This is a genomic window from Paenibacillus lautus (assembly GCF_050482385.1).
Classification (GTDB): Bacteria; Bacillota; Bacilli; order Paenibacillales; family Paenibacillaceae; genus Paenibacillus_AQ; species Paenibacillus_AQ lautus_B.
In genome coordinates this window covers 57,672-288,357 of record NZ_JBCNHV010000010.1, presented here as the reverse complement: position 1 = coordinate 288,357, position 230,686 = coordinate 57,672, and the positions used below count along the sequence as shown (strand labels likewise).

Here is a 230,686-nt window from a genome sequence, read left to right as displayed (position 1 = left end):
ACTTCATGAATTCCCAGGCTGCCTGCTGCTCTTCTTCCGATTTATTGTTCATCAGCCACAGGCTTGCACCGCCGATAATAACGCCGCCTTCGCCGCCGTCAGCCGGCTTTGGCAGGAACGCCGTACCGACTTCGAATTTGCCTTCCGCTGCGCTGACGATTCCGCGGAGGGAAGCCGTCGAGTCCAGCGTCATGGCGATTTGACCTGCCGCAAATGCTTTTTTGGTGTCGTCCGTTTTACGTCCCAAGTTCAGGAGGACCTTATCGTCCAGCATTTGCTTCCACCATTCCAGCGTCTTCACGGCAGCGCTGTTGTTGACCTGCGAAGCGGTTGCCGGGGAAGTGCGGCCGTTGCCGTTGTTCAGCAGCTCAACGCCTTGGTTCGCGAGGAATTGCTCCATGAACCAGCCATAGATCGCGAAGGAAGCGCCGGTTTGGCCGCCTTTCGTTAGCGTCTTAGCGGCTTCCGCTACCTCTTCGTAGGTTTTTGGAGGATTTTCCGGATCGAGTCCCGCCGCTTTAAAGGCATCTTTGTTGTAGTAAAGTATCGGGTTGGAGGAGTTAAATGGCATCGAATACAATTTGTTGTCGAATGTATAGTAATTTTTGATATTTGGTTCCAAGGAGGAAATGTCGTATGCTTCAGCATCCATGAAGTCCTGAACCGGACGTATGGCCTTGGTATCCATCATGAAACGACTGCCGATTTCGTACACCTGGATCATGCTTGGACCGCTCTTCGATCCCAAGGAGGCCTTCAGCTTGTTCAAGCTCTCATCGTACGTTCCTTGAAACACGCCCTCCACCTGAATGTCCTTGTGGGCTGCATTAAAATCGGAGATCAGCTTGTCCGCGACGGTCCCGAGCTCTCCGCTCATGGAATGCCACCACACAACCTTAACGGGATCTTTGGCTGGCTCGCTGCCGGCAGCAACGGTCGTTTCTCCAGCGGCTGGCGTATTGCTGCAAGCGGCGCTGATCAGCATAAAGCAGGAAAGCAGGAGCAGCGCGAAGGACCTTTTACCAAAACGTTTCATGATCGGTTAATCTCTCCCTTTTTGAAAATAAAGTATGGTTTGATCTATCAGAAATTGCGCGGCCCGTTTTTTATCGCTAACCGGCACGCAAGGCTGATTCATTATAGTCCGACTAATATAGCGATTAGCCTTTCAATGCACCTGCTGTGATGCCGCGGACAAGCGGCTTCAATCCGAGTGCAAGCAGCAGCAGGGAAGGAAGCAGCAGAAGGAGTACGCCGGACAGAATCAAATTCCACGAATTCATCTCTTCGAACTGCAGCATGCCAATCCCGATCTGGACGGTTCGCATCTCGACGCGGTTGGTGGTCAAGAGCGGCCACAGGTACATGTTCCAATTGTTCAGGAACGAGTACACGCCCAGCGTGGCAATTCCAGGTACGGATAACGGCACCACCATGCTCAGAAAAATCCGGACATGGCCGCAGCCGTCCACGCGGGCCGCTTCAAACAGCTCCTTCGGCAGCTGCAGGAAGGCTTGTCTGAGCAGGAAGGTTCCGAAGGCGGTTGCCAGAAATGGAACGATAAGCCCTTGGTAGGTATCGAGCCAATTCAAGCTTTTGACCGTCAGATAGTTCGGGATCATAATCACTTCCCACGGGATCATCATGGTGGCGAGAAAGAGGCTGAACAGCAGTGTTTTTCCCGGGAACCGGAGGAAGGCAAAGGCGTAAGCCGCCAGGCTTGCGGTCACGATCTGCCCGACCATGATGGCAATGGAGACGACCAGGCTGTTTCCGATAAAGGTAAGGACAGGGATCGTATCGATCACCTTGGCGAAATTGGACAGATTGATGGCTTCCGGAAGCAGAGGCGGCGGATAAACGGCCGATTCAGCCTCGCTCATAAGCGATGTCGACAAGGTGTATAGAAGCGGAAAGGCAACGACCAGCGAACAGAGCAGCAGCGCGAAGTAGGTGAAGCTTTTGGGCATGAGACGCATGTTCATTGGTAATGCACCTTCTTCTCCACGAATTTAAATTGAAAGACGGTTAGCAGCAGAATGATCGCAAACAGGATGAGTGCTTGCGCACTGCCGATGCCGAAGCGGAAGTTGACGAATGCATCCTGGTAGATATTGAACACGATGACGTTGGTGCTGTTCATCGGACCGCCCTTGGTCAGGATGTTGATCTGTCCAAACGCTTGGAAGGCGCCAATAACGGACACGACAGATGTGAAGAATAACGTAGGGGAGATGAGCGGCATCGTAATCCGGAAGAAGGTTCTGAACGGACCGGAGCCGTCAATCTTGGTGCTGTCGTAGATATCCTCGGATACGCCCTGCATGCCGCTCAGCATCAGGATGTAATTAAACCCAAGATTCATCCAGACCGTCATAATGGCAACGGATATCATGGCCCATTTCGGATCGGTCAGCCATTGGATGGGCTGCGTGCCGAGTTGCGACAGGAAATAATTCAGCATGCCCATAGTCGGATGGTAGAGGATCATCCAGATCATCGAGCCGGTACCGACGGATACGGCCATGGGCAGCGAGAATATAAAACGGAATATTTTCATGCCTTTCAGTTTATTGTGCGTCAGGGCTGCGAGCAGTATGGCGGCTGCCATGCCGGTCGGGACCGTCAGTACGATAAACAGCAGTGTGTTGCCGAAACTGGTATAAAACATCTCGGAGGCTAGTATCTCCTTGAAATTATCGAACCCAACGAATTCGGCTACCCGACCTTGAGGATCGGTCAGGAACAAGCTCAGATAGACGGATTTGAGCAGCGGATAGAACAGAAACAGACCGAAAATGAGCAGCGAAGGTGCTAGACATGCATAAGCGAGCATGATTTCCCTGCGTCTTGTTTTCTTGATAGAGATCGGTTTCACCGCTGTTGAAGGCTCAGCTTCGCTGACTGGCGGTGTCAGAGAATGACCCGGAGAAGGAAGCATAAATTCTTTTTCCATCATCATGTTTACCTCACTTTCCTGCTTGGCCTTACAGGTATTGAGTATAGGAGCCGGATGTAAACTCCAGTAAAGGTTTTTGTAAGAATACCGTAATTTATTGCTGGCCATGTTAGTTACTGAAGGTGAGTTTGCCAGTGCCCGGTACAAAAATATTCCAATCCTCAAAAGCTTGCAGGTTAAAAAAAGATGTGATATGTTATATCTGTAACCGGTTACACATGAATGAGGTGATGACGGTAATGGCAACGATTAAGGATGTGGCAAACCGGGCTGGCGTGTCCGTGGCCACGGTTTCACGGGTTTTAAATGGAAACGGTTACGTGCATGAGGACACCAGGTCCAAGGTAGAACAAAGCATTCGCGAGCTGAATTATACGCCGAATGAAGTAGCACGTTCTTTATATAAAAGAAAATCCAAATTGATAGGACTTTTGCTTCCGGATATTATGAACCCTTATTTCCCGCAGCTTGCCCGCGGAGTCGAGGATGAGATGCAGGAAAATGATTATCGGCTGATATTCGGGAACAGCGACGAGAGCAAAAAGAAGGAAATGGAGTACATCCAAACCTTTGTCCAAAATAATGTGGTTGGTGTCATATCATCAACCAATGATCCGGATGCCGACATATATGCAGGGCTCAAGATCCCGGTTGTATTTCTGGATCGAACCTCATCGGATCGTCCTTCCGTATTTGCGGATGGTCGGCAGGGAGGTAGAATTGCGGCACAGGAGATGGTTAGGCGAGGCAGTAAAGCGATAACCGTGATTCAAGGCCCGGCGGATGTCCGTCCTGCCCAGGAGCGTTTTGAAGGTGCTGTTGAGGTTCTGGAAGAACAGGCGGCAGCGTATCAAGTGCTGAAGACGACATCGTTTTCTTTAACCGACGCGGAAGGATTCGCCCAGCAAGTGTTCATTGAGCAACCGGACACGGACGGCGTCATCGCAAGTAACGATATTATGGCATCCGCCGTAGTCAAGGAAGCGCATCGGCTGGGGAAAAGGGTGCCGGAAGATGTACAGATTATAGGATTTGACGATATTCTGCTCAGCCGGCTGCTGGCCCCGCCCCTGTCTACGATTCATCAGCCGGCATATGAAATGGGCCGGGAAGCGGCCAGATTGCTTATTGGACTTATTGAAGGGCAGCACATCGAGAGAAGCAGTATCGAATTCTCGGTAGAATTTATTGAGCGGCAGACAACGAGAAAGGTGGAATCATAATGGCGAAGATCGTGGTAATCGGAAGCGCGTCGATGGACTTGGTGGTCACCTCCACCAAGCGCCCCGGAGCGGGAGAGACGGTGCTGGGCGACAGCTTTAAGACGGTACCCGGAGGGAAGGGAGCCAACCAGGCCGTTGCGGCGGCGAGACTGGGTGCAGAGGTAACAATGATTGGCTGTGTAGGTGAAGATTCCTTTGGCGAAACGATTTTGAGCAATTTGCAGGCGAATGGTGTTATTACGGAGTATGTGGAACCGGTTACAGGTATTGAAAGCGGAACCGCACACATCATATTGGCTGAGGGAGACAACAGCATCGTGGTGGTTAAGGCTGCCAACGATCGGATCACGCCGGATTATGTTGATCAGGCAGCGGAGGTTATCCAGGCAGCGGATATCGTGTTGATTCAGCAGGAGATTCCGGAGGAAACGGTGGTGCATGTCAGTGAATTATGCGCAAGATATCAGGTGCCGTTGATGCTGAATCCGGCTCCGGCCCGCCCGGTGCCGAGCGTCGTTATTGAACGGGCGGCTTACATTACGCCGAACGAACATGAAGCGGCGATCTTGTTCGGAGAGGAGCCACTATGCGACGTGCTGCGCCGTTATCCGAACAAACTGATCGTGACGGAAGGCAAGCGGGGAGTTCGTTATTTTGACGGCAATGAAGAGGTTGTGGTTCCCGGCTACAAGGTGGAAGCCGTGGATACGACGGGAGCCGGTGATACATTCAATGGCGCTTTCGCCGTGGCACTGTCCGAAGGCATGAGCATAGCCGACAGTCTGAGATTTGCGAACCGCGCAGCTTCCTTATCGGTCATGAAGTTCGGAGCGCAGGGCGGAATGCCGTCGCGCCTCGAAGTGGAAGGGAGTCTTTGATCATGAAGAAGAACGGCATGCTGAACAGTCACATCGCAAAAGTGCTGGCAGATCTGGGGCACACCGATACCATCGTTGTTGGCGACGTGGGCCTTCCGATTCCTCCAGGCGTTCCGAAGATCGACCTGGCTCTCACGCTGGGGACGCCAAGCTTTACCGAGGTGGTGGAGGCGATCGCCGACGACATGGTCATTGAAAAAATCGTGATCGCTGAAGAAATGAAGCTTGATAATAAGGAAACACTGCATTATATACAGGAAAATTTTCAGGATTGCGAGATCGAGGCTTGCTCACACGAGCAGTTCAAGGTACAGATTCGAAACGCCAAGGCGGTTATCCGTACAGGCGAAGCCAAACCCTATGCGAACTGCATTTTGCAGGCTGGTGTTCATTTCGGTTAAAAAGGAGGAAGCACCATGAACATTGAGATGACGAATATTCATAAATCCTTTGGCACGAACCGGGTGCTGGCAGGCGTGGACTTTGATCTCCGGGAAGGAGAGGTTCATGCCCTGATGGGAGAGAACGGCGCAGGTAAATCGACGCTGATGAATATATTAACCGGTCTTCACAACCGGGATGAAGGCAAGATTGTCATCGACGGTAAAGAAACCTATTTTGCTAATCCGAAGGAAGCTGAAGAGAGAGGCGTTGCCTTTATCCATCAGGAGCTTAACATCTGGCCGGAGATGACGGTTCTGGATAACTTGTTTATCGGCAAGGAGATGACGTCCGGCCTCGGTTTCCTCAATATGAAACAAATGAAGGCGCTTGCGAAGGAACAGTTCGGCAAATTAGCGGTGACGATACCCCTTACGCAGGAGGCGGGAGAATGCTCCGTCGGCCAGCAGCAGATGATTGAGATTGCCAAAGCGCTGATGACTAAAGCGAAAGTCATCATTATGGATGAACCGACGGCGGCGTTGACCGAAAGGGAAATCGAGAAGCTGTTTGACGTCATCCGTTCATTGAAAAAACAAGGCGTATCCATCGTCTACATCTCGCACCGGATGGAAGAGATTTTCACGATCTGCGACCGGATTACGGTCATGCGGGATGGTAAATCCGTCGATACCAAAGCCATTCCGGATACGGATTTTGATGAAGTCGTCAAAAAGATGGTCGGCCGGGAGCTGACCGAGCGTTATCCGACGCGACATCCATCTCCGGGTGAACCGGTACTGGAAGTGAAGAATATTAGCGGCAAGGGACGGTTCGAGAATGTAAGCTTTTCGGTTCGTGCCGGCGAGATCGTTGGCGTATCCGGCCTGATGGGGGCAGGGCGCACCGAGATGATGAGAGCGATCTTCGGATTGGACCCGCTGGATAGCGGCGAAATCTGGGTACGCGGAAAGAAAGTTTCGATCAAGAAGCCGGATGACGCCGTGAAACACGGCATTGGATTCATAACAGAGGACCGCAAGGATGAAGGGTTGGTCCTGGATTTCTCGGTCCGTGAAAATATGGCACTCCCCAATCTGTTCAGCTTCTCATCCAAAGGCTTCATTTCCGGGAAGAAGGAGCAGGATTTCGTGGACACCTTGACGAAGCGGCTGCAGATCAAGACGCATACATCCGAGACGCTGGCACGCAATCTGTCGGGTGGTAACCAGCAGAAGGTCGTTATTGCCAAGTGGATCGGCATTGGGCCGAGCGTGCTTATCCTGGATGAGCCGACACGCGGCGTGGACGTTGGTGCGAAGCGGGAAATTTATCAGCTAATGAATGAACTGACCGAACGCGGCGTGGCGATACTGATGGTGTCGTCGGAGCTGCCGGAGGTGCTCGGAATGAGCGACCGGATTCTCGTTGTTCACGAAGGCAGGATTTCCGGTGAATTAGATCGCGAACAAGCCACGCAGGAACACATCATGACTCTAGCTACAGGAGGTCAGTAATATGACAACTATTAACGATGCCAAGGCGGAAAAAGGGTTTAAGGTATCAGGTTTGACGCAAAAGCTCGGTCCGCTGCTCGGACTGATCATTCTGATCGTTATCGTATCCGTCCTGAATCCAAGTTTCTTGGAACCGCTTAACATTCTGAACCTGCTGCGTCAGGTATCGATTAATGCATTGATTGCATTCGGTATGACGTTTGTTATCCTGACAGGCGGCATTGACCTGTCGGTCGGTTCGATTCTCGCGCTCTCCAGCGCATTTGTCGCCAATATGATGGTGGCCGGGTTTGACCCGATCCTATCGATCATCATCGGCGTTGCGCTTGGCGGTGTCATGGGGATGATCAATGGTCTCATGATTACCAAGGGGAAAATGGCGCCGTTTATCGCCACCTTGGCTACCATGACGATATTCCGAGGACTTACGCTCGTCTATACGAACGGTAACCCGATTACGGGTCTGGGTGACAGCCTTGCATTCCAATTGTTCGGTCGTGGATACCTGTTTGGTATTCCGGTGCCTGCTATTACGATGATCATCACGTTTGCCGTGCTGTGGGTCATCCTGCATAAAACGTCATTTGGCCGCAAGACATATGCCATCGGTGGTAATGAAAAAGCATCGCTTGTATCCGGTATTAAAGTGCCGCGAGTCAAGATCATGATCTATTCCCTGGCAGGGATGCTGTCCGCGCTTGCAGGCGCGATTCTGACCTCCCGTTTGAATTCCGCACAGCCGACTGCAGGGACGTCCTATGAATTGGATGCCATCGCAGCCGTCGTTCTTGGCGGTACAAGCCTGACCGGTGGCCGCGGCCGGATCGTCGGTACGTTAATCGGTGTGCTGATCATTGGCATACTGAATAACGGGCTCAATCTGCTCGGTGTGAACTCTTTCTATCAGATGGTTGTCAAAGGTGTCGTGATTGCGATTGCCGTATTGCTCGACCGTAGAAAATCCGCTTAAGGGGGAGAATGAACGATGAAAAAAACAACTTTGCTGCTCGTATCACTTATGCTGATCTTCATAACAGGCTGTTCTCTGGAACCGCCGGAATGGGCGAAGCCCAAGGCTGGCGGGGATATCAAAGACATCAAAATCGGTCTTTCCATCTCGACCTTGAATAACCCGTTCTTTGTATCCCTGAAGGATGGCGTCGTCGCCGAAGCGACCAAACAAGGGATGGAGGTCGTTGTCGTAGACGCACAGAACGACTCGGCTAAGCAGAGCAACGACGTCGACGATCTGATTCAGCAGGGCGTCAATGCACTGCTGATTAACCCGACAGATTCGTCCGCGATTTCCACTGTGGTGCAGACGGCGAATAGCTTGGGTATTCCGGTCATTACACTTGACCGTTCGGCGGATCAGGGCGAAGTCGCTGCGCTGGTTGCTTCCGATAACGTCAAAGGCGGTCAGATGGCAGCCGAGTATATCGTGGATCAGCTGGGCAAAGATACGAAGGTCATCGAGCTCGAAGGGGTTCCGGGTGCTTCCGCGACCCGCGAACGCGGCAAGGGGTTCCATGAAATCGCAGATAAGCAGCTGAACGTGGTGGCGAAGCAGGCAGCGGATTTTGACCGGACGAAGGGTCTTACCGTGACGGAAAATCTGCTGCAGGGCAATCCGGACGCCAAAGCGATTTTTGCCCACAATGATGAAATGGCCCTGGGCGCAATCGAAGCGATCCAAAGCTCGGGCAAAGACATTATGGTCATCGGCTTTGATGGTAACGACGATGCGCTGAAGTCCATCGAAGCCGGCAACATGACGGCTACCGTAGCCCAGCAGCCGGAGCTGATCGGTCAGCTTGCCGTCGGCGCAGCCAAGGACGTGCTCCAGGGCAAAGAGGTGGAAGAGAATATCGCCGCACCACTGAAATTGGTGGTGAAGGAGTAATCTAGCATGATTTAGAAGCGTTACCTTTTGCGATAGAAGCGGGGTAACGCTTTTTTTTCGGGACATATAAGGATCTTTTCTTCCAGGATGCGAAGTAACTCACAGCCTTGCGATAACGGCGGGAATACAATATCGTTAAAAGAGGACAGTTATTTCGCATATTATATTATAATAGATGTGTATGCGTTTACTTCTTAGATGGGATAAAGGAGCTATGTAACTATGACGATGGAGAAAAGAAAACATGCGATCGTGATCGTAGGTTATGGCGGAATGGGCAGCTACCATGCCAAACTGATTAAGGACAATGCATTTCTTGAGGTTACAGGAACCTACGATATTTTGGAAGGCCGCCGGGAGGTATCCCAGCAGGACGGGTATCCTGCCTACGAAAGCTATGAGCAGGTACTAAACGATGCTGCGGTTGACGTGGTGCTCATTGCTACGCCTAATGACGTGCACAAGGAATTGGCGCTTCAGGCGTTTAAAGCCGGCAAGCATGTCATCTGTGAGAAGCCGGTGACATTGTCCGTCAACGACTTCAAAGAGATGGTGTCTGCGGCCGATGCTGCTGGCCGGGTGCTGATGGTTCACCAGAACCGCCGCTGGGACGAGGATTTCCTGACCATTAAACAAATGTACAACGAGAAAACGATAGGTGACCTGTTCCGAATTGAATCCAGGGTCCACGGGGCAAACGGCATACCGGGCGACTGGCGTCATTTGGAAGCGCACGGCGGCGGCATGCTGCTGGACTGGGGCGTGCATCTTCTTGACCAGGTCCTGTTCATGGTGGACAGCCGAATAACCAGCCTGAGCAGCCGCTTGAGCTTTATTCTCGGCGATGAGGTCGATGACGGCTTTGAATCGATCATTGAATTTGAGAACGGCGTATCCGTTCTGATTGAAGTGGGAACGACCAATTTCATAACGCTGCCTCGCTGGTACGTCAAAGGAACCGAGGGAACCGGTATTATTGAGGACTGGTCGTTAAGCGGAAGAGTCGTTACCCGGAACCAGGATGCCGTGAAAGTGGAGCCGAAGCCGATTCAAGCCGGGGTAGGCTTGACCAAAACGATGGCCCCTCCTTCCGAAGAAGCTACCATTACTGGAGCTCTGCCGGAGCCATACCGTCAATCCAGCAGCTTCTTCGATAACTTCGCGGCCGTGATCCAAGGCGAAGCTGAACCGATTGTGAAGAACGAGGAAGTGCTGCGCGTCCTGAACCTGATCGAAGCGGTGTTTGAATCGGCCAGAACAGGAGAAACGCTGAAGGATTTTGATATTTACCCGGTTTAACACGTAGGCGTCATTTAAGAGATTCTTTGTTCGATGTTCTTTAGAAGCGGACGCTATTTTATTGTCTTAATATTGACAGTTCTTAAGTGAATTGACCATAATCACAGATAAGAAGAGTGGGATATTTCTCACTCTTTTTATGCTTATATAAGCAGATTTCCGTATTCCCCAGACATTCCAGTTGCAAGCGCTTTCATTTCCGGGTAGGATAGTCATTGAGGTGAATGGGGATGGACAAGAAATGGTTGGCCGCCGCCGCGGTCTTGATGGGCATACTTGTATATCTGTTTGTCGGGTTTGCGTACCATTCTAGTAAAATGAGCAGTATCGTGAAGGAATTGCAAGGGCATCAGGGAAATGGAACGAAGCGTTATCACGTCGTGTTGATCGAGCAGGAACGCTATCATCCGTATTGGGAGATGGTGGAGAAGGGGGCGGAAGAGGCGGCGGAAGAGTATGGGATCGACATCGAATTTGCCGGAGCCGTCCGCAATAACATGGACGAGCAGCTCAATTTACTGGAGAAAGCGATCGCCGCTCGTGTGGATGCGATTATTGTGCAAGGGCTGAACGAGGAGAAATTCACGCCGCTTATTAATAAAGCGGTGGGACGCGGCATTCCGGTCGTCACGATTGATACGGATGCGCCGGACAGTCAGCGGCTGGCCTACGTTGGCACGGATAATGTAGCCGCCGGGGAGAGCTTGGGGCATCTTGTTGTGGAAACGACGGGCGGCTCGGGCAAGATTGGCGTCATTATCGGCAGCGATCTTTCTGCCAGCCAATTGCAGCGCCTGGATGGGCTGAAGCAAGTGGTAGGGCAGTACAGCGGAATGGAAATTGTCGCGGTGCGCAGCTCCAATATTTCGCATATGGAGGCCATTCAGCAGGCCGCTCAAATGCTGCGCGAGCATCCGGAGATCAATGTTATGGTAGGCACCAGCGCAACGGATGCGCTAGGGATGCTGCAAGCCGCCAAGAGCTTGAGACGGGATGAGCTGACGATCATTGGCTTTGACAATCAGAAGGAGACGCTGACCGCGATTCGCAGCGGGGAGATTAAAGCTACGGTGGCGCAGCAGCCCTATTTAATGGGCGGCACGGCGGTAAAGCTGCTCTATGATCACTTTCAGGGGGAACAACTGCTTCCTGAATACTATACAGAGGTCAAGGTGTTGGATAGCAGCAATGTGCAGGAGGAGGAGAGCCTGTGACTATACGGAAGAAGCTGTTTATTTTTATACCGCTGCTTGTGCTTCTGATGAGCTCGGTTTCTTTCTTCCTGTTCGAGAGCGGCAAAACGGTGCAGGAAAACTATCATCTGATGATGAACCGCATTTTATTATATAAAGAGGTTTCGTATGAGGTTGGCGAGAATATGCGTTCGATGAACCGCTATATTATGCAAATGGATGCAGAGAGCATGCCCGAAGTGATCCACCACTTGACCGCCGTAAAGGAGCTGCGAACGGAGCTGGACGGTCTCGCCACGATTGGGCCCAGCGATTTGCCGCTGATCAACTACCTCAATATCATCGATACGTTTATCGAGCAGGCTGAGGGGATGATCGCGCAAATCGATGCTCATGACTCGGGCATGATGGCTGGGGAGTACATCGAAGCGGAGAAAACGGAGCGTTTCATTCGCGAAGAGGCGCAGACGCTTGTTGATCTGGAACTCGAGCAATATAAGCCGATCTACCAGGAGATGATGTTTACGTCGGAGCGATTGAATACGTTCGGAATTTTGCTCGTTACTACCGTGGCGGCGCTTAGCATCCTGCTCGCGATTTGGCTCTCGAAGAGCATTACGGGGCCGATTCGCCGTCTCGTTGCCACCGCCAAGCAAATTTCGAAGGGGCGGATGGATACGAAGGCGCCGGAGAGTGACAGCCATGATGAAATCAGCATTCTGTGCCGGGTTTTTAACGGGATGATTGATAACATTCAGCAGCTGATGGCGGAAAATATGGACAGCTTGGAGAAAGACCGCCTCGTTAAGGAACTGGAGCTGAAGATGCTGCAGAGCCAGATTAATCCGCATTTTTTATTCAATACGTTAAACTCGATCTCCAAGCTCGCTTATATCGAAGGGGCTGCGAGAACGAGTGATCTTGCCGTATCCGTCTCGCGCCTGCTCCGGTACAATTTGCAGAAGCTTGACCAGGCGGTGCATCTGCGGGAAGAGGTGGAGCATGTGACCGAATATATCCATATCCAAAAGGCGAGATTCCGCGATCGGATCGAATTCGTGATGGATATTGATGAACGGGCGCTGGATTGCATGATTCCGTGTCTGACCTTGCAGCCGATTTTGGAAAATGCATTCGTTCACGGGATTGAGCAGATGGAAGCTGGCGCCATGCTGAAGCTGGGGATCAGCTGCACGGATGCCGGCGTGGAGATCGAGATCCGAGACAACGGCGTTGGGATGAGCAAGGACACGGCGCATATGCTGCTCCAATCGATCCGTGAGGAATCGCCGCGTTATGGCAGTCGAAAAGGGAAATCCACCGGACTAGGTACGCATAATGTGTTTAAAAGGCTGCATTTGTTCTTTGACGGTCAAGAGCGAATCGAGATTGAAAGTGAGGAGGGAGCGGGAACCGCTGTCGTGTTCACCCTGCCGTTTCGCACGGCGGCCTAATGGCGGCTGATTCTGTTTAGCAATGCGATGGCGCAGCTTCATCAACCTGGTTTAGTTGGTTATTTTAATCAAAACAAATTGGATCAATGTGGGGGAATACGGCATGTACACCTTGCTTATAGCAGACGATGAAGCCCTTGAGCGTGAGGGGCTCGAGCTTATGATCCGGCATATGCTGCCGGACACCTTTACGTTTCTTCATGCGGAGAACGGGAGACAGGCCATTCAGATCGCCGAGGAAGCGAGGCCGGATTTTATTTTTATGGATATCAAGATGCCGGGCATCCAAGGGCTGGATGCCGTGCGTGAGATTTTGGCGAAACACAAGGTGACCAGAATCGTGATGATCACGGCTCATGATTATTTCACCTATGCCAAAGAGAGTCTGGCATTAGGGGTTCGCGATTATTTGCTCAAGCCGGCCAAGCGGGAAGAGGTTCTGGACGTGATCAAGGCGTTGATCGATGAGACGGAGGAAGCCAGGCGGGAGAGGAACGAACGGCTGGACATGCAGGAGAAGCTGTCTCAGCTCATGCCGCTCGCGGAGAACGAGCTGTCCCTCATGCTGATGCTGGAATGCGTGCAGGAGGTAGAAGTGTCGCAGCTTGCCAAGCTGCTGCATTTGGAATGGCAGAAGGGATATGCGATGGTGATATCATTTGCCCGGCATGCAGCTAAAGAATGGGAAGGATTTCAGCTTGTCAAAAAAGATGCCTACGAGGCCGTTAAACAGTTCGCAAAGCCGAACTTATCCTGCCTCGTCAGTCCTATGGTCGGCCATCAGATGGCATTGTTCATTCCTTTGCCGCCCGGCCAGCCAGGGTACTCCCAGCGGGTCAACTCCCTGGACTGGGGTGAGCGCATCAAAGATTTGGTAGAGGAACGTTTCGGTCTGGCGCTCTCTGTCGGGATCGGTTCGATTCGGGAAGGCTGGGACGGGATGAGCCGGTCATACCGGGAAGCCGTCCGCGTATGTGCGGATGATCATAATATCGTTAGCGTACGGCATTATGACGATATTACTCAGAGCTCGGGGCAGGCGATTATTTCACTTGATGAAGAGAAGAAACTGCTGGATGCGCTTTTGCGGCAGGATAAGCTGGAGGCATCGGAACGATTTGCTCTGTTCTGGGAACGGCTGGTGCATAGCGAGCTTCATTATTTTCCGCGTCTGCGGGGAGAGGTTATTGGATTGCTGCTGTATTTAAGCCGGGGGGCACAGTCAGGAGAAGGAGCGGAACTGATCGCCTCGTTAGGTGGGCTTGAGGATCGGGAATCGTTGCGGCTAGGCGCGCAAATGTGGCTGGATAAACTCATTGACGGATTGAAGGAAGAAAAAGAGCGCAGCCGTTCTCATGTGCTGCAGCGGGCCCTGCTCTATATCGGCCAGAAGTATAAAGAGGATATCTCGATGGAGCAGAGTGCAGAGTACGTGAATCTCAGCCCTTATTATTTCAGTAAACTGTTCAAGCTGCACACGGGGGAGAACTTCATTGACTACGTGACCCGACTGCGCATTGAGGAGGCCAAGAGGCTTATTGGTGAACACCACCTCAGCTTGAAGGAGATTTGTTTTGAGATCGGATATAACGATCCGAATTATTTCAGCCGCGTCTTCAAGAAGACGACGGGCATTACGCCCAGCGAATATCGTCAGCAAATCGAGAAGCCAAGTCCTTGTTAATCGACAAGGACTTTTTTGTTATTTAGAACCATATTGTGCTATGAAAACGCTAACGATGAAATTCATTACTTTTGGCCGCAATTCATTGAAGGTGGAGAGCAAAGAAGTGCAGGTAATCGCCCGCCCGCTGTTATAACTCAGATGCTAAGATTTCAATGTAAGCGCAATCAAATATTTATCAAGTGAAGAGGGGCGAAGAAAGCGTGAGAAAATACGGTCATATGTTACGGTTGAGCTTAGCGGCAATGTTGTTGGCATCTTCCCTAGTAGGATGCGGCGTAGTCTCGGACGGCAGCACCAATACGAATCAAGACGCAGGGGCAGGGAATACAACCGCAGGCAAAGGCGATGGCAATATCGTCATCGGGTTGTCCATGGATACGTTGAAGGAGGAGCGCTGGCAGAAGGACCGGGATATATTCTCGGCCAAAGTCAAAGAGCTCGGGGGTGATGTGAAGGTGCTGGCGGCGAACGGGGATGACGCAACGCAGCTCAGCCAGGCGGAGCAGCTTATCTCCCAGGGAGTCGATGTGCTCGTCGTCATCGCGCACAATGCGGAAGCAACCGCTCCAATTGTGGAGAAGGCACATAAAGAAGGCATCAAGGTCATTGCGTATGACCGGCTGATCAACAATGCCGAAGTGGATTACTACATTTCTTTTGACAACGTTCGTGTTGGCGAGCTTCAGGCTCAGGCCGTCATCGATCAAGCGCCGAAAGGAAATATCGTCTACATCGGCGGAGCCGATACGGACAACAACGCACATATGTTTAAGACAGGTGCGATGAACATTTTGAAGCCGCTTGAAGAGAAAGGTGATATTAAAATCGTGTATGACCAGTTCTCTAAAGACTGGAAGCCGGAAGAGGCTTTGAAGAACATGGAAAATGCGCTGACGGCCGTAAAGAACGACGTGCAAGGCGTTGTAGCTGCAAATGACGGCACGGCTGGCGGTGCGATTCAGGCATTGACTGCACAAGGCATGGCTGGCAAAATTCCGGTGTCCGGTCAGGATGCGGATTTGGCCGCTGTCCAGCGGATCGCGGAAGGCACGCAGCAGATGACCGTGTATAAGCCGATAAAATCGATCGCCACCAAGGCGGCCGAAATGGCCGTGGCGGCGGCGAAAGGTGAAGATATTGCTACGGATACTTCCGTAAATAACGGTAAATTCGACGTTCCATCCGTACTGCTTGATCCGATTCCGGTCAGCAAGGATCAGCTCTCCATTTTGATCGAGGATGGCTTCCATAAGCTGGAGGATGTCTACAAGAACGTTCCAAAAGATCAATGGCCGCAGTAATAAGCTGAGTGCATCTGGCAAGGGATGAGATGAGCGATAGACGAAGCTGATGATCGGTTTATGCAGTATCGGGACTCTCATCCTTGCCGATGTGTCGGCGTTAGAAGGAGATAGAAGCCTATGCACGTGTTAGAAATGGTTAATATCAGCAAGGAATTTCCGGGCGTCAAGGCGTTAGATCAGGTGAACTTCAAGGTGCGAAAAGGCGAGATTCATGCTCTATGCGGGGAGAACGGTGCCGGTAAATCGACGTTGATGAAGGTGCTGAGCGGTTTGTATCCAGCGGGAACCTATAGCGGCGACATTGTAATCGGCGGTGATCATAAGGAATTTCATAACATTACGGATGCGGAGAAGGCTGGAATTACGATCATCCATCAAGAGCTCGCGCTCGTGAAGGATATGACGGTAGGCGAGAATATTTTTCTCGGCGCGGAGCCGCAAAAGCATGGGGTAATCCGATGGGATGAGTTGTATCATAACGCCTCCCTTTGGTTGAAAAGGGTAGGATTGCACATTTCTCCTAATACCAAAATCGGCAGTCTTGGCATCGGCCAGCAGCAGCTCGTGGAAATCGCCAAAGCATTGTCCAAGCATACGCAAATTTTGATATTGGATGAACCGACCGCGGCATTGACCGAAAGTGAAGTAGCCATCCTGATGAATATTTTGAATCAGCTGCGCAGCGAAGGGGTGTCCTGCGTCTACATTTCGCATAAAATGCCGGAAGTGTTCGAGCTTGCGGATTCGATTACGGTACTGCGCGACGGGCAGACGGTAGCGACGCTGGATCGTTACGAAACGGATGATGACTACGTCGTATCGCTGATGGTGGGTCGTGAACTGACGGAACGCTATCCAAGGGCAGAGCACACGCCGGGGGAGACCGTGCTGGAGGTAAGGAATTACAATGTATGGCATCCCGAAAAGCGGAATCAGAAAGTGATCGAGGATATAAATTTCACATTGCGCAAAGGCGAGATTTTAGGGATTGCCGGGTTAATGGGCGCAGGGCGTACCGAGCTGGTCAGCAGTCTGTTTGGAGCGTATGACGGACGCTCGACGGGCGATGTGTTGATCGAAGGCAAGGCCGTGCTTATTCGCTCGGTCGCCGATGCGATCGAAGCAGGCATCGCTTTGGTTAGTGAGGATCGCAAGCGTCAGGGTCTTGTGATGAACATGGATGTGAAGACAAACACGACGATGGCGACGATGAGCAAAGTGTCGAGCTTTGGAGTCATTAATAAGAATGAAGAGATTAAATGGGGAATGCGTTATGTGCAGGATTTGAAGACGAAAACAGCCTCGCTCGAGACGGCCGTAGGCACCCTATCCGGCGGAAATCAGCAAAAGGTCGTTATCGGCAAGTGGCTGATGTCCGATCCGAAGATTCTGATTATGGATGAGCCGACCCGGGGGATTGACGTTGGAGCGAAGTACGAAATATATCATTTGATGAATCAGCTGGTTGAGCAGGGCGTGGCTATTATTATGATTTCCTCGGAGCTGCCGGAGGTGCTTGGCATGAGTGACCGGATTCTGGTCATGAGCGAAGGGGAATTCGTGCGTGAGTTCGATTGGCGCGAAGCGACGCAAGAAAATATTATGCAAGCCGCAACGGGAGGGAAATAACGATGCAGCTACCAAATGAACTTCAAAAGCAAGAAGCTCCCGCAGCGAAATCGTCACTTTGGGGCAGCCTTTTCGGCAAAATGGACGTACGTGCTTATACGATGGTTGGGGCGCTGGTACTTATCTGGGTATTATTCGGCATATTGGATCCTACGTTTCTGACCGCTCGGAATCTATCGAACTTGTTTACACAAATGTCGGTGACCTCGATTCTGGCCATCGGCATGGTGCTCGTTATTGTCGCGGGTCATATCGACCTTTCGGTCGGCTCGATTGTGGGATTGACGGGCGGCATTGCTGCCATTCTGAGCAACTGGCTGGGATTGCCGCCGATCGTCGTCATTGTCGGTACGTTGGCAGCCGGGGCCGTGCTGGGACTGGTGCAGGGCTGGCTTGTCGCTTATAAAATGATTCCCGCTTTTATCGTTACATTGGGCGGGATGATGGTGTTCCGGGGCGTGCTGATGGGGGTTACCGAATCGATGACGATTCCGGTTTCCGACCCGGTGCTGGCGATGCTGGGCAACGCTTATTTCGCCAAAGGCTTCGGCATGGTGATCGCTGCTATTGCGATTGGCCTATATGTATGGAGTGCCATAAGAAAACGCCGCTCCCGGCAAAAATATGGCTTTGAAGTAGCTCCGCTCGGCGTGGATATCATTAAAGTAGCCGTCATCGCTTTGCTTGTCATCTCATTCGTGCTTATCATGAACAATTATAAGGGTATCCCTTTTCCGATTATTTTTGTAATCGGGCTTGCCGTCATATTTTACTTCTTATCCACGAAGACGACATTTGGACGTCATATTTACGCGATTGGCGGCAATAAGGAAGCGGCACGTCTGTCGGGGATTAACATCCATCGAAAGACGATGCTGATCTTTCTGCTCAGCGGCTTGCTCAGCTCGATAGCTGCCATCGTATTAACATCTCGTTTGGCTTCGGCTACGACCACCGCAGGCACGATGACCGAGATGGACGCTATTGCCGCTTGCGTCATCGGCGGCACCTCGCTGATGGGTGGAGCAGGCACCGTCATCGGTGCGCTGATTGGCGCCCTCGTCATGACCTCGCTGGATAACGGCATGTCGTTGATGGGGCTGGAATCATTCTGGCAGTATGTCGTTAAGGGCTCTATCCTAGTCATCGCGGTCTGGCTGGACATTTCCAACCGCCGCAAGGGCGTGAAGTAAGCTGTACAGAAGCTAATGAAATGAACACACGGATCGATCAAGACCTAGACCTTAGGTATTTCCTTATGAGGAAGTATCTAGGGTCTTTCCTATGGATTTCTCTCCACGGCTAATAGGTCTGCAGCCGGGCGTCCCACCTGTTATTTTGCATGATTCACCTGAACGCTCTGTCCCGTCTGCAGCGCCTTCCGATAGTCGCTGGGCGACCAGCCTGTATCCTGCTTGAACAGCTTTGAGAAATAGGAATAGTTGGCGTACCCCACCTTAGCCGCAATCTGGTACACCGACAATGGTGTCGATTCCAGCAGATGTTTGGCCGCCTTGATGCGGGACTGAATGATATAAGTACCCAAAGAGACCCCTGTCTCTTTCTTGAACACGCGGGCCAAATAATCCGGGTTGAGATAAACGATTTCCGCCAGGCTCGTTCGCGTCAGCTCATCCCCGTAATGGCACCCAATATAATGCTTGATCTCCTCCACGACGGTGTGCGAATGATCGGCGTAGGCATGATATTCAGCTGCTGTGCGGACGAGATACTCCATATATTTCTCCATGTCCTCAATCGAGTTCAACGATTGCAGGAATAACTGATCATTGGTTTTGCCGGTATAAAGCTTATGAGCTTGGATCTCTTTGCCCTTCAGGTAGGAGTACACCAGCTGGACCATATCCAAGCGGAATAAACGCAGCACCGAGGCGTTGTAGACGCCATTCTTGGCTAGGTTTTGCAAGTATTTGCGGGTTTCCTCCAGAAACCCAGCCGGACTGTTCCCGCTGAGAAGGACTTCCCAGTCTTGCAGCGGGGGAGGGGTGTACGTGGCTTCTTGCAGGGAATGGTGTTCCAGAAAAACAATCTGATTCCGCTTTTTGATCATATCCTCATTCATTTGCAGCAGCATTCGAATGGACTTGTTGATCTCCTCCAACGCCACCGACATCGATACGCTGCAGGAAGCATCGCTTCGGAGAAATTGATTGGCCTTTTCAATAAACGACGTGCAGATGTTTTCCATGACGCGGGAATCAGGAGGATGATTCCATTTCAGCATGACCATCCAATTGTAATCCTTATATTCCATAGCGGCTTCAACCGTGAAGAGCGGGTCCTGGAACAATTCGGACAGCACGTTGAGAAACGCATAGTCAAACAGGTCTTTGTCTTCTTTACCCAAACTTTTATCATGCGGAAAAATGGTGATGATCACGGGAAGAAATAGATCCGACATATCATAGAAGAGTTTCTGTTCCGTGATATATCCTGCGATGGCGGCCCGGTCCAAAGAAGCTTTCCGTTCCTTTATCAGCTTGCTCCAAAAATGCTCCTGGAGCTTTTTTTGATTTTTTTTCCACAGCTGTCCGTCCTGTATCGCTTCCTGATCGCTTTGCCGTTCCTTTGCTTTATAGGCGGCCTTGGAGATGATGAGGCTAAGCTTATCGAATTCAATCGGCTTCAGAAAATAGTCAAAGCTTTGCAGCTCAATGGCTTTCTGCGCATAGTTGAAATCAGCGTAATTCGTCAGAAATATCGTTTGAATGCCGTATTGTTCCTCGCGTATCCAGGCGAGCAGTTCGAGTCCGCTGCCTTGCGGCATTTCGATATCGCAGATGAGGATCTGGACCGAATGATGCTGCAATATTTCTCTTGCCTGCGCAACGCTGTAAGCGGTATAGACCTGTTCGATCGAGAGTGCCTGCCAATCGATTTTTTTCTCCAGTGCGGCCACGACAAAATAATCATCATCAACTAGCAATACGTTCATTGAATTTCTCCTCTCCGTTCCTGCATGGGTTGTGGAAGCGTTAATGTGATGCAAGCGCCGCCCCCTTCCGGGTTCGAAAATTCCACATGCGCCCGGCGATGATAGAGCAGCTCCAGCCGCTGAAGGGTGTTCATGATCCCGATGTGCTTCCCTTCGCTTTGATCAAGCGGTTTGCCGGCTGCCAATTTTTCCAATACTTCTGTTGGAAACCCGGGTCCGGTATCCGATATCCGGATGACCATAGAGGGTTTATCCCCCATCCGTAGGCTGACGGACAATCGGATTTGCAGCTCATGATCTCGGGATACGGCGTATTTCACCGCGTTTTCAATAAAAGTCTGGAGCACGAGGGGCGGAATGGTGAGACCGGTAAGCTCCTCTTCAAAATCAATACGATAAGAAAAGGCATCGCGGTAGCGGTGCTTTTGAATCTCCAGGTAAATCCGGACATGCTCGATTTCGTCTTCCAGCCGTACGACATTATCACCGCTTTGAAAGATGTAACGAAAGTATTTGGACGTGGACAGCGACATATATTCGATTTCCTTAAACATCTGCATTTGCGCCATGCTGTAAATGTTCGTCAAGCAGTTCAGGAAAAAATGGGGGTTGATCTGCAGCTTCATATAATCCAGCTGGATTCTCTGCTTCTCGAGCTCCTGCTCATAAATATCGATTTTAAACTTCTTGATCTGTTCGATCAGATGTTTGAATTGGGAGTTGACCTGCTCGAGCTCGATGATCTCGCTGCTCATGAAATCCAGATTTTCGCTATCCTCATGGATGCGCCTTACGTTTTCTGAGAAATTCTGAATCGGCTTTAACACCTTCTTCTTGAAATACAGCATCACCAGGCTGAGCGTGCAAGTGAGTATAACAAACAGCAGCATAATGAGGAGCTGGGCGATCATAATGGTCTCAAATATGCCGAATTGGATGACCAGCTGCACGTTGAAGGAGGCGTTCGAGAATCCCTCCGTGACCGTTGTCCGCGGCTGTGACAGGCTAAAGGGGGATGCCTTGGCAGCTTCGACCTTGGCTCCAGGCTCACCGGTATCGGCGCTCGAAAGGGCTGCCCCTTGATAATCTACAAGAGAGACGTGACCATCCTCGCCCAAATCCAGCTGCTGAAGCGGCCGGATCAGATCGTCAGCGGAGATGAGACAGATCAGATACCGGTTGTAGTAAGGAACGATGTTGATAATGTAATGCGTGTTCTGAACAAGGATCGGATTCCAGTTGGAGTAGAACGTTTCGTATACGTCTTTGGAATCCGTAAGGGAGACGATCTGCTGCTTGAGTTCCAGGAACTCTGTATACGACAAGGACATAGGTGCATAGTTCTGAAAAAAATCCTGTTCCTTTAAATAGAAGAAGAAGTTGTATTCCTGGCCGTAGTTTTTTTGAAGCTCGTTAAAGCGTTTATGCACTCTTTCGCTTGACTTGATGTAATCCATGTAATCGGTGCCCGGGGTATCCATGATCTTAACGCTCTCATCATTCGCCAGCGTCCAGCCCATATAGTGGTTGATGTAGGAGAAGTCATGATTGATCTGCCTGATGTACAAATTGGCCGTATCCTGCAAATATCGGGTCGATTGCTGCTTCACGATGAAGATGGAAGCGAAACTGATCACGAGATCCACCACGAGGGCAAAAATCGAGATAAAGAGCATGATTTTCACATAGTGGCGGATGGGATAGGGCTTGTTATTCAGTGCTTTAACCATAGGGATACCGTGATTCCTTTCAATTCGCCAAATAATGAAAGCGTTTTAATAGTAGTACTGATCATTATAAAGGGAAAGGACGAAAAAAACAGGAGCGAACGCTCGGGCATCTTCCATAAAGTCCGGATACCACATCGTAAAGTCCGGATAATAGCATGCTTGTATATGGAAATCGAGGATTCCTTGAAGGGGGACAAGACGAAGGTCCGAATAACGCATGATGAGGTCCAAATAACCATTGCGGGTCGAAGTATACTTGAGTTGCTTAAGCTACATGCCGGATTCACGACGACGCGAACGGAAAGGGGAATCGATTTGAAAGCAGGCCAACTGAATAGAGCCACGCACCCAACCCTCGGGCGGATCAAAAAGAATTGGGGCCTGTATCTACTGCTACTGCCTGCGGTTGTGCTGGTCTTGTTGTTTTCTTACGTACCGATGTACGGCATCTTGATCGCATTCAAGGACTACAGTCCCGCTCTCGGGATTATGGACAGTCCATGGGCGGGTCTAAAGTATTTTGAGAAGTTTTTTAATTCCTATCAGTTCTCGACAACGATCACCAACACGATTGTGATCAGCTTATACAGCGTTGTGACGTTCCCGATTCCGATCATGCTCGCACTGATGGTCAATCAAATGCGCCAGAATGGGTTCAAGCGCTTCTTCCAGACGGTAACCTATATGCCGCATTTTATATCCACGGTCGTGATGGTCGGACTCATGCTGATTCTGTTCTCGCCCGGCTCGGGATTGATCGGGAATATCTTCCGGCTCTTCGGTGCGGAAGCGCCGAACCTGATGGGATCGGCCGGCTTGTTCAGCAGTGTGTACGTATGGTCGGACGTGTGGCAGCATACGGGCTGGGACAGCATTATCTATATCGCAGCGTTATCTGCGGTGAGCCCCAGTTTATACGAAGCTGCCACGATGGACGGGGCAAGCCGATGGCAGAAAATCCGGTTTATCGATATCCCGATGCTGATGCCAACGGTTGTGACCCTGCTCATTTTGCGGATCGGCAGCTTGCTTGGTGTCGGCTTCGAGAAGGTTTATCTCATGCAAAACAGTCTTAATATTACCTCCAGCGAGGTCATCTCCACGTATGTGTACAAAATCGGCATGCTGAGCAGCCAGTACAGCTTCTCGTCGGCCATCAATTTGTTTAATACGGTCATTAATTTTATTCTATTGATTCTGGTCAACCAGATTTCGAAAAAATACAGCGAGAACAGTTTGTGGTAACGCAAGAGAGGAAGGGTTCTATGGGCGTAGTGGAAATAAGAGAGAAGACGGCGCCAAGGCAGAGGAATACCCGATCTTCCGACAGGGTGCTGGAAATCGGCCTGTATGTATTCGCTGTCTTGATGCTGATCGTGTTGATTTACCCGCTGTACTTCATCATCATTGCTTCGTTCAGCGAGCCGGCGGCGGTTGCGAATGGACAGGTATGGCTGTGGCCTAAGGATTTTACGCTGGCAGGCTATCAAGAATTGCTGAAGCATTCTAATATATGGATGGGGTACCGAAACACGATTGTGTATACAATTGCAGGAACCGTAATCGGCTTGGTGGTTAACATTTCTGCGGCTTACGCGCTCTCGCGAAAAGACCTCGTGGGTCGCAAATATATATCGCTGCTCTTTATTTTTACGATGTTTTTTAATGGCGGTTTGATTCCGACCTTTATGACGATCCGCGATTTCCAGCTGTACGATACGTTTTTGGTCATGGTGCTGCCGTTCTCGGTTGCCGCCTTTAACATCATTGTGGCACGGACTTTTTTCCAGAGCAGCATTCCGGAGGATTTATGGGAAGCGGCCCAGCTGGATGGCTGCGGAAATCTGAGATACTTCGTGACCATCGTGATTCCGCTCTCGAAAGCAGTCATCTCGGTCATTGCCTTGTGGACGGCCGTGGGTCATTGGAACTCCTATTTCAATGCTCTGATCTATTTAAAAGATACGAATCTGTACCCGCTGCAGCTCATTTTGCGAAATATTCTGGTTACCAACCAGATGCAATCCGCTATGGGTACCGGAGAGGCCGCAGCCATCGCGCTGCGACTGGCCAATATTATGCGTTACGCGGTCATTATCGTCGCGACGGTGCCGATCATGTGCATTTACCCGTTTGTACAGAAGTATTTCAATCAGGGGGTGATGATCGGAGCCGTGAAGTCGTAAAGCTGAATGGATCTATTAAATAATAATTGGGGGAATCGTTGAATGGGAACAAACAATGCAAAGAGGAGACATCGCTTGAAGCTGGCTGCCGCCATCCTATTGTCCGCAATCCTGTTGTTAAATCTGGCGGGCTGCAGTGGTGGCAAGAGCAGTGACACCAAGACGGATGCCGAAGCGGCTTTTAACAAAGAAGGTTTGCCGATTGTCAATGAGCCGATAACGCTGGATGTGCTGACCGTTCGCTGGGGCAACATGGGAGATACATTCCTCCAGAACCAGTGGCTCAAGGATTTAGAGAAGGAGACCAATGTCAAAATCAATTGGCAAATCATGTCCTCTAATGATTGGGGAGAGCAAAAATCGATCATGCTGGCCAGTGGAACGCTGCCGGATATTATTTTCGGTGATATCGTATTCAGCGATTCCGACATCGTGAACAACCTGTCGTATTTCCGCCCGCTGGATGACTACATCGATCAATACATGCCGAACCTGAAAGCGGCGCTGGAAGAAACGCCCGAGATGAAGAAGATGAGCACATTCCCGGACGGGAAAATCTACTCCTTGCCGGCCCGGCTGCCGTCAAGGCCGAAAGCATCGATCCAGCCGATCATTAACAAAACATGGCTCGATCAACTCGGGCTGGACATTCCGGACAACACAGACGAGCTGTACGAGGTGTTCAAGGCGTTTAAAGAACAGGATCCGAACGGCAATGGCAAGGCCGATGAAATTCCGGTCAGCGGATCGGGGAACATCAGCATCGACCTGTTGAACCCGTTCGGCATCACGGACATCAACGGAAACAGCATGATGGTCATCGATAACGAGCCTGTTTTCTACCCGGTGACGGAGAACTACAAGGAAGCGATCAAGTGGGCGCATAAGCTGTATTCGGAAGGCTTGATCGACCAGGAGATCTTCACGCAGGACAGCACCATGTCCACGGCGAAGCATCAGAATCCGGATGCGGCGCTGATCGGTTTCTCCAACCAATGGGTGCCGGATGCGGTGTTCGGGAAGTGGAAGGATCAATATATTGCAATTCCGTCCATCGCCGGTCCTGACGGAAACAGGTATCAGGGCGGCGAGCCGCAAGGCATGAGCCTGCGGAGAAACGAGTTCCTTATCACCACGTCGAACAAGTATCCGGAAATTTCGGCTCGTTGGGCGGATCAGTTCTACACTAATGAAGCGAGCATCCAGAATTTCTGGGGCGCCATCGGCACGGTGATTCAGAAGAACGACGATGGGACGTTTACGCTCATGAGTCCGCCGGAAGGTACGAGTGCGGATGCCTGGTACTGGGAGCAATCCGTAAGGGATTTTGGACCGAAGTATGTAAGCCCGAGCTTCGAGAAAAACATCATACTGGATGAGACCACGGGCGACGGCTTGAAGCTGGTCATCGACAAGCTGGGCAGCGATTACGTAACGACGCCGTTCCCGAACGTGATGTACAGCGCCGAAGAATTCCAGGAGCTGCCTACACTGACAACGGATATCGACGGTTATGTCGGCACGACCCGCGCGAAGTGGATATCCGAAGGCAATATCGATGCGGAATGGGACGCGTACGTCAAGCAGCTGAACGATATGGGCCTTGAGCGGCTGGTACAAATCCGCAAGGAAGCCTATCAGCGGTATATCAGCGTGAAATAAGGATTGCCTGCATCTGTCCGGGCTGCCCCGCAGATCGAAATGCTGCGGGGCAGTGTCATTCCTTAGCGAAGAGTTTGACTTTAATTCAATAGGTTTTAGAGTATCAAACTTCAACGGAGAAGGCGGAATTGTTTTGGAGAAGCGAAGCGTTCCCCTTTATCCCTGGATTTCAACATTATTCATTTCATTCCGAAAAAATCCGGGGGTAACAGGGATCGGAAAAACAATCCGCATTCGTAGTGATGAATGAGCAACTCTATCTACAGAAGGCAATCATGGGAAACATAATGAACAGGTAGCCAGCCTATATCCGAACAGCATATTCAACCCTAGTGAGAGATAGATTTATAAACAAGGAGTGTTTCGATAATGAATAAATTTCGAATCGGCTTAATCGGTTTGGGCGGGATGGCGCAGGAGCACATCCGCTGGATGAATGAAGAGAATACGTATCAATTTGTGGCCGTGAGCGACGTCAATGGGGAAGCCGTGGCCAGAGTAGGCCATCAACTGGGGATTGATGACGGTAAGCGCTATGCCGACTTTAAGGATTTGATTGAGGATCCTGACGTCGATGTCGTCATTTCGGTTACGCCTAACAACGTGCACGCGGATATCATCAGCGCATGCTTGCAAGCGGGTAAACCTTTTTTGACGGAAAAACCATTTACGCGAGTATTCGAAGAGGCAATCCCCTTGCTGGAGTTATATGAGAAGTTGCCCGTTCCGGCCATGATCGGCTTTACGTACCGTTACACCCCCGCTTTTCGCTACGCAAGGGAACTCATCCGTACAGGCAAACTCGGGACGATCCGTCACTTCTCCATTCAGTATTTGCAAGGATTTGGCGTGCCGAACCAGCAGGTTCCCTACATGTGGAGATACAACAAAGCCATCACAGGGACGGGGACCCTGGGAGATTTGGGCTCACATATGATCGATATGGCCCGATTTCTGTTTGGAGAATTTGAAGAAATTACGGCCCAGCTACATACCATCATTCCAGAACGTAGGGACCCGGTAACGGGAGCGATGGCCAAGATCGAAGTTGATGATTTTGCCAGCTTTCAGGCTCGGATGGCTGATGGCATGATGGGCGTGTTCCAGACATCACGCAATGCGTTCGGTTCAGGCAATCAGCATGAGGTGTCCATTTACGGCGATCATGGCACGGTCCACGCCAGCACATTGGATCCGGAACGGGTGGTATGGATTCGTGAAGAAGAGTCCGGGCAGCTCGCTAGAACGACCATGGAAGTGCCGCAGCATTGCAAGGTCAAGCAGTATGCCGATTTTGCCGCGATATTGCGGGGAGCGCCTGCGGACGGAGTCCCCGGGTTTATGGACGGATACCGGAATCAAGAGGTGCTGGATGCGGTCGTTAGAGCAAGTGAGACCAGGGCGGTGGTAGAACTCCGAAATACGGGCCAACGAATCCAGAGTTTGTCATAACGTCTTGCCCATCCAGATATACAACGCCATCAAAGTGAACAGAAACAGGCAAAAGTTAACGCTTACAAATAATCCGCGAAGTAATGAGGAGCGGTGGAATTGAAAGGGAGTTTTAAGCTCCCCTGTACCTTCGATCAGGAACAGGATCAGTACCGTGTGAATGATCGTATGGCCAATGACTTCTTTGTAACCGAATACAAGGCTTGTCATAATAAAAATGCCTGATACCAGCAGGGCGGTGAATCGGCTCATGATGCCTACGATAAATGCCCACGCCAGTCCAATTTCGACAAAAGCGCTGATCATGACGAAATGCTCAATGGTAAATCCGAAGGTAGGAAGTCCGTAACTGCCCATTACGGTGCAAGCGAGCTCGGGGATGGTCAGTTTTTCCATAGCAAGCCAAGCAAGGGACATGCCCGTGCATATATACATGACCGGAGCAGCCGTTCTTTTTATTGGAGTGCCGGACACAAACAGATAATATACAATACCGAGATAGATTAAATAATCGATGGAATGAAAAATGCCGTAGGTTAATGAAGCTTGTAGATATAGCAAGAACAGGATGGCACCGCTCACCGGCAATGTGCGTTTATAGAGCAGGCAGGCTGCGGCGGCAGAGAGACCGAGGATAATCCACATGGAATTGGTTTTGAACTCGGGTGCCAGGTACGAGCCGCTCAGAAGCTGCAGCACCAGGCCGATGGCCAGCCCTATGCGCAGAATGACCTCGGTATGGGGCCTTAGTCTGTGCAGCCATTGATGAATTTTCATGACGGGCCTCATCTTACCCAAGGGATCGTGAAAAGCACAGGTGAGTAATAGGATTAACAATGTAAACGCTAACCAAAACAGGAACGTCAGCGTAACGATGCGGGGAAAGGGCAGGGGGACCCATTCAAAGTTGTCTGTAAACCATTTGACATGAATATAGATGTTGCCAATCTTGGAGAAATGCATTACCATTCAATCAGTTCCTCCCTTAACCAACTCTAGTCACCTATCCAAGATAATACAACATTAGATAAAAAAGTATATTTTTGGATGAATATATCCCCTGTTTTGAAAATATTATCCCTTAAGAGCTTTCATAGGCAGCATTTGACTTTACAGTCATAGCGTCACCAAACAAGCCGATCCATCCGGATCGGCTTGTTTTTATGTCTCATGTTGGATTTCTTTTTTACTGCTGAAGACGACTGAAAGATAGGCTCAACCCGGCTAAGGAAGCAGTGTTCCGCCAGCATAACGTTCAATGGTTTCATAAGACAGATGATCGGTAATAAGACGAGCGTAATGCGCAATCCGTAAGATGCCGTCCTCATCCAGCACAAACTCTGCCGGAATCCGATTGAAATTTGAACCTTCTTCCGGTGTCAGCTTGAAACCTGCCGCTTCTGCTTCATCCGTGAATTGATGCACATTCGGTTGTGCTAAGGTGGCTTGTGTCTTGGCTACCGAAGTCTCGACTCCATAGCGAGTGTAGAGTTCTGCATTCGGATCGGCAATAAGAGGAAATGGAGCCTTCTGCTGACCGACATGCTGATGAAGTGCCGCTTCCGGTGATTCGAAAACGCAAATGACATCGAGATGATACTGCTGCTGCCACTGAGGATATCGCTGAATAAACTGGTGCACCCTCAGATTGCATAGTGCACAGGCTGCGTTACGGAAAAAAGCGAGAAGTAATTTACGTCCGCGATGGTTTTCTAGTGAAATGATATTTCCATTTTGATCTACGCTTTGGAATAATGGAGCATAATCTCCGGGTTGGAGCACATGGTTCATTTTGGATTTCCTCCTGGGTTAACGGTATATAGGCGTGAGGCCTATTACCAATGTAGCAGGGAGGAGTACATTGCTCTGTGACTAGGTCACATAGCAGTTTCTGTTAGACAGCCCCGGTTTATAATTTTCACCCAGCCTCTTCCTGTTTCCAGCCATCCTTTCTTTTGGAAATGGCCCAGCGTTCGGGAGACGACCTCTCTTACGGAGCCAATTTCATCGGCTAGCTCTTGGTGGGTTGTGTGCACTAACGGATGTTCTTCCGAGGTGATGCGCAGCAGAGTTCTGGCAAGGCGCTGCTCCAGCGGTAATGCCTGTCTCTCCTGCATCCTATTTGCCATCCGCAGTGTTCCATCAAGCAGCCCGCCAAATATAGCGCTACGGATGGGTTCATATACCTGCAGCCAACGGAGAAAGCTGCTTTTTAACACATATAAGACCTCTACCTCGGACTCGGCAATGAGAGTCCCCGGATAATCCTGCCCGCTAAGCCCACTAAGTACGAGGAGCGAACAGACTTCACCGGCTGATAGTATGTTTAACACCGATTCGTTGCCATCTTCGTTGATGATTGTGATACGGGCCGATCCGCTAATCAGGAACATGCCATACCTCGCGGCATCCTCCCGATGAAAGATTCTCGATTTGGCATCAAAATGTTTTGTAAAAGCTTTAGCATGGATCCATTCTTCTGGCGGCACGACTTTCAAATAAGGAAAGATATCGGTTATCTGCTTCTCATTCAGTTCAGGTTTCATGGTTGGTTTCCCCCTTTCGGTAATCATGCACGGACAAACGAAACTGCTATTCTATATTGTTAACATTTCGGGCTGACAAAGTTCAAGCCAATTTATCTAGATCTCATGCGGGAAGAACTCCTTAGCGATGCGATGGTTTTGCTATAATGGGGTGAGCAAGCGTTTAAGTCAGGGAAAAGGGTGAAGAAGATGAATGAAACGCAATACATAAGGGATATACCCATGAAGATCAGGAAAGGGCAGGGAGCGGTACTTATGCTGCAGGGCACGGCCTCGGATGTGGGCAAGAGCATCGTAACGACAGCGCTATGCCGCATATTTCTACAGGACGGTTATCGCACAGCTCCATACAAATCGCAAAATATGGCTCTTAATTCCTACGTGACGCTGGATGGCAAAGAGATCGGCAGAGCACAGGGCGTACAGGCCGAAGCTTGCGGCATTGCCGCAACCACGGACATGAATCCGATCCTGATCAAGCCGATAAAGGACATGCATTCGCAAATCGTGATCCATGGCGTTCCCCACATGCAGATGAGTGCGATGGATTACCGGACGCAATTCCTGCCGAAGGCCAAAGAGATTGTGCTGGATGCACTGGATCGATTACGGGAGAGCTACGATATCGTTGTCATGGAGGGCGCGGGAAGTCCGGCGGAGATCAATCTTAAGGATCGGGACATTGTTAACATGAATTTGGCAGGATGGGCGGATTCACCGGTTATTCTGGTTGCGGATATCGATCGTGGCGGCGTGTTCGCTTCCATTGTAGGTACGCTTGAACTGCTTGAGCCCCATGAGGCGGCCAGGGTCAAAGGGTTTATCATTAACAAGTTCCGCGGGGATCTGGCGCTGCTTCAGCCGGGACTGGACTGGCTTGAAGAGCGGACAGGCATTCCCGTGCTGGGCGTACTCCCCTATATTCAGGACATGCGAATCGAGGCCGAGGATTCGGTTGTGCTGGATGAGCTTCAATATCAAAGCCAGGAAAAGCGCGACCTTGATATTGTCGTGATCCGGTATCCGCGTATTTCGAATTTTACGGATGTGGATGCGCTGCGCTGGGAGCCGGATGTTGTCGTTCGTTTCGTCCAATCGGTGGATGAACTTGGTACGCCGGATGTCATTATTTTGCCTGGCACCAAGGATACGATTAGTGACCTCGGTTTCCTCCAGGATCGGGGCCTGGCCGATGCGATCTTGAGGCAGACGCAGCAGCGGGATGTGCAGTTGGTTGGCATCTGCGGAGGATATCAAATGCTGGGCGAGCAGTTGTCGGATCCGCATGCGGTTGAAGGGAGCGTTCGGGAAGCAAAGGGACTCGGCCTGCTGCCGATTCGGACTTCTTTTTTAAAGCATAAAAGGACGGTTCGGGTGAAAGGGGAATTGTTACAGCAACATCCTTTGAAGTTCGCTATACCGGATACAGTGGCCGATTCGACGATTTCGGCCTATGAAATCCATATGGGCGAGACCGAATGGAGCGCCGTGTCTGATTGTTCAGGACACCGACCGCTTTTTTCGATTGAAGCAGATGGCACAGATTCTTTAAAGGCAGAAGAAGATATACAACCACATATTGAAGGGACAGCTACTTCCGATGGCCGCGTATGGGGAAGCTATTTGCATGGCTTGTTTGACAACGATGTCTTCCGCAGGTCCTGGCTGAACGGCATTCGGGTGAAGAGGGGTCTGATTCCAATTCCAGAGACGTTCAAAGCAGAAGAACGCAAATTCGCGGAATTTGACCGTGTAGCGGACGTTGTTCGTAATCATGTGGATATGAAAAGAATATATGAAATCATCGGTTATGCGCATTGAATGATGGGGAATGCATCCGATCATTCGGGTAATAATGATGAATAGGAAGATAACACCATGCACACGGCATGGTGTTATTTGCGTAGAGCGAAAAGAAAAAAGTTGATTAATTATAGGATAGGGGGGTATACTAAATATAAAGACGGATGAAAATTCATCTTGCCGTATATCCCATGATTGGAGTGATAGCCTATGTTGAATAGGAAGGGCACCATATTAACCTTAACGGGCATACTTGCTTTTGGATTGTTGACCGCATGTGATAACGCGAAGCAGGCCCCAGATACGGGCGGTCATGGAGGAAACCATGAAAAGGAAAGCGGAAGCCAGGAAACGAATGGGCACAGTGAACATGCTGGCGGTCATGAAACTGCCTCAGATCATTACAACGCTGCATTTACATGGAATGAACCGGCAAGAGCAGGCGCTGAATCTGAGCTGACGATCCAAATTACGGATAAAGACGGCGGACCTGTCCAGGATTTTGATGTCAATCATGAGAAACTCCTGCATCTGATCATAGTGAATCGCGATTTGTCCTTCTTCAACCATATTCATCCGGATTACAAGGAGAATGGCGTATTTACCGTGAACACGACATTCCCGGCTGGCGGCGAATATAAATTGTTCGCAGATTTTGTGCCTAAGGGTGCTGGAGGGACCACGCTTAGCGAATGGGTTCAGATTGAGGGAGAAGTTGGGAAACCTTTGGCGATTCAACCGGATTCCAGCCTGATCCAACAAGTAAACGGCAAGGAAATTGAGCTGAGTTTAAGCAATACTTTATCAAATGAAGAGGTTGTGCTCACCTATCAAATCCAGGATGCGCAGACGAAGCAAGGCATCAACAACCTCGAGCCTTATCTGGGCGCAGTCGGGCACGTTGTCATTCTGTCCGCAGACGCTGAGCAGTACATCCATGTACATCCCCTGGACGAGCAGAGTACAGGCCCCAAGGCGGAATTTGCTACTACCTTCCCCCGCAGCGGTATCTACAAAATCTGGGGACAATTTCAGCATCAGGGTGAAGTGATGACCGTACCTTTTGTCGTTGAGATACAATAATTTCAGTTTAAGGAGTGATCGATATGACAGAACCATTGAAAATCTACACCATCCCCACTTGCAGTGATTGCCATCATGCCAAGCGTTACTTCAAGGAGCAGGAGGTTCCGTATACGGAGTATGATTGTACACAGAACCCGGAATATCCGGAAGAAGTGAGACGGTTGACGGGAAAACAGATTGTGCCTACGATCGTTATTGGTGACAAAGTATGGATTGGATTTGCCGATAACTTTCAGGAAATCCGGGAATTGATTAAATAAATAAGTGTTCATGGAAGTGTAGAAGAAGCATGGATCGTTCCCCGCGGGATGATCCATGCTTCTTTTAACGTGCGTCTATTTTCACACCACGCCAATGACCATCATGCGGTGCAACTCGGAGACGATGTACATGAAATTTGATGCTACACCATATAAAACGTAAATAATCAGGTAATGTACGGCCAGAATGTTCGTTTTCGTAAGTTTTTTAATGGTAATTCGCAGGTGTAAATAATCAGTAGCGGTGTTATTATATGGATTGCGTCTTTTGGAAAAGAACGCTGTGGCGAGCGTTGATCGTCCATTGTAGCTTTTTGAAACGATTCGGAATATAACACGTATCAATACTCACTGCTTAGATGGAAGGGGTAGACACACAGTGGATTATGGAATGAACGTCATTTTGTTTGAAAAAAGGCCGGATGGTGAGCTGGTGCAGATTGAAGAGCGGGCATGGACGATGAACATGGTCGCTGCGCTGGAACATGTGAATTATATCGTCGCCGGCGGCAGGGAATATGAAACGATCGAAGGCAGATTAAACGTGGACACGGGCAAACTGGAGCTTTTGCTCGTTCCGATGCGGAACGATTAATTCTGTCCGAAAGGAGAAACCACCTTGAGTAATGAAAAAGACAAAAAAGATCAGCCTGCATCCAAATGGCTGACGCCGGAAGGCAAACCGATTCGGGTCCTGTCGAGCTCGCTCGGCATCGCCTTGTTGGCGAACGCATTTCTGGTATCGGGCGCGGCAGCGCAAGACCTTGCTTCGGAAGCGGTTACCTCATCCGAAGAGCCGCAGTTGGTGTCCTGGTCGACAGAAGAAGTGAAGAAGTATTTTGACAAAAATGTGGATTGGAACATTCCGTTTCCTAGTGAGGAAAAATTCCAGGAAGAGCCGGTAGAAGGAGCCGCTGCAGGATCAGGTTCGGGCGGCGGAACAACGATCGTCAACAACTATGGCGGGTACAATTCCGGTTTCGGATGGGATGACTTGCTGCTCTATCACATGTTGTTTAACAATGGTTCCTATTATTCATCCAGCGGATGGTACAACAATCATCGCGGTTATTATGCGAATAACGGCAAGCCTTATAAACCCCGCACGTATTCGAGTGGTACGTTCCAGAATAAACCGGTGGTGAATTCCAATGTTCGCCCCAAAACCTCCACTTCATCGTCGGGTACGATTACGCGCCGCTCCACGTCGTCCAAGTCTGGTGGCATCGGCGGCAATTCCAGTGGGTTCAGTTCCTCGGGCTCGAAATCCAGCTCCAGATCCGGCGGTTTTGGAGGATGAGTCACGACAGCGTATTCACCGTATCGGGACAGCCTAGCCCCAATCGGGATGGGCGAGTATCAGAGCTCGCGGAGCTCGGCTTTACCTGGGCGGATCTGGATGGGGAAGCCTACTGGATAGACCAGATCGTCACCCTAAGGCAAGAGACCTATCGTGAGCTGGAAGAAGCAGCTGCGATATTATGGGCCATGCTGGACAAAACCGTTCGTTATATTCATCGCAATCATCATATATACAGCTTGATTGGCATTCCGCCTATCCTGTGGCAGATGCTGGATGAATGTCCACTGCCGGAAGAGGGATTGATCAGCCGGTATGCCAGGTTTGATTTTGCTATTGCCCATGACGGCAGCATCAAGCTGCTGGAGCTGAATGCCGACACGCCTACAGGTTATGTTGAGGCTTCCATTGCAACGCCGTGGATGTGCCGTCAGGCCGGTTTTGTCTCTCCCAACGAACGGATGCAAGAACTGGTCGCACAAGCGTGGGGAGCAGAGTGTCCGGATACGGCTGCCTGCATCGCTTATGGCGAACATAAAGAGGACTCCGGTACGATCGAAGCGTTGGTTCGGCACAGCGGGCTGGATATCCGACTGGTGGATTGTCTTGACCTCTGGGTGGACGAAGGTATGCTGAAGGACGGCGATGGCCGGGAGATTCACCGGATGTTTGCCCTATATCCGAAGGAGTGGATGTCCGTCGATGATGGCGGAGATGCGCTTGCCTTTGCCATCGAGACGGGACGCCTGCAGCTGTTCAACTCGCCGCACAGCATTTTACTGCAATCCAAAGGACTGCTTGCCGCCATGTGGGGGATGTATGAGCTGGGTCTTTTGTTCGATGAGAAAGAACGGGAAGCCATCGTCAATTATATGCTGCCCACTTACAACAAACCGGTATTCTCCGGTAATTTTGTGTCAAAGTCGATGTTCGGTCGAGAGGGTGGTTCTGTCAAGCTGTACGACCAGGCCGGACAACTCGAGGTAGAGGATCAGGACGGATATGATACAAGTGTCATGTTTCCGACGGTCTATCAGCGGAGGGCAGACCTGGCTCGCATCGAGACGGCGGAAGGCCATTTTCATTTACTGACAGGATTGTTCGTCCTGAATGGCACCCCTTGCGGTTTGCTGGGACGGGCGGGCGGTTTGATTACGGGTAATTCCAGCCATTTTATCGCAATGGGAGTGAAATAAATGCAGTTGAAACAAGATAGATGGCAGCATAGCGGTGCTCCTAAGGGAAAGAGGAAACCTCCGGTCGTTCTGGCGGTACTTCTATTATCCCTCATGGTTTTGGCGCTGAGTGCATGCTCCAATGGGTCCACGGTATTTCATACCGGATCGGAGGAAGTAGCTTCAACCTCTGCTCGCGTGCCTTGGGACTACCGGATCATTGAAGGGACCGTCGGTGATTTGATTGGCGGCGATATGACCGTGCAACCGGATAACGAGCTCCTGCCGAACGATAACAACTATGCTACCGGGGACAAAATTTGGACGCTTCAATTCATGGATGCGGAGCTTACCACGGATGCGAATCAACGTAATGATATCCGGTTATCGTCTTGGCAGACCATTAAGTCATTCAAGGATAAAAAGACGGCAGAGTCGGATTTAACCAACCTGAAAGTCACGGTCAAAACTGACGTGAAGCTGGTTGGGGTTTATAAAACAACGTATAAAAAAGACACCAGGCATTTTGCTGTCATCGAGCTGCCGACGGGCAATCGGATCAAGCAGCCGATCGATGAGAAGCGTTATGCTGCAATGGAAAAGAAGGACAAGGTTGATGTTGTATTGGAGGAAGTGCATGATTTCGCCGATTACGACTTGGCCTATGCAAAATTTCGGGGGTGGGCGGATTGACGGTCGTCATTAATATTGTAGTAAGTGTGATTTGCATTATCGTGCTTCAATTACTGGGCATGTTGATTTTCAGCTGGATGACCCGGTTTAACGACATGGAAGAGCTGAAGAAGGGGAATGTTGCGGTTGGTTTAGCCTTTGGCGGCAAATTTATGGCAACGGCCATTATTCTGGGCATATCGGCGTATACGAATTCATCGATCTGGCACATGATACTGTGGTTTGTCGTCGGGTATGTATGCTTGATCGTTGCCTATTGGGTATTCGAGCTGGCTACGCCGGGTCTTAAACTTTCCGAGCACCTGCAAAAGGGGAACGTAGCGATCGGCATTCTGCTTGCGATGGTGTTTATCGGGACGGCCTTTGCAATCAGCAGCCTGATTATTTAGGTCAAATAGCACCATTTTCTTGGAGAGGAGCAGGTACGTGCACTTTTTTCTAAGATTATCTTTGAAAATGATGCGTCTGCGTAAAACAACAATCAGCGTGATTGTGGTACTGTTTGTGGTGCTGTGCTCGACCCTGGCTTTTCTGCTGGAGCCCGAAACCTTTCACCATTGGTTTAACGCCTTATATTGGGTGCTTACCACGATGGCAACCGTAGGTTATGGCGATTACTATGCAGCTACCGTGCCAGGCAAGATATTAACGATATTCATTTATATCTTTGGTATCGGGCTGTTGAGTTTGGTGATCGGTAAGGTGATTGAATCGTTTGGAAGCATGCAGCGGCAGAGAGGAGCGGGCAGGTTGAATTTTAAGGGTAAGGGTCATGTCATCATAATCAATTGGAGCAAAAAAGCAATGTCCGCGATCGATGAGATTTTGTCGTATTCGCCGGAGTCCGAGATTGTGGTCATTGATGATTCCAGTCAGCATCCTGTCGAACATCTCGAACAGGTTCATTTTGTAAGCGGCGATCCTGCAGCGGATGACGTGCTGATAAGAGCCAACATCCTGGAGGCCAGATCGGCTATTGTTTTTGCGGATGCCCGGATTGATGAATCGGCTCTCGTGGACGGCAAGTCGCTTCTGATTGTTTCCAGCATTGAACGGATTGCGCCAAATGTACATACCACGGTGGAGATTGTGCAGGAGAAGCATGTTCAAAATTTCCGCTACAATCATGTTAACGAGTTTGTGCTCTCGCACGACGCCGTGTCCAGATTGGCTGTGCGAGCGGCGCTGCAGGAAGGTAACTCGGATGTGCTGATGCAGCTGCTGAGCCGCCAGCATGGCGATGATATTTACGAAGTGGCTTTAAATCCTGCATGGAATACCTACGGCGATGCCTTTCAGGATCTGCTGCGACAAGGAGCGACGCTTATATCCGATCGCAACGACCTCAGCATTAACCGCAAGCTGGATGTGCCGATTCCGCGGGATGCCAGATTGTATGTGGTCTCGGACGAAGCGACCTATAAGCGGATTACCGGCAAGCTTGCCTGAAGTTGGGCCATCGATTCGATGCCCGTGGAACCACATGGGACCTTCGGAATTCGTGATATCGGTATTCAGATGTTGAACATTCGGCACAGATAGAAACATCTGGCCCAAGAAAACGCCCCTGTTTATAACAGTGGGCGTTTTTTTCTATAGAATTCAGACCATCTCTCTTAGCATGCTCTCGCTGCTCTTCTCCAGCTTCATGGGAAACAGTTTCACTTTTCCAGGGAATAAGGCTCGAACCTCTTCATATGCGGCAGCAGATGCATAGACCTGGTCGGACTCCTTGATCCGTTGCAGTAGGTCCTCCCGATTATCCAGCCCAGCCAAGCTGGCGCGAACCCCCTCAATACCGGCTTCTTCCATGCGGCTGGCCATCCATTGTGCACCTGCCTTACCCAAGCAGACAAAGCTGATATCGCTTCCCGGTGCAAGCTGGGCGATATCAAGCAGGACCGATGTTTCCACGTTGGCACCAATGACAGTAACCTTTTTGTCATATTTGCTGCACAAAGCCTTTACCTCGGCATCGTGATTTAATGTCGTGACCAGGAGGTTTGAGTACTCCAGCGCCTCGAATAAGGCTTGTTTCCCCGTCAACAGATCCTCCAGAAATACCGTTTTCACTTCGGCACCCGTCATTTGCTCTATGGCTTTCTGATAAAAGGGATAATCATGTTCCTTACATTCGATGAACAAAATCCGCTGTTTCGTGTTCAGGACAGGCTCCTGCAGCAGCGTATAGGCGAGGGATGCGGCAAAGAACTCGCTCGTCGGGATGTTAACGGAGCTAAGCTCCTTCGTTGTTCGCTCTACCAGCTCGTGCATTAGCTTTCTGCGAGTTCTGAGCTCTTCTACCTGTGCGTTGTTTAATACCTGCGTTCCTTTGCCTTTATGCATCGAGACGATCCCCTCATCCTTCAACTGGTTGTAGACCAGATTTACGGTGTTGCGGTTCAGTCCCAGCAGATCGGCCAGCGTACCGGCCGGAGGCAGCATATCGAAGGGGTCGATCTGTCCAATCCCGATCAACCACTTTAATTGTTCTTTGACCTGTGTGCTGACATTAAGGGTAGCGTGCGGGTCAACTCGAAGCGTGAGTTTATGCGGCATAACGAAACCTCCTTTCATAGCTAACTAGTAATTTAACTTTACATAATTATTCGTCAATTATCAAGAAAAGTATTGACATATATGGCTGAAAATCTTTATTTTATATATAACTAAATAACTAGTTAATTATGAATATAGGAGGGTTACGATGAAGGATCGGGCAGCAGCATATTTACAAAAAATGAAAGGTGGGGCTAGAAGTCCGTTGACCGTTCGCCCCATGAATATTGCCATTGGTTTTATCGGCGGCGTTATTTCCATCGGGTTGTTGGCTCTTCTGACGTCGCTCGCAGAGAGTATTTGGATCATGGCACCTTTTGGTGCGAGCTGTGTGCTTGCGTTTGCGGTTTGGGATGCGCCGCTATCACAGCCAAGGAACCTCATTGGAGGGCATCTGATATCCACATTCACGGGACTCATAACACTTGAGGTTCTGGGGGACGGAATCTGGGCCATGGCCATCGGTGTGGGAGCGGCGATTAGCTTGATGGGGATCACCAAAACGACGCATCCTCCAGCTGGCGCAGATCCCTTGGTTGTCATAATGGCTGGCAGTGGCTGGTCATTCCTATTTACCCCGGTGCTCGCCGGGTCCGTCATGATCGTGGTTGTGGCTCTGCTCGTCAATAATGCGGTAAAGGAGCGAAGGTATCCGACATTTTGGTGGTGAAGGCAGTTTTTTCTTTGATGAATAAACGGTAATCATGGTAACTTCTTCAATCTTATATCGTCAACAACAGACTCGGATCTACAAGGGACCGGGTCTGTTTTATGTTGTTTTGCCGCAGATCTGGAATTTTCCAAACTAATTTATATACCACAATGCGAGGGAATCCAAACCGAAATCATAAAAAATAGGAGATACTTACCACTTGATCCCGGGTGTCAAATCTATAGAATATTACACGATCCCGGTACAGGACTCTTTTCTCATTTTGTATAAAAGGTTAATATTGCCAAACCTTTACAGAATGCGGTTCTCAGCCGTTTTTTTATACGACTTTGGTATCAAATTTGTCATAACTATGGATAAAGATGTAAAAATGACCGGAACTTTAGCAATTTTTCTGCGTTTAACCTTATGATTCACGAAAATTTTCTGAAAATATTCGTAATCACGCTGTACTTCTCTGATGGGATGAATTCGTATGGGTTCTAGCCTTATCAGAGCTGGGGCAGTCTCATTGCACACACCTAACACCAGGCTGTGAAGTTGTCAAATGACAGGGATGAAGAGGCGGCGGTGTGTTTTATCGGGGGAAAATATGGAAGAAGTTCGTTTTACTTCTTTATGACTACAATCGGGTTTGGGAAAGTTGGTAAAGAAGGAATATGGTATCGGGAACGCATCGGCTATAAAATGACGAGTATGGCTCAGTCGTCATAAATGTCGGTGCAGCAACAAGCATGTCAAAGAAGGGGCAGGTGAGCAACGAAGACGATGAGCAGGCGAAAATGGTGGGTGACCGCAGCACTTTGCACAATAGTGCTTCTCTGCGGTGCTGCTGTAATTCAAGGATATTTACGACCGTCATTAAAAACGTATGCGGATGCGGACGGTGTGAAAATGAAGTTCAAAACTGAGGGAAGCTCCTTTCTGGAATATGAAGATGACGAGGTTTGGAAAGAGGTTTTTGCCAAAGGTGTGAATCTTGGGGCAACCGTACCTGGACATTATCCCGGTGAGCTTCCGGCAACGGAGGAGGATTACCTTCGCTGGTTTAAACAGATTGATGACATGGGAGCGAATGTAATCAGGGTCTACACCGTGCATAATCCGGTCTTTTATTCTGCACTGGTGAAATATAACCGAGATAAAGGCGATGACCCCTTGTACTTCATGCAGGGCATTTGGTCACCGGAGGAGCAGCTAATTGAGCGTAGGGATGCGTATGACGAAGAAATCATCCAGACGTTCAAAGCGGAGATATCGAAGGCTGTTGCTGCTGTCTATGGTGATATCAACGTTGAGCCGAAGCATGGACAGTCGAGTGGCAAATATAAGGTCAATGCAGGCAAGTACCTTATGGCCTGGCATGTGGGAACCGAATGGGACCCTGCGATGGTCGATAACACCAACACGGTACATAAGGATGTTCCTCAATATGAGGGGTCCTATTTCTCGGGGACGAAGGACGCAAGTCCCTTCGAGAATTGGCTGGCATCTTTATTGGACTATACGGCTGCCGAGGAGCAGAAGTACGGGTGGCAGCATCCGATGACATTTACCAATTGGGTCACAACGGATGTGCTTGAGCATCCGGGGGAACCGCTGTTTGAGGAAGACCTAGTGTCTGTTGATGCGAGGCATGTAGAACCGGTGAACTGGGATGCAGGATATTTTGCCGCATACCATGTGTATCCGTACTATCCGGATTTTTTCCGTACGGACAAAACATTACAGACCATTCCCGATGGGGATGGAAGCTACAACACGTACAAAGCCTACTTGCGAAAATTGAAGGCAGCGTTCGAGGATATGCCGATTATGGTCACCGAATACGGCGTACCGTCATCCATCGGTATTTCACACCATGGTCCTGGAGGTAAGGATCAAGGGGGACATGACGAAGCTGAGCAAGGCTCGGTCAACGTTTCGCTGACCCAGGATATTTACGACGAAGGTTATTCCGGGGCCATCTTGTTCATGTGGCAGGACGAATGGTTCAAGAAGACATGGAATACGATGCCTTTTGAAATACCGGCGGACCGCCGGGCATTCTGGTTGAATGTGCTGACGAATGAGAAGATGTTTGGCGTTCTCGCTATGCAGCCGGGCAAGGCAGAGCAGATCACGATCGACGGGGATCTCAGCGATTGGGATAAGGTCCCCAAAGAGGAAGTCAAGACCTGGTCCGGAACGGCTCCGGGCGTCAAGAGCATGAAGCTGACGCATGATGAAGCCTACCTGTATATCGGGATGGAACTGGAAGAAGCATTTGATCCCGAACGTTCCAAACTCTTTATCGGTGCAGACACGATCCCTGGCGGCGACATCCCCAAGAAAGAGCTGGCGGGACGAACGCTCAAAGGCGGGGCATTGGAAACTTTAATTCAGTTAGGTAAAGAGAATGAGTCCCAGGTCACCATAGCACCATCATATGATTTCCACAGCCGGTTGTACGGTAAAGAGGGATATTGGATGCTGCCAGGAGAGGAAGCGAAGGGAACCAAGGATGATCCTGTGGTACCTGGTGGTTCGTTTCATTCCTGGAAGCTGGCCATCAGCCTGCTGATGAATCCGCCGGATACCCGCTTTTCCCATCCTTTTGTGGATGAGAAAGTAGGGATGCTGAAACGGGGGGCCAGTGATCCGCAAGCTCAGGATTTTAATTCGCTTACGGCCTGGCAGTATCAAGACAGATATGTTGAGATGAGGATCCCTTGGATGCTGCTCGGTTTCGGGGATCCGAGTTCGCTGCAGGTGTTGGATTACAGTCCGCTTCAAGACAAGCGCACATTCAGCACGATCACAGCGGAAGGGATCCGGCTGGCTCCGTGGATCGTACAGCGATCCAAGAACAGCGAGGATTCAGCGTCAGGATCGGCGGAATCCATCAACCTGGAAGAGATCGAACCCTATACTTGGGAGCTGTGGGAAGCAACCAAGTACAGTGAACGATTAAAACAAAGCTATTATGATATGCAGGATATATTCACCCGTCTACCCGAAACGGAGCGGGTACCAGATGCTAAATAAAAGGAGGAGCCATCGGATATGTTTTCAAATCTAGAAATGGCATACGTTTTCGCCTATGTATGTCTCGGCCTTATTGCAGCCGGCATTATCCTGTTGTTCCAAATGAAGATCAAACACAATGCCATACAAAGAGAAACGGAACGCTTAACAGAAAAACATCATGATTATTTTGTGTATGTGCAGAGTCATTTGCATGACGATACGACGCTGGAGCTTCCGCCGGGCAAATTGACATCGGCAGAGCGCCGCGTCATTCAAGCCAAGTTTATAGAGTGGATCGAGCAATTCAAAGGGGACGCCAGAGAGAAGCTCCTGCGCTTATGCCGGGAAGCTGGATTTGTGGAAGAGGAGATTCGGGCATTATCCAGCCTGCGGAAAGACCGCCGTATTGAAGCGGTCTACCGCCTTGGGGGGATGCGTGCGGAAGAGGCCGTGCCGCAGCTTCAGCATCTGATGAACCGAACGAAATATGGTCCGATGACCATCATCATGGCGCGGGCGATTGCCAAAAGCGCGGTTCAGTCACAGCAGATTCGAGAGATGTTGTCTAAGCTGCTGTCCTACGATAAAGCCATTCATCATATGGCTGCCGATATTTTGCTGGAAACCCGGCTGGATTCGGCCAGCCTTATGCGCAAGCTCTTGGATGATCCCGATCCTGGACTGGTCAAGGTTTCGCTTGTAGCCATGTGGGGGCAGGCCATTCCGGCTGTCGTGCCGGCACTCGATCGACTGGTCGGATCCGAGGAGAAGGATGTGCGTGCGGAGGCGGTCAAGCTGTATCTTGGCTCCTATCCGGCCCTGAAGGATGATACCATTGCGGAGCTCATGAATGATCATGAGTGGGAAGTACGCGCAGCAGCGGCAAAAGCGCTGGGACGGCTTCATGCGGCAGGCAGCATTCCGATTCTAGCTTCCGCCTTGAAGGACGAGAATTGGCATGTGCGCAACAACAGCGCGGAGAGTCTTGCCATGTTAGGAGAACAAGGCTTCGAGACATTATGCCAAGCCGCGCTGACAGGAGAAGGTCCGGCCAGGGAAACGGCCTTGTACCGGATCGAACGGATCATGTCCAACGAAGGCGAATACGAGCAAGTTGAGCAAATGGTGGCCTTTAATAAAAAGAAACTGGTGTACGATCGTTATTTCGGTGTTCAAACGAACAAACGGATTGGCACAGTTGCAGGAGTAGGAGGAGATTACACTGCTTAGAGATATCCTGCTCACTTACGGTATGGTGGCGATTTATTACGTCATGATCGTTAGCGCGCTTTATTTTGTAATTCTGCTGTTTTCTTTCAGAAATATTAAGGATATTTTCAGACGCGCGACGTATTCCAAATACAATACGCTATCAGGTTCAGAACTAGTTCCATCGGTATCTCTGCTGGTTCCGGCCTATAACGAAGAGCTGACCATCGCGGAGAATGTCCGCTGTCTGATGACGCTGAACTATCCAACTTACGAGGTCATCGTCATCAATGACGGGTCCTCCGACGAGACGCTGAAGGTGCTGATTGAGGAGTACGGTTTGACACTGCTGCCCAATCCGGAGGTCCGCGGCAACATCAATACGAACAACGTTCGCGGCATTTATTATAATCCGCAGTACCCGCAGCTTTACCTTATTGACAAAGAGAACGGCGGGAAGGCTGATTCGTTGAACGCGGGCATTAACTTGTCCCGTTATCCGCTGATTTCTTCCATCGATGCGGATTCATTGCTGGAGAAGGATGCGCTGATTCGGATGGCCCGCATGTATATGGAGAATCCCGAGGAAACGGTGGCCATCGGCGGGGATGTTCGGATCGCCAATGGCTGCGTGATTGAGAACGGAGAGGTTAAGGACGTATCCTTGCCGCGCCGGATATGGCCGATGTTCCAATCGATCGAATATCTGAAAGCTTTCCTGGGAGGACGAATCGGGTGGAGTCATTTCAACGGACTCATCATCGTGTCGGGAGCCTTCGGCTTGTTCCGCAAAGATTATGTCATTGCGGTGGGCGGCTATCGAGGAGGCTATCCCGGCGAAGATATGAACATCATTATCAAGCTGCACCGTTATATGCTGGAAAATAAAATCAAATATCGCGTTTCTTTTTGCCCGGAAGCAGTGTGCTGGACGCAAGCGCCGGACAGCTACAACATTTTGTCCAATCAGCGCAAGCGCTGGGGACGGGGAAACTTGAAGAACATGATCGAGAACCGCGATATGGTGTTCAATCCGAAATATAAAATCATGGGCTTGATGACGATGCCCTACAACGTTATTTTTGAAGCGCTAAACCCTTACTTCAGAATTACGGGCCTTCTGGCTCTGCTTGGATATGTATTGCTGGATATGACAAATTGGCATGTGCTGGTCGTGTTTGGACTCGTCAATTTTTTAAGTGGGTACCTGCTCAGCGTGGGCGCTCTCATCCTGGAGGAGATGGCCTTCCGCCGGTATACCAAATTGTCCGATTTGGTGAAGATGCTCCTCTTCTCGGCACTCAAATTCGTGGGTTACCACCAGTTAGGTGTGCTGTGGAGAGTACAGGGGCATATTCAATATCTGCAAAACAACAATTCATGGGGCACCATGACCCGGCAGAGCTGGAAAGATAAGAACAAGGCTGCCTGACTTCAAGGCCCGGTTCATATGTAACAGCATCAAAATATAAAGAGAGGTGGGACCTACAGTTATGTCTCAATCCGCAACATTGCAACGCGTGCAGGCCGTTGATTTCTACGGCCGCCTGGAGGAGGAAGTGAGAAACCATAGCCATGGGACAGCATTGCTGTTTCTGTACTGTGCAGGCAATCCGTCCGAGACGGAGGCTGGGCTGGCGGAGGTTCAAAGCTTTGTGGACCAGCTGTCCGGCGTGAATGGTGAGGTACTGCAGGACACCAATACCGGTGTATTGGCTGTTACCTTGCCTGGATATTCGCTGGATGCCGCCCATTATCAGGCGCTGCTCCTGAAGCAGCATCTGCAAGGCCGTTTGGAGCAAGCAGATCCGCGTATTACGCTTGCAGCGCTTACTGAAGCGCCGTCAGTGTTGACGCTGAAGCAGATGGCGGAAGCGGCCAAGCTCAGTACCTCATCGGATATTCATATATTTACGCAGGAGGAAGCAGACAGCGGTCAAAACCGCATTCTCATCGTGGATCAAGATGCCACGGTGAGGGAGTTTTTACAGATCCGCTTGACCATGCAAGGTTATGAAACACTTGAAGCGGTAGATGGTTTGGAGGCGCTGGATCTCATCCCGAAATGGGAGCCGGATCTTGTGCTGACCGAGCTCAATCTGCATGGCATCGACGGCCTGCCTTTCATTCATCATATCCAGCAGCTGGATGTGAAGGAACCGCCGAAAATTGTGGTATTAACCGAAAAACGTGTGGAGCAAACGATCAGTCAATGCTTCCAAAACGGGGTGGATGATTACGTAACCAAACCGTTCTCGCCAGTGGAGTTGGATGCCCGCATCCGCCGCTGCCTTCATTAAACACATCGTTATTAACGCTTTTAGTTTGATCAGAATTGATGAATGATACGTGATTAGTTGAGCTGAGAGGTTCTTTAATCGCAAGGAGAGAGTTCAACAAAACGAGGTCGTTCTTTTGGCGAATAGGCAAAAGAAATAGACAAATAGACTATACATCCGATGGAGGTTGAATACTTGTGAATGAGGAATATGAAACTTTATTGAGTGCCATTGAGAATAAGAAAGCCGTTCTGGGTGTTGTGGGACTGGGCTATGTAGGATTGCCGCTGGCTGTAGAAATGGTAAGACAGGGATTCACGGTCATCGGTATCGATCTGGATTCAAACAAAATTGACCGTATTTACCGCGGCGAGTCCTATATTACGGACATCTCGTCCGAAGAGCTTGCGGCATGCATGGAAACCGGACGCTTTAAGCCGACAACGGATTACAGCATGATTTCTGTGATTGACGCTGTCAGCATCTGCGTGCCAACGCCGCTCAGTGAGAATCAGGACCCGGATACTTCCTACATTACAATGGTAGTCGATCAGCTCAAACGCTTTATGAAGCCTAATCTGTTAATTACGCTGGAAAGCACGACTTATCCGGGAACCACGGAGGAACTGATTCAACAGCCGATTGAGAAGCTCGGTTATAAGGTTGGCCAAAACTTCTATCTGTGCTTCTCGCCGGAACGGGTCGATCCCTCCAACAGCCGGTTCAATACGCGGAATACGCCGAAAGTCATCGGCGGAACGACGGAGGCCTGCCTAAAGCTGGGTGAAGCGTTGTACAAGCAGTATGTGGAGACGGTGGTACCCGTCAGCAATCCGAAAGTGGCGGAAATGTCCAAGCTGCTGGAGAATACGTTCCGCAGCGTGAATATTGCCTTTGTTAACGAGATGGCCATGATGTGTGATCGCATGGGCATTGATGTATGGGAAGTGATCAATGCAGCGGCAACCAAGCCGTTCGGATTCATGCCATTCTATCCGGGACCGGGCATCGGCGGCCATTGCATCCCGCTGGATCCCATGTATCTGTCCTGGAAGGCCAAGGGCTTCCGCTTCTATAGCAAATTCATTGAGCTGGCACAGTCCACCAACGATAATATGCCTTACTACGTGATCAACAAGGCGGCTACGATTCTGAATGAATATGCCAAATCGATCAAGCGCTCCAATGTCCTGCTGTTAGGCATGGCATACAAACCGGATATCAGCGATTTGCGTGAATCTCCAGGCCTTGAAGTATACGAACAGTTCAAGGAAAGTGGCGCCTATGTGGATTATTACGATCCGTATGCCCACAGCTTTGTGGATAAGCAAGGCGAGACGATTCACAGCGTGGAGTATGATCTCGCGAAATTTAGCCGTTACGATTGCATCGTCCTCATCACAAACCACAGCAATCTGGACTATCATTCGATCGCTTCGACCGGCGTGCCGATCTTAGATACGCGAAATGCATTTAAAGCGTTCGCCGAGCCTCATATTTACAAGATCGGCCATTCTGTTCAGCATGTAGCTGAGCCGGGTGAGGCTGTCTTGATCTAATGAAATGGACGAGAAGAATGAGGCCTATACATGCAAAAGCGAAGTGGATCACCCTGGTTGCCGGCATCTGTCTTTTGCTGCTGATCCTTTTTCTTCTCCCGTCAGGCAAGGTGAATCAGAACAAGGCTACATGGCTGTGGGATGCAAGTCTGATCCGGAGTGAAACGGAGGAGATTGTAGCCTTTAGCGGCAGGGAAGGCATTACAACGATCTTCTTGCAGATTCAAGAAGAGGTGACGGACGAGGAGTACCGCCATTTTGTAGCTGCAGCACATCAGCAGGGCATCAGTGTTCACGCCTTGAACGGTCAGCCGGATTGGGCTTATGAGGATGGCCGTCGAAAAGGGATGGAGCTGCTGACCTGGCTGGAAGCGTACAATCGTACGGCTGCGCCCGAGGAGAAATTCGAGGGCGTGCAGTTCGATGTTGAGCCCTATGTGCTCCGGAGATGGGGCCGCGAACAGGCACAGGTGGTGGAAGAATGGAGCGCGAACATGGAGGTTTGGGTGCAGGAGGCGAAGCGCCAGGGACTCTCATTCAGTGCCGCCGTTCCATTCTGGCTTGATAAGGTACCTGGACCGCGCAGCGCGGATGCCGACTCATTCAGCCGCTGGATGATCCAGAACACGGACGCGATTGCCGTTATGGCGTATCGGGACAGCGGGGAGCAGATGTATGAGTTGTCTAAGGAAGAGCTGGAGCAGGCGGATGAACTCGGCAAGTCCGTCTGGATCGGCATGGAGCTCGGGGATACGAAGGAAGGCGAGCATCTGACCTTCTTTGCCAAGAGCGAACAGGAGATGGAGGACGAAGCTCTGCGTGCCGCTAAACTTGGCAGCGACCATTCCTCCTTTGCGGGAATGGCCGTCCATCACTACCAGGCATGGGTTCACAAACGAACCGCGATGGCTGGGGAAGAGCCTTGATTTTGAATGAGATTCCATTACGATTTCCAGGTTAAATGGTAACAGCATGAACAACACGAATCATTCACTATTCAACATACCTTCGAAGGTCTTAAGAGACTTTCGGAGGTATTTTTTTTGTCTGATAAGGGCGGTGGAATCAGAATTGTGTAGAAATTGTATAGAATTGAACTCTATAATGATGAAAATCTATGAATTTTTCCGAAAGGTTATAGCAATTATGATACGTTGGTGTTATATTCTATTGGTTTATTCAGGAAGGGCTATAATAAAAACCCTGTTTGAAATGTAAAAGGAGTATCCAGATGAAAAGAGATTCTAGTAAAACCCGAAAGTTATACATCCTTACGAGAATGACCGGACTGTTGTTAACCCTGGCGTTATTGGGTGGTTGCGGTCTTTTTGGAGGTAAGCAAGCTCCCGGCGATGAAGCGGGCGGTTCGACAGCGACTGTTCAAAAAGTGGAACGGTATACGGGGGAGAAGAGCAGGGAAATCCCGTTTGTTTATACGGCCAGGAAGGAATTGGCGCTTACCTTTAACGGCATGGGCGATAAAGCGACCATGATGGCACTGATCGATGAGCTGGATGCGTACGGCATCAAGGCGACCTTCTTTCTTCCGGGCATCCGAGTGGCAGAGGAGCCGGACATCGCGGATGCCATTTTGTCCAGAGGTCATGAAATTGAGAACAATACGCTCAATCAGCTCGATATGAATCAGCTTGATTACGATCAGATCTATAAGGAGATCAAGCTTGCGAACGATGTCATTGAGCGGGAAACGGGCGTCCAGCCCCGCTATGTTCGGACACGCTCCGGCGATTACCCGGAAGAAGTGCCACTGGCAGCCGCGCATCTCGGGATGAAGGCTGTTGTAAGTTATAACATCAATCCTAAGGACCGCAACATGCAGAGTGCTGAAGAGATTGGAGAGTATGTGACCAGGTTCATCTCCAGAGGCGGCATTATTTCCATGAATACCGACGTCAATCCGGAAGTGATATCTTCTATTAAATACATCGCCCAGGCCGTGGACGATATCGGATATCGATTGGTCACGCTGGATGAGCTGGTGCGAAATGGCGGCGAGCGAAAACCGCTCGAGTTAATTCCGGGATACGACGCTGCGAGAATGAACCCGGATTATGAACAGGCGAAATATGAACTGGTTTATAAAGTCAATACCAACAAAAAAGAAATTGCCCTGACGTTTGATGATTTCGGTAGTGACAAAACGGTTACCCGCATCCTTGATATTTTGGCGGAGCATGACGTGAAAGCCACCTTCTTCCTGCGGGCCAAAGGAGTGGAAAGCAACCCGAATTTGGCGCGGGCGATGGTGGAAGGCGGACATGATGTGGCTAATCATTCCTACAGTCATCCCGTCGTGACATCGCTAACGCCCGAAGAGCTGCAGAAGGATGTCGTCAAGGCCCACCAGGTCATTACGGAGGCCATACAACAGCAGCCTGTCATGCTGTTTCGTCCGCCGACCGGTGTGGTTGATGATGAACGGGCCAAAGCGCTGGCGGCTACCGGTTACCCGGTCATTGCGATGTATGATGTGACGACGCTGGATTGGGATGTTTCCAATAGTGCCGACGATATTGTGAACGGGGTAATGACCAAGACACAACGGGGAAGCGTCATTTTGCTGCATATGCTGGATGACATTCATACCATTGAAGCTCTGCCAAGGGTACTGGAAGGGCTGAAGAATAAAGGATATACGTTTGTAAAAATGGCGGACATGATGCAGCTGCAGGACAAAGCCGCAATGGAGATGGAATAAGATGGAATTATATGAAAACATGCTGGACCGCGTAGACAGACTGGCGGTCGTCGGTCTTGGATATGTAGGCCTGCCGCTGGCGGTCGCATTCTCAAGAAAGCTGGATGTCATCGGCTTCGATCTGAGCGAGGCCAAGGTGCAGCAGTATCGCAGCGGATTCGATGCTACTGGTGAGATCGGAGATGCTTTGCTTACGAACTGCACGGCTGCCTTCACTTCGGATCCGGACAAGCTTAAGGAGGCTCGCTGCTTTATAGTGGCCGTTCCGACACCCGTGAAAAGCGGAAATGTTCCGGACCTGAAATTCGTGCGCAATGCCAGCCGGTTGGTCGGCCGCGCATTGACCCGGGGAGCGGTTGTTGTGTATGAGTCAACGGTATATCCGGGCGTTACGGAGGAAGTGTGCATTCCGATTCTCGAAGAGGAGTCCGGCCTGCGCCTGGGCGAGGATTTCAAGGTGGGCTATTCCCCGGAACGGATCAATCCCGGAGACCAGGTGCACCGGCTCGAGACTATCGTGAAAATTGTGTCCGGTAATGACCCGGAGGCGCTGGAGACGGTTGCCAGTCTATATGAGCTGATCATTGATGCGGGCGTCCACCGGGCGGAAAGCATCCGGGTGGCGGAAGCGGCCAAGGTCATCGAGAATGCCCAGCGCGATATCAATATCGCCTTCATGAACGAGCTTTCCATGCTGTTCAACCAGATGGATATCGATACGAATGCCGTGCTGCGGGCAGCGGAAACGAAGTGGAATTTCCTCCCGTTCCGGCCGGGACTCGTTGGTGGACATTGCATCGGAATTGATCCTTATTATCTGACGTATAAAGCCGAGGATACGGGATATCATTCCAAGATTATTTTGGCCGGTCGGCATATCAATGACGGAATGGGGAAATACATCGCCCAGCATGTCATTAAACTTGCGGTTCGCCACGGTATTGATCTGATGAGGGCGAGGGTGGCGGTAATGGGTCTGGCCTTTAAGGAGGACTGCCGGGATATCCGCAACTCCAAGGTTATCGATATTATCTGGGAGCTGCAGGACTACGGGATCCAGCCGATGGTGGCGGACCCGCACGTGGACCGGCATCAGGCATATGAGGAATATGGTATCGAGCTGTCGGACATGAGTGAACTGAGAAACATCCAGATTGCGGTTGTCGCCGTTGCTCACCGGGAGTTCAAGCAGCTTGGGGTTGCCGAATTCAAGGACATCTTTAGCTCTGAAGAGGCGAAGCTTCTAATCGACGTGAAGGGAGTTTATCCAAAAACCGAATATGAAGCGAATGGCTTTCATTATTGGAGTTTGTAGATAACGATGGGAGAAAGCAATGAGGATTATAAAAAGAAAGCAACCGAAGATCACCAAGGAAGTTCTTGCGGTTCCGCGTACAGATAGACGTACTCTTTCCTATGTACCCGATCCGGAGCAGATTCGTTTGAACGCGGACCGAAGAGGCAACCGAGCACAGCAGCCCGGGGATGATGTGTCCAGCTCTGAATATTTGAATAAGCTGCGCATGCTCAGCTTGCGTTATGAAGCAGAATTTGAAGTATGGATCGTTCCCAAGGGGAAAAAGAAAAAAGCCGGAATTAAGGGACAGGCTGCCGATATTTCGGCCACAGGCCTGCTGCTCAGGCTGCCGGATGCCGCTTCAGGTCTTGAAGTGGGCGACACAGTGAAGGCCCGATTCCGTATCCCGCCAGGCTCTATGCCCGAGGGTTTCGAATCGGCCGTAAGGATGGATGCAAGCGTCGTTCGCCTAGCTACGAATTTGGCAGAATCCGGTGAAGAACATATGCTGGCCTTAGAATTTGAGAAGCCGCTGACAGAATACTTTCAGCGTAAACGGTGGGGCTATTCCGTGTATTCTGCCAGCGCGTTGATGTTCATGGCGGTGCTCTTCATCATGCTGATGCGGGCCGAGAGCATTATTTACTTCAAATACAACATGGTGCTGTATTTGTACAGCTTAATCGCAGCTCTGTTTCTGTTGACACGCTACCTGTTCGGGGCGTTGTATCGCGATGTGCCGATCAATCCGGATTATACACCGGGAGTTTCGATTATCATCCCCTGCTTCAATGAAGCGGATTGGATTAAACGTACGATTCTCAGCTGTATTAATCAGGACTATCCGGTAGATAAGCTGGAGGTCATTGTCGTGGATGACCGATCGACAGACCAATCGGTACAGCAGATCAAGGATATGATCGAAGTGATTCATTCCGAGGCGGAGCGTTACGCTACCCGCGAACGCTTGTCCTATACGGTGCTGCCGGAGAATGCGGGCAAGCGGGTCGCCCTTGTCAAAGGTGTGGAGATGGCGAAGCATGATCTGGTGGTCTTCGTGGACTCCGACAGCTTTTTGGACCCGACGGCGATTCGCCACCTCGTTCAGCCTTTTCAGGACCCTAAGATGGGCGGCGTTGCCGGCCGGACGGACGTAGAGAACAAATATACCAATAACATGACGAAGCTGCAGACGGTCCGTTATTATATTGCGTTTCGGATCATGAAAGCGGCGGAGTCATGGTTTGACAGCGTGACCTGTCTGTCGGGCCCGTTATCCTGCTATCGGAAAGAGCTGATCATGCAGCATGCGGACGCCTGGCTGAACCAGAAATTTCTGGGCAGACCCGCCACCTTCGGGGACGACCGAAGCATGACAAACTTTATTTTGAAAACACATCGTACCGGTTACCAGGATTCTGCCATATGCTCAACGATTGTCCCTTCACAGATGAAGGTATTCCTGAAGCAGCAGATGCGCTGGAAGCGCTCCTGGCTGCGCGAGTCGCTGCGAGCCGGTAGTTTTATTTGGCGTAAAGAGCCGTTTATGGCATTGTTTTTCTACATAGGCCTGATCGTGCCGATTGCCGCGCCTGTCGTGGTTGCCTATAACTTGATATACGTGCCGATCGTTCATGGCATTTTCCCAGGGACCTTCCTGATGGGCTTGCTGCTGATGGCGCTGCTGATGAGTCTTGCCCACCTGCTGTTTCGCAAGAGCAGGCTCTGGGTGTTCGGCTTCGTGTTCTGTCTGTTCTATGAATTTGTTCTGTTGTGGCAGATGCCGGTGGCCTGGTTTACCTTCTGGAAGTCGACATGGGGGACCCGGGAAACGCCGCAGGATATTGAAGCGAGAGAGAAGAAGGAAGCACGCAAGCGCAAAGGCAAAAAATTCGGATTACCGTTCTGATCGTGTCAAAGCGGTTGAAGTGAGGATGACAAATGGGTAAAAAACAAAATGCAGCCCTCAATGTTCAGCGAAAAAATCGCCGCAAAGTGATCAAGGTTACGGCACAGGTCGTTGTATTGGCCGTAGTTGTCGTCCTGTTGGCGAATGCGATTTTCGATTTTCGCACCTATAAGGAGCCGGAAAAATCAGCCTGGCGTCAGGAACAGGGCTTTATTGCGCTATCCTATTTTGGAGTTGGCCGCACCGGGACATCCAAGCTCGTATCCAAGAGCCAGCTGGACGCCCAGCTGAGGGCTTTATATGAACAGGGCTACACTACGATTTCGCAGCAAGATATTATGGATTATTATCGTCATGGCAAGAAGCTGCCGGATAAAGCGCTGTACCTGTCCTTTGAAGACGGACGGAATGACTCTGCGCTGTTTGCGCAGCCGCTGCTGGAGAAATACAATTATAAGGCTACCTTCCTGTCTTATGCCAACAAAATGGGCAACAGTGAACGGAAATTTCTGCAGCCGAAGGATATGCTGAAGATGACCCGCACCGGCTATTGGGAGCTTGGTACCAACGGCAACCGGCTGACTTATATTAATATTTTTGATCATGAAGGCCGTTATATCGGCGTTAAGGACGAAAGTGAACTGACCAGCAAATCCAACGTGGAGTATTACAACCACTATTTGATGGATTTCATACGTGATGAGAATATGATTCCGCTCGAGAACCGCGCGGAGATGGAAGAACGGATCCAAGCGGACTATGAAGCGATGAATCAGGTATACACGAAAAGTCTTGGTTACGTTCCAGGCACGTATATGATCATGCACGCCAATGCGTTGGGCGGAGGCATGAATCAGCTTGTAGCCAATGCCAATACGGAGCAGATTCGGCAGTTGTTTGGGATGAATTTCAACCGGGAAGGAATGGCCTTCAACTCGAAGGATAGCGATCTTTATAATCTGACTCGGGTCCAGCCCGCTCCCTACTGGTCTACCAATCACCTGTTGATGAAGCTGCACAAGGACCAAGGACAACCTATGCAGTTTGTGCGAGGGGACAAGCAGCAGGCTGATAAGTGGGAGCTGCTTGGCGGAGCGGCTGAATTTGCGGATAACCGTTTCGTAGTCACATCGCCTCCGGCCCAGGCAGGGATCGTTTATTTGAAGGGCAGCGAAGAGTCTGACATAACCGTCTCGGCGAAGGCGCTCGGTAATGTGGTAGGACGGCAGTCCATCTATGTCCGTTACGACCGGGCGAAGGGCTCTTACTTAAGGCTTCTTCTGGAGAACAATCACGTGGTGGTAGAACAGAAGAGAGCGGGTCAAGCACCCGAGGAGCTGTTCACCTATATCTTGCCGAAAGTCGAGTGGGGGGAAGAGGACCTGCAATTCGATAAGGCATCGGTATATACCAAGGAGCAGACGCAGTCCGGAGAGCGGGATGATGAGAATGAGTATCCGGTCAACATCCTTGGCAACCGTTGGCTGGAGATTTCGGTGAAAGGCCATTCCCTGTCCGTGAGTGTTGATCAACAGTTGATTCTGGATCAGCAGCCTGTGGATGCATCGATTGGTACAGGGGGCGTGGCGTTTGAATCGCAATATCACGAGCAGAACGAGAAAGATGATATTTATGACGCTATTTTTGAAGATGTCACCATAACATCTGAGCTTGCGGACGGTGATCGGAAGCTGCTGTTTACGAATAAGCCGTCCGGACTGACCGGTGTCCTGACAGGCGTGCAGAGAAGTTTGAGCCGGGCGGTTGACTGGGCTGTGGAGACTTTTTAAAATTCGGATGGCGTAGGACGTGAACAAGAATGAAGAATCGCAGGAGGAACTGGGCAGGAGCTGGGGTACTGATGGCTTTGTGTGCAGCTGTCTTCTTCTGGTGGCTGCGCACCGAAGAGCAGGAGAAAGCAATGCAGGTTCAGTTACCGCAAACGGGAGTGAAGCTGTCTGCCTGGATTACGGATTGGCAGTGGAGGACGGGCATTACGGATCTGGAGCAGCTTGGGAGTGAACTTGAAGAAATTCATTTTTTTGCGGCTTACTTCAATCATAAAGATGAACTCCATTTTACTTCGGATTTTCGGGAGGGGCTGCCTGAGTTTCTGGAGATTTCCCGGAAAGGGAAGCAGCTTCGCCGTGTCCTGACCATCGTAAACGATCGCTTTGATACGGATGGGACGGCGGACCAGAAGGATCCTGAGCTCATCTCCCGGATCGTGGCTACTCCGGAAAGCCGCAGCCTGCATATCGGGCATATTCTGGCTGTGGTATCCCAGCATGGCTTTAGCGGTGTGGAACTGGATTACGAAAAGGTACGCAAGGAAGATGGGGCGAATCTTTCCGCTCTGTACAAGGAGCTGTATGAACGTTTACAAGCGGAGGGTTTCTCTCTTCGAATCGTGCTGGAACCGGGGATCTCCCAGTCATCCTTTGAGTTGTTGCCGGCAGGTCCGGATTATGTCCTGATGGCATATAACTTGTACGGAGGGCATAGCGGACCGGGGCCGAAGGCGGATCACGCCATGATAGGGAAGCTGGCAGACAAACTGCACGGGATACCGGGAGACCATGCCATCGCGCTGTCGGTTGGCGGGTTTGACTGGGCGAATAACGGCAAGGTTGTCTCTTTAACGGAAAAGCGTGCGGCGGAGCTGGCGCATTCCATCTCGGAAGATCCGAAGCGGGATCCGTCAAGCGGTGCCTTATATTTTGAATATACGGACGATCAAGGCATTGGCCATACCGTATGGTATGCGGATGGAATGACCATTGCCGGCTGGATGGATACGGCGAGAGACTCGGGTATTGCGAAGATTGCAATCTGGCGGCTAGGGGATATGGAAGAAGATACGTTGAAACAGTTGAAGGCATATCATCAGCAATCCCAACATAAGTGAATTTATACAAAAAGTAAGGACATCCCATGGCTCCAAGAAGCTGCTTGGGGTGTCCTTTTGCGTAAGGAATGACTCATGTTGTAGTCAAACCGTCTTTTTGTGCGAGTATACGGACCGAAGGGAGGCTGGGTTAATGGATGAGCTTCGAGGCTTTCGCTTTGCGGACGAGACCGCCGCTGGCCCGGTTGATCGGCTTCTTGAGTGCAATCCCGATCATCAGCGCAATTGCCGCGAAGATCAGCATGAACAGGACATCCCGGATGACAATATCCCATAGAATGCCGCCAACGGCTTCCCGCATCATGCTAATGGCGTAGGTGAATGGCAGATACGGATGCAATGCCTGGAAGAACGGCGGTGTCATCTGGATCGGAAACGTTCCCCCTGCGCCTGCAAGCTGCAGCACGAGCAGTACGATGGCCATCGCTTTTCCGACATTACCGAATACGGACACCAGCGTATATACAATCAGCATGAAGATGGTGCTGATTAGCAGTGCAAACAGGATGAACCACCCCGGATTCACCACATAGGTTCCCAGCAAATAGATATCACCCAGGGTAACGAATAGCGCTTGGAACAGGGCAATGGTCAAAAAGGTTAAATAGCGTCCGAAGTAAACCTCGATGCTGCGGAAGCTTCTCTCTTCATCATGAACCTCAACGGAGAGCAGGGAAACAAGCAGGAGGGCACCTACCCACAAGGATAGCGTCGTGAAGAAGGGAGACATGGCGGACCCGTAGTTCGGGATAGGGTAGAGTCGATTCTCTTCCAGCGTAACAGGCTCGGCAAAAAACTGGCTTTCGAGCTCGAAATTATTTTGAAGCAAATCGATAACCTCTTGGATATCCCCTGCAGCTTCCATCTCACGCAGCCGATTCGCCAGCTGCGTGATTCGAAGCTCGGCCTCCGGCAGACGGCTTTGGGCAAGCTGCACTTCTTCGCCGCCTACCCTGAGCCCTTTTCGGGCATCTTCGAGCAAATGCTGAATATCGGGAACGCTGGCAAGCGCCTGGGTCAGCTCCTGCTGAACACGCTTGGCCGTGCCTGCGCCCTTGGTGAAGCCTTTGCTTATGGCTGGACCGATCTCCGTATCGTAGCGGCTTAACAGCGTGTTGGTCAGTCCCGTAATGTCATCGTTTAGCTTCTTCAGCTTATCGATGGCATCTGCAGGTGTTTCTTCGCCCCGTTCCACGGCTTGGGCTATGGTTTGGAGCACGGCTTGGGCTGAGGTCCATCGTGCGGCAATATCCTCAAGCTTAGCCGCCCCGGAAGCTGCCGCCGGGGAGATCGAGCCCAGGCGCTTGAACAATTGACCCAGCCGGGTAGCGGCTTGCGCTGCTGTCTTTGCGCGTTCCTGCGCAGCGTTCAGGCGGCTGGCAAGCTCCTTCGGGTCGATGTCGGCTTGTCCTAGAGCGTCCAGCACTTGCGAGAGTGCTCCCGTGGTTGCTGCCAGTACCTCCAAGTCCTGACGCAGAGCAGGCTCCAGCGATTTCGAGGCACCGGCGGCCTGATTCGCGAACTCCGCCAGCGCACCGGCCATGGCCTTACCGTCCGTGGCAATCCCTTCAAGGCGAGGCAGGGCGGTGCCGGCTTGCTGAACCAATCGGTTGGCCAGCTTAATATCCTTTGCGGCTGTGCCCACCGCTTCATTGAGCTCCGGAAAGCTTTTTTCGAGCCGGAACAAAAGATTTCGTACTTTATTGATTGCCGGGAGCTGGTTCTCGATTTCAATCCCAAGCGTGTTGAAAATCTCGAAGATGGTGCCATTGGCGGTTTTGATGAAATTTTTGCTGATTTCCTCTACAACACCGGATGCGCCCTTGGCCGTCACTTTGGGAGCAATGGCGTTGATTTTCTCGTTTGTATAATAGAGGATCTGAGCTTTGACAGGCTCATTGGTCAGCACGGTACCGATCCGGGCAGAGAAGTTCTCCGGAATAATGATGGCGGCATAATCATCACCGTGCCGTACACCCTGAATGGCGTTCTCACTATCCTCCGTAAACCGCCACCCCAGCTTCTCATTGTGATGGAGGGACTCCACGATTTCCTTTCCCAGGTTAATGGGCTGGTCGCGAAGAGTGGTGCCTTTATCCAGGTTGGCAACGGCAATAGATACACCGGAGGTCTGGCCATAGGGATCCCAAGAGGCCTCAATGTTAAACCAGGCATACAGGGAAGGAAGAATAGCTAGCCCGGTTATGATGACGCCTGCAGCCCAATTACGGATGATTCTATGGATATCGCCAGAATATATGTGGAAGATATTCTTCATGAGCGCTCCTGTCTTGTACGTAGTTGGTGCTAGTATGCCGCAAAATCCGTGCCAAGATACGAAACGAGCCGATCCTTTATCTCTTCCTTCAGTGAATGCCATTCGCAGAGTAGAGTGCATTCATATCCACGGCACAAATACTGAACTTGCAGCCCTTCCGCGGCTGTACGGCTCTGGCTATGAATCCGGATGCCGCGCCGCCTCATCTGCTGCTGCATGATCCAGGCATGATCCGAATCTTCCTTTTTAATAAGCTGCAGATTTAAGATATAGAGGCCAGCCATTTTGAGTGTAAGGGTCTTGAGAATTTGAATATCCCGCTCGAGAACAGACTGAATGAAGTGATGCAGCAGATAATCTCGGATCAGGGCTTCATCTTCTAGTGAAGGCGGAGGAGGCGTGGAAGGCTTCATCATAAGAGACACATCCTAAGACATGAAATAAACAAGAACATATGTTCTATCATACACATGGTATGCCAACAATATACGACGTGCAACCATTAAATATTGGCAATTGTTTATTGATCCCAGTGGATTCATGGCGGCATATCGTTTACACTCCTGATAACTGCATTATCAGGAGGCGATTCATGAATGATTCTTCATAAAGGCGAAATATTGTTCAGGCAAGGGGATAGCGGGGACCATCTATATCACATCCGGAGCGGATTGTTCAAGGTGACCCGTCTTCATCCGAACGGCAATATGGTGCTTTTCAATATTTTATATCCCGGTGAAACGGTGCCGCATCATTCGTTGATCAGCCCGAAGGAGACACATGGAACGGCGATCGCTCTGATCCAGAGCGAAGTGGAGGTCATATCGGCTGAAGCGTGGTACCGCCAGCTCAAGGAGGATCCGGAGAAACCGCTCGAGGTCGCCAGATTGCTGCAGGAAAAGGTTCGGTTCATGCAGATGAGGCTCGATCACTTGACGGTGGGAGGACCTGCGGAGCGGCTTGAACTGCTGATCAAGTGGCTGGATGAGTATTCAGAGGGAACACACTTGACCGAGTATCTGACTCAGGAAGAGATCGGGCAACTGATCGGTGTAAGGAGAGAAACGGTGAACCGGCTGCTGCGGGAACAGGGCAAGCACGGCTAGCCCGAAATTTGCGGACGATATGAACACCGGGATACATAGGTTTAGAAAATGCTCACGACCAGAACTAACAAAAGGTTCACTTCTTCGCAGAATAATCGTTAATAGCAAACATGTTCAATCCAAAAAGGGTGCCTGTCTTTATGCAAGACAGGCACCCTTCGATTAGGTTTGATTCTGAAATATGGTTAATTAATCTTCCAATGTACCTGCCGGGCCAAAGAATTCATAATGAATCCGGTCTGAAGGTACCTCCATGGATTTCAGTTGACTGTTTACGGCACGCATGAACGGAACCGGACCGCAGAAGTAGAAGTCGGCTTCGGCATCGACGGTTTTGCGAAGGAAATCAAGATCAATATAGCCTGCTTGATGGCACTGATCCTCGGATTCCGGCTGTTCATAAATGACGTAAGAGGTTAGCTGCGGATGCTTGGAGGCGAGTGCATCGATATGAGACTTCATCGCATGCTGACTACCGCACTTGGCCGCATGGATAAAGGTTACTTTCCGGCCAGGTTGATTCAGCAGCACGGATTCCAGCATAGCCACCATCGGGGTCAAACCGACGCCGCCGCTGATCAAGGCAAGCGGAAGCTCGCTGTCCGTATCCAGGGTAAATGTACCGGCCGGAGCCGTGACCTCGAGAACGGTCCCAACCTCGGCATGACCGTGCAGCCAAGTGGAGACGATGCCGGCAGGTTTTCCTCCTAACCCATCCTCACGCTTGACCGTTATTCTGTAGTAAGGCTGACCCGGTGCGGACGAGAGACTGTAATGACGATTATGATAATAGGTTTCACCTTCAGGTTTTACCCGGAGCGTAATGTATTGACCGGGTTCATAAGCGGAAATCTCACCGCCATCTTGTGGGACCAGATAAAAGGAAGTGATGACAGAGCTTTCTTCCACCTTCCGGTCAATCACGAAATTACGGTATCCGCTCCAACCGCCGGTCTCGTTCGCGGCTTGTTGGTACATATCTGCTTCAATGCCGATGAAGACATCGGCAATGGCGCCATAAGCTTCGCCCCAGGCCTCGATAATTTCGGGTGTTGCGGCATCTCCCAGCACTTCCTTCATGGCGGCGAGCAGTGTTTCGCCGACGATTGGATAATGCTCGGGCAAAATGTTTAATGCCCGGTGCTTGTGTCCGATCTGCTTAACAACCGGCACGATCGCTTCAAGACGGTCGATATGGGCTGCGGCGGCGTACACGGCATTGGCAAGGGCAAAGGGCTGTTTTCCTTCTCGTTGATTCGCATGGTTGAATATGTTAAGAAGCTCCGGATGATGATGAAATAATTTTTGGTAAAATGCAGTCGTGATTGCCGTTCCATGAGTTTCAAGAACAGGAACGGTCGATTTAACGACTTCAATCGTATGCTGGCTTAACATGTGGACTCCCCCTGATTCATAAGTCGAATTCGTGTTCAATTTAAGTATAGACAAGGGAAAAAAGGGCATTTGTGATTTTGGTCACATCGGATTTAGCGAATGTGTGAACAGAACAGCGATATTTATATGGAGGGGAGTTCTTAAAGCGAGTTTTTTTACATATTCCATATATATATTCCAGTTCATTCTAGCCAGCTGTTTAGCTTGGGTGCCAACTGTGTTATAATAATATTAGCAGTTAACTAAAACGAGAAAGGATCAGGATACCATGTGTCCCCGAAGGACGAATCCCCAAAGGACGATTTGGAAACGTTATGATCTCTCATACACATAGCTTCTTTCGTAGAGCGAAGTCGGACGTCATAAGACTAGGACGGTCTCTTACGAAAGGATGGGAACTATGGTTCGAAGGATGAACTCCTCCAGGTTGCCTCTAAGTAGAGATTGGCCTATGTCTGACCAATCTACTACGACAAGAGGGATCCTGTATGAGGAAAAGACAAAACACAATTATCACGATGTCGGCGATGTTGTTCGGAACGTTTTTAATGGCTTTTACGTATTATCACATTAATTTTCATAATCATTTAACCGAAGGCGGCTTTGTCGGCCTTGCGCTGCTTGGCAAGTATGCGCTTGATATTCCGCCCGCATTGAGTATGGTCCTGATGGACATACCGGTTCTGCTGATTGCCTTGTTTATCAAAGGTCGGAAGTTCATTATCAATACCGTTGTTGCGGCGAGCATGTTCACGTTGTTCTACGCATTGATCGAGCGGTATTCCACGCTTGTGATCGATCTGAATCATAACTTGCTGGCAGCCGCGCTGCTGTCCGGTTTATTGACGGGCTTTGGCGCAGGTATCGTGCTTCGCTATGGCGGGGCTACAGGCGGTGACGACGTGATCTCCGTGCTGTTTAGCGAGTGGAGCGGGCTTAAGGTAGGGACGGTGTTTTTCCTGATGGATGCCGTAGTTCTGCTATTATCGCTATTCTACATGCCATTGGTTGAAACCTTATATACTATATTAGCCGTATCGATTGCCGGACAAGTGATCACCATCACCGTGACTTACGGTACCGAGAAAACGGAAAAGAAACCGATTCGGAAGGCGGTCCGTACCCCAAGCACTCCGGTTACTCCGAAGACAGCGCAGCCTACCGTTAGCGGCCGTTCATAATACGGTCCAACTAAGAGAAGCTCACCCGCATGCAGGGTGAGCTTCTTTCGTATATCTATGTTGTTATGTTACTCCTCGTCTTTGGGATGATTCTCATCCCATTCCTGTGCCTTGGCGGTGGCGATAGCGATGGCACGTCCTTCGTCGTAATCTTCCTCCAGCAGGGCATTGGCAATTTCCACGGCTTTATTCCTCACCCGCGGCTCCAGATTTTTCATGGATGGCGGATAATCATGTTTGTTCCAAGGCATGTTGCAATCCCTCCAGTTCAACTGTTATTCGTATGTATTGTATATTACCCCGTGGAACCAAATTGAATAAGCGGGTTCAATGGCACAAAAAAAGTACACTGCCCCCTGAAGGACAATGTACTTGGGTACTTCGATTTATTCAAACAGCTGCAAATACTCGCCATAACCTTCCTTTTGCATCTCTTCCTTCGGTACAAACCGCAGTGCCGCGGAATTGATGCAGTAACGAAGTCCGTTCGGTCCAGGACCATCGTCAAATACATGGCCGAGGTGCGAGTCTCCTTTTTTGCTTCTTACCTCAGTACGGACCATCATATGGGTGAGATCCATTTTTTCCTTGATGTTGTATTCGCGAATCGGACGGGTGAAGCTCGGCCAACCGCAGCCGGCATCATATTTGTCCGTGGAGCTGAAGAGCGGCTCGCCGGATACGATGTCCACGTAAATGCCTTCCCCGTGATGGTCCCAGAACTCATTGTGGAACGGAGGCTCGGTTGCGTTATTCTGGGTCACTTCATATTGGATCGGTGTCAGGCGGTGTTTAAGCTCGGCGGGATCTACCGAATCCGACCAGTGCTGCTCAATGAAATCCTCGCGTCCTGAGCCTTTGCGATAGCGTTTGTAATGGCTCGGATTTTTCTTGTGATAATCCTGATGGTATTCTTCAGCTTCATAGAAAGTGCTGGCTGGTATGATGGGTGTTACGATCGGCCCGTCGAATCGTCCGCTGGCAGCTACTTCTACTTTGGATTGTTCCGCAAGCTTGCGCTGCTCCTCCGTATGGTAAAAAATAGCGGTCCGGTAGGATGTCCCCCGATCATGGAATTGTCCGCCCTCATCCGTAGGATCGATTTGCTGCCAGAAGAGCTCAAGCAGCTTTTCATAAGGGAACACTTCCGGGTTATATGTGATTTGAACGGCCTCGTAATGACCCGTTGTATCAGAGCATACCTCTTCATAGGTCGGATTTTCCTTATGGCCGCCCGTATAGCCGGAAACGACCTTCAGAATGCCCGGCAGCTCATCAAAAGGAGAGACCATACACCAAAAGCAGCCTCCCGCAAAGGTAGCCAATTCACTTGGGGTTGAACGATTATTCATCTATTATCCCTCCATCGTTATAACAATCTAATTGTAAGTCTTACTCTATATTATAATCATTTTGGTCAGGGAAACCAAAACAATGCTCCATTTAATTCGGTCTCCCTTTATACCACCGGATAGCGGCCAGGCATAAAGCGGTAACTAGCATGAGTCCGCCCGCGATACTCGCAAAGAGAAGCGGATGATCGGCAAACCCGCTGCCTAGCCAAGCATACAGGAGAATCGCGGGGATTTTGCCGATGGCCGAAGCGGTTGTGTACGTCCAGAATGGAATGGAGGCGACGCCTGCATAAATATTGACGGCCATTTGCGGTATGATGGGCAGTAAGCGCGCGAGCAGGATCGATTGAAAGGGGCGCCTTTCCACCACGGCTGTGAACGTGTGGATAGCTGCGTATTTGCTGAGCAACCGCCTGCCGGGCTCTTGGTACAAGGATCGTACAGCCGCATACAGGATGACGGCCGCTATCGTGGTTCCAAACCACGAAATGGCCGCAGCCCAGACGGTGCCATATGCATACCCGAGAATGGCGATGATGACTTTGTAAGGGGCAACGGGAAATAGGGCAAGCAGGGTTGCCAGCAGGATCATTAGGTAGAGTGGGGGATTTCCTCCCAGCCAGTCTATGATTTCTTGTCTGTATGCAAAAGCCAGCGTCAGTGCTGTTGTATAAATTGCGGGTATGATCCATCTCTTCATGAAGAAACCTCACTTTGCGAAAGTCAACCAGAATAGCACCATGATAGCAAAAAAACAGGAATGCTGCCCACATTTCGGACAGCTAAGCATCTGATCTAGGGTGGAAAAAATTGAATATACAAGCGATTTTTCATATGTTATAATATGTCCAACCGAATAGTTCCCAAAGGGGAGTAGCTTCGAAAGTAAAGTCGTCATTACGGGACTAACCATCCCCGGCTTTATTGGCAACGATTATGTTGTTTAGCCAGACCTTTGCCTGATTTATTTATGAATGAGGTGGAGGTCTATTTTTGCGCCCAAAAAACGCTGTAGACCTTATTAACTAAGGCAACAGCGTTTTTTTTTGGATGGAGGACATCGGTAGGTTAATCTAAAGAACATGAAGAAAGGATGGGAGAAGCATGGATTTGATGTCGATGGAATTTTGGACGGCGCTGCTATCGATTGTCCTCATTGACCTTGTGTTGGCAGGCGATAACGCGATTGTTATCGGGCTTGCCGCTCGTAATGTCCAGAAAGCGGATCAGAAGAAGGTCATCTTGTGGGGCACCGTCGGTGCGATTATCATTCGTATCGTGGCCACCCTCCTCGTTGTACAGCTCTTAATGATCCCTGGCTTACGCTTGATCGGTGGGTTTGCTCTGTTGTGGATTGCCTACAAGTTGATAGTGGATGAGAAGCAGCATGAAATTTCCGCTGGCAACCAGATGTGGGCGGCAATCCGTACGATTATTATTGCGGACGCGATGATGGGACTGGATAACGTGCTTGCTGTAGCTGGCGCTGCTGGGGAAAGCTTCATGCTGGTTATTATCGGACTTGCGATTTCGGTTCCAATTATGGTGTGGGGCAGTACCATTATCCTGAAGTTGACGGATCGCTTTCCAATCATCATCACGATCGGTGCTGCGGTGTTAGCCTGGACCGCATCGAAGATGATTGTGGAAGAGCCGATGATTCACAGCTGGTTTGCCAATGGCGTTCTGAAGTACGGTTTTGAAATTCTCGTTATCGCCATCATCATCAGTCTTGGAACTTGGATGAAGAAGAAGAATGATCAAAAAGCGAAGAGCAACCCGGTACAGGTAAAGATGGTCGACTAGATTAGACTTTGTCTTTAGCTCAAAGTAAACGGTATAATGTCTTCATGAACGAAGAGAGCGCCCAAAGCCCTTTTCGCATGAGGAGGGGTAATACATGGAATTTACGGAAAAATCCGTAGAAGAACGGATTGCGGAGTCGTACCGCCAGGACGAGGATATGATGATCCTCGTGTTTGCCCAGTGGTGTGTGAATCACGGACTGGACCCAGCGGAACTGTACCGTAAGGCATATCCGAATCAACCGGACAATGAGCGGCTGGCACGGGTGCTGGAATTAACGGTGCCCAAGGAAGAAGCTGGTGAAATACCGGATCAGACACTGCTTGGTGTCCTGTCGTTATTCGGAAATGAAGACTTGGCTATCGTTGTAGCCGAGGCAGCGGCCACGCTAGGCCCTGATAAGAAGTAAATGTCGAATCATGGCATACTTACATGTGATCCAAGAAAGAAGCGGGTCGAACAAGGAAAAACCTTGGTCGACCCGCTTTTTTATCGCACAGATGACACGGCTCAATTTGACGTTCGGCTGGCCATGCGGAATTGTTTAGGCGAAACGCCGAATCGGGAGCGAAAAACGCGGTGAAAATAAGTATAATTGGCAAAGCCGGACGTTTCGGCGACATCCTCCAGCGATAGAGGGCTGAACACAATTCGTTCCTTGGCCATGCTCAGGCGAACGTCCATGGTGTATTGCATGATGGTGGTGCCAAACGCTTCTTTGAACAGATGGACTGCCCGGGAGACACTAATGCCGACATGGGCCGCGACATCCTCCAGCTTGAACATCGAGGAGGCATTCTCTTCAATGTAATTTTTCATGCGGTAAGCTAAATACGTCTTGGGCGTGGTCGATGGCTGCTCCGATAACAGGCGGTCCACTTCGAGGCACAGAATCCGTACCGTGTAATCCGAAATCTCCGGATAAGGATCCGATACACGACGCTGCTCCAGCAGAATTTGCCGAAACAGACTCAGGTAACGCTCTTCCAGTGGAACCCGAATTTTGGTTGGGCGTTTCTTGGAATTCCACCACGCATCAGCCCATGGCCCCTTAAAGAAAATATGGTAATCTCCGCTTTCGATGGTTAACTCACCCAAAGCGTTATATTCGTCATCTATTCGTAGTTCATAAGGTTGTCCTGGCGTGAAGATTAACAGATCCCCTGCCTCAACGAGTGACAGCTTGTCATCAATTTTGGCACGGCATTTGCCGTCGGTCTGCCATCGCATCAAGTAGGTATCGAATCCGTCAGCCAGGGACATCTTGAAAGGTTTACGATGAAATGAGAAATCCGCTGCTACGACTTGGTTGGAAAGATTTGAATCCATTGCTAAAGTCCCCTTTGAAGAATAAGAAAATAATGACCAGATTGTTCATGTTTTAATCATATTCTTCATTTTAAACGAAAGCATAAAAGAATACCATTGTACTAGTCCGAGCACATCTAAACACTCAAGGAGTGACAGCGATGAAAAAAATGAAAGCAGGTATAATTGGCTGCGGAACCATCAGCGGCGTATACTTCACGAACTTAAAGAACAGCCCTTGGGTTGAAGTCGTGGCATGTGCTGACCTTATTCCGGACAACGCAAAGAAAAAGGCCGAAGAGTTCAACATCCCGAACGTGTATACCGTCCAGGAGATGCTTGCACTGACTGACATTGAGTTTATTATTAATCTGACCATTCCGGCCAGCCACGCCAATGTGGATATCGCCTCCCTGGAAGCAGGGAAGCATGTGTACAGTGAAAAGCCGCTGGCGATTACCCTTGATGAAGCTCGCCGTGTGCTAAATATGGCAGATCAAAAAGGACTTCGCGTCGGCTGCGCACCCGATACGTTTTTGGGCTCCGGCGTACAGACGGCTAAAGCCGCTATTGAATCCGGGCTGATCGGCAGACCTGTTGCCGCAACGGCGTTTATGATGGGTTCAGGACCGGAAGCTTGGCATCCCAATCCTGAATTTTTTTACACGTCGGGTGGAGGTCCAATGATGGATATGGGTCCTTATTATGTATCGGCCCTGATAGAACTGCTTGGTCCTGCAAGCCGGATCAGCGCATCCACAGGCATCCAGATTCCAGACCGCGCCATCAGCTCTGGCCCGCGCCAAGGACAACCGATTACGGTTCAGACCCCAACGCATTTGGCAGGGACGCTGGATTTTGAGAACGGTGCCATTGCAACCATGATTACTAGTTTTGATATCTTTGGCGGATCGAATCTGCCTTGGATGGAAATCTATGGCACGCAGGGAAGCCTGAGTCTCGGGGATCCGAACTTTTTTAACGGCGAAGTGAAGCTCCGGAAGCACGGCTCTGATGAATGGGAGCTGCTTGACCCTGCATTTGAATGCGGGAAGAACGAGCGGGGGCTCGGTATCAACGATATGATCCAATCGATTCATGAGCAGAAGGACCATCGCGTCAGTGCCCGTCTGGCATACCACGTGCTGGAAATTATGCAGTCGTTCCAGCAGTCTTCGCTGGAGGGCAGACATATCGTCCTGCAAAGCACATACCGTTACGGCAAACTTCCGGCGCCGCAGCAGGCAAACATGGCGGAGTAGCGACTGGCAGCCCGGTTCATATTCTTGTACACTGGTTATGAACGACATGCAAACCAGCTTCTGACGGATCTGACAGGATGATGAATTCTTGGCAAGGATCCGCATGAAAGCGTTGCACTAATATTTGGAGAGTTTCCATAATGATCAAATGCCTATGGGGAGGAAATGGACATGTCGAAAACATTGAAGATCGGAATTATCGGTTGCGGGGGAATCGCCAATGGCAAGCATATGCCGAGCTTGAAGAAGCAGGCGCAGGCCGAATTGGTAGCTTTTTGCGACATCGTGGAAGAGCGCGCACAGAAGGCGGCAACCGAATACGGGGTTGAAGGCGCAAAAGTATACACGGATTTCAGAGAATTGCTGCAAGACGGCAGCATCGATGTCATTCATGTGTGTACGCCGAACGATTCGCACTCCGAGATTACGGTTGCATCTTTGGAAGCAGGCAAGCATGTCATGTGCGAAAAGCCAATGGCGAAAACCGTTTCCGAAGCCAAAGCCATGCTGGACGCCGCTAAACGTACAGGAAAAAAACTTACCATCGGTTATAATAACCGTTTCCGGGATGATAGCATGTATCTGAAAGAGGTCTGTGAGGAAGGCGAGCTGGGCGAGATCTACTACGGTAAAGCGCTGGCAGTTCGCCGCCGTGCCGTTCCGACCTGGGGCGTATTCCTTGACGAAGAGAAGCAAGGCGGAGGTCCGTTGATCGATATCGGTACCCATGCACTGGACTTAACATTGTGGTTGATGGACAACTACAAGCCGAAGAGCGTGCTTGGATCCACGTTCCATAAACTGGGTCAACGCGAGAATGCGGCGAATGCGTTCGGTCCTTGGGATCCGAAGGAGTTCAAGGTAGAGGATTCGGCATTCGGGTTCATCACGATGGAGAACGGCGCAACGATTATTCTGGAATCCAGCTGGGCTCTTAACGTCGTTGAGACGGGCGAAGCCAAAGCCGTCCTTGCGGGTACGGAAGGCGGAGCTGACATGAAGGACGGTTTGCGTATTAACGGCGAGAAAATGAGCAGATTGTATGAAACCCATGTGGATTTGAATGCTGGTGGCGTCGCGTTCTATTCCGGTTCCAAGGAAAATGATGCGGACCGCGAAGCCAGAATGTGGCTGGAAGCCATTATTGAGGATAAGGATCCAGTGGTTAAGCCGGAGCAAGCGTTTGTTGTAACGCAAATTCTGGAAGCGATCTATGAATCGGCGAAGACCGGAAAAGCGGTTTATTTCGATAACTAAATCTTACAACATTACTAATATTAAGATAAACCAGGAGGTATACAATGAAATTAGGCGTATTTATGGTATTGCTGAGCGGACGTAAATTGGAGGATGCTTTGGACTATGTGGCATCCAAGGGGCTTAAAGCGGTTGAGATCGGAACCGGCGGTTATCCGGGAAATGCGCATTGCAACCCGGTCGAGCTGCTGGAGAATGAAACCGCGCTGAAAAACTTCAAAAATGCGGTGGAATCCCGTGGGTTGATGATTAGCGCATTGAGCTGCCACGGCAATCCGCTTCATCCGCAAAAAGCAATCGCGAAAGAGTTTCATGACACATACGTAAAAACCGTAGAACTTGCCGAGAAGCTTGAAGTACCTGTCGTTAACACATTCTCCGGCTGCCCAGGCGACCATGAGGATGCCAAATACCCGAACTGGCCCGTTGCGCCTTGGCCTAACGACTACCAAGAGATTCTGACTTGGCAGTGGGATAACAAAGTCATTCCTTACTGGACCGAGTGGGGTAAATTTGCTGCAGACCGCAATGTCAAAATCGGCCTCGAATTGCACGGTGGCTTCTCCGTTCATACGCCAGGCACGCTGCTCCGCTTGCGTGAAGCTGCAGGCGAAGTGATTGGGGCCAACCTGGATCCGAGCCATATGTGGTGGCAAGGGATTGATCCTGTACAAGCGATTCAAATTTTGGGCCGTGAAGGGGCAATCCACCATTTCCATGCGAAGGATACAAGCATTGACCCGATCAACGTGAACAAGCACGGTCTGACCGATATGCAGTCTTATGCCAACATGCTCGATCGCGCTTGGCAGTTCCGCAGCGTAGGCTATGGACATGATGTGAAGGAATGGGCGGATATGATGAGTGCCCTTCGTCTGGTTGGATATGATTATGTCGTAAGTATTGAACATGAAGATGGATTGATGTCCATCGAAGAAGGCTTCTCCAAAGCGGTGCAAAACCTTCAGCAAGTGCTGATCGAAGAGCCGCTTGGGGACATGTGGTGGGTCTAACAGCGTAGAGTAAGCCGAATAAGCAATTAGGGGGAACAGCAACATGCTTAACGTAACCATTTGGAATGAATTCGTACACGAGAAAATCCATGACGAGGTTCGGAGCGTTTACCCGACAGGGATTCATACAGCTTTGGCGGAGGGTCTGCAAAATCCGGATTTCGTCATCAGAACGGCAACGCTCGATCAGCCGGAGCATGGATTGACGGACGATGTACTGGATTCAACCGATGTGCTGTTGTGGTGGGGGCATATGGCCCATGACCAGGTTCATGATGAAATCGTAAGCAAGGTCGTTAAACGCGTACAGGATGGGATGGGGCTGATCGTTCTTCATTCCGGACATTTTTCCAAGCCGTTCAAAGCGTTAATGGGTACGAGCTGCGATTTGAAATGGCGCGAAGCAGGGGAACAGGAAATTATTTGGAGCGTGAATCCAACACATCCGATCGCGGCGGGAATTACAGGTCCGATCATCATCGAGCACGAGGAAATGTACGGGGAATTCTTCGATATTCCAGCCCCAGATGAGCTGGTATTTGTCAGCAATTTTGAAGGCGGCGAAGTATTCCGCAGCGGTTGCACGTTCAAGCGCGGTCATGGGAACATTTTCTACTTCCGTCCGGGGCATGAGACCTATCCAACCTACTACAACCCCGAAGTGCTGAAAGTGATCACCAATGCGATTAACTGGGCTTATTCCACGGCAGGCAAGCAAACCTTTGGCAACAGTCAGCCGGTTCGTGCGCTTCCCGTTTTAGTCTAAGCTATGAGCAGCGTTTTTTAAGAAGCAATGAGTCTACGAGTCGTTCAGGGTGTAGTCCTTGAGCGGCTCGTTTTTATCGTTAGCGGTGAAGGTTCACGGAAATATTTTTGCCGTCTAGGGATAGAATATACCAAAGTATGGGGTATTGTATGATATACAAGAAGGGGGGCTGTACACATGAGTGAAGTACAAAGCGCACCTGTAGATCCCGCAACCATCGCCATATGCCAGGCCAAGCTTGCCCATCAATCCGTTGAGGGCTTCTTGCTGGGGAGAGGAGTCCGCTTCGCCAAAATTATGTTTATTGGGGAAGCACCCGGCGCCCATGAAGTTCTGGAAGGCTTACCTTTTGTAGGGCAGGCCGGACAAGAGATGAATGCCTACCTGGAACGCCTGAACCTGACCCGGGAGCAAGTGTATATTACCAGTGCCATGAGAAGCAGGCCTTATAAAGAAAAGGTAATTGTAAGGTCCACGGGCGAGAGTGTCATCAGCCGTTCCAATCGCACACCAACGAAGGCGGAAATATTGGCCCATGCGCCTTTGCTTGATGAAGAGATCCGATGGGTCCGTCCGCACATTATCGCACCCATGGGAAATACGGCGCTGCACCGTTTAATCGGAAGCCATGAAACGGTGACATCGCTGCACGGCAAACTGATGGAGGGGCCGGTCCAGCAAGCAGCTGATCCGGAAAATCCAGATAGGGGTTATATGTTCTCGGCGGAAACCTATAAGATATTCCCTCTATTCCATCCTGCGGCCGTACTGTATAATAGGAAATTAACCACTTGGATCGAGGAAGATTTGGATATTTTGGCTCGTATATTATGGGATAAGCGCTGATTTTATGGGAAAAAGGGGCTAGGTGGTTTTCAGTTTCTCGGAAATGTGCTAAAATGAAACATACTTACAATTCGTAAGTTTTCTAGATTTTTGATGAAGCTTATGAATTTCTATAAACAAGGTGACTTCGTAAAGAGGTGAAGGGATATGGAAGTTACAAATGTTACGATGTGTCCCCGTTTTGAATCTGCATTTTCTTTTCTGGGCAAACGGTGGAACGGTTTGATTATTCAAACGTTGATGAGCGGGCCGAAGCGCTTTAAGGATATTTCGAATTTGATTCCGTCCATGAGCGACAAAATGCTCTCCGAGCGGATGAAGGATTTGGAATGCGAAGGCATTTTGATTCGTCATGTTTATCCGGAAACACCGGTACGTATTGAATATGAACTGACTGAAAAAGGCAAGGCACTTCGTCCGGTGATGGAACAAATTTCATTCTGGGCAGAACAATGGGTCGAAAGATGAGTCATCTTAAGATTCCCCTTGATGATTAAACCCTGGCATGAGACATCCTCATTTCAGGGTTTTTTTTCTAAATGGAAGTATGATGCCTGTTTCTTTACGGCAAGAATAGGTGGACATGCACCAAGCGGACGCAGCTGCTATATGATGTAAATACCGAGAGCGGCATATGAAGGAGGCGAGCCCATGACCAAGCGAACGTATATCTCCCGTTTCCATTATGGACAAGAGGACATCTCAGAACTTGAAAACGCTTCATTAAAAGTGCTTCATATTTTTGAGAAGACCAAGCGGATGCTGAGCCAGTATGTGCCGGATTCCCTGTGGTTAGCTGTGTCTGGAACAAGCCCGGAATCTGCTGAATCCGTTAGCCATAGCGGTGCCGATGCTGTTGATATATTTCAAAAATGGGTCAAAGCCCCCGGCGGATGGAAGTTCATTGGTTATGAAACCGATCGATTTCATGTGTCCACCGGGCAGAATATAGGACGAACGGGTAGATTTCTGCAGATGATCATCTGGTCACTCTATGAGAAAATCGTAATGCTGCATCCCTTCCTTGGCAGCGAGCCGTTTTTTGACGGGGAAGAGCTGGATGTGATCGCAAATTATTTTGCGCCTACGTATATCAGCGCCGTACCGTTGGTGGAACAAGGAAAAGCCTTTAAGACTATTCAGGCGGACATCGTTCTGTATCAGGAGCATATCCAGGCACCTGCCGTCATTATGCAATCGGATCGAGGCTTATTGGAGGGGAACTGGATGACCGGGGTGAACCTGGACGCGAAGGGATTTGCCGGAATTCGCCCTTATTTGAAAGTTCCTAGCGGTGAACGAGCCTTTATGGAAGCCGAGATTATATAGAGAGCATGCCTCCTCGTAACCTTGTTCGATGCGGACAGGGTTATTTGGTATTTTTGTTTAAAATTTTAATGATTTATGTGAAATATATCACAAAAATTAATGCGATCAGACGATATAATTTATGTGAAAGCAACGGAATACCAGGATCTAGATAAACGTGTTGGGGAGGAATCAATCGATGTCCAATATAAAGAGAGAAAAGTTAGTTGTCATTGGCAACGGGATTGCCGGGATTAGTACGGTCGAGCAAATCATTAAATTGGGTGGGAATTTTGACATCACCGTCATTGGACAGGAGCCTCATCCGAATTATAACCGCATTATGCTGTCTTATGTGTTGGAAGGCAGCAAAACATTGGATGACATTGTATTGAATGATTGGAAATGGTACGAAGATAACCATATCACTCTGCACACAGATGCCACTGTAACTGCCATCGATGGGGAACGCAAGGTCGTTACCACCGACAACGGATTGACGGTGCCTTATGACAAAGTCATGATAGCAACGGGCTCGAAGCCCTTTATTTTACCCGTACCGGGCAGTGACAAAGAAGGCGTTATCGGTTTCCGAAACATTGCCGATTGCACGCAGATGCTTCAAGCCGCAAAGGCGTACAAGAAAGCGGCTGTCATTGGCGGGGGACTTCTGGGTCTGGAAGCTGCCAAAGGATTGGTCAGCCTGGGCATGGAGGTGACGGTGGTTCATCTTATGCAGGATTTGATGGAGAGCCAGTTGGATTCGATGGCATCCGACATGCTGAAAAGGGAGCTTGAACAGCAGGGTATCAACTTCTTATTAGGCAAACAAACAACCGAAATATTGGGAGATACCAGAGTCACGGGACTCCGGTTCAAGGATGGGGATGAGCTTGATGCCGACCTGGTGGTCATGGCAGTGGGCATCAGAGCGAACACTGAGATCGCTAAAGCGAGCGGGATCGAAGTGAACCGGGGAATCGTCGTCAATGATTATCTTCAGACTTCCTGGCCGGATGTGTATGCGGTTGGCGAATGCTGCGAGCATCGGGGCGCATGCTATGGCCTGGTTGCACCGTTGTTCGAACAGGGACAGGTACTGGCGAAGCATTTATGCGGAGTGGAAGGCAAGCCTTACGAGGGAAGCATTGTATCGACCAAGTTGAAAATCAGCGGTGTGGATGTATTCTCTGCCGGCGAGTTCATGGAGCAAGCCGAGCACGCGGTGATCACCGCGAAAGATGATTGGCGCAAGACCTATAAGAAAATATTAATTCGCGACAATATCATCGTTGGGGCGATATTGTTCGGAGATGTGAGCGATTCGGCAAGCCTTCAATCCATGATTCGGAAAAAGACAGCCATGACGGATGAGATTTACGATTCGATCATGGGTACGGACAGCGCAGGAACAGGAAACGGCAAGGCATTTTCGCTGGAGAAGATGCCCGATGATGAAATCGTGTGCGGCTGCAACGGCGTAACCAAAAAAGCCATTGTGGATGCCATTACTCTCCAAGGTTTTACGACAGTGGATGAGATCAAAGCTTGCACAGGAGCTACCCGCTCGTGTGGCGGCTGTAAACCTGTCGTGGAGCAAATACTCCAGAGCGTATTGGGCGATGGCTTTAAGACGGCAGGCAAACAAGGCATATGCCCGTGCACAACCCTTGATCGGGACGAGATTGTCGCCGAAATCCGTGCCAAAGGACTCAAGACAACGAAAGAAGTCATGCATGTTCTGAACTTCAGCAATCCGGAAGGCTGCTCGAAATGCCGCCCGGCCATTCATTATTATCTGGCGATGCTGAACCCGGTAACCCATCAAGAGGAGAGGGAATCCCGTTTTGTCAACGAACGGATGAACGCCAACATTCAGAAAGACGGCACGTACACGGTCGTCCCAAGAATGTATGGCGGTGTTACCACACCGGAGGACTTGAAGAAAATCGCGGATGTATCGCTTAAATATAATGTGAAGGTCGTAAAGGTTACCGGCGGACAGCGTCTGGACCTCATCGGTGTTAAGAAGGAAGATCTACCGAGTGTTTGGGAAGAGCTGGATATGCCGTCGGGTTATGCTTATGCCAAATCGCTGCGCACCGTGAAGACCTGCGTAGGTTCCCAATTTTGCCGTTTCGGTACGCAGGATTCGATGGGCATGGGGGCATTCCTCGAGGAAAAATTCGAAAGACTGGATTTCCCGGCGAAATTTAAATTGGCAGTCAACGGGTGTCCGCGAAACTGTGCCGAGTCGTGCACGAAAGACATCGGGATCGTAGGCAATGACGGTGGATGGGAAATATTCGTTGGAGGCAACGGCGGAACGAAGGCACGTCTGGCTGATTCGTTCTGCAAAGTGAAAACGGATGAAGAGCTGGTCGAAATCGTCGGAGCCTTGATGCAGTATTACCGTGAAACCGGCAAGTACCTGGAGAGAACATCGGAGTGGGTAGAGCGCTTGGGACTGGAACATATCCGAGCGGTTATCCTGAACGATACCAAGCAGCGTAAGGAACTGGTGGAGAGAATCGAGCTTGCCTTGCAGCAAGTCGAGGATCCGTGGAAGAAAGTGCTGAACGACGAGAAGCTGCGCAGTACGTTATTTGAGGATGCAAAACCGGTCAGCAGCAAATAAAAGAGGGAGGAATCTACTTCCTCTTGCCGCCTGATCATGGAGAGCTTTTCGCAGTATGGATGGGGATAGAAAAGAGAAGTGGAGGTCGAATGTTATGGAAACCGGAAAATTTATTACGGTAGGGAATGAAAATGATTTTTTGTCACAGCTCGGAAGGGTGGTCCAACTTGGTGATCGGGAGATTGCCGTCTTCCGGACTTCGGATCATCAATGGTTTGCGCTGGACAATCAAAGCCCTCATCCCAAAGGTGGGCCACTCTCGGAAGCCATCGTTTCCGGGCACTACATCTACGATCCGTTATACGATTGGAAAATCGAGCTTTCAACCGGGCTCGTACAGGCTCCGGATAAGGGTCAGGTTCGTGTATACCCGATTCGCGCCGTGGACGGAAAGGTTGAGGTGGGTGTTTAAGGCCAGCAATCGCATTATAAACAGACGAAATCAAGGGGTGGTATCCCATGTTTAAAACAGATGTGGAAGCCGTTGTTAATACCGCCGTCGGTAAAAAAGAGCAGATGAATCATAATCTGCTGCGCTATATGGTATCGGCTATGCTGGCCGGCGCGTATGTTGGCATAGGGATTGTATTAATCTTTAAGCTGGGGGCGCCGCTCGCAGCTGCCGGTTCACCCTTCCAATCCCTCGTCATGGGAGCTGCATTCGGGATCGCGCTCACGTTGGTGGTATTCGCCGGGTCAGAGCTGTTTACCGGAAATCACATGTTTTTTACGATAAGCACATTATCCGGACGAACGACGATGGGGGATACGCTGAAAAACTGGGTACTCGTGTTTATCGGCAATCTGGCTGGAGCGATTCTGCTCAGCTATCTGGTGTATGCTTCCGGCCTGTTCAATGGCCTGCCACCGGACCACCTCATCTTCACGGCTGCCGCCAAGAAAATGAATGATCCGTTTATGGAGCTTTTCTTCAGAGGCATCTTGTGTAACTGGCTTGTCTGTCTGGCCTTGTGGATGGGAATTCGGGCCAAGGGAGAAACGACAAAGCTGATCTTAATATGGTGGTGTCTGTTTGCCTTCATTGCAACAGGGTACGAGCATAGCGTAGCTAATATGACACTTCTGACACTCGCGACGATTTTACCGGGGCATCCCGAGACCATTTCCATCAGCGGATGGATCAGCAACATGGTGCCGGTCACGCTGGGGAACATCCTTGGCGGCGGATTGTTTGTAGGGATGGCTTATTGGTTTATCTCATCGGGAAAAGGGAGCAAACAAAAGTAGGTTTTGTAGGCGACATCGAAGAGAAGGAGCAGTTCCGTAAGCCGGTTTGCTCACTTGATAGAAAGCCGAAAAGAAGCGGTCGTCCCAAAAGTAGATTTGGTTGCTTGACGTACGGCTCATAAACATAAAGTGTGTCAAATAAAGCCATGGCGGTGCTCAGGATGTTATTCTCACACCGCGATGGCTTCTGTTTTGATCATTGGCCGCCTTCTTGAGCAAATCAGCCATCTTGGGATGGTAGCTGTCTCGACCGCCGCCGGGTTTGGCACTCGCAAAGATTCGGTCGTCTGGCAGGTAGAGTGGGTCCATGGTATATTGAATGTACAAAAGAAACCGTTCCTTTCGTAAATGGTTTGGGTCGCACCTCCATTTTACCAAAGAACGGTTTCTTTGCGTCTAAAAAAGTAAGCAATCTGCACGGCGTAGCGGAGGAGGAACGATTCGTACATGAAGCGTCTTCCAACAGTAAGAACGGGCCCCCCGCAAGATCTAAGATCTTTTGGGGCATCCGTTTTTTAGATATGACAGCGTGTAATGGAGAACTGTGCACATTAGCAATCCATGAGAAACCGGACATGCTGTTGGACGATAAAATGTAGACATAAAGGAGGTTGCATATGGAACGTGTAATCTTGATGATAAATGTGCAAGAAAACTAAGGAGGAGAGTTAGCCGTATGGGAAAGATCGTTTTTGCATTGAACCAGTCTCTGGACGGGTTCGTCGACTTCACAGAATCTATGCCTGACCCCGTGCTATTCCGTCATTTCATCGACGACGTGCGCAGCCTGGCGGGCTGCGTATACGGGCGCCGCATGTACGAGAGCATGCGTTATTGGGACGAAGACCTTTTGGAATGGGATGCGTCGCAACGGGAATATGCAGCGGCGTGGCAAAGCAAGCCGAAGTGGGGGGTGTCGAGGACGTTAAAGTCCGTCGGGCCGAATGCTTCTCTGATCGAGGGCGACTTGGCAGCGGCGATACATGAGCTGAAGGCACAGCATGAAGGAGAGATTGAAGTTGCCGGGCCGGAGTTGGCGCATAGTCTAACGGAGCTCGGCCTAGTTGATGAGTATCGACTCTATCTCCATCCAGTCGTGCTGGGTCAAGGTAAGCCATTCTTCGCCGGTCCGCGGCCGCCGCTGCGCCTCGTGGCAAGCGATCGAATTGGCGAGAAGGTGATCAGGTTGACCTACGTTCCAGCTTAGTTGTGCGGTTGACCCAGCGGCCTAAAGGGCACATTACTTTAATAGGGATTCTCCGGCTGTAGCGGCAGTCAGAGGATCCCTTATTCTTTAAAATTTGTTCAGTTATAACGAAATGACATAGTTATTTATGGAATTGACGATTGACCTAACGGAGAACGATAGCTTAATAAACCGCCATTTCACCGAGGCGGTTTTCTTCTGGTTAAATATCAACATTAGAATTAAACATAACCAAAAGAAAAGCCGTCCCTTCAGTTCAATGACTGAACAGGACAGCTGTGTGTACCTTGTCTTCCAAATCCTTTACCGATGTTCCACCAGGTCAATCGCACCTAGCACAATATGAGCCAGTCCGAAGCCGAGAATACCGGTTGCGGCAAGTTTATACTTGCTGCCAAGCAGAGCGGCACCCGAAGCAGAAACCACAGTTCCAAGAACAGCAGGAATCAAACCTTCACGCATGCTGAGCACTCCCTTACATTATGGTTTGGAAAGACAAGGTTTATTGTAAGCAGATGACTGTATATTATGCACAGCAGGGAGCTGGCCGATTAAATCCGGCAGATTTCGTTCGGACACAGCTCGCAATGGCAGATTTCCTGCAGCATCGGAAGATCTTTAATGACAATCATTCCGCCGGCATATTCGATGGCATCTTTTTTGCGTAAGTCACTCAGCATCCGGTTCACGCTTTCGCGGGTTGCCCCAATCATGTTCGATAGATCGGTGTGGGTAATCTTCTTATTGATGAGAATGGTATCATCCGCTTGATGCTGTCCGTAGGTGTTGCTCAGACGGATCAGTGTCGATGTTAAAGCACCGGGCTTACCGTACATCATGAGATCACGGAATTTGGTCTGGGTGATGCGATGGTGAATGCCCATCCACTTCATAAAATCAATGGCAAAGTCGCAATGCTGACAGATCAGCAGCTCCAGATCCTTGTGCTCAATGACACCGACAACGCTATCTTCCAGCACCTCTGCCGAGAAACTGTGATTGTTGCTGAAGAATGGATCGGCTTGCCCGACCATGTCTCCTGGATGGTACATATATAGAATAAGCTCTTTGCCCTCATCAGTCGATTTAGTTAATTTAATTCTTCCTTGTTTAACGTAGTACAGCTTGTCGGCGAAGTCACCTTCCCAGAACAAATGCGATCCTTCAGGGAGTACCCTTTCCTTCATGCTGACCAGCAGACGGTTGCGGTTTTGTTCCGAGAAGCACTGGGTGTTCCCTAAGTTTTCGATTTCCATTACATGGTCTACAGTAGTATTCATGTTGGTATCCCCTAACATCCTAAAATTTGATCTGTTTAATCTTTAAATACATTATAACGTGAAAACATTCACTTTTGGGGGAGAATAAGAGTGAAATCGTGGCGAATTTTCAAACTTTGTGATCTCTTTCACTTAGAAGGAGGGGAGGACAGGTATAAATCACACAGAAAATATAAATCATTATATTGTGAAATATTTCACATGAATTTGAGAACGGCTGTGTTACGATCAAAGCGTAGACAAGAAAGAAACATGAACCATGGGAGGATGAGAGATATGGCTGTGAGCAAAGGAACGGTTGAAGTTAAAGGACAAACAGCATCGGAGTACATTCAAGGGCTGATTGACAAGGCGAATCGAGCCAAAGAAAAGTTTATGGAATTGAATCAGGAGCAGGTCGACGGGATTGTACAGGCGATGGCCATGGCGGGCCTTGAGAAGCACATGCAACTGGCGAAGATGGCGGTTGAGGAAACGGGACGCGGCGTGTACGAAGACAAGATCATCAAGAACCTGTTCGCTACAGAGTATATCCACAACAGCATCAAGTACGACAAAACGGTGGGTATTATTGAAGACAACGCCTATGACAGCTTTCAAAAAATAGCAGAGCCGATCGGGATTATCATGGGGATAACACCGGTAACCAATCCGACCTCCACAACCATATTCAAGGCGCTGATCTCCATTAAAACCAGAAACCCGATCATCTTCGGATTCCATCCATCCGCACAGGCATGCAGCCGGGAAGCTGCGCTGATACTGCTGGATGCCGCCGTGAAACAAGGTGCTCCTGCCGATTGCATCCAGTGGATCGAAGCTCCTTCCATGGATAAAACCAATGCACTCATGAATCATCCTGACGTCGCCTGCATTCTGGCCACGGGCGGTTCGGCGATGGTCAAGGCGGCATACAGCTGCGGCAAGCCGGCCCTCGGCGTAGGACCAGGTAACGTGCCTTGCTTTATAGAGAAGAGTGCGGACCTGGATCAAGCAGTGAACGATTTGATTTTATCGAAGACCTTTGATAACGGCATGATCTGCGCTTCCGAGCAGGCTGTCATTATTGAAGAGCCTATCTATCATACAGTGAAGAAAAAAATGATCGCCAGCGGCTGTTATTTCGTCAACAAGGAAGAGCTGGCGAAACTGACCGCGCATGCGATGGTATCGGAGAAATGTGCGGTTAATCCGTCCATTGTCGGAAAGCCGGCAGCCAAGATTGCCGAGGCTTGCGGTTTCGAGGTACCGGAAAGCACCAAGATTCTGATCGCCGAGCTGGAAGGGGTCGGTCCGGCTTACCCGCTGTCCGCCGAGAAACTGAGTCCGGTTCTGGCCTGCTATAAGGTGAAGGATGCCGAGGAAGGCATAACACGCGCTGAAGAGATGGTTGCTTTTGGCGGCATGGGCCACTCGTCGGTGATCCACTCGCACAATGAGGACATTATTATGAAATTCTCGGATCGGATGAAAACCTGCCGTATCCTGGTGAACCAGCCTTCTTCGCAAGGCGGTATCGGGGATATCTACAACACGAACCTGCCATCGCTGACGCTGGGGTGCGGCTCGTATGGACGTAATTCCACTTCGTCGAACGTGACGGCTGTCAATCTAATCAACGTGAAAAGGGTGAACCGCAGAACCGTGAATATGCAGTGGTTTAAAGTACCGGACAAAATTTACTTTGAAAAAGGCTCCACGCAGTATCTTGCGAAAATGCCGGAAATCACCCGTGTCGCGATCGTTACCGACCCCATGATGGTGAAGCTGGGCTATGTGGAGCGGGTAGAGCATTATCTGCGTCAGCGCAGAGTGCCAGTGGCCATCGAGGTCTTCTCGGAGGTCGAGCCGGATCCTTCAACAACGACAGTAGAACGTGGAACGGAGATGCTTGCTAGGTTCCAGCCGGATTGCATTATCGCCCTCGGCGGCGGATCGCCAATGGATGCAGCGAAAGCGATGTGGCTGTTCTATGAATACCCGGATACGGACTTTAACAATCTGAAGCAAAAATTTATGGATATCCGCAAGCGGGTCTATAAATATCCGAAGCTTGGACGGAAGGCGAAATTCGTTGCCATTCCAACAACGTCGGGAACCGGCTCGGAAGTGACTTCGTTTGCCGTCATCACGGACAAAGGGCTGGGGAATACCAAGTACCCGCTGGCTGACTATGAGCTGACACCGGATGTGGCGATTATCGATCCGGAATTTGTATACACGCTGCCTAAAACAGCGGTAGCCGATACCGGTATGGACGTTCTGACACATGCCATTGAAGCCTACGTATCGGTGATGGCCAGCGATTATACGGATGGGCTTGCCATTAAGGCCATACAGCTGGTGTTCCAATATCTTGAGCAGTCGGCGCTGACCGGTGACAAACTCGCCCGCGAGAAAATGCATAATGCTTCGACGCTTGCCGGCATGGCTTTTGCGAATGCGTTCCTTGGCATCAACCACAGTCTTGCGCATAAGTGGGGCGGCCAGTATCATACGGCACATGGACGCACCAATGCGATCCTGATGCCTCACGTCATCCGTTACAACGCCAAGAAGCCAACTAAATTCGCGGCATGGCCTAAATACACCCACTTTGTGGCAGATGAGAGATATGCTGAAATCGCACGGATTCTCGGGCTGCCCGCAAGAACAACGGAAGAAGGCGTCAACAGTCTGATTGGCGCGATCCGGGAGCTGAACAGCAAGCTCGGTATCGAGGAGTCGTTCCAGCAGCTTGGCATCGATCCTAAAGATTTCGAGAAGAATGTCGAGCATTTGGCGGACCGGGCTTTTGAAGACCAGTGCACAACGAGCAATCCGAAGCTGCCGCTGGTGACAGAGCTCGCAGAAGTTTACCGCAACGCATTCTACGGTCGGTTCTAGATAGAGGATAGCTCTGAATGCCAATCATGAAGATCCGTGAGGATGTTGAGGTAAGTGATGCAAAACCAGACTCAAAGTGATAAAAATCACGGGAAAAGATAACTTTGTGATTAATATCACAGATGCAAGGGATCAACAGGACTACAATAAAGGTGTAGCAAGAAGCTGAATCTCAGGTCTTTGATAAAGAAGCTTGAAGGTACAAGGCGGGGTAGTGGCACCATTGATCGTGAAAATAATCACATTTAAAGATCTGAGATAGATCAAGGTGTGGTCTCGCCTGTCCTTGCAAGCCCCAGCAAATCTAGGAGGGATTCAATATGTCGGTGATTGAAAAAGAAACAGGCTGGAAAGGTTTTAAATCAGGTAAATGGACCAAGCACATTGACGTTAATGATTTTATTGCAGAGAACATTACTCCCTATTATGGCTCTGATGAATTTTTAGCAGGACCCACGGATAACACCAAAGCACTGTGGGATATCGTATCGGATTTAACCAAGAGAGAACGGGACAACGGCGGGGTTCTGGACGTGGATGTCCATACACCTTCAACCATCACCTCCCATCAACCTGGCTATTTGGATAAGGATAAAGAACAAATTGTCGGTGTTCAGACAGATGAGCCGTTCAAGCGCTCGATCCAGCCTTTTGGCGGGATCCGGATGATGATTGATGCGTGCAACGCATACGGCTTTGAAATGCCGCAGGCCGTTGTAGATATCTTTAACGGCATACGCAAAACGCATAACCAAGGCGTGTTTGATGCCTATACTCCTGAGATGAGAGCAGCGCGCAAGGCCGGGATTATTACGGGACTTCCCGATGCGTACGGTCGCGGACGTATCATTGGTGACTATCGCAGAATATCGCTATACGGTGTAGATGCTCTTATTCAGGACAAATTGAGAGAACTCGGCGAGCTTGAAGTGGATGCCATGGATGAGCCGGTTATCCGCTTGCGGGAAGAATTGTCTGAACAAATGCGGGCACTCAAGGAACTGAAGGAAATGGCGGGTATGCACGGTTTTGACATTTCCAAGCCTGCGAATACGGCGAAGGAAGCATTCCAATGGTTGTATTTCGGTTATTTGGCCGCGATCAAGGAGCAGAACGGTGCTGCGATGTCGCTTGGCCGGGTATCTTCTTTCCTTGATATTTATATTCAACGGGATCTGGCTGAAGGCAAGCTGACGGAAGAAACGGCTCAGGAACTGGTCGACCATTTCGTTATGAAACTGCGGATCGTGAAATTCCTGCGTACGCCGGATTATAACGAGCTGTTCAGCGGGGATCCAACGTGGGTGACGGAATCCATCGGCGGCATGTCGGTAAACGGTGAGACGAGAGTGACCAAGAACAGCTTCCGTTTCCTGCATACCTTGTATAATTTGGGACCTGCTCCAGAACCGAACTTGACGGTGTTATGGTCGGAGAAGCTGCCGGAAGCCTTCAAAAAATATTGTTCGAAAGTTTCCATCGAAACCAGCTCGATTCAATACGAGAATGATGATCTCATGCGCCCGATCTATGGAGACGATTATGGCATCGCCTGCTGCGTATCAGCCATGCGCATCGGGAAACAGATGCAGTTCTTTGGAGCCAGAGCAAACCTTGCCAAAGCGCTGCTCTATGCGATCAACGGTGGTAAGGATGAGAAATCAGGTGCCCAGGTTGGACCGGAATATCCGGCTATCAACGCCGAGGTCCTGAGTTATGATGAAGTCATGAAGCGATTCAAGCCGATGATGGAATGGCTCGCGAAGCTCTATATGAATACACTTAACGTTATCCATTACATGCATGACAAATACAGCTATGAACGGATTGAGATGGCGCTTCACGACCGGGATATCCTGCGCACGATGGCATGCGGCATCGCAGGCCTGTCCGTAGCGGCGGATTCACTGAGTGCAATTAAATATGCGAAGGTGAAGCCGGTACGTAATGAGCAAGGAATTGCGGTGGATTTTGAAATCGAAGGCGAGTTCCCTTGCTACGGCAACAACGATGATCGCGTGGATGGCATCGCCGTTGAACTGGTCGAGACCTTCATGAGCATGATTCGCATGAACAAGGCTTACCGTGACGCAATGCCGACCCAATCGGTGCTCACGATTACGTCGAACGTCGTATACGGCAAGAAAACAGGAACCACGCCAGATGGACGTAAGGCAGGCGAGCCGTTTGCACCGGGCGCAAATCCGATGCACGGACGCGATAAGAAGGGAGCTCTCGCTTCGCTGACTTCCGTGGCCAAGCTGCCTTATGAGGATAGTCTTGACGGCATCTCGAACACGTTCTCGATCGTGCCGAAAGCCCTTGGTAAAGAAAGTGATATCCGTGTGAACAATCTGGTTGCGATGCTGGACGGTTATTTTGGCAGCAAGGCACACCATCTGAACGTCAACGTATTTGACCGGGAGCAGCTGATCGATGCGATGGAGCATCCGGAGAATTATCCGCAGTTAACGATTCGGGTATCCGGTTATGCAGTTAACTTCGTCAAACTGACGCGTGAGCAGCAGCTCGATGTCATCAACCGTACGTTCCACGGATCGATGTAAGGATGAAAGACAACCCTAGCGGATACAGAAAGGATGACGCACCATGCTAAAAGGTCATGTACACTCCATAGAAACGTTCGGAACGGTGGACGGTCCGGGTATCCGCTTTGTGCTCTTCATGCAGGGCTGTCTCTTGAAGTGTCAATACTGCCATAATCCGGATACCTGGGGACTGCATGAAGGACGCGAGATGACGGTGGAGGACGTGCTGGCTGAGATTGAACCTTATCTGAGCTACTATCGTTCATCGGGCGGCGGGTTAACCGTCTCCGGCGGTGAGCCGACATTGCAGTATCCCTTTGTCACGGAGCTGTTCAAGGAAGTGAAGCGCCGCTGGAATTTGCACACGACGCTGGACAGCAACGGTTATAATGAACCGGAGAAAATCTCGGAATTGCTGGAGTTTACCGACTTGGTGCTGCTTGATCTGAAGCATATCAACGACGAGAAGCATATCAAGCTCACCGGGAAGTCGAACGAAAGGACGTTGAAGACAGCCCGCTGGCTGTCTGACCATGATCGGAACATGTGGGTCCGCCACGTCTATGTGCCGGGCATCCATGACGGCGAAGAAGACTTGATTGCACTCGGTCAATTTATTCGGACGCTGCACGGCGTCGAGAAATTCGAAATCTTGCCTTACCATCAGATGGGCGTATACAAATGGAAGGAGCTCGGCATGGCTTATCCATTAGAGGGCGTACCTTCACCGTCTGAGGAGGAAGTGGCGCGCGCTTACCGGTTGATTGGCGAGATACCCGAGAGTAAACAGACTGTCCAGAGCTAATAGATTTCTAATTAATTTCATATATGCGTTACGATTACTGACAACAACCTTTCCCCATATGGAAAGGTTGTTGTTTTTTGTAGAAGATTTTATCCCTTGGCAAGAAAAATATCGGCCTATCGAAAAATGGAATCGCTTTCTATAATGAAGATGTAAGGAAAACGCCTATCAAATAAACAAACACTTCGGGAGGGTCAAAGACAATGAAGAAAAAGGGTCTGGCATTATTAATGTCACTTCTGTTCGTCTCATCTGCACTTCTATCTGGATGCGGCGGCAATAAGGCAGCAGAAAAACCGGCAGGGGGTTCGGAAGGAACGGCCAGCAATGAGCCGTTTGAAATCACCATTCGCCATACGCAAGTAGGTGAATCCAAGAAGTTTCGTCTGGCAATGCTGAACGATGTTGTTAGTAAAACCGAAGCAGCGGTGCCCGGGCTTAAAATCAAGCTGGACGCTGTAGACTCTGAAGTGAACCGGAAAGAGAAACTGAGAGGCGAGATGGCAGCCGGTAAGCCGCCGGAAGTATTCGATGTGTTCGGCAGCCCGGATGCAGGCGTATATTCCAAAGAAGGCTTGATGCTTGATTTGACCCCGATTTTGGAAGAGTTAGGCATTAAAGATAAATTTTCAACGCTGGATCCATTTACACATGACGGCAAGATCTACGGATTGCCGATTGGCATTTCCATTGAGGGTATTTTCTATAACAAGGATTACTTCACCCAAAAAGGTTTGAATGTTCCTAAAACATTGGCTGAATTGGAGCAAATTGCCGAAACGATCAAAGCCGACGGGAAGATTCCTTTTGCCCAATCCTCCAAGGATGCTTGGATTCCGCTCATGACCACGAACAATCTGTGGAGCTATTACGCTGGGCCAGAGGTTACTTACGGCTTCAAAACCGGGGAAACCAAATGGACCGATCCAAAAGTCGTGGAAGGTGTGAAGAAGCACCAGGAATGGGTTGAGAAGGGATACTTCAAAAAAGGCGAGCTCGGCTTCGAATATGCGGACATGAGAAACCAAATGATCACTGGCGAAGCCATCATGATGATGGACGGATCGTGGGCAAACTCCGTATTTAGAGATCCGGCTCAAGCAGGTGATTTGGTAAATAAGGTCGGATACTTCAACCTGCCTCCGGTTAATGAGGGCGACCCTGTCATCGTTATGCAGGACGCAAACAACGGATATGGATTCTCGGCAGCGGTAGCAGAAGATCCTCGTAAACTTCAAGCGGTTAAAGAATTCATTAAAAATATGTGGACAGATGAAATGCAGCTTCGCGGTTTGAAAGAAGACGGTGTACTGCCGGCAATGAAGATGGAGCTGGCAACCATGAACTCCACTTCGGATGATCCGCTTATGCAGGACATTTTCAAAGGCGTCAGTGAGATCAGCAAGTCTTTCCCTGCCTTCGATGGCCTTGTTCAAGCCGACGTGAACACTGCACTGAGCATGGGCATTCAGCAGGTCATTGGCGGCGAGCTCGATGCCGAGAAGATGCTGGAGAATGTGCAAGCAGCGCAAGAAGCGGCTAATGCTTCAGAGGAATAGCTAAAATTCTAGACGAAAGGGCGCCACCCGCTAACGGTACATGGGGGTGCCCTTTTGCCTAAACAACATCAGACATAAATACGGAGGTTACCATGAACAAAGCGCTGAGAAATCCTCTGATTTACATCGTTTTTGTGCTGCCGGCATTCTTATTGTTTCTGGCTTTTTTCATATATCCGATCTTTACTGCATTTGACAACAGCTTTACGAGCTGGAACGGCATCTCCAAAGATGTGAAGTACATTGGGCTCGATAACTATGTGACAGCTTTGAATGATGATGCTTTTTGGAAGGCTGTCAGGAACAACGTTTATTTCATTCTCTTTTCCTGTTTGATCCAGGTTCCGACGATCGTATTTTTCTCCCTGTTAATCGCAAATGTGAAACGTTTGAAGGGGCTTTACAAAACGGCGGTTTTTGCACCATCCATCATGTCGACGGCTGTCATCGGCATTTTATGGGGATTCATTTACAACCCGGACTTTGGTCTGATGAATGAGATTTTAGGGCTGATTGGAATTGAACCCATCTACTGGTTATCGGATAGCAAATGGGCCATGATTGCCATCCTGATCACGAATGCGTGGCAATGGACCGGCTTTTACATCGTGATGGTGCTTGCCGCAATTCTATCCATACCCAAAGAGCTGGATGAGGCGGCGGCAATTGATGGCGCGACAGGGGTCCAAAGAGCGACCAAAATCACGCTTCCATTAATTATGCCAATTATCTCTGTTGTGATCATGCTTTCGATCGCGGGAGCCATGAAAGCGGCGGACATTATTCTGGTTATGACCAAGGGCGGGCCGGCCGGCTCAACCGACGTTATGGCGACATATATGATTCGATATGCGATTACGAGCTTCAAGCATGGCTTTGGCAACTCGATCGCGGTGCTGATCTTCCTCTTCACGATTATCGTAACGGTGCTCTACCAGGTGCTGGTCGCAAGACGCAACGAAAGGATTGAATACTGATGAGAGCAATAAAGAAACTGATCCCGCACATTTTTCTGATGGCTTACTTGCTCGTCATACTATATCCTTTCCTGTTCGTCCTGTTCTCTTCCGTGAAGGTGGATAACCAGTCCATTGCAACGAACCCTTTTGGTTTGCCGAGCACGCTGGTATTTGATAACTATGTGAACGCATGGGTGAACGCCAAGATTAGCACGTATTTCTGGAACAGCTTATACATCGGCGTGCTGTCGGCCTGCTTGTCGATTCTGTTTGCAGCGATGCTGGCCTTTGCCGTGACGCGGATGAGATATAACCGGATTAGCGCCATCGTCTTTCAATGTATTTTGATAGGCATGCTGATTCCGAATAACTCTCTCATGCTGCCGATATATGGCATAATGAGGCAGTTGGATATTTTGAACACGCATATGGCCCTGATTCTACCGTATGTTGCCAATGCCATCCCGTTCTCGGTTATTATACTGGCTGCCTTCATGCGGTCACTGCCCGGTGAAATCGAGGAGGCTGCGGTTATTGATGGATTGAGGTCCGGAGGGTTGTTTGCTAGAATTATCTTACCTCTGACCGTTCCGGCTATCGTTACCGTATTTATTATCAATTTCCTGGGTAACTGGAACGAATTCTTGCTTGCTAACTACTTCCTATCGAATGATGAACTGAGAACGCTGCCTGTCGGCATGGTCGGTTTCAGGGACGCCTACAATATGAACTACGCACAAATGTCTGCGGGCATCATATTCAGCGTGCTGCCGGTCCTTATCATTTATGCCGTTCTGCAAGAGAAGATCATTGAAGGCGTCACCGCAGGAAGCGTCAAGGGGTAATACTAGGAGCAGGAGCATGCGTATGAATTTGCGGAACAAACTATTCACGGCCTTTTTGGGGCTCATTATTATTCCGTTATTTGTGCTGGGCCTATTTACATTCTTTATTACCTACAATTCGATTGAGAAAAAGTACAGCCAGCAAGCCGAATATTCGCTTAAAGCAATCAGCTACAGCATTCTGAACGTGTTTAAGGAGATGGAGTACGTTACGGATAACGGGATTGCCACCTCCGTCTTCGCCATGGCGCTGAACGCCAAGGATCCCGATGCGCAGAACCTGATTAAGGAATCCAATGCGGACCAGCTGAAATTGAACGACAGACAGCGAAGCTTTCGGAATCTTCTATATAATCATCCAGCGATCAGCTATGCGTTTTTATATCATTTTAATAAAGAGTCGCCATCGATTCCTATTTTCAGTAAAGAGGATTTCAGAACGCTGCCTTATGAAAAGTTTAAGAATAGTCCCTTACACGAAGAGGTGGTTCGGCTTAACGGAATTCCCAAATGGCTGGCTCCGCACGAATTTCCGGAGTTGACGGGAGCGGATCCGGTATTCACCCAGATCCGACTGATTAAGGATGTCACGACACTCCGCAAGCTGGGCATTCTTGTCGTCCAGATCAAGAGGTGGGAGTTTGAAGAGATTTTCCGCAACTTGACACTCCCTAACAATCTGCAGAACACATCGTTTATGTTGGTCAACAATGAAGGCTTCATTCTATTTGACCCCAATAACGATATGGATGGTCAAAATATCAGTCAATATATGAAGCGTGACGTTGAGTTTAAGCAAGGCTACCAAAGTTTTAAAGCCAAGTTTAACGGCAAAGAGAATATTGTTTCCATCTATCATCTGAATGATTACGGCTGGAATCTCGTCTCGGTGACCGACTGGAACTCGCTATCGCAAGAGGTTACTTCCTTTGCCAAGTGGTTCTTCGTCATTATGGGCCTCTGTCTGGTTACCGCGATTGTGTTCAATCGTCTCTTCATGAATCGGATTACCGGGACGATCGCTGTTATCGTGCGGTTTATGCGCCGTGTGGAAGATGGGGATTTGAACGCGAGAGTTGAAGAGAAGGGAGAGGATGAGCTGCTGCTGCTGTCGAAAGGGTTCAACAACTTGATGAACCGGATCAACAATCTGTTTGCGCAGATCAAAAAGGAACAGAGGCAGAAGACCAACGCGGAGATGCGTGTGCTGCAAGCGCAGATCAAGCCGCACTTCCTCTTTAACACCTTGGAATCAATCAATGTTCTCGCTGTCCAGAATGAAGGACGCAAGGTCAGTGAGATGGTTTACCGGCTTGCCAGCATCTTGCGAATCAGTATACAGGAGAAGGAAGAAATTACGCTGGATGAAGAAATCAAGCACTTGCAGAGTTATCTTGAAATCCAGAAGTTTCGGTTTGAGGACCTGTTCGAATACGAGATTGACGTGCCGAAAGAGCTTATGCACAGCCGTATCCTGAAGCTGACGCTGCAGCCGCTGGTTGAGAACAGCATACAGCATGGCTTTGAAGGTATTTCTTATACGGGCTGGATACGCATCTCTGCATGGAAGGAACTCGGGAATGTCATGATTCGGGTCGAGGATAACGGACTCGGCATGACTGCTGATCAGTTGTCCATGTTTGAATATATGGTGTCCGAGGATAACGGATCCGAACAGACGACGTTGCAGAATCTCAAAGTGAACCAGGAACGACGGGGACTTGGGCTGCGGAGCGTGGCTGACCGGCTTAGAATTCAGTACGGGGATTATTACGGTCTGTTCATATGCTCAAGCCGCCCCGGCGGCACCGTTATACAATGCGTCATACCCAATTATGACAGGGGGGAAGGGCAGCATGTTGAAGGCATTATTAGTTGATGATGAGGCTCCCATCCTGAACAATCTCAGCAAGGTTCTGCCTTGGGAAGAGATGGGCATGAAGGTTGTCGGACTTGCCCGGAGCGGGATGGAAGCACTTGAAGTAGCGGATCAGTACAACCCGGATCTGATTCTATGTGATATCCGGATGCCCGTCATGGACGGACTGACCTTTATTACGAAGATTCGGGAGAAAGGAAGCCGGGCGGAAATCTTTTTGCTGACGGGATATCAGGAGTTTGAATATGCCCGGGAAGCAATTAAGCTGGGCGTCAAAGACTACATCAGCAAGCCGATTCATTACGGGGAACTGGAGATGAAGATTCGTGATATCGGGGAGGAAATCCGCAAGAAGAGGGCGAAAGAGAAGTATTACAGCACCGTTTCGCTTATTGATGAGGCTCCGAATCCCGAAGCTGTAAAGAAAACGCCGGAACAATTGGTAACGTCTGCTCTGGAGTATATCAATACCCATATGGGGCAGGATTTGGGGATTGAGGAGCTTTCGGAGCATCTGAGCATCAGCTCCAGCTACTTCTGTTTATTGTTTAAGAACCATGTCGGACTCACCTTTGTGGAGTACTTGACGAGACAGCGGATGGAGGCAGCCAAGTTCCTGCTGGTGAACAGCGATAAGAATATCGCACAGATCGGCTCCTTTGTCGGTTATCATGAGCGGCGGTATTTTACCAAGGTTTTTCAGAAGGCTACGGGCATGACGCCATCCGAATTCCGGGAAATGTCCGGGGAGGCAACGGTATAGGTTTTGATAGGACCCATGCAGGCTGCTAAAGTCATCACGAGATGAATCCCGCCTGGCTTGCAAAATCCTTTAAATTGATAGAAGGTAGGTATGAAATCAATGAAATGGACGGCAGCAGACTTATCGTTAGGACAAAAGGTAGGACAAATGTTTATATGCGGCTTCAACGCGCTGACGCCGAATGAGCATGCCAAAATACTGATTGAACAATATCAGGTCGGGGGTATGTGCTATTTTCGCCGGAATGTGAAAACGCTGCCTCAGCTTGCCGAACTGTCGGAGTCCTTGCAGCAGCTCGCATCGGACAGCCAGAAGTTCCCGCTTCTGATTTCGATTGATCAGGAGGGCGGTATGGTTGCACGAATTGATCATGAAGGCATCAGCCGCATTCCGGGGAATATGGCGCTTGGTGCAGCGGGCAGCGCGGAGGATTCGTACAGGGTAGCGCAAATCGGGGCGCGCGAATTGCGTTCACTCGGTGTAAACATGAATTTCGCTCCTTGTCTCGACGTGAACAACAATCCTCGTAATCCGGTCATCGGCGTGCGCTCTTTCGGCGAAGATCCCCAAGCTGTTGCCGCTCTTGGGATCGCGGCGATAAAGGGATATCAAGAAGAAGGCGTATCCGCTACGGCCAAACACTTCCCGGGCCATGGCGACACCAGCGTCGATTCTCATCTCGGGCGGGCTTCTGTGCCGCATGATTTGGAACGGCTCCGCAGCGTGGAATTGTATCCGTTCGCGCAAGCGATTCAGAACGGCGTGGACGCCATCATGACGGCTCACGTCAGTTTCCCGGCGATAGAGCCGAGTGATCTGCCGGCAACGCTCTCTCATGCCGTGTTGACGGGTTTGCTGAGGGAAGAGATGGGGTTTGAAGGTCTGATCATAACGGACTGCCTTGAGATGCATGCAATCTCCAAAGAGTACGGCATTCCGGAGGGCGCGATACGCGCGATCGAAGCGGGTGCGGACTGCGTACTGGTCAGCCATAATCTATCGGAGCAGACGGCGGCGATTACGGCCGTCATTGAGGCTGTCCGCAGCGGGAGACTCCCGGTAGATCTGATCGACAAGGCCGTAGATCGGATATTGGCGCTTAAGCAGCGTAATGCAAAGCTCGCGGAGGAGCTTCCGGTCTACCCGATTGGCGAGGTTGCGGAAGAGACCAAACAATTGCTGGCTCAAATTGCAGGCAGAGGAATCACGCTGGTGAAAGACAAAGGGCAGCTCCCTCTTAAGCCGGAGCAGGCTGTTGCGGTGATCTGGCCTGAGCTGCTTCAGGCAACCCAGGTGGATGAAGCATGGAGCAAGAGTTACACCTTGGGGGATGCCTTGAGAAGTTACGGGGTACGGGCAGACGATCTGCGTGTCGGAACGGATATGTCCGATGAAGAGGTAGAGCAAGCCGTTAAGGCAGCTGAAGGATATAAACAGATTATAGTAGCTACGTACACCTCCGAGAGCCGTCTTCCCGCGGGCCAGCAGAAGCTGGTGAATAAGCTGGTTGAACTTGAGGATGTGGCACTTGTTATCGTCGCTACCCGTAATCCCTATGATATCAATGATCTTCCGCCGGTTCCGACATATTTCTGCAGCTACGAGAACACACCTTATTATATGAATGCAGCCGCGGGTGTCTTAATAGGACGGGTTACGCCTGAGGGCAAGCTCCCAGTAGGAATCAGCGAGACGTATCCGCTTGGCTGGAGCGGTAATCAGGACTATGTCAATAATTAAATAAGGGTTGCTCAAACCGGAGTCTTCCTACCCAGGAATGCTCCGGTTTTCCTATTTTCCAGCCTTTTCTGAGCAACTTTTCGAGAAAGTCCGCGTCTAATAGTATGTCCAATAGAGGCAGACAGACTATACTGAGAGTTTTAAAGGAGTAGAGAATGAATTTCAAGAGAATCTCGATGATTACAGTCCTTGCCGCGGCCCAGGTATCCATGGCATTTCCCGCGGCAGCTGAATCACCGGATATTACAGCTCCGGCGCTAAATAGCCAATCAGCGCTGCAGTCCCCGGTGGAAGGACAAAGCCAGCAGAGTGGAGAACAACAGACGGACTTGCAGCAAGCGGAGGAAACATCAGCAACGCCAAAGGAAACATCTTCTGATTCAGTCGAAGGTACGATTAGCGATCCGAATGCCGAACCTTCTGCACCCAATGAACAGCAGGAGGATACGGAAAACGATCCTTCCGATAATGAGGTTTCAGAGAACGAAGAGGGCAGCCCATCCGGAGAGCCCGAAGTCAGTACTTCCAATGTTTCGGCGAATGAACTTGTACTGATGATGAACAGCAATGTGATGTACCATAACGGCAAGAAATACAAAGCGGGTCAGCCGATGGCTGTGAAGCAAGGGGTATCCTATGTCGCCATTCGCGCCATGGTTGAACGTGCAGGACTGAAGCTGTCTTACGATAATAAAACGAAGGAAACCATCATCCTTAAGGATGGTAATGAACTTCGGTTTACGACAGGAAGCAGCAACTATAAAGTCAATGGACAGGTACGTTCGATGAAAGGCCCTGCCTACCAGAGCAACAATGTGTTTATGGTTCCGTTAACCGCGATCACGCAAGCGCTTGAAATTCCATACCAGGTGAACCAGCCCGAGAAGAAGGTTATTCTCGATCTATCCGGTATGGGCAGCGGCAACGGTAATGGTGAACAGCCAGGCGGAAATAACGGCGGGGGATCTGGCAGCGAGGTTCCGAATATACCGAATCTCGGGCCCAATGACCTCATCTTGATGATGAACAGCAACAAGATGTATCAGAACGGGAAAGCGTATACGGCAGGTCAGCCGATGGCAGTTAAGAACGGCGTATCCTATGTTGCCATTCGCTCCCTCGTTGATCGTGTCGGCCTGAAGCTGACCTATGACGGAAAGACTAAGGAAACGATTATTATCCGCGGTAACGATGAGCTTCGTTTTAAGACGAACAGCAGCGTTTACACCGTGAACGGGGTCAGAAAATCGATGAAGGGACCGGCTTACCAGTCCAACAATACGTTCATGGTGCCGCTGACCAGCATTACGCAGGCGCTGGACATCACCTATCGGGTGGACCAGCCGAATAAGCGGGTTATCCTTAGCTTGAGCGCAAAGCCCGTAGCTTCCTTCACGGTGCAGCCTGGTGAGATCCTCGCCGGACAAACAACGGTTACGTATAAGACAAATGCCTATTCGCCGACGGGCCTGGCTATTGTTGACGAGCATTGGGAAGGCCGGGAAGAGATTTTTGACGAACCCGGCGTGCATACGGTTTCCTACTCGGTACAGGATTCCAGCGGGGAGTGGAGCGACCCGTATATATTGAGCATTCAAGTATCCGCTCCGAATACGCCGCCTGTTGCCATGTTCGAAACGGATAAACAGGAATATAAGATCGGTGAGAAAATAACGTACATGAATATGAGTTATGACAACGATCCTGGCGACGAGCTTACGTATAAGTGGGAAAACAACGATCCGGCCTTTTTTACGGCAGGTCCGCATAAAGTGCTGTTGATTGTTACCGATAAACATGGAGCGACCAGCTCATACGAGAAGATTATCAACGTAACGAGCGAAGTATTGTATACGCGTGATCAATTCTATCAATTGTTTACGGGCATCGGCGACAAATACACTTTTGACGGAACCGCTGTGCCGACATGGAATCTGATGCCGATTACAAGAAGCTCCGAGCCTTATCTGTTGATTCGCAGCAACTCTCCGGAAACCGTCTATCAAGAGGGTATCGTCTATCGCGAGGTCGGTAATGCCAGCACGCGATTCATGATCCACCACTTGAACGCAACCGGGAAGAACATGAAGATGTACGTCGTCGCCACTAATATCAACACCATGACGGCGCGTCTGACAACCGAATATACGGGAATAGGCGGTCCGATTAATATACCGACTGCCACGGGAAAAGCAGCTGTTCAGCGCTACCTCGAGTCTATGCAATCAGCTGATTCATTCAAGACGATCTCGCTAGCGCCTGGGGAAAGCCGGGTCATTCTGCAAGACTTGAGCGCGCAAACCTTGAGAAATCAGCAGGTGCTGTCCATGTTTGCGGATCTCTATTCGGATTCGCCGATCCGGTATGATGTCATCATGATTGATGAAGCCAAGGATCCGATTCAAAAGCTTCCTTACCTGAAGCTCCATCCAAGTGATGGTGTTCATAACCGGGGAACGTACCCGGACTCGACACGGATCATCGAATCCTATGATCTAGTTGGCAGCACGCCTACCCGTCTCGCGCTCGGTGACAAGACAAACGATCCGAATCTGGAAGGGTATGACGGCATTAACGGTTCCTATCAATCCAATGCCGGGAACTTCGGTGTACTGTACAAAATCAAGCTGCACCGCGTAGCGCCCAATACGCTGATCACGCTGAATCCGCGTGGAGGCAAGTACATGGGGGCGATGATGGTGAACGGAACTATTATTCAGACGCCGAATACAAGCGGAGGTGCTATATCTGCACCGAATGAAGCTGCCGTTCTCTACCGTACGGGGAATTACGAGCAGGCCGTGGAAATCCTGTTTACGGCGGCACCGGGAAGCAGTTTGCCAATCAACATCCTGCTTCAGCCGCTTCCGCAAGTGAAGAACTAATCCATTATTTATTCATAACAAAGGGACAGCCTTACAGCCAGCATATGGTTAGGGCTGTCCTTTTTGTTGGCTCTTGCCAAGGGATCTCGTCAAATGCCAAGCGTTTCGCGTTCCGGCCGGCGCAGTACCTTGCAGAGGGTTAGTCTATCCACAACCGCTTTCATTGACGCTGTCTTATTTTTCAGGCATTATAAGGAGAGAGTATCTTCAAGTAGAGGAGGCTACCTCCGTATGCTTACGACGGAACAGATCATCGACGCCATGTCGGAACATGGGCTGCGCATTACAGATCAGCGCAAGACGCTTGCCAAATTGTTTGGGGAACATCCTGGATATTTGACGGCCAAGGATGTATACGAATATATGGGCCAGAAGTACAGCGGTTTGAGCTTTGATACAGTGTACCGGAATCTTCGGGTATTGTACGAGCTTGGTGTATTGGAGCAGGTAGTGTTCGAGGAAGGCATCAAGTTTCGAGGACGCTGCAGCGAAGAACATCACCATCATCACATGATCTGCTTGCAGTGCCAGAAGACGTACCCGATTACGTTTTGCCCGATGCAGCTGACTGACGCACCGGATGATTTCCAGGTGGTTCAGCATAAATTCGAAGTGTTCGGATACTGCGGGGACTGCAACAAGGACAATACCGATAAGGAAACTTCACCAGCCAGTGGAGGAAAGCGGGACAGCCGGGTATGAGCACGGCACGTAGGGTAGTGAAGGTGCCGATACACTTCTATCGGAAATTCATTTCTCCGTTGAAACCGGCGACTTGCCGATTCTACCCAACCTGCTCGGCCTATGCACTGGAAGCGATTGAGGTACACGGCGCGCTGAAGGGCTCCTGGCTGGCGGCCAAGCGAATAGCAAGATGCCATCCGTTTCATCCTGGCGGCATTGACATGGTTCCGCCGCGCAAGGATAAGGTGTCGTCTTCCTTGCCAGAGAAATAGCGTTTTTTGGGTATCCTAACCGATACGAAGCGGAATTGCATGCTGTCTTTGGACATAGCAATCCCACGGAACGCGACCCTCCTTGACACACCGCAGCCCGTTTGATTAAAATGTAATAAATTATAGGTATATCCGAGGAAGAGATAAGTACGAAAAGCTTGCCTTGAACAGAGAGCCGGAGCAGCTGGAAACCGGTCTTGGCGAATTTCGGAAAATGGTCTTGGAGGATCCGCTTCTGAGCGCTGCAGTCCGATTGGATGCTGCTGTAAAGAAGCGGCGTGAGCCAGCGTTAATGGACGGCCGGATGACGGCAGATGAGCCTGTTACCGTAAGGGGACAGGGAATTTGGGTGGTAACACGTGAGAACAACTCTCGTCCCATGGGGACGGGGGTTTTTTGCTGTTTACTGCTGTTCTTCAATAAGAGATTACCTGGTACAAATTCAATTTCACGGTAAAGGAAGGTTACTATGGTAGACAAAAATACGCCAGACAAAAAGACGTTTTATATTACAACGCCAATCTATTATCCAAGCGACAAGCTGCATATCGGCCATGCTTATACTACGGTGGCCGGCGACGCCATGGCTCGTTACAAACGGCTTCGCGGATACGATGTCCGTTATTTGACGGGGACCGATGAGCACGGACAGAAGATTGAACGCAAAGCGGCGGAGGCTGGAACAACCCCGCAGCAGTTCGTTGACGACATCGTGGCAGGCATCAAGGACCTGTGGAAGAAGCTGGACATATCCAACGAAGATTTCATTCGCACCACAGAGCAGCGCCACACCACGGTTGTGCAGGAGGTATTTGAACGTCTGCTGAAGCAAGATGACATCTACAAGGGTGAATACGAAGGCTGGTACTGCACGCCTTGTGAGTCGTTCTTCCTGGAACGTCAGCTTGTCAACGGCAACTGTCCGGACTGTGGCCGACCCGTAGAGCTTGTGAAGGAAGAGAGCTACTTCTTCCGCATGAGCAAATATGTGGACCGCCTGCTCCAGTATTACGAGGAGAACCCGGATTTCATACAGCCGGTATCCCGCAAGAATGAGATGATCAACAACTTCATTAAACCGGGTCTTGAGGATCTGGCTGTGTCCCGTACGACCTATGAGTGGGGCGTGAAGGTGAAGAGCGATCCGAAACACGTGATCTATGTGTGGATTGACGCACTCCTGAACTATATAACGGCACTGGGATACGGTACGGAGGACACCAGCCTGTATGATAAATATTGGCCGGCCGACGTACACCTGATGAGTAAGGAGATCGTGCGTTTCCATACGATCTATTGGCCGATCATTCTGATGGCACTCGATGTTCCGCTCCCGAAAAAGGTGTTTGCTCACGGCTGGCTGCTGATGAAGGACGGCAAAATGTCCAAGTCCAAGGGGAATGTGGTCGATCCGGTTACGATGATTGACCGGTATGGTCTCGATGCGCTTCGTTATTACCTGCTGCGCGAAGTTCCATTTGGGGCGGACGGTACCTTTACGCCGGAAAGCTTCGTGGAACGGGTGAACTCCGACCTGGCTAATGATTTGGGTAATCTGTTGAATCGTACCGTGGCGATGGTCGATAAATATTTTGACGGAGTCGTTCCGGCTTTCTCCGCTGGCGTAACACCGTTTGATGCAGCGATCGAGGAAGCGGCTAAGTCGGTTTATGAGAAAGTCGAAACCGCTATGGAGAATATGGAATTCTCGGTTGCACTGACGGCGATTAGCCAGTTTGTCAGCCGCAGCAATAAATACATTGATGAGACCCAGCCATGGACGCTGGCCAAAGACGAGAGCAAACGAAATGAACTGGCATCCGTCATGAGTCATTTGGTGGAGACGCTCCGCGTGGCATCGATCCTGCTGCAGCCGTTCCTGACTCGTACACCGAAGAAAATGTGGGATCAGCTTGGTCTGGCGGAAGGCGAATGGACGAATTGGGAAAGCGGACGCCAGTTTGGAGCCGTACCGGCTGGCATGAAGCTTCAAAAGGGCGAGCCGATATTCCCACGCCTGGATACAGAGCAGGAAGTGGCCTACATCGCAGAGGCGATGACAGGCGGTACGAAGGCTGCACAAGAGGAGCCTACGACCTCGGCAGCAGCTTCGTCCGCCGAAAGCACGGCGGAGCCTGTAGAGCTTAAAGAGGAAATCGGCATTGAGGATTTTGCCAAGGTCGAGCTGCGCGTAGCGCAGGTGATCGCTGCCGAGCCGGTCAAGAAAGCAGACAAGCTGCTCAAGCTGCAGCTTGATCTCGGATTTGAGCAGCGGCAAGTGGTATCCGGTATTGCGAAGTTTTACACACCGGAGGAATTGGTCGGACGCAAAGTGATTTGTGTAACGAACCTGAAGCCGGTGAAGCTTAGAGGTGAAATGTCGCAAGGCATGATTCTGGCCGCCTCCGACGGCGACCAGCTGACGCTTGCAACGGTACCGGACGGCATGCCTAACGGCGCCGTTGTCAAATAAAATGCTCTCTCATTGAATTAAGTCGCGATAGACGGTGTACCCTGTTAAAGGGTACACCGTTATTTTTTCCTTTAAGAGGTTATTCAAAAAGTCCGCTTTTCTTTTTGAACACGCACTTTAATACGGGGGATGTAACATCTCTATTGAAAATTAATAGTAATTTTTACGATTTGGTTGACAATGATGTTTGCCTGCTCTTATAATCTTGTTAGTAAAGATTACGATTAATTGAACGGAGCGGATATGGGAGATGAACATGAACAAGAGAAAGAGAGAAAGCAAACTTAACAGTTGGACCTGGGGTGTAACCTCTATATTGTTGGCGGTACTCATCCTGTCGGGGTGCGGAAGTAAATCCGGCGGCAGCATTGTCGAAGGCAAGGTCAACGTCATTACGACCTTCTATCCAATCTATGAGTTTACGAAGGAAATTGGCGGGGACGACGTTAATGTCGTAAATCTTCTGCCAACGGGCGTGGAACCGCATGATTGGACACCGCGCAGCCAGGATATCGTGAATACGTCCAAGGCCCAGCTGTTTCTCTATAACGGTGCCGGGCTGGAAGGCTGGGTACCCGGATTTTTGAAGGGACTTGATAAAGACACGCAAGTCAAACCGATTGAAGTCAGTCACGGCATCCAGCTGATCGATGCCGTAGGAGACGATGGTCATGGACACGGGGAAGCCGCTCATGAAGAGGCGCATGATCACAGCCATGAGGAAAGCGCTGAAGCAGAGCACGATCACAGCCACGAGGAAGGCACGGAGGAAGATCATGCAGGCCATGAGCACGCAGCTAGCGCCGACACACATCATACGGACCCGCATACATGGGTAAGCCCGAAATCGGCACTGGTCATGGCAGAGAATATCAAGAGTAGTCTTGTCGACGTGGACCCTGAACATAAGGACGGTTATGAACAGCGCTTTGAAGCCTTGAAAGAGAAGCTGGTCAAACTGGATAACGACTTTACGAACGAGTTGTCCAAAACACCGAAAAAAGATATCGTTGTATCCCATCAGGCGTTCGGCTATCTGTGCCGGGATTATGGATTGACGCAGCATGCGATTATGGGATTGTCGCCGGACGCGGAGCCTCGAGCGCAGGATATTGTGAATCTTACTAAGACAGTCAAAGAGAAGGAAGTCCAATATATTTTCTTCGAAGAGCTCGTATCGGATAAACTTGCTAAAACGCTGGCGAATGAAGCGGGCGTGGAAACCTTGGTATTGAATCCCGTGGAGGGACTGACGAAGGAGCAGGCAAGCGGCGGTGACAATTATTTCACGCTGATGGAGAAAAATTTGCAAAATCTAACGAAGGCTTTACAATAAGGAAGATGGGGGAGCATATCCCCCTCTTCTTTCGTGTTATGAATGTTTATGATGTTCGTATATTTAGATAGAAAGACTACAGAGAGAAAGGCGGCCTGGTTATGGAGCCGGCAGCACAAGATTGCCACCAACCTATTGTACAAATCAAGGATGTATCCTTTCATTACCGCGAGCAGCAGGTGATCAAGGATCTCAACTTCACCATAAAAGAGCGGGACTTTGTAGGTATTGTCGGGTCTAATGGGGCAGGTAAAACCACTTTGCTCCGCATGATCGTTGGATTGCTGCCTGCTGCGGAAGGGTCTATTGAACTCTTCGGTCAACCGATCCGTAAGTTTCAGGACTGGGAGCGGATCGGGTACGTTCCGCAGAAAAATTCGTTTAATCCGCTGTTCCCCGCCACGGTGCGTGAAGTCGTCATGTCCGGGCTATATAATCGGAAGAAAATGTTTCGCCGTTTGAACCGTCTGGACCACCAGAAATGTGAGGATGCTCTGGAAGTGATGCGCATTCAGGATATTGCTGATAAGCGGATCGGCGCTTTGTCCGGTGGGCAGCAGCAGCGCGTTTTTCTCGCCCGGGCGCTCATTAATCGTCCGGATCTGCTCATACTTGACGAGCCTACGATCGGCATTGATGCCGATACCCAGGCCGGATTCTTTGAATTGATTACTCATATGCACGCCCATCATCGCATGACGTTTTTGATGGTTACCCATGATTTGGACATGGTTAAAGACTACTTGGGAGAATCGCCGGTATCGCAGAACGGAAAAATTCAGTTTTTTGTCAGACATTCTCATGATATCGAAAACTGCGCAGAAGTGGATCTGCAGCATTCGCTCGTATAATGTATAGAAACAAACTTTTTGAAGCAGGAGAAGGGGACGTTATCATTGCTTGATATTTTATTTAGCGATTTTTTTCAGCGGGCGCTGATCGGAGGGGTTCTGATCGGTATCACAGCCCCGCTAATCGGGATATTCCTCGTGCTGCGCAGGCTGTCCATGATCGGCGATACGTTGTCACACGTCACGATTGCGGGTGTGGCGCTCGGATTTCTGATCGAAGTATATCCGCTTGCCGCAGGACTTGTCTTTGCGGTACTGGCCTCGTTTGCGATTGAAAAGCTGCGAAAGGCGTATAAAAGTTATGCCGAGCTGTCAATCGCCATTATTATGTCTGGCGGCGTTGCGCTTGCTTCGCTGTTTTTCACCTTGGGAATGGGCTATAATACGGATGTTATGAGTTATTTGTTTGGCAGCATTTATACGCTGGATTCTACGGATATTTATATGGTGGGCGGTGTAACCGTCGTTGTCATTGCGGTTGTGGTTATGTTCTTCAAGGAGTTCTTCCTGCTCAGCTTCGAGGAGGATGCAGCCAGTGTCAGCGGCCTGCCTGTCAAGATGATGAACATGATCATTACGGTACTAACTGCGCTTGTCGTAAGCACCGCCATCAAAATTGTGGGTGCGCTTCTGGTATCCGCATTGTTGGTGATTCCGGTAGCAATCAGTTTATTGCTGGCGAGAAGCTTCCGAAGCTCCATCGTATTATCGGTCATTATCTCCGAAATTGCCGTTATCGGGGGACTGATGCTTGCGGGCATATTTAATTTGGCACCTGGCGCGACTATCGTGCTGCTGCTAATCTGCTTGCTTATCATTACGCTTGTCGGCAAAAAGGGTTTTACGACATAAGGGGGTTCTGAAATAAAATGGCTGATATTAATATCGGCATCGCGTTTGCTGCCGGTTTTGCTTCTTTTATATCTCCATGCTGTTTACCGCTGTACCCGTCCTACTTATCTATTATTACAGGCATGTCGGTCAATGACCTGAAGAGCGAACAGAACCGCAAGGAGGTCCGATTCCGGACCATGACGCATACACTCGCGTTCATCCTTGGGTTTTCTGCCGTTTATTATACCCTCGGTTGGGGAGCCGGCCTATTCGGGGAGTTCTTCACGGAATATCAGGACCTGATCCGTCAGTTGTCCGCGCTGCTTATCATCGTGATGGGACTTATGCTGATTGGTATTTTCCAGCCTAGGTTTCTAATGAAGGACCGGAAATTCAATTTTAAATCCAAACCGACCGGATACATAGGAACATTTCTGTTTGGCATCGGGTTTGCTGCAGGCTGGTCGCCATGTGTCGGACCGATCTTAACGGCCATCATCGCACTGGCAGCTTCCGATCCGGGAACCTGGTTCCCACTGATTACCTCTTACTCTCTGGGGTTTGCAGTACCGTTTTTCATCCTGGCCTTTTTCATTGGCTCCACCCGTTGGATACTGAAGTATTCAAACATCTTGATGAAGGTCGGCGGTATATTGATGATTCTGATGGGGGTTCTGCTCTTCACGGATCAAATGTACAAAATTACGATTTGGCTGCAAGGCATTACGCCGGAGTGGCTTAAATTCTAAAGCTGGGGGGAAGGCTGGTCCAATTTATAAGTCATTATTGGCATAGGATTGGACCAGGACTTGCCAACCGGTCTCAAAAACATGTATCATTACTATTGCAGGTAAAACAGTTTTTTGCACGGGTTATGTAATTATAGAAAAGAGGGAATAAGATGCCGACACCTAGCATGGAGGATTATTTGGAGCGCATCTACAAGTTGATCGACGAAAAAGGATATGCGCGCGTTTCGGATATTGCCGAAGGCTTGGAGGTTCACCCCTCATCCGTCACGAAAATGATTCAAAAGCTGGACAAAGACGAATATTTGATCTATGAAAAATATCGTGGTTTGGTTTTGACCAGCAAAGGCAAAAAAATGGGCAAACGGCTCATGGAACGTCATCATTTGCTTGAGGAATTCCTTGAGATGATAGGTGTACAGGATGAAAATATTTATAGGGATGTTGAGGGAATCGAGCATCATTTAAGCTGGGATTCCATTATGAGAATTGAGACGCTTGTGGAGTATTTCAAGCGCGATGAGAATCGACTTCAGGATTTGCGTGACGTTCATAACGAATTAGTCAACGAATCGTAATGTGGCATCTGTCCGCTTGTGACAGATGCTTTTTTAAACTGAATCGTCATATTTCTAGTGTTATATTAATAAGTTAGATTACCTGCAAATTTCATATTTTCGGAGGATTAATAGAAATGAAGCTTCGTAGATGGTTGTTGGTGCTGATTATGTTACTATTGTGTCTCCCGTCGGTGGTTCCAACTGCGCAAGCGAAGGCAGCACGTATCAGTATTCAGTTGGACGGTGTAACCTTAAACAGTGACGTATCTCCTTACATATTGCCGAAGGTTAATGTAACCATGGTTCCTACACGGATCATCAGTGAAGGACTGGGTGCTTCAGTAGCTTGGAATCAGAAGTCGAAGACGGTAACGATCGGGATGGATGGTTCAAGTCTGCAATTGACATCCGGTAATAAAGCCGCACTTGTAAACGGCTCATCCGTAGCACTGGATGCATCGGTTGAACTTAAGAACGGCCGGGTTATGGTTCCGCTTCGGTTTATCAGCGAGAACCTGGGTGTGCAAGTCGAATGGAACCAAGCGGCTCAGCTTATCTCCCTGACGACAGGCATGGACGTCGTTCCACCGCCGGTATCCACGGGGGATGAAGTCAGAGGGGCCTGGATCTCCACGGTGTTCAATCTGGATTGGCCGAAAACGAAGACCAATGCAGATCAGCAAAAGGCATCTTATATCGCCTTACTGGATTCACTCCAGGAAGTGGGCATTAATACCGTGTACGTGCAGGTACGTCCGGCTGGCGACGCATTGTACCCTTCAACTATAGTGCCATGGTCTAAGGTGCTGACAGGCATTCAAGGAGCAGATCCGGGGTATGACCCGGTCGCTTTCATGGTCGAGGAAACGCATAAACGGAATATGGAGTTCCACGCATGGTTCAATCCTTTCCGGGCCAATACCGATATTTTGACAGCATCACTTGATCCATCCCATGTTGCGCTCAGCCACCCCGATTGGATCGTGAACATAGGTAAGCAGCTGTACATTAATCCAGGGATCCCGGAAGCTCGGCAGCATATCATTGATACCATTATGGAGGTCGTGAACGGATACGATATAGACGGTATTCATCTGGATGATTATTTCTACCCATCCAATACGGTCTTCAACGATGATGCGGCATATCGGCAATACAACCAAGGTGCTTATTCCAGCCTTGCGGATTGGCGCCGGGGAAATATCAATGCATTTGTGCAAACGCTCGGAGAGAGCATACACCGTGTGAAACCTAATGTGGAATACGGGATCAGTCCTTTCGGCGTATGGCGTAACCAATCCGTGGATAAAACGGGATCGGATACAAAAGCCGGTGTGACGGCTTATGACAGCATGTATGCCGATGTGCGGGCCTGGATACAGAATGGCTGGATCGATTACGTAGCTCCGCAGATCTACTGGAGCATGAATAATCCAGCTGCTGATTATGATAAGCTGGTTGACTGGTGGGTTAGTGAAGTGCAAGGAACCGGCGTTGACCTTCTGATCGGTCATGCGCCCTACAAACTGGGAACCAGTGAGATCGGTTGGCAGAGCGCATCGGAGATCATCAATCAATTGAAGTATAATCAGAATTATACCGAGGTTAAGGGCAGCATTTTCTTTAGAGCAGAGAATATTTTAAACAATCCGTTAGGCATTAAAGATCAATTGCAATCATATTATAGATAAATCGGCACGTCCTATAGGTATGAAACATCCCCCGCGCTCATACATAGTCATTAGACCATGTGAGGCGGGGGATTTTATATGCAAATCAATGCGGTATTTGAAGGTGGGGGGGTCAAGGGAATCTCGCTTGCCGGGGCTGTCAAGGCGGCGGAGAATGCCGGCATGGAATTCAGACGCGTAGCCGGAACGTCCTCCGGATCCATCGTGGCATCCGTGCTGGCAGCAGGTTACCGAGCAGATGAGATCAAGCGCATCATTGAGGAGACGCCTTTTCATTCGTTTCTCCAGAGAGCACCGATCTTTAACACGAAGTTGATCGGTCCTGCCTTGCGGGTGTTGATTAAGAAGGGGCTGTATTCCGGAGAAGCCATGGAGAACTGGATTCGGGAAATCCTGCTTGCCAAAGGGATTTTTACTTTTTCGGACATCCCGGCAGGTAAACTATATATTGTGGCTTCCGACATTACAAATGGAAGGCTGCTGGTGCTTCCAGACGATCTTCGCCAATATGGCATAAACCCTGCATCATTTCCCGTGGCAAAGGCTGTGCGCATGAGCTGCAGCATTCCGTATTTTTTCGATCCCGTCATTCTTCGTTTATTGGGTAGGGCTGCCAAGGGCAAATCGTTTGGAGAACAGTTTGTTTATATCGTGGATGGGGGGCTGCTGAGCAACTTTCCGTTATGGCTTTTTGATCGTGAGTCGAAGGGAGGACCTAAGCCGCTGCCGGTGCTTGGCTTTCAGATGGTCGGAAAGAATAGTAACTTGCCCCATCTGATCGATGGCCCGATCGGCATGTTAACCGCCATGTTCGAGACGATGCTTTCCGCTCACGATGAACGCTATATTGAACAGCAAAATCGCAATCGAACGATCAAAATTCCGACGCTTGGCATTGGCACCACTCATTTTAATCTGACCAAGGAAGAGAGTGAAAATTTGTACAATTCGGGATTAACGGCAGGTACGATGTTTTTCACTCGCTGGAAATCCGAGCATTAAAAAAACCGTCCAGCCGGCATGAGTTTGCGCGGTTGGACGGTTTTCTTGTTAGTGATATTTAGGAACATCATCGGATGGGTCGGGTTTTCCTTTTTGCCCATCGATCACTTGAAACGGGTACTGTTTACGTTTTGCAGTTGGACTGCTCTTCCGTACGGTGCTGTTTTTTGCCGCCAACTTTGCTGCCGTTCGCTTAGAAGGCTTCACCTTGGGCCGCTTGTTCAAACGGCGAGGCGGAAACTTGTAGAGCACATACACGACAGCAACAATAATGAGTGGAATCAAAATATTCAGTCTTGAACCAGGGTCTAACAGGAGTACCAGTAGCCCTATGGCGGCTAACGTGATCGCCGTCCAAAAAATGATCGCATGCCTTCTCATGGATTATCACCCTTTCGCGGGATCCAGCACACTTCCTGTCACAGATTGGTGAACTGTAACATTCTCGTATTGAGCATCTAACTCACGCATTCTGTTAAAGGATGCGATGGATACTTCAACTTGATCATCATTAGGTTCCTTCGTCGTTAGAAGCTGCAGCCACAGACCGGGATAACCGAGGAAACGGAGTACCGGCATGTCTCGCATGGCATTGGTAAGTTTCAGGAACTCAAAGGAAACGCCAAGCACGACCGGAAGAAGCGCGATTCTTTGAATGACCCGTTGCGTCATGGTATCCCATGGCACCACCGAGTAGACAACAACGCCGAGAACAATGGTCAGCATCATGAAGCTGCTGCCGCAGCGATAATGCAGTCGTGTATATTTCTGAACATTCTTCACCGTCAACTCTTCGCCAGCTTCAAATGCGCTGATGACTTTATGTTCAGCACCGTGGTACTGGAACAGTCTTTTAATGACAGGTGTTTGAGAGATCGCCCATAAATATACAAGAAGCAGTATTAATTTAATTACGCCTTCAATCAGGTTATGCACAATATAGTGATCAAATGTATTGCCAAAAAAGAAATCCTCTACAAAAACAGGAACGAGTGTAAACAGCAGCTTGCCGAATACAAAGGAAAGCACACTGACGGCGGCCACACCGATAATCATGCTTAAACTCCAGCCTGAGTCTTCTTTCTCCTTCTGTTTCTCGCGTTCTTCCGGCTCCAGGGTATCGTCAGCATATGCATCCGCAGAGTAATTCAAATGTTTGGAACCCTTAATTGTAGAATCTATGAGACTGACGATGCCGCGAAGAAGCGGAATCTTCCGCAGCTTCCGAACCCATGTCTTGTCTTCGCGAGGCACCTCGAGAAACTTGATTTCGTTATTTTTACGCCGTACGGCTGTCACATTCACATGCTTTCCGCCGAACATAACGCCTTCGATTACAGCTTGGCCTCCATAGCTGATCGGGGTTGACTTATCGGACAACCAGTTCACCCTCCCTGACATGTTTTTCGTTCTATGAACTATTGTATCGAATTTTGAAAGTAATTTCTAGTTGGATTAGCCGTAAGGGAAGCGGAGCATACTACTTTCAGAGAAGAACGGGGTAAGAGCAATAGTTCGATGACTTAGAGAGGAGAATCATTAGATGCATGAACATCGATTTCGACAGCAGAACCAAGTCACCAATCCATTTGTGTTTGCCCTGGAGCTGGGCTATTACGCAGGTCTAATCTGGGGAGGCGTGGTCTGGATATTTTACTGGTTAAAATTCACGAAGGTGCTGCCGGGCTTTTTGCTCGAGCCATACTTCAAGCATGAGTTCCTAAAGACGACTGCCGGACAAATTGCCGGTTGGCTGTCCTTTATCGCGTTTTCCGTCATCGCTTCCCTCATCTATGTCACCTTGTTCAGGAAGCTGAAGGGCCCATGGCCCGGTATTGCTTACGGAATCTTATGGTGGGTGGTACTGTTCGTCGCGCTCCATCCATGGCTTCGGCTGACAGACCCGGTGAAGAAGCTGTCTTGGGATACAAACATCTCGGAGGTTTGTATTTTTATATTATGGGGACTATTTATCGGTTATACAATTGCGCAGGAATTCACCGACGAGAAACTGCGCGAACCGAAGAAGGTGACGGGCTAGGCAATAAAAACTTCTCAACCCTATGCCGCCTATGGTAAAATAGCTTTTGGTTATTTGACGAAAAGGTGGGAAGCCCTATGAAATCCATATGGGTGATAAACGGACCGAACTTAAACCTGCTCGGCTTCCGTGAACCGGGCATTTATGGTTCACTCAGCCTGCAGGCGATCGAAGATAATTTGCGTAAACAGGCGGATCTCGCCGGTATCGGTATTACCTTCTATCAGTCTAATCATGAGGGTGCTATTATCGACCGTATTCATGAAGCTATTGGACAGGCGGACGGCATACTTCTTAACCCGGGAGCACTGACCCACTACAGCTACGCTGTACGTGATGCCATCAGTTCTGCCCGTATTCCGACAGTGGAAGTTCATCTATCGAACATTCATGCCAGGGAGGAATTTCGTCATACCTCCGTCATCGCACCTGTTGCTGTCGGACAAATCGCGGGTTTTGGCGCTGCGAGTTACACACTGGGCTTGTCGGCCCTTTTGCAAGTCCTGAATGACCAAGAAGGATAGTTTGGGAAATGGGTGAGAGGAGAGGTTAGAATGAGTAACAAACGAGTGGTTAAACTGCGCGAGAAACTTCAAGGCAAAGGCGTAACGGCTATGTTGGTTGCAAGCCCGATCAACCGTAGATATTTGACAGGCTTTACCGGGTCTGCCGGCTATGTGCTGATCACACGGGATAATGCCTATCTCTTGACGGATTTCCGTTATATGACTCAAGCTCCACAGCAAGCCGTCGGCTTTCAAGTGGTTGAGCATGGACCGAAGGTTATGGAGACGGTCAAGGATTTGCTGTCTTCCGAGGGGATTACATCGCTTGGATTTGAACAGGACCATGTTACATACGGCGTATTTTCCACCTATTCGGAACAGCTCGCGCCCATTAGCCTGGTGCCGGTTTCAGGTCTTGTAGAGGATCTGCGGATATTCAAGGATGAGGAAGAGTTGAGCATCATGCAGCGGGCTGCCGATTTGGCTGATCAAACGTTCAGCCATGTGCTGACCATTCTGGCTGCCGGCAAAACGGAACGGGAAATCGATCTGGAGATGGAAATGTTCATGCGCAAGCATGGTGCAACCGCGTCTTCCTTTGATACCATTGTCGCTTCCGGCGAGCGTTCGGCTTTGCCGCACGGCGTTGCCAGCGAGCGTGTCATTCAAGGGAACGAATTCGTTACGTTTGATTTCGGTGCGCTGCTTGATGGATACTGCTCCGATCTCACGAGAACCGTTGCGCTCGGAAGTCCTGATCCTAAACTGAAGGAGATCTATGATATCGTGCTGGAAGCTCAGCTTCATGCACTGGATCATATTAAACCTGGTATGACAGGACGCGAGGCAGACGCCTTAACTCGTGATATTATAACCCGTTATGGATACGGGGAATATTTTGGCCACAGCACGGGGCATGGACTGGGTATGGAGGTTCATGAATCTCCGAGACTGTCCAAGCTGAGTGATGATGTGCTGCAGCCGGGTATGGTGGTAACGGTGGAGCCGGGCATTTACTTGCCTGGGCTTGGCGGTGTCCGTATTGAAGATGATATCGTCATCACGGAATCGGGTATTCATATACTAACAAGCTCGTCCAAAGACTACACTGTGTTATAAAAGGCTGTTCCAAAAATAGCTTTATGAATTTGTACTTTAGGAAAATGATGTACTATATTAATTAGACCGCATCCTTAGGAGGGAATCTTAGTGATTTCAGTTAACGATTTTAAAACAGGTTTGACCGTAGAAGTAGATGGCGATATATTCACCGTTTTGGATTTTCAGCACGTAAAGCCTGGTAAAGGCGCAGCTTTCGTACGTTCCAAATTGAAAAACCTTCGCAACGGCAACACCGTTGAGAAGACGTTCCGTGCAGGTGAAACGATTGGCCGCGCGATCATCGACAATCGTGGTGTACAGTATCTTTACGCCAGCGGTCAAGAGCATGTATTCATGGATAACGAAACTTACGATCAGTTCAGCTTGACTAGCGAGCAGTTGGAATGGGAACTGAACTTCCTGAGAGAGAACATGAATGTAAACATCATCAGCTACCAAGGGGAAATCCTCGGGATCAACCTGCCTAACAGCGTGGAGCTGAAAGTTGTTGAAACCGAGCCGGGAATCAAAGGCAATACGGCTACGGGCGCAACGAAGAGTGCGAAAGTGGAAACCGGCCTGAATGTACAAGTTCCGCTGTTCATTAATGAAGACGATGTGCTTCTGATCGATACACGCGAAGGTAAATACATCTCCCGTGCATAGTAGGCTTTAAACGGGACCCTTCAACGATTGATAGGGTGCCAATATCTTCTAAACAACGAGACTCCTGTACGTATGTACGGGAGTCTTTTTTGTGATGGGCGAAAGCCGATGCGGTAAGCCCGAGTTCTTTTTGCCTTGAAAAGCCTTGACGGGATGACTCACTTTCGTATTATACTGTTTTAAAGTGAGAAACCACCTGAATGCTGTTACATACTGATATTAGTGGGGAGTGAAAGAAGCATTGTCACTGTACGTCATGAAATTCGGAGGCAGCTCTGTAGGAGATACAGAACGTATGAAGCGCGTTGCCAGAAGAATTGTAGAGAAACAAGATGAAGGTCATCAATGTGTAGTCGTGGTGTCTGCTATGGGGGATACGACAGACGATTTGATTGACCAGGCAAAGCTGTTGAATGAGAATCCGCCGGCACGGGAAATGGATATGCTGATGACCACGGGAGAACAGATATCCATATCGCTGCTATCCATGGCCATTCACGGTCTCGGCCGCAAGGCAAAGTCTTTTACCGGCTGGCAGGCGGGGTTCCGTACGGAAGCGGTCCATGGCAAAGCCCGCATTACGGATATTATGCCAGAGCGCGTTCATAAAGCGCTTGACGAAGGGAATGTCGTCATTGTAGCGGGATTCCAGGGAATGACTGAAGACGGAGAGATTACAACGTTTGGACGCGGGGGATCAGATACCACGGCGGTTGCTCTTGCGGCTGCCATCCAAGCGGATGTATGTGAAATATATACAGATGTGGACGGGATATACTCCACGGATCCGCGGGTTGTCAAATGTGCGCGGAAGTTGAAGGAGATTTCCTATGACGAGATGCTAGAGCTAGCCAATCTTGGTGCAGCTGTTCTTCACCCGCGTGCGGTTGAGTATGCGAAGCATAATCAAGTCAAGCTTGTCGTCAGATCCAGCTTTAATCATAACGAGGGTACGGTTGTTAAGGAGGAAACTAGCATGGAACAAGGTGTGGTTGTCAGCGGAATTGCATTTGACAAGAATGTGGTAAGAATCAGTATTCTGGGCGTTTCCGATACGCCAGGCGTTTTGGCTCAAGTGTTCGGAGAGCTTGCAAAAGAAGCGATTGATGTTGATATTATCGTACAGAGCGGTGTGCAGAACGGCGAAGCAGACTTTTCCTTTACCGTTTCCTTGGCCGATCGGGAGCGTGCGTTGTCAGTTATTGAACAAATCCGCGGCAAAACTCCGTATCGTGACGTTACCTCGGAAGACCATCTGGTAAAAGTATCGATTGTTGGCGCTGGCATGGTCAGCCACCCGGGTGTGGCCGCGCAAATGTTTGATGTTATCTCCCGGCAGGGGGTCAGCATCAAAATGGTCAGCACGTCCGAAATCAAAGTATCCTGCGTCATTGAAGGAACTAATCTGGAAGGTGTCGTACAAGCGCTTCATACCGCGTACGGACTGGATACGGATCAGCAAGCTTCCGTTGGCGGACCGCAGATTCGGCGATAACCTGTTTTTTTCTGCAATCATATCGATATGAAATAGAGTAATCCCGGTCCATAGCGACCGGGATTTTTTGCGTTGTCCGAAAGATTCAAAGTTCGCTTCTATGAAATTAAAAAAATAGAGATAAAACGAGAGTACCTCGCATATTTTTAAACATCACACATGTGAACAAGAAGAAGGAGGATATATAGCATGCTGGACAAGTTTGTCGCGAGTATGGCCACGCTTCGTTTTTTCTCCGGCAGTCTCGAGATTGTGGCGGCCATCATCATGCTGCGTCTGAACCAAGTCGATAAAGCACTGGCTGTGAATTCGGCCCTGGCTTTCATGGGCCCGCTGGTATTGATTCTGACAACAACGATTGGCCTTGTGGGAATGGCAGATAAATTGTCGTGGGGAAAGATCGGCTGGATTTTGTGCGGCGTCTCCTGTCTCTTATACGGCGTTCTAAAAAAATGATAGATTCGCTGCATATTTTTCAGGTACAAGCATACACATGGGATATGAAGTTCTCTTATTAGAAGATGATCAAAAAGGACAACCTGGGGGAAATTGATATGACATTGAATTGGTTAGACCTGTTTCCCGAAACCGTAAAACGAATGCTGCTGAGCTTGTCGAATGAGCTTCTCCATCATGTGGAGGAGGTACGTATCCGGGAGGAACGTCCGCTGGAGGTTAATTCGGGGGGCAAGCATCATTTTCTGGACCGGCGCGGCGGGCTTACATTGCGGCCTGATGAAGCGTATAAGCCGACGCGTGAAGATACCCATCGGTTGCTGGATCTGATCAGTAACCATTCCCTCTACACCATGGAAGAGGAACTGCGAAAAGGGTTTATCACGATACCCGGGGGGCATCGGGTCGGGCTCACCGGCCGGACGGTGCTCAGCGGTGGTAAGGTTGAACACATTCGGGATATAAGCGGGTTTAATGTCCGGATTGCCAAGGAGGTTCAGGGAGCAGCGGATGACATCATTCCGCATTTACTCGACCGGAAACGGAAAAGGGTGATGCACTCGCTGATCTTATCCCCGCCTCAGCAGGGCAAAACAACGCTGCTCAGGGATCTGGCGAGGCAGATCAGTTACGGCAAGTGGGGGAATTCGGCCGTGCATTGGCCGGGAATGAAGGTAGGCATCATCGACGAACGCTCTGAAATTGCCGGTTGTTTGCGCGGAGTCCCTGGATTCGACGTAGGTCCGCGTACGGATGTGCTGGATGGTTGTCCGAAAGCTGAAGGGATGATGATGATGATCCGTTCGATGTCCCCGGATGTACTGATTGTGGACGAGATCGGTCGGCCTGAGGATGCAGAAGCCGTCATTGAAGCCTTGCATGCGGGAATTAGCGTGATTGCAACGGCGCATGGCTCATCCATACAAGGTATGCGGGGGCGACCAGCACTCGCCGGTCTTTTGGAGAACCGGATGTTTGAGATGTATGCCGTTCTCAGTAGAACAAGCGACCAAAGATCATACAAGCTGTATGACGGAGGTCAGCGAACGCTTCAGACGGCTGCGGTCGGTCCGCCGGGCGGTGATGCCTATGCTTAAACTGGTCGGGGCTGTGCTTGTGCTGGGAGCAGGAACTTTAGCCGGATTTTTTCAGGCCCAGCAATTCGCAGCAAGACCCAGGCAGCTGCGAGAACTTATTCTCGCGCTTCAACGGCTGGAAACGGAGATCAGTTACGGTTTGACGCCGCTACCCGATGCGCTGGAGCGAATTAGCGATTCCCTTCGTGAACCGCTTAGATCCTTATTTGCCTCAGCCGCGCTTTACATGAGACCCGATTATGGGTTATCCGCACAGGATAGCATCCGCAAGGCACTGGGCGAATACTGGAAGCGAACATCAATGAAAAGTGCCGAGCGTGAGGTGTTGGAGCAGCTAAGCGGCGTTCTTGGCACCAGTGACAGGCAGGACCAGATCAAACATATCGCTCTGGCCGTGGGACAGCTCAAGCATGAAGAAGCAGCGGCAAGGGATGACCAGGTCAAATATGAAAAGATGAGCAAGAGTCTGGGACTGCTCATCGGAGCATTGATCGTCATTTTGATCTTTTAGCGAGGTGCCAAGGGAAATGAACATTGAAGTGAACGCCATCTTCCAGATTGCCGGTATCGGGATCATCATTGCCATGATTCATACCGTCCTGAAACAGATGGGGAAAGAGGATATGGCACATTGGGTAACCCTGATCGGGTTTGTGGTTGTGCTGTTTATGGTCGTCAGACTGCTTGATGATTTGCTCAAGGAAATCAAAAGTATTTTTCTATTCCAGTAGGTGGACTTATATGGAAATTATCCAGGTGGTAGGACTGGGCATCATCGCTACCGTGCTGATCTTGGTTGTCAAGGAACAGAAGCCGCTCTTTGCCTTTCTTCTGGCAGTGGCGACCTCTCTCCTCATCTTCCTGTTCCTGATCGGGAAGATCGGAAATGTCTTATCCATGCTGGAAGATTTGGCGGAGAACTCCGGTGTCCAAATCATTTATCTGAAGACCGTTCTGAAAATCATCGGAATTGCCTATATTGCGGAGATGGGGGCCCAGATCGTACGAGATGCCGGACAGGAATCGATCGCATCCAAAATAGAACTGGCGGGAAAAGTGCTCATATTGGTGCTCGCTGTACCGATTATCGGGATCATCATCGAGACGGTCCTGAAGCTCCTCCCGGCTTGAAAAAGGTGGGGGGACATGGTTACAGGCGTTATACTTCGAAAAGGCATGGCCGTGTTTCGTCTACTGGTCCTGATGTTGTTTATGTCCGGGATGTTCTGCGGAACGATAAGTGCGGCTGCAGCGGCAAATCCGGCCGATGAGTGGGTAGAGCAGCAGACGCAGCAGCTGCCGACAGACCAGGTCGAGAAATACTGGGACCGGCTCATGAAGGATTACGGCGGTTTCTTCCCGGATGGAAAGACGCCGTCCCTGATGGATATGCTGCTGCCGGGCGGCGATGGTATTAGCTTCAAAGGGGTCATGTCCGGCATAGGAAAGTATTTGTGGCACGAGGTTCTTTATAACGGCAAGCTGCTGGCGACCATTGTGATGCTGAGCATCATGAGTCTGATCCTTGAGAATCTGCAGACGGCCTTCGAAAAAAGCACCGTGAGTCGGGTTGCCTATACCATCTGTTACATGGTTGTCTTGGTCATTGCCGTTAACAGCTTCAGCATCGCGATTGGATATGCCCGGGACGCCATTACCCAAATGATTGATTTCATGATGGCGATGCTTCCCTTGCTCTTTGCACTGATGGCTTCGATGGGCAATGTCGTGACCGTCTCGGTGGCTCATCCGCTAGTCATCTTCATGGTACATACGGTAGGTACGCTGATCAGCACGATTGTGTTCCCGCTTCTGTTCTTCTCGGCTCTCCTGCATCTGGTTAGTTCGCTATCCGAAAAGTACAAGCTGACCCAGCTGGGCAACCTGCTGCGAGGTGTTTCGATGGGCGTTCTGGGTGTGCTGCTTACCGTGTTCCTCGGGGTTATCTCCGTCCAAGGACTTACCAGCTCGGTTACGGACGGTGTGACGATCCGAGCAGCCAAATATGTAACCGGCAATTTCGTTCCGGTAGTCGGCAAGATGTTCGCAGACGCAACGGATACCGTGATCTCGGCCTCATTACTCGTCAAGAATTCCATCGGGCTGGCAGGAGTCATCATTATTTTGTTTCTTTGCGCATTCCCTGCGATCAAGATCTTGACGCTTGCCTTGATATATAACGTCGCAGCGGCCGTCATGCAGCCGCTCGGAGACACCCCGATCGGCACCTGCCTGCAGACGATCGGAAAGACGATGCTGTATGTTTTTACAGCTTTGGCTGCAGTCAGTATGATGTTCTTCCTGGCCATCACGATTCTGCTCACGGCAGGCAACATTACCGTCATGATGAGGTGAGGCAGAATATAGCGGCGGCTAATCTTTAGGAGGAATGACGAATGGACTGGCTTGGAGGTTGGTTGAAAAGCGTCATCATGGTGGTTCTCTTTGCAGCCTTCGTTGATTTGATACTTCCCGGCAAGGCGCTTGAACGATACGCCAGATTAGTCCTGAGCCTGTTAATTCTGCTTACGCTGCTTAGCCCGATTATTACATTGATAACGGATCCCCCCGAGAATCAACTGGCGATGGAGCTGGAGCGGCAGGAGAAAGGTCTGCCGGAGGAGGTTCAGCTGGAGCATATTCTGGCACAGGCCGAGAAGCTGAAGGAAACGCAGCAGAGTCAAAGCCTTCAGTGGGCGGGCAACGAATTAGCCCGGGTGATGAAAGAAGAGATTGCCGCAGAAACGGGGGAAACGGTTCAGGAGGTCAAGGTGGTGCTGGCTGCAGTTGCTAGGCAGGACAAGGGATATGCAGGCGCTACGATACGATCTGTTGACGTAAGACTGGTTGGAGGTGAATCGGAGAATGCAGAGGTAGAGAACAGCGATGATAAGCAACCCATCGGCATAGAGACAGTGGATTCCGTTCAGGTGAATGTTGAATCCGTGCAATCGGAACGGGATGGGAAGGCTGCGGCGAAAACAAATGCAGAAGCTGTGAGCAAGGCTGATGAAGCAAGAGCAGAGCCGGTTCGGAATTACATTAGCCGCCGGTGGGATTTGGAGCCGGATCTGATCACGATCTATATGCCAGGGCAGGAGCAGGATAAAAAGCTGTAGCGGAGGTGAGGATGATGGGAAATTGGTTGAAGCGGTTGGAACAATGGCTGGGCGGAGGCGCTGGCGGAGCAAGAAAAATGCAAACCTTCAGGTGGTTGATCATTCTTGGTCTGATCGGCGTTGCGATTATGCTGTTCAACTCTTTCGTCAATGTGAAGAAGCTGGATCATGAGAATATCGGTCGCGAGCCGCCACCGGAGACGGCCGCGGTCTCGACGACCCAAGGCGGGACTTCAACCAGCGGCGGCGGTGAGTTTGAAAGTATCGAGCAGGATTTTGAAATGCGCACTAAAACCATGCTGGAACAGATTGTTGGGGTTGGGTCCGTCGATGTCATGGTGACTGTGGAATCTACAGAGGAATTGGTCGTCCAGCGTGACATGAAAGATACACAGGAACTGACGGAGGAAACTGATGCTAACGGAGGTAAGCGTCATGTAACAAGTTATCAGCGTGATGGCCAGATTGTCACCTATGAATCTTCCGGGGAAGAAACGCCGATCGTCACCAAGAAGATCAAACCTCAAGTCCGGGGGGTGCTCGTCGTAGCCAAGGGCGCCGAGAATGATGTTGTAAAGAGCTTGATCGTGGATGCGATCCAGCGAGGCCTCAATGTCCCGTCTTATCGTATATCCGTTGTCCCTCGTAAACAGGAATAACCGCAGCCTCTCGAATGATCCGATCATTCGTGCCAAGGTTTTCATTTAAAGGAGGAAACGTTCAAATGAATAACAAAAGACAAACCATATGGTTAGTATCCATGCTCAGTTTGATGGTCATCCTGTCAGCCTACTACTTATTCACCGACGATTCGGGAACGAAAGCGCCGCCGGTTGCCGAGAGCACGCAAGTGGACGGTCAGAAGCCAGGTGTCGGACAAGAAGCAAACGGAACCGCAGGCACTGGCGACGAGCTGGTTGTGAACGAAGTGCTTGAAGAAGGTACTGACGGTGATTCCGGTGCCAATGAGCAAGGAACTGCAACGGGCGATACCGGTGCGGCCAGCACGGGAGACCCTGCAGAAGCAACACAGGGTGAGCAAGGGGATCAAGGAAAAGCCAGCGGCGAAGCCGGTAAAACGGAAGAGCCGGAAGTGAAGGAATCCCAAGAGGGTGCCGAGAATTCCAAAGACGCTAGCAGCACAGGCAAAGAGGGTGCCAAGGACTCCAAAGACACAAGCAGCACCAGCAACGGTAAGAAATCGGATGAAGAAGTGCTGGAGCAAGTGGCTGCCAATGCAACATCTGCAGCAGCCCAGTTGGAGTCCTATAAATTGGACCGCTCACAAAAAAATATGAAATTATACGATGAGTTAATGACAAAGATCGACAATCATGAAAACAAGCCGGAGCAAACAGCTCAAGCTACCGAACAGCTGAAATCGGCCGAAGCGAGAGAAGAAGTGATTCTCAGCATCGAAGAAGCCCTTCAGCAGCAATACGGAAACGCCGTTGTGAAGGAAGAGAGCGAGAAGTATAATGTGGTCGTACTGAGTGAGAAACTCGATGCCAAAGGTGCAGCCGGCATCGTGAGTCTTGTGATGAAGGAACTGAAGGTTTCGCCGGATAAAGTAACCGTTCAATATGTTGCGCCATAAGCTTGTCCGCAGATTTCAACATAAATCACGGATATATTATAAAACCGAAAGAGTCTAAGGATTGCCTTGGGCTCTTTCTATTTCGCTCGATTGTGATATAATACTCTAAGCTATTGACTGACTGTCCTAAGCAAGGGCTTCCAAGAAAGTGAAGGAGTGAACGTCGATAATGTTTAAATTAAACGAAATCAAGGAACTTATTAAGCTGGTGGATCAAACATCCGTGCATGAGCTGGAAATTGAGAGCGAAGGTACACGCTTATCCATTAAGAAACCCAATGCAGCCGAGGTGGTTAACAACTATCAGGCAGCGCCGCAAGCGTTCATACCGGCACAGCAAATGATGGCACCACAAATCGTACAGCCGAATACGGGGAATCAAGCACCTGCAGCTGCACCACAGCAGGATTCCGTGGAGGATGGCAACAGCTCATTACATAAAATCGTATCACCGATGGTAGGAACTTTCTATCGTTCCCCATCGCCTGAGGCTGGGCCATTTGTCAGCCCCGGGGACAAGGTGACTGATAAATCGACGGTCTGCATCATTGAGGCCATGAAGCTGATGAATGAACTGGAAGCAGAGATCAAAGGCGAAATCGTAGAGGTTCTCGCACAGAACGGTCAACTTGTAGAATTCGGGCAGCCTCTGTTTCTGGTGAAACCGGAGTAATATGGAGGGACTCGCCAAGAACGAGAGTCGCAAGAGTCCGAAGGAGGTTACTGCATGACATTTCAAAAAGTGCTAATCGCGAACCGGGGAGAGATTGCCGTTCGTATCATCCGGGCTTGCCGGGAACTTGGCATCGCAACGGTGGCCGTATATTCGGAGCCGGACCGGGAATCCCTGCATGTTCGCTTGGCGGATGAGGCCTATTGCATCGGCCCTACGTTATCGAAAGACAGCTATTTGAATTTTACCAATATCATGAGCGTTGCTACACTGACCGAGTGTGACGCCATTCATCCCGGGTATGGCTTTTTGGCCGAGAACGCGGATTTCGCGGAGATTTGTGAATCCTGCAACATAACCTTTATCGGTCCTTCCGCTGACGCGATCAACCGTATGGGAGATAAGGCTGTTGCGAAGCAGACGATGAAGGATGCAGGTGTCCCGGTTATTCCGGGATCCGACGGATTGGTCGAGGATTTGAATGAGGCCGTTATGCTTGCCCGCGATATCGGATATCCAATCATTATCAAGGCTACTGCAGGTGGCGGAGGTAAGGGAATTCGGATCGCCGAGGATGAAGAAGCGCTGGTTAAACAGATTACAAACGCGCAGCAGGAAGCCCAGAAGGCCTTCGGCAATGCAGGCGTATATCTGGAGAAATATTTAACCGGCATGAAGCATGTAGAGATTCAAATTATCGCCGACAAACATGGCAACGCCGTGCATCTCGGGGAGCGTGACTGTTCTGTGCAGCGCCGGAGACAAAAGCTTGTTGAGGAAGCTCCTTGTCCGGTGCTAAGTGAAGAGGTACGCAGCCGGATGGGCGAAGCCGCCGTTCGGGCCGCAAAGGCCGTTAACTATTCCGGTGCAGGTACGCTTGAATTTTTGCTCGGCCAGGACGGTCAGTTCTACTTCATGGAGATGAACACGCGGATTCAGGTGGAGCATCCGGTGACCGAGATGGTGACCGGGGTTGATCTGATTCAGGAAATGATTTCCGTTGCCGAAGGAAACACGCTTTCTTTCACGCAAGAGGAAGTCGTTATTAATGGCTGGTCCATCGAGTGTCGGATTAATGCCGAGAATCCGGACAAGAACTTTATGCCTGCGCCTGGAACTATTCAGTTCTATTTGCCTCCAGGAGGTCCTGGCGTGCGGGTAGACAGTGCGGCATATCCCGGTTATACCATTTCGCCTTATTATGACTCGATGATTGCCAAGCTGATTGTATGGGCGCCGACCCGCGATGAAGCCATCGCGAAGATGAAGCGCGCATTGGCCGAATTCGAGATCGAAGGGATCTATTCAACCATCCCGTTCCATCAGAAATTGCTCAAGCATCCTACCTTCTTGAAGGGTGACTTCGATATTAAATTTTTGGAAGATAATGAGATTTGAAACCTTTGGCCAAGTTTGTCATAAACTTGGCCAAATGGTATAGTATGAGTAATAAGAGCGCATGCCTTAAGCAGTTGGGGTGCATCCGCTAACTTATTCCGAAAGGTGTGTTGAGACAATGGCGGAAACTTTGCCTACAGAATTTGAACGTACAGATATTGGTGAAATTCAGATCGCTCCGGAAGTTATTGAAGTCATCGCTGGACTTGCTACGGTAGAAGTACGTGGGGTTGCAGGGATGAGCGGCGGCTTTGCAGGCGGCATTGCCGAGCTGCTCGGACGCAAGAATTTATCCAAGGGTGTTAAAGTGGAAGTTGGACAACGGGAAGCTGCTGTTGACGTATCCGTTATCGTGGAGTATGGTCATCGTCTTCCTGAAGTAGCCGGAGAAATCCAGCGCAACGTGAAACGTTCGATTGAGAATATGACAGGGCTTACGGTGATTGAAGTCAATGTACATATTCATGATGTCCATTTCATGAAATCCGTAGAGAAGACGGAAGAATTGGATCTGGCTCAACGCGTGAAATAAGAATACTTTCAGGCTAGCCCTGGGCAGCGATGTCGAGGGTTTAATCTAATTTTAAGGAGGCTGTGCTGAATCGTGGCCAAATTAATGGACAGACTTTTGCTGTTTATCTACAGCTTAAGTATCGGTGTCATATCCGTAGTTGCCATCCTCCTGTTGAGTGGCGCTGTTCCGTATGAATTAACAAGCGTTCAGGAACAACGCCTTTTCTGGGCTGGAATTATCGTAGCTGCGGTTTTGTTTTTACTGAGCATCCGTTTCTTCTACATCTCCGTAAGACGCGATCGCTCAAACCTGAATTCCATCGATCAGCGCACGGAGTTTGGTGACATTCAAATCTCTGTGGAGACGATCGAGAATCTCTGTCTCAAGGCGGCTTCGCGCGTCCGTGGAGTCAAAGATTTGAAATCCAGGATCAAGGTATCCCAATCGGGTCTTGATATTGCGATACGCGCCGTGGTTGATGGCGAGGAATCCATTCCTACACTGACAACGGAAGTACAGAAGCAGGTGCACGACTTCGTTGAAGATACAACAGGAATACCCGTCTCATCCGTATCCGTATATATTGCTAACGTGGTTCAGGCACCAAGCTTCAAGAGCCGCGTGGAATAGAGGTGAGCTTCCCCAATGCCTTGGAAAGAAATATGGGAGAGTCACAGAGGAAGAATTGCCGGGGTGACCGGCGGGCTTGTGTGCGGACTGATTTACTTATTATCCGGTTTTTGGGATATGCTGTTCTTTGCATTAGTGGTATTTATCGGCTATATATTTGGCAAGCGCAAGGATCTGAAGCAGGGCTCCGTGTTCCACTTTCAGGAATGGGGACGATGGCTTTCCGAGCGCTGGCGGCCGTTTAAATGAACCCTGTGATATGCTTTCTCCGGAAAAAATGCTGAGGACAGGTGTAGTGCGCCTTTTTTGCGGAGAGAGATATTCACAGGTTTTTTTTTTGACCTTTTAAATGTTGTCAAGTCTTGACGGCAAATGGATCATACTAATTAGAAAAATGGATTCAGCAGGGTCCACAGGAGGAACAAAATGAAAAGACGTGTAGTAAGAGAGATTGTCGTTCAAAGCCTTTACCAGATGGAGATGAACGAAGTCGACAGTGTCGAAGCCGTGTCGATGCTGCTCTCGGAAGCGGCCGAAGAAAATGAGACCGAGCGGGTCATCGGCGACGAAGGTCAAGTGAAGGAGTATGTGCTGCAATTGGTCAATGGAACCTGGGAATGCAAGGATTCGATTGATGAACTGCTCGCTCATTATTTAAAAGGCTGGCAGGTAAGTCGTCTTTCCCGTGTGGATCGTCAAATCCTGCGTTTGGCTGTATATGAACTTACATCCCGTGAAGATGTGCCTGGCAAGGTAGCCGTTAATGAAGCGATTGAGTTGTCCAAGCATTTCGGAACCGAGGAGTCAGGAAAATTCGTCAACGGCGTACTGGGCCGGATGATTCAGGAGCTGGATCAAGTCAAGGCGAAGCTGCGTCAGTCTTAATCTGTACGCTTAAGCTAAGCTTGAAACGATATCATTCCATCATAATGGAGGAGAGATTAGGATGACAGCAGCAACGATAATTAGCGGAAAACAGATTTCTGAAGAAATTCGCAAGGGGATTGCGTTAGAAGTAGAACAATTGTCCAAGCAGAATGTACGTCCTGGTTTGGCTGTTGTACTTGTAGGGGATGATCCGGCTTCGCATGTTTACGTTCGCAACAAGGAGAAAGCATGTCAGGATCTGGGCTTTTATTCCGAGGTGCACCGTCTTTCCGCGGAATCCAGCCAGGAAGAAGTACTGGCGCTTGTGGACAAGCTCAACGCCCAGGAATCCATTCACGGAATTTTGGTCCAGCTCCCTTTGCCCAAGCACATCCATGAGAAGGCCGTCATTGATGCGATTGCAGTGGAAAAGGACGTCGACGGTTTCCATCCGGTTAATGTGGGTAACCTCGTAATAGGCGACGATAGTCTGCTGCCGTGCACACCTGCCGGCGTGATTGAAATGATCAAGCGGACAGGCATTGAGATTGCAGGGAAGCATGCTGTTGTAATCGGAAGATCCAATATCGTTGGCAAACCGGTATCCCTTCTCCTCCAGCGCGAGAATGCCACCGTTACGATGTGTCACTCTAGAACGGGGAATATGGCTGAAATCGCTCGTCAAGCGGATATCCTGGTTGTTGCGATCGGCAGAGCGAATATGATTGATGCCAGTTACGTGAAGCCCGGCGCGGTCGTAATCGATGTCGGCATGAACCGTTTGGAGAACGGAAAGCTTGCCGGGGACGTTGACTTTGAGAGCGTGAAGGAAGTGTCAGGTCCGATTACTCCGGTTCCCGGAGGGGTGGGACCCATGACCATTACGATGCTCATGCAGAATACCTTGATAGCCGCCAAAAGGCTGAATGGGTTGAGCTGATATGAAGTCGGCAGATCCAGGACGAGTATTATCCGTTAAGGATTTAAACCGTTATATCCGCATGAAAATGGAAGGCGACTCCAGGCTCTCCGACGTATGGATCCGCGGTGAAATTTCGAATTTCACCCATCATTCCAGCGGGCATATGTACTTTACCTTAAAGGATGAAGGCAGCCGGATTCGTGCGATCATGTTTGCGACACATAATCAGAGGCTCCCTTTTATACCGAAGGAAGGCTCTCGCGTTATTGCCAGGGGCAATGTGTCGGTATATGAACGGGATGGTCAGTACCAATTCTATGCGGTTCAAATGCAGCCTGACGGGATCGGCAGTTTGTACCTTGCTTATGAACAGCTGAAGTCGAAGCTTGCGGAAGAGGGCTTGTTTGCAACCGAACGCAAACGCCCTTTGCCGCGTTATCCCAAGACGATTGGTGTTATTACCTCGCCGACGGGTGCCGCTGTTCGGGATATTATGATTACGATCCGGAGACGGTACCCTCAAGCAAGAGCCATTCTTTATCCGGTGCTGGTTCAAGGCAAAGGGGCTGCTCCTTCGATCGTGAAGGCTATTCGAACGATGAATGACATGGCCGAGGCCGATGTGCTCATCGTTGGGCGCGGCGGCGGATCACTGGAAGAGCTGTGGGCATTTAATGAGGAGATCGTTGCAAGAGCTATTTATCAATCCGATATTCCTGTTATTTCCGCCGTTGGACACGAAACGGATTTTACGATCGCCGATTTTGTAGCGGATTTACGAGCAGCTACGCCAACGGCCGCCGCGGAACTCGCGGTACCGAGCAGTGCGGAACTGAAGGGGCAGCTTGTACAAAGCCAGCGCCAGCTCAACCAGGGACTTCAGCAGCGACTTAAGCGAAGTCGTGAACGCTTAGTTTCGCTCCAGCGTTCCCCGGTTCTGGTTCATCCTCGTCGGTATATGCTGCAGCATGCCGAACGGTTGGACATGCTGTCCCAGCGGCTGCAGGGCAACCTGAAATCCCGGCTGTCCCTGGTCCATCAGCGGCAAAAATCACTGCATCAGGGATTAATCCGGTATAATCCGCGAACCCAGGCGGAGTTCGCCGCGAGAAGAAAAGATCAGGCTAACCGGCAGTTAATGAACGCAATGCAGTCGATCATGAAATCCAAGATGTCGCAGCTGCAAACCGAAATGCGGCATCTCGATGCGCTCAGTCCGCTGAAAATTATGTCCAGAGGATATAGTCTCGTGTATGACGAGCAAGAGCAAAAGCTTGTCAAATCCATCGAAGATGTTCAGTTAGGTGATTTGGTTAACGTGAGGGTCAGCGATGGACAGCTGCAGTGTCAAGTGTGGGGAATGAAGGAGGATGAAGAGAATGGCGAATGAAACATTGGAGATCAGTTTTGAAGAAGCGATGGCTCAGCTCGAGACGATTGTGGAGCAATTGGAAGATGGAGACGTGCCGCTGGAAAAAGCCATCGATTTATTTCAACAGGGCATGAAGCTGTCGCAGATGTGCAGCAAAAAGCTGGAGCAGGTGGAGCAAAAAATCGAAATGATCGTAGAAGAAGGCGGAGAACTGAAGCGTAAGCCTTTTGGTGGATCGCTTGATGAGACAGGTGAACTAGGTGAATAACAGACTTCCGATTCATCAATATATGAGTGATATTTGGGACAGACTGGATAGCGAGCTAACCAATCTTTTTCCGCCAGGTTGGAAAGTTCCTGAAACCCTTCGCCAGTCCATGTCGTATTCTTTAATGGCAGGCGGGAAGCGAATGCGTCCGCTGCTTGTCATTGCGGCATGCGAGGCGGGAGGCGGCAACCGTGACGCAGCCCTTCCGGTCGCTTGCGCCGTTGAGATGGTCCATACATATTCCCTTATACACGACGATCTGCCAGCGATGGATGATGATGATTATCGCCGCGGCAAGCCAACAAATCATAAGGTTTTTGGCGAAGCGAGCGCTATTTTGGCCGGTGATGCCTTACTGACGCATGCCTTTTACAGCGTTATCCAGGCTTCCAGAAAGCATGGAATCCCGGCAGAGCGTGTGCTGTCGATTGTAGAGGATCTTGCAGAGTATGCAGGTCCGCGGGGAATGGTAGGCGGGCAGGTTGCCGATATGGAGGGTGAACAAGGGATAACGACGCTTGAGCAGCTTGAGTATATTCACCTGCACAAGACGAGTGATCTGATCATGTTCTCGCTAATGGCAGGCGGGCATATTGCCGGATGTTCGGAATCCCAAATTGAATCCTTGCGAACCTTTGGGCATCATATCGGCCTAGCTTTTCAGATTCAAGATGATATCCTGGATCTGGTCGGGGATGAGTCCAAGCTTGGGAAGCCGGTACAAAGCGATGTGAAACAGGAAAAAGTAACGTATCCGTACTTCATCGGTTTGGACGCATCCAGGGGTGAAGTTGAGCGCCTGACAGCAGAAGCTAAGCGGTCCATTTTAGAAGGGAATTTCAAAGATCCCTCCAGATTGCTGGAGATTGCAGATTTCTTGATGGCGCGGGACCACTAAGCACGCTTTACATGCAAACGGTTTTTTTGTGATATAATGTCTGTTAATGGCTGAATTCATATCAGCTAAAGAAACGTAAACTTAATCAAGGAAAGCGGGGAGATTCTTCGTGCTTCTTCCAAATATCAAGCATCCCGAACAACTTAAACATCTATCGGTGGACGAACTCGAGGATTTAGCAGGACAAATCCGTTATTTTCTTATCGAAAAGCTGTCCGCTACCGGTGGCCATCTTGCACCGAATCTGGGAGTGGTTGAACTCACGCTGGCCTTGCACTATTGCTTTGACAGCCCTCGTGACAAGATGATTTTTGACGTGGGCCATCAAGCCTATGTACACAAGATCTTGACCGGACGGATGGATAAATTTGATACGCTCCGAAAATACAAAGGCTTGTGCGGCTTCGTAAAGCGTTCCGAAAGCGAGCATGATGTCTGGGAAGCCGGACACAGCAGCACCTCGCTGTCTGCTGCAATGGGTATGGCAATGGCGCGTGATCTGAAAGGTGACAACAACCGGGTTATCGCCATGATCGGTGACGGTGCCCTTACCGGCGGCATGGCGTTTGAAGCGCTCAATCACATTGGCCACGAGCAGAAAAAGCTGATGGTCATCCTGAATGACAATGAAATGTCGATTGCACCGAATGTGGGTGCCATGCACAATTACTTAAGCAAGATCCGTTCCGATCGTTATTATCTTCGTGCCAAGGACGAAGTGGAAATGCTCCTGAAGAAAATTCCTGCCATCGGCGGCAAACTCGCCAAGACGGCAGAGAAGATGAAGGACAGCCTTAAATATATGATGGTTCCCGGCGTTTTATTCGAGGAACTCGGGTTTACCTATCTGGGTCCTGTGGACGGACATGATCTGAACAAACTGATCGACACGTTAAAGCAGGCAGATAATGTGGACGGACCCGTTCTGATTCATGCCGTCACAACCAAAGGCAAGGGATACCGGCCGGCAGAATCGGATTCTCATAAATGGCATGGTGTTTCTACTCCTTACAAGATCGAATCTGGTCAAATGCTTAAAACTGTGGGCAATCCAATGTACACGGAAGTGTTCGGACAGACGCTGGTTGAGCTGGGGGAACAGGACAAGCGGATCGTGGCCGTTACGCCGGCGATGCCGGGCGGCTCCGGCTTGATCCCGTTCAGCAAGAAATTCCCTGATCGTATGATCGATGTGGGCATTGCCGAGCAGCATGCTGCGACCTTGTGCGCAGCATTGGCTATGGAAGGCATGAAGCCTGTCTTTGCGGTGTATTCCACGTTTATGCAGCGTGCGTACGACCAAATCGTGCATGATATTTGCCGCCATAACGCCAACGTGATGTTTGCGATTGACCGTGCCGGCTTTGTCGGTGCCGATGGCGAGACTCATCAAGGGGTATACGACGTGGCCTTTATGCGTCATATCCCGAATATCGTTATCATGATGCCAAAAGACGAGAACGAGCTTCGTCATATGATGAAAACAGCGCTCGATTATAACGAGGGACCTATCGCATACCGCTACCCTCGAAACAATGTGCGCGGCGTTCCAATGGACACCGAGCTGGTACCGATTCCGATTGGAACTTGGGAAGTCGTTCGTCCTGGCGAAGGATACGCCATTCTGGCAGCGGGTCCTATGGTTCAATTGGCTGAAGAAGCGGCGGAGCAGCTCAAACGGGAAGGAATTACGGTGCAAGTCGTGAACGCCCGTTTCCTTAAACCGCTTGATGGAGGTATGCTGCGGAACCTGGCGGAGACGGGGACGTCCATGCTGGTTCTGGAGGAAGCCTCGCAAGCGGGTAGTTTGGGGAGCGCGGTTCTGGAATATTTTGCAGAGCAGGGAATTCATGATGCCGTCGTATCTTTAATGGGGATCGAAGACCGGTTCATCGAGCATGGAAGCATACCGCAGCAGCGTGAAGAAGTAGGGCTGACATTGGAATCGGTTTGCCAGGAAATCCGGAGCCTGAAGAATGCCCGGACCGCCGTACTCGGCAAGAGAAGTTTTATGTCTTAGTAAACCATCAGGAGTATAATATGGATTCATCTCAGAAAGAACGAATTGACATCCTGCTCGTGGAGCAGGGATATTATGAGAGTCGCGAAAAAGCCAAAGCTGCGATTATGGCGGGTCTTGTTTATGCCGGAACCGAGCGGATCGAGAAAGCCGGCATGAAAATTCCGAGGACGTCCGAACTGAAAGTCAAAGGCTCGGTTCATCCCTACGTCAGCCGTGGCGGATTAAAGCTTGAGAAAGCGATTCGTTCATTCGATATCGATATGAAGGGGCGCACAATGCTGGATATCGGCTCTTCGACGGGCGGCTTTACGGATTGCGCACTCCAGCACGGGGCCAGTTACGTGTACGCAATTGACGTCGGTTATAACCAGTTGGATTGGTCGCTTCGTAACGATGAACGCGTATGTGTCATGGAGCGAACGAATTTCCGCTATATGACGCCGGACGATCTGAATGGCCCTCGGCCTGATTTTGCCAGCATTGACGTTTCGTTTATCTCCCTTCGCATTATTTTGCCGCCCCTGAAGATGCTCCTGGGTAGACCGGGAGATGTAGCTGCTCTGATCAAACCTCAATTTGAGGCAGGGCGGGAGAAGGTGGGGAAGTCCGGCGTGGTTCGGGATCCGAAGGTTCACAGGGAAGTCTTAACGCAAGTGCTGACTTTTGCGGACGAAATTGGGTTCAAATTAAAAAATCTTACGTTCTCTCCGATTACGGGAGGGGAAGGCAATATCGAATTCCTGGCCCACTGGCGATTAGAGCCGGAGGTTTCTGAAAGCTCGGAAGAACCGACTCAGGGTGATGGACAAGAATCTGTCCATTTGAGTCAATGGATTGATACCGTCGTAACACAAGCGGCTCATACATTCACAGGAAACTCATCGAAATGATGGGTTTCTTTTGCTGAAAAAGAGGAATTGATGTTCTCATCCGCGAATACAAAATTCGAGGTGAGAGGATGAATGAGCGTTATGATTGGTTATTGATGATATTGCTTGGTGTCGTCATTGCCTTGCTTATCGGTTATAGGCTGAATCGTTGGCTGATGTCGCCATCACCGGATCGACTGCCGGGCATCCCGATCAATGAACACATTCCAGATCACCCAGCCATTGGGATGCTCGAACAAGAAGGATATGACGTGGTTGGGGGTAAAGTAAAAATAAACTTATCGTTTGAAACGGGGCAGAGACCTATTTTGAGTCGGTTGTTTATCGATTACGTTGCATCCGATGACAGTGGCGAGCTGTACATGGTCAAGCTGGCACGGGAACGGATGCCGGTCGATTGGACGGGCCCCGGCATTCGCGATCGGTTGATGCCTTTTTTGCTGCTGTATCCCGAATGTGCCGGCCTGCTCTATATTGATGTGAACGAGAAGTCGATTCAGCGTTTAAGCATGGATTGGTCTGACGAAGAATGGATTGGTCAAGATGATTACAACAGTTAATACTCAGGAGGCTCTTTATGAAGGGACAACGCCATATTAAAATCAGGGATATTATTACCCACCAGGATATTGAGACACAGGATGAGCTTGTAGACGCATTGCGTGCTGAAGGTTTTCAGGTCACTCAAGCTACGATTTCACGTGATATCAAAGAACTGCTGCTCATTAAGGTGCCTACAGACGATGGGCGATACAAATACTCCATGCCGACAGATCAGCGTTATAACCCTGTACAGAAGCTCAAAAGAGCGCTTATCGATAATTTTGTTTACATTGACCGTACCGGTAATCTTGTCGTCATGAAATGCTTGCCTGGAACAGCCAATTCCGTAGCCGTGCTGCTCGATAATATGGAATGGACTCAGATCATGGGGACCATATGCGGCGATGACACGATATTGCTGATTTGCCGAACGGAAGATGACGGAGAACATGTGGTAACCCAAATCAAAAATTTCATTTCGTAATCAATTGTGTGACTCATTGGCAGTTTTTTAAGCAGTAGCGGAGGTGGGAAACATGTTAAACACGCTATCCATTCGGAATCTGGCGGTTGTAGAAAGTGTGGATGTGCATTTTTATCCGGGATTTCACGTTCTGACAGGGGAGACCGGTGCAGGTAAGTCCATCATAATCGATGCGCTGGGATTAATTGCCGGCGGCCGCGGCTCAGCTGAACTGATTCGCTACGGCTGCGACAAAGCAGAGATTGAGGCTTTATTCGAGCTGCATGCAGGGCATCCCGTATGGGATACGCTGAAAAAGCTGGGTGTTGAAGCGGATCCAGAAGAGCATTTGTTGATACGGCGGGAACTGACATCTCAAGGAAAAAGCACGTCCCGTATTAACGGACAGCTGCTGAATTTAAGCATGCTGCGCGAAGTTGGAGAAAAGCTCATCAATATCCATGGTCAGCATGAACATCAAAGCTTGCTGCGTTCAGAGCAGCATATGAGTCTTTTGGACACCTACGGGGATAAGGTGATCGGACCTGCCAAGCGGAAATATCAAGAATTGTACGGGGAATTCAGCAAAGTGGAGCGTGAGCTCAAGGACCTGCAGGAGACCAGCCAGAAGGCATATCAAATGCTCGATATGTATCGGTTTCAGTTGGAGGAGATTGCGGCGGCGGAGCTAAAATCCGGTGAAGACGAGGAATTGTCCGAAGAAAGAACCAAGCTGTCCCACAGCGAGAAGATGATGGATTCCGTTGCCGGAGCGTACGACCTATTGTACGGATCCTCGGGACTGGAATCCGTCAGCCGTGCCCTATCCAGATTGGAGGATGTGTCCGGCTACGATGAGAAGGGGTTAAAGCCGCTTGTTGAGCAGCTGCAATCCGCTTATTATCAGCTGGAGGATGCCGTATTCCAGCTAAGGGATTACCGCGACAGCATTGAATTTAATCCGGAACGTCTGAACGAAATTGAGCTTCGTTTAGATATGATCTCCGGATTGCGGCGAAAATATGGGGATAATGTTGAGCAAATTCTGGAATACTACGTGAGAATTCAGCAGGAAACCGATATGCTGGAGAATAAGGACGAATTTATCCAAGCATTGGAACAGCGTCGTGACGAGTTGTTAAGCGTGCTGTTGGTTAGCGCTAAAGAGCTTAGTATTGCCCGCAAGCACTGTGCGCAAGATTTAGCACGGCAAGTGGAGGGAGAACTGAAGGATCTTCAAATGGAGCGCACCTCGCTTGAGGTTCGTATGGAACTGCAGTTGGATCCCAACGGTTATGAGTATGAAGGACATAAAGTAAGGTTGACCAGACAAGGGATGGATACGGCTGAATTCCTCATATCCGCCAATCCAGGTGAGCCACTGCGTCCGCTTGCCAAAATTGCTTCGGGTGGAGAAATGTCCAGAATTATGCTGGCGATGAAGAGTATATTTGCCCGTCATGATCAAATACCGGTCTTAATCTTTGATGAAGTCGACACAGGTGTCAGTGGAAGGGCTGCCCAATCGATTGCGGAGAAGCTGTTTTTGCTGGCCAAAACTTGCCAGGTGTTCTCCATTACGCATTTGCCGCAGGTCGCATGCATGGCGGATCATCAATATTTAATCGAGAAGAAGCTGGAAGCCTCCAGAACGATGACGCAAGTAGAAAACCTGAATGAGGAGGGGCGTGTAAAAGAGCTTGCACGGATGCTTGGCGGAGTCGAGATCACCGAAAAGACACTTCATCATGCCCAAGAAATGCTCAATCTGGCGGCAGCGCAAAAGGCTTCCAGAAAGGCTCCGGGTCAATGATTGACAGTTATAAATCCATAAGGGCAGGGTAACTTAAAGGTACGCAATTGGCGACCACCTTTTCGTCAAGCGAAAGAAGAAAAAGGGAGCGTGACAGCCATTGAAGCCCAACCTCAGGAGAAAACTGCTCGGTTTCGTTCTTGCTTTCCTTCTTTGTTTCATTGGAACTGCTGATCCTGTCCAGTCTTTTGCTTCATTGCCTAATGAGCTGAGATTGATTTCCGGTCAGCAGTCCCGTCTTGATGTGGCCATGCCTGTTCAAGCCCTCGCTTCAGTTGATCGCCCGGATGTCCTGCAGCTTAACGGCTCCCGCGAGTCAAAACTTCAAGTATCGCTAAAGCATCCACTTCAGCTGAATCCCCAGCAAAGCGGAAATGCCGAAGTTACCCTGAAATTATTTGGTAAAATTCCTCTGAAGACAGTTCATGTGAAGGTGATCCCCGAGCTAAAGGTCATTCCTGGAGGTCAGACCATCGGCGTCAAAGTGAAATCCTCCGGTATACTGGTCGTTGGACATCATCTGGTACGTGTTCAAAACGGTGCTAAAGTGTCCCCTGGAGAAGCAGCCGGCCTGAAGGTTGGCGATCTGCTGACCACGATGGATGGAAAGTCGCTTAATGATGTCACAAAGGTTGCTGATATCGTCGAGAAGGCCGGTAAAGCCAATAAGCCATTGGATATCTCCTTTAAGCGTGGCGGCAAAGAAATGGAAACCAAGCTGAGCCCGGCATATGATCAAGAAGATCAGAGCTGGCGCCTTGGTTTGTATATCCGTGATTCTGCAGCAGGTGTAGGCACTTTAACTTTCTACGCACCTCACCAGAAAGTCTACGGGGCTTTGGGCCATGTCATTACCGATATGAATACTCAAACACCCATTGATGTTGGAAGCGGCCAGATTGTTCAGTCCAATGTTACATCCATTAGCCGAAGTGAAGAAGGCGAGCCGGGAGAAAAGCGGGCGACCTTCACAAAAGACGGCAAGATTTTGGGCAATGTTGAGCGCAATACCCATTTTGGCATCTTCGGTAAAATGAATAATCTTCCTGAACACGGTTTGTATCAGGAGCCAATTCCGATAGCCTTATCTCATGAGGTCAAGGAAGGTCCGGCAGAGATTTTAACTGTCGTTGAAGGGCAAGAGGTTGAACGTTTTACAGTGGATATCGTTCATGTTTCTAAACAGGATGTTCCCGCAACGAAAGGGCTTGTACTCCGTATTACCGATCCAAGACTGCTTAAGAAGACTGGCGGGATTGTACAAGGCATGAGCGGCAGTCCAATCGTTCAAGACGGCAAGCTGATTGGAGCGGTTACCCACGTTTTTGTAAATGATCCTAAATCGGGGTATGGATGCTTTATTGAATGGATGCTTCAGGACTCCGGCGTATTACAATCTACAGAATCAACTCCTCAAAATCTTAAGGCAGGTTAATGCCTTGAGATTTTTTTGTCGTAAAATAACGAAATAGAGATTAATTTGAAACAAAATATTTAATTATAAATCAACTTCAAAAAAAAATAAAGAAAAATAATTTTCGACAGAAGGAATTTAAATCAGTATGTCGAAAACTTTATACACAAGAAAAATGTTCTAAACTAACAACTGATCTGATAAAGGAGGAGCACGAATTGCAAAAGATCGAAGTATTATTGGCAGACGACAACCGTGAGTTTACAAACCTGCTTGGTGAATACATTTCGGATCAACAAGATATGGTGGTATCCGGAATCGCTTATAATGGCGAAGAAGTATTGAGCATGATTGAGGAAACGGGAAAAGTACCGGATGTGCTGATCCTTGATATTATTATGCCTCATTTGGACGGCCTTGGCGTACTTGAACGATTACGCGATATGAATTTGTCTCCGCAGCCGAAAGTCATTATGCTTACGGCATTTGGTCAGGAAAATATTACGCAGCGAGCGGTACAATTGGGTGCTTCCTATTATATTTTGAAACCGTTTGATATGGAGGTGCTCGCCAGCCGCATTCGTCAACTCGTTGGCTCGTCCAGCAGCATTTCGTCAGGCGCGTCATTTACAAGTATGAAATCCAATGTGGTTCCTATGGGAAAAGGTAAAAATCTGGACGCGAATATCACTTCGATTATCCATGAGATTGGTGTTCCTGCTCATATCAAGGGCTACCAATATTTGCGTGAAGCCATTACCATGGTATACAACAATATCGAAATTCTAGGGGCGATCACGAAAACGTTGTATCCAGCGATCGCAGAGAAATTCAAAACAACGCCTTCCCGTGTGGAACGTGCAATCCGTCATGCCATCGAAGTAGCCTGGACTCGCGGAAACATCGATTCCATTAGCCATCTGTTCGGCTACACCATCAACATCAGCAAATCCAAGCCAACCAACAGCGAGTTTATCGCGATGGTGGCAGACAAGCTGAGAATTGAGCATAAGGTGTCTTGAAAGGGTAAGGACTAAGGAAGAGATTTAGGGTAAATGAAAGTGGTTGCCCTAAATGTCTACCTGCGCGAAACATTGAAATCACTCCTTTATTGGTTGCGATGTCGTAATCTGTGAAGGAGTGATTTTATTGTTTTGGTCATCGACTTTCAACAAAAACAAACCAGCCCTTAATCCGGCTGGTTTGTTTTTGTTTGGGTAACATAACCCGCTCAACGTCCTTCGGTGTTACGTACCTTCGATTGCTTCACAGATAATACATTTTGAACTGGATATCCTGCTCGTGGTTTCCGAACTTCTTGCCAAATAAGGTGGCGCCTCCAACGTGCTTTGCATCTTCCTTCACTTCAATTCGGAAGGTCCAGCGATCACAGGTTGCATCCAAATCGTCTATGGAGACAGCAGAGAGCGGGTCTCCATCGATATACGTACCGTGGCTCGTAATTCGTATCGTCTTTAGCAGTCCGTATTGGTTGATATTGTGCGGCCACCATGCAGGCGTATATTTCCCCCGCGTATCCGCAAAATCCCCTGGGCTTGTCCACGTGCCGAGTTCGATCCCGTTTAAAGAGAAGGTAATGTCGGAAGGCCAGACATCATTGGAAAAGGGGAATTCTGAGGAAATCTCCAAACTGATTTCGAACTGCTGCAGCTTTTCATCCTTTTGAAGGAAGTTAGCGATGTTGTATTGGATAAAGCCCTCGGTAAACCATAGTATTTCTGCATCCACGCGCTTGGGATCCATGAAGTATTTGGGCTCGTCCACCCGCCCGATAAATTCCTTCTCGGTCGCAAGCCCGCAGGTAGGCTTCAGATCATAGTCCGTGTAATGTCCGATCGGCACGGAAGCCTCGTAAGAAGCAAAGGAATGAAAGATTTTTTTCGGGAAGTTGATTTCGATATGATCCACCTTCAGGATTGAAATTTTCTGTTGGCCCGATTTTCCCGGCACTTTTTCTGTGCGGATTATGCCTGCATCTTCGAGTTTTTTAATATGTTTTGTCACAATCGGACTGCTGATTTGAAGTTCATGGGCCAAATCTTTGATATTCATTTTGTTTTTGGAGAGCAGCTGAATAATCTTGATTCGAACTTCGCTGGCCAAAGCCTCGTAAACCACAAGCGATGACTTGTCTATTTCCAATTGCATATGACCACTTCTTTCAACAAGTTTTTTCATAAACAAAATTCATTAACTAATACGCATCATAACACATGCTTTATTAACCTGCATATAAATCTCACCATTTAATACAACAAAATTCCAATAATTTGATTAACATAATAGTTAATTAAATAAAATATTATCGATAAAGATTTATATTTATGTTATTGACACCGTTTTCAAAACGAGTGTATACTGAACCAAAGTTAATCGTTTTCAACATTCAGGCCAGTGAATGATTAACCAAATGATTAGTAATAGGAGGAGAGTTTGTTGAAGAAAAAAATGGGGGTTTCACTCATACTTGTATTGTTAGCGGTAGCGGTACTAGGGGGATGTGGCAACGGGGATAAGAACACCATTACCTTTTGGACGCCTTTGACAGGTGATGACGGGGCTTACATGGATCAACTTGTGAAGGATTACAACGCCACCAATCCCGAGTACAAAGTGAAGCATGTGATTACCTCGGATATGTATACAAAAATATCAACAGTTCTTAATTCAGGCAAAGGCGTTCCTGATCTGTCCATTATTCATGCGGACCGCGTTCCAAGCTTCGTGAAGCAAGGTGTGTTGGAGCCGATGACGGCAGTCATGCAAAACCAACCAGAATTGAAAGCGGATAACTATTTGCCGCAGGCCTGGGCAACCGGAAACGTAGAGGGCACCCATTATACGGTACCGCTTGATATTCACAGCAATGCGATGTATTACAACAAAAGTTTGCTCAAAAAATACAATGTTGAAAGCTTCCTGGATGATGATGTCGTGACCATTGATGAAATTTTGTCACTGCAAGGCAAGTTGGATGAAGGCGATTACGTGATCAATGACGCACTATTGGGCTGGGTTGTGTTAGCGCAAATCCAGAACCTGGGCGGCGACATTCAACAAGACGGCAAGCCTGCCGTGAACACAGAAGCCATGAAACAAGCGTTTACGGAGATTAAGAAAGTATCGGATGCAGGCTTGATGACCCCTTTTGGTGAGGACGGATATCTGATGTTCCAAGCTGGAAACGTTTTATTTTCCACTGACGGCACATGGAGCTCGACGGCACACGCAGCAGTGGATGGATTGGACTTTGGCGTAACCAACATTTATTCGACGAGTGCAGACAAGTATACGAACCGAGCCTCTTCGCACTTATTCTCCATGCTGAAGAACGATAAGAGAACGGATGAAAAAGAGCTAGCCATCGGTCAGTTCCTGGAATTCATCCGCCAAAACTCGATTGAGTGGGCAAAAGCGGGACAGATCGTAGCGAGTAAACAAGTCATTGAGAGCCCGGAGTACAGTAACTATATTCAGTCATTCTTTACCTCCAACGAAAAAGAAATTGAGTCCTTGTACATTTACACCTACGAGTACTATCCATACGTAGCGGAGGCTGTAGATACATATGCAGCGGATATCGTACGGGGGAATGTTGACATCAACGAAACCCTGGCGACGATGCAGAAATTTGTAGAGGATAAAATCGCGGAAGGCAGCAGTGCCGCAAAGTAAATGACAGCAGAGCAGATTGAAAAAAAGAAAAATGTCCTTGCTTTCATGACACGTTTCTTTTCCAAAGGAGAAATGAAAGGGTATGAATAAGAAGTCGTTGACGCCTTATTTCTTTGTAGGTCCCCATCTGATACTTTTTATCGTATTTATTCTATTGCCGACTCTATACGGGATCTATGCTTCCTTTACGCAGTGGAATCTGATCAATGACCCTATGTGGGTCGGCTTGGCCAACTATAAAACGATTCTGTTTGACGCGGAGTCCACCTTTTACACCCAATTTATGAATGGATTAAAAAACACGCTGATCTTTGTTGTTCTAAGTGTACCTATATTAATTATCATTCCGTTAATGATTGCCGTATCGCTGGAACACAAGAAAGTGAAGATGAAAAATGTCATTCAGTCCATACTCTATATTCCCGGACTCATTTCGATCTCCGCAGCGGCACTGATCTGGTCTTTAATCTTCAATAAGCAGCTTGGGATCACGAATAATATCTTCGGCTCTGAAACAGTCTGGGCGGCCAACCAGCCCTATGCCTGGCTGATCATTATTGTCATTACGGTGTGGGGCGGAGTCGGTGGGAACATGATTATCTACCGGGCTTCCATCAGCGGGGTATCCAAGGATTTGTATGAATCGGCCGAGATGGATGGAGCGGGGCCTATCCGCAGATTTTCAAGCATTACACTGCCTTCCATTCGTTTTCCGCTGATCTATACCTTTGTTATGACGACAGCCGGAGCCTTTAACGTATTCGGTCAGCCATTAATGATGACGGACGGAGGACCAAGACAGAGCACAACCGTATTGATGATGTACATCCGGCAGCTGGCCTTCGGTCACGGGGAATCGATTGCCGGCATGGCTTCTGCGATGGCAGTTTTGCTCGGACTGGTCATTCTTGTCATTTCAGCCCTTCAGTATTATGTGATGAACCGAAACGCGTCCTAGCGACATGTTCAGCTCGCAAACGAAGGAAACGATAAAAGGTAGGTGTACTGTGCAATGTCGAACCCGGTAGTACATGAAGTGAACGCGGATTCCAAGCTTGGTCGCTCGGGTCCAAAGAAGGCTTCAGCCAACATAAGCGTGTCCAAATATATAGCTTACGCATTTCTGATCATCCTGTGTGTAATATGGGCAATCCCGGTCATATTTGGCATCACCACATCTTTTCGGTCCCAGGCCGAGGTGGTTTCCAGCGGTTTCCGACTGCTGCCCGATAACTGGATTTTCGACAATTATGTCACGATCCTGCAAAACACGTCGACCGCGCCCATCCTGCGCTGGTTGATGAATTCCGTATTTATTGCAACGATGCATACGCTGCTCGTGATCGTGGTCATTTCCATTACCGGTTACGGATACTCACGCATCAACTTTAAAGGAAGGGACACCTTATTCTTTACCTTGCTTGGAATTTCCTTCTTTCCCGGGGTAGTGAATCTGATTCCGTCTTATAAAATCATTGATGCGCTGGGATGGGTGAATACGTCTTGGGCGATGATCATTCCAGGTTTGGCCGGGATGGGGAACATTTTTTTGGTCAGACAATTCATGATGGGCGTTCCCAAGGATCTGGATGAATCGGCGCGTGTTGATGGCGCGGGAGATTTTAGAATCTATTCCTCTATTATTTTGCCGCTCATGAAACCTGTATTGATTGTATGCGGATTGTTTTCATTTACGGGTTCCTGGAATGATTTCCTCTGGCCCGTTATCGTTTATACCGATGTAGAGAAGATGCCGGTCACAGCAGGACTGCTGTTGTTACAGGACATTTACGGCAATTATCGCATGATCGGACAATTGATGGGTTCCGCGATCCTGGCCATCATTCCGACGCTGCTGTTGTTTCTGTTTGCCCAGAAATATTTTGTGCAGTCAATCAACTTAAACGCGGGCATCAAAGGATAGCAAGAAGATTGGATTCAAATAGACGAGTAAAAATAGAAAGCTAGCGGAAGTCAAACTATAAGGTATAGGAGTCGTCACCATGTCTGAATTAAATATAAAAAATCCCCTGATCGAACAGCGGGCAGATCCGTGGATCTATAAACATACCGATGGTTATTATTACTTTACCGGTTCCGTGCCGGAATACGACCGAATTGAGCTAAGACGCTCACAAACGATACAAGGGCTTGCGGATGCCGAAGGAATTACGATCTGGCGCAAGCATGAGTCAGGCCTGATGAGTGCCAACATATGGGCACCCGAGATTCATTATATGGCCGGGAAATGGTATGTATATTACGCCGCTGCCCATACTTCAGAAACGAGAGACGGATTGTTCGATCATCGAATGTTCGTATTGGAGAACGTTTCGGCGAACCCGCTTGAAGGAGAATGGGTGGAGAAGGGGCAAGTGATTACGAAGTGGGAATCTTTCGCCCTGGACGCAACAACGTTTGAGCATAAAGGCAAACGGTATTATGTATGGGCTCAGAAAGATCCGGACATTCCAGGAAACTCCAATCTGTACATCTCATTGATGGAGAATCCCTGGACCCTGACAGGGGAACAGGTATGCATATCGGTTCCCGAGTACCATTGGGAGAAGATCGGGTATCTTGTAAATGAAGGGGCCGCCGTTCTTAAGCGCAACGGGCGCATATTCATGACTTATTCCGCGAGCGCCACAGACCACAACTATGCGATGGGGCTGCTGACAGCCGATGAGGACAGTGATTTGCTAAATCCGAGCTCCTGGGTTAAATCGCCTGACCCCGTATTTAAGACATCTGAGCTTAATGGCCAATATGGGCCGGGGCACAACAGCTTCACGGTTTCCGAGGATGGCTCGCAGGACGTGCTGGTGTACCATGCGAGAAGTTACAAGGAGATCGTGGGAGATCCACTATATGATCCGAATCGTCATACGCGCGTACAGGTCATCCGGTGGAACGAAGACGGAACGCCGAATTTTGGGGTGCCAAGAGCGGATCATGAACCGGTCTCCAAGCCATGATGCCGACTTTGTAATTGGGGTTTGGACCAGATGGATTTGCAAACATCAGACCGACTGAGCTTAACAGCTTGGTCGGTTTTTTACATTTTAGGAGGCAAGGAGCATAATATAAAGTAGGAAAAAAGAAGGAGTCTTCGATATGGATGGAGAAAAAAGGACAGATAGTTTTATAAGATGGTTAAGGATGTATTAAGCGTAGTTTTACTAACATATTCTTATTTCCTGGTAAGGAGGAATTATAAATGGCAAAGATATTAGTATTAGGCGGGACCCGCTTTTTTGGTAAAAGGCTGGTTAACCGGCTGCTGGCTAAAGGCGATGCCGTTACGATTTTGACGCGTGGACATCACCAGGATTCATTCGGAGGTGCCGTTGCGCGGCTTGCCGTGGATCGGAAGGACCCGGAAAGCTTAAAACAGGCAGTGGGAAGCCAGGACTTTGATATCGTATATGATAATATATGTTATACTCCGGAAGAAGCGGGACAAGCTGCAGACATCTTTGCTGGACGAATAGGACAATACGTGCTGACCTCCACGTTATCGGTCTATGATTTTGCGGATCATCCGGTGAGGGAAGAGGAATTTGATCCCTACCGATACCCTGTCATGACAAACGAAAGCAGAGACTACAGCTATAAGGAAGGCAAACGCCAGGCAGAGGCGGTATTATTCGGTCGCCATAATCTGAACGTTACGGCTGTCCGGTTGCCGATTGTGCTGGGACCGGATGATTACACGCGAAGACTGCTTTTTCATATTGAGCATGCAGCGCAAGGAGAAGCGATTGGATTGCCTGATCCAGATGCACAAATCTCGTTTGTGCATGCCGAGGAAGCGGCGGAGTTTCTGGAATGGGCAGGTCATGTCCAATTGGAAGGCCCGGTAAATGCTTGCTCCAGCGGAACGATTTCGGTCCGGGAAATAATGAACTTGATCCAGCGGGAAATTGGGAGCTCGGCACCGCTGCAGTCTTCGGCAGCACCTGATCACATGTCTCCGTTCGGAATTCCGGGAGATTGGACGATGGATCATGGCAAAGCGGCAGCTGCCGGGTTTAAATTCTGGGATTTGCACGACTGGATGCCGAAATTGATTGCGGAATTGTCCGCCGATTTGAAGGTTCGTTAGCGAAAGAGCAGGCTTGTTATTATTTGAAGAAAGATAAGAGGGAAGTGCCCTGAAAGGAAGATCAGCATGAGCGACAAGATGGAGGCATGGAAAGAGCGTATTCAAGAGGTGGAATCCAAGGGAGACTTATCTCCGGAAGCACTAACGCTAATCCATGCGATGTATGAAGAGCTGGAAGCTTTGACGAAGCAAAATTTCAATCTGCGGAAAACCGCACTGAAAGCGACGTCCAGAGAAACAAGAATGTCGAGTAAACTGAAGGACGCACTGATGGAATAAACGGCGGAGTCCAGAACATATGATAAACACCGGGGAGGGCTCCCCGGTGTTTTTTTGGAAGATATCATAAAGTGTAAACATACGAAGCATGGGCTTCCTGATATCGCAAGAAAAATTACAGCTAACCGCGGTCTGTCTTCTTTGAAGTACGTCGATAGACATTTTTCTTATGAATTAGCTTTTAGATGGTGTTCCGGACTTTGGCGCCTGGCGCTTCTTTTTGAATCTTGGTCCAACGTAATTTCGCTTGCGGTCCCGGAACAGAATCCAGCCGCCCAAGAATCCGATACCGATGACAAACAGTGCCAGCCCGCCTAGAAAAGATAGCCAACCGAAAGCGGGGTTTGCCACACTGTCATCCCCATGAACGGAAATATATAGAAAAACCGCATCTTTCATCATTAAGAAACCCATCATTGCCATAAAACCCGGGATAACCAAAATCAAGATGGCAATAAAGCGGGAAATTAACATTTTCATAGAAGATTCCTTCCTGGGACTGATGTAATGAACTACCGTTTATCATACCTTTTTCATAGGGTAATGTCTATTTCGATTATGGGTGATGATTTTGTAATCCGAAAAAAAGAGAGTACAATGAAAGGGTATAATTGGACTTATTTTGGAGGTGCCGTTTGTGGCGATAACATGTGATGTAGCAATTCTTGGCGGGGGAACCGGTGGATATGTTGCGGCCATCCGTGCAGCCCAGCTCGGTAAAAATGTGGTCATCATCGAGCAGGACAAACTGGGGGGAACCTGCTTGCACCGCGGCTGTATTCCGAGCAAATCATTGCTTCGGAGTGCCGAGCTGTATGCGGAAATGAAGGATAGCGAGAGCTATGGAATCGAGACGGACGGGGTCCGGCTATCGTTTGACAAAGTGCAGAAGCGCAAAGACGGTATCGTTGATAAGCTGCACCAAGGCGTTCAATATTTGATGCGCAAAAATAAAATTACCGTCGTGCAGGGCAAAGGGAGAGTCATTGGCCCGTCCATCTTCTCTCCGCGCAGCGGGGCCGTAGCGGTTGAGCTTCCGGATGGCGAGATGGAAACCGTGGTTCCCACTCATCTGATCATCGCGACCGGCTCCCGTCCGCGTCACTTACCGGGGCTTGAGCCTGACGGCATACATATACTAACAAGCGACCATGCGCTTCAGCTGGACGAGCTTCCTGCATCCATCATCATCGTAGGAGGCGGCGTAATCGGCGTGGAATGGGCTTCGATGCTGAATGACTTTGGCGTTCAGGTCACAATTGTAGAAGCTTCATCCCATCTGCTGCCAGCCGAAGACGAGGAGATTGGACGTGAGCTGACAAAGATGCTCACCGCCAGAGGCGTAGAGGTGATCACCAACGTATCACTTCAAACCGACAGCTGTGAGATTCGGAATCAAAGCGTGTCCATCACGATCGAGCAAAAGGACGATACAAGAACATTGTCAGCGGACAAGCTGTTACTCTCTGTTGGAAGAATCGGCAATACTGAAAATATCGGGCTTGAAAATACTGACGTTCGGGTTGCAAATGGCGTCATTGTGGTAAATGCCAATATGCAAACAACGGAGCCCCATATTTACGCGATCGGCGATTGCATCGGGGGTCTTCAGCTTGCCCATGCGGCAAGCCACGAAGGGATTGCAGCCGTGAACCATTTGGCTGGCGAGAAGACGGAAGCCTACCGCAGTGAATGGATTCCTCGCTGTATCTATACCCGTCATGAGGTAGCGAGCGTAGGACTAACGGAGAAGCAGGCTAAAGAACGCGGACATGAGATCAGAATCGGTAAATTCCCGTTCTCGGCGATTGGCAAATCGTTGATCCACGGAACAAAGGAGGGGTTCGTGAAGGTCATTGCCGATCAGAAGACGCAGGATATTCTGGGCGTGCATATGATTGGACCGCATGTAACCGAGCTGATCGGCGAAGCAGCACTGGCACAAGTACTGGATGCAACTCCATGGGAAGTGGGAGCGGCAGTGCATGCCCATCCTTCATTATCCGAAATCATCGGCGAAGCGATGCTTGCGGTGGATGGACGAGCCATCGGTTTGTAGGGATAAGAACATCCTTTTGTGGAATCCCTCATTTCTTTTTGCCGAGAAAGGGATTATAATAACATTAAGCCAAGTCTTAGTACCAGGTTTTAATACTTGATCAAACACGCCCTTTAACCTCATGTTACGAGGCGGATGGTCAAGCCTGAAGTCATGGCTCACATAAAGGAGGGATCTCCATGAAAGAACATGAAACGGTTACGGCAAACAACAATAGGCATGAGCAGCTTGGACTGACCGACGGACAAGTGCTAGACATGTACAAATATATGGTGCTGGCGCGAAAATTCGATGAGCGCAACCTGCTGCTGCAGCGTGCGGGCAAAATTAATTTTCACGTATCCGGAATCGGGCAGGAAGCATGTCAGGTTGCTGCTGCTTTTGCTCTTGACCGGGAGAAGGATTACTTTTTACCCTATTACCGTGACTATGGATTCGTATTGACAGTGGGCATGACGCCTCGCGAACTGATGCTGTCAGCCTTTGCCAAGGCCGAGGATCCGAACAGCGGCGGACGGCAGATGCCGGGACATTTTGGTAGTAAACGTCTGCGAATTGTGACAGGCTCCAGCCCAGTAACAACACAGCTTCCGCATGCAGTGGGTATCGCGCTGGCTGCGAAGATGCAGAAGAAAGATTTTGTATCGTTTGTTACGTTTGGCGAAGGCTCAAGCAATCAGGGAGATTTTCATGAGGGCTGCAACTTTGCGGGCGTTCACAAGCTCCCTGTCATTATGATGTGCGAGAATAACCAATATGCCATTTCGGTGCCGCTTCATAAACAGATTAGCGGGAAGGTAAGCGACCGCGCTCTCGGGTATGGATTTCCGGGCGTTCGAGTGGACGGCAACGATGCGCTTGAGGTGTATGCGGCCGTGAAGGAAGCGCGTGAACGTGCGATTCGCGGAGAAGGCCCAACGCTGATCGAATCCATGATGTACCGTTTGTCTCCGCACTCCACATCGGATAACGATTTGGCGTACCGGACAAAAGAAGAGGTCGAAGAGAACTGGAAGAAAGACGGCGTCGCCCGCTTTAAGAACTATTTGGTCGACTGCGGGCTCTGGGACGAAGCACGCGATCAGGATTTGATCGCACAATTAAACCTGGAGATCAAAGAAGCGACGGAATCTGCAGACTTGGCTCCATTTCCGAAGCCAGAAGATACGCTTCTTCACGTATATGCCGATGACGAAGGGGGCGTGTAAAGGATGGCAGTAATGGAATATATCGATGCAATTCGCCTGGCCATGAAGGAAGAGATGGAGCGTGACGAGTCCGTATTTGTGTTAGGCGAGGACGTAGGCGTCAAAGGCGGCGTGTTTACAACAACAAAGGGTTTGATGGATCAATTCGGCGAAATGAGGGTGCTCGATACCCCGCTCGCGGAGTCCGCGATTGCCGGTGTGGCTATCGGTGCTGCCATGTATGGCATGAAGCCGATTGCCGAGATGCAATATTCGGACTTTATGTTCCCGGCAACCAATCAGATCATTAGCGAAGCAGCGAAAATTCGCTATCGTTCCAATAACGATTGGAGCTGTCCTGTCGTGATTCGCGCACCGATTGGCGGCGGAATATTCGGTGGGCTGTATCATTCCCAGTGCCCGGAATCGGTTTTCTTCGGAACGCCGGGATTGAAAATCGTTGCGCCGTACTCGGCCTATGATGCGAAGGGGCTGCTGAAAGCCGCGATACGCGACCCGGATCCGGTATTGTTCTTTGAGAACAAGAAATGCTACAAGCTGATTACTGGCGATGTACCGGACGATGATTACGTTGTACCGATCGGCAAGGCGAATCTGCTGCGCGAAGGATCGGATATTACGGTGATCAGCTACAGCCTGCCGCTGCACTTTGTGATGCAGGCTGCTGAAGAGCTAGAGAAGGAAGAAGGCATTAGCGCGCATGTACTGGATCTGCGTACCATACAGCCGCTTGACCGAGAAGCGATTATTGAAGCGGCCCGTGCAACGGGTAAAGTGCTGATCGTTCATGAAGATAATAAGACCGGCGGCGTCGGCGGGGAAGTATCCGCTATTATTGCCGAGCACTGCCTCTATGATCTGGATGCCCCGATCATGCGTTTGTGCGGTCCGGATGTACCGGCTATGCCAATCAGTCCACCGATGGAGAAATTCTTCATGCTTAACAAGGACAAAGTCAAAGAATCCATGCGTCAATTGGCGCTTTATTAAGAACAGGGAGTGTGAGCATGTCCGAAAATCAGAAATTGACCGATGTTACGATGCCTCAGCTAGCGGAATCCCTTGTTTCGGCGACCATTGCCAAGTGGCTGAAGAAGCCGGGGGATGCCATCGAGCAGTACGAACCGATCTGTGAAGTCATTACCGACAAAGTCAATGCCGAGATTCCATCCACCTTGGACGGCGTCATGGGAGACATTCTTGCCCAGGAGGGCCAGACCGTCAATGTTGGCGAGATCATTTGCCGGATCTCTGTGGCTTCTGGTCAAGGCGGAACTCCTTCACCGCAGCCAGCAGCAAGTACTCCTGTGGGTCAGCATCAGGGAAGCGGCAGCGAAGAGGGGTCGATGCGTTTCCGGTATTCGCCTGCTGTGCAGACGCTGGCAGCCGAGCATCAGATTGACCTTTCGCAAGTACAGGGATCAGGCATGGGCGGCAGAATCACCCGTAAAGACGTACTGACTTATATTGAAAAGGGAGGAGCATCCCAAGGCCAAGGCACTCCTGCCGGAGCAGCACCTGCCCAGAGCGCCCAAGCGCCGAAGGAAACGGTACAGCCGAGTGGGAATTCGCCGTTTCAGGGGCTGCAGCATCAGACGCCTGCGGAACCGTCGCCTCCTCTTGGTACAGCCATTCCGAATGTGCGTCATTCCGGGCTGCATTTGACGGAGTCGCCGAAAATTCCGACCATCGAAGTGGAAGGAATGGAAGGCGGAAGATCGGAATACTTTATTGATGTTACGCCGATGCGGAATGCCATTGCCAGAAACATGCGTCAAAGCGTTACGGAAATTCCGCATGCATGGACGATGATTGAGGTCGATGTGACCAACATTGTGCTGCTGCGTAATCAGCTGAAGGATGAGTTCAAGCGCAAGGAAGGCGTTAATCTGACCTACCTGGCCTTTTTGCTGAAAGCCGTTGTGAACGCAATTAAAGATTATCCGATCATGAATTCTTTCTGGGCCGTGGATAAAATCGTGGTGAAGCGCGATATTAATCTGTCCCTGGCCGTAGGAACAGAGGATTCCGTGCTGACGCCGGTCATCCATCGTGCCGATCAGAAGAATATTGCCGGCTTGGCAAGAGAGATCGAAGAGCTTGCACGCAAGACCCGTGAAGGCAAGCTGAAACTAGACGACATGCAGGGCGGTACCTTTACGGTGAACAATACGGGATCTTTCGGTTCGATTTTGTCCTATCCGATCATCAACTATCCGCAGGCTGCAATTCTGACGTTTGAATCGATTGTCAAAAAGCCGGTGGTCATCAATGACATGATCGCTGTCCGTTCGATGGCGAATCTGTGTTTATCCCTCGATCATCGGATTTTGGATGGGGTAATCTGCGGCAGATTCCTGCAGCGGGTCAAAGATAACCTGGAAGGTTATACCTTAGATACGAAGCTTTATTAATTTCGTCTATGATCTGCGGACCTGATTCTTCGGAAGAAGGTTCGCAGACGTCATTCATATCGAAGTCAATCGCAGGAGCATTCATTGGTTAGTGGGAACCCTATGAAAGAAGGCGTTAGCACATGAACAAACCGTTAGATGTATCGTACACGCCGATTGTAGATTATGGCATGGCTTGGGAGCTTCAGAAAAAACATGTTTCCGCCATCGATGAGGGAGAGCAGCATGAGCGCTTGATGCTCCTCCAACATCCTCCAACCTATACCATGGGGTCACAGCGTCATCCGGAGCACTTGCTCTTAAGCAAAGAGGAATTGGAAAAACAGGGCATCGGCCTGTTTGAAATCGATCGTGGCGGAGACATTACATATCATGGTCCAGGACAGCTTGTCGGGTATCCGCTGTTACTTCTGGATGGCGGCAAAAATTTGAATCTGCACGGATTTCTGCGCGATGTGGAGCAGGTCATCATCGATTACTTGGCATCATACAACATCGAAGCCGGCCGCAAACCCGAGTACACCGGGGTATGGGTGGGGGATTTAAAAATTTGCGCCATCGGCGTTAAATTCAATAAAGGCCGCCAGCATCGAGGATTTGTGACGAGCCATGGGTTTGCGTTTAATATTAAATCCGGAATCGCCGACGCGGGATTCGCAGGCATCATTCCTTGCGGTATACAGGAATACGGTGTAACTTCATTGGAGGACTGCACGGGGCGGATGTTTGAAGTAGAGGAAGTAGCCCGGGAGATCGTGCCTTTCTTCACCCGGGTATTTCCATATGAGGCTCATTGGTTGTAACTTAGGCGATCGTAAATGCAGGGTATCAGCGAAAGAACAATGGCTCAAGGATAACCAGCAGTGTTGATCCGACCATGGCAATCAGCATGAGATAGATAACAATTCGAAACCACTTTTTACGTTGCATTGTGTAACTCCTTTGAAATAGGTTTAATGATGAACATACATGCAGCAGCATCATTTCATTGAGATATAGATATAAAGACATTGTATCGTATCTGCGAAAGAGAGGGAAGTCTAGTGATCTCAGAAGAGCGTATCATCCAAGAGTTTATGGAATTGGTTCAGATCGATAGCGAAACCAAGCATGAAGAGGAGATCTCCAACGTTCTCAAACATAAATTTTCCAGTCTTGGTTTTGATGTCATCGAAGATGATGCCAAGGAAAAGACAGGACACGGAGCAGGGAACCTGATTATTACCTGGAAAGCGGACGAGGCGGCCCAGCAAGCGCCTAAGCTCCTATTTACCTGCCATATGGATACTGTAACACCTGGTAAAGGAATTAAGCCGACGCTAGGTGATGACGGCTGGATCCGAAGTGACGGAACGACCATCCTCGGTGCGGATGACAAAGCGGGCATCGCGGCACTGCTGGAAGGTATTCGGGTCATCCAGGAGAATAACATCCCTCATGGACAAGTTCAATTTGTCATTACGGTAGGTGAGGAGTCGGGTCTGGTGGGAGCTCGGGCGCTCGACCCTGATGTTTTGGATGCGGATCTCGGTTTTGCCCTGGATTCCAATGGTGAATTAGGATCGATCGCAGTCGCCGCACCGACCCAAGCGAAAATCAAAATGATCATCAAAGGCAAGTCAGCTCATGCCGGAGTGAATCCGGAGGATGGCATCAGTGCCATCCAGGTCGCTTCTAAAGCGATAGCCAAAATGAAGTTGGGACGCATCGACAAAGAAACCACGGCAAATATCGGCAAGTTCCAAGGCGGGGGCGCAACCAACATCGTCTGTGACCATGTCCAGATTGATGCTGAAGCACGCAGTATCGTTCAAGAGAAAGTGGATAAGCAAGTGAACGATATGCGTGAGGCGCTCGAAACCACCGTTCGTGAGTACAACGCCAATTGTGAGTTCATTAGCGAAATCGTATACCCGGCTTTCAGTTTTAACGAACATGATGAGGTTGTTCAGCTGGCGCAGCGGGCCATCGGCGGCTTGGGCTTGCCAACCCGCACGTTCCGGTCCGGAGGCGGTAGTGACGCCAACATTTTTAACGGCCTTGGAGTTCCAACTGTCAATTTGGCAATAGGATATCAAGACATTCATACCACGCAAGAGCGTATTCAAGCTTCTGATTTGATCAAGGCTGCGCAGATCGTGGTGGGGATCATCCAGGAAACGGCTAAGGCTTAGTCGATCATTAGATCATTAGATATATAGAAAATGTATAAAGCCCGCAGCGGACGCTTTAATCCGCTGCGGGCTTTTAGATTTGTTTATTAATTCAAGGATGACAAGGGCGAGTGGTTTTCCCGTCTTTTTTGGGCTGGCGACCAGGTGGTATGCCAGTTCGTGTTCTCGACCACATGCAGTGCGGCATTGATGTTGTCCAGGTATTGTTCGATCTCTTGCCTTGCCGTTGCTGAGGCATATTGCTCTTCAAGGCGGGCAGAGAGGGAGATCAAGGCTGACTGTAAATAACAAGCGGCTTCGCCGAATCGTATCTCTGTACGCCCGGGGTAAGCCAGTCTAAGCTGCTCGAGCAGGGATGCGGCCTCATCATATCTCCCTTGATCATATAAATTCTCCGCGGCTATAAAGCATACTTTCAGACTGTGGCTGTCTTGCTCTTGGAGCGGCAGCGCTTCCAATTGGTTTAATTTTGAAATCGCGAGTCCTCTGTAGCCTTCATCATAAAGAAAACAGATCAGAGCATAATAAGCATGGTCGCCGCTATCGGTGAGCAGATGTTCGGCTATGGAAATCATATTAAGCGATACGGCAGCGCGTGCTAATTCTAAAGCTTCCGACATGGCGATAAATCGGTCAGGAATCGAATGGTTTAAGTTCCACTCGCAGAGCTGCCTGATTCTGGCTAGCTGAGCCCCTTCAGATGTTCTTGGACGAGGCAGTTCGCGCAGGTGGTGTGTTAAATCGCGCAGGTAGCTGTCGATGAACTGCATGGCGTCAGCTACTTGACCCGTCATGACTAGGCAAGCCACATACTGGACGCAGGTATCGGGATATAGACTCCCCTGTTTAGCAAAACAATGGACAGCATGCGGATAAGCTCCGATGTAGAATAGTGACCTGCCAACCATGATGTTGGAAGATGGAAAGTTCCTCGTTTCGTCCAAGAGCCGTTCACCAATCGTTTGATCCGAAATCCCCTGCATGTGCAGGAGTGCGGCCCATTGATTCAGCGCCTCTTGGACGTAGTTACCGGAATGCTGTACGACGGTTCTGAAAGCTTCCTCCGATTTGCCGAAGGAGCGCATCCGCATGCTCAATATCCCGTATTCGAGCCAGCTTAGATCCACTTCCTTCCATCTCGAGCTCGTTTTGTCGGTTGGAGTGGATTGTGCAGCTTCTTTGAAGCTCCTTAGCGCCTTCTCAAGATACCCGCGTCTTTTGTACCATTTTCCGCGCTCATATTCAGTTGAAGGTGGATTAGTAATTGGTTCGGTTTCAATAATAGGTATATGTCGCATGTCGAAGCCTCCCAATGATATAACACCTGTATAGGTGTAAAGGTCATGGTCCATATTCGAAAAAAATAGAAAAAAGTCGAAAAACAAGTCTAAAGACCTAATTTCACGTCCTGTTTTCGTAAATGTTTTTAGAAGAGTTAGAAATAATATCCATAATCTTCGTTTCCGAGCCCCATTGCTGCTGCCACTGTTTCAGCATGATCCGTATCTGCCAGGCCTGTCCTACCATATGTATTGAATGATCCCCTTTGTAGCTTTTCATGGGCAGTTCCTTCTTTCTTGGAAATTTTGATATAATACACCTTATGCAATAGCATGGTCAGTCATGCCGTTTTTAAACAAAGGAGGTCATTTTGTGAGCGATATCGGCAGTAAGAACCGAGAAGCCTCGGATAAATTGCTGGAAGAAACCACACTATCTACTCAATCGATTTTTGAAGGGAAGATTATTTCACTGCAGGTCGATACAGTGAAGCTGCCCAATGGGCAGACCGCGAAACGTGAAGTTGTCAGACACCCCGGCGCAGTAGCAGTGCTCGCGTTAAAAGACGACAAAATGTTGGCCGTAAATCAATTTCGACAGCCGCTTGGGCGCTGCGAGGTTGAAATCCCTGCAGGCAAACTGGAGCGGGGAGAAGATCCGCTGGAAGCCGCGAAGCGCGAACTACAGGAAGAAACAGGTTATACGTGCGGTTCCATTCGTAAGCTGCACTCCTTTTATACATCCCCGGGGTTTGCGGATGAGATCATTCACTTATATTTGGCAGAGGATCTGGTCAGCGGCGACATGAACCCGGACGAGGATGAATTTATAGAGATGATGGAAATCTCGCTGGATGAGGCGTATTCACTCATACAAGAAGAGAGAATCAGCGATGCGAAGACCATTCTCGCCGTTTATGCTTGGAATATGTATAGCCTGACAGGAAAGATCTGATATGCTGCAGCCTGAAAAGAACATGTCAACCGGGCAGCAGCTTCAGTCCTATTACTGCGACATGCATATTCACATAGGGCGCACAAGCAGCGGACAAGCTGTGAAAATAAGCGCAAGTAACAATTTGACCTTTGAAAATATAGCCGTGGAGGCCTCGGAGCGGAAAGGCATCCAAATGATTGGTATCATCGATTGCCATTCTCCTTCGGTACAGCACGATATCCTCCAATGTTTGGACAGCGGCGTCATGCAGGAGATCGATGGAGGCGGAATCGCGTATCAGGATACGGTGATCCAGCTTGGAAGCGAGATTGAAATTCGCGAAAGCGGCCGTGGCGCAGCTCATGTGCTGGCTTATTTCCCTGATCTGAACACCATTCAGGAATTCTCTGTCTGGATGGCAAAATATATGAAGAACGTGCAGCTTAGTTCGCAGCGTATCTATGTCAGCCCCCGTGAGCTGCAGCAGGAGATACTAGACCGCGGCGGGCTGCTGATACCCGCCCATGTCTTTACGCCTCATAAGGGACTGTACGGCAACATGGCGGATCGTATGAGCGAGGTGCTGGACCTGAACGGAATTGCGGGCATAGAGCTTGGGCTCAGTGCCGACTCCTCGATGGCAGGGCGGATAAGCGAACTGGACACCTACTCCTTTCTGACCAATTCGGATGCGCATTCGCTTGGGAAAATCGGCAGGGAATACAACCGGATCGATATGGCAAAGCCTTCATTTGCAGAATTTCGCCAGGCGCTTGGAACAAGTAACGGTAGAAGAATCAGCGCGAACTATGGGCTGAATCCCAGACTTGGAAAATACCATCGTACTTACTGCGGCGGTTGCGACAGCATTCTGGATGAAGGCAGCGATATTCATGAATTGGTGCGCTGTCCATTCTGTGGGAGTACCAAGCTGGTACAGGGTGTGTTTGATCGGATTCTGAACATCGCGGACCGCAAAGAGCCCGTTGTACCGCAAAGCCGGCCGGCATATCACTATCAGGTTCCGCTAGAGTTCATCCCGGGCCTGGGCAAATCGGCGATGGCGAAGCTGCTGGGGGCTTTCGGCACCGAAATGAAAATCCTTCACCAGGCTACGGAAGCGGAGCTTGCCGCTGTCGCTGGAGAGGGGCTTGCTGCAAGCATTGTGATGGCCCGAAGCGGGACATTGTCCTTATCGGATGGCGGCGGAGGTTCTTACGGAAAGGTTCTCCGGTAAATCAATCAACTCTTTCAATCGCAGGTCATACAAGGAGGGGGATGGTCATAGAGTAGAGTAGAGACACAGAAAGGAGACTCTATTCTAATGCAATCATTCCGCCAAGCCTTTAAGGATCAGACCATGCTCTATGTATTCGTAGGCGTCTTGTTTTTAGTTGGGGTGCTGTTTGGAGCGTTAATGGTCAATGCACTTTCATTGGAGCAGCAGCAAGAAATGGCCCGATACTTAAACCACTTTTTTGTAAACGTGCAGGATGGTGGAGAAACCATGAGTCAGTCTTCTTACTGGAGCATCGCAGCCCTTCATCTGAAATGGATTGGTTTGATATGGATTCTTGGATTGTCCGTCATCGGGCTTCCGGGAATATTAATATTGGACTTCTTAAAAGGAGTGCTTATTGGGTTTACGGTCGGTTACTTGGTCGGACAGTACTCTTGGAAAGGCCTGCTGTTCGCCCTGGTGTCGATTGCGCCGCAAAATCTGCTCATCATTCCCGTGCTCATGATGTGCAGCGTAGCGGCGATAACCTTCTCTCTATACATCATCAGGGACCGATTTATTATGAATCGGGGCGGGAGCATGGTAAAGCCCTTTGCTTCGTATGCGATGCTGACCTTTTTCATGGTCCTGCTAACGCTCGGAGTCGCTTCATTTGAAACCTGGGTAACCCCAGCCATGATGCGCTGGGTGACGCCAATATTGCTATAATCCGCGAATTTTTCCATAAAGCAAAACCGTTTGACTTTGTTTGTCAAATCCCCCTATAATGAAGGAAGTGAACAATAACGTGCAGTGATTTCCAAGGGGGAGGGAAACGATGGAAGCGCGGATCGACAAAATTAAGCAGCAGCTACAATCCCAAGGATACAAATTAACGCCCCAACGGGAAGCCACGGTAAGCGTTTTGTTGGAAAATGAAGACGACCACCTTAGCGCAGAGGATGTATTTATGCTCGTGAAAGAGAAGGCTCCGGAGATCGGTCTGGCAACCGTGTACCGTACCCTAGAGCTGCTCAGTGAGCTTCATGTTGTCGAGAAGATAAATTTTGGCGATGGTGTCGCCCGTTATGACTTGCGGACGGATACTTCGAAGCATCACCATCATCATTTGATATGTACTCAATGTGGAAGCATGGATGAGATACGCGAGGATTGGCTCGGTCCATTGGAAGAGCGGTTAGAGCGAGAGTTCAACTTTACCGTTCATGACCATCGGCTTGATTTCCATGGTATATGCTACCGTTGCAAAGAGAAGGGCAAGAATGACCAGGACAAATCATAATTTTATATCATGCAACAAACCGCAGTGATGACCATCACGGCAAGCCCTCTACGGCGGTAAGCCGGGAGGGTTTTTTAGATGGTAACCAAATATAGATGGAACATGCACGAATCCGTATCGTTCACGTAAGAACAATCTAGCTTTCTCCATCATCAACGTACGTCGAGAAGACGTATTCTATCCCAATACCCGTCAAGTCCAATGACTAAAAGAACGGATCAGCGAAAAGCCGTCATAATCCTGCAGCTTGTATCATAGGCTTTACGTGAAGTGATACCTATAATATTCACTTTCATTTGGTGACCATTGCAAAGATGAAAGAGAGGCGCTGCCAGTGATTATATCGATTCGAAAAATAGGCTCACTGATCCGATTTATTACGATGTTTGCCGTTCTGACGATGTTTTTTTACTTCGTGCTGGGATGGGTGGGAGATTGGCTGACCCCAATGGATCCTTACCGTGCGCCTTCCGGTCAAGCGGTTAAGGCTTTTCAGCCTGAAAGCACCATGGACTCCCGATATTCGCCGGCGGAACGTCTGCGATTGTACTACTGGTATGGGGAGTGATTGTGCTTGTAAAGGGCACACGGGAATAGGAGCAAAAAGATTATGAAACAATATCTGGACGAATATGTAACCTATCTGGAAGACGTGAAGGGACTGTCTCGAAGTACGATTGAATCGTACCGGGCCGACTTACAAGGCTTCATGGCTTTTGCCGCGGAAAGAGACGTTATCCAACCGCAGGAAGTGACACGAACAATGCTTGGATTATACATGGGCAGACTGAGGCAGCAGGGCAAGGCGGCATCGAGTCTGCTTCGCTGCACGGCATCCTTGCGTTCCTTTTTTCAATATTTGGTGCGTCAAGCCATTATAGGACAAGATCCGACCCAACTGCTGGAGAATCCGAAGCCGGAACGGAAGCCGCCCAAGGCGCTAACCGTTGAGCAGGTGGACAAGCTGCTGTCGGCCCCGAATTCCGGAACCCCTCAGGGGGCCCGGGACAAAGCGATGCTGGAGCTGCTGTATGCTTCAGGCATCAAGGTGTCGGAACTGGTGAACTTGAGCACGCATGACATCAATATGGATATGCGCTTCCTGCGCTGTGCCGTTTCCGGAGGGAAGGAGCGAATTCTTCCGATTACCCAGATCGCCGCTGAAAGCGTGGCTTTGTATATGCAAGATATGCGGGACAAGCTGATTCGAGATGCTGATGAGGATGCATTATTCCTGAATTCACTCGGTACGCGCTTGACACGGCAGGGATTTTGGAAAATTATTAAAAAGTATGGCAAGCTGGCCGAAATCGATGACGAGATCACGCCGCATACCCTTCGTCATTCGTTTGCCATTCATTTGCTGCAGAACGGTGCCGACTTACGTTCGGTTCAGGAGATGCTGGGTCACTCGGCATTATCCACCACCGGCATGTATCAATCCACCAAGAAAAGCATGAAGGAAGTATACGATCATTATCACCCGAGATCTTAGTCGGGGCCTACTCTACTAGGATCTACAACTTATTTTCAGTTAGGAGAGGGATGAACATGAGTTCAATTCATCAGCAAAGCATTAAGGAAGCAGCAGCATACATACGCGGGCAGAAGGGTGTCGAGCCGGAGGTCGGCCTGATTTTGGGTTCAGGACTCGGCGTGCTGGCGGAATTGATTGAGAATCCGGTCTCGATCCCGTATACCGATATTCCTCATTTTCCCGTATCGACAGTAGAAGGCCATGAAGGAGAATTGCTGCTGGGCACCATTCACAATCGACCTGTCGTTCTGATGAAGGGCCGGTTCCATATGTACGAAGGCTATGGTCCGGAAGTGACTGCTTTCCCGGTGCGCGTCATGAAAGAGCTGGGTGTGAAGAGTTTGCTGGTTACCAATGCGGCTGGCGGCATCAACACGTCCTTCGAGCCGGGTGATCTCATGCTGATCTCCGATCATCTGAACATGACAGGCACCAACCCGTTAATCGGGCCGAATGATCCGGATCTTGGCGTACGGTTCCCGGATATGTCCCAGGCTTACAGCCGTCAGCTTCGCCAATTGGCAAAAGAAGTTGCCGTGGGTCAAGGCGTTGCATTGAGAGAAGGAGTCTATGCAGGACTGCTTGGACCAACCTATGAGACACCCGCCGAGATCGTCATGCTGCGTACGCTCGGTGCGGATGCTGTAGGGATGTCCACCGTGTCTGAGGTCATTGTGGCCAGACATGCCGGCCTTGAAGTGCTGGGCATCTCTTGCATCAGCAACATGGCAGCCGGCATATTGGATCAACCGCTATCCCATGACGAGGTTATGGAGACAGCCGAGAAGGTCCGGGAGAAATTCCTTGCGCTTGTTATGGCCATTATCCCAAAAATGTAAAAACCTATTTGAGCAGGGGGCTGGGCTCCGGCAGATTTATATCTGTCGAGCCCAGCCTTTTTGCTTAGGATTATAGAATGTATAAGCTTTCAGCGAAGCGTAAGCCATTCAGTATCCCCATTTATATATTTCGATTTCGGGGTCCCCGCAAAGTAATTGGAATAAGTATCGAAGCATAGGCTCCACTTTGTGGGGCTATTCTGTGTTTCCTTAAGTTCAAGGCGATAATATTTCCTTAAAAACTGGAATAATTTGTTTTCATCCTGACGACAATGAATAACAGACCCGTTTCTTTTCGGGATGCCATTACGAATGTCAGGAGGGGATGGAAGTGAAAAAAGCGTTAATCGCTGGATTTCTGGTTCTATTTGTAGGGTTGTCTAGTGTAGCTGTTCCAAGTTATGCAGAAAATAGCAAACCCGGCGAAAGATCATCTCAAGAGGAACTGGCACCAGGTGCTCGTTCTGCTATATTGCTGGATGCGGATACCGGAACCATTATTTACGAGAAAAACAGCCATGATAAGCTGCCTCCGGCGAGCATCACCAAGATCATGACGATGTTGCTTACGATGGAGGCTATCGATGAAGGACAATTGAAGTGGACGGATAAGGTGCGTACCAGCGAATATGCGGCCTCCATGGGTGGATCCCAGATCTTTCTTGAGCCTGGTGAAGAAATGACGGTGGATGAGATGCTCAAAGGCATTGCCATGGCATCAGGCAATGATGCTTCCGTCGCGGTTGCGGAGAAAATTGCCGGCTCGGAGGAAGCCTTTGTGAAGCTGATGAATGAGAAAGCAGCCGAGCTGGGAATGAAGGATACACATTTTGTGAACTGCAACGGCCTTCCTGCTGAGAATCATTATACTTCGGCTCACGACATTGCGGTCATGAGCCGGGAGCTGCTGAAATACGACCAGATCACCAAATATACAGGCGCCTATCAGGATTATTTGCGTAAAGATTCGGCCAAACCGTTCTGGCTCGTCAATACGAACAAGCTGGTTCGATTCTACACAGGCGCAGACGGATTGAAAACCGGATATACATCAGAGGCCAAATTCTGTTTGTCGGCAACGGCCAAACGGGACGGACTGCGCGCTGTTGCTGTAGTTATGGGAGCTACGGATACTAAGACGCGGAACAATGAAGTTTCTCGTATGTTTGACTATGCCTTCTCCCAGTATTCGATGCATTCCATCTATAAACCGGGTGAAGTGTTGGGTATCGTGAAGGTTCAGAAGGGAACCGTGCCCGAGATTTCGATTCAAGCGGATAAAGATTACAGCGTGCTGGTTAAGAAGGGCGTAAAAAGTCCGGATATCCGTCATGAAATTCAGATGGACTCGAATTTGAAGGCGCCGGTAGCCGCCGGACAAGTCGTCGGGAAGCTAACGGTCTATCAAGGTGAGCGCGTGGTAAAGGAGTTCGAGCTGACATCTCCTGTCGAGGTGAAGAAGGCCGGGTTCTGGAGGATGTTCAAGCGGACAACCGGCAAGTTGTTTCATGTAGATTCATAGGAGTTTTCTTCTAGTTTTGTCGGGATGCAGGAATGTCTTTTTCAAATGTAGAAATCTTTGTTCATGTCAGGGAGGAGAGTGAGCAAACATGAATCTGCATGTTGATATGGAGCATCACAGGCATGTACTGATCGTCCGACTGTCCGGGGAACTGGATCATCATACGGCCGATCATGTCCGGATGCAGCTGGATGAAGCTATTCAGAGACGTCAAACAGAGCACTTGGTACTGAGCTTAAAGGATTTGGACTTTATGGACAGCTCAGGACTTGGGGTCATCCTGGGACGCTATAAATTCATCAAGCAAAAGGGCGGAAAGATGGCGGTATGCGATGTCAAGCCGCAGGTTTACCGCTTGCTTGAAATGTCGGGGCTGTTCAAGATCATGCCGATATATGAGAACGAGGGCACGGCACTCTCGGGTTTGGAGGTAGTGTCATGAGTGAAGGAAAAGCACAGCATAATTTTATGACTCTGCAGTTTGCCGCAAAGTCGGAAAACGAATCCTTTGCCCGTGTCGCCGTGGCTGCGTTCATCTCCCAGATGGATCCCAACATGGATGAGCTGAGTGATCTCAAAACGGTAGTCTCCGAAGCGGTCACAAACAGCATTATCCACGGGTACGATAGTGATTCGGAAGGGATTGTCAAGATTGAAGCCTCCATAGACGGGGATATGATTACGCTGTGTATTGAAGATTCCGGCCATGGGATCGAAGACTTGGAAATGGCCAAGCAGCCGCTTTATACATCAAAGCCAGAGCTGGAGCGATCCGGCATGGGATTCACCATCATGGAAAATTTCATGGACGAATTTGAAGTGGTCAGCGAACCAGGCAACGGTACGTCGATCAAAATGAAAAAGAGGATCGAATCTAAGAAAGCTTTATATAATTAGGGGTTGGACAAATGGATGCCGATGTGAAGAAAACTTCGCAGACTTATTTGGACGACGCGGAGGTCAAACGACTCATTGCACTTAGCCAAAGCGGGGATAATGTCGCCCGGGACACGCTCGTCAACTGTAATATTCGTCTTGTCTGGTCTGTCGTTCAGCGGTTTATGAACCGGGGGTATGAGCCTGATGATCTGTTTCAGATCGGCTGTATCGGTCTCCTCAAATCCGTGGACAAGTTCGATCTCAGTTATGACGTAAAGTTCTCGACCTATGCCGTACCGATGATCATCGGAGAAATTCAGCGTTTCTTAAGAGATGACGGGACCTTGAAGGTCAGCCGATCGCTTAAGGAAATGGCCAACAAAGTCAGGAAGAAGCGGGACGAGCTGTCCAAGCAGCTCGATCGCCTTCCAACGGTGAAAGAGGTTGCCGAAGAGCTTGGGGTAACCCCCGAGGAAGTGGTGTTTGCCCAAGAGGCGAATAAACCGCCAACCTCGATTCATGAGACCGTATTTGAAAATGACGGGGATCCCATAACGCTAATGGATCAGATAGCTGATGAATCGCAAGAACGATGGTTCGACAAGCTGGCCTTGAATGAAGCAATAGGAGGCTTGACCGAACGGGAGCGGCTCATAGTTTATCTGCGGTATTACCGGGATCAGACGCAGTCGGAAGTTGCCAGCCGGCTGGGCATATCCCAGGTGCAGGTATCGCGACTGGAGAAAAAAATATTGCAGAGCATACGGAACGAGATCGCGCAGTAGCGGGCCTCAGCCGTTATTCGAAAGCCTGCTCAAACTTGACGCCGCCCTTAAGGGACGGCGTTTTTTCATTTTTCAGCAAATCCCTTGGGTGGTTTGGCGGATAAAGAAAGTATGGTAAATCCGAGTAGAAACGAGAGAGATTTCCCATACTAACGGTAATTTAGCAGTAAAGGAGTGTTTCGGATGAAGGTTAATCCCACTCCGACGGTGTTTCTGCAGCTAAGGAGCCGCATACGGTTACCAAGAGACCAGACCGTCAAACTAGGTGATGTCGCCTTCATTGTCTGTGATCCCGACTGGGAGAGGCGGCTTAGAGCCCTGCCGCTTACGCAGCCGAAGGATCTCGATGGGAACCGCCTTGTCATGGATCTGATTCAAATCATCCCGAAGATTCAAGCCTTGATTCCTGGCGCCCATATTGAACCGATGGGAAACCATCATACCTTGGTGGAGCTTGTCGGTCCGGAGAGCAAGCGGTCAAAATTGTGGTTCCCGCTCATTTGGCTGCTCTTGTTTTTCGGTTCCGCACTGACCATCATGAACTTCCATGCCGATGTCAACATGCTTGAGGTTCATATCCGAATCGTTGAAATGGTAACGGGAAAAAGAGATGAGCATCCCTATATGTTCCAGATTGCATACTCGCTGGGGCTTGGATTTGGCATGACGGTGTTCTTCAATCATTTGTTCAAGAAAAAATGGAATGAAGAGCCGACCCCGCTTGAGGTGGAAATGTACCTCTATCAGGAAAATCTGGATCAGTTCGTGGTCGCCGAAGAATATCGGAAAATGAACGCCGACGCCGATACGACAGGTAAGGAACCATGATGTTGTCCATTCTGCAAGGGATATTCACCTGTTTTCTTGGCGTTGCAGGGGGTATCGCCGTCGGCGGCGGAGTCATTGCGCTCATCATCGTGCTGGACATCATCCCGAGATTGTCCCAACTGACCGCAACTTACAGCCGGGTCCATTGGTATGAAGGGGCTTTAATTGCGGGATCTTTCATCGGCACGGTGGCCGATTTCTGGAGATGGTCCGTTCCATTGGGACCGGTTGTGAGTACCGTGATCGGATTAATGTGCGGGATATTCATCGGCATGCTGGCAGCTGCATTGACAGAAGTATTGAACGTATTGCCGATTCTGGCCAAGCGGCTCCGATTGACGGGGTATTTGTTTGGTCTTCTTATGGCGATGGTGGCAGGCAAGGTGGCGGGCTCTCTGTTCGACTGGTTTGTTTACAGCAAGTGATAGTTATGGCTAGGAGGTAGGTTATGGACGAGAAAACAACACATAACGGCGAACTGGAAACCGATATTCCGATCATTCCCCCATCGGAGATCAAAACGTTGGAGGAAAAAGAGCTGAGGGAGAAGAGGGAGGCCGAAACCTCCGACAGTACCGAGGAATCCGTCATCTACTGGCAGCAAACGGACCATGTTCCCGCGAAGCTGAGTGAACTGAAAAAAGTGCTTAAGGAAGTTATCGGTCTTGGGGTTTCTTTTGATGTGGTATTCCGTGAAATGAACTTTGCAGGCAGAAATGCAGGGCTTCTCTTCTTAAACGGCTTCACGAATGATGTCGTGGTGACGGATATATTGACAAGGCTGACGTACCTGACACCGGAGGACGTGAGCAACCAGGCACTTACCGAGATGATGACCCGCTATATTCCCCATGTCCAAGTGGAGCGGGATACAAGACTCAGCAAAGTGATTAACGAAGTGCTCTCCGGTATATGTGCGCTGTTCATTGAGGATGCGCATTCCGCCATCTTGTTGGATACCCGGAAATATCCTGTGCGCGGGCTCGAAGAGCCTGCGGTGGAACGCGTTGTTCGCGGCGCAAGGGATGGGTTTACGGAGACGCTCGTTACCAACGTGAACCTGGTGCGAAGACGGGTTCGCGATCCGGGACTGCACGTAGAGGTCATGAAGGTCGGAAGGCGGACGAGAACGGATGTATGCCTGGTTTTCATTGATGACATCGCGGACCGAACCCAAGTTGAGGCGATTCGCAGAAAAATCCAGGAAGTAGATTTAGAGGGGCTTCCACTCGGCGATAAACAGCTGGAGGAAGCGATTGTGAACAAGGGCTGGCACCCTTTTCCTCTTGTCCGATATTCGGAACGGCCGGATGTTGTATCCTCCCATCTGCTTGAAGGCCGAATTGTTATCATGGTAGATACTTCGCCGAGTGTGATGATTATGCCCACTACGTTCCTGGATCTCTGCCAGCATGCCGAGGAGAATCGTCAGACCCCGTTTATGGGAACGTACCTGCGCTGGATACGTTTTATAGGCATTTTTGCATCCATGTTCCTGCTCCCGCTGTGGATGCTGCTGGTTGTCCATCCTGAACTGAAACCGCCGGGACTTGATATCATCGGTCCGCATGAGAATTCTAAAATTCCGATTATCCTGCAGTTTCTGATTGTTGAATTCGGCGTGGATTTGCTCCGCTTGGCTGCCGTGCATACGCCGACACCGTTAGCGTCGGCGATGGGTTTGATCGCTGCGATTTTGATCGGCGATATTGCTGTTAAGACCGGATTGTTTGTTAACGAGGTCATCCTGTATATGGCGGTTGCGTCCATTGGGATGTACGCGACCCCGAGTTATGAGCTGGGACTTGCCAACCGTATGGTCAGGCTGCTCCTTCTGCTTGCAACAGCCCTGTTCGCGGTGAAGGGCTTTGTCATCGGTACGACGCTTCTGATTCTGCTCCTGACGGCCCACCGTTCCTACAACTCGTCTTACTTGTGGCCATTTATACCATTTAGTGCAAAAGCGATGGGCGAAATTTTGTTCCGCAAACCGCTGCTTCTGTCAAGAAGACGCCCGGCTATCAACAAAACGCGTGACAACACCAAAATGGGCCCTGAAATGAATCCGAGAGGCGAGCAATAACAATAACACAAATGTTGTGTTGAAAAATCCATTTTGATTACCTTCCGTTGTCTGCTATACTGTGAACAATTATTCGATTACCCTATTTTTGAATCAATGGATCGGAGGAATTGTAAGCATGTTTTTACACGGTACTAGCAAGATTAACGATCAGGGGCATTTGGAAATCGGCGGGTGTGACACATCCGATTTAAAAGCTCAATATGGAACACCACTATATATTGTAGACGAGCAGTCGGTTCGTAATCGCTGCCGGGAATACATCGAGGCCTTCAAGGCGTCCGGCTTGAAGTTCCAAGTCGCGTATGCAAGTAAAGCGTTTTGCGTGATGGCTATGTGCCAATTGGCTGACCAGGAAGGTATGTCGCTTGACGTCGTTTCCGACGGAGAGCTGTACACCGCACTTGAGGCCGGATTCCCGGTAGAACGGATTCATTTCCACGGAAATAATAAAACGCCGGAAGAGATTGAGATGGCGCTGGATGCGGAAATCGGCTGTTTCGTTGTCGATAACGTAGTTGAGCTGCATATGCTGCAAGCGATTGCTGCCGAGAAGAACCAGAAGGTCAACATTTTGCTTCGCGTGACACCGGGAGTTGAGGCTCATACGCATGAGTATATCTCAACAGGCCAAACGGATTCGAAATTCGGCTTCGATATCGGTAACGGCTCAGCTTATGAAGCGGTGAAACTTGCCGAGGCTCAAGCGAATATTCATCTGATGGGCATTCATTCCCATATCGGTTCCCAGATTTTTGAGGTAGAAGGCTTTCAGATGGCTGTTTCACGCGTTGCAGAATTTGCGGCCAAGGTCAAGGCGGGACTCGGCATCACGTTCAAGGTTGTAAATCTTGGCGGCGGATTTGGAATCCGATATGTGGACGGGGACACTCCGCTTCATGTATCCGACTACGTAAAAGCGATTACGGATGCGGTGAAAGCCCACTTCGCCGGCATTGACAGCACGCTCCCTGAAATTTGGGTAGAGCCAGGGCGCAGTATTGTCGGTGAAGCAGGCACCACCCTATATACGGTGGGCACAAGCAAAGATATTCCCGGGGTCCGTAAATACGTTGCCGTAGACGGCGGAATGACGGACAACCCGCGTCCGGCGCTGTACGAATCAAAATATGAAGCGCTGCTCGCGAACCGGGCGAATGAGAAGCCGGAAGAAACGGTATCCATTGCCGGCAAGTGCTGTGAGAGCGGAGACATGCTGATCTGGGATCTGGAGCTTCCGAAGGTAGCAACAGGCGATTTGCTGGCCGTATCCTGCACAGGCGCATACAACTATTCCATGGCTAGCAACTACAACCGGATTCGTAAACCTGCGGTTGTATTCGTGAAGGACGGACAGAGCAAGCTGGTGGTACGCCGCGAGTCGCTTGCGGACATTATCAGCCACGATGTAGTGCCGGCAAGTGTAACCAAAGAAACCGTAACGAGCTAAACGGAAGTTTGTATTACGGCTCTAACATCCTAGAGAGCCCGCCAATGCCACCGGCTGCGGTCAGGGCTCTTTGGCATGCCTTGGATGATATACAAATGTGCAAACGGGGACAAGATCGTTTTGCTTCGAGGCTCAATTCATAGTAAACTATAGAATGCATTGTAAAAAAATCGATTGAAGCGTTCTAATAACGGAAGGAGATAACACATATGGCTAAAAAAGCGAAGATTACATTGGAGAACGGCAAAGAGGTAGTGCTGGATCTGTTTGAGAACGATGCACCGAACACGGTAGCTAATTTTGAGAAATTGGCAAACTCCGGTTTTTATAACGGTCTTGTATTTCATCGCGTAATCCCTGGGTTCGTGGCTCAAGGCGGTTGCCCACAGGGAACGGGAACCGGCGGTCCTGGCTATACCATCAACTGCGAGATCAACCCTAACAAGCATGAGCGTGGCAGCTTGGCCATGGCGCATGCCGGCCGCAACACGGGCGGAAGCCAGTTCTATGTATGCTACGAGCCGCAGCCGCATTTGGACGGTCAACATACGGTGTTCGGTAAAGTCGTTGAGGGCATGGAGTACGTGGATGCATTCAAAGGCCGCGACAAAATGGAAAAAGTAGAAGTATACGAGGCATAAAAATAGCTTCTGCTCAGGACAGGCTCACTCTTAAGGGTGAGCCTGTTTTTATTGTTATCCCGGTAGGAGTTACGCAGGGTCGGGAAAGAATTGACGAAGCTCTTCCGGAACAGGCCGGCTTTTACGAGTATGTACATCCATCGCCACACTGGTAACGGCGGCATCCGCGCAAAGCTCTCCCTGTTCGTTGTAAATCTTCTGAATCAGCACATAACTCGTACGACCCACAGAATGCGGTTCGGTCACGATGGTCAGCCGTTCGCCTTGGCCGCACTCCTTGCGGTAATTGATGTTGATATTGACGGTAACGGTCTGGACGCCAAGCCGTTTCAGCATATCATATTGAAGACCTCCTGCTTCATACCATTCCTCACGGCCCCACTCCAGATATTCCAGGTATTTGGCGTTGTTTACATGTCCGTTCACGTCGATTTCCGTAGGACGGACGATAATGTCCAGCGAAGTTTTCATCGTAGAGCGCTCCTTTTTCACTGTAACTAGTTCCGGTATTTATCTTCTCTAAACTGTTCTCCCTTGGGGGAGTATTCTCCTTCTATAGTTACACATATGTTGGCATTAAAGTTATGTACTTTAAAAAAGTTAGTTGTTTTTTCTTGCAATTATCAAAAGGTGGTGATAAGATTCTTCATAAGATCAAACAATTTCATATGTTTTATCCTTCGGGGCAGGGTGAAATTCCCTACCGGCGGTGATGAACGCAGTGATTGAGCTTTTGAAAGCAGATGGCTGCGTCTTAGTCCGTGACCCGGATATGCGTGTGTAGTTACACACCGTATGCGGTGGACCTGGTGAAAATCCGGGACCGACAGTATAGTCTGGATGGGAGAAGGAGTGAGAGACACATAGGCAACATGTGCTATTTGTGTCTATGCACACAACGTGATATGCGTTATGTGCAGGTTTTCACATGCAATTCAAACCTGTGCTTGCGATAATAGGATGTCGCCGGTAACGGATTTGGGTCGTTTGTTATAGGCAAAACCTGCATTCATGACGGTTATTTAGTGTGTCAATTATGAACTTCCATCAAGCCCTGTTAAGGATTCCCCGAATCTTTGGCAGGGCTTTTTTATGTGAGCATTCGGAAAGGGGCATGTTTACCATGGATATCGTCAACGATGAATTCTATATGTCACTTGCGCTGGACCTGGCTGAACGTGCTCAGGGTCAAACCGGGATAAATCCGGTTGTCGGCTGTGTTGTTGTTAAGGATGGTGCGCTTGCAGGGGTGGGAACGCATTTGGAGCGGGGAACACCGCACGCTGAGGTTCATGCCCTGAATATGGCCGGCAGCAAAGCAGCGGGCAGTACCGTGTACGTGACACTGGAGCCCTGCAGTCACTATGGTACGACGCCGCCTTGCAGCGAGAGGCTGATTGCCGAGGGTGTTCAGCGAGTGGTTGTTGCTTGCGAGGACCCCAATCCTCTGGTTGCGGGCAAAGGGATTCAGATGCTGCGCGCTGCGGGAATCCGGGTGGAGACCGGTGTCCTTAAGGAACGTGCGCTTCGCTTGAACGAAACCTTCATTAAATTCATTACAACGGGTCAGCCCTTCGTAACGTTAAAGACGGCCAGCACGTTGGACGGCAAGATCGCTTCAAAAACCGGCGATAGCAAGTGGATATCTAATGAAGTTTCAAGAGAGCTTGTGCATACGCTGCGTCATCGTCATCAAGGCATCATGGTTGGCGTGTCGACAGTGATCGCGGATAACCCAAGCCTGACGACGAGACTTGGCGTGGAAGGCTTGCATCCGATCAGGATCATCGTGGATTCCAGCTTGCGAATCCCGCTCGACAGCCATGTCGTGACTGACGGATTGGCGCAAACGTGGATCCTGACGACGGAGCAGGCCGATGAGACGAAGCGGTCCGTGCTGGAAGAGCAGGGAGTTCAGGTCATCCCCTGCGGGCCAGGACCACGTGTGGATCTAAAGACTGCACTGGCGAAGCTGGGGCAGAAGGGGGTTGCCTCCATTTTGCTGGAAGGTGGCGGCACGCTGAATGGCTCGATGCTGGAACAGAAGCTGGTGGATCGGCTCATCCAGTTCATCGCCCCCAAGATTATCGGTGGATACGATGCCCCGGGGAATTACATGTTCAGCGGGTATGAGCAGATGAATCAAGCGATTCAGCTGACAGGACTTGAGATCGAAAGACTGGACGACAATATTTACGTCACCGGGATTCCGGTCTGGAAATAAGGAGAAGAAAGGAGGGAAGCCTGTGTTTACTGGATTGGTTGAGGAGATCGGCGAGATGAGGCGCATCGGACGGAAAGGCGAAGCCATGCTGCTGAGCATTTCCGCTAGCCGGATTATGGATGATTTAAAGCTTGGGGACAGCGTATCCGTTAATGGCGTCTGCTTGACAGCCACAACGATTGACAAAGGAATATTTACGGTCGATGTGATGCCGGAAACCTATAGAAATACCAACCTTAAGGAGCTGCAGCCAGGCGGAAAGGTGAATCTGGAACGGGCGATGGCGGCCGGAGGCAGATTTGGAGGCCATATCGTTCAGGGGCATGTGGATGGCGTCGGCGTCATTCGGAATGTGCAGGCAGATCAGAATGCCGTGGTATACGAGATTGCGCCCGCGAATCGGGACGTATTCAAATATATCATTCCGAAAGGCTCTGTCACACTGGATGGAATCAGCTTGACCGTTGTCAAAACAACAGATTCCTCCTTTACGGTATCGATCATCCCCCATACGCTGGCGGAGACGGTGCTGGCTTATAAAAAAGCAGGCGATACGATTAATATCGAATGCGACATTTTAGGGAAATATGTAGATCACCTGCTGAATTACGGCTCAGAAGGGGCCGTGAGCAATGGCGGCACAAAACCGGGAATCAGCAGGGATTATCTTGCGGAGCATGGATTTGCTTAAGCTGGGTGATTCACATAGAGTCTCCAAGAGGAAGAAGGAGGAGCAGCGATGGATGAGCGTTTTTCATTTCATACAATCGAAGAGGCGTTAACCGATTTAAAGGAAGGCAAGGTTGTCATTGTCGTAGATGATGAAGACCGTGAGAATGAGGGCGATTTTATCGCATTAGCCGATAAGGCAACCCCGGAGGTCATTAATTTTATGATCACCGAAGGCCGTGGGCTGGTATGTTTGCCGATGACGCAGGCCAGAGCCCAGGAGCTCGACCTCAAACCGATGGTTACCCAAAATACCGACTATCATGGAACGGCTTTTACGGTCTCCATTGATCATAAGGACACTACCACCGGCATATCGGCCTATGAGCGGTCCATCACCGTCAAAGGTATTTTGGATTCGAATGCATCTGCCTCCGATTTTCGAAGACCGGGTCATATGTTCCCGCTGATCGCAAAAGATGGAGGCGTCCTGCGCCGGGCAGGACATACGGAGGCCGCTGTCGATCTTGCCAGATTGAGCGGGTCCTATCCGGCCGGCGTCATCTGCGAGGTAATCAAGGAAGACGGCACAATGGCACGGCTGCCGGACCTTGTGGAGATTGCGAAGAAGCATGATCTGAAGCTGATTAGCATCAAGGATCTCATTCATTACCGCAATGAAAAAGAAAAGCTTGTTCAGCGAGAGGTAGCTGTGCGGATGCCGACCGACTTCGGCGTGTTTCAGGCGGTGGCCTATACCAACGATGTGGACAATAAAGAGCATGTAGCCTTGGTAAAAGGGGAGATTGATGGGAATGAGCCCGTCCTCGTGCGCGTGCATTCCGAGTGCCTGACAGGAGACGTATTTCACTCCCATCGCTGCGATTGCGGTCCTCAATTCGAGGCGGCCCTCCGCCAAATCGATGAAGCGGGCAGAGGCGTACTTCTCTACATGCGCCAGGAAGGTCGGGGCATCGGCTTAATCAACAAACTGAAAGCCTACAAGCTCCAGGAAGAGGGACTCGACACCGTGGACGCCAACCTGAAGCTCGGCTTTGCGGCAGATCTGCGTGATTACGGTATCGGAGCCCAAATCTTGAAGGATCTGGGGATCAGAAAGATCCGGCTGCTGACAAACAATCCGCGCAAAATCAAGGGCCTCGAAGGTTACGGCCTGGAGGTGGTCGAGCGCGTTCCGATCCAAATGCCGGAGAACGAGGATAACACGGGCTACCTGCATACCAAGCAAGCCAAGCTCGGTCATATGCTGAAGTTCAGCGATATCGAGCAGAACGAGAGCACCAACTAATCACCACATAACAAAAGGTCAATCATGGGGAGGGCCGACTTCGTGGAGTGACCCAGCGAAGAGGACGGAATGCTGCTGGAGAAGCGGTAGCGGTCGCCTTTAACTCCTGATTTCCACCTTAAAAAAATAGATCATGAAATCAGGAGTTAACAGCGATCGGAAGCAGCAGCCGTCAGCGCAGCGGAAACAAGAACCGAAGTCATTCCCGCCAAGTTTGACCTTATATAAACTCCAAACCGAAAGGAAGTTTTCCATCATGGCAACTATATTTGAAGGTAAATTAGTATCCGAGGGTCTGAAGTACGGTATCGTCGTAGGTCGTTTCAACGAATTCATCACCAGCAAGCTGCTGAGCGGCGCACTGGACGCATTGAAGCGCCACGGCGCACAGGATAACGAAGTGGACGTCGCATGGGTGCCGGGTGCGTTTGAAATCCCGCTCATTGCCCAAAAAATGGCAGAGAGCGGCAAATACGATGCAATCATCACCTTAGGAACCGTCATTCGCGGCTCCACTACGCATTATGATTATGTGTGCAACGAAGTGGCTAAGGGGGTATCCGCCATTAACCTGAAGACCGGTGTACCAACGATTTTCGGTGTCGTCACGACGGAGAATATCGAACAAGCCGTGGAGCGTGCGGGAACGAAGGCTGGCAATAAAGGCTGGGATTCCGCCATGGCAGCCATCGAGATGGCGAACTTGACGAAAAGCCTAAAATAGTGCTTATTTAATGTAGTGCTCTTTTTTTAGAGCACTACATTTTATTTTTTTGGCGGGAGGATTCACCGTGACCGTATTATACAAGCTGGAAACGTTTGAAGGACCGCTCGATCTGCTGCTGCATTTGATTGATAAAGCGGAAATCGACATCCAGGATATTCCCGTCAGCGAGATTACCGAACAATACATGGCCTATCTGCACAACATGCAGGAGCTGGAGCTGGAAATTACGAGTGAGTTTCTGGTGATGGCTGCAACGCTGCTGTCTATAAAGAGCAAGTTATTGCTTCCGAAGCCTCCGGTTATCGAGATGGACGAGTTTGATTTTTATGAAGAAGATGACATGGATCCGAGAGCAGAGCTCATTGCCAAGCTGATCGAATACCGCAAGTACAAAGGCATCGCCCGCCATTTGCATGATAAGGAATGGGAACGAAGCCTGATGTATTCCAAGGAAGCCGAAGACCTCACGCCTTACATGCCGGAAGTGGAAGAAAATCCGGTGCAGGGATTACATATTTCGGATTTGATCGCTGCTTTTCAAAAAGCATTAAGCAAAGCAGTCAAACGCACATCGTATGCCCGCATTCAGCGGGATGAAATATCGGTTAAGGACCGGATTCGTCAGGTCGTGCATGCCCTGGAGGAGGTTGGGCCAGGAGGCAGGATTCTGTTCTCCAAGCTGCTTCACGAAGAGATGGTGCGGCATGAAATCGTGGTAACCTTCCTGGCCATTTTAGAATTGATGAAAATGAAGCAAATTTTGTGCTACCAAGAGAAGTTGTTTGAAGATATCGTCATGGAGTGGAGAGGGGAAGGACGCATTGATGGATTATCCGAAGCTGAAATCGATTATTGAGGGGCTTCTGTTCCTGTCAGGAGAAGAGGGCTTGTCGGTTAGGCAAATTGCTGAGATCACCGAGCAGTCGGATGGCCTGGTTGGCGAAGCGCTTGAGGACATGAAGGAAGAATGGGAGCGTTATGAGCGAGGGATTCAGATCATACAAATTGCGGGGAGCTACAAAATCGCTACGCTGGCCGAACATGCTCCGTATTTCGAGCGCCTGGCGTATTCGCCTTCTCGCTCCTCCTTGTCGCAAGCCGCACTTGAAACACTCTCCATCGTTGCCTATCGTCAGCCGATTACGCGCGTAGAGATTGAAGACATCCGCGGCGTCAAGGCCGAACGGGCGATCCATACGCTGGTAAGCAAAGGATTGATCGAGGAAGTTGGACGCGCCGAGGCGATTGGCAGACCGATTTTATATGGAACAACCAAGTCTTTCCTGGAATATTTCGGACTTGCCAATATCAAGGATTTGCCGGAGCCGTCGCAATTTGAGGATAATGATAATTTGGAAGAGGAAACGCAGCTGTTGTTCGATAAGCTTGACGGTCGTCAGCTTACGTTCGATGATGTAGAGGAGAGTTAGCCATTATACAACACAATAGGTTGTAATAGAATCCTGGGCGTGGAGAAATCCACCGTCCGGGATTTTTTTATGTCACTTGCGAATATTTGAAATCAGGGACTTGGAATAGTTTCGCATCATTTGGGGGCGCTTTTGCCATACTAAGCCAAGCGGATTACATTTTACTAAGTACGTCTTGGGGGTTACTTCGTGAGGGTATGGATGATTCTGGCGGTCGGTTTGGTCGTTCTCCTCATCGTATTGCTGGTCGTTGTGCTGTGTTCCAAGGTAACGATTAAGCTGGATGTGGTTCTAAGAAAAGATGAATATAAAGTGTTGGCAGAAATTAAAATGATCTTCGGATTAATTACGCGCAAATATGCAGTCCCCTTTCACCTGGCGAACGGTGGGATCGAATTAAAAAAGGAGACCGTTCCCGTAGACCAGGGAATTCCACTCGGTTCGAAAGAGCAGAAGGATTCTCCAAGCAGAACCATTCGATACAGGGACTATGCGCGAGCATTGTTGTCTACTAAAGGTTTCAAAAAATGGATGAGGCAGACGATGGCGGCCGTTCATCTCATGGATGTGCGCTGGTCAACCCGGATTGCGCTTGAGCATGCGGCCGATACGGCGGTAGCGACCGGGCTGCTGCATGGCATCAAGCATACGCTTCTGGGATGGATGTCGTACCGTCTGATCATGGAAGAGCTGCCCCAAATCGATGTGGTGCCAATCTTTAACGGTCCGCCGCAAATTTCCACAGAGCTAAACTGCATAGCGAAAATCTCCTGCGGAAAAGCTATGTATGCTGGACTGGTACTTATAGTTCGCGTGTTAAAGGTGAAAGGAGGAATTAGATCATGGCAGAACACCCTATTCAAGGCTTGATGCAAACGGCTATGGAAAACATCAAGGGAATGGTGGACGTTAATACGATTGTAGGCGACCCGGTGAACACACCTGACGGCAGCGTTATCCTGCCAATCAGTAAAGTGGCTTTTGGTTTCGCTGCCGGCGGTAGCGACTACAACGTTGAGGCGGGAGGCATACACTCAACTACCACTAATGGGACGCAACACGATCACAGTGCCCTTCCTTTTGGCGGCGGCAGCGGCGGTGGCGTGTCCATACGGCCGATTGCTTTCCTAGTCGTGGGTAAAGAAGGCGTGCACATCGTGCCGCTCGACAATCAAACCCATCTGTTTGAACGGATTATTGATGCGACACCGTATTTACTCGATCAAATCCAGTCGATGTTTCAATCAGGCAGCAATGCCGCGAACGACACCACACCTCCGCCTGCGTACTGACGGAGCAAGCAAATCCCTTTCGTTCATAACGAAAGGGATTTTTGCTGTGAAGATTAGTGAATGTATAAGCTTTCAGCCGAGGCTAGACTCAAACCGATCATGGCTGGAAAAACTCTACTTTATCGGGGGCGGTCTTGGGGAAAGTACGTTGACAGACGTTTCTATTGCGAAATGGACATACCTTTAGCGTGAACGACATATACTTGTACAAGATTTCTGAACACCGGAGGATAAAATGATGAAAATGAAATGGACGAACTGCAAGTCTTTGATATCCATGTTGATGGTCATAAGCTGCTTGCTGGTTACGGCTGTCCCCGTGCATGCAGAGCATGAGAATGGCCCTACCAATCATGCGCAGGCAGCTGCGCTGATTGATGTCACTTCCGGTAGAGTGCTGTACAGCAAGAACGGGGACGAGCGTTTGAGAATCGCAAGCCTAACCAAGATCATGACCGCTATCGTGGCCATTGAACACGGCAAGCTGGACGACCGCGTCAAGGTCTCCAAAAATGCTTTTGCCAAAGAGGGCTCCTCACTCTTCCTGAAGCTTGGTGAGGAGATGACGCTTGAGAATTTGCTGTACGGCTTAATGCTGCGATCAGGCAACGATGCCGCGACGGCGATTGCCGAACATGTCGGGGGGACGGAGGAAGGCTTTGTGTTGCTGATGAACGAGAAGGCGGCCGGACTCGGCTTGACGAACTCGCATTTTATGAATCCCCATGGACTGGATCATGATGAACATTACTCTTCTGCTAATGACGTAGCCAAACTGACGGCGTATGCCCTCAAGAACCCTATCTTTAGCGAGATTGTCAAAACCCCGACGAAGAAAGCGCCCAATCCGAATGAAGCGTGGGACTACAAATGGGATAACAAAAACAAGATGCTTCGTTTCTACGAGGGAGCGGACGGCGTCAAAACCGGTTACACCAAAAAAGCATTCCGCTGCCTGGTGAGCTCTGCCACCCGAAACGGTCAACAGATTGCGGCGGTCACGCTGAATGACGGCAACGATTGGAATGACCATTCCAAGATGCTGGATTATGGATTTGCTCATTTTCCACTGAAAAAGGTTACGGAGAAAGGGCAGAAGATCCAGGGCTATTCACTCGTCACGGGCAGTTCCTTTACATATGCATTTGCGCATGATGAGGAAGCACGCCTAGTGAAGAGACTGGTCCTGCATAAAGCGAGCAAACCTGACTTGTCTTTCGGACTACGGGGTCATATTGAACTGCTGCTGGATAATGTCAGCATCGGCAAAGTTCCAGTCTATGCGGAAGGAAGCAAGCTTCCTGAAGTCCCTGAGGTTTTGCAGAAGTCCAGAAGCACATCCGGACCACTCGGTTCGTTGTCGCTGTGGCAGTCTGCAGGAGAAGTGCTTAGGCATCTGTTCAGGGCCAAATCATAACTAGCCATCGCTAAAGAGATCGTGGATTCTCACGGAGCGGGGCAGCAAACGGGGGCGAAGAGATGATCAATTTGATTTGGATGGGGATGATACTGATCGGCGTTTGCTTTGCGGCAGTGAACGGGAACATCGAAAGTGTTACAAAAGCCGCATTTGACGGAGCCCAGACGGGAGTGACTGTCTCCTTCGGTCTCATCAGCATACTGGTGTTCTGGCTTGGCATGATGCGACTGGCAGAGGATGCGGGCCTGCTGAAGAAGGTTGCCAAGCTGCTGGGCCCGGTTGTCCGTTTCCTGTTCCCGGATGTACCGAAGAATCATCCTGCTATGGGATATATATTGTCTAACATGAGCGCCAATTTGTTCGGTCTGGGCAATGCGGCAACTCCGATGGGAATCAAAGCGATGCAGGAGCTTCAGAAGTTAAACCCGGATAAGGAAACAGCTTCTCCGGCGATGTGTACGCTGCTTGCATTAAACACGGCCAGCATTACGCTGATACCGACAACGCTAATCGCAATCAGGTTAAATTATGAGTCCGCCAATCCTTCGGAAATTGTCGGTACCACGCTTTTGGCCACCGCGGTTGCAACGGCTGCCGCCATAATGGCTGACCGATGGTATCGAAGAAGGACGATACGCCGCCAGAAGCCGCCGGGAATCGGTACAAGCCTGAACCCGGATGTGAAGGGGTGATGAGTCTTGCTATCATGGATTAATATCGTGTCCGCTTGGTCTATTCCCATTATTATCGCATTCATTCCGCTTTATGCTTATACGCGCAAAGTGCCCGTATATGAATCGTTTGTGGATGGAGCCAAGGACGGCTTCTCCACAGCGATTGGGATTATCCCGCACTTGGTCGGCATGATGGTAGCCATTAGCGTATTTCGATCTTCTGGTGCGCTTGAGTTTTTTGTGGGTTGGACGGGCCCCTTTCTGCAATCGCTAGGGGTACCGAGCGAGATTTTGCCTTTGGGAATTCTCAGGCCGTTGACGGGCACAGGCTCTCTCGCGTACACGACTGAATTGATTCGGGCATACGGTCCGGATTCCATGATTGGCCGAATCGCGTCGACTATACAGGGGAGCACAGATACGACCTTGTATGTTCTGACCGTCTACTTTGGCGCCGTCGGAATCCGCAACGGCCGGTATGCGCTGAAGGTGGGGCTGTTCTCCGATTTGATCGGTTTTATTGCGGCGATTGCCGTCTGTCTGCTGGTGTTCGGATAATTAAGATCATGCGGGCGGTCTGAGTAAGACGGAGCGTTTTTTCTATGTAACAGGACGTATGCCTATACCCTCGATTCCATCGCGTCATATACTGCTGCAGTTACAAATTGTAGTAGGGGTGATGAAATGGAATTCGAGGGTTTTGTTATTCATCATACCGTGTGCGAGCGGGAACCGCGGAACTGGGATTTTAAAATCCATCCAGACGGCTCGGTCTCTTCTTCATCCATGCTCGTTCAGCCGGGGCAGATTCACATCTGTCTGGAGGGCGACTTCAATATCGGCTACCAGTCCATGTCGCTGGACCAGAAAACACAGCTGTTTACCGCCAGCAAAATCATTTTGGAGCTATCCAGACTCCATGATATTTCCCCGTTATACTTGTTTCCTCACTCCGACACCTGTCCCGGGGCACATTTTCCATGGAACGCGCTTGTGATTTATCCTGTCGATGGTTATCATTAGGAATGAGGTGACCTAACGAACATGGAGAGATTACAGAAAATTATGGCACAGGCCGGAGTCGCTTCCCGCCGCAAGTGCGAGGAATTGATTCTTGAAGGCAAGGTGCAGGTAAACGGAGAGACCGTTACCGAACTCGGCACGAAGGCCGATCCAGCCCAGGATATCATTACGGTTTCAGGCAAACCGATAAAGAATGAGAAAAAGGTATACATTATGCTGAATAAGCCGAAGGGAGTCATTACGAGCGCTTCTGATCCCGAAGGCCGAAAAATTGTATCGGATTATCTCAAGGGCATTAAAGAGCGGGTATATCCGATTGGACGTTTGGACTATGATACAGAAGGACTCCTGCTGCTGACCAATGACGGCGAATTTGCCAATCTGCTCAGCCACCCTAAATATCATGTACCCAAGACTTATTTGGCTACCGTGAAAGGGGTGCCCCATGGCACCGAACTGGACAAGCTTCGCCAAGGGATTATGCTGGAAGACGGCATGACGTCTCCTGCCGAGGTGGAGTATAAGGATGTGGATCCGGATAATAAACAATCCGTCATATCGATTACCATTCATGAGGGCCGCAACCGTCAAGTGAGAAGGATGTTCGAAGCGATTTCCCATCCGGTCACGCGGTTGAAGCGGATATCTTACGGGGATCTGCTGCTGCAAAATTTAAAACGGGGCTTGTACCGCCATTTGACAGCGGATGAAATCAACCAGCTCCTGCAGATGGCGAAATCCGCTAAGCCGGGCGGGAAACCGAAGAGAAAACGTTAAACCCGACACATAATATTCAAAATGGCGAGCGGCGTTTATGACAAATTTCGTTATAATTGTTCATAGGATGTTCACACCCGTAGTATACGATATGATGAATGTCATAGAAAGGAAGCTGCTGCTTTATGGGCAAATCAAAGAAAAGCGTACAGATTGTGATTCTGCTTGCCATTATCCTGGTTGGAGTGTACGCCATTGCAACCGTTGTATTCGGCTCTGATGAGGTTCCCAAAGTGGGTCAAAAGGCAGCGGATTTTGAACTTCTAGGCATGGATGGCGGCGTACATACCATGAGTGAATACGAGGGTAAGGCCAGGGTGATTAATTTCTGGGGCACCTACTGTCCGCCATGCGTGCGGGAAATGCCGGCTCTTCAAGCTCAGTGGGAGAAATGGAGCAGTCAAGGCGTGGAGATCATCGGAATTAATGTGGGAGAGAACAAAATGACCGTTGAGAATTTCGTTGCTCAAACCGGCGTAAAGTTCCCCATACTGATGGATCCGAAACGGAATGCTGTTGCCAGCTTCGGGGTTGGGCCCATGCCAACCACCTTTTTTGTTACGGCCTCTGGCAAGATTGACCATATTCGTATAGGCGAACTGGATTTGAACACCCTTGATAAACAAATTGAACAGTTGGTGAATGCGAAATGAGTCAAGGTTCCAAGCCTTTGATCCAGAACACGAAGTGTGATTGTGGACACCAGAATCCAACGGGGACGGTCCTCTGCGAAGCTTGCGGGAAGCCGCTGACCGAGGAAGCGGAGGCCCAGCCGATTCTGGAAATGCGGTATGACGGCGTTGCTCGTCGATCACAGAAAGAAAACCCCAGTATGATCGATCGGGTATGGAATTTCTTTTCTTCGGTAAAAGTAGCAATATATCTGATACTGCTTACGCTGATCGGCTCCTCGCTAGGAACCATCTTGCCGCAGGAAAGCACATTCCTTAATATTGACCCCTCCGTTTATTACAAAGAGGAGTACGGACAGCTGGGGCATATTTATTACTTGCTCGGGCTGTCTCATACATACACTTCATGGTGGTTCGTGCTGCTGCTTGTCATGATCGGCGCATCGCTTGTCATTTGCAGTCTTGACCGGGTCCTGCCCTTGTACAAAGCGCTCAGCAGACAGCGGATTCCGAAGCACATGTCCTTCCTTACCCGCCAGAAGGTGGTATACCAAGGTCATGTTGATGAAGACGGTGCCGACTGGGTTGAACGGGTAAAACCAATCATTAAGAAGAAGGGTTACCGCGTGCGTACGGATGGCGGGACCCTACTAGCCGAGAAGCAACGGTTCAGCCGCTGGGGCCCTTATGTTCTTCACATCGGTCTGATTATTTTCCTGCTTGCAGTTCTTGGACGGAATCTTCCTGGACTGCATATGGACGAGCACATGGCTTTTCCTCAAGATGAACCTGTGCACATCAAGAACACCAGTTACTATTTATTGAACGATGGGTTTAAGGTGGAGTTCTACACCGAGGACGATATGCCTGAGGAATTTAAAGGCAAGAATAAAGTATTGCCGAAGGAGTTCCAAACCCAGGCGATCCTGTATATGTGCGAGGCCAATTGCGACGATTTTGATAAAAAGCCTCAGCTCGTGGAATTGACACGCCATAACATTGAGGTGAATCATCCGCTCAATTATAAAGGGTTAAAAGCTTATCAATTCGATTATGATCTGACCCCGATTCTCCGTTCGGTTTCGCCGGTGCTGATTAACAGTAAGAGCGGGAAGGAATACGGCAAAATCACATTGTCGATCGACGATCCTCAACGAGAGTATCAGGCGGGAGAATATACGTTAACGCTTACACAATCCTTTACCGATTTTGGTCTTGGCGATAACGGTAAACCGGTAAACCTGTCACCTAACCCGAATGCGCCTGCATTCTTATTTCTGATTAAGGGACCTGAACTTCCGAAGGAAGGCATCCAATATTTCTACTTCCCTAAACAGATTGATAAGGAACGCTTTAATCAGGAAGCGATCAATGCACAGCTGGCGGGTGGGGAAGCGCTCGTACAACTGGATGTACGGAGCATGGACGATGTGGACTTTTCGGAATCTACGACTTATCTGAATATTCGTGTGGATAAAGCCATGCCGTTCATTTGGATTGGTTGTTTTATCGGTATGCTCGGCCTGATCATGGGCTTTTATTTCACCCATCGCCGGATCTGGCTGCGTATTGATAACCAAACGCTGACCCTTGGCGCACATACGAACAAGAACTGGTTTGGGCTTCGCAAGGAGATCTCCGCGATCCTCAAGCAAATGAATATCGAAGTCGATGAAAAGTCATTGGAGAATAACAGGGGGACTAAGCATGAATCTAATTGATTTTAGCGGCAACGCATTTATCGTTGCTTTTACCTTGTATTGTGCGGCATTTATCATGTATGCACTTGCTGTTATGGGACGACGGTTCCGCAAGCGGGACCCGGAAGCCCATTTGGCTAAATGGGGGAAAATTGCATTTGTGACGGCATCGATCGGTTTGATCGGACATCTGCTGTACTTCTTTACGAGATGGGCGGGCTCTGGACATGTGCCTGTTAGCAACATGTATGAGTTTATGACCTTCTTGTCGATGGCAATCATGATTGCCTTCCTCATACTTTATTTTATCTACAAAAAATCGCTGCTCGGATTGTTTGCACTGCCGCTGGCTATTCTGATCATGGCGTATGCAGCTGTGTTTCCGCAGGAGGTGCAGCCGCTCATTCCTTCGCTTCAGTCCTATTGGCTGGGGATTCACGTAACCTTGGCTGCGCTGGGTGATGCATTTTTCGCGGTCGGTTTTATTGCCGGCTTGATGCACCTGCTCCGTACCGTTAACTTTAGTGGAACAGACAAGGGCGCGCGCAGGGAACAGCGCTGGCTTGAACTCTGCATGTTTGCCATCGTGATCCTGATCGGATTTATTTTATCGGTATACTGCTTCCGTGCGAGCGGATATCAGGCTGAATTCAACCAGACTTTGGTTGACCCGAAGACAGAAAATAGTACAATAGTAAAAGTGGAATATAACATGCCACCGCTTGTCGCACCTTATAAAAGCGAAACGGAGAGCATGCAGTCCTTCTTGGGCATGAAATCTCCACTCATGGAAGCTCCGTCCTGGATGCACGGCGCGAATGCTGGACGTAAGCTGAATACGGTGATGTGGTCGCTGATCACGGGGTTAATCCTGTACGGATTGCTCCGCCTTATCCTGCGCAAGCCGCTGGCCAAGTTCATTCAGCCTGCCCTTAATAGATTGGATCCGGACGATCTGGATGAAATCAGTTATCGCGCCATTGCGATTGGGTTCCCGGTATTTACGTTGGGAGGTCTCATATTCGCCATGATCTGGGCAGAAATTGCATGGGGCCGGTTCTGGGGCTGGGATCCGAAGGAAGTATGGGCGCTTATTACATGGTTGTTCTACAGCGTGTACCTTCATCTCCGGTTATCGCGCGGGTGGCAGGGTAAACATTCGTCCTGGCTGTCCGTTATCGGCTTTATCGTGGTCATGTTTACGCTGGTCGGCGTCAACTTGATTATCGCGGGTCTGCATTCCTATGCGGGAACCGATTAATGTAAATCGAATAGCAGTGAATGATCAATCAGAAGGGCCCTTTCTTAATCAAGAGGGCCGCTTCTGATTTTCCCTATAAAAATGAAGGAGTTGGCTGCCAATGTCAGAGCACGGAAATCGCATACTAGTTGTTGATGATGAAGAACGGATTCGCCGATTGTTAAAAATGTATTTGGAGAAGGAAGGGTATGAAATCGAAGAGGCGGAGGATGGAGAAACTGCTCTTCGCAAAGCAAGCTCCGAAGATTACGGGCTCGTCATTCTGGATGTGATGCTGCCCGGGATGGATGGTGTCGAAGTATGCACACGTCTCCGTCAGGTGAAGTCTACGCCTATTCTCATGCTGACTGCCAAGGGTGAGGAGATCAATCGCGTACAGGGATTTGAAGTGGGAGCCGACGATTATGTTGTAAAGCCGTTCAGTCCGCGCGAGGTGATCTATCGTGTTAAAGCGATTTTACGCCGCTCATCCGCTACGGCTTATTTGAGCAAGGAACCGAACCCAAGCAACAGCATTGTTTTCCCGCATTTGATCATTGAACATGATGCTCACCGGGTGACGGCCGGAGGGCATGAAATCAGTTTGACGCCGAAGGAGTATGAGCTTCTGCACTACCTGGCCTCGTCCCCGGACAAAGTATTCTCTCGCGAAGAACTGCTTAAGGACGTATGGAACTATGAATTTTTCGGCGATCTTCGCACCGTCGATACCCACGTAAAGAGGCTGCGCGAGAAGTTAAATAAGGTATCCGCGGAATCCGCGGCGATGATTACGACCGTATGGGGAGTAGGCTACAAGCTGGAGGTACCGAAGTAACGTGAGTTTCTGGAGATCACTCGTCGGCAAGTTGTGGATTACGATAACCTGTTTAGTGGCGTGCGTACTGCTGACGCTCGGATTATTTTTGCTCCCCTATATCGATACCACGTTTGCGAATTCGGATGCCATCAAACGTTTATTTACTTATGTGGCCATTATCGGTTTTTCGATGACCACCTTTTTCGGGTTGTTTCTGTTAACGAAGATTACGCAGCCCATGCAGCAGCTTATTGAGGCAGCCAACGATATCCGCAAAGGGAAGTACGGCACTCGGTTAAATCTGGTGACCAGCGATGAAATTGGCGAGTTGGCCAATACGTTCAATCATATGGCGGCAGAGCTGGAAACGAATATCCGTAATTTAAACCATGAGAAGGAGCATCTGTCCAGTGTGCTGAGAAGCATGAGCGACGCGGTGATTACTTTTGATAATCATGGACAGGTCATTCTGGTGAACCCGCCAGGGCAGGAAATCATGAAAACCTGGAAAGGGCTGCAATGGGATGATGAGCTGCAGGGCGGTGGCTGGGCGGCCGATGTCATGCCAAAACCGCTCAGTGAGCTTTATTATGCTACCGTGAACGAAGGAAAGGACCAAAGCGCTGATCTGCATGTGAAGCAGGGAATATGGTCAGCCCATATGGCTCCCTTATATTCGGATGAGGTGATCCGCGGCGCAGTTGTCGTGTTAAGAGATATTACCGAGCAAGTTACGCTGGAGAAGATGCGTACGGATTTCATCGCCAACGTGTCGCACGAAATCCGTACACCGCTGTCCATGATGCAGGGCTACAGTGAAGCGCTGCTTGACGGAATGGCAGCTTCACCGGAAGAGGGCAGAGAGCTGATACAGGTGATTCATGAGGAATCGCTTCGTATGGGGCGACTGGTGAAGGATCTGCTTGATTTAACCCGTATGGAAGCGGGGCATGCAGAGCTGTCCCTGCGGGAGATGGATGCAGGTGAATTGTGTGAAAGGGTATACCGGAAGTTCACTGTTCGTGCCAAGGAGCGCGGCATTGATCTTCAGCTTAACAAACTTCACTCGAATCTTATACTCGAAGCGGCGGATGAAGATAAGCTTGAACAGGTGCTGACCAATCTGCTGGACAACGCTTTTCGTCATACACCTTCAGGCAAGCAGATTCGTATCATTGCGGATCGGATTACCGAATCGAACATGGAGGCTCTCCAGGTGAAGATTAGCGACCAAGGTGTCGGTATTCCGCCTGAAGACCTGCCTTTTGTTTTTGAGCGATTCTACAAGGCCGATAAAGCGCGTGTGCGGGGGGAGACGGTGGGAACCGGTATAGGCCTCGCCATCGTTAAAAACATCGTGACAGCGCATCATGGCACGATTAACGCAACAAGTGTAGTAGGCGAAGGAACGGTGTTTACGATGATCATTCCAACAAAATCGGCAGAATCTTAGGGAATGTCTCCACAAAAGACAAAACACGCTCACAGGGAGCGTGTTTTTTTGTTGAAATTAAGAGGTTAATCTTGTTCTACGTGGAACAATGATTAACCCCTTATATCTTATAGCTGGCCTGAATTTAGCCCAGCGCGATTTGGTGCGCGCTGTTCAGTTCCGACAGCCCGGTGAGCTTGATCAGAACGTTTTTAGGAACGTCTTTATCGACCGTTAGCAGCATAATTGCTTCCCCGCCGATGACTTTACGCCCGACCTGCATGGAGGCGATGTTGACATCGTTCTCGCCGAGCAGCGTTCCTACACGACCGATAAGGCCCGGTTTGTCGTTATGGGAGATCAGAATCAGATGACCTTCCGGAGAGATATCGACCGGGAATTTATCCAGACGGACGATCCGTTCGCCGTAACCTAGGAGGAGGGTACCTGCAACATTTCGCTCCAAACCGTTTTGCGTTTTAAGCGTAACGGTAACGAGGTTGGTAAAGTCTTTGGTTTTTGGTGTCTGGGACACAACGACGTGCAGATCACGGCTCTTCGCCAAATGCATGGAGTTTACAATATTCACTTCGCTTCCGAGGTGGCGTTCCAGCACACCCTTCACGATGTATCGGGTCAGGGCTTGCGTATCGACTTCAGCCAGCTCGCCTGCATAGTCAACGTGAATCTCCTTCACCGCGTGTGCGGTGATCTGAGCAGCTACACTGCCCAGTTTCTCGCCGAGCGAGAAGTATGGCTGCAGCTTGTTCATCACGCTGGCCGCTACAAGCGGGAAGTTGACCGCATTCTTAAACGGCTCGTTGCGCAGGATATGAAGCACTTGTTCCGATACATCAATCGCAACGTTCTCCTGAGCCTCAACGGTAGATGCACCCAAATGCGGGGTTACAATAACCTTTGGATGGTTCAGGAATGGATGATCACTTTCAGGCGGCTCATGTTCGAATACGTCAAATGCCGCTCCGGCAACAATGCCTTCGTCGATCGCTTCCACGAGGGCACGTTCGTCAATAATGCCGCCACGGGCGCAGTTCACGATGCGCATGCCGCGCTTCATGACTTCGAATTGCGGTCTTGCGATCATATGGCGGGTTTCCGGCGTAAGCGGGGTATGGACCGTGATGAAGTCTGCGCTGCGGATAATGTTATCCACCGAGGAGAGTGTCACGCCCAGTTTGTCCGCACGCTCTTCCGTCAGGAACGGATCGAAGGCAAGGATGTTCATGCCGAAAGCCTTGGCACGTTTAGCTACCTCGCTGCCAATCCGTCCCATTCCCATTACGCCCAGCGTTTTGTTGCGCAGCTCAACGCCAAGGAAGGATTTGCGGTCCCAGGATCCGCCTACCGTCTTGGCATAGGCCTGAGGAATGTGGCGGGCGAGGGCAATCATCATGGCAAATGTATGCTCTGCTGTGGTAATCGTGTTACCGTCAGGTGCATTAATAACAACGATCCCGCGTTTCGTAGCGGCTTCAAGATCAATATTGTCAACGCCAACACCAGCACGGCCGACAACCTTGAGATGGGTTCCTGCATTCATAATGCGTTCTGTCACACGTGTCTGACTCCGCACGAGGAGCCCGTCATATTCACCGATAATGGCAGTGAGCTCATCTTCATTAAGCCCCGTTTTTTTGTCTACCTGCACATCGGCGGCATCCATTAACTGCTGGATCCCCAAATCACTGATCGGATCCGATACCAATACTTTAAACATGGTTTCTCTTCCTCCTTAAAATCCTCTATAAATTGCGGTATTGCAATATTGAATAAGGATTACGCTGGGCGTATTCCGTTATACACCAAAGATTCCAATAAAGCTGTAAGAGGTCTATACAGATTTGACGCGGTGTCGTGGCAAAGAGACAGGAACATAAAAAAACTCCCAATCCGCATACTACCTCCGTAGTAAGGGACGAGAGTTATTCGTGGTGCCACCCTTATTCGCTGCCAAGATGCGGCAGCCTCAAGCGGTCTGTTCAGACCATGATTGGTAACGGATATCATCCGATTTGCGCCTACTTCAAGTTTCAGCGAAATATCTCAGGAACGCTCAAGAATACTCTCACGCCACCGATTTACACCAACCATCGGCTCTCTGAGGACGTTACAGCTTCTCTTTTCCATCATCGGTTTTCACAGATTAATTTTTTCATAATGTATCATGGCTCTAACATTGTGTCAATAGGTGTTTATTCCGCCCATAGGCCTTATAGTAGGGGAAGAAACAAGGGTTAGCCTTGAATGTCATGCCGTTAATTTGCTATGATGCATATGCCCGCCTATGATTGAATTATTCTGATATTACTATGGTTGTCCACGAAAATAATCTTTAAAAATCAAGATGAAAGACAGGCCCATCTTCTATGAAAAAATTTAAAATACGCGTAAAACGAATTGAGGCCCATCAATTAAATGATCGGCTGCTGCTTATTAATCTGTATCTTACCCAAGCATTGACGCTAATTGCAGGTTTGATCTGGATCCTGTTTCAGCAGAGGAATCCCTTTGGGCTCTTTGTCATTCCGAAGGATATCGAGTTTGTTTATTGGGGGCTCGGACTTGCAGGAGCAATGCTGGTCGTGGACTTTGTATTATCCCGGTTTGTGTCAGAGGATAGTATGGACGATGGCGGAATCAATGAAATGTTGTTCCGGAAAAGGCCGGTTTGGCATATTTTTGTTATAGCTCTGATCGTATCCATCTGCGAGGAGTTATTGTTTCGAGGAGCCATCCAGCATGCGTTCGGACCGTATTGGACAAGTATCTTGTTCGCACTTATTCATGTCAGATATTTAAAACATTGGCTTCCAACCGGGTGGGTTTTCTTGAGCAGTTACGGTCTGGGGTACGTCTATATTCAAACGGGTACCATTTGGGCGCCCATCCTGTGCCATTTTCTGATTGATTTCATATCAGGAATGTTGATTCGGTTTCGGAGGAAAGAGTAACATGAACGAACTTAGCAGAATGCAGCGACATCAGAACCGAAATAAAAGCCGCAAAAACAAGTCAACGGCTCAATCAGAAAAAAGAGCGGCAGCGAAATCGCGACAAGCAGAAGAAACAAGGAGTCGATCTAAATCGCCACCCTTCACAAGCTCCGTGGCACGAAAGCCCCAGAGCAGCAGTACAGGGGATGGATTGAGCCGTTCCAGATCGACCCGGTCCCGCCCGCGTCAAGCAGAGGAAGAAGCGTCTGCTCCTAAACGAACGAATACATATTCATCGTATCGCGTAAGAATGAGCAAATGGTTTGTGAACTCATTGATCGTCATTTTCATATTGTTAATGGTAGGTCTTCTGTGGTGGGGACTTATCGGAGCGCCTCCATTAAAGGAATTGATAAAGGAGTTATTATGAGTGTGTTGATGTGGATAGCAGGTGCTGCGGCACTCGGTGCAGGCGCTATCGGCTGGATGAGGGCTGAAGCCAGGGGTTATCGGGTGCGTGAAGAAGAAGTGGTATCCGAACGTATCCCTCACTCGTTTGACGGGTTTCGGATATTGTTCATCACCGATATACATCGCAGACAATTATCAGAAATGAAGTTATTATCCAATCTATCATCGGTGGATTGCGTACTGCTTGGAGGAGATATTACGGAAAGAGGAGTGCCCCTTCAGCGGATGAGGCATAATATGTCGGTGCTGGTCCGTATCGCACCCGTGTATGCAGTCTTGGGGAATCATGATTTGAATGCAGGCAAGGACGCCGTCCGTAAAGTATTGCGAGAGAGCGGCGTTACTCTGCTGAATGACAAGACTGTTACGTTAAAGCGCAGTAATGAGCTTATGGTTCTCAGCGGGGTAAGGCAGCCGGCAAGCCGGAAGCACCCGTACACCAAATTTCGGGGGAATGCAGCCGAAGACCAGTATCACATTATTCTGGTGCATGATCCAATATGGGTCAAAGACAAGGAAGCGGTGCATGGGGATCTCGTGCTGGCAGGACATACCCATGGGGGACAGATTGTACTGCCAATTGCTGGAGCCGTTCGATTGACGCGCTTCTACAAGAAGTTTAAATCCGGGTGGTATACGCTGCCGAGAAAGGCGGGCGAAACCGAACATTCTTCCAGGATGCTGATCAGCCGGGGATTCGGTACTTCCCATATCCCGCTGCGCTTGCAATGTCCAGCAGAATATCATGTGATTACATTACGCAAAAAACCTTAATTCGATCGCCAGATGATGACGGCAGAATTAAGGTTTTTGTGTTTTCTCGGATTATCTTATTTTCGGATTACCTTATTTTAGGTTCGATGAATTGCGGATCCACGAAGCCATACCCTTTGGCTTCAAGCTTGGTCAGCATGGTATCGAGGGCCTCTACGGTCCACGGAAGCTCATGCATCAGAATGTTGCTGCCAGGGTGAAGCTGTTCCAGCACATTGCTGACTACGGCATCGGGTTTGTTTTTATTTTTGCTTTCCCAATCCAGCGAACCGTTGGACCAGGTCATGAACAGCAGGTTATGATTCAGGGCAACTTCCTTGACAGTATCTCCGCCGGAGCCGAACGGAGGACGGAAAAACTTCGGTTCCGTTCCGGTCGCTTCCTTGACGATTTGCTGCACATCCCCGATCTGTTTCTTCACTGTCTGTTTGGTTTCTTTTTTCAGGTCGATATGATCCCAGGAATGATTCCCAATGATTTGACCGCGGTCATGGATCAGTTTCAACAGCTCTGGATGCGCCTTTGCACGGTATCCATTGACGAAGAAAATCGCCTTGGCATTATGTTTATCCAGCGTGTCGATCATTTGGTTGATCATGGTTTCATCCTTGGGGCCGTCATCAAATGTGAGCAGCACTACTTTTTCGGGGACGGACTTATCATTGGGAACGATGCGATACACCTTATTCATGTGGTACTTCGGTTCAACCGGTGCCTCGGCATCGGGACTCTTGACGGATTCATCTGATGGGTCCGCGGATTTATCCACGTCAGGCTCGGCTTCAGGCTTGTCTGTTTCGGTCGGCTTCTCGGCACCTTCTTTCGGAGTGGACACCGCTCCTGAGGTTCCATTCTGCTGCGTTGCTCTGTCATTACCGACTTCCGTGGCTGTGCTTTGCTTCTGATCCATTCCGTTGTTGCCGCATGCGCTGAGCATAAGGCAGCAAGCCAGCAGAAGTACTGTTCGTTTTCTAACCATGATTCCATCTCACTTTCCTGTATTTATGTAGCATGAGTTCCTGACGGTGCGAGAACAATAATCTCGAGTTTATCATAGAAGGAGGTATCATGTGTGAAGACTTCGTCATTTCTATATGGTGTCATTATCGGTGCCGTTGCATGCCGAATCATTTCCCGTAATAACAGCAGGCTCTTCTCCTCGATGATGAAAGATGCAAATCTTGGCCGATTTGCAAATACTGCGATGAGTAAAATTCAGGGCACTAAGAGCCAGAAGTATTCTGGTTCGAGCCAAGAAAGCGTGTCTCCCAGTTCAGGCCGACATGATTCCACTCATTCCAATGGAACTGCAGGGGTACAGACATCGACTCATTCGAAGGCTGCCAACCTGAAACAAGTCAAGGATTTCATCCGGAACAACCCTGATGTCAAGAACGAAGTCGAACAGATTTTGAAAGAGACCCACACCGTCATACCGGGTTTGTAAACGGCATGAACCATTTTGAATCATTCACGGGGAGCGGCCACATGAATCCTTGTGAATGATTCTTTTTTCTTCAGCTACATATTTGCGTGCATTTGTGGTTATTAAATGATAAAATCAATTATATAAAACCATTTTTATCACGTCATAATCCAGACATCATAATTTGTTATAAACTTTTGTTTACGTAAGGAGGATCCTGTCATGAAAATAGAGCGTTTGAGTCAAGATAAGATACGGATTTTCCTCACGTTTGACGATCTGAGTGAGCGAGGGATCCAGAAGGAAGAGATGTGGCAGGAAATACCGAAAGTTTATGACCTGTTTACGGAGATGATGGATCAGGCATACAGTGAACTCGGATTTGATGCCACCGGACCTCTTGCCGTTGAGGTGTTTGCACTGCCTGCCCAGGGCATGGTGGTTATTGTGACGAGAGGGAAATACGATCATCATTTCGGCGGCTTGTCCGAAGAAGATATGCCGGACGAGATTTATGAAATGGAAGTAACGCTGGATCAAAGTGATAATATCGTCTATGTTTTTCAAGATTTTGAAGTGCTCATTGAAGCATCGCATATGTTGAAGGACCTTGTAGGCGGAGCGGGTAAGCTCTATCACTATATGGATAGATGGTTTTTGTACTTCGATCCTGAGGAATTGGATAGCGAGAAGCTGCCGGCGGTGATTGCGATGCTGGCTGAATTCGGTGAATCCTCCTCAGTAACGGAGGCTATGCTGGAGGAATACGGGAAGAAAGTCATGCCTCAGCAAGCAGTTGAGGTTATCTGTACACACTTCCAGCGTCAGCGTTAATCAAGGTGGGCGTGCGTGCCGGACTTCAGGCCCGCAACTAACGGAAGGGGAATTTTAGTGCTGGTGTTCTCGGTAATTGCGTCAGCTTTGGCGCCGGGACTCGCATTGCTCACGTATTTTTACCTGAAAGATAGGTATGATCAAGAGCCCCTGCACATGGTGATCAAGGTGTTTATGCTAGGGGTTCTGGTCGTTTTCCCGGTTATGATTTTGCAGCGGGGAATGATACTATGGCTTGGCGACAATCCGGTAGTCAACTCATTGTTCGTTTCGGCGGGCGTTGAGGAATTTCTGAAATGGTTCGTGATGTACCATGTTATTTTTAACCATACGGAATTTGACGAGCCTTATGACGGCATCCTTTATGCAGTGGCGATATCGCTGGGATTTGCTACAGTAGAGAATTTGCTTTACGCCTGGTACAGCCAGGCAGCCTTTGGTCCGATGTTCTTGCGAGCCCTGCTGCCCGTTTCGGGGCATGCGATGTTTGGCGTCATCATGGGATACTACATGGGACATGCGAGGTTCACGGAAGGAAAACGCAGAAGATTTTTTCTCGTTCTATCCTTGTTCCTGCCTTGGATGTGGCATGGTCTGTACGACCTGATTCTGAATCTGCTGACCCACACATGGGTGTGGTTCATCGTACCGCTTATGGTGCTGCTGTGGTATGGCGGCATGGGCAAAATCTCTAGAGCTAACAACCGTTCTCCTTTTCGTTTCATCAAGCGGGAGGAAGAGGTTAACACTTAACAAATCAGGGCACACTTCTTTCTATAGACCTCGGCTGACAGCCAGGGAATCATAGAAAGGGAGGTGTCTTTTTTTGCGTGTAAAAGTGAAAATTCTTTGCAAGGATTGCGGTGAACGTTTTGTGCTGCGGGGAAAAAAGGAGCAGGGTCGGATCGAAACCGGATTTAAGCAGTGTCTGTGTAACAATCGCGATCACTTCGATATTGAGGAAGATTTCTAAGGGATGAAGGAATTATACAGATATGCATAAGACTTCTTTCTTCTAGTCAAACTAACGGCAGTGAGTAGAAGAAAGGAGACTATCGCATCATGTACAAACGATTAAGCGCTATTCTGTTTCCTGTGGCCACAATTTTATTGATTGGGGCTCTGGTATGGGGTTATCAAGAGAATAAAGAAAAAAACGCCATATTGATTAATGCGGAGAACCAATACCAACGGGCGTTCCATGACTTGTCTTACAATATGGACAGGATTCATACGGAGCTCGGCAATACGCTTGCGGTAAGCTCTACCTCCCAAGGGATGCACCGGAAGGGCTTGATGAATGTATGGCGCCTAACAAGCCAGGCTCAGAATGAGATTAGCCAGCTGCCGCTTACGCTCCTTCCTTTCAACAAGACTGAAGAGTTCCTTTCCCGAATTTCGAATTTTGCTTACAAAACAGGTGTACGTGATTTAACGAAGGAGCCGCTCAGCGAGGGTGAAGTCAAAACGTTGAAATCCTTGTACGCCAACTCCGGCGAAATCACGAAGGATTTGCAGCATGTGCAGAATAAAGTTATCGCAAACAGTTTGCGCTGGATGGATGTAGAGGTGGCTCTGGCAACGAATAAAGTCCAGGACAATTCCATTATTGACGGTTTTAAAACGGTGGATAAAAAGGTGGAGTCCTACCCTGAGCTTGACTGGGGACCGTCGGTAAGCAGCATTTATGACCGCCGATCTGTGAAGCAATTGGCAGGTATGCCGATATCGGAAGCGGATGTGAAGCGTAAAGCGCTGAAGTTCTCGGATGTGGGTAATAACGCCAAAGTACAAGTGACGAAGAACGGCAGTGGCACCGAGTGGGTATCTTACACGGCGAAGGTACAACATCCGAAGGGCCATATGCTCAGCATGGACTTTACCGAAAAAGGCGGCCAGTTGATCTCCTATACGGATGAGCGGAATGTTGGCGCGAAGAAAGTGTCCGTTCAAGCTGCAATCGACAAAGCCCAACAATTCCTGACGAAAAAAGGCTATTCCGACATGACGGTTGTTTCGGCGGACCAATATGACAACCTAGCCAACTTCTCCTTTGTCTGTGAAGAGGACGGCGTGCTGATTTACCCTGAAAAAATTACCGTTCGTTCTGCGCTGGACAATGGGAATGTTATTGGATTCCAGGCCAGCGACTTTGTGTACGAGCATCAGATCAAGCGAGAAATCCCGCAGCCGAAACTTAGTCTTGCCGAGGCGGGGAAAGCCTTGAATCCTGAGTTCAAAGTGCTCTACCACCGTAAAGCCTTAATCAAAAACGACCGCTCCGAGGATGTTCTGTGTTATGAGTTTGGCGGGCGAATCAACGGGTCCCAATACCGAATTTACATTAATTCGGATACCGGCCTTGAGGAAACGGTTGAGGTCGTGAAGGATGCACAGGCAGGAATTAAATAATTAAAGTATTGCGTGATTCAAGCCGGTTCAGGAGATATCCTGAATCGGCTTTTTTCTTGGATGAAGGAGCTGAAAGAGCGGGGATGGTCCCATGTTTCCTAAGGATAGACAGGATTCGACCTTAATTTGAAGATTTTGTCCTATGGGCCGTGGCATCCCATGATATAATGGAAAATAATGATTATGATGAATTAGTGGGTGAGCGCATTGTATCCAAAGATTAACGATGTCCTCTATATCCAGTTGGATACAGGGGATGAGAAGGAAGCCAGTATTGTATATAAATCCCGCATCTCCGACATGGATGACGAATCGATGTATATGGAGGTTCCGCTGCAGGAAGGAACGGGCAAGCTGAAAAAGCTGTACATCGGGGACGAGCTGTCCGCTTATTTTTTAACGGAAGGCGGAGTCAAGAATTTCTTCAATTCCTACGTCCTGAGTCACCATGAGGATATTATCCGTCTGGTTCGCATCAAGAAGCCGGAGCAGGATCAAATTACGAAGGTACAGAGAAGAAGTTTCCTAAGGGTGCAAGCCGAGCTCGAGGTAGCAGTCATGACCAAAGACGGCACTCAGTTTTTAGCCAAAACCGATGATGTCGGCGGCGGCGGCGTATCCTTCTATCTGCAGCCGGATCATATGATTGCGGAAGGGAGTATACTGACATGCTGGATACTCATCCCGTTTAAGAACGGATCCGTGGAGCATGTTCCGTTTGAAGGCGAGGTTGTGAGGGTGAAGGAACTGCCTACCAATCGAAGCATCGTGATGCTGAAGTTTAGTCAGATCGCGGATATGGAGCGCCAGAAACTGATTCGTTATTGTTTTGAGAGACAGTTTGATTTTCGCAATCGTTAATGCATAAAAAGGACATGCCGGTGGCACACTATCCGAAAATTTTGTCCCGGAGGGGCTGTCTGCCATGTCAAAAGTAGTAAACGATCAAGACCGTCTGCTTGAAAAAACAAGACTGGAAGTTAAGCATGAGGAGAAGGGACAAGCTCTGCATGACCGATATGGAGTAATGCTGCTTAAGCTGCTGATCTGGTTGGTGCTTGCGCTTGTGATCACCCAGCTGCTATTACATTATGAGCCTAGCCGGCCCTATATTTCGCCCATTCAGCAGATGGAGGGTGTTCCCGTTAACGAGCCAAATGTAAACGATTGGATGGGGGAAAACACCCCTTCTCTTTTGCATCACTCTAGCTAGTGTGGTATAATTTTCACGTCGCAGGCGGGCGCCTGCTTTTTTCTTGAAATATAAGATTGCGCCTTTGTTTCATTCGCGCTCTCTTATAAGTTTTCACTAGAGAAACGGTGATCCCGTCCGTAACGGATGGTAAGCCCTTTCGATTTCGAGGTATATGTTTGAGGAGGAATGCCCCGTTGGTTACGCAGGGGACAGGTTATCGCGACAGAATTAATATTGCCATCGACGGTCCGGCAGGCGCGGGTAAAAGCACCGTAGCGCGTATGGTAGCCAGCAGGCTGCATTACATCTACGTGGATACCGGAGCCATGTACAGGGCAGTCACCTGGTTCATGCTGAACCAAGGGATTTCTCCAGAAAATCCCGAAGTAGTGCTTCAACATGCACAAAACATGGTGATTGAATTAAAACCGCATGAACATGGTCAAATGGTCTGGCTGAACGGGGAAGACGTCACACCATATATTCGCTCACATCAGGTTAGTGCAGTGGTATCCCAATATGCACGAATCGAGGGTTTGCGGATAAAGCTTGTCCGTTTACAGCAGCAAATGGCACAAGACAAGGGCGTTGTCATGGATGGACGTGACATCGGCACAACGGTTTTGCCGGATGCCGAGGTGAAGATTTTCATGACGGCCAGTGTCAAGGAACGTGCTCTCCGCCGCTTCAATGAGTTGAGTGATGAAGGCATATCGCTGGAACAACTGGAAAGAGATATCGCAGAACGTGACAGGCTTGACCAGGAACGTGAAGTGTCGCCGCTCCGATGCGCAGAGGATGCCATCATACTGGATACGACACATATGGATATCAACCAGGTTGTGGAAGCAATTCTTTCATATTGCGAAACTTAAGTGGGATGGGGAGAAATCGGCATGATTTATATTTTTTGCAGAGCGGTGGTTCGCGGATTGTTCGCTATTCTTTACAGATTCGAATCTGTCGGCGTACATAACATACCTTCGGAAGGCGGCGTGCTAATCTGCAGCAATCATATTAGCATTCGAGATCCGATATCTGTCGGCATTCACGTCAAGCGCCAAGTTAAGTTCATGGCCAAAGCGGAACTGTTCAAGATTCCGGTGTTCGGATGGCTGGTTCGTCAGCTTGGAGCATTTCCGGTCAAACGCGGCGGAGTAAGTAAAGATTCGATCAAAACCGCGCTCACGATATTGCGTACGGGTGAGATCATGGGCATTTTCCCTGAGGGTACGCGTAATTCCGATTCAACAGCGGCCAAACGGGGTGCGGCAAGCTTCGCTCTCCGCAGCGGGGCGACGGTCATACCGGCTGCTATCATTGGAGATTACAAGCTTTTTCGCAAAGTGAAGATCATCTATGGTGCACCCGTGGATCTATCCCGGTTTGAAGGTGACAAGTCACCGGAAGCTCTGGATGCGGCAACCGAGTTGATCATGGCCAAGATTCACGAAATGCGCGCAAGCGGCAAACCAACCGTGAACTGATTTATTCGCTTCATGCATAAAAAGCATGGGAAGATTGGAAAGATACTACAGCAATTATGTTTTGAACTTCGCCAATGCGAGTTTAAATAAATGGGGTTTGAATTGAGGAGGTTATTTGACATGTCGGAAGAAACAAGAAATCAAGAGGCTGCTGAAAACCAAGAGCAGCTGGACCAAATCGTATCCTTGAAAAAAGGGGACACCGTGAAAGGGACGATCGTCAAACTGGAGGACAACCAAGCTTATGTAAGCATTGGATATAAATATGACGGCGTAATTCCTGTTCGCGAACTGTCTTCTGTACAACTTGATAATGCATCTGATGCGGTTCAGGTTGGCCAAGAGGTAGAGTGCAAAGTCGTTAGCATTAACGACGACAAGGAAAGCCTGGTTCTTTCCAAGCGCGCGATCGACACCGAGAATTCATGGGAAGAGCTTGAGAAGCATTTTGCGGATCAGGACGTATTCGAAGTAACGGTGGCTGACGTGGTTAAAGGCGGACTCGTAGCCGATGTTGGTGCACGCGGATTTATTCCTGCATCCATGGTAGAGCGTCATTTCGTTGAAGACTTCAGCGACTACAAGGGCCGCACGCTTCGCGTGAAAGTGAAGGAACTGGACCGCGAGAACAACAAAGTGATCCTATCCCAGAAGGATGTTCTGGAAGAAGAGTTCGAAGCTAACAAACAAAAAGTGATGTCCGAGCTTCAAGATGGCCAAGTGCTGGAAGGTACAGTACAACGCCTTACGCAATTCGGCGCATTTGTTGATGTTGGCGGCGTAGACGGATTGGTTCACGTATCCGAGATCGCTTGGAGCCACGTCGACAAGCCTGCTGATGTATTGTCCGAAGGTGATCAAGTGCGTGTGAAGGTACTGAAAGTGGATCCTGAAAAAGGAAAAATCAGCCTCAGTATCAAAGCAGCCGCTCCTGGTCCTTGGGAAACAGCTGGCGAGCAATTCAACACGGGCGACATCGTAACAGGCGTTGTTAAACGTTTGGTTAATTTCGGAGCTTTCGTTGAACTGGCACCAGGTGTTGAAGGTTTGGTTCATATCTCCCAAATCTCCCACAAGCATATCGGTACACCGCAAGAAGTATTGAAAGAAGGCCAAGAAGTTCAGGTTAAAGTGCTTGATATCAACACTTCTGAGCAACGTATCAGCCTGAGCATCAAAGAAACGGAAGAAGCGCCAGCTCAAGCTCCACGCGCTGAAAAACCGTCCAAAGGTCCTAAAATCGACCTGAAAGACAACCCGAACGTTTCTTTGAACAATCAAGGCATGAGCGTTACGCTTGGAGAGCGTTTCGGCGATAAGCTGAGCAAATTCAAGTAAGCCCGGGAACAGTTTTGTTCGGTCTATTGACCTATCATAACGAAGTCGGCGAATCCAGAAATCTGGGTTCGCCATTTGTTTTTTTAGGGGACGAACGTTTGCGGATGTTGTAACATGGGGTAGAGCATAATAGAAATAAAGATGAAAGGTTAGCCAATTGTAACGTTTTTTGCTATGATGATAATCGTAAGAATTGACAGGAGGAGTGACTATGGCAAGACCCGTAGTGGCTATCGTTGGACGGCCTAACGTCGGTAAATCGACCATATTTAACCGATTGATTGGCGACAGATTAGCCATCGTTGAAGATAAACCGGGTATTACCCGTGACCGGATTTACGGTAGTGCCGAATGGAATGGTAAAGCGTTCAGCGTCATAGATACCGGCGGTATTGAAATCGATGGCGATGACATGATATTGAAATCCATACGCATGCAGGCCGAGCTTGCAATTGAAGAAGCGGACGTCATCGTATTTATGTGCGATGCAAAGACAGGGGTTACCCAATCGGACGAGGAAGTTGCACAGATTCTGTTCCGTTCGGGTAAACCTGTCATTCTAAGCGTAAACAAAGTGGATAATTTGAAGCGCGTTGATGATATCTATGAGTTCTATTCCCTCGGATTTGGCGATCCTGTCGGAATATCGGGCAGTCACGGCACAGGGATCGGCGACCTGCTGGACGTTGTGGTTGAGAATCTGCCTGAGCTGGAAGACGACGGATATGACGAGGATGTTATTCGAGTTGCCCTGATTGGCAGACCGAATGTGGGCAAATCCTCCCTGGTTAATGCCATTTTGGGAGAAGAGCGTGTCATTGTCAGTGACGTTGCCGGCACTACACGCGATGCGATCGACACGCCGTTCGAGAAGGATGGGCAGCGGTATGTGCTCATCGATACGGCTGGTATGCGTAAACGCGGGAAAGTCTATGAGACCACGGAGAAATACAGCGTCATGCGTGCGATGCGCGCCATCGAGCGCGCGGATGTTGTTCTCGTCCTCATTAACGGGGAAGAAGGCATCATCGAACAGGACAAGCATATTGCCGGTTACGCCTATGAGGCCGGTAAAGCATCTTTGTTCGTTGTGAACAAATGGGATATGGTCGAGAAAGATGACAAGACGATGCAGCAGTTCGAGAAAAAGATACGGGATCATTTCTTGTTCATGACCTATGCGCCGGTTGTGTTCTTGTCGGCCAAAACGAAGCAGCGCTTGCAAAAGCTGCTCCCTGTCGTTAAGCATGTGGCGGATCAGCATTCACTTCGCATACAGACACATCTCCTTAACGATGTCATATCCGATGCGATTGCCATCAATCCGCCTCCAACGGATAAGGGAAGAAGATTGCGTATTAACTACTCAACACAGGTTGCGGTTAAGCCGCCGACCATGGTCGTATTTGTCAACGATCCCGAATTGATGCACTTCTCATATGAGCGTTACCTTGAGAACAAGATTCGGGCCGCGTTTGACTTTGAAGGTACACCCATCAGGATATTTACTCGAAGAAAGTCTGATGAGAGTTAGGGGAGAATAGTTTGATTTTGGAGATCGTAGCGATAGTAGTGTGTTATTTACTCGGTTCGGTAAGCTTTAGCGTACTGCTTGCCAAGATCCTGAAAGGGATTGACATTCGTCAGCATGGCAGCGGCAACGCCGGGGCAACCAATACCCTTCGCGTCCTGGGAAAGGGACCTGCCATACTTGTATTGGTCTTGGATGTAATTAAGGGCATCGCTGCGGTTTGGATCGGACGATGGCTCGGGGGGGACAATGCGTGGCTGCCGGGATTGTGCGGTATTGCGGCCATTATCGGTCATAATTGGCCTCTATACTTCCGCTTTCGAGGCGGCAAAGGGATTGCAACCGCCATTGGTGTGCTTGCTACGCTTTGCTTTGTACCAGCGGTTATAGCAGGCATTATCGCAATTCTATCCATTGTTTTTACCCGTTATGTATCTTTGGGTTCCCTTATTTTTGTAGTACTTACCCCTGTTTTTCTATTGATCGCGGATTATTCGTGGCCAATCTTTTGGACGAGCTTCATCATATGTGTATTCGCCTTCTGGCGGCATCGCTCGAACATCGTGAAGCTTGTGCAGGGGCGTGAAAATAAGCTGGGTTCCGGAAAAGGAAAGGGCAAAGGAGGGAAGCGCGTTGTCTGACAAAGTCGCTGTTCTGGTGGCAGGCAGTTGGGGAACCGCTTTGGCGAGTGTTCTCGCTTCGAATCATCTGGATGTTGTCGTCTGGACAAGAACAGAGGAACAGACTCGTGAAATCAACGAGTCGCATACCAACAACCGTTATTTACCCGGGGTGGAGTTATCACCGAATATCCGCGCTACAACCGATATGAAAGAGGCTGTCACGTCGGCTGCTGCTGTGGTTATCGTTGCACCTTCGTCCGCGATGCGGGAAGTGACGGGGCAACTGAAGCAGTTTTGGACCGAGGACATGCTGGTGATTCATGCGACCAAAGGATTCGAAATTGAATCTTTAAAGCGGATGTCCACCGTCATATCCGAGGAGCTTGGCTGTGAGGAAGGCCGCGTGGTGGTATTATCAGGACCCAGCCACGCGGAGGAAGTGGTCAGACGCTGCCCGACAACGGTCGTTGTGGCGTCTTTGGATGCCGAGGCGGCTGTAGCCGCTCAGGATTTGTTTATGAACACATATTTCAGAGTGTACACGAATCGGGATATGATTGGTGTTGAGCTGGCCGGGGCCTTGAAGAATATTATTGCACTAGGTGCCGGGATGTCCGATGGATTGGGCTTTGGAGATAATGCCAAGGCAGCGCTCATCACTAGAGGATTGGCGGAAATACTGCGAATCGGTATGGAGATGGGGGCAAATCCGCTTACGTTTGCCGGGCTTGCCGGCATCGGGGACCTTGTGGTTACCGCTACGAGTCAGCACAGCCGGAATTGGCGGGCAGGCTCTATGCTGGGCCAAGGCAAGAAGCTGGACGAAGTCCTGAGCTCCATGGGGATGGTTGTGGAAGGAATTCGGACGACCAAAGCTGCACATGCCATTTCCGAGAAATATGGCGTGCAGATGCCGATTGCCGATCAGCTGTACCATGTGCTCTTCCAGGATCGTAATCCCCGTACCGCTGTAGAAGCTTTAATGGGCCGGGATCCCAAGACCGAGATGGAATTGATGCCGCTTGAAACTTGGGAGCAATGGCACACCTAGCTTAATCACCATTCCGATGGCTCTCTCATATATTGTTGTGAGGATGTCGGAGGAGGGGTGGAAATGAGCAAAAGCTTTCACAAAGATGTACTGAATGCGATTAACAAGAAAAGCGGCAAGAAAATTTCTTCAGGGGCTGTCAATAAGCTGGCTAGCACGGTTAAACCGTCTACAATGCAAAATGAAGCCCAGCTCCGCCAGCTGATCAAACAGGTATCTTCCATGGCGAACATACCCGTTAGTGAGGATACAATCCAAGAGATTGTCGGAGCAGTGAAGAAGAGCGGCATGAATCCAAGCAATATGGAAGCCCTGATGAAAATGATGATGAACAAATAAGTTACAACGATGATGAGCAAAAGCCACGTCCGGCTGGGCGGCGGCTTTTGTTCTTTTTTTCGACAAACCTGGGGTGAGGCGGTACCGTTTTCGTGATATAATAGGTTGAATAATTTGATGAGAGATTGGAGAGTTTCGTGACATGGATCCAATGCAAAAGATGTGGCTGTCCCTTGTCGCATTATTGATTATGGCGCTGTCCGTCATCGTGGTTACACTTGCGCGAAGCAAGACGAAGGGTTTCCTGCGCGGTACTTTGTCGTTTGTGGCCTTTATGATGATGATTTTTGGTTTTATTATTGGACTAGCCTCCATCATATAACAAAGGAAGCCGTCAGGGATGATACGGTAAAAGGGGTGCAGCATGACGCTGAATGATCTGCCGGAATTGGAGAATGTGTTAGCTACCGCCATTCATAAGCTGAATCAGGCGCCTATGGCTTGGCTGCTCGGTGGAAGCTGCAGCTTGCTTCTTCAGGATGTAACATTGGAGAAGCCACCGAGAGATATCGATATATATGCCGATGCAGGGGGCGTACAGCCTTTGCACGAGTCGCTGGCTGCTATGGCCGTGGATGCTCCCCACTTAGACCAGGAAGGGATATATTCCTCAATACTGAGCCACTATGAAATAGAGAAAGTCCCGATTGAACTGGTAGGCGGATTTGAAGTGAATTCAAACGGGTCCTCCTACTGCGTTGAGATCGATCACTTGCTGTATCCTGCAGCACTAGAGTGTCATATACAGGGCGTCACGGTGCGCCTGATGCCGTTATCCCATGAACTGGTGTTTAATGTGCTTCGAGACAGACCGGATCGATACGTCGCCATTGCGGAAGCGATCCGGCGGGATATGGACCGCCATATGCCGCTACTGCAGCAGTTGTTAAGCCGGAATCATCTGCATGGGGAGCATCGAATGGTTTTGAACCGATTAACCGGACTGTAACCGAAGTGCTGTGAAAAATGGCCAGGGAGCTTAGTAGAACGTGTACATAAGAAAAGGAGCGCGTTACCGTTGGACTACGAGGTATTATTTCAGCCGGATCAGAAAAAGGTCAAGGTTCGTCCGCACACGAATGTTCTGGATGCCTCGCGTCGGGCTGGTGTGCGTATTCCTACCCGTTGCGGAGGCAAAGCCGGTTGTTTGATGTGCAAGATCATCGTTCCGAACGAGGAACGCAATCATTGCTCTGCTCCGGAGCCGAAGGAAATCAGGAAGCTGGGGACATCGATGATTGAACAAGGTTACCGGCTATCCTGCCAGACGAGAATTACGAATCACATTAAGGTAATAATTCCCGAGGATCCGCTCAAAGCTGCGATACGCAAACAGCTGGAAGCTGCGAGAAACCGGGAGTCCGATGACTTTATTTAAAGCGAAGGATGATGTTAGTTGAGTATGATCACTTGGATGACCCAAGCGGCAGGCCGTTCGAAGCGGGCGTCTGCAGTCTTAATCCTGGTGCTGTTTCCGATGCTGCTGACAGGATGTCTTTATCCTGACGAGAAATTGCAGGAGAACAAGGTTTCGTATAGGGAAAGTGTCAAACGGATACAATCGGCTGTAGATGATTTTTATAAAGAACAGGGAATCTTGCCGATCATTACAGCGGGTCCGGAAATTCCGCGGTATGAGAAATACCGGGTCGATCTGGATCAGTTGAAGAACCGGGGATACATCGACCAAATTCCGGATACGGCATTTGAGAAGGGCGGCAGCGGATATTTTCTCATTATTAATGAGGAAACCGAGCCAACCGTGAAGGTTATGGATTTAACCACGGCCCAGAAGGTGAATGACGTTCAGAGAGCCGTGAATTTGTACAAAATGGCGCATGACAACGCCCTTCCTGCAGGAGAAGCCCTCTACCCGGGGTATACGGCAGTGGACCTGTCCAAGACCGATGCCAAATCCATTACATTGATGAGTGTATACTCGGGTCAGGAGATGGCCTTTATGATGGATGAAGAGGGAACGGTGTACGCCGATTATGCCTTTGATATTATGCAGGCGATCCAGAAGAACGGTTCCGATCCTAAAGAAGGAGAAGATTTACGGGTGTTCCTGGAGCAGGAATCCTATTATGTCCCTGTAAAATCCGTACCTTATACATGGAAGGATGGGCAGCCCGTTGCTCAGCCGCTATCCTAAACCTATACCCGCCGTTATCGGCGGGTATTTTTGTTGCCCCTGCTTGGTGACCCATATCGGTTGAGGAATGAGTATGCGTAAAGCCATGAAGCGAGCCTTCATTTTTTCCTTGAGCCCCTTCTTCGATAGATTTTTTTGAAAATGGTTGAATCTCTTGGAATATCTATTAAAGTGCGCGCATATTCATAATCTGAAAGAGTAGTGCGGGCAAGAGCCGGTTGCCCACATCATGAGGCATACGAAAACGTCTGAAGGCGCACAGCATGAAGATAAACCGCGCCCCAGCGGTAGTTTTCTTTACGGTATTCGATGGCAGTGTCTAGTTGGTTTAGGCCTGTTCGATATCTTAAAAAAAACTGGACGGACTTTAAGGGGCAACCGTCATATTTTTGAACCCGGTACATATGATGTTACTAGTCCAAATGCATGTACGAGTTACGCCGCTTTGCCGTTTCCATCAAAACTCATGGAATACCGGCGGCGGGATGCTGGCGACATTGTAAAGGCTGCTCATCTGTTGCAATGGCTTTGGCTATGAGTGGAACACGAAGCGGATGCTCTTAAAGCATTTTTCCTTCGGAGTAATTTGAGGAGGGGATCTCTTTTGGAAAAAGTGGACATTTTTAAGGACATTGCCGAACGGACCGGAGGGGACATTTACTTAGGTGTTGTCGGTGCCGTCCGTACGGGAAAATCAACCTTCATCAAGCGGTTTATGGAGACGGTTGTTCTCCCGAACATTACGAACGAGGCGGATCGAGTAAGAGCTGTCGATGAGCTGCCTCAAAGTGCTGCAGGGAAAACAATCATGACAACCGAGCCGAAATTTGTGCCGAACAATGCGGTACAGATCAAAGTTACGGAAGGTCTTGAGGTCAACGTCAGATTAGTGGATTGTGTAGGCTATGCCGTTGAAGGCGCTAAGGGCTATGAGGATGAGAATGGCCCGAGAATGATCTCGACGCCATGGTTCGAAGAGCCGATTCCGTTCCAGGAAGCGGCAGAAATCGGAACCCGCAAAGTCATTCAGGAACACTCCACACTTGGCGTTGTCGTCACGACAGACGGAAGCATTGCGGAAATTCCGAGAAGCTCTTATGTTGAGGCTGAGGAACGCGTCATCGAGGAACTGAAGGAAGTTGGCAAGCCATTCGTAGTGGTCATTAACTCGACACGTCCACGCAGTGAAGAAGCGCTTCAACTGCGCAATGAGCTGGCTGAGAAATACGACATTCCGGTAATGACACTAAGTGCAGCTACGATGACCGAAGATGATGTAACCGGTGTTCTTCGTGAAGTATTGTATGAGTTCCCAGTGCATGAAGTGAACGTCAATCTGCCTAGCTGGGTTATGGTGCTAAACGAGAACCACTGGCTTCGTAGCAACTATGAGAACTCGGTCAGAGATACCGTGAAAGATATCCGCCGTCTGCGTGACGTGGATCGGGTGGTCAGCCAGTTCATGGAGTATGACTTCATCAACCATGCTGGACTTAGCGGCATGAATATGGGTCAGGGCGTTGCCGAGATCGATCTCTTCGCACCTGACGAACTGTATGACCGGATCTTGATGGAGGTTGTGGGTGTCGAGATTCGCGGTAAAGATCATTTGCTGCAGCTGATGCAGGAGTTCTCCCATGCCAAACGGGAATACGACCGCTTCGCTGAAGCGCTTGAAATGGTTAAAACGACAGGTTACGGTATTGCTGCTCCTTCCCTGGCTGAGATGGCGCTGGATGAGCCTGAGCTTATCCGTCAAGGCACTCGCTTCGGGGTAAGATTGAAAGCGACCGCGCCTTCCATCCATATGATTCGAGTCGATGTGGAATCCGAGTTCTCGCCGATTATCGGCACAGAGAAGCAGAGCGAAGAGCTTGTGCGCTATCTGATGCAGGATTTCGAGAACGATCCGATCAAGATTTGGGAATCCGATATATTCGGACGCTCGCTGCACTCGATCGTCCGTGAAGGCATTCAAGGCAAAATCGCAATGATGCCTGACAATGCGAGATATAAATTGCAAGAAACTTTAGGTCGGATCATCAACGAAGGTTCCGGCGGTTTGATCGCGATCATTCTTTAAGTGAGTATCGATAAGGTGTTGAATACGCAGTCGCTAACGGGTCTAAAGTCCCGATTAGCGGCTGTTTTTCGTGTTTTCTTTGGTTGGGCAGAGCAAAACGCTTGAAATTATGAGATGGCTGTATTACTATAAATTTGTTCCGCGTCATGCATTCTAAACGCGAGATAGGGGTAAAATACCCGATTGCACGTATAATTTGCGGTAAAACGGAAACAGTGAATAGCAAGTGGAGCACATTCCTTGTTGGGGAGGTGAAAGAATGAATAAATCGGATCTGATTACACAAGTAGCTGAATCTACTGAGCTTTCCAAGAAGGATGCAACTAAAGCGGTTGATGCCGTTTTCGATGCAATCTCCGAAGCGTTGCAAAGTGGAGACAAGGTACAACTGGTTGGCTTTGGCAACTTCGAGGTTCGCGAGCGTTCCGCACGGAAAGGCCGCAACCCGCAAACAGGTGAAGAAATCGAAATCCCTGCGAGCAAAATTCCTGCATTTAAACCTGGTAAAGCGCTCAAAGACGGAATCAAATAAAGATTTCTACATATTACCTAAGAGCACAGGTCGTGAATTCGTTCACGGCCTTTTCTTTTAGCTTACGGTGAGGAGGTCTGAACAATGGAGAACGTTCAAAACGGGGATTATTTTATCGTTAAAGCGCTGGACCATGGCGTGCAGGTGATAGGCCTTACCCGCGGCCAGGACACCCGGTTTCATCATACCGAGAAGCTGGACAAAGGCGAGGTCATCATCGCCCAGTTCACGGATCATACGTCTGCGGTCAAAATCCGCGGCAAAGCTGAGGTCATGACCAAACACGGGAAGATTGAGTCCGGCATCTGATTAGACTTATCATCTTGGCTAAGCCCCACCAAATTGGTGGGGCTTTTTTAAGATATCAGAAAGTATAAACTCCAAAGCTTAGGCCTTCACGATATCGCAAGAAAAACAACCCCTAACCGCGGTCTGTCTTCTGAGAAAGTACGTCGATAGAGGTTTTTCTTATGTTTGATGTTTCCGTCCGATAGATTGTGTGTTAATCAATTGTTAAAGGACCTTGTTGGATTCGTGAACGTTGTATATACTAGCGGAATGAATAAAAATTCGAAAGGATGTTTAAAGAAATCATGACAAAGCAATTTAAAGAGGGACAATATGTGGTGGTCCCTGAAAATCCGGTATCCCTGTTTCTGTTCAGCAGTACTCGCTCCGGCTGGATTTGGCTGCTCGTGAGGCTGTATCTCGGTTATTCCTGGTTAACGTCGGGGCTGAAAAAGCTGACGGCGGAAGCCTGGACGGGAAGCGAAGCCGGCGCGGCCATTCAGGGGTTTGTCGGGGGAGCGCTGGCTAAGGCGGAAGAGGGGAAGGACGTCACCGGATGGTATGCTTCTTTTCTCGAAGGGTTTGTGCTTCCCAACGCGAAGCTGTTTTCGTATATGGTGTCCTTCGGCGAGGTGTTGGTCGGACTCGGGCTGATTTTGGGTCTGCTGACGGGCATTGCAGCGTTTTTCGGCGGATTAATGAATGCCAGCTTTTTATTCGCGGGCACGGTAAGCTCCAATCCGTTATTCTTTATATTGGCTACATGGCTGGTCATGGCCTGGAAAGTGGCGGGCTGGTATGGTCTGGACCGCTGGGCGCTGCCGCTGCTGGGTACGCCTTGGAGCCGCAGGCGCAAGGATCAGGACATTCCGGAACAAATGTGATTTTGCTCTAAAAGTAACATTCGTCACTTTTGCAAACGCGTTTGTCAAGTACAATTCCAACAGACCGCGGCCATGAAATCCTTTAATCTGAAATCAGATCAATTGGATAAAGGATGATGGTCATGGGAATCCGAGCTTTTTTTAAACTGGTGGAAATTCAGACAAAGGTAGCCAGTATGATTCCGTTCCTGTTCGGAACTTTGTATGCACTGTTTCGTTTTCAGCAGTTCAATGGGTATCATTTTGCCCTGATGCTCGCATCATTGCTGTCGTTTGATATGGCAACGACGGCGATCAATAACTATTACGATTATAAAAAAGCGATAAAAAAGAACGGGTTCGGTTACGAGGAGCACAATGCCATTGTACGTTATAATCTTAAGGAGCCTGCGGTCGTGTCCGTCATCATCTTGCTGCTCTTAACAGCCATCGGTGCGGGGATCGCGCTATTCCTGTCTACGGGCTGGTTGATCCTGCTGCTGGGGGGATTGTCTTTTGCCGTAGGGATATTATATTCGTTCGGACCGATTCCGATTTCACGGATGCCGCTAGGCGAGTTGTTCTCCGGATTGTTTATGGGATTTGTCATTATATTTATTTCGGCTTGGATTCATGCGGAGGGCAGCCATCTGGCGGTTTTGGACCTGTACGGCAGCGTTCTGTCCCTTCAGGTGAACCTTCCTGAGGTACTGCTGCTGCTGGTGGTATCACTGCCGGCCATACTTGGGATTGCCAACATCATGCTGGCCAACAACATCTGCGACATGGATGAGGATATGGAGAACAAGCGGTATACGCTGCCGGTATATATAGGATTCAGACCTTCTTTAAAGCTCTTCCGAATTCTGTATTGCCTTGCTTATCTGGACCTGGCGGCTCTTCTCCTGATGAAGGTGCACCCCGTGTTAGTGCTTCTGGTGTTTGTCACCCTTGTCCCGATTTATAAAAAAAGCGCCGTTTTCACCGCCCATCCTTCCAAAGAGAAGACATTTGTGATCGCGGTGCAAAATTTCGTGCTCATGAATCTGGCGCGGATCGCCGCGCTGGGGGTAGCCGTGGTATTGACTTCTCTACCCTTTTTCTAAACCGCATACTGTTCGTTTTACCTGAAGCAGGCATAGCCTGCTTTTTTTCTTTATACAATGAGGTATGGACTAATGAGGAGCGGAAGAAACTAGGAATAGAGGAGGTTTAGGATATGAAGCACTGGCAATCTGTACGAGCCGTACTCCTGCCCGCGGCGATTGCATGCATCATGCTCGCACTATTAATGGGGCTTCAATCGCAAGCCCGTTATAAGGTCGGTGCTGTGACAGCGGCGATACCCTATCACAGCCGCGAATTAAGCGATGCCGGATTAGTGGACTCCCTGAAGAATCTTCCTCTTCATTTGAAAATAAGCCGAGCAGATTATGATGAAGGCGCGCTGACGCTTGATATCAAATTGAGCGACCCCGCGGAGACGGCCGCCGAGGTTTATGAGGATATCGCCAGCATAATGTCCTTTACGTTCGAAGGAACGGATAATGTGCAGCAGCTGTATTTAAGAGTGGTAGCCATTGATCGTTGGGGAGGGAAGCGGTATATGCTGCTGGCATCGAATATGAGCAAGGATAGCTGGGACTCACGCTATGCAGAAGCTCTAACCCAGCTTGAGAACGGCGATGTTCCACCATCTATTGCTGCCGCTCTTAACCTAACGTTTACGAATCTTTGGCTAAAGCAGTTCAGCAGCCCATGAAAGGGGTAAAATAGTAAATGACAGGGCATGTACGTGTCTTGAACATGTGTTATAATAGATTGGATTGTGGGCTCAAATGGACAAAAGAACATCAAGTGCACGGAGGCTGAGAATGAAATCGTATCGCGTACCAGAACTGGCAGAGAAATATTTAAATTATGATATGATTCAAAACCACACGGAACTTCCGAACTTTCCGGATGCCCGTGTTCATTTGCTATACATATTTTTAAAGGATTCGGGACGAAATCTTGCCGGTCATGAAGAATTGTACGCACTGGTTACCTCACTGGTTCAAGTGGGACTCGATACGCATGAGAGCATCGACGTTACGGAGGGCAATCAAGGAGAGGCGATGATGCGATCCCGGCAGTTAAAAGTGCTTGCAGGGGATTACTTCAGCAGTCGTTTTTATCAACTCCTTGCCTTAAAGGGCGAAATTGCTGTCATCTCGCTTCTTAGCAAGGCTGTTAGCGATGTGAACGTGTTGAAGATGAGGTTGTACGGCAAAATGAAAAAAACGCTGCTGCCTTCTGAAGAATATCTACGGCTAACGGTACAGCTGAATATGCAGCTGTTTCTTTCTTTTACTCCGCTGCTTGAGAAGTCCGTACAAGAAACATGGGAGAAGCTGCTCAAGGAATTTACGGAATGTGAAACGCTTGTGCGGGAGATGGAACGCTGTGCGACGCCTGAAATTGGCAGATGCGGTTACGTGTACTGGCATCTGATCGAATCGGGGAGCGACGAGGAACGGAACATGCTGGTTGGCAAGAAGACGGATATGAAGGACTGGAGGAAGCTGATCCTGAAGCACAAGGTTTCGGAGAAGCTGCTGGACAAGCTGCGCGAATCCGTTAATGCCGTACAGCTACTGCTGGCAAGCCGTGTAGGAGAGAGCCCGTACGCCGGTATGTTGGACCCGTTCCTGAAACGGCTCAGCACGTATCGGTCCGTCGTAAGTGAAGGGTAGGGGGATGCTGTGGATAATCAAACAACGAAGTTAGACATGAATAAGCATGACGGCAAAAATCCAAAAGAGGAGTATGTACATTCTGTCTTCGAAAGCATATCTGGAAAATATGATATGATGAATGACATTATCAGCTTTCGAAGACATAAAGCCTGGCGCAAGTTTACGATGAAAAAGATGAACATGCGCCAAGGCGATACGGCTATCGATTTATGCTGTGGTACTTGTGACTGGACGATCAGCATGGCCCAGGCAAGTGAATCCGGCCACATAGTCGGACTCGATTTCAGTGAAGGGATGTTGAAGGTCGGTCGGCAGAAGGTGGCCGAGCAGGGACTGGACAAGCGAATTCAGCTGGTTCAAGGAAATGCCATGAGCCTACCTTTTGATGATAATGCCTTCGACTATGCCACGATCGGTTTCGGACTTCGCAATGTGCCGGATTATATGCAGGTTCTGCAAGAAATGAAACGTGTTGTCAAACCTGGCGGGATGGTTGTATGTCTTGATGTATCCAAACCGACCTGGCAGCCGTTTAAAGGCATGTATTATTTCTACTTTCAACAAGTGCTGCCTCGAATGGGGAAACTGGTAGCCAAGCGTTACGAGCAGTATAAATGGCTGCCGGAATCGCTGGCTTTATTCCCAGGACGAGAGGAGCTTGCCGAAGCTTTCCGTCAGACCGGGCTTAAACAAGTCCAGGCCTATCCCTTAACCGGTGGAGTCGTAGCCTTGCATATTGGGATCAAGGAGAATCTGGATGTTTAAGAAAATAAGAACTTATCTTGAAATGATTAAAGTGGAGCATACACTGTTTGCTCTGCCTTTCGCTTTTATGGGGGCGATTCTAGGATCGGCCGTTGTGTTTGACCAATTACCATCCTGGGGAGATGTCGGCTGGATCTTTCTTGCCATGTTCGGTGCACGCAGCGCTGCGTTCGGATTGAATCGGCTCACGGACCAGCATATCGATGCCAAGAACCCCCGCACCGTAAATCGCGCCATCCCTGCAGGGCTGCTGAAGCCGCTGGAAGTTATCTTATTCATTATTCTGTCTTTCGCGGTGTTTTTCTGGGCCACCTACATGCTGGATCCATTTGCTTTCCGTTTGCTGCCTATTGCTATTTTTATGCTTATTATTTATTCATACACCAAACGGTTTACTTGGCTTTGTCATCTGGTGCTCGGGCTTACAACAGCGTTGGCTCCGCTTGGCGGATGGGTTGCGGTAACCGGTCAAATCGACTGGAAGGCCATTGTGTTCTATATCGCGCTTGCGTTCTGGACGGCGGGATTTGATATTGTTTACGCTTGCCAGGATGAGAAGTTTGATGCAACAGAAAAGCTGTACTCCATTCCATCTCGGTTTGGCTTGCATAAAGCATTGTGGTTCGCACGCGGATTTCACGTTGTAACCGCCATCGGCTTTATCATTCTTTTCTTTGTTACACCGGTTGGCTGGTGGTATTTGATCGGCATGATCATCGCCTGTGGAATTTTGTTCTATCAGCATTACATCTTGTCGCCAAATGATATGAGCCGTCTGCAAACTGCCTTTTTTACGATGAACAGTACACTCAGCATCATCCTGTTTGTATTCACTTTAATTGATTTGGTGGTGCGGTATATCTGATGAAATCCATGCGCAGAAAAGGCTGGGTTGTCGGTATTACGGGAGCCAGCGGCAGCATCTACGGTGTTCGCCTCACCGAGAGCCTGCTCTCGCTGGGCTATGATGTGCATTTGATCATTTCCAATGCGGGGTGGCGTGTCCTGAAGGAGGAAATGGGCTTTCAGGCAGGTAACCGCGAAGAAGTGCTGGCCGAGAAATTCGGCGGATACGAGGGGAATGTGATGTACCATCCGATTTCCGACATCGGGGCTACGATCGCCAGTGGATCTTTCCTGGTGGAAGGCATGATCATCATGCCATGCTCCATGGGGACATTATCCTCAGTGGCACACGGATCTTCCGACAATCTGATGGGACGCGCCGCGGATGTGATGATGAAAGAAGGCCGTCCTCTGGTGCTTGTCCCGAGAGAGACGCCTCTGCATGCCATTCACCTGGAGAACATGCTGACGCTGGCCAAGCTTGGTGTCAAAATCATTCCCGCGATGCCCGCGTTCTATTACGGACCGAAGACTATTGATGATATCGTGAATTTTCTGGTCGGCAAGGTATTGGACAGCTTGCGTATCGAACATCAACTGTATACGAGATGGGGAGACTAGCAGGCCCGGGGTGCATCGAAGGCGTTAGCGGCTGTTGAAATGACGACTCTACGAACCTGTGCTGTGATTTTGACGAACGACAGCGGGAAGGGTTAAGCTTATATTTCAAGTCGTAGATCAACTGGGCTTGCTAAGATCGCAAGGTAGTGCCGGAGTTATGGAATGAGAATCTAAGCATATGGGTGAAAAGATGAAACGATTTGACATATTCGGAACATTAAAAAAAGATATGGACGTTATCGAGAAGGAACTCTATCTCAGCGTCGAGGGCGACAGCCCCGAGCTGACAGAGACTTCCTTGCATCTGCTTAGAGCAGGAGGCAAGCGGCTCCGTCCTGTTTTTGTACTGATGGGCGGTAAGTTCGGCGACTATGACATTGACAAGCTGAAGCATGTGGCCGTGCCGCTCGAGATGATTCACAGCGCATCGCTCGTTCACGATGACGTGATTGATGATGCGGACACGCGACGCGGGAAGCCAACGGTAAAAGCGAAATGGGACAACCGGATTGCCATGTATACCGGCGACTATATTTACGGCAAGGCGCTGGAGCTGACAACCCATCTGAAGCAGCCAGAGATTCATCAAATTCTCGCCAAGGCCATGGTCGAAATGTCCATCGGTGAGATGGAGCAGATTCGCGATTTCTTTAATACCGATCAGGACGTCAGAAGATACCTTCTTCGCATTCGTCGCAAGACGTCGCTCTTGATCGCCGTCAGCTGTCAGCTCGGAGCACTGGCTGCGGAAGCGGACCGCAAGGTCGCAAACAGCCTGTATCGATTCGGATATAATGTCGGCATGGCTTTTCAGATTCAAGACGATCTTCTGGATCTTTGCGGGACGGAGAAACAGATTGGCAAGCCGCCGGGGAGCGATATGAGGCAGGGGAATATTACGCTGCCCGTTATATTTGCGCTCGAAGATAGCAAACGGAGGGAGCCGCTGCTGCAAGAGCTGGATCGGATTCATACACTGAATGGTCAGTGTGATGTGACTGACGCTGTGAAGCTTGTAACCTCTAGCGATGGTATATCGAGATCTGAGGCACTAGCTGATCGGTATATCCGTAAAGCATTGGACGCTTTGGACACTTTGCCTGACATCAAGACCAAAAAACAGCTTAGAGATATCGCAAATTTTATTACGAAGCGGTCATATTAGCCTTAACCATGAGGTTGCTTTCTGTTAAAATACGGGTACAAACATGTAACATCACCTGAGCATGGAATGATTGTTCAATATCCTAGAATGAGGGGAAGCGTGATGAGGCCAATGGAACGTACTTTTTTAATGATTAAACCGGATGGTGTACAGCGTGGGCTGATCGGCCGAATCGTCGGCCGTTTGGAGGATAAAGGATTCAAGTTGATTGCAGGCAAGTTCCTGCAGATTTCAGACGAGCAGGCCAAGCGCCATTATGCGGAACATGAAGGCAAAGACTTTTTTGAAAACCTGGTTGGGTTTATCACGTCTGGACCGGTGTTTGCGATGGTGTGGGAAGGGGACGACATCATTGCTTTGTCCCGCCAAGTGATCGGCAAAACGAATGTGAAAGATGCGCTGCCCGGGACGATTCGGGGGGATTTTTCAGCTCATACGCCGCACAATCTGATTCATGGATCGGATTCACCGGAGAGCGCGCAACGCGAAATTGCCAATTTCTTTGAAGAGAAGGAATTGATTGAGTATAACAAGACGCTGTCCCCTTGGCTGTAAGCGAAGGAAGCGGCATAATCTGACTAAACAGGATGATACGATGACGGAACATGAACCTGTGCTGGATGATCCGGATTATATCGGCTTTGTTCGCAGTATCGAACGAAGCACGGGGATCAATCTGGCAGATTATAAAGAAGCGCAGATGAAGCGAAGGCTGACAACGCTGCGTTTGAAGAAGGGGTTTGAAACCTTTTCGGCCTTCTATGACGCGATGATGAAGGACAAGCCATTATTTCATGAGTTTTTGGACCGGATGACAATTAATGTCTCGGAGTTTTGGCGCAATCCCAACCGCTGGGAAGTTCTCCGTGACAAAATATTGCCAGACATATCCCGGCAGAATCCCGGGGTATTGAAAATATGGAGCGCCGCCTGCTCCACGGGTGAGGAGCCATATACGCTTGCCATGATACTGTCCGAACAGAACATGCTGAGCCGTGCGCGTATCGTAGCGACAGACATTGATGATGGGGCATTACATAAAGCAAAGGAAGGCCTATATGTCGAGAGGTCATTGAAAGATGTGCCTCCGGATGTAGCCGCCCGCTATTTTAAGGAAGAAGGTTCGGTGTATCGCTTCAGTGAGCATTTGAAGAAGGAAGTAACCTTTCATAAGCAAAATTTGCTGACGGACCGGTTTGAGACTGGATATGATCTGATTGTTTGCCGAAACGTGATGATTTATTTCACGGAAGGGGCCAAGCATAAGCTGTACCAGAAGTTTGCGTCAAGCCTGAAGCCAGGCGGATTTTTGTTTGTGGGCAGCACGGAGCAGATCTTTAATCCTGGACAATATAATCTGGAGAGCAACGAGACTTTCTTCTACCGCAAAATTTAATAGTAATGGCTGTCATAACGCAGAAGCGCTTTTCAATCCGAAGGATGAGAGGCGCTTTTGCTTGTCCTGCGGCATTCTTGTCAAAGCGTTAGACCTATACTATAATGAGCAGAAGATATTTACGGAGTTTAGCGGTTTAACGCTTAAAAGTTTAAAGGGGGAAAAGCATCATGAGCTTACGCTTTTTAACTGCTGGGGAAACACACGGTCCTCAGTTGACTACCATAATCGAAGGACTTCCAAGCAATTTGGAGCTTGATTTCGATGCATTGAACTTTCAGCTTCATCGGAGACAGAAGGGGTATGGCCGGGGACGCCGCATGCAGATCGAGAAGGATACCGCGCAAATCCTTGGGGGTGTGCGTCACGGATATACAACGGGTGCGCCAATCGCGTTGGTCGTTCAGAATAACGACTGGAAGCATTGGCAGAACATTATGAATGTGGAACCGATTGAAGGTAGCGACGAGGTAAAAAGACGGGTGCACCGCCCAAGACCAGGGCATGCTGACTTGAACGGCGGTTTGAAGTATAACCTGAAGGATCTGCGTAATGTGCTGGAACGCTCCAGTGCCCGTGAAACCACAGTTCGCGTAGCGGTTGGCGCTATTGCCAGACAATTCCTGGCGCAATTCGGCGTTAAAGTGGCAGGCCAGGTCATCCGGATTGGCGAAATCGAAGCTCCCCCGCACAATCTTTCGATTGATGAGCTGATCGAGCGTACGGAAGCCTCCTCGGTTCGCGTGGTGGATGAAGAGACGGAGAAGAAGATGGAAGCCTACATAGATCAGATCAAAAAAGAAGGCGACTCCATTGGCGGCATCGTGGAATGTATCATCGAAGGCTTGCCGGTCGGACTGGGCAGCCATGTCCAATATGACCGCAAGCTGGATGGCCGCATCGCTCAAGGCGTGATGTCCATCAATGCCTTTAAGGGTGTTGAAGTCGGCATCGGATTTGAAGCAGGCGAACTGCCCGGTTCCCAGGTGCATGACGAGATTATGTATAGTGAAGAGCGCGGATACTACCGCGCAACCAATCGCCTAGGCGGATTTGAAGGCGGGATGACCAACGGCATGCCGATCGTTGTTCGCGGCGTCATGAAGCCGATTCCAACGCTGTACAAGCCGCTTCAAAGCGTGGATATCGATACGAAGGAAGCTTTCACGGCTCAGGTTGAACGCTCGGATGCCTGTGCGGTTCCGGCAGCCAGCGTTGTTATGGAGCATGTGGTGACCTGGGAGGTAGCGAAGGCGTTTCTTGAGAAGTTTGGCGGTGATTCGATGGAAGAAATTCATGCGAATTACCGGAACTACCTGAAGCAGCTGGAGAACTACTGATATGAGAACACTTCAGGTGGAGCTGGGAGAGCGTTCATATCCGATTTATATCGGAGCTGGGATTTTGGATACGATTGGTGAGTTAAGCACGAAGCATGGAATCACACGCAAGAGCCCGCATTTGATCGTAACGGATGATAAAGTGGCGCCTCATTATTTGTCTCAAGTGGAGGAGCAGTTAAAGTCGAAAGGATATACGGTTATTTCTCACATAGTCCCTTCCGGTGAATCCTCCAAATCGCTTCAGGTCTATGAAGAGGTAATGACGACAGCGATCAACGGTAAACTGGACCGCAGCTCGGCAGTATTTGCGCTGGGCGGAGGCGTTGTAGGTGATTTGGCTGGATTCGTCGCGGCAACGTACATGCGCGGCGTGACATTTGTGCAGATCCCTACTACTATCCTGGCCCATGACAGCAGCGTCGGCGGCAAAGTGGCGGTCAACCATCCGTTAGCTAAAAATATGATCGGTGCGTTTCATCAACCCGTCATGGTGGTTTACGATGTAAATACGCTGATGTCTTTGCCTCCGCGAGAGGTATCTTCTGGTCTTGCGGAAATGGTGAAGCATGGCTTGATCCTGGACCGTGATTTTGCCTATTGGTGCCGGGAGAACGGCTCGAAGCTGCTGAGCCTGGATCCCGATACATTGATATACGGCCTGGAGCGCGGATGTGCGATCAAGGCGGACGTGGTATCCCAGGACGAGCGGGAAGGCGGTTTGCGTGCCATCCTTAATCTGGGGCATACCATCGGCCATGCCATTGAAGCCGTTGGCGGTTACGGACGCTTTTTGCACGGTGAGGCGATTGCAATCGGAATGGCCGGTTCGGCCCGCCTTGCAGAAAAGCTTGGCAGATCTGCGAATCTGCACAACGAGACAGTGAGCATGCTGAAGGCGGTGAATCTGCCGGTAATCTTGCCGGGTGACGTCTCGGTTGAGCGGATTATGGATGCGATGCAGCACGATAAAAAGTTTGCCGAGGGGAATATGGTATTTATCGTACCGGAATCCATCGGTTCCGTCAGCATCGTTAAGGATGTACCGGTAGAAGCTGTTCGATCTGTGGTTGAGCAGTTGAAGGGAGAGGGATAGTTCATGATGAATCGGGGAATCCGGGGGGCGACAACCGTCACCCGTAACGATGAGCAGGAGATTGTACAGGAAACGCTGCGGCTGCTTGAAGAGATGGTGAGACGCAACGAGCTCCAGCCGGAGTATATCAGCAACATATGGATTACGATGACACAGGATCTGGATGCGACGTTTCCAGCCAAAGCGATACGCCAACTGGAGGGCTGGGATCTCGTTCCTTTAATGTGTTCGGTTGAAATACCGGTTCAAGGCAGTCTGCCGCGCTGCATCCGGTTTATGGTGCAGGTCAATACGGACAAAAGCCAGAGCGAGATCAAGCATGTGTATTTGAACGAAGCCAAGCGGCTGCGTCCGGATTTATCAGGCTCCAACGCTTGATGTTGAAATTTAGGGTTGCAGTAACACGGCATCATCCTGTATAGTGATATCAGAATAGCTGAGTAGAGTTAGGTTTTACAGATGAGTTGAGTTGAGAAGAGCTGAGGCATTTTAGGCAATAACATAATCGGGTTTAAGGATGAACTTGATTTCATGATGAATAGTACAGCATGTTCGCACGGCTGGTTACAAGCCTATTTCTTGTATCCGTCTATGGAACAACAGCCGCTGTAGTTTGTCGTTGAATGGGTTGGAATTCCTTGACCGCGCTCTTTTTTCATAGACTTATTCTGAACGTTAACCTCTACTTCGGTAGAGGTTTTTTTGTTGTATACCATCAATTAAGGAGGGATTGACATGGCGAATCCATCAATGGAGCAAGTGGTGGCTATGGCAGGTGAATATAACCTGATTCCGGTAGCGATCAGACTGTTAGCCGACATGGAAACCCCGATTCGCATTTTTCAGCGGTATGCGGAACGGAAACGGGCATTTTTACTTGAAAGCGTTGAGGGCGGAGTACAGTGGGCACGGTATTCGTTTATCGGAACAGACCCCTTCTTAATGATCACGGGTAAAAAAGGCAAGATCGAAATTGAAAGGAACGGAGAGCGCTCCCTGCTGGAAGGAAAACCTGTCGAGGAGTTGAAGGCGCTGCTGAGAACGTACCGCAGCCCGCAGCTGAAGGAGATGCCTCCTTTTACCGGAGGGGCTATCGGATTTTTCGGATATGACCTGCTCCAATACTATGAGAATCTTCCGGCACATGCCATGGACGATCTTGGAATGGATGATATCCGGTTCATGTTTTGCGATCAAGTCATTGTCTTCGATCATGTGAAGCAGCAGATCATGCTGGTTGGCAACGTACACGTGAAACCGGGGGATTCGGACGAAACCATCGGGCAAAGCTATCGGGATGTATGCCGTACCTTGGAAGCAGCAGCCGAGCAGTTGCAAGAGCAGGGACCGCGGGAGAACGTGAACTCCAAAGGCATTCCAGCGGATGTTGATATGGGCGACATTAAATCCAATATGACAAAAGAGAAGTACCTCTCCAATGTGGAGCAAGCGAAGGAATACATTCGCGCAGGGGACATTTTTCAGGTGGTATTGTCCCAGCGCTTCCATATTGAGACCGAAGTATCGCCGCTTCACGTATACCGGGTGCTGAGAACGCTGAATCCTTCGCCGTATATGTATTACCTCAAAATGGACGACGACATTATCGTGGGCACATCCCCAGAAGCCCTGGTGAAGGTGGATGGACGAAGATTGGAAACTAGACCGATTGCAGGCACCAGGTCTAGAGGCAGCGATGAGGCCGAAGACCAGGCGCTGGCCGATGATCTGCTGCAGGACGAGAAGGAACGCGCCGAGCATTTGATGCTGGTGGATCTGGGTCGCAATGATCTGGGCCGCGTGTCAAAGTTTGGCACGGTGAAGTGCGACACGTTTATGGAGATTGAAAAATACTCCCACGTGATGCATATGGTATCCAGCGTATCCGGTCAACTGAGTGAGGATAAGGATTTCTTTGATGCTTTTCTGTCCTGCTTGCCGGCAGGAACGGTATCCGGTGCTCCGAAACTTAGGGCAATGGAAATCATTGCGGAGCTAGAGCGGGAGGCCAGAGGCGCGTATGCCGGGGCCATCGGTTATCTCGGCTTTGGCGGCAATATGGATTCCTGCATTACGATCCGTACGATCATTTTCCGTCAGGGCAAAGCTTATGTTCAGGCGGGGGCGGGCATCGTATGGGACTCCGTACCAGAGAAGGAATATGAAGAAACCGTCAACAAAGCCAAAGGGATGCTGAAGGCGATCCGCGTCGCGGAAGCGATGTTCCCGTCCAGCACGGATGCTAACGATTTAATTAATCAGGATTATCTGTACCAATACACACCTTAAACCGAAGGAGGAGAACGTAATGAACGTCATGGAAACGATGCAATCCAGCCTTACGAAGCTGATTCAAGGTCAAGATTTGAGCCGGAACGAAGCACGCGGGGTCATGCAGTCCATTATGGAAGGCCAAGCAACCCCTTCGCAAATCGGGGCGCTGCTTACTGCCCTTAGAATAAAGGGGGAGACAGTAGAAGAGATCACCGGCTTCGCCGAGGCGATGCGCGGTGCAGGTGGGCGCGTCGTTACTGAGCGGAACCAGCTGCTGGATACATGCGGCACTGGAGGATCCGGGATTCATAAGTTTAACATTTCTACCGTATCCGCCATTATCTCCTCGTCGGTATCGGTCAGAGTGGCCAAACACGGCAACCGTTCCGCATCAGGACGGGCGGGCAGCGCCGATGTGCTGGAGGCGCTGGGCGTCAATATCCATTTGACGGCAGAGCAAGCCACAGCCTGTCTGAACGATATCGGAATCTGCTTCCTGTTTGCCCAGATCTATCATCCATCGATGAAACATGCGGCTGCTCCTCGCAAAGAGCTCGGGGTTCGAACCGTATTTAATATGCTGGGGCCTTTGACAAATCCGGCGGGTGCTGATCGGCAGATGCTCGGGATTTACGATATGAACAAAACGGAAACCATCGCCCAAGTGCTTAAAGAGCTTGGCTTGAAGCGGGCCATGGTGGTAACCAGCCATGACGGTTTGGATGAAATCAGCATCTCTGCGCCTACGCGAGTATCCGAGCTCCGCGGCGGAGAAGTCCGAACTTATGATATTCATCCGCATGATCTGGGACTGTCGGTTCATCCGATGAGCGATATTCTGGGCGGCGATGCCAAAGAGAACGCAGCCATCATCGGATCGGTGCTGCGTGGTGAGCGCAGTGCTTATCGGGATATCGTGCTTGCCAATGCCGGTGCCTGCATCTATGTGTCCGGGCTTGCGGATAGTTTAGCTGAAGGTGTGCAGCGCGCAGCGGGAGCCATCGATTCAGGGCTCGCTCAGTCCAAGCTGGAGCAGCTGATCTCAAGAACGGGGGAAATGAGTTATGTATCTTGATCGAATAGTCGAAACGAAGCGCAGAGAGGTTGCTCAGCTGCGAGATACTTTCAGTATCTCGGAAGCCGAGAGACAAATAGCGGATTTACCGCCGACGCTCGGTTTTGAGAAGGCGTTGTCCACGGGGCGTAAACGCAGCATGGGGTTAATCGCCGAGGTGAAGAAGGCTTCGCCGTCCAAAGGGTTAATTCGTCCGGACTTTGATCCGGTTATGATCGCCAAAGCTTATGAGGCAGCCGATGCCGATTGCCTATCCGTGCTGACCGACAAGGACTATTTTCAGGGCAGTGGAGAGTATTTGAGAGCGGTAAGGGCGGCTGTCAACATTCCTTTGCTGCGCAAGGATTTCATTATCGACGAGACTCAGATTTATGAAGCGCGTCTGTTGGGTGCGGACGCGGTTCTCTTGATCGCAAGCATACTGGAGCCTGAGCGGATCGCAGAGTTTATAGACATCGCCGGCTCCATTGGCCTGGATTGCCTGATTGAGGTGCATGATGCACAGGAGTTGGAATCGGTTCTTGAGCTGGGAACGGCACAGCTTATCGGAATTAACAACCGCAATCTGCGGACCTTTGAAACATCGCTGCAGACAACGGCGGATATCGCGGCACAAGTTCCGCAGGGAGTTACGTTGATCAGCGAGAGCGGAATATCAGGCCCCGCCGATATTTCCTACTTGCATTATGTTGGGGCACATGGCGTTCTGGTAGGGGAGCATTTCATGCGCCAGCCGGACGTGTTCCGTGCAGTTAACGATCTGATGGGACCCTTGCCGATCGCTGTAGATATAGAGGTTGTTCAAAAAGCCCGCTTTTGATCACGAAGCGAATCAGGAAGCCACTCGGCATCGAATCTTGAATTCAGCCGGGCCTTCCGGTGCTCACGTACCAAAAACGTACGCTCCGCTCCTCAGTCCCTAGCTTCATCCAACCTTCTCGGTGCTGAAAACCGACCTTTTTGAACACGCACATATAGAATAAAGGGGATATTAAGTGATGAGTACGGCGCTAAAAATATGTGGACTTCAAAGCGTTGAAGTGCTAAAATCTATGATAAACTTACCTGTGGATTATATCGGATTCGTATTTGCCAAGAGCCGGCGGAAGGTATCTCCGCAGCAGGCTGCGCAGCTTATGCAAGTATTGCGGGAATGGGATCATGACAAGATTCCCGCCGCTGTCGGCGTCTTGGTTAACCCTGATTTGAATGAGCTGGAAGAGCTTCTACGAGAAGCAGCGCTCGATGTCGTGCAGCTGCATGGGCAGGAATCGCCGCAATTTTGCCGGGAAGTGAAGAAGCGCTTCCCGGTTTCCGTTTTTAAGGCGGTATCGATCGAGAGTGACCGCCCGGAAGCGGAACGTCTGTCAGCACTGGATCCGTATGCGGGCGGCATCGACGGATTGCTGATCGACACGTACGATCCGGTGTATGGCGGGGGGTCTGGCAAGACATTTGCCTGGGATCTCATCCCGCCTTACCAGCAGTGGGCGAAACGGCAAGGCATCCCCTTGTTTGTGGCCGGCGGATTGGATTCGGATAATGTATCGCATTTAATAGGTCAATACGCTCCGTACGGCGTGGATGTATCCAGCGGCGTTGAGAGCGAACCTGGCGTGAAGGACATAAACAAAGTGATTGCATTCGTAGAAAGGGTGAAGGGGAAATGACACAGCTTCCTGACCGTAATGGACGTTTCGGCGTGTTTGGTGGCCGGTTCGTACCGGAGACACTGATGAACGCTTTAATAGAGCTTGAGCAAGAATATAACCGATTTTCGGAGGACCCTGCTTTCAAAGAGGAGATTGCCTATTTGCTGAAACAGTATTCCGGACGGGAAACGCCGCTATATTATGCAGAGCGGCTCAGTACACATCTCGGCAAGGCTAAAATTTACCTGAAGCGCGAGGATTTGAATCATACTGGCGCGCACAAAATCAACAACGCCATTGCGCAAGGCGTGTTAGCCAAGCGCATGGGCAAAGGCAAGGTCATTGCCGAAACGGGCGCCGGACAGCATGGCGTAGCAACTGCAACCGTAGCCGCTCTGCTCGGTCTCGAATGCAAGGTGTTCATGGGCGAAGAGGATACCAAGCGGCAGCAGTTGAATGTATTCCGCATGAAAATGCTTGGAGCCGAAGTGATTCCGGTGACGTCGGGAAGCCGAACGCTGAAAGATGCCGGCAACGAGGCGCTTCGCTACTGGGTCAGCAACGTTGAGGATACCTTCTATGTACTTGGCTCCGCAGTAGGTCCGCATCCGTATCCGATGATGGTGCGGAACTTCCAGCGGATTATCGGTGACGAGACCCGCAGGCAGATTCTGGAGACGGAAGGAAGACTGCCCAACGTGATTCTTGCACCAATCGGTGGAGGGAGCAATGCGATCGGCATGTTCTACCCGTTCCTGGAAGATAAGGAAGTCGGTTTGATCGGTGTCGAAGCGGCTGGCAAAGGGGTAGATACCGATTTTCATGCGGCTACCATGTCCAAGGGAACCCAAGGCGTATTCCAGGGATCGATGAGTTATTTGCTTCAGGATGAGTATGGACAGGTTCAGGAGGCGCATTCCATTTCTGCCGGCCTTGATTATCCCGGCGTTGGACCAGAGCACTCCTACTTAAAAGATATTGAGCGTGTGCAGTATGTGCCTATAACCGATCAAGAGGCATTGGATGCTTTGCAGCTGCTATGCCGCACGGAAGGCATTATTCCTGCGCTGGAATCCGCGCATGCCGTAGCGCAAGCAGTAAAAATGGCGTCTGCGTGGACCGAAGACGATATCGTCGTCATTAATTTGTCCGGTCGCGGTGACAAGGACGTGGAGTCCATCATGGCTTACACGGGAGGGAAAACCGAATGAACCGAATTGACCAGACCTTTGCGTCGTTGAAACAACAAAACAAGACGGCCTTGATTCCATATCTGACCGTTGGGGATCCGGACGTGAAATCAACGCTGGATATCATTCATGAGCTTGAAATTGCAGGAGCCGATATTATCGAACTCGGTGTTCCTTATTCTGATCCCCTCGCCGATGGCCCAGTCATCCAGCGTGCTTCCGAGCGCGCCCTGAAGAGCAAGGTGACCATTCGCACTTGCATGGAGACTGCGCGCCTGGCGAGAGAACGGGGCAGCAAGCTGCCGTTCATTCTGTTTACCTATTACAATCCGGTTCTGCAGACCGGACTGGATGTTTTCTTTGAAGAAGTGGTAAGGCATGATATCAGCGGGCTGATCATTCCGGATCTGCCGGTGGAAGAATCCGAAGAGATTCGGAAACGGGCTCATACGGCGGACGTTCATCTGATTCCACTGGTGGCACCTACCTCCCATGAACGGATTGCGAACATCGCTTCGGAAGCGACCGGCTTTGTATATTGCGTATCCTCGCTTGGTGTGACAGGCGAGCGCACCGATTTTTATTCGGGAGTGGAATCATTCCTTGAAACGGTGAAGCAGTACAGCAACGTGCCCATCGCGATTGGTTTTGGCATTTCGTCCGGGGAACAGGTTGCCAGATTCTCGGAAATCTGCGACGGCGTCGTTGTCGGCAGTGCCATCGTGCGTCAGATCGAATCGACGATTCCTCTTCTTGAGAAGGAAGAGACAAGACAGCAGGGACTTTTGCAAATCAGGGAGTTTGTGGCACAATTAAAAGGTTAGTGTTGTCCATAGCAGTTATGAAAGGTGAGGCGAATATCGTATGAAACCAAAAGCGCAAATTGTTAATCTTCCTGTATATCAACCCGGGAAGCCCATCGAAGAAGTCAAAAAAGAATTAGGCCTGGAAGTTGTCATTAAATTGGCCTCCAACGAGAATCCGTATGGCTGCTCACCGCGCGCAACCGAAGCGATTACCGCTGAGCTCGGTACGCTCAGCCTGTATCCGGATGGAAGTGCAGCCGATTTAACGGCGGAGCTTGCTGACCAGCTGGGTATTGAACGCAATCAGATTATTTTCGGATGCGGATCCGATGAAATCATCGCCCTCATTATTCGGGCGTTCCTGGAGCCGGGAGACGAAACCATTATGGCCGATCAGACCTTCTCGGTGTATAAAACGAATGCGGATATTGAAGGCGCGACAAGCATGGAGGTACCTCTGGTTAACGGGAAGCATGATCTGCCCGGCATGGCCAAAGCCGTTACGGACAAAACCAAAATCATTTGGGTTTGCAATCCGAATAATCCGACAGGAACCATCGTTTCCGAAAGCGAGTTGGTATCTTTCCTGGATGAAGTCCCTGCTCACGTGATGGTTGTTCTTGATGAAGCATATTTTGAATATGTAACGGACGCTTCGTATCCGGCCAGCATCAAGTTAATGGAACGTTATCCAAATCTGGTTATCCTGCGTACGTTCTCCAAAATATACGGCCTGGCTGCCCTTCGCATCGGCTACGGCATCGGGCAACCTGAGGTTATCTCCTTGATTAACCGAGTGCGTGAGCCGTTTAATACAGGACGCCTGGCCCAAGTGGCGGCGAAGGCAGCCCTGAAAGATCAGGAGTTCGTAGCTAATTGCCGTCAATTGAATGCCGAGGGAATCACTTATGTCCAGCGGGAGTTTGATCGTCTTGGATTATCCTATTTCCCTGCGAACGGGAACTTCATCATGGTAGATGTGAAGAAACCGGGCACCGAAGTGTTCAAGTCCCTGCTAAGTAAAGGCATTATCGTACGTCCGGGATTTGAAGTTTACCCGAACTACATTCGCGTAACCGTTGGCTCTGAAGAACAGAACAAGGCTTTCATCGGCGCATTGGAACAAGTGCTTCAAGAAGTGAATGCTCCAGCCTAATCTAATGACATAACAATAATCGCAGCTAGAAACGAGTGAGAGAGAGAACATGACCATGCAAATTTCTATATTCGGCGTTGGCTTGATCGGCGGTTCGTTAGCATTAAACTTCAAAGGAAAACCAGGCATAACCGTAACCGGTTATGCCCACACGCAAGAGTATGCCGACCAGATTATCGCCAAGAGAGTTGTCGATAAGGTTACGCTTTCGGTAGAAGAAGCTGCCCAGGACGCGGACATCATATTTTTGTGTGTTCCGGTAGGAAGTCTCGAGATGTACATAAAACGTCTGAGTGAAATGCGGCTTAAACCGGGATGCATTATTACGGATGTAGGCAGTACCAAAGCGAGTATTGCCGAATGCGCATCCCAACTTGCGCTTAAGGATGCCTATTTTATCGGAGGACATCCGATGGCCGGCTCGGAAAGATCCGGTGTAGGCGCTGCTTCCACCGTATTATTCGAGAATGCATATTATGTGCTTACTCCGCCGGATGAAGTCCCTCAGGAGAAGCTGGACGTACTTGTAGAGCTTCTGTCGTATACGCGTGCACACATTGTAAAGGTGGAGCCGAGACTGCACGATGAGATTGTCGGGGCCATCAGTCATCTGCCTCATGTGATCGCAGTGGCTTTGGTGAACCAGATCAGCTCCTACAATGACGATAATCCGTTATACCGTACGCTGGCTGCAGGCGGCTTTCGGGATATTACCCGTATCGCTTCCAGCGACCCGGTCGTTTGGCGGGACATTCTATTAAATAATCGCAATGTCATGCTGCCGCTGTTACGAGACTGGAACGAAGGCATCCAGCGATTCATGGATATGCTGGAGTCGAAGGACGGGGCTGCTATTGAAGAGGCCTTCCGCAGAGCGGGGGAATTCCGCAGCGTGCTCCCAGAGCGACGGAAGGGGATGATTGTATCCCAATACGATCTGTATCTGGACGTGCCTGACCATCCGGGTATCATCGGCCGCATAGCGACGGATTTGGGGACAAACAGCATCAACCTCAGCAACATGCAGATTATCGAGAGTCGGGAAGATGTGCCGGGCGTGATGCGGCTTTCCTTCCGCAATGAAATCGAGCAGGAGCGGGCTAAAGAGCTATTGCTGTCGCAAGGACACTCGGTGTACCAGTAATTTTCCGGTTGTTTTTAAACAACCGGAAATAAATGCGTTTTCAGTGTTGACAAAATGAAAACGTATACATATAATAAAAGTACAGTATGGTTTCTCTCCACTCCTATCCAAAATATTGCACTGTGTGCAACCGCCTTCAATATTGAAGGCGGATTTTTTTTGCCTTTTTTCCTATCCATGGCAAATCTACTGCCACAAACCTGAACTTTTCTCCAAGATGTGCTATAATGCTAGAGTGCTAGTGTAGAAGATTTGGGGAAATTGCCAAATACATAGAATAGTCAGACATCTTGAGGCGTAACTATATATGGTTTGACGGTACTTTTGCACAAATCCTTGATCATTGCATCTGTGGAGATGTATTGGACAGGGAAGAGGCACCGGATGGTGAAGGAGGAACGAAAAATCATATGACGGATTCCCAACTAATCCAAGAAATTAAGCAAGGCAACACCGAACTTTATTCCGAATTAATGCGGCGTTATCAGAGAAAAATATTAGCATTTGTCTATCATATGTTAAAAAGTTCGCACATGGAGCTTATGGCTGAAGACTTATGTTCGGAAACATTTTATAAGGCATTCCGGAGCTTGCACTCATTCCGGGAAGTGGATGCATCCTTCTCGACCTGGCTCTATACCATTGCCCGCAACACCGTGCTCAGCGAATTGCGCAAGCATCGAAGCGGCACATTGCCGCTGGAGGAGAGCGGGGTCGTGCCAGTGGCTCCGATGGAAGTTGCTCCGGAGCAGGCCATACTACGCAGTGAACGAGTACATATGGTAAGGGAAGCAATAAATAATTTACCGGAGAAACAGCGATCGGCGCTGATTCTTCGGGAGTATGATCAACTGGATTATCAGGAAATCGCAGATATTTTAGGTCAAAGCGTCAGTTCGGTTAAGTCGTTGTTGTTCAGAGCTCGCGGCAGTGTCAAAATTCAGCTCGAACCCTATTTTTATGAGCCGGTTTTTGAGGATCTGAGAGGGATGAAGAATAGATGACTTGCGATGAAGCCCAAGAGCTGATGGAAACTGTCTGGGATTTGCCGGACAATGATCTGCGGCGACAACGGCTGATCGCACATGTTCAAACCTGCAGCTCATGTGCAGCGGAGTACGAAATGTGGGTGGAAAGCCAGAACATGGTTCATGTTCTGGAGCATGAGATCCCCGACATGGACGCTGAACAGATCAACCGCAACGTGATGGACCGCATTTATCGTGATTTCCCATGGCTGGTGGAGGAAACGTCTAAGAGTCGGGCGGTAAGCCGAGTGTTCCGCAAACGGCTGACACTGATGATTGCCGGTTTTTTGGCTCTGTTTGTATGCAGCTTCGTTTATTTTGCAGCGACCGGCAACCAGCCGCCGAAGCCGGTTCCGGAAGCGGTAACGACAGGGATAATCCCTACAGGGGTGGCTGACACGGCCCAAACCCTGAACACTCAGGACGATTATAACATTCCGAAAACCAACAGCGGCATTATTGATCCTTTTGTGGTTGATATGAGCCCGACCCAGCCAGAATATTGGATGATACTATCCCTATTGGGCATCGGATTCGCCATGTTTTTCCTGAAGAAATTAAATCGGGTCAGAAGATAAAAAGTGGTTAGGATGGAGGAGAGGCGGCATGCAAATCGGTTTGGTTCGTCATGGATTGACGGATTGGAACGCGTTAGGCAAAATCCAAGGGCAAACGGACATTCCACTGAATGAGGAAGGTCGTCGTCAAGCGCGTTTGCTTGGGGAAAGACTTCTGCAGGAGCCTTACCGATGGGACTTTGCGGTTAGCAGCGGGCTCTCCCGTGCTGAGGAAACAGCAAAGATCATCTCGTCCATGCTGAACATTCCATTGATGCCACCGGATAACCGTTTGCGCGAGCGCAAGTACGGTCAGGTGGAAGGAATGACAGCGGAAGAGCGTGAATCCCGGTTTGGTGCCGATTGGCATCTGTTGGATTTGGGACAGGAGACGGATCTCGAGCTTCAATCCAGGGGGCTTGTCTTTCTGGATGATATGTGGCATAAACACCCGGATGCCAATATTCTGGTTGTCAGTCATGGTGGTTTTTTAGCGCAGCTATACAAGCTGGTGTGCCGCGGCGTCCTGAGCGAACGGATCGGAAATCTGTCGCTCACCGTCCTGGAGAGGAAAGATGATGACTGGTCGCCCTTGCTGTTTAACTGTACCAAGCATCTGTTGACAAAACAGTCGTAACATGGAGCTTCATAGAGTAAGGGCCTTCCCGCGGGAAGGCCCTCTTTTATTGTTTCTATGCAGATTGAACTAATGAAAAGAAGAACCTCAACGGAGAAGGCGGAATTATTCTGGAGAAGCGGTAGCGGTCGCCCGAAAGCTTTCCAAAGGAAAGCTCGCATCGGAAGCATATACTGCACCCGGATTTCAACCATTTTTAATGGATTGATAGAAATCTGGGGGCAACAGCGATCGGAAGAATAATCCGTATTCGTAGTGATGCTCGGGCTGAGAATCTTTAGTTCAACTTATATAGAATGATTTTTACGCTTCTGCTATTAAAATAAACCGATGCTGCTGTACCTCGAAGTAACCCTTCGTTCGGATAACCTGATGAATCTGATATAAAGGCTCAAGGTAGCGTTCCACTGTAAAATCAGGAATCTGCCAAGGGATCGCCTGTAGGTAATAGATCAGTGCACCGATGTCGTAAAACCGCTGTGGTGAAAAGTCCTCCCGGCTGAAGGTGACGTTGAAACCGTGCTCCTGCAGTTCTTGAACAGCGGTTCCCAGATTCCAATGAGCGAACTCTTCATTCAAGGGAACGCCAAACCACTCGTTGATGCCATAACAGTCGGTTCCTCCGCATTGCTGGGTTACAAACACGCCATGATCGTTAAGAATTCTTTTGATTTCCGCCACGGAATAGGATTCATGCTGATTGATGATCAGATCAAAAAAATGATCCTGCAACGGAAGTGAGAAATCCTCTTCAAAATAGACAACCTTTACGCCAAGCGGTTCAAGTTTTTGCTGTGCAATCGGTACGTTTGGTTTATACCCTTCGGTTGCAAAGACCGTTTCCGGCAGTGGCTGGAGGGAGGATAAGAACTCTCCTCCGCCCGTACCCATATCCAGCATCGCAGAGGCATCTCGCATAAACGGGATCACCATGCTGCCCAAAGACCAGGGGAGAGCATGGGACTGCATGCGGCCTGAAGCTGTAATTCGCGAGAAGTCCCATCCTGAAAAATGTTGATCCATATCTTGAATAAAGGCCATAAATTCTGCATCTTTTATCATTTCACATAACCTCCAAGCTTTTATAATAAATGGTTCTTTCATTTTTATAAAAAGCTCTTAAGGGAGGCCCTCGAATTTGATTTGCACCTAGTTATATCTCATGTTCTGGAGTTCTCATGATTTTATTCCTCCTGTAGTGATTGAATAATTACCTTCATATAAAGCGGTTTTTCATTTGATTTAGATGTAATACATTATAAGCGAATTCTCTGCAACAATTAGTAAGTATTCTATCATTTAATAAGAGAGCATAGTCATTTCTATATACAAAAAAATAAAAAAATATTTCGTTAAACCGAAGCGTATCAGGTATCAAATGTCCCAAACCTTCCCATAATGGTTGTAAAACGGCGAGGCGATGGAAGATGAATCTAGCGGATATGCTCACATATGCCGATATTGGACAGCTTAGCAATATAGCGAATCACTATGATTGTGACGCTAAGCGGAATTCAAAGCACGAACTGATCCAGAGTATTCTGTCCAAGCTCGGACGCAGAGAGTTTTTCGAGGAGCAGGTCAGCAGCTTGTCACCAAGCGATTTGCGTTTTCTGAACAACCTGGCTTTTGACACTCGAACAGGCTACAGTCTGGAAGAATTGACGGCTGCGATCCGGCATGCGGCGGAATTGGAGGAGAAAGATGATCAAGCTTCTTCAAACAAGAAAGCTGCCGCCGCCAAAACGGAAAGCCCGCGTGAGGCGGTCGCACGTTATCGTAGAAGCGGCTGGTTGTTTAACGGCTTTACCCATTCCACCAAGTATTTGTTTCAAGTGCCTTCGGATTTGAAGGAGCGGTTTCGTGACGTGCTGCGTGAACGGCTTCATCAAAATCTGCAGCGATTAAGTGATGACCCGGAAGTGTACCGGGATGAGCAGGGACTAGCCGCAGAAGATCTCATGCTGATTCTTAAATATGTCGGCAGACATGATATCGAGTTGAATCAGGAAGGATTTATGTATAGGCGAAATCAGCAGCAGCTCATGAGTACGCTGCATATAACGGAGCCGCCCATTACCAAGGGAGCATGGCGGTTCGGGTATGGCCGCTCCTGCATTGAATATCCCGATCGGTTTGCGCTGCTGTACGATTATGCTTACGCCAAAAAATGGATCAGGGAAAACAACGCCCGGTTGATCCTCACCGAAAACGGAGCTGCGCTTATGGAGGAAGGAAATCAAGTTAGCGTGATACAGATATTCCGCTTTTGGTTAAGACTTTATAAAGGCGCAATTCCCAATATCTCTTCTCTTGTATATTGGATCAGTCTATGCGCAAGAGATTGGGTTACTGCAGCCTCTCTTTACGAATCGCTGGGCTGGCTAATCCGTCCTTTCTATTATGACAGTCCGCAAAATATTTTGGAGCAGCGGATTATCCGCATGCTGATGCATTTGGGGATGCTCAGAATAGGAGAGAGTCAGAGCATGGGAACTTCGTACAAAATGACCGCCCTTGGCTTGAAAGCCGCGGAAGCCGGCATACATATCAGCGATTCGAATGATCTGATCCTCTAGCATGGTTGTTTGGTTACATTCATTCGCAGCAGCCGTAAAAATTTTTGAAAGTAAAGTATTTAAAGGGAAAGAATATAAGGTATACGCAAAATTTAGTTTGGAGGTGCATCCTAATGGATAAGATGAAGGTTACTTACGAGGTTATGTTAGGTCTGGCGGCCGAAATGGTGTGGGACGAAGCATTGCGCAAGCATCGGAGTGAAGAGCTGTACAAAGAAATTGATGAAGCGCTGGCTTCCGGCGACGAAGTGGCTTTCCGAAACCTGACGGATGAACTGAGGACTTTGAATTGAAGAAATGCTTTATCGCATTTCTTCTTTTTTTTGCTTTACCCGTCCTTCCACTCGTATAATGATAACAAAATGATGATGAGTGAGAAGAAAGGATGTACCTTGCATGAAATTTAGTGAAGTAGACGAGCAGACTTGGCCGGAACTTAAACCTTTTTTGGATACGTGCCTGATTCCGTTTACCGGATTATCGGGTTTGGAAACGCCATGGGAGGCTACAGCTGCGCTTGAACGGCTGCGGGATTTTATGGATTTGGCAGAAATACCGTTTAAGGGAAGATTGGTTACATATCCTGCTGTACAATATGGAAATACTGAAGATATAAAGCTTCTAAATGAAGTTTGTCACAATGTCAAATCCATCGGGTTTAAATTTGTTGTTATTATGACAGCGGATGCTGAGCTCTCTAAAGAGGATGTACCTGAAAGCACGCTTGTACTGTCTCGGCGCAGGTTGGAAGGCAATGATGGCATCCCCCTGTCAGCCATCGTTTCCGGGCAAATCAGTGAAATGTGGCAGCAGGAAAGCTGAGTTCAAATGTGACAAAAAACCAACAATTTATGAAAGGGCTATTGGAAGCGAACCCAAATTTGGGGTTCAAATTCTTGACGGTCTTGGGTGCCTAAGATATTATTAGTATGTCCTAGTAAGTCGTGTGATTTTAATCATTGATGACACTTAAGAACGGTTGACAAAGGGGGTTGAACACAGAATGAGCAGCAACCACAATGACGAGCATGAAGAATCGCACAATCCACCCCGACAGAAAGAGATGTCCCGCAGACAATTTCTTACATACACGTTGGGCGGTGCCACAGCTTATATGGCTGCTGGAGTAGTTTTGCCAATGCTTCGCTTTGCCGTTGATCCGATTCTTCAAAATAAAGAAGAAGGGTCTTTTGTAAAGGTCGCGGAAGAGAGCAAAATTACCAACGATCCACAGGAATTCCATTTTGAGCTCAAACAGCAGGACGGCTGGTACAACAGTACAGCTACTTTGACGGCGTGGATTCGTAAGAACGATCAGGGTGAAATTGTAGCGCTTTCACCGATTTGTAAGCATTTGGGATGCCTTGTTGGATGGAATAACAACAAAAATTTCCCTGATGAATACCACTGCCCTTGCCACGGTGCGCGTTATACACCGGACGGTAAGAACCTGGCAGTCGCGCCGAAGCCGCTTGACCAGTACGAGACGAAAATCGAGAACGGCTGGATTTACCTCGGCGCCATCGTGCCAAATACCGTAGTTAAATAGGAGGCGTAGATTCAGATGTTGAAGAATGTCTACAACTGGATTGATGAACGTCTCGATATCACGCCGATTTGGAGAGACGTTGCAGATCACGAGGTACCGGAACACGTAAACCCGGCGCATCATTTCTCCGCGTTTGTGTACTGTTTCGGCGGCTTGACGTTTTTTATCACAGTCATCCAGATTCTGTCGGGGATGTTCCTGACGATGTATTATGTACCGGATATCATAAACGCTTACAACAGTGTTGAGTACCTGCAAACACAGGTTGCCTTCGGACAAATTGTCCGCGGCATGCATCACTGGGGCGCCAGCTTGGTAATCGTGATGATGTTCCTGCATACGATGCGCGTGTTCTTCACAGGCTCTT

232 protein-coding genes, 1 riboswitch and 2 other annotated features (2 of these 235 only partly in view) are annotated in these 230,686 nt (G+C 49.6%); of the genes, 203 read left to right on the top strand and 29 right to left on the bottom strand.

Translation table 11 applies throughout. The features are described from left to right. From ABEW73_RS12360 to ABEW73_RS12350, 3 genes are all read right to left on the bottom strand, one after another. On the bottom strand, positions 1 to 1,036 hold the 5' portion of the coding sequence (locus tag ABEW73_RS12360) for an extracellular solute-binding protein (RefSeq protein ID WP_430170830.1). The gene continues 326 nt to the left of window position 1, outside the view; only the first 1,036 of its 1,362 coding nucleotides appear in the window; it begins with the start codon at positions 1,034 to 1,036; its stop codon lies beyond the left edge, outside the window. Positions 1,037 to 1,160: 124 nt separating this feature from the next. Continuing rightward, entirely contained in the window at positions 1,161 to 1,985 is an 825-nt protein-coding gene (locus ABEW73_RS12355) for a carbohydrate ABC transporter permease (RefSeq protein ID WP_430170828.1), read from the bottom strand. Beyond that, positions 1,982 to 2,962: a carbohydrate ABC transporter permease gene (locus tag ABEW73_RS12350; RefSeq protein WP_430170826.1), complete on the bottom strand. Its 981-nt coding sequence runs from the start codon at positions 2,960 to 2,962 to the stop codon at positions 1,982 to 1,984. Before ABEW73_RS12350 ends, ABEW73_RS12355 begins: the two co-directional genes overlap by 4 nt. Before the next feature lie 236 nt (positions 2,963 to 3,198). Here ABEW73_RS12350 and ABEW73_RS12345 point away from each other — a divergent pair, with 236 nt between their 5' ends. The 13 genes from ABEW73_RS12345 to ABEW73_RS12285 all read left to right on the top strand — a co-directional run bounded on the left by ABEW73_RS12345 (position 3,199) and on the right by ABEW73_RS12285 (position 18,620). Beyond that, positions 3,199 to 4,182 carry a LacI family DNA-binding transcriptional regulator gene (locus tag ABEW73_RS12345; protein ID WP_430170824.1) on the top strand — a complete coding sequence of 328 codons (984 nt, stop codon included), beginning with the start codon at positions 3,199 to 3,201 and terminating at the stop codon, positions 4,180 to 4,182. Beyond that, a complete protein-coding gene (gene rbsK / locus ABEW73_RS12340) occupies positions 4,182 to 5,060 on the top strand; it encodes a ribokinase (RefSeq protein ID WP_430170822.1) in 879 nt (292 codons plus the stop codon). Before ABEW73_RS12345 ends, rbsK begins: the two co-directional genes overlap by 1 nt. A gap of 2 nt (positions 5,061 to 5,062) precedes the next feature. Further along, entirely contained in the window at positions 5,063 to 5,461 is a 399-nt protein-coding gene (gene rbsD, locus ABEW73_RS12335) for a D-ribose pyranase (protein WP_430170820.1), read from the top strand. Between the two features lie 15 nt (positions 5,462 to 5,476). Next, positions 5,477 to 6,958, top strand: coding sequence for a sugar ABC transporter ATP-binding protein (locus tag ABEW73_RS12330; RefSeq protein WP_430170819.1), 1,482 nt, complete (start codon positions 5,477 to 5,479; stop codon positions 6,956 to 6,958). A gap of 1 nt (position 6,959) precedes the next feature. Then, on the top strand, positions 6,960 to 7,928 hold the full coding sequence (rbsC, locus tag ABEW73_RS12325) for a ribose ABC transporter permease RbsC (protein ID WP_430170817.1): 969 nt from the start codon (positions 6,960 to 6,962) through the stop codon (positions 7,926 to 7,928). Between the two features lie 15 nt (positions 7,929 to 7,943). Then, entirely contained in the window at positions 7,944 to 8,861 is a 918-nt protein-coding gene (gene rbsB / locus ABEW73_RS12320) for a ribose ABC transporter substrate-binding protein RbsB (RefSeq protein WP_430170815.1), read from the top strand. Positions 8,862 to 9,083: 222 nt separating this feature from the next. Next, positions 9,084 to 10,160: a Gfo/Idh/MocA family protein gene (locus ABEW73_RS12315; protein WP_430170813.1), complete on the top strand. Its 1,077-nt coding sequence runs from the start codon at positions 9,084 to 9,086 to the stop codon at positions 10,158 to 10,160. 230 nt (positions 10,161 to 10,390) lie between these two features. Next, entirely contained in the window at positions 10,391 to 11,374 is a 984-nt protein-coding gene (locus ABEW73_RS12310; RefSeq protein ID WP_430170811.1) for a sugar-binding protein, read from the top strand. Further along, complete coding sequence (locus ABEW73_RS12305; RefSeq protein ID WP_430170810.1) at positions 11,371 to 12,807, top strand: histidine kinase; 1,437 nt, start codon at positions 11,371 to 11,373, stop codon at positions 12,805 to 12,807. Before ABEW73_RS12310 ends, ABEW73_RS12305 begins: the two co-directional genes overlap by 4 nt. Before the next feature lie 103 nt (positions 12,808 to 12,910). Next, positions 12,911 to 14,491 carry a helix-turn-helix domain-containing protein gene (locus ABEW73_RS12300; RefSeq protein ID WP_430170808.1) on the top strand — a complete coding sequence of 527 codons (1,581 nt, stop codon included), beginning with the start codon at positions 12,911 to 12,913 and terminating at the stop codon, positions 14,489 to 14,491. 221 nt (positions 14,492 to 14,712) lie between these two features. Further along, positions 14,713 to 15,795, top strand: coding sequence for a D-xylose ABC transporter substrate-binding protein (gene xylF, locus ABEW73_RS12295; protein WP_430171254.1), 1,083 nt, complete (start codon positions 14,713 to 14,715; stop codon positions 15,793 to 15,795). Positions 15,796 to 15,915: 120 nt separating this feature from the next. Continuing rightward, entirely contained in the window at positions 15,916 to 17,427 is a 1,512-nt protein-coding gene (locus tag ABEW73_RS12290) for a xylose ABC transporter ATP-binding protein (RefSeq protein ID WP_430170807.1), read from the top strand. 2 nt (positions 17,428 to 17,429) lie between these two features. Further along, positions 17,430 to 18,620, top strand: coding sequence for a sugar ABC transporter permease (locus tag ABEW73_RS12285; protein ID WP_430170805.1), 1,191 nt, complete (start codon positions 17,430 to 17,432; stop codon positions 18,618 to 18,620). 140 nt (positions 18,621 to 18,760) lie between these two features. Here ABEW73_RS12285 and ABEW73_RS12280 read toward each other — a convergent pair whose 3' ends face one another. Together ABEW73_RS12280 and ABEW73_RS12275 are read right to left on the bottom strand one after the other, a co-directional pair. Continuing rightward, the gene (locus ABEW73_RS12280) at positions 18,761 to 20,383 is read right to left on the bottom strand and encodes a response regulator (protein WP_430170803.1); all 1,623 of its coding nucleotides are present in this window, start codon (positions 20,381 to 20,383) and stop codon (positions 18,761 to 18,763) included. Continuing rightward, positions 20,380 to 22,113, bottom strand: coding sequence for a sensor histidine kinase (locus ABEW73_RS12275; protein WP_430170801.1), 1,734 nt, complete (start codon positions 22,111 to 22,113; stop codon positions 20,380 to 20,382). Before ABEW73_RS12275 ends, ABEW73_RS12280 begins: the two co-directional genes overlap by 4 nt. A 315-nt stretch (positions 22,114 to 22,428) precedes the next feature. Here ABEW73_RS12275 and ABEW73_RS12270 point away from each other — a divergent pair, with 315 nt between their 5' ends. The 4 genes from ABEW73_RS12270 to ABEW73_RS12255 all read left to right on the top strand — a co-directional run bounded on the left by ABEW73_RS12270 (position 22,429) and on the right by ABEW73_RS12255 (position 27,413). Beyond that, on the top strand, positions 22,429 to 23,358 hold the full coding sequence (locus tag ABEW73_RS12270) for an ABC transporter permease (RefSeq protein ID WP_430171252.1): 930 nt from the start codon (positions 22,429 to 22,431) through the stop codon (positions 23,356 to 23,358). Between the two features lie 20 nt (positions 23,359 to 23,378). Then, entirely contained in the window at positions 23,379 to 24,299 is a 921-nt protein-coding gene (locus ABEW73_RS12265; protein ID WP_430170799.1) for a carbohydrate ABC transporter permease, read from the top strand. A gap of 42 nt (positions 24,300 to 24,341) precedes the next feature. After that, positions 24,342 to 25,961, top strand: a complete 1,620-nt coding sequence (locus ABEW73_RS12260) for an extracellular solute-binding protein (protein ID WP_430170797.1) — start codon at positions 24,342 to 24,344, stop codon at positions 25,959 to 25,961. 369 nt (positions 25,962 to 26,330) lie between these two features. Continuing rightward, complete coding sequence (locus tag ABEW73_RS12255; RefSeq protein ID WP_430170795.1) at positions 26,331 to 27,413, top strand: Gfo/Idh/MocA family protein; 1,083 nt, start codon at positions 26,331 to 26,333, stop codon at positions 27,411 to 27,413. Here the strand turns inward: ABEW73_RS12255 and ABEW73_RS12250 are convergent. From ABEW73_RS12250 to ABEW73_RS12240, 3 genes are all read right to left on the bottom strand, one after another. Continuing rightward, positions 27,408 to 28,382, bottom strand: a complete 975-nt coding sequence (locus ABEW73_RS12250) for a hypothetical protein (RefSeq protein ID WP_430170794.1) — start codon at positions 28,380 to 28,382, stop codon at positions 27,408 to 27,410. The two genes, ABEW73_RS12255 and ABEW73_RS12250, sit on opposite strands and share 6 nt — an antisense overlap. Positions 28,383 to 28,637: 255 nt before the next feature. Continuing rightward, positions 28,638 to 29,204, bottom strand: coding sequence for a redoxin domain-containing protein (locus tag ABEW73_RS12245; protein ID WP_430170792.1), 567 nt, complete (start codon positions 29,202 to 29,204; stop codon positions 28,638 to 28,640). Positions 29,205 to 29,290: 86 nt separating this feature from the next. Then, complete coding sequence (locus ABEW73_RS12240) at positions 29,291 to 29,959, bottom strand: Crp/Fnr family transcriptional regulator (protein WP_430170791.1); 669 nt, start codon at positions 29,957 to 29,959, stop codon at positions 29,291 to 29,293. Between the two features lie 222 nt (positions 29,960 to 30,181). Here ABEW73_RS12240 and ABEW73_RS12235 point away from each other — a divergent pair, with 222 nt between their 5' ends. From ABEW73_RS12235 to ABEW73_RS12195, 9 genes are all read left to right on the top strand, one after another. After that, positions 30,182 to 31,780 (top strand): cobyric acid synthase, encoded by a 1,599-nt coding sequence (locus tag ABEW73_RS12235; protein ID WP_430170789.1) that lies wholly within the window; start codon positions 30,182 to 30,184, stop codon positions 31,778 to 31,780. Positions 31,781 to 31,972: 192 nt separating this feature from the next. Continuing rightward, on the top strand, positions 31,973 to 32,845 hold the full coding sequence (locus ABEW73_RS12230) for a hypothetical protein (protein WP_430170787.1): 873 nt from the start codon (positions 31,973 to 31,975) through the stop codon (positions 32,843 to 32,845). Positions 32,846 to 32,868: 23 nt separating this feature from the next. After that, the gene (locus ABEW73_RS12225) at positions 32,869 to 33,108 is read left to right on the top strand and encodes a glutaredoxin family protein (protein ID WP_430170785.1); all 240 of its coding nucleotides are present in this window, start codon (positions 32,869 to 32,871) and stop codon (positions 33,106 to 33,108) included. Positions 33,109 to 33,487: 379 nt separating this feature from the next. After that, positions 33,488 to 33,703 (top strand): hypothetical protein, encoded by a 216-nt coding sequence (locus tag ABEW73_RS12220; RefSeq protein ID WP_015734394.1) that lies wholly within the window; start codon positions 33,488 to 33,490, stop codon positions 33,701 to 33,703. A gap of 24 nt (positions 33,704 to 33,727) precedes the next feature. Beyond that, positions 33,728 to 34,408 carry a hypothetical protein gene (locus tag ABEW73_RS12215; protein ID WP_430170783.1) on the top strand — a complete coding sequence of 227 codons (681 nt, stop codon included), beginning with the start codon at positions 33,728 to 33,730 and terminating at the stop codon, positions 34,406 to 34,408. After that, positions 34,405 to 35,604 carry a glutathionylspermidine synthase family protein gene (locus ABEW73_RS12210; RefSeq protein ID WP_430170781.1) on the top strand — a complete coding sequence of 400 codons (1,200 nt, stop codon included), beginning with the start codon at positions 34,405 to 34,407 and terminating at the stop codon, positions 35,602 to 35,604. Before ABEW73_RS12215 ends, ABEW73_RS12210 begins: the two co-directional genes overlap by 4 nt. Next, entirely contained in the window at positions 35,605 to 36,276 is a 672-nt protein-coding gene (locus ABEW73_RS12205; protein WP_430170779.1) for a signal peptide protein, read from the top strand. It abuts the gene before it with no gap. Continuing rightward, positions 36,273 to 36,665: a DUF350 domain-containing protein gene (locus tag ABEW73_RS12200; RefSeq protein WP_076320807.1), complete on the top strand. Its 393-nt coding sequence runs from the start codon at positions 36,273 to 36,275 to the stop codon at positions 36,663 to 36,665. Before ABEW73_RS12205 ends, ABEW73_RS12200 begins: the two co-directional genes overlap by 4 nt. A 37-nt stretch (positions 36,666 to 36,702) precedes the next feature. Further along, positions 36,703 to 37,725 carry an ion channel gene (locus tag ABEW73_RS12195; RefSeq protein WP_430170777.1) on the top strand — a complete coding sequence of 341 codons (1,023 nt, stop codon included), beginning with the start codon at positions 36,703 to 36,705 and terminating at the stop codon, positions 37,723 to 37,725. A 153-nt stretch (positions 37,726 to 37,878) separates the two neighbouring features. On the opposite strand, the gene ABEW73_RS12190 is transcribed toward ABEW73_RS12195, so the two are convergent. Then, a complete protein-coding gene (locus ABEW73_RS12190) occupies positions 37,879 to 38,835 on the bottom strand; it encodes a GntR family transcriptional regulator (protein WP_430170776.1) in 957 nt (318 codons plus the stop codon). Between the two features lie 148 nt (positions 38,836 to 38,983). On the opposite strand from ABEW73_RS12190, the gene ABEW73_RS12185 reads away from it, so the two are divergent. The 12 genes from ABEW73_RS12185 (at position 38,984) to ABEW73_RS12130 (ending at position 56,397) form a co-directional block, all read left to right on the top strand. After that, positions 38,984 to 39,505 carry an HPP family protein gene (locus tag ABEW73_RS12185; RefSeq protein WP_430170774.1) on the top strand — a complete coding sequence of 174 codons (522 nt, stop codon included), beginning with the start codon at positions 38,984 to 38,986 and terminating at the stop codon, positions 39,503 to 39,505. Positions 39,506 to 40,276: 771 nt separating this feature from the next. Then, positions 40,277 to 42,535, top strand: coding sequence for a hypothetical protein (locus ABEW73_RS12180; protein ID WP_430170773.1), 2,259 nt, complete (start codon positions 40,277 to 40,279; stop codon positions 42,533 to 42,535). Between the two features lie 18 nt (positions 42,536 to 42,553). Continuing rightward, positions 42,554 to 43,747 (top strand): HEAT repeat domain-containing protein, encoded by a 1,194-nt coding sequence (locus tag ABEW73_RS12175; protein WP_430170771.1) that lies wholly within the window; start codon positions 42,554 to 42,556, stop codon positions 43,745 to 43,747. A 43-nt stretch (positions 43,748 to 43,790) separates the two neighbouring features. Beyond that, positions 43,791 to 45,158 (top strand): glycosyltransferase family 2 protein, encoded by a 1,368-nt coding sequence (locus ABEW73_RS12170; RefSeq protein ID WP_430170769.1) that lies wholly within the window; start codon positions 43,791 to 43,793, stop codon positions 45,156 to 45,158. Between the two features lie 61 nt (positions 45,159 to 45,219). Further along, positions 45,220 to 46,026 (top strand): response regulator transcription factor, encoded by an 807-nt coding sequence (locus tag ABEW73_RS12165; protein ID WP_430170767.1) that lies wholly within the window; start codon positions 45,220 to 45,222, stop codon positions 46,024 to 46,026. Positions 46,027 to 46,202: 176 nt separating this feature from the next. Then, a complete protein-coding gene (locus ABEW73_RS12160) occupies positions 46,203 to 47,564 on the top strand; it encodes a nucleotide sugar dehydrogenase (RefSeq protein ID WP_430170765.1) in 1,362 nt (453 codons plus the stop codon). A 17-nt stretch (positions 47,565 to 47,581) separates the two neighbouring features. Further along, a complete protein-coding gene (locus ABEW73_RS12155) occupies positions 47,582 to 48,490 on the top strand; it encodes a hypothetical protein (RefSeq protein WP_430170764.1) in 909 nt (302 codons plus the stop codon). 305 nt (positions 48,491 to 48,795) lie between these two features. Next, positions 48,796 to 50,283, top strand: a complete 1,488-nt coding sequence (locus ABEW73_RS12150; RefSeq protein WP_430170762.1) for a polysaccharide deacetylase family protein — start codon at positions 48,796 to 48,798, stop codon at positions 50,281 to 50,283. A 1-nt stretch (position 50,284) separates the two neighbouring features. Continuing rightward, positions 50,285 to 51,598 carry a nucleotide sugar dehydrogenase gene (locus ABEW73_RS12145; RefSeq protein ID WP_430170760.1) on the top strand — a complete coding sequence of 438 codons (1,314 nt, stop codon included), beginning with the start codon at positions 50,285 to 50,287 and terminating at the stop codon, positions 51,596 to 51,598. 19 nt (positions 51,599 to 51,617) lie between these two features. Beyond that, positions 51,618 to 53,489 (top strand): glycosyltransferase family 2 protein, encoded by a 1,872-nt coding sequence (locus tag ABEW73_RS12140; protein WP_430170758.1) that lies wholly within the window; start codon positions 51,618 to 51,620, stop codon positions 53,487 to 53,489. Positions 53,490 to 53,521: 32 nt separating this feature from the next. After that, positions 53,522 to 55,279, top strand: coding sequence for a polysaccharide deacetylase family protein (locus ABEW73_RS12135; RefSeq protein WP_430170757.1), 1,758 nt, complete (start codon positions 53,522 to 53,524; stop codon positions 55,277 to 55,279). Positions 55,280 to 55,308: 29 nt separating this feature from the next. Then, complete coding sequence (locus ABEW73_RS12130; RefSeq protein WP_430170756.1) at positions 55,309 to 56,397, top strand: glycosyl hydrolase family 18 protein; 1,089 nt, start codon at positions 55,309 to 55,311, stop codon at positions 56,395 to 56,397. 130 nt (positions 56,398 to 56,527) lie between these two features. On the opposite strand, the gene ABEW73_RS12125 is transcribed toward ABEW73_RS12130, so the two are convergent. Further along, on the bottom strand, positions 56,528 to 58,675 hold the full coding sequence (locus tag ABEW73_RS12125) for a YhgE/Pip family protein (protein ID WP_430170755.1): 2,148 nt from the start codon (positions 58,673 to 58,675) through the stop codon (positions 56,528 to 56,530). 29 nt (positions 58,676 to 58,704) lie between these two features. Continuing rightward, a complete protein-coding gene (locus tag ABEW73_RS12120; protein ID WP_430170754.1) occupies positions 58,705 to 59,091 on the bottom strand; it encodes a hypothetical protein in 387 nt (128 codons plus the stop codon). A gap of 180 nt (positions 59,092 to 59,271) precedes the next feature. On the opposite strand from ABEW73_RS12120, the gene ABEW73_RS12115 reads away from it, so the two are divergent. Continuing rightward, positions 59,272 to 59,781 (top strand): Crp/Fnr family transcriptional regulator, encoded by a 510-nt coding sequence (locus ABEW73_RS12115; RefSeq protein ID WP_430170752.1) that lies wholly within the window; start codon positions 59,272 to 59,274, stop codon positions 59,779 to 59,781. A 189-nt stretch (positions 59,782 to 59,970) separates the two neighbouring features. On the opposite strand, the gene hmpA is transcribed toward ABEW73_RS12115, so the two are convergent. Further along, the gene (gene hmpA, locus ABEW73_RS12110) at positions 59,971 to 61,176 is read right to left on the bottom strand and encodes an NO-inducible flavohemoprotein (protein ID WP_430170750.1); all 1,206 of its coding nucleotides are present in this window, start codon (positions 61,174 to 61,176) and stop codon (positions 59,971 to 59,973) included. Between the two features lie 488 nt (positions 61,177 to 61,664). Between hmpA and ABEW73_RS12105 the strand changes: the two genes are divergently transcribed. Continuing rightward, entirely contained in the window at positions 61,665 to 62,357 is a 693-nt protein-coding gene (locus ABEW73_RS12105; protein ID WP_430170749.1) for a YitT family protein, read from the top strand. Between the two features lie 68 nt (positions 62,358 to 62,425). On the opposite strand, the gene ABEW73_RS12100 is transcribed toward ABEW73_RS12105, so the two are convergent. From ABEW73_RS12100 to ABEW73_RS12090, 3 genes are all read right to left on the bottom strand, one after another. Then, entirely contained in the window at positions 62,426 to 62,608 is a 183-nt protein-coding gene (locus tag ABEW73_RS12100) for a hypothetical protein (RefSeq protein ID WP_076320830.1), read from the bottom strand. A gap of 135 nt (positions 62,609 to 62,743) precedes the next feature. Beyond that, positions 62,744 to 63,709, bottom strand: a complete 966-nt coding sequence (gene msrA / locus ABEW73_RS12095) for a peptide-methionine (S)-S-oxide reductase MsrA (RefSeq protein WP_430170747.1) — start codon at positions 63,707 to 63,709, stop codon at positions 62,744 to 62,746. A 91-nt stretch (positions 63,710 to 63,800) separates the two neighbouring features. Further along, positions 63,801 to 64,412: a TVP38/TMEM64 family protein gene (locus ABEW73_RS12090; RefSeq protein ID WP_430170746.1), complete on the bottom strand. Its 612-nt coding sequence runs from the start codon at positions 64,410 to 64,412 to the stop codon at positions 63,801 to 63,803. Positions 64,413 to 64,816: 404 nt separating this feature from the next. Between ABEW73_RS12090 and ABEW73_RS12085 the strand changes: the two genes are divergently transcribed. Beyond that, positions 64,817 to 65,518 (top strand): TerC family protein, encoded by a 702-nt coding sequence (locus ABEW73_RS12085; protein WP_098742919.1) that lies wholly within the window; start codon positions 64,817 to 64,819, stop codon positions 65,516 to 65,518. 94 nt (positions 65,519 to 65,612) lie between these two features. Then, on the top strand, positions 65,613 to 65,927 hold the full coding sequence (locus tag ABEW73_RS12080) for a hypothetical protein (protein WP_076320834.1): 315 nt from the start codon (positions 65,613 to 65,615) through the stop codon (positions 65,925 to 65,927). 101 nt (positions 65,928 to 66,028) lie between these two features. Here the strand turns inward: ABEW73_RS12080 and ABEW73_RS12075 are convergent, their stop codons facing one another. Then, positions 66,029 to 66,847, bottom strand: a complete 819-nt coding sequence (locus tag ABEW73_RS12075; RefSeq protein WP_098742920.1) for an AraC family transcriptional regulator — start codon at positions 66,845 to 66,847, stop codon at positions 66,029 to 66,031. 140 nt (positions 66,848 to 66,987) lie between these two features. On the opposite strand from ABEW73_RS12075, the gene ABEW73_RS12070 reads away from it, so the two are divergent. The 11 genes from ABEW73_RS12070 to ABEW73_RS12020 all read left to right on the top strand — a co-directional run bounded on the left by ABEW73_RS12070 (position 66,988) and on the right by ABEW73_RS12020 (position 78,371). Then, positions 66,988 to 68,088, top strand: coding sequence for a Gfo/Idh/MocA family protein (locus ABEW73_RS12070; protein ID WP_430170743.1), 1,101 nt, complete (start codon positions 66,988 to 66,990; stop codon positions 68,086 to 68,088). Positions 68,089 to 68,259: 171 nt separating this feature from the next. Next, complete coding sequence (locus ABEW73_RS12065) at positions 68,260 to 69,345, top strand: Gfo/Idh/MocA family protein (RefSeq protein ID WP_430170741.1); 1,086 nt, start codon at positions 68,260 to 68,262, stop codon at positions 69,343 to 69,345. Between the two features lie 44 nt (positions 69,346 to 69,389). Continuing rightward, the gene (locus ABEW73_RS12060; protein ID WP_430170740.1) at positions 69,390 to 70,358 is read left to right on the top strand and encodes a sugar phosphate isomerase/epimerase family protein; all 969 of its coding nucleotides are present in this window, start codon (positions 69,390 to 69,392) and stop codon (positions 70,356 to 70,358) included. A 43-nt stretch (positions 70,359 to 70,401) separates the two neighbouring features. Continuing rightward, positions 70,402 to 71,124: a ThuA domain-containing protein gene (locus ABEW73_RS12055; protein ID WP_430170738.1), complete on the top strand. Its 723-nt coding sequence runs from the start codon at positions 70,402 to 70,404 to the stop codon at positions 71,122 to 71,124. Between the two features lie 177 nt (positions 71,125 to 71,301). After that, complete coding sequence (locus ABEW73_RS12050; RefSeq protein ID WP_430170736.1) at positions 71,302 to 71,970, top strand: uracil-DNA glycosylase; 669 nt, start codon at positions 71,302 to 71,304, stop codon at positions 71,968 to 71,970. 147 nt (positions 71,971 to 72,117) lie between these two features. Then, positions 72,118 to 72,438, top strand: coding sequence for a winged helix-turn-helix transcriptional regulator (locus ABEW73_RS12045; RefSeq protein WP_076320841.1), 321 nt, complete (start codon positions 72,118 to 72,120; stop codon positions 72,436 to 72,438). A gap of 183 nt (positions 72,439 to 72,621) precedes the next feature. Then, entirely contained in the window at positions 72,622 to 73,299 is a 678-nt protein-coding gene (locus ABEW73_RS12040; RefSeq protein WP_430170735.1) for a hypothetical protein, read from the top strand. 178 nt (positions 73,300 to 73,477) lie between these two features. After that, positions 73,478 to 75,916: a nitrite reductase large subunit NirB gene (gene nirB / locus ABEW73_RS12035; protein WP_430170734.1), complete on the top strand. Its 2,439-nt coding sequence runs from the start codon at positions 73,478 to 73,480 to the stop codon at positions 75,914 to 75,916. A 94-nt stretch (positions 75,917 to 76,010) separates the two neighbouring features. Beyond that, entirely contained in the window at positions 76,011 to 76,328 is a 318-nt protein-coding gene (gene nirD, locus ABEW73_RS12030; RefSeq protein WP_430170733.1) for a nitrite reductase small subunit NirD, read from the top strand. A gap of 47 nt (positions 76,329 to 76,375) precedes the next feature. Next, positions 76,376 to 77,164 (top strand): formate/nitrite transporter family protein, encoded by a 789-nt coding sequence (locus tag ABEW73_RS12025; RefSeq protein ID WP_430170731.1) that lies wholly within the window; start codon positions 76,376 to 76,378, stop codon positions 77,162 to 77,164. A gap of 676 nt (positions 77,165 to 77,840) precedes the next feature. Beyond that, positions 77,841 to 78,371: a dihydrofolate reductase family protein gene (locus ABEW73_RS12020; RefSeq protein WP_430170729.1), complete on the top strand. Its 531-nt coding sequence runs from the start codon at positions 77,841 to 77,843 to the stop codon at positions 78,369 to 78,371. 303 nt (positions 78,372 to 78,674) lie between these two features. On the opposite strand, the gene ABEW73_RS12015 is transcribed toward ABEW73_RS12020, so the two are convergent. Beyond that, positions 78,675 to 78,833, bottom strand: coding sequence for an asparagine synthase (locus tag ABEW73_RS12015; RefSeq protein WP_071223816.1), 159 nt, complete (start codon positions 78,831 to 78,833; stop codon positions 78,675 to 78,677). A gap of 89 nt (positions 78,834 to 78,922) precedes the next feature. After that, positions 78,923 to 79,651 carry a Crp/Fnr family transcriptional regulator gene (locus ABEW73_RS12010; protein WP_098742928.1) on the bottom strand — a complete coding sequence of 243 codons (729 nt, stop codon included), beginning with the start codon at positions 79,649 to 79,651 and terminating at the stop codon, positions 78,923 to 78,925. A gap of 276 nt (positions 79,652 to 79,927) precedes the next feature. Between ABEW73_RS12010 and adhE the strand changes: the two genes are divergently transcribed. The 20 genes from adhE to ABEW73_RS11910 all read left to right on the top strand — a co-directional run bounded on the left by adhE (position 79,928) and on the right by ABEW73_RS11910 (position 106,973). Next, a complete protein-coding gene (adhE, locus tag ABEW73_RS12005; RefSeq protein ID WP_430170728.1) occupies positions 79,928 to 82,537 on the top strand; it encodes a bifunctional acetaldehyde-CoA/alcohol dehydrogenase in 2,610 nt (869 codons plus the stop codon). A gap of 320 nt (positions 82,538 to 82,857) precedes the next feature. Further along, on the top strand, positions 82,858 to 85,104 hold the full coding sequence (pflB, locus tag ABEW73_RS12000) for a formate C-acetyltransferase (protein ID WP_430170726.1): 2,247 nt from the start codon (positions 82,858 to 82,860) through the stop codon (positions 85,102 to 85,104). A gap of 43 nt (positions 85,105 to 85,147) precedes the next feature. Next, positions 85,148 to 85,891 (top strand): pyruvate formate-lyase-activating protein, encoded by a 744-nt coding sequence (pflA, locus tag ABEW73_RS11995; protein ID WP_430170724.1) that lies wholly within the window; start codon positions 85,148 to 85,150, stop codon positions 85,889 to 85,891. A gap of 203 nt (positions 85,892 to 86,094) precedes the next feature. Next, entirely contained in the window at positions 86,095 to 87,450 is a 1,356-nt protein-coding gene (locus ABEW73_RS11990; RefSeq protein WP_430170722.1) for an ABC transporter substrate-binding protein, read from the top strand. A 92-nt stretch (positions 87,451 to 87,542) separates the two neighbouring features. After that, the gene (locus ABEW73_RS11985) at positions 87,543 to 88,427 is read left to right on the top strand and encodes a carbohydrate ABC transporter permease (protein WP_430170721.1); all 885 of its coding nucleotides are present in this window, start codon (positions 87,543 to 87,545) and stop codon (positions 88,425 to 88,427) included. After that, the gene (locus ABEW73_RS11980; protein ID WP_213645192.1) at positions 88,427 to 89,254 is read left to right on the top strand and encodes a carbohydrate ABC transporter permease; all 828 of its coding nucleotides are present in this window, start codon (positions 88,427 to 88,429) and stop codon (positions 89,252 to 89,254) included. The genes ABEW73_RS11985 and ABEW73_RS11980 overlap by 1 nt, the downstream gene beginning before the upstream one ends. A 22-nt stretch (positions 89,255 to 89,276) precedes the next feature. Then, entirely contained in the window at positions 89,277 to 91,133 is a 1,857-nt protein-coding gene (locus ABEW73_RS11975) for a cache domain-containing sensor histidine kinase (protein ID WP_430170719.1), read from the top strand. Then, positions 91,111 to 91,896 (top strand): response regulator transcription factor, encoded by a 786-nt coding sequence (locus ABEW73_RS11970; RefSeq protein ID WP_430170717.1) that lies wholly within the window; start codon positions 91,111 to 91,113, stop codon positions 91,894 to 91,896. The genes ABEW73_RS11975 and ABEW73_RS11970 overlap by 23 nt, the downstream gene beginning before the upstream one ends. Before the next feature lie 99 nt (positions 91,897 to 91,995). Beyond that, positions 91,996 to 93,636, top strand: a complete 1,641-nt coding sequence (gene nagZ / locus ABEW73_RS11965; RefSeq protein WP_430171250.1) for a beta-N-acetylhexosaminidase — start codon at positions 91,996 to 91,998, stop codon at positions 93,634 to 93,636. 155 nt (positions 93,637 to 93,791) lie between these two features. After that, positions 93,792 to 96,521 (top strand): copper amine oxidase N-terminal domain-containing protein, encoded by a 2,730-nt coding sequence (locus ABEW73_RS11960; RefSeq protein WP_430170716.1) that lies wholly within the window; start codon positions 93,792 to 93,794, stop codon positions 96,519 to 96,521. A gap of 231 nt (positions 96,522 to 96,752) precedes the next feature. After that, positions 96,753 to 97,223, top strand: a complete 471-nt coding sequence (locus ABEW73_RS11955; protein WP_430170714.1) for a Fur family transcriptional regulator — start codon at positions 96,753 to 96,755, stop codon at positions 97,221 to 97,223. Next, complete coding sequence (gene yidD, locus ABEW73_RS11950) at positions 97,220 to 97,477, top strand: membrane protein insertion efficiency factor YidD (protein ID WP_430170712.1); 258 nt, start codon at positions 97,220 to 97,222, stop codon at positions 97,475 to 97,477. Before ABEW73_RS11955 ends, yidD begins: the two co-directional genes overlap by 4 nt. A gap of 126 nt (positions 97,478 to 97,603) precedes the next feature. Continuing rightward, positions 97,604 to 97,860: a binding site (T-box leader), on the top strand. 86 nt (positions 97,861 to 97,946) lie between these two features. Next, positions 97,947 to 99,950 carry a methionine--tRNA ligase gene (metG, locus tag ABEW73_RS11945; RefSeq protein ID WP_430170711.1) on the top strand — a complete coding sequence of 668 codons (2,004 nt, stop codon included), beginning with the start codon at positions 97,947 to 97,949 and terminating at the stop codon, positions 99,948 to 99,950. Between the two features lie 256 nt (positions 99,951 to 100,206). Continuing rightward, positions 100,207 to 101,286, top strand: a complete 1,080-nt coding sequence (locus ABEW73_RS11940) for a metal ABC transporter solute-binding protein, Zn/Mn family (protein ID WP_430170709.1) — start codon at positions 100,207 to 100,209, stop codon at positions 101,284 to 101,286. Positions 101,287 to 101,387: 101 nt separating this feature from the next. Beyond that, positions 101,388 to 102,137 (top strand): metal ABC transporter ATP-binding protein, encoded by a 750-nt coding sequence (locus tag ABEW73_RS11935; protein WP_076320859.1) that lies wholly within the window; start codon positions 101,388 to 101,390, stop codon positions 102,135 to 102,137. A 45-nt stretch (positions 102,138 to 102,182) separates the two neighbouring features. Further along, a complete protein-coding gene (locus ABEW73_RS11930) occupies positions 102,183 to 102,989 on the top strand; it encodes a metal ABC transporter permease (RefSeq protein ID WP_430170707.1) in 807 nt (268 codons plus the stop codon). 17 nt (positions 102,990 to 103,006) lie between these two features. Next, positions 103,007 to 103,720 (top strand): cytochrome c biogenesis CcdA family protein, encoded by a 714-nt coding sequence (locus ABEW73_RS11925; protein ID WP_213645188.1) that lies wholly within the window; start codon positions 103,007 to 103,009, stop codon positions 103,718 to 103,720. Positions 103,721 to 103,872: 152 nt separating this feature from the next. Next, positions 103,873 to 104,298 (top strand): transcriptional regulator MntR, encoded by a 426-nt coding sequence (mntR, locus tag ABEW73_RS11920; protein WP_076320862.1) that lies wholly within the window; start codon positions 103,873 to 103,875, stop codon positions 104,296 to 104,298. A 116-nt stretch (positions 104,299 to 104,414) separates the two neighbouring features. Beyond that, positions 104,415 to 105,971: a family 10 glycosylhydrolase gene (locus ABEW73_RS11915; protein WP_430170704.1), complete on the top strand. Its 1,557-nt coding sequence runs from the start codon at positions 104,415 to 104,417 to the stop codon at positions 105,969 to 105,971. A gap of 78 nt (positions 105,972 to 106,049) precedes the next feature. Further along, positions 106,050 to 106,973, top strand: coding sequence for a patatin-like phospholipase family protein (locus tag ABEW73_RS11910; RefSeq protein ID WP_430170703.1), 924 nt, complete (start codon positions 106,050 to 106,052; stop codon positions 106,971 to 106,973). A 48-nt stretch (positions 106,974 to 107,021) separates the two neighbouring features. On the opposite strand, the gene ABEW73_RS11905 is transcribed toward ABEW73_RS11910, so the two are convergent. Both ABEW73_RS11905 and ABEW73_RS11900 read right to left on the bottom strand, forming a co-directional pair. Next, positions 107,022 to 107,354, bottom strand: coding sequence for a hypothetical protein (locus ABEW73_RS11905; protein ID WP_076320865.1), 333 nt, complete (start codon positions 107,352 to 107,354; stop codon positions 107,022 to 107,024). Between the two features lie 6 nt (positions 107,355 to 107,360). Further along, entirely contained in the window at positions 107,361 to 108,353 is a 993-nt protein-coding gene (locus tag ABEW73_RS11900; RefSeq protein ID WP_076320866.1) for a DUF1385 domain-containing protein, read from the bottom strand. Between the two features lie 163 nt (positions 108,354 to 108,516). On the opposite strand from ABEW73_RS11900, the gene ABEW73_RS11895 reads away from it, so the two are divergent. The 31 genes from ABEW73_RS11895 to spo0A all read left to right on the top strand — a co-directional run bounded on the left by ABEW73_RS11895 (position 108,517) and on the right by spo0A (position 134,761). Further along, complete coding sequence (locus tag ABEW73_RS11895; RefSeq protein ID WP_430170701.1) at positions 108,517 to 109,014, top strand: YqhR family membrane protein; 498 nt, start codon at positions 108,517 to 108,519, stop codon at positions 109,012 to 109,014. Positions 109,015 to 109,091: 77 nt separating this feature from the next. Then, positions 109,092 to 109,538, top strand: coding sequence for a type II 3-dehydroquinate dehydratase (gene aroQ / locus ABEW73_RS11890; RefSeq protein WP_098742943.1), 447 nt, complete (start codon positions 109,092 to 109,094; stop codon positions 109,536 to 109,538). A gap of 30 nt (positions 109,539 to 109,568) precedes the next feature. Continuing rightward, positions 109,569 to 110,639: a M24 family metallopeptidase gene (locus ABEW73_RS11885; RefSeq protein ID WP_430170699.1), complete on the top strand. Its 1,071-nt coding sequence runs from the start codon at positions 109,569 to 109,571 to the stop codon at positions 110,637 to 110,639. Positions 110,640 to 110,729: 90 nt separating this feature from the next. Continuing rightward, positions 110,730 to 111,287: an elongation factor P gene (gene efp, locus ABEW73_RS11880; RefSeq protein WP_076320870.1), complete on the top strand. Its 558-nt coding sequence runs from the start codon at positions 110,730 to 110,732 to the stop codon at positions 111,285 to 111,287. 241 nt (positions 111,288 to 111,528) lie between these two features. After that, a complete protein-coding gene (locus tag ABEW73_RS11875) occupies positions 111,529 to 112,782 on the top strand; it encodes an aspartate kinase (protein ID WP_430170697.1) in 1,254 nt (417 codons plus the stop codon). A 189-nt stretch (positions 112,783 to 112,971) separates the two neighbouring features. Next, a complete protein-coding gene (locus tag ABEW73_RS11870) occupies positions 112,972 to 113,238 on the top strand; it encodes a YqhV family protein (RefSeq protein ID WP_076320872.1) in 267 nt (88 codons plus the stop codon). A 98-nt stretch (positions 113,239 to 113,336) separates the two neighbouring features. After that, the gene (gene spoIIIAA / locus ABEW73_RS11865; protein ID WP_430170695.1) at positions 113,337 to 114,335 is read left to right on the top strand and encodes a stage III sporulation protein AA; all 999 of its coding nucleotides are present in this window, start codon (positions 113,337 to 113,339) and stop codon (positions 114,333 to 114,335) included. Continuing rightward, positions 114,328 to 114,846, top strand: a complete 519-nt coding sequence (gene spoIIIAB / locus ABEW73_RS11860; RefSeq protein WP_430170693.1) for a stage III sporulation protein SpoIIIAB — start codon at positions 114,328 to 114,330, stop codon at positions 114,844 to 114,846. The genes spoIIIAA and spoIIIAB overlap by 8 nt, the downstream gene beginning before the upstream one ends. Before the next feature lie 16 nt (positions 114,847 to 114,862). Beyond that, entirely contained in the window at positions 114,863 to 115,066 is a 204-nt protein-coding gene (gene spoIIIAC, locus ABEW73_RS11855; protein WP_007129715.1) for a stage III sporulation protein AC, read from the top strand. A 10-nt stretch (positions 115,067 to 115,076) separates the two neighbouring features. Further along, a complete protein-coding gene (gene spoIIIAD, locus ABEW73_RS11850) occupies positions 115,077 to 115,466 on the top strand; it encodes a stage III sporulation protein AD (protein ID WP_071223846.1) in 390 nt (129 codons plus the stop codon). A gap of 72 nt (positions 115,467 to 115,538) precedes the next feature. Further along, positions 115,539 to 116,690: a stage III sporulation protein AE gene (gene spoIIIAE, locus ABEW73_RS11845; RefSeq protein ID WP_430171248.1), complete on the top strand. Its 1,152-nt coding sequence runs from the start codon at positions 115,539 to 115,541 to the stop codon at positions 116,688 to 116,690. A 41-nt stretch (positions 116,691 to 116,731) separates the two neighbouring features. After that, positions 116,732 to 117,454 carry a stage III sporulation protein AF gene (spoIIIAF, locus tag ABEW73_RS11840; protein ID WP_430170691.1) on the top strand — a complete coding sequence of 241 codons (723 nt, stop codon included), beginning with the start codon at positions 116,732 to 116,734 and terminating at the stop codon, positions 117,452 to 117,454. Positions 117,455 to 117,468: 14 nt separating this feature from the next. Next, positions 117,469 to 118,113, top strand: a complete 645-nt coding sequence (gene spoIIIAG, locus ABEW73_RS11835; RefSeq protein WP_179090583.1) for a stage III sporulation protein AG — start codon at positions 117,469 to 117,471, stop codon at positions 118,111 to 118,113. 65 nt (positions 118,114 to 118,178) lie between these two features. After that, positions 118,179 to 119,051 carry a SpoIIIAH-like family protein gene (locus ABEW73_RS11830; protein WP_430170689.1) on the top strand — a complete coding sequence of 291 codons (873 nt, stop codon included), beginning with the start codon at positions 118,179 to 118,181 and terminating at the stop codon, positions 119,049 to 119,051. 169 nt (positions 119,052 to 119,220) lie between these two features. Further along, positions 119,221 to 119,724: an acetyl-CoA carboxylase biotin carboxyl carrier protein gene (gene accB, locus ABEW73_RS11825; RefSeq protein ID WP_430170687.1), complete on the top strand. Its 504-nt coding sequence runs from the start codon at positions 119,221 to 119,223 to the stop codon at positions 119,722 to 119,724. A 54-nt stretch (positions 119,725 to 119,778) separates the two neighbouring features. Then, positions 119,779 to 121,122, top strand: a complete 1,344-nt coding sequence (gene accC / locus ABEW73_RS11820) for an acetyl-CoA carboxylase biotin carboxylase subunit (RefSeq protein ID WP_430170685.1) — start codon at positions 119,779 to 119,781, stop codon at positions 121,120 to 121,122. Positions 121,123 to 121,240: 118 nt separating this feature from the next. Continuing rightward, positions 121,241 to 121,654, top strand: a complete 414-nt coding sequence (locus ABEW73_RS11815; RefSeq protein WP_009591235.1) for an Asp23/Gls24 family envelope stress response protein — start codon at positions 121,241 to 121,243, stop codon at positions 121,652 to 121,654. A 72-nt stretch (positions 121,655 to 121,726) separates the two neighbouring features. After that, the gene (gene amaP, locus ABEW73_RS11810) at positions 121,727 to 122,266 is read left to right on the top strand and encodes an alkaline shock response membrane anchor protein AmaP (RefSeq protein ID WP_076320881.1); all 540 of its coding nucleotides are present in this window, start codon (positions 121,727 to 121,729) and stop codon (positions 122,264 to 122,266) included. Between the two features lie 15 nt (positions 122,267 to 122,281). Beyond that, positions 122,282 to 122,515: a DUF2273 domain-containing protein gene (locus ABEW73_RS11805; RefSeq protein WP_076320882.1), complete on the top strand. Its 234-nt coding sequence runs from the start codon at positions 122,282 to 122,284 to the stop codon at positions 122,513 to 122,515. Positions 122,516 to 122,692: 177 nt separating this feature from the next. Further along, positions 122,693 to 123,151 carry a transcription antitermination factor NusB gene (nusB, locus tag ABEW73_RS11800; RefSeq protein ID WP_430170683.1) on the top strand — a complete coding sequence of 153 codons (459 nt, stop codon included), beginning with the start codon at positions 122,693 to 122,695 and terminating at the stop codon, positions 123,149 to 123,151. Between the two features lie 61 nt (positions 123,152 to 123,212). Next, a complete protein-coding gene (gene folD, locus ABEW73_RS11795) occupies positions 123,213 to 124,073 on the top strand; it encodes a bifunctional methylenetetrahydrofolate dehydrogenase/methenyltetrahydrofolate cyclohydrolase FolD (RefSeq protein ID WP_100536241.1) in 861 nt (286 codons plus the stop codon). Position 124,074: 1 nt separating this feature from the next. Further along, positions 124,075 to 125,445, top strand: coding sequence for an exodeoxyribonuclease VII large subunit (xseA, locus tag ABEW73_RS11790; RefSeq protein WP_430170681.1), 1,371 nt, complete (start codon positions 124,075 to 124,077; stop codon positions 125,443 to 125,445). After that, positions 125,435 to 125,695: an exodeoxyribonuclease VII small subunit gene (gene xseB, locus ABEW73_RS11785; RefSeq protein WP_076320886.1), complete on the top strand. Its 261-nt coding sequence runs from the start codon at positions 125,435 to 125,437 to the stop codon at positions 125,693 to 125,695. The genes xseA and xseB overlap by 11 nt, the downstream gene beginning before the upstream one ends. Before the next feature lie 22 nt (positions 125,696 to 125,717). Next, positions 125,718 to 126,593 carry a polyprenyl synthetase family protein gene (locus ABEW73_RS11780; protein ID WP_430171246.1) on the top strand — a complete coding sequence of 292 codons (876 nt, stop codon included), beginning with the start codon at positions 125,718 to 125,720 and terminating at the stop codon, positions 126,591 to 126,593. 109 nt (positions 126,594 to 126,702) lie between these two features. Continuing rightward, complete coding sequence (dxs, locus tag ABEW73_RS11775; protein ID WP_430170679.1) at positions 126,703 to 128,613, top strand: 1-deoxy-D-xylulose-5-phosphate synthase; 1,911 nt, start codon at positions 126,703 to 126,705, stop codon at positions 128,611 to 128,613. A gap of 20 nt (positions 128,614 to 128,633) precedes the next feature. Continuing rightward, entirely contained in the window at positions 128,634 to 129,506 is an 873-nt protein-coding gene (locus ABEW73_RS11770; protein ID WP_430170677.1) for a TlyA family RNA methyltransferase, read from the top strand. 68 nt (positions 129,507 to 129,574) lie between these two features. Continuing rightward, positions 129,575 to 130,066 (top strand): hypothetical protein, encoded by a 492-nt coding sequence (locus ABEW73_RS11765; RefSeq protein WP_430170676.1) that lies wholly within the window; start codon positions 129,575 to 129,577, stop codon positions 130,064 to 130,066. Between the two features lie 17 nt (positions 130,067 to 130,083). Beyond that, complete coding sequence (ahrC, locus tag ABEW73_RS11760; RefSeq protein ID WP_430170675.1) at positions 130,084 to 130,533, top strand: transcriptional regulator AhrC/ArgR; 450 nt, start codon at positions 130,084 to 130,086, stop codon at positions 130,531 to 130,533. Positions 130,534 to 130,585: 52 nt separating this feature from the next. Continuing rightward, on the top strand, positions 130,586 to 132,325 hold the full coding sequence (gene recN / locus ABEW73_RS11755) for a DNA repair protein RecN (RefSeq protein ID WP_430170673.1): 1,740 nt from the start codon (positions 130,586 to 130,588) through the stop codon (positions 132,323 to 132,325). Between the two features lie 100 nt (positions 132,326 to 132,425). Beyond that, positions 132,426 to 133,760: a SpoIVB peptidase gene (gene spoIVB, locus ABEW73_RS11750; protein ID WP_430170672.1), complete on the top strand. Its 1,335-nt coding sequence runs from the start codon at positions 132,426 to 132,428 to the stop codon at positions 133,758 to 133,760. Between the two features lie 197 nt (positions 133,761 to 133,957). Further along, positions 133,958 to 134,761 (top strand): sporulation transcription factor Spo0A, encoded by an 804-nt coding sequence (spo0A, locus tag ABEW73_RS11745; RefSeq protein ID WP_076320894.1) that lies wholly within the window; start codon positions 133,958 to 133,960, stop codon positions 134,759 to 134,761. 244 nt (positions 134,762 to 135,005) lie between these two features. Here the strand turns inward: spo0A and ABEW73_RS11740 are convergent, their stop codons facing one another. Next, complete coding sequence (locus tag ABEW73_RS11740; protein WP_430170671.1) at positions 135,006 to 135,908, bottom strand: ArsR/SmtB family transcription factor; 903 nt, start codon at positions 135,906 to 135,908, stop codon at positions 135,006 to 135,008. Positions 135,909 to 136,193: 285 nt separating this feature from the next. Here ABEW73_RS11740 and ABEW73_RS11735 point away from each other — a divergent pair, with 285 nt between their 5' ends. The 6 genes from ABEW73_RS11735 (at position 136,194) to ABEW73_RS11710 (ending at position 141,822) form a co-directional block, all read left to right on the top strand. Next, the gene (locus ABEW73_RS11735; protein ID WP_430170669.1) at positions 136,194 to 137,435 is read left to right on the top strand and encodes an extracellular solute-binding protein; all 1,242 of its coding nucleotides are present in this window, start codon (positions 136,194 to 136,196) and stop codon (positions 137,433 to 137,435) included. A gap of 82 nt (positions 137,436 to 137,517) precedes the next feature. Further along, the gene (locus tag ABEW73_RS11730; RefSeq protein WP_430170667.1) at positions 137,518 to 138,393 is read left to right on the top strand and encodes a carbohydrate ABC transporter permease; all 876 of its coding nucleotides are present in this window, start codon (positions 137,518 to 137,520) and stop codon (positions 138,391 to 138,393) included. Positions 138,394 to 138,447: 54 nt separating this feature from the next. Next, positions 138,448 to 139,359 (top strand): carbohydrate ABC transporter permease, encoded by a 912-nt coding sequence (locus ABEW73_RS11725; RefSeq protein WP_430170665.1) that lies wholly within the window; start codon positions 138,448 to 138,450, stop codon positions 139,357 to 139,359. Between the two features lie 79 nt (positions 139,360 to 139,438). Beyond that, complete coding sequence (locus tag ABEW73_RS11720) at positions 139,439 to 140,413, top strand: glycoside hydrolase family 43 protein (RefSeq protein WP_430170664.1); 975 nt, start codon at positions 139,439 to 139,441, stop codon at positions 140,411 to 140,413. A gap of 242 nt (positions 140,414 to 140,655) precedes the next feature. Further along, the gene (locus ABEW73_RS11715) at positions 140,656 to 141,543 is read left to right on the top strand and encodes an NAD-dependent epimerase/dehydratase family protein (RefSeq protein ID WP_430170662.1); all 888 of its coding nucleotides are present in this window, start codon (positions 140,656 to 140,658) and stop codon (positions 141,541 to 141,543) included. 66 nt (positions 141,544 to 141,609) lie between these two features. Next, a complete protein-coding gene (locus ABEW73_RS11710; protein ID WP_430170661.1) occupies positions 141,610 to 141,822 on the top strand; it encodes a hypothetical protein in 213 nt (70 codons plus the stop codon). Between the two features lie 174 nt (positions 141,823 to 141,996). Here ABEW73_RS11710 and ABEW73_RS11705 read toward each other — a convergent pair whose 3' ends face one another. After that, positions 141,997 to 142,302 carry a DUF2627 domain-containing protein gene (locus tag ABEW73_RS11705; protein ID WP_430170660.1) on the bottom strand — a complete coding sequence of 102 codons (306 nt, stop codon included), beginning with the start codon at positions 142,300 to 142,302 and terminating at the stop codon, positions 141,997 to 141,999. Positions 142,303 to 142,459: 157 nt separating this feature from the next. Here ABEW73_RS11705 and lpdA point away from each other — a divergent pair, with 157 nt between their 5' ends. From lpdA to lipB, 5 genes are all read left to right on the top strand, one after another. Beyond that, positions 142,460 to 143,881: a dihydrolipoyl dehydrogenase gene (lpdA, locus tag ABEW73_RS11700; protein WP_430170658.1), complete on the top strand. Its 1,422-nt coding sequence runs from the start codon at positions 142,460 to 142,462 to the stop codon at positions 143,879 to 143,881. A 179-nt stretch (positions 143,882 to 144,060) separates the two neighbouring features. Then, a complete protein-coding gene (locus tag ABEW73_RS11695) occupies positions 144,061 to 145,089 on the top strand; it encodes a thiamine pyrophosphate-dependent dehydrogenase E1 component subunit alpha (protein ID WP_430170656.1) in 1,029 nt (342 codons plus the stop codon). Between the two features lie 3 nt (positions 145,090 to 145,092). Next, positions 145,093 to 146,079: an alpha-ketoacid dehydrogenase subunit beta gene (locus ABEW73_RS11690; RefSeq protein WP_430170654.1), complete on the top strand. Its 987-nt coding sequence runs from the start codon at positions 145,093 to 145,095 to the stop codon at positions 146,077 to 146,079. A 17-nt stretch (positions 146,080 to 146,096) separates the two neighbouring features. Beyond that, the gene (locus ABEW73_RS11685; protein WP_430170652.1) at positions 146,097 to 147,503 is read left to right on the top strand and encodes a dihydrolipoamide acetyltransferase family protein; all 1,407 of its coding nucleotides are present in this window, start codon (positions 146,097 to 146,099) and stop codon (positions 147,501 to 147,503) included. Between the two features lie 122 nt (positions 147,504 to 147,625). Continuing rightward, on the top strand, positions 147,626 to 148,306 hold the full coding sequence (gene lipB / locus ABEW73_RS11680) for a lipoyl(octanoyl) transferase LipB (RefSeq protein ID WP_430170650.1): 681 nt from the start codon (positions 147,626 to 147,628) through the stop codon (positions 148,304 to 148,306). 25 nt (positions 148,307 to 148,331) lie between these two features. Here the strand turns inward: lipB and prli42 are convergent, their stop codons facing one another. Next, positions 148,332 to 148,433: a stressosome-associated protein Prli42 gene (prli42, locus tag ABEW73_RS11675; protein ID WP_098742973.1), complete on the bottom strand. Its 102-nt coding sequence runs from the start codon at positions 148,431 to 148,433 to the stop codon at positions 148,332 to 148,334. 113 nt (positions 148,434 to 148,546) lie between these two features. On the opposite strand from prli42, the gene ABEW73_RS11670 reads away from it, so the two are divergent. Further along, positions 148,547 to 149,677, top strand: coding sequence for a tripeptidase T (locus ABEW73_RS11670; RefSeq protein WP_430170649.1), 1,131 nt, complete (start codon positions 148,547 to 148,549; stop codon positions 149,675 to 149,677). Between the two features lie 86 nt (positions 149,678 to 149,763). Here ABEW73_RS11670 and ABEW73_RS11665 read toward each other — a convergent pair whose 3' ends face one another. Then, complete coding sequence (locus ABEW73_RS11665; RefSeq protein ID WP_430170648.1) at positions 149,764 to 150,975, bottom strand: tetratricopeptide repeat protein; 1,212 nt, start codon at positions 150,973 to 150,975, stop codon at positions 149,764 to 149,766. 103 nt (positions 150,976 to 151,078) lie between these two features. Beyond that, on the bottom strand, positions 151,079 to 151,237 hold the full coding sequence (gene mciZ / locus ABEW73_RS11660) for a Z-ring formation inhibitor MciZ (protein WP_076320910.1): 159 nt from the start codon (positions 151,235 to 151,237) through the stop codon (positions 151,079 to 151,081). Positions 151,238 to 151,330: 93 nt separating this feature from the next. Here mciZ and ABEW73_RS11655 point away from each other — a divergent pair, with 93 nt between their 5' ends. The 16 genes from ABEW73_RS11655 to ABEW73_RS11580 all read left to right on the top strand — a co-directional run bounded on the left by ABEW73_RS11655 (position 151,331) and on the right by ABEW73_RS11580 (position 164,980). Next, the gene (locus ABEW73_RS11655) at positions 151,331 to 151,912 is read left to right on the top strand and encodes an NUDIX domain-containing protein (protein WP_430170647.1); all 582 of its coding nucleotides are present in this window, start codon (positions 151,331 to 151,333) and stop codon (positions 151,910 to 151,912) included. 1 nt (position 151,913) lies between these two features. Continuing rightward, the gene (locus ABEW73_RS11650; protein ID WP_430170645.1) at positions 151,914 to 153,131 is read left to right on the top strand and encodes an endonuclease Q family protein; all 1,218 of its coding nucleotides are present in this window, start codon (positions 151,914 to 151,916) and stop codon (positions 153,129 to 153,131) included. Positions 153,132 to 153,218: 87 nt separating this feature from the next. Further along, positions 153,219 to 153,842 carry a stage II sporulation protein M gene (gene spoIIM, locus ABEW73_RS11645; protein WP_430170643.1) on the top strand — a complete coding sequence of 208 codons (624 nt, stop codon included), beginning with the start codon at positions 153,219 to 153,221 and terminating at the stop codon, positions 153,840 to 153,842. A 109-nt stretch (positions 153,843 to 153,951) separates the two neighbouring features. Further along, complete coding sequence (locus ABEW73_RS11640) at positions 153,952 to 154,416, top strand: Fur family transcriptional regulator (RefSeq protein ID WP_006209405.1); 465 nt, start codon at positions 153,952 to 153,954, stop codon at positions 154,414 to 154,416. Positions 154,417 to 154,750: 334 nt separating this feature from the next. Beyond that, positions 154,751 to 154,984, top strand: coding sequence for a YqzK family protein (locus tag ABEW73_RS11635; protein WP_098742979.1), 234 nt, complete (start codon positions 154,751 to 154,753; stop codon positions 154,982 to 154,984). Between the two features lie 42 nt (positions 154,985 to 155,026). Then, positions 155,027 to 155,911 carry a site-specific tyrosine recombinase gene (locus ABEW73_RS11630; protein WP_430170642.1) on the top strand — a complete coding sequence of 295 codons (885 nt, stop codon included), beginning with the start codon at positions 155,027 to 155,029 and terminating at the stop codon, positions 155,909 to 155,911. A 56-nt stretch (positions 155,912 to 155,967) separates the two neighbouring features. Then, positions 155,968 to 156,792, top strand: coding sequence for a purine-nucleoside phosphorylase (locus ABEW73_RS11625; RefSeq protein WP_076320916.1), 825 nt, complete (start codon positions 155,968 to 155,970; stop codon positions 156,790 to 156,792). 331 nt (positions 156,793 to 157,123) lie between these two features. Continuing rightward, positions 157,124 to 158,314 carry a D-alanyl-D-alanine carboxypeptidase family protein gene (locus ABEW73_RS11620; RefSeq protein WP_430170640.1) on the top strand — a complete coding sequence of 397 codons (1,191 nt, stop codon included), beginning with the start codon at positions 157,124 to 157,126 and terminating at the stop codon, positions 158,312 to 158,314. 88 nt (positions 158,315 to 158,402) lie between these two features. Continuing rightward, positions 158,403 to 158,756 (top strand): anti-sigma F factor antagonist, encoded by a 354-nt coding sequence (spoIIAA, locus tag ABEW73_RS11615; protein WP_076320918.1) that lies wholly within the window; start codon positions 158,403 to 158,405, stop codon positions 158,754 to 158,756. After that, the gene (spoIIAB, locus tag ABEW73_RS11610) at positions 158,753 to 159,211 is read left to right on the top strand and encodes an anti-sigma F factor (RefSeq protein WP_379416180.1); all 459 of its coding nucleotides are present in this window, start codon (positions 158,753 to 158,755) and stop codon (positions 159,209 to 159,211) included. The genes spoIIAA and spoIIAB overlap by 4 nt, the downstream gene beginning before the upstream one ends. An 11-nt stretch (positions 159,212 to 159,222) precedes the next feature. Further along, complete coding sequence (sigF, locus tag ABEW73_RS11605; RefSeq protein WP_006209412.1) at positions 159,223 to 159,978, top strand: RNA polymerase sporulation sigma factor SigF; 756 nt, start codon at positions 159,223 to 159,225, stop codon at positions 159,976 to 159,978. A 183-nt stretch (positions 159,979 to 160,161) separates the two neighbouring features. After that, entirely contained in the window at positions 160,162 to 160,806 is a 645-nt protein-coding gene (locus tag ABEW73_RS11600) for a stage V sporulation protein AA (protein WP_430170638.1), read from the top strand. Beyond that, complete coding sequence (locus tag ABEW73_RS11595; RefSeq protein ID WP_430170636.1) at positions 160,803 to 161,231, top strand: stage V sporulation protein AB; 429 nt, start codon at positions 160,803 to 160,805, stop codon at positions 161,229 to 161,231. Before ABEW73_RS11600 ends, ABEW73_RS11595 begins: the two co-directional genes overlap by 4 nt. Positions 161,232 to 161,254: 23 nt before the next feature. After that, positions 161,255 to 162,889, top strand: coding sequence for a spore germination protein (locus ABEW73_RS11590; protein WP_430170635.1), 1,635 nt, complete (start codon positions 161,255 to 161,257; stop codon positions 162,887 to 162,889). Between the two features lie 118 nt (positions 162,890 to 163,007). After that, positions 163,008 to 164,339, top strand: coding sequence for a diaminopimelate decarboxylase (gene lysA / locus ABEW73_RS11585; RefSeq protein WP_430170634.1), 1,332 nt, complete (start codon positions 163,008 to 163,010; stop codon positions 164,337 to 164,339). A 209-nt stretch (positions 164,340 to 164,548) separates the two neighbouring features. Then, positions 164,549 to 164,980, top strand: a complete 432-nt coding sequence (locus ABEW73_RS11580) for a peptidylprolyl isomerase (protein ID WP_009595227.1) — start codon at positions 164,549 to 164,551, stop codon at positions 164,978 to 164,980. Positions 164,981 to 165,049: 69 nt separating this feature from the next. On the opposite strand, the gene ABEW73_RS11575 is transcribed toward ABEW73_RS11580, so the two are convergent. Then, a complete protein-coding gene (locus ABEW73_RS11575) occupies positions 165,050 to 165,451 on the bottom strand; it encodes an acyl-CoA thioesterase (protein ID WP_430170633.1) in 402 nt (133 codons plus the stop codon). Positions 165,452 to 165,652: 201 nt separating this feature from the next. After that, positions 165,653 to 165,836: riboswitch (FMN riboswitch) on the top strand. A gap of 267 nt (positions 165,837 to 166,103) precedes the next feature. On the opposite strand from ABEW73_RS11575, the gene ribD reads away from it, so the two are divergent. From ribD to ABEW73_RS11485, 18 genes are all read left to right on the top strand, one after another. Continuing rightward, the gene (gene ribD, locus ABEW73_RS11570) at positions 166,104 to 167,204 is read left to right on the top strand and encodes a bifunctional diaminohydroxyphosphoribosylaminopyrimidine deaminase/5-amino-6-(5-phosphoribosylamino)uracil reductase RibD (RefSeq protein ID WP_430170632.1); all 1,101 of its coding nucleotides are present in this window, start codon (positions 166,104 to 166,106) and stop codon (positions 167,202 to 167,204) included. Between the two features lie 22 nt (positions 167,205 to 167,226). After that, positions 167,227 to 167,895: a riboflavin synthase gene (gene ribE, locus ABEW73_RS11565; protein WP_430170631.1), complete on the top strand. Its 669-nt coding sequence runs from the start codon at positions 167,227 to 167,229 to the stop codon at positions 167,893 to 167,895. 48 nt (positions 167,896 to 167,943) lie between these two features. Then, positions 167,944 to 169,182 (top strand): bifunctional 3,4-dihydroxy-2-butanone-4-phosphate synthase/GTP cyclohydrolase II, encoded by a 1,239-nt coding sequence (locus ABEW73_RS11560; protein WP_430170629.1) that lies wholly within the window; start codon positions 167,944 to 167,946, stop codon positions 169,180 to 169,182. A gap of 256 nt (positions 169,183 to 169,438) precedes the next feature. Further along, positions 169,439 to 169,906 (top strand): 6,7-dimethyl-8-ribityllumazine synthase, encoded by a 468-nt coding sequence (ribH, locus tag ABEW73_RS11555; RefSeq protein WP_430170627.1) that lies wholly within the window; start codon positions 169,439 to 169,441, stop codon positions 169,904 to 169,906. Between the two features lie 67 nt (positions 169,907 to 169,973). Further along, complete coding sequence (locus ABEW73_RS11550; protein WP_430170625.1) at positions 169,974 to 170,765, top strand: segregation and condensation protein A; 792 nt, start codon at positions 169,974 to 169,976, stop codon at positions 170,763 to 170,765. Beyond that, positions 170,734 to 171,339 (top strand): SMC-Scp complex subunit ScpB, encoded by a 606-nt coding sequence (scpB, locus tag ABEW73_RS11545; protein WP_430170623.1) that lies wholly within the window; start codon positions 170,734 to 170,736, stop codon positions 171,337 to 171,339. The genes ABEW73_RS11550 and scpB overlap by 32 nt, the downstream gene beginning before the upstream one ends. 189 nt (positions 171,340 to 171,528) lie before the next feature. Then, positions 171,529 to 172,209: a DUF2953 domain-containing protein gene (locus tag ABEW73_RS11540; RefSeq protein ID WP_430170622.1), complete on the top strand. Its 681-nt coding sequence runs from the start codon at positions 171,529 to 171,531 to the stop codon at positions 172,207 to 172,209. Continuing rightward, positions 172,182 to 172,631, top strand: coding sequence for a GerW family sporulation protein (gene ytfJ, locus ABEW73_RS11535; protein WP_430170621.1), 450 nt, complete (start codon positions 172,182 to 172,184; stop codon positions 172,629 to 172,631). The genes ABEW73_RS11540 and ytfJ overlap by 28 nt, the downstream gene beginning before the upstream one ends. Before the next feature lie 235 nt (positions 172,632 to 172,866). Further along, positions 172,867 to 174,048 (top strand): D-alanyl-D-alanine carboxypeptidase family protein, encoded by a 1,182-nt coding sequence (locus ABEW73_RS11530; protein WP_430170620.1) that lies wholly within the window; start codon positions 172,867 to 172,869, stop codon positions 174,046 to 174,048. A 62-nt stretch (positions 174,049 to 174,110) separates the two neighbouring features. Next, the gene (locus ABEW73_RS11525; protein ID WP_430170618.1) at positions 174,111 to 174,743 is read left to right on the top strand and encodes a nucleoside recognition domain-containing protein; all 633 of its coding nucleotides are present in this window, start codon (positions 174,111 to 174,113) and stop codon (positions 174,741 to 174,743) included. Positions 174,744 to 174,749: 6 nt separating this feature from the next. Continuing rightward, on the top strand, positions 174,750 to 175,283 hold the full coding sequence (locus ABEW73_RS11520; RefSeq protein WP_283771771.1) for a spore maturation protein: 534 nt from the start codon (positions 174,750 to 174,752) through the stop codon (positions 175,281 to 175,283). 126 nt (positions 175,284 to 175,409) lie between these two features. Beyond that, positions 175,410 to 175,748, top strand: a complete 339-nt coding sequence (locus ABEW73_RS11515; protein WP_098742998.1) for an N-acetylmuramoyl-L-alanine amidase — start codon at positions 175,410 to 175,412, stop codon at positions 175,746 to 175,748. A gap of 21 nt (positions 175,749 to 175,769) precedes the next feature. Next, positions 175,770 to 176,525, top strand: coding sequence for a pseudouridine synthase (locus ABEW73_RS11510; RefSeq protein WP_430170617.1), 756 nt, complete (start codon positions 175,770 to 175,772; stop codon positions 176,523 to 176,525). A gap of 125 nt (positions 176,526 to 176,650) precedes the next feature. Next, positions 176,651 to 177,178 carry a redoxin domain-containing protein gene (locus ABEW73_RS11505; protein ID WP_430170615.1) on the top strand — a complete coding sequence of 176 codons (528 nt, stop codon included), beginning with the start codon at positions 176,651 to 176,653 and terminating at the stop codon, positions 177,176 to 177,178. Beyond that, the gene (gene resB / locus ABEW73_RS11500; protein ID WP_430170613.1) at positions 177,175 to 178,878 is read left to right on the top strand and encodes a cytochrome c biogenesis protein ResB; all 1,704 of its coding nucleotides are present in this window, start codon (positions 177,175 to 177,177) and stop codon (positions 178,876 to 178,878) included. The genes ABEW73_RS11505 and resB overlap by 4 nt, the downstream gene beginning before the upstream one ends. Next, a complete protein-coding gene (gene ccsB, locus ABEW73_RS11495) occupies positions 178,865 to 180,118 on the top strand; it encodes a c-type cytochrome biogenesis protein CcsB (RefSeq protein WP_430170612.1) in 1,254 nt (417 codons plus the stop codon). Before resB ends, ccsB begins: the two co-directional genes overlap by 14 nt. A gap of 100 nt (positions 180,119 to 180,218) precedes the next feature. After that, a complete protein-coding gene (locus ABEW73_RS11490; protein ID WP_009595176.1) occupies positions 180,219 to 180,935 on the top strand; it encodes a response regulator transcription factor in 717 nt (238 codons plus the stop codon). 1 nt (position 180,936) lies between these two features. Next, on the top strand, positions 180,937 to 182,370 hold the full coding sequence (locus tag ABEW73_RS11485; RefSeq protein WP_430170610.1) for an ATP-binding protein: 1,434 nt from the start codon (positions 180,937 to 180,939) through the stop codon (positions 182,368 to 182,370). 124 nt (positions 182,371 to 182,494) lie between these two features. Here the strand turns inward: ABEW73_RS11485 and serA are convergent, their stop codons facing one another. Continuing rightward, positions 182,495 to 184,087 (bottom strand): phosphoglycerate dehydrogenase, encoded by a 1,593-nt coding sequence (gene serA, locus ABEW73_RS11480; RefSeq protein ID WP_430170609.1) that lies wholly within the window; start codon positions 184,085 to 184,087, stop codon positions 182,495 to 182,497. Between the two features lie 191 nt (positions 184,088 to 184,278). Then, positions 184,279 to 184,509 (bottom strand) — a binding site (T-box leader). 227 nt (positions 184,510 to 184,736) lie between these two features. On the opposite strand from serA, the gene ABEW73_RS11475 reads away from it, so the two are divergent. The 3 genes from ABEW73_RS11475 to ABEW73_RS11465 are packed head-to-tail and all read left to right on the top strand — an operon-like array spanning position 184,737 to position 186,548. Next, positions 184,737 to 185,321, top strand: coding sequence for a CPBP family intramembrane glutamic endopeptidase (locus ABEW73_RS11475; RefSeq protein ID WP_215155955.1), 585 nt, complete (start codon positions 184,737 to 184,739; stop codon positions 185,319 to 185,321). A 1-nt stretch (position 185,322) separates the two neighbouring features. Next, complete coding sequence (locus ABEW73_RS11470) at positions 185,323 to 185,733, top strand: hypothetical protein (RefSeq protein ID WP_430170607.1); 411 nt, start codon at positions 185,323 to 185,325, stop codon at positions 185,731 to 185,733. Continuing rightward, positions 185,730 to 186,548 carry a metallophosphoesterase gene (locus ABEW73_RS11465; RefSeq protein ID WP_430170606.1) on the top strand — a complete coding sequence of 273 codons (819 nt, stop codon included), beginning with the start codon at positions 185,730 to 185,732 and terminating at the stop codon, positions 186,546 to 186,548. The genes ABEW73_RS11470 and ABEW73_RS11465 overlap by 4 nt, the downstream gene beginning before the upstream one ends. A 67-nt stretch (positions 186,549 to 186,615) precedes the next feature. On the opposite strand, the gene ABEW73_RS11460 is transcribed toward ABEW73_RS11465, so the two are convergent. Beyond that, complete coding sequence (locus tag ABEW73_RS11460; RefSeq protein ID WP_430170604.1) at positions 186,616 to 187,527, bottom strand: polysaccharide deacetylase family protein; 912 nt, start codon at positions 187,525 to 187,527, stop codon at positions 186,616 to 186,618. 93 nt (positions 187,528 to 187,620) lie between these two features. On the opposite strand from ABEW73_RS11460, the gene ABEW73_RS11455 reads away from it, so the two are divergent. From ABEW73_RS11455 to ABEW73_RS11235, 45 genes are all read left to right on the top strand, one after another. Beyond that, positions 187,621 to 187,995, top strand: coding sequence for a hypothetical protein (locus ABEW73_RS11455; RefSeq protein ID WP_215155947.1), 375 nt, complete (start codon positions 187,621 to 187,623; stop codon positions 187,993 to 187,995). 201 nt (positions 187,996 to 188,196) lie between these two features. Beyond that, on the top strand, positions 188,197 to 188,808 hold the full coding sequence (locus ABEW73_RS11450) for a genetic competence negative regulator (protein ID WP_430170602.1): 612 nt from the start codon (positions 188,197 to 188,199) through the stop codon (positions 188,806 to 188,808). Positions 188,809 to 188,865: 57 nt separating this feature from the next. Next, positions 188,866 to 189,561, top strand: a complete 696-nt coding sequence (prsW, locus tag ABEW73_RS11445) for a glutamic-type intramembrane protease PrsW (protein ID WP_430171244.1) — start codon at positions 188,866 to 188,868, stop codon at positions 189,559 to 189,561. Between the two features lie 73 nt (positions 189,562 to 189,634). Next, the gene (locus ABEW73_RS11440; RefSeq protein ID WP_009595221.1) at positions 189,635 to 189,781 is read left to right on the top strand and encodes a hypothetical protein; all 147 of its coding nucleotides are present in this window, start codon (positions 189,635 to 189,637) and stop codon (positions 189,779 to 189,781) included. Positions 189,782 to 189,870: 89 nt separating this feature from the next. Beyond that, a complete protein-coding gene (gene ypeB / locus ABEW73_RS11435) occupies positions 189,871 to 191,220 on the top strand; it encodes a germination protein YpeB (RefSeq protein WP_430170600.1) in 1,350 nt (449 codons plus the stop codon). A gap of 207 nt (positions 191,221 to 191,427) precedes the next feature. Next, a complete protein-coding gene (locus ABEW73_RS11430; RefSeq protein ID WP_430206386.1) occupies positions 191,428 to 192,081 on the top strand; it encodes a flagellar brake protein in 654 nt (217 codons plus the stop codon). A gap of 64 nt (positions 192,082 to 192,145) precedes the next feature. Beyond that, complete coding sequence (locus ABEW73_RS11425) at positions 192,146 to 192,433, top strand: DUF5359 family protein (RefSeq protein ID WP_430170597.1); 288 nt, start codon at positions 192,146 to 192,148, stop codon at positions 192,431 to 192,433. 176 nt (positions 192,434 to 192,609) lie between these two features. Further along, positions 192,610 to 193,290: a (d)CMP kinase gene (cmk, locus tag ABEW73_RS11420; protein ID WP_430170595.1), complete on the top strand. Its 681-nt coding sequence runs from the start codon at positions 192,610 to 192,612 to the stop codon at positions 193,288 to 193,290. 21 nt (positions 193,291 to 193,311) lie between these two features. Further along, entirely contained in the window at positions 193,312 to 193,902 is a 591-nt protein-coding gene (locus ABEW73_RS11415) for a lysophospholipid acyltransferase family protein (RefSeq protein WP_430170593.1), read from the top strand. Between the two features lie 120 nt (positions 193,903 to 194,022). Further along, a complete protein-coding gene (rpsA, locus tag ABEW73_RS11410; RefSeq protein ID WP_076320953.1) occupies positions 194,023 to 195,240 on the top strand; it encodes a 30S ribosomal protein S1 in 1,218 nt (405 codons plus the stop codon). Between the two features lie 211 nt (positions 195,241 to 195,451). After that, positions 195,452 to 196,774 carry a ribosome biogenesis GTPase Der gene (gene der, locus ABEW73_RS11405; protein WP_098743011.1) on the top strand — a complete coding sequence of 441 codons (1,323 nt, stop codon included), beginning with the start codon at positions 195,452 to 195,454 and terminating at the stop codon, positions 196,772 to 196,774. 11 nt (positions 196,775 to 196,785) lie between these two features. Next, entirely contained in the window at positions 196,786 to 197,412 is a 627-nt protein-coding gene (gene plsY, locus ABEW73_RS11400; protein ID WP_430170591.1) for a glycerol-3-phosphate 1-O-acyltransferase PlsY, read from the top strand. After that, positions 197,405 to 198,445: an NAD(P)H-dependent glycerol-3-phosphate dehydrogenase gene (locus ABEW73_RS11395; RefSeq protein WP_430170589.1), complete on the top strand. Its 1,041-nt coding sequence runs from the start codon at positions 197,405 to 197,407 to the stop codon at positions 198,443 to 198,445. Before plsY ends, ABEW73_RS11395 begins: the two co-directional genes overlap by 8 nt. Positions 198,446 to 198,508: 63 nt before the next feature. Beyond that, entirely contained in the window at positions 198,509 to 198,784 is a 276-nt protein-coding gene (locus ABEW73_RS11390; protein WP_006209456.1) for a stage VI sporulation protein F, read from the top strand. A gap of 142 nt (positions 198,785 to 198,926) precedes the next feature. After that, the gene (locus ABEW73_RS11385) at positions 198,927 to 199,106 is read left to right on the top strand and encodes a DUF2768 family protein (RefSeq protein WP_006209457.1); all 180 of its coding nucleotides are present in this window, start codon (positions 198,927 to 198,929) and stop codon (positions 199,104 to 199,106) included. A 42-nt stretch (positions 199,107 to 199,148) separates the two neighbouring features. Next, positions 199,149 to 199,733, top strand: a complete 585-nt coding sequence (locus ABEW73_RS11380; RefSeq protein ID WP_430170587.1) for a hypothetical protein — start codon at positions 199,149 to 199,151, stop codon at positions 199,731 to 199,733. A 69-nt stretch (positions 199,734 to 199,802) separates the two neighbouring features. Continuing rightward, positions 199,803 to 200,162 (top strand): 2Fe-2S iron-sulfur cluster-binding protein, encoded by a 360-nt coding sequence (locus tag ABEW73_RS11375; protein ID WP_430170586.1) that lies wholly within the window; start codon positions 199,803 to 199,805, stop codon positions 200,160 to 200,162. 24 nt (positions 200,163 to 200,186) lie between these two features. After that, the gene (locus ABEW73_RS11370) at positions 200,187 to 200,939 is read left to right on the top strand and encodes a hypothetical protein (protein ID WP_430171243.1); all 753 of its coding nucleotides are present in this window, start codon (positions 200,187 to 200,189) and stop codon (positions 200,937 to 200,939) included. 604 nt (positions 200,940 to 201,543) lie between these two features. Next, positions 201,544 to 203,022, top strand: coding sequence for a stage IV sporulation protein A (spoIVA, locus tag ABEW73_RS11365; RefSeq protein ID WP_071223935.1), 1,479 nt, complete (start codon positions 201,544 to 201,546; stop codon positions 203,020 to 203,022). A gap of 259 nt (positions 203,023 to 203,281) precedes the next feature. After that, positions 203,282 to 203,554 carry an HU family DNA-binding protein gene (locus tag ABEW73_RS11360; protein ID WP_006209463.1) on the top strand — a complete coding sequence of 91 codons (273 nt, stop codon included), beginning with the start codon at positions 203,282 to 203,284 and terminating at the stop codon, positions 203,552 to 203,554. 84 nt (positions 203,555 to 203,638) lie between these two features. Beyond that, positions 203,639 to 203,863 (top strand): trp RNA-binding attenuation protein MtrB, encoded by a 225-nt coding sequence (gene mtrB, locus ABEW73_RS11355; RefSeq protein WP_071223937.1) that lies wholly within the window; start codon positions 203,639 to 203,641, stop codon positions 203,861 to 203,863. Between the two features lie 284 nt (positions 203,864 to 204,147). Continuing rightward, the gene (locus ABEW73_RS11350) at positions 204,148 to 204,726 is read left to right on the top strand and encodes a DoxX family membrane protein (RefSeq protein WP_430170584.1); all 579 of its coding nucleotides are present in this window, start codon (positions 204,148 to 204,150) and stop codon (positions 204,724 to 204,726) included. Positions 204,727 to 204,848: 122 nt separating this feature from the next. Beyond that, complete coding sequence (locus ABEW73_RS11345) at positions 204,849 to 205,811, top strand: 1,4-dihydroxy-2-naphthoate polyprenyltransferase (RefSeq protein WP_430170582.1); 963 nt, start codon at positions 204,849 to 204,851, stop codon at positions 205,809 to 205,811. A 113-nt stretch (positions 205,812 to 205,924) separates the two neighbouring features. Continuing rightward, entirely contained in the window at positions 205,925 to 206,467 is a 543-nt protein-coding gene (locus ABEW73_RS11340) for a hypothetical protein (protein WP_430170580.1), read from the top strand. Between the two features lie 112 nt (positions 206,468 to 206,579). Further along, positions 206,580 to 207,440, top strand: a complete 861-nt coding sequence (locus ABEW73_RS11335) for a heptaprenyl diphosphate synthase component 1 (protein ID WP_430170579.1) — start codon at positions 206,580 to 206,582, stop codon at positions 207,438 to 207,440. Positions 207,441 to 207,476: 36 nt separating this feature from the next. Then, complete coding sequence (locus ABEW73_RS11330) at positions 207,477 to 208,208, top strand: demethylmenaquinone methyltransferase (RefSeq protein WP_430171241.1); 732 nt, start codon at positions 207,477 to 207,479, stop codon at positions 208,206 to 208,208. Continuing rightward, positions 208,201 to 209,073 carry a UbiA-like polyprenyltransferase gene (locus tag ABEW73_RS11325; RefSeq protein WP_430170578.1) on the top strand — a complete coding sequence of 291 codons (873 nt, stop codon included), beginning with the start codon at positions 208,201 to 208,203 and terminating at the stop codon, positions 209,071 to 209,073. Before ABEW73_RS11330 ends, ABEW73_RS11325 begins: the two co-directional genes overlap by 8 nt. Then, a complete protein-coding gene (locus ABEW73_RS11320; RefSeq protein WP_430170576.1) occupies positions 209,073 to 209,675 on the top strand; it encodes a UbiX family flavin prenyltransferase in 603 nt (200 codons plus the stop codon). Before ABEW73_RS11325 ends, ABEW73_RS11320 begins: the two co-directional genes overlap by 1 nt. A gap of 190 nt (positions 209,676 to 209,865) precedes the next feature. Continuing rightward, positions 209,866 to 210,840 carry a polyprenyl synthetase family protein gene (locus ABEW73_RS11315; protein ID WP_430170575.1) on the top strand — a complete coding sequence of 325 codons (975 nt, stop codon included), beginning with the start codon at positions 209,866 to 209,868 and terminating at the stop codon, positions 210,838 to 210,840. A 111-nt stretch (positions 210,841 to 210,951) separates the two neighbouring features. Then, on the top strand, positions 210,952 to 211,395 hold the full coding sequence (ndk, locus tag ABEW73_RS11310) for a nucleoside-diphosphate kinase (RefSeq protein ID WP_430171239.1): 444 nt from the start codon (positions 210,952 to 210,954) through the stop codon (positions 211,393 to 211,395). Positions 211,396 to 211,435: 40 nt separating this feature from the next. Beyond that, positions 211,436 to 212,236, top strand: a complete 801-nt coding sequence (locus tag ABEW73_RS11305) for a CheR family methyltransferase (protein WP_430170573.1) — start codon at positions 211,436 to 211,438, stop codon at positions 212,234 to 212,236. Positions 212,237 to 212,406: 170 nt separating this feature from the next. Then, the gene (gene aroC, locus ABEW73_RS11300) at positions 212,407 to 213,576 is read left to right on the top strand and encodes a chorismate synthase (protein WP_430170572.1); all 1,170 of its coding nucleotides are present in this window, start codon (positions 212,407 to 212,409) and stop codon (positions 213,574 to 213,576) included. A gap of 1 nt (position 213,577) precedes the next feature. Further along, complete coding sequence (gene aroB / locus ABEW73_RS11295; protein ID WP_076320968.1) at positions 213,578 to 214,672, top strand: 3-dehydroquinate synthase; 1,095 nt, start codon at positions 213,578 to 213,580, stop codon at positions 214,670 to 214,672. Between the two features lie 3 nt (positions 214,673 to 214,675). Continuing rightward, positions 214,676 to 215,050 carry a chorismate mutase gene (gene aroH, locus ABEW73_RS11290; protein WP_009595253.1) on the top strand — a complete coding sequence of 125 codons (375 nt, stop codon included), beginning with the start codon at positions 214,676 to 214,678 and terminating at the stop codon, positions 215,048 to 215,050. Between the two features lie 357 nt (positions 215,051 to 215,407). After that, positions 215,408 to 216,961: an anthranilate synthase component I gene (gene trpE / locus ABEW73_RS11285; RefSeq protein ID WP_430170571.1), complete on the top strand. Its 1,554-nt coding sequence runs from the start codon at positions 215,408 to 215,410 to the stop codon at positions 216,959 to 216,961. 19 nt (positions 216,962 to 216,980) lie between these two features. Beyond that, complete coding sequence (trpD, locus tag ABEW73_RS11280) at positions 216,981 to 218,021, top strand: anthranilate phosphoribosyltransferase (RefSeq protein WP_430170569.1); 1,041 nt, start codon at positions 216,981 to 216,983, stop codon at positions 218,019 to 218,021. Beyond that, positions 218,011 to 218,841, top strand: coding sequence for an indole-3-glycerol phosphate synthase TrpC (trpC, locus tag ABEW73_RS11275; protein WP_430170567.1), 831 nt, complete (start codon positions 218,011 to 218,013; stop codon positions 218,839 to 218,841). The genes trpD and trpC overlap by 11 nt, the downstream gene beginning before the upstream one ends. A gap of 178 nt (positions 218,842 to 219,019) precedes the next feature. After that, complete coding sequence (locus tag ABEW73_RS11270) at positions 219,020 to 219,691, top strand: phosphoribosylanthranilate isomerase (RefSeq protein ID WP_430170566.1); 672 nt, start codon at positions 219,020 to 219,022, stop codon at positions 219,689 to 219,691. Next, positions 219,688 to 220,884, top strand: coding sequence for a tryptophan synthase subunit beta (gene trpB, locus ABEW73_RS11265; protein ID WP_430170564.1), 1,197 nt, complete (start codon positions 219,688 to 219,690; stop codon positions 220,882 to 220,884). Before ABEW73_RS11270 ends, trpB begins: the two co-directional genes overlap by 4 nt. After that, on the top strand, positions 220,881 to 221,687 hold the full coding sequence (trpA, locus tag ABEW73_RS11260; RefSeq protein ID WP_430170562.1) for a tryptophan synthase subunit alpha: 807 nt from the start codon (positions 220,881 to 220,883) through the stop codon (positions 221,685 to 221,687). Before trpB ends, trpA begins: the two co-directional genes overlap by 4 nt. A 40-nt stretch (positions 221,688 to 221,727) precedes the next feature. Beyond that, on the top strand, positions 221,728 to 222,825 hold the full coding sequence (gene hisC, locus ABEW73_RS11255; protein ID WP_430170561.1) for a histidinol-phosphate transaminase: 1,098 nt from the start codon (positions 221,728 to 221,730) through the stop codon (positions 222,823 to 222,825). A 55-nt stretch (positions 222,826 to 222,880) separates the two neighbouring features. Beyond that, positions 222,881 to 223,969 carry a prephenate dehydrogenase gene (locus tag ABEW73_RS11250; RefSeq protein WP_430171237.1) on the top strand — a complete coding sequence of 363 codons (1,089 nt, stop codon included), beginning with the start codon at positions 222,881 to 222,883 and terminating at the stop codon, positions 223,967 to 223,969. 410 nt (positions 223,970 to 224,379) lie between these two features. Further along, positions 224,380 to 224,973, top strand: a complete 594-nt coding sequence (locus ABEW73_RS11245; protein ID WP_076321323.1) for an RNA polymerase sigma factor — start codon at positions 224,380 to 224,382, stop codon at positions 224,971 to 224,973. Further along, positions 224,970 to 225,575 carry an anti-sigma factor family protein gene (locus tag ABEW73_RS11240; RefSeq protein WP_430171792.1) on the top strand — a complete coding sequence of 202 codons (606 nt, stop codon included), beginning with the start codon at positions 224,970 to 224,972 and terminating at the stop codon, positions 225,573 to 225,575. Before ABEW73_RS11245 ends, ABEW73_RS11240 begins: the two co-directional genes overlap by 4 nt. Positions 225,576 to 225,603: 28 nt before the next feature. After that, positions 225,604 to 226,191 (top strand): histidine phosphatase family protein, encoded by a 588-nt coding sequence (locus tag ABEW73_RS11235; RefSeq protein WP_430171794.1) that lies wholly within the window; start codon positions 225,604 to 225,606, stop codon positions 226,189 to 226,191. 303 nt (positions 226,192 to 226,494) lie between these two features. Here the strand turns inward: ABEW73_RS11235 and ABEW73_RS11230 are convergent, their stop codons facing one another. Continuing rightward, complete coding sequence (locus ABEW73_RS11230; protein ID WP_430171796.1) at positions 226,495 to 227,253, bottom strand: methyltransferase domain-containing protein; 759 nt, start codon at positions 227,251 to 227,253, stop codon at positions 226,495 to 226,497. 365 nt (positions 227,254 to 227,618) lie between these two features. On the opposite strand from ABEW73_RS11230, the gene ABEW73_RS11225 reads away from it, so the two are divergent. The 5 genes from ABEW73_RS11225 to qcrB form a co-directional block, all read left to right on the top strand. Beyond that, on the top strand, positions 227,619 to 228,770 hold the full coding sequence (locus ABEW73_RS11225) for a hypothetical protein (RefSeq protein WP_430171798.1): 1,152 nt from the start codon (positions 227,619 to 227,621) through the stop codon (positions 228,768 to 228,770). A gap of 113 nt (positions 228,771 to 228,883) precedes the next feature. Then, positions 228,884 to 229,063: an IDEAL domain-containing protein gene (locus ABEW73_RS11220; protein ID WP_006209497.1), complete on the top strand. Its 180-nt coding sequence runs from the start codon at positions 228,884 to 228,886 to the stop codon at positions 229,061 to 229,063. Positions 229,064 to 229,166: 103 nt separating this feature from the next. Continuing rightward, positions 229,167 to 229,592: a DUF2487 family protein gene (locus tag ABEW73_RS11215; RefSeq protein ID WP_430171800.1), complete on the top strand. Its 426-nt coding sequence runs from the start codon at positions 229,167 to 229,169 to the stop codon at positions 229,590 to 229,592. Positions 229,593 to 229,773: 181 nt separating this feature from the next. Further along, the gene (locus ABEW73_RS11210; protein WP_015734548.1) at positions 229,774 to 230,319 is read left to right on the top strand and encodes a ubiquinol-cytochrome c reductase iron-sulfur subunit; all 546 of its coding nucleotides are present in this window, start codon (positions 229,774 to 229,776) and stop codon (positions 230,317 to 230,319) included. Between the two features lie 15 nt (positions 230,320 to 230,334). Next, positions 230,335 to 230,686 carry the 5' portion of a menaquinol-cytochrome c reductase cytochrome b subunit gene (qcrB, locus tag ABEW73_RS11205; RefSeq protein WP_006209500.1) on the top strand. The gene runs 320 nt beyond the window's last position, so the window shows 352 of its 672 coding nt (coding positions 1-352); it begins with the start codon at positions 230,335 to 230,337; its stop codon lies beyond the right edge, outside the window.

Excerpts from the sequence above, each read along its gene's own strand:
- ABEW73_RS12355 (WP_430170828.1), bottom strand. The coding sequence starts at position 1,985 with ATGAACATGCGTCTCATGCCCAAAAGCTTCACCTACTTCGCGCTGCTG.
- ABEW73_RS12350 (WP_430170826.1), bottom strand. The coding sequence starts at position 2,962 with ATGATGATGGAAAAAGAATTTATGCTTCCTTCTCCGGGTCATTCTCTG.
- ABEW73_RS12345 (WP_430170824.1), top strand. The coding sequence starts at position 3,199 with ATGGCAACGATTAAGGATGTGGCAAACCGGGCTGGCGTGTCCGTGGCC.
- rbsK (WP_430170822.1), top strand. The coding sequence starts at position 4,182 with ATGGCGAAGATCGTGGTAATCGGAAGCGCGTCGATGGACTTGGTGGTC.
- rbsD (WP_430170820.1), top strand. The coding sequence starts at position 5,063 with ATGAAGAAGAACGGCATGCTGAACAGTCACATCGCAAAAGTGCTGGCA.
- ABEW73_RS12330 (WP_430170819.1), top strand. The coding sequence starts at position 5,477 with ATGAACATTGAGATGACGAATATTCATAAATCCTTTGGCACGAACCGG.
- rbsC (WP_430170817.1), top strand. The coding sequence starts at position 6,960 with ATGACAACTATTAACGATGCCAAGGCGGAAAAAGGGTTTAAGGTATCA.
- rbsB (WP_430170815.1), top strand. The coding sequence starts at position 7,944 with ATGAAAAAAACAACTTTGCTGCTCGTATCACTTATGCTGATCTTCATA.
- ABEW73_RS12315 (WP_430170813.1), top strand. The coding sequence starts at position 9,084 with ATGACGATGGAGAAAAGAAAACATGCGATCGTGATCGTAGGTTATGGC.
- ABEW73_RS12310 (WP_430170811.1), top strand. The coding sequence starts at position 10,391 with ATGGACAAGAAATGGTTGGCCGCCGCCGCGGTCTTGATGGGCATACTT.
- ABEW73_RS12300 (WP_430170808.1), top strand. The coding sequence starts at position 12,911 with ATGTACACCTTGCTTATAGCAGACGATGAAGCCCTTGAGCGTGAGGGG.
- xylF (WP_430171254.1), top strand. The coding sequence starts at position 14,713 with ATGTTACGGTTGAGCTTAGCGGCAATGTTGTTGGCATCTTCCCTAGTA.
- ABEW73_RS12290 (WP_430170807.1), top strand. The coding sequence starts at position 15,916 with ATGCACGTGTTAGAAATGGTTAATATCAGCAAGGAATTTCCGGGCGTC.
- ABEW73_RS12285 (WP_430170805.1), top strand. The coding sequence starts at position 17,430 with ATGCAGCTACCAAATGAACTTCAAAAGCAAGAAGCTCCCGCAGCGAAA.
- ABEW73_RS12280 (WP_430170803.1), bottom strand. The coding sequence starts at position 20,383 with ATGAACGTATTGCTAGTTGATGATGATTATTTTGTCGTGGCCGCACTG.
- ABEW73_RS12275 (WP_430170801.1), bottom strand. The coding sequence starts at position 22,113 with ATGGTTAAAGCACTGAATAACAAGCCCTATCCCATCCGCCACTATGTG.
- ABEW73_RS12265 (WP_430170799.1), top strand. The coding sequence starts at position 23,379 with ATGGGCGTAGTGGAAATAAGAGAGAAGACGGCGCCAAGGCAGAGGAAT.
- ABEW73_RS12260 (WP_430170797.1), top strand. The coding sequence starts at position 24,342 with ATGGGAACAAACAATGCAAAGAGGAGACATCGCTTGAAGCTGGCTGCC.
- ABEW73_RS12255 (WP_430170795.1), top strand. The coding sequence starts at position 26,331 with ATGAATAAATTTCGAATCGGCTTAATCGGTTTGGGCGGGATGGCGCAG.
- ABEW73_RS12250 (WP_430170794.1), bottom strand. The coding sequence starts at position 28,382 with ATGGTAATGCATTTCTCCAAGATTGGCAACATCTATATTCATGTCAAA.
- ABEW73_RS12245 (WP_430170792.1), bottom strand. The coding sequence starts at position 29,204 with ATGAACCATGTGCTCCAACCCGGAGATTATGCTCCATTATTCCAAAGC.
- ABEW73_RS12240 (WP_430170791.1), bottom strand. The coding sequence starts at position 29,959 with ATGAAACCTGAACTGAATGAGAAGCAGATAACCGATATCTTTCCTTAT.
- ABEW73_RS12235 (WP_430170789.1), top strand. The coding sequence starts at position 30,182 with ATGAAGATCAGGAAAGGGCAGGGAGCGGTACTTATGCTGCAGGGCACG.
- ABEW73_RS12230 (WP_430170787.1), top strand. The coding sequence starts at position 31,973 with ATGTTGAATAGGAAGGGCACCATATTAACCTTAACGGGCATACTTGCT.
- ABEW73_RS12225 (WP_430170785.1), top strand. The coding sequence starts at position 32,869 with ATGACAGAACCATTGAAAATCTACACCATCCCCACTTGCAGTGATTGC.
- ABEW73_RS12210 (WP_430170781.1), top strand. The coding sequence starts at position 34,405 with ATGAGTCACGACAGCGTATTCACCGTATCGGGACAGCCTAGCCCCAAT.
- ABEW73_RS12205 (WP_430170779.1), top strand. The coding sequence starts at position 35,605 with ATGCAGTTGAAACAAGATAGATGGCAGCATAGCGGTGCTCCTAAGGGA.
- ABEW73_RS12190 (WP_430170776.1), bottom strand. The coding sequence starts at position 38,835 with ATGCCGCATAAACTCACGCTTCGAGTTGACCCGCACGCTACCCTTAAT.
- ABEW73_RS12185 (WP_430170774.1), top strand. The coding sequence starts at position 38,984 with ATGAAGGATCGGGCAGCAGCATATTTACAAAAAATGAAAGGTGGGGCT.
- ABEW73_RS12180 (WP_430170773.1), top strand. The coding sequence starts at position 40,277 with ATGAGCAGGCGAAAATGGTGGGTGACCGCAGCACTTTGCACAATAGTG.
- ABEW73_RS12175 (WP_430170771.1), top strand. The coding sequence starts at position 42,554 with ATGTTTTCAAATCTAGAAATGGCATACGTTTTCGCCTATGTATGTCTC.
- ABEW73_RS12170 (WP_430170769.1), top strand. The coding sequence starts at position 43,791 with ATGATCGTTAGCGCGCTTTATTTTGTAATTCTGCTGTTTTCTTTCAGA.
- ABEW73_RS12165 (WP_430170767.1), top strand. The coding sequence starts at position 45,220 with ATGTCTCAATCCGCAACATTGCAACGCGTGCAGGCCGTTGATTTCTAC.
- ABEW73_RS12155 (WP_430170764.1), top strand. The coding sequence starts at position 47,582 with ATGAGGCCTATACATGCAAAAGCGAAGTGGATCACCCTGGTTGCCGGC.
- ABEW73_RS12150 (WP_430170762.1), top strand. The coding sequence starts at position 48,796 with ATGAAAAGAGATTCTAGTAAAACCCGAAAGTTATACATCCTTACGAGA.
- ABEW73_RS12145 (WP_430170760.1), top strand. The coding sequence starts at position 50,285 with ATGGAATTATATGAAAACATGCTGGACCGCGTAGACAGACTGGCGGTC.
- ABEW73_RS12140 (WP_430170758.1), top strand. The coding sequence starts at position 51,618 with ATGAGGATTATAAAAAGAAAGCAACCGAAGATCACCAAGGAAGTTCTT.
- ABEW73_RS12135 (WP_430170757.1), top strand. The coding sequence starts at position 53,522 with ATGGGTAAAAAACAAAATGCAGCCCTCAATGTTCAGCGAAAAAATCGC.
- ABEW73_RS12130 (WP_430170756.1), top strand. The coding sequence starts at position 55,309 with ATGAAGAATCGCAGGAGGAACTGGGCAGGAGCTGGGGTACTGATGGCT.
- ABEW73_RS12125 (WP_430170755.1), bottom strand. The coding sequence starts at position 58,675 with ATGAAGAATATCTTCCACATATATTCTGGCGATATCCATAGAATCATC.
- ABEW73_RS12120 (WP_430170754.1), bottom strand. The coding sequence starts at position 59,091 with ATGATGAAGCCTTCCACGCCTCCTCCGCCTTCACTAGAAGATGAAGCC.
- ABEW73_RS12115 (WP_430170752.1), top strand. The coding sequence starts at position 59,272 with ATGATTCTTCATAAAGGCGAAATATTGTTCAGGCAAGGGGATAGCGGG.
- hmpA (WP_430170750.1), bottom strand. The coding sequence starts at position 61,176 with ATGTTAAGCCAGCATACGATTGAAGTCGTTAAATCGACCGTTCCTGTT.
- ABEW73_RS12105 (WP_430170749.1), top strand. The coding sequence starts at position 61,665 with ATGAGGAAAAGACAAAACACAATTATCACGATGTCGGCGATGTTGTTC.
- ABEW73_RS12100 (WP_076320830.1), bottom strand. The coding sequence starts at position 62,608 with ATGCCTTGGAACAAACATGATTATCCGCCATCCATGAAAAATCTGGAG.
- msrA (WP_430170747.1), bottom strand. The coding sequence starts at position 63,709 with ATGAATAATCGTTCAACCCCAAGTGAATTGGCTACCTTTGCGGGAGGC.
- ABEW73_RS12090 (WP_430170746.1), bottom strand. The coding sequence starts at position 64,412 with ATGAAGAGATGGATCATACCCGCAATTTATACAACAGCACTGACGCTG.
- ABEW73_RS12085 (WP_098742919.1), top strand. The coding sequence starts at position 64,817 with ATGGATTTGATGTCGATGGAATTTTGGACGGCGCTGCTATCGATTGTC.
- ABEW73_RS12080 (WP_076320834.1), top strand. The coding sequence starts at position 65,613 with ATGGAATTTACGGAAAAATCCGTAGAAGAACGGATTGCGGAGTCGTAC.
- ABEW73_RS12075 (WP_098742920.1), bottom strand. The coding sequence starts at position 66,847 with ATGGATTCAAATCTTTCCAACCAAGTCGTAGCAGCGGATTTCTCATTT.
- ABEW73_RS12070 (WP_430170743.1), top strand. The coding sequence starts at position 66,988 with ATGAAAAAAATGAAAGCAGGTATAATTGGCTGCGGAACCATCAGCGGC.
- ABEW73_RS12065 (WP_430170741.1), top strand. The coding sequence starts at position 68,260 with ATGTCGAAAACATTGAAGATCGGAATTATCGGTTGCGGGGGAATCGCC.
- ABEW73_RS12060 (WP_430170740.1), top strand. The coding sequence starts at position 69,390 with ATGAAATTAGGCGTATTTATGGTATTGCTGAGCGGACGTAAATTGGAG.
- ABEW73_RS12055 (WP_430170738.1), top strand. The coding sequence starts at position 70,402 with ATGCTTAACGTAACCATTTGGAATGAATTCGTACACGAGAAAATCCAT.
- ABEW73_RS12050 (WP_430170736.1), top strand. The coding sequence starts at position 71,302 with ATGAGTGAAGTACAAAGCGCACCTGTAGATCCCGCAACCATCGCCATA.
- ABEW73_RS12045 (WP_076320841.1), top strand. The coding sequence starts at position 72,118 with ATGGAAGTTACAAATGTTACGATGTGTCCCCGTTTTGAATCTGCATTT.
- ABEW73_RS12040 (WP_430170735.1), top strand. The coding sequence starts at position 72,622 with ATGACCAAGCGAACGTATATCTCCCGTTTCCATTATGGACAAGAGGAC.
- nirB (WP_430170734.1), top strand. The coding sequence starts at position 73,478 with ATGTCCAATATAAAGAGAGAAAAGTTAGTTGTCATTGGCAACGGGATT.
- nirD (WP_430170733.1), top strand. The coding sequence starts at position 76,011 with ATGGAAACCGGAAAATTTATTACGGTAGGGAATGAAAATGATTTTTTG.
- ABEW73_RS12025 (WP_430170731.1), top strand. The coding sequence starts at position 76,376 with ATGTTTAAAACAGATGTGGAAGCCGTTGTTAATACCGCCGTCGGTAAA.
- ABEW73_RS12020 (WP_430170729.1), top strand. The coding sequence starts at position 77,841 with ATGGGAAAGATCGTTTTTGCATTGAACCAGTCTCTGGACGGGTTCGTC.
- ABEW73_RS12015 (WP_071223816.1), bottom strand. The coding sequence starts at position 78,833 with ATGCGTGAAGGTTTGATTCCTGCTGTTCTTGGAACTGTGGTTTCTGCT.
- ABEW73_RS12010 (WP_098742928.1), bottom strand. The coding sequence starts at position 79,651 with ATGAATACTACTGTAGACCATGTAATGGAAATCGAAAACTTAGGGAAC.
- adhE (WP_430170728.1), top strand. The coding sequence starts at position 79,928 with ATGGCTGTGAGCAAAGGAACGGTTGAAGTTAAAGGACAAACAGCATCG.
- pflB (WP_430170726.1), top strand. The coding sequence starts at position 82,858 with ATGTCGGTGATTGAAAAAGAAACAGGCTGGAAAGGTTTTAAATCAGGT.
- pflA (WP_430170724.1), top strand. The coding sequence starts at position 85,148 with ATGCTAAAAGGTCATGTACACTCCATAGAAACGTTCGGAACGGTGGAC.
- ABEW73_RS11990 (WP_430170722.1), top strand. The coding sequence starts at position 86,095 with ATGAAGAAAAAGGGTCTGGCATTATTAATGTCACTTCTGTTCGTCTCA.
- ABEW73_RS11985 (WP_430170721.1), top strand. The coding sequence starts at position 87,543 with ATGAACAAAGCGCTGAGAAATCCTCTGATTTACATCGTTTTTGTGCTG.
- ABEW73_RS11980 (WP_213645192.1), top strand. The coding sequence starts at position 88,427 with ATGAGAGCAATAAAGAAACTGATCCCGCACATTTTTCTGATGGCTTAC.
- ABEW73_RS11975 (WP_430170719.1), top strand. The coding sequence starts at position 89,277 with ATGAATTTGCGGAACAAACTATTCACGGCCTTTTTGGGGCTCATTATT.
- ABEW73_RS11970 (WP_430170717.1), top strand. The coding sequence starts at position 91,111 with ATGTTGAAGGCATTATTAGTTGATGATGAGGCTCCCATCCTGAACAAT.
- nagZ (WP_430171250.1), top strand. The coding sequence starts at position 91,996 with ATGAAATGGACGGCAGCAGACTTATCGTTAGGACAAAAGGTAGGACAA.
- ABEW73_RS11960 (WP_430170716.1), top strand. The coding sequence starts at position 93,792 with ATGAATTTCAAGAGAATCTCGATGATTACAGTCCTTGCCGCGGCCCAG.
- ABEW73_RS11955 (WP_430170714.1), top strand. The coding sequence starts at position 96,753 with ATGCTTACGACGGAACAGATCATCGACGCCATGTCGGAACATGGGCTG.
- yidD (WP_430170712.1), top strand. The coding sequence starts at position 97,220 with ATGAGCACGGCACGTAGGGTAGTGAAGGTGCCGATACACTTCTATCGG.
- metG (WP_430170711.1), top strand. The coding sequence starts at position 97,947 with ATGGTAGACAAAAATACGCCAGACAAAAAGACGTTTTATATTACAACG.
- ABEW73_RS11940 (WP_430170709.1), top strand. The coding sequence starts at position 100,207 with ATGAACAAGAGAAAGAGAGAAAGCAAACTTAACAGTTGGACCTGGGGT.
- ABEW73_RS11935 (WP_076320859.1), top strand. The coding sequence starts at position 101,388 with ATGGAGCCGGCAGCACAAGATTGCCACCAACCTATTGTACAAATCAAG.
- ABEW73_RS11925 (WP_213645188.1), top strand. The coding sequence starts at position 103,007 with ATGGCTGATATTAATATCGGCATCGCGTTTGCTGCCGGTTTTGCTTCT.
- mntR (WP_076320862.1), top strand. The coding sequence starts at position 103,873 with ATGCCGACACCTAGCATGGAGGATTATTTGGAGCGCATCTACAAGTTG.
- ABEW73_RS11915 (WP_430170704.1), top strand. The coding sequence starts at position 104,415 with ATGAAGCTTCGTAGATGGTTGTTGGTGCTGATTATGTTACTATTGTGT.
- ABEW73_RS11910 (WP_430170703.1), top strand. The coding sequence starts at position 106,050 with ATGCAAATCAATGCGGTATTTGAAGGTGGGGGGGTCAAGGGAATCTCG.
- ABEW73_RS11905 (WP_076320865.1), bottom strand. The coding sequence starts at position 107,354 with ATGAGAAGGCATGCGATCATTTTTTGGACGGCGATCACGTTAGCCGCC.
- ABEW73_RS11895 (WP_430170701.1), top strand. The coding sequence starts at position 108,517 with ATGCATGAACATCGATTTCGACAGCAGAACCAAGTCACCAATCCATTT.
- aroQ (WP_098742943.1), top strand. The coding sequence starts at position 109,092 with ATGAAATCCATATGGGTGATAAACGGACCGAACTTAAACCTGCTCGGC.
- ABEW73_RS11885 (WP_430170699.1), top strand. The coding sequence starts at position 109,569 with ATGAGTAACAAACGAGTGGTTAAACTGCGCGAGAAACTTCAAGGCAAA.
- ABEW73_RS11870 (WP_076320872.1), top strand. The coding sequence starts at position 112,972 with ATGCTGGACAAGTTTGTCGCGAGTATGGCCACGCTTCGTTTTTTCTCC.
- spoIIIAA (WP_430170695.1), top strand. The coding sequence starts at position 113,337 with ATGACATTGAATTGGTTAGACCTGTTTCCCGAAACCGTAAAACGAATG.
- spoIIIAB (WP_430170693.1), top strand. The coding sequence starts at position 114,328 with ATGCTTAAACTGGTCGGGGCTGTGCTTGTGCTGGGAGCAGGAACTTTA.
- spoIIIAC (WP_007129715.1), top strand. The coding sequence starts at position 114,863 with ATGAACATTGAAGTGAACGCCATCTTCCAGATTGCCGGTATCGGGATC.
- spoIIIAD (WP_071223846.1), top strand. The coding sequence starts at position 115,077 with ATGGAAATTATCCAGGTGGTAGGACTGGGCATCATCGCTACCGTGCTG.
- spoIIIAE (WP_430171248.1), top strand. The coding sequence starts at position 115,539 with ATGTTGTTTATGTCCGGGATGTTCTGCGGAACGATAAGTGCGGCTGCA.
- spoIIIAF (WP_430170691.1), top strand. The coding sequence starts at position 116,732 with ATGGACTGGCTTGGAGGTTGGTTGAAAAGCGTCATCATGGTGGTTCTC.
- spoIIIAG (WP_179090583.1), top strand. The coding sequence starts at position 117,469 with ATGGGAAATTGGTTGAAGCGGTTGGAACAATGGCTGGGCGGAGGCGCT.
- ABEW73_RS11830 (WP_430170689.1), top strand. The coding sequence starts at position 118,179 with ATGAATAACAAAAGACAAACCATATGGTTAGTATCCATGCTCAGTTTG.
- accB (WP_430170687.1), top strand. The coding sequence starts at position 119,221 with ATGTTTAAATTAAACGAAATCAAGGAACTTATTAAGCTGGTGGATCAA.
- accC (WP_430170685.1), top strand. The coding sequence starts at position 119,779 with ATGACATTTCAAAAAGTGCTAATCGCGAACCGGGGAGAGATTGCCGTT.
- ABEW73_RS11815 (WP_009591235.1), top strand. The coding sequence starts at position 121,241 with ATGGCGGAAACTTTGCCTACAGAATTTGAACGTACAGATATTGGTGAA.
- ABEW73_RS11805 (WP_076320882.1), top strand. The coding sequence starts at position 122,282 with ATGCCTTGGAAAGAAATATGGGAGAGTCACAGAGGAAGAATTGCCGGG.
- nusB (WP_430170683.1), top strand. The coding sequence starts at position 122,693 with ATGAAAAGACGTGTAGTAAGAGAGATTGTCGTTCAAAGCCTTTACCAG.
- folD (WP_100536241.1), top strand. The coding sequence starts at position 123,213 with ATGACAGCAGCAACGATAATTAGCGGAAAACAGATTTCTGAAGAAATT.
- xseA (WP_430170681.1), top strand. The coding sequence starts at position 124,075 with ATGAAGTCGGCAGATCCAGGACGAGTATTATCCGTTAAGGATTTAAAC.
- xseB (WP_076320886.1), top strand. The coding sequence starts at position 125,435 with ATGGCGAATGAAACATTGGAGATCAGTTTTGAAGAAGCGATGGCTCAG.
- ABEW73_RS11780 (WP_430171246.1), top strand. The coding sequence starts at position 125,718 with ATGAGTGATATTTGGGACAGACTGGATAGCGAGCTAACCAATCTTTTT.
- ABEW73_RS11770 (WP_430170677.1), top strand. The coding sequence starts at position 128,634 with ATGGATTCATCTCAGAAAGAACGAATTGACATCCTGCTCGTGGAGCAG.
- ABEW73_RS11765 (WP_430170676.1), top strand. The coding sequence starts at position 129,575 with ATGAATGAGCGTTATGATTGGTTATTGATGATATTGCTTGGTGTCGTC.
- ahrC (WP_430170675.1), top strand. The coding sequence starts at position 130,084 with ATGAAGGGACAACGCCATATTAAAATCAGGGATATTATTACCCACCAG.
- recN (WP_430170673.1), top strand. The coding sequence starts at position 130,586 with ATGTTAAACACGCTATCCATTCGGAATCTGGCGGTTGTAGAAAGTGTG.
- ABEW73_RS11740 (WP_430170671.1), bottom strand. The coding sequence starts at position 135,908 with ATGCAATTGGAAATAGACAAGTCATCGCTTGTGGTTTACGAGGCTTTG.
- ABEW73_RS11730 (WP_430170667.1), top strand. The coding sequence starts at position 137,518 with ATGAATAAGAAGTCGTTGACGCCTTATTTCTTTGTAGGTCCCCATCTG.
- ABEW73_RS11725 (WP_430170665.1), top strand. The coding sequence starts at position 138,448 with ATGTCGAACCCGGTAGTACATGAAGTGAACGCGGATTCCAAGCTTGGT.
- ABEW73_RS11720 (WP_430170664.1), top strand. The coding sequence starts at position 139,439 with ATGTCTGAATTAAATATAAAAAATCCCCTGATCGAACAGCGGGCAGAT.
- ABEW73_RS11715 (WP_430170662.1), top strand. The coding sequence starts at position 140,656 with ATGGCAAAGATATTAGTATTAGGCGGGACCCGCTTTTTTGGTAAAAGG.
- ABEW73_RS11710 (WP_430170661.1), top strand. The coding sequence starts at position 141,610 with ATGAGCGACAAGATGGAGGCATGGAAAGAGCGTATTCAAGAGGTGGAA.
- ABEW73_RS11705 (WP_430170660.1), bottom strand. The coding sequence starts at position 142,302 with ATGAAAATGTTAATTTCCCGCTTTATTGCCATCTTGATTTTGGTTATC.
- ABEW73_RS11695 (WP_430170656.1), top strand. The coding sequence starts at position 144,061 with ATGAAAGAACATGAAACGGTTACGGCAAACAACAATAGGCATGAGCAG.
- ABEW73_RS11690 (WP_430170654.1), top strand. The coding sequence starts at position 145,093 with ATGGCAGTAATGGAATATATCGATGCAATTCGCCTGGCCATGAAGGAA.
- ABEW73_RS11685 (WP_430170652.1), top strand. The coding sequence starts at position 146,097 with ATGTCCGAAAATCAGAAATTGACCGATGTTACGATGCCTCAGCTAGCG.
- lipB (WP_430170650.1), top strand. The coding sequence starts at position 147,626 with ATGAACAAACCGTTAGATGTATCGTACACGCCGATTGTAGATTATGGC.
- prli42 (WP_098742973.1), bottom strand. The coding sequence starts at position 148,433 with ATGCAACGTAAAAAGTGGTTTCGAATTGTTATCTATCTCATGCTGATT.
- ABEW73_RS11665 (WP_430170648.1), bottom strand. The coding sequence starts at position 150,975 with ATGCGACATATACCTATTATTGAAACCGAACCAATTACTAATCCACCT.
- mciZ (WP_076320910.1), bottom strand. The coding sequence starts at position 151,237 with ATGAAAAGCTACAAAGGGGATCATTCAATACATATGGTAGGACAGGCC.
- ABEW73_RS11650 (WP_430170645.1), top strand. The coding sequence starts at position 151,914 with ATGCTGCAGCCTGAAAAGAACATGTCAACCGGGCAGCAGCTTCAGTCC.
- spoIIM (WP_430170643.1), top strand. The coding sequence starts at position 153,219 with ATGCAATCATTCCGCCAAGCCTTTAAGGATCAGACCATGCTCTATGTA.
- ABEW73_RS11640 (WP_006209405.1), top strand. The coding sequence starts at position 153,952 with ATGGAAGCGCGGATCGACAAAATTAAGCAGCAGCTACAATCCCAAGGA.
- ABEW73_RS11630 (WP_430170642.1), top strand. The coding sequence starts at position 155,027 with ATGAAACAATATCTGGACGAATATGTAACCTATCTGGAAGACGTGAAG.
- ABEW73_RS11625 (WP_076320916.1), top strand. The coding sequence starts at position 155,968 with ATGAGTTCAATTCATCAGCAAAGCATTAAGGAAGCAGCAGCATACATA.
- spoIIAA (WP_076320918.1), top strand. The coding sequence starts at position 158,403 with ATGAATCTGCATGTTGATATGGAGCATCACAGGCATGTACTGATCGTC.
- spoIIAB (WP_379416180.1), top strand. The coding sequence starts at position 158,753 with ATGAGTGAAGGAAAAGCACAGCATAATTTTATGACTCTGCAGTTTGCC.
- sigF (WP_006209412.1), top strand. The coding sequence starts at position 159,223 with ATGGATGCCGATGTGAAGAAAACTTCGCAGACTTATTTGGACGACGCG.
- ABEW73_RS11600 (WP_430170638.1), top strand. The coding sequence starts at position 160,162 with ATGAAGGTTAATCCCACTCCGACGGTGTTTCTGCAGCTAAGGAGCCGC.
- ABEW73_RS11595 (WP_430170636.1), top strand. The coding sequence starts at position 160,803 with ATGATGTTGTCCATTCTGCAAGGGATATTCACCTGTTTTCTTGGCGTT.
- ABEW73_RS11590 (WP_430170635.1), top strand. The coding sequence starts at position 161,255 with ATGGACGAGAAAACAACACATAACGGCGAACTGGAAACCGATATTCCG.
- lysA (WP_430170634.1), top strand. The coding sequence starts at position 163,008 with ATGTTTTTACACGGTACTAGCAAGATTAACGATCAGGGGCATTTGGAA.
- ABEW73_RS11580 (WP_009595227.1), top strand. The coding sequence starts at position 164,549 with ATGGCTAAAAAAGCGAAGATTACATTGGAGAACGGCAAAGAGGTAGTG.
- ABEW73_RS11575 (WP_430170633.1), bottom strand. The coding sequence starts at position 165,451 with ATGAAAACTTCGCTGGACATTATCGTCCGTCCTACGGAAATCGACGTG.
- ribD (WP_430170632.1), top strand. The coding sequence starts at position 166,104 with ATGGATATCGTCAACGATGAATTCTATATGTCACTTGCGCTGGACCTG.
- ABEW73_RS11560 (WP_430170629.1), top strand. The coding sequence starts at position 167,944 with ATGGATGAGCGTTTTTCATTTCATACAATCGAAGAGGCGTTAACCGAT.
- ribH (WP_430170627.1), top strand. The coding sequence starts at position 169,439 with ATGGCAACTATATTTGAAGGTAAATTAGTATCCGAGGGTCTGAAGTAC.
- scpB (WP_430170623.1), top strand. The coding sequence starts at position 170,734 with ATGGATTATCCGAAGCTGAAATCGATTATTGAGGGGCTTCTGTTCCTG.
- ytfJ (WP_430170621.1), top strand. The coding sequence starts at position 172,182 with ATGGCAGAACACCCTATTCAAGGCTTGATGCAAACGGCTATGGAAAAC.
- ABEW73_RS11530 (WP_430170620.1), top strand. The coding sequence starts at position 172,867 with ATGATGAAAATGAAATGGACGAACTGCAAGTCTTTGATATCCATGTTG.
- ABEW73_RS11525 (WP_430170618.1), top strand. The coding sequence starts at position 174,111 with ATGATCAATTTGATTTGGATGGGGATGATACTGATCGGCGTTTGCTTT.
- ABEW73_RS11515 (WP_098742998.1), top strand. The coding sequence starts at position 175,410 with ATGGAATTCGAGGGTTTTGTTATTCATCATACCGTGTGCGAGCGGGAA.
- ABEW73_RS11510 (WP_430170617.1), top strand. The coding sequence starts at position 175,770 with ATGGAGAGATTACAGAAAATTATGGCACAGGCCGGAGTCGCTTCCCGC.
- ABEW73_RS11505 (WP_430170615.1), top strand. The coding sequence starts at position 176,651 with ATGGGCAAATCAAAGAAAAGCGTACAGATTGTGATTCTGCTTGCCATT.
- resB (WP_430170613.1), top strand. The coding sequence starts at position 177,175 with ATGAGTCAAGGTTCCAAGCCTTTGATCCAGAACACGAAGTGTGATTGT.
- ccsB (WP_430170612.1), top strand. The coding sequence starts at position 178,865 with ATGAATCTAATTGATTTTAGCGGCAACGCATTTATCGTTGCTTTTACC.
- ABEW73_RS11490 (WP_009595176.1), top strand. The coding sequence starts at position 180,219 with ATGTCAGAGCACGGAAATCGCATACTAGTTGTTGATGATGAAGAACGG.
- serA (WP_430170609.1), bottom strand. The coding sequence starts at position 184,087 with ATGTTTAAAGTATTGGTATCGGATCCGATCAGTGATTTGGGGATCCAG.
- ABEW73_RS11475 (WP_215155955.1), top strand. The coding sequence starts at position 184,737 with ATGAAAAAATTTAAAATACGCGTAAAACGAATTGAGGCCCATCAATTA.
- ABEW73_RS11470 (WP_430170607.1), top strand. The coding sequence starts at position 185,323 with ATGAACGAACTTAGCAGAATGCAGCGACATCAGAACCGAAATAAAAGC.
- ABEW73_RS11465 (WP_430170606.1), top strand. The coding sequence starts at position 185,730 with ATGAGTGTGTTGATGTGGATAGCAGGTGCTGCGGCACTCGGTGCAGGC.
- ABEW73_RS11460 (WP_430170604.1), bottom strand. The coding sequence starts at position 187,527 with ATGGTTAGAAAACGAACAGTACTTCTGCTGGCTTGCTGCCTTATGCTC.
- ABEW73_RS11450 (WP_430170602.1), top strand. The coding sequence starts at position 188,197 with ATGAAAATAGAGCGTTTGAGTCAAGATAAGATACGGATTTTCCTCACG.
- ypeB (WP_430170600.1), top strand. The coding sequence starts at position 189,871 with ATGTACAAACGATTAAGCGCTATTCTGTTTCCTGTGGCCACAATTTTA.
- ABEW73_RS11425 (WP_430170597.1), top strand. The coding sequence starts at position 192,146 with ATGTCAAAAGTAGTAAACGATCAAGACCGTCTGCTTGAAAAAACAAGA.
- ABEW73_RS11415 (WP_430170593.1), top strand. The coding sequence starts at position 193,312 with ATGATTTATATTTTTTGCAGAGCGGTGGTTCGCGGATTGTTCGCTATT.
- rpsA (WP_076320953.1), top strand. The coding sequence starts at position 194,023 with ATGTCGGAAGAAACAAGAAATCAAGAGGCTGCTGAAAACCAAGAGCAG.
- der (WP_098743011.1), top strand. The coding sequence starts at position 195,452 with ATGGCAAGACCCGTAGTGGCTATCGTTGGACGGCCTAACGTCGGTAAA.
- ABEW73_RS11390 (WP_006209456.1), top strand. The coding sequence starts at position 198,509 with ATGAGCAAAAGCTTTCACAAAGATGTACTGAATGCGATTAACAAGAAA.
- ABEW73_RS11385 (WP_006209457.1), top strand. The coding sequence starts at position 198,927 with ATGGATCCAATGCAAAAGATGTGGCTGTCCCTTGTCGCATTATTGATT.
- ABEW73_RS11380 (WP_430170587.1), top strand. The coding sequence starts at position 199,149 with ATGACGCTGAATGATCTGCCGGAATTGGAGAATGTGTTAGCTACCGCC.
- ABEW73_RS11370 (WP_430171243.1), top strand. The coding sequence starts at position 200,187 with ATGATCACTTGGATGACCCAAGCGGCAGGCCGTTCGAAGCGGGCGTCT.
- ABEW73_RS11360 (WP_006209463.1), top strand. The coding sequence starts at position 203,282 with ATGAATAAATCGGATCTGATTACACAAGTAGCTGAATCTACTGAGCTT.
- mtrB (WP_071223937.1), top strand. The coding sequence starts at position 203,639 with ATGGAGAACGTTCAAAACGGGGATTATTTTATCGTTAAAGCGCTGGAC.
- ABEW73_RS11350 (WP_430170584.1), top strand. The coding sequence starts at position 204,148 with ATGACAAAGCAATTTAAAGAGGGACAATATGTGGTGGTCCCTGAAAAT.
- ABEW73_RS11345 (WP_430170582.1), top strand. The coding sequence starts at position 204,849 with ATGGGAATCCGAGCTTTTTTTAAACTGGTGGAAATTCAGACAAAGGTA.
- ABEW73_RS11340 (WP_430170580.1), top strand. The coding sequence starts at position 205,925 with ATGAAGCACTGGCAATCTGTACGAGCCGTACTCCTGCCCGCGGCGATT.
- ABEW73_RS11335 (WP_430170579.1), top strand. The coding sequence starts at position 206,580 with ATGAAATCGTATCGCGTACCAGAACTGGCAGAGAAATATTTAAATTAT.
- ABEW73_RS11330 (WP_430171241.1), top strand. The coding sequence starts at position 207,477 with ATGAATAAGCATGACGGCAAAAATCCAAAAGAGGAGTATGTACATTCT.
- ABEW73_RS11325 (WP_430170578.1), top strand. The coding sequence starts at position 208,201 with ATGTTTAAGAAAATAAGAACTTATCTTGAAATGATTAAAGTGGAGCAT.
- ABEW73_RS11320 (WP_430170576.1), top strand. The coding sequence starts at position 209,073 with ATGAAATCCATGCGCAGAAAAGGCTGGGTTGTCGGTATTACGGGAGCC.
- ABEW73_RS11315 (WP_430170575.1), top strand. The coding sequence starts at position 209,866 with ATGAAACGATTTGACATATTCGGAACATTAAAAAAAGATATGGACGTT.
- ndk (WP_430171239.1), top strand. The coding sequence starts at position 210,952 with ATGGAACGTACTTTTTTAATGATTAAACCGGATGGTGTACAGCGTGGG.
- ABEW73_RS11305 (WP_430170573.1), top strand. The coding sequence starts at position 211,436 with ATGACGGAACATGAACCTGTGCTGGATGATCCGGATTATATCGGCTTT.
- aroC (WP_430170572.1), top strand. The coding sequence starts at position 212,407 with ATGAGCTTACGCTTTTTAACTGCTGGGGAAACACACGGTCCTCAGTTG.
- aroB (WP_076320968.1), top strand. The coding sequence starts at position 213,578 with ATGAGAACACTTCAGGTGGAGCTGGGAGAGCGTTCATATCCGATTTAT.
- aroH (WP_009595253.1), top strand. The coding sequence starts at position 214,676 with ATGATGAATCGGGGAATCCGGGGGGCGACAACCGTCACCCGTAACGAT.
- trpE (WP_430170571.1), top strand. The coding sequence starts at position 215,408 with ATGGCGAATCCATCAATGGAGCAAGTGGTGGCTATGGCAGGTGAATAT.
- trpD (WP_430170569.1), top strand. The coding sequence starts at position 216,981 with ATGAACGTCATGGAAACGATGCAATCCAGCCTTACGAAGCTGATTCAA.
- trpC (WP_430170567.1), top strand. The coding sequence starts at position 218,011 with ATGTATCTTGATCGAATAGTCGAAACGAAGCGCAGAGAGGTTGCTCAG.
- ABEW73_RS11270 (WP_430170566.1), top strand. The coding sequence starts at position 219,020 with ATGAGTACGGCGCTAAAAATATGTGGACTTCAAAGCGTTGAAGTGCTA.
- trpB (WP_430170564.1), top strand. The coding sequence starts at position 219,688 with ATGACACAGCTTCCTGACCGTAATGGACGTTTCGGCGTGTTTGGTGGC.
- trpA (WP_430170562.1), top strand. The coding sequence starts at position 220,881 with ATGAACCGAATTGACCAGACCTTTGCGTCGTTGAAACAACAAAACAAG.
- hisC (WP_430170561.1), top strand. The coding sequence starts at position 221,728 with ATGAAACCAAAAGCGCAAATTGTTAATCTTCCTGTATATCAACCCGGG.
- ABEW73_RS11250 (WP_430171237.1), top strand. The coding sequence starts at position 222,881 with ATGCAAATTTCTATATTCGGCGTTGGCTTGATCGGCGGTTCGTTAGCA.
- ABEW73_RS11245 (WP_076321323.1), top strand. The coding sequence starts at position 224,380 with ATGACGGATTCCCAACTAATCCAAGAAATTAAGCAAGGCAACACCGAA.
- ABEW73_RS11240 (WP_430171792.1), top strand. The coding sequence starts at position 224,970 with ATGACTTGCGATGAAGCCCAAGAGCTGATGGAAACTGTCTGGGATTTG.
- ABEW73_RS11235 (WP_430171794.1), top strand. The coding sequence starts at position 225,604 with ATGCAAATCGGTTTGGTTCGTCATGGATTGACGGATTGGAACGCGTTA.
- ABEW73_RS11230 (WP_430171796.1), bottom strand. The coding sequence starts at position 227,253 with ATGATAAAAGATGCAGAATTTATGGCCTTTATTCAAGATATGGATCAA.
- ABEW73_RS11225 (WP_430171798.1), top strand. The coding sequence starts at position 227,619 with ATGAATCTAGCGGATATGCTCACATATGCCGATATTGGACAGCTTAGC.
- ABEW73_RS11220 (WP_006209497.1), top strand. The coding sequence starts at position 228,884 with ATGGATAAGATGAAGGTTACTTACGAGGTTATGTTAGGTCTGGCGGCC.
- ABEW73_RS11215 (WP_430171800.1), top strand. The coding sequence starts at position 229,167 with ATGAAATTTAGTGAAGTAGACGAGCAGACTTGGCCGGAACTTAAACCT.
- ABEW73_RS11210 (WP_015734548.1), top strand. The coding sequence starts at position 229,774 with ATGAGCAGCAACCACAATGACGAGCATGAAGAATCGCACAATCCACCC.